The organism is Christensenella massiliensis (assembly GCF_040409835.1).
Lineage (GTDB): Bacteria > Bacillota > Clostridia > Christensenellales > Christensenellaceae > Christensenella > Christensenella massiliensis.
Genome location: NZ_CP117826.1, coordinates 1,786,836 through 2,012,417, shown reverse-complemented (window position 1 = coordinate 2,012,417; position 225,582 = coordinate 1,786,836). Strand labels below are relative to the sequence as shown.

The window sequence follows — 225,582 nt, the reverse complement described above, 5'->3', positions numbered from 1 at the left end:
GATCCCGCCGCCCGCCTGATCGGTATAGGTTCCGTTTTCGATGCCCGGTGCGAGCGCCCAGCCGTTTTCGACCGTCCGGTCACCGGCTGTATCATTGATCGAGAATACCTCTCCCGGCTTGAACACCGCACCGTTCAGGATATCGCTCATTTTCCATACATTATATTTTCTTGCTTCGCTGCCGCCTACAGTCGTGGTCGCCGAGCCCATCAGCACCAATTCACCGTTCGGCGCTTCCGTGCTGCCCTTCACGACCTCCACCGCAACGTCGAACGGTTCGAAGGACTTCGTCTCGATCTGGTTCCTCACCGTAGTCTTGACCGCCTCTACATCGACGCTCCAACCATCCTGCGGCTCCTGCTTTACGATCGTTCCGCCCGTCGTCAGATCATCCTCGTCTTTTGTTTTTTCCACCGCGTAGGAGGCATCCACCGCCTCTTTGCTCCAGCCCGCTCCGTCCGTATCCATGCGCGAATCGAAAGCTGTTTCGTCCAGTGCATACGTCAGCGGGAAATCCTTGGGTTCAGGTGTTCCAAACACAAGGTCCCACCGCTTGCCTTCCCGGCCATAGAGCATGGCCGCTGTAAGCTGGCCCTCATAGTCCACAGAGGCTCCGAGGTCCGTCAGGGCATAGGTATACTGCTGCCCCTGTATGGTAAACTGTACCTGCTGTCCCTGCATTTCTTCCACAACGGGCCTCAGCTTTTCCTCCCCCTGCGCATAGGTAAGGCCGCCGACATCCACCCCCTCGACGGAAACTCCTTCCATAAACGTTCCCGTTTCGAGGAGCTCCTGCTGCTGTTCGGGCGTCAGCGTTACGTCCGAAAACATAGAAACACAAAAAATGACCGCGAAGACCGCTGCGGCAACCGCCGCGCCGAAGATCACGATCCGCTTCTTATTCACTACCCTGCGTCCCCGCACAGGCCTATAATTCCTCATGTATGCTTCTCCTGCTAAAACTCCGATTCTGCAATAATACTATTAATATAACGCATCACCCGGGTATTGTAAACGTCTCTTGTCATTATTCAAATAATTTTCATATTTCCGCTTTTCCGTCTTGTTTTATGCCGCCGCTCTTCAGGATGCCTGCAGAACCGAATAAGCCCGCTTTTTAAAAGCGGGCTTATTTTCTCCATACTGTTTTTATTTTATGTTTATGCGACTTCTCCCTCCGCTGCCGGAGGCACCTCCGGTGCGGGTACGTCCGGTGTGGGCGTCGGCGCCGGCTCCGGCGTTGGGGCGGGCGTCGGTGTGGCCGGCGTTTCGGGCGTTGGGGCAGGCGTCGGCGCTGCGGCTCCCGTTCCCCTCCTGATCTTCGCGGGCTTGTTGTCGTACGTCTCTATGCTGAATTTCTCCGTTTTGACGAGATTCCCCTCCGCATCATAATAGTGCTTATAGGTCTGGTACTTTTTCCCGATATGCTCCTTGATGATCGTCTGCTCTGTTCCGGCGGGCAGGCTCGGATCGTCGATATACTGCACCTTGCCGCCCCCGAACGTATCGATCAGCTCGGAGGTAAACTCCCGCCGCAGGCCGTCCTCAAACTTCGGCCCATAGATTTGTATGCGGATCGTCCGCGCATCCTGTCCGTCGCATTTCGAAATGATATAGATGGGCACATCATAATTGTTCTGTATCACGAAATCCGGCGCGCCTGTCGAGATCGTCGCATCGAGTCCGCCCGGTACATATTCGAGCGGCCATGAATGATGCGAACGGTCCACGACCTTTACCTCGGCGCGCAGCACCGCGCCGTACAGGGTCGAGCTCGTCTGGCAGATGCCGCCGCCCGCTTCCTCCTTATATTCGCCGTTCGAAATACCCGGCGCGCCTTTCCAGCCGCGGCTGTAGGTGCGCGGGCCTGCCTCTTCATTGATGGACCACGTTTCACCCGGCAAAATCTCTACACCGTTGATGATATCCGCCATCTTCCAGATATTATACCGCCTGCCGTAATCCGAGCTGGCATATTTCGTTTCAAAATCCCCGATGACTGCATAAGTCTCTTTGATCTGGTCAATCGTGAGCTCCGGCTGTGTGACCTGCGTATTTGCGGTAACGGGTTCAAAGTTGTCCTGCTCAAGCTGCGCATAAATCGCTTCCGCAAGCTCTTCGTCGTTTACCTCAAGGCCCGTCACTTCCTCCTGATAGCCGATCTCCGCATCCGAATACAGTTTATCCTCGTCGCGCAGCTTATTGACGACTACCGCCGCATTTTGAGCGGGAATATTGATGTTTGCATCGTTGGCCTGAATGGATGCAAGGATGGCCGCCTTATCGTATGTGACGGGCAGCTCGATCTCCACGCCCTGCGTCTTTGCCGCATCCACCGCCGCGAGCCGTTCGGCAAACGTTCCCTCGCGTCCGTACAGCATTGCCGCCCGGAGCGCCTCGTCTACGTCTACGGCGGCGCCGAGCTCTGTACCCGTCAGGGTGTAGACGGAATCGTTCACTTTATAATCGATGGAGATATCCTTCAGCGCTTCTTCTATCTTCGCTTCAAGCTCCGGGCGCGCCTCTTCCATCGTTTTTCCCGACAGGTCTATCCCTTCCATCGATACGCCCTCATAAAAGGTCCCGTTATCGACGATTTGACGGACATCGTCTCCGGAAAGAGTTTTGCTCGGTCCGAAAAACAGCCACACAAGCACAGCGGCAGCCGCAGCGGCCGCAATGATCACGGCAAAGAGTACTTTCTTTTTCGTGCTCCACGGCTTCCTGCCGCTGCCGGGTCCCTTTCCCATCTTATTATTCCCAAACGTTTCTTTTCTCTCCATACGGAGAGTCTCATGCGTTTCCTCATCGGGTTCCGGCTTCTCATCCGCAGACGGCATGGCCGTTTCGCCGTCCTCCCGCGTCGGGTCTATTTCCGGCACCGCATTCTCCTGTCCTACCTTGCGCGCAGTATGCACCCGTTCTTCCCCGTGATTTCCTAATTCTCTGGACATAAGCTTATCCTTTCGTGCGCTTTATTTCGAACTCATTGTAATAAAGAACCGGCGATCCCGCGGCCCGTCAAATTCACAGAAATAGATACCCTGCCAGATACCGAGGCAAAGCTCGCCGTCTTTTACCGGCACGCTGACATTATTTCCCACGAGTATCGTTTTCAGGTGTGCGGGCGAATTGCCCTCCGCATGGCGGTAAGGGAGCTTGGGCACCAGCTCCTTAAGCGCCCAGATCATATCCGCACAGACATCAGGGTCTGCATTTTCCGTGATCGTGATGCCTGCTGTCGTATGCGGCGAATGCACGAGCACAACGCCCTCCTGCAGCCCGCTTTTTGCGACCTCCTCGCGGACAGTACGCGTGATGTTGACAAACGCTTCCTTTTTATAGGTTTGAAGCTCGACTGTTTTCATATCCCCGTTCCTTTTATCTTCTCCTTTAATTTATAGGACAACACGTACAGGCTGTCCGAAAGATGTACGTTCTCTACCGCGACGCCCCGGCGCACTGCAACGTCTGTCGGCGCAAAATTCCAAATAGCCTTGATCCCAAAGCTTACCAGAAGGTCTGCCGATTGCTGTGCATATTCCTTAGGCGTACAGATAATGGCAATATCTATGTTCTTTTCCTCTAAATACGACGAGAGGCGGGCAACATCCATTACCTCCCGTCCCAGCACCTCCGTTCCCACCTTTGCCGGGTCGTTGTCAAAGATATCTACCACATTGAAGCCCTCGAGCATAAAATTTTTGTATCCCATCAGCGCCTGTCCGATACGGCCCGCGCCGATGACGATGACGTTATAACGCTGGTCAAGACCCAAGATACGTGCGATCTCTTTCTTGAGCTTTTCCACACTGTATCCGTAGCCCTGCTGGCCGAAGCCGCCGAAGCAGTTCAGATCCCGCCGGATCTGCGACGCATTGAGCCCCATTTCGATGCTCATCTGTGACGACGAGATCTTATCGATCTTTTTGCTTTCCAGTTCTTCCAGATATCTGTAATATTTTGGCAAACGGCGAATGACCGCCGGTGAAATCTTTTCACTCACAGACGTAACCTCCTATTATATTTGTTATAGATATAGTCAATTTTATTATACTACATTCATGATTTTCTGTGTGAAAAAATTTTGCAATTTTTTCACAGCTTACCATATTTTTCTGCGAAAAAGCAAAAGCCGGTCCCATTTTTGAAATGAGACCGGCTCTGTACTTAGGCCGCATATCTTAAAATCATGCTTTTTCTCGCCATACATACCGAAATGCATTATTTTACGGCACATTCGTATTGTTCAGCTGCCCCGGGGTCCCCCGCCGCATTTATACCTGCCTGATGGCCTTCGCCGGCACGCCGCCCACCACCGTGTTTGGCGGTACGTCCTTCGTTACGACGGCGCCGGCGGCAACGATAGCGCCGTCTCCAACGGAAACGCCCGGCAGGATGGTTGCATGGGAACCGACCCATACTCTTTTCCCGATATAGATCGGTGCCGGTATATTGTCCGTCCTTTCCTCCGGCTTTCTGCCATGGTTGATCGTCGCCAGCACGACCTGAGACCCGATCAGCGCGCCGTCCCCGATATAGATCCCGCCCTGATCCTGAAAATGGCATCCGCAGTTGATAAAAACATTTTTGCCGATGTGGATATTTTTCCCACAGTCCGTATAAAACGGCGGGAACATCCGAAACGATTCGTCTATGGGGCCCCCTGTGAGCTTTTCCATCAGGGTTCGGATCTCTTCCGGCTCATGATATCCCTGATTGAGCACAGTCGTGATCTTCATCGCCTCAAACGCCAGCTGTGACATGTACCGATGCTCCTCCGATCCTCCGACGACTCTTTTCCCGCTGTTCATCCACGCCAAAAATTCATTTAATTCCATGCTCCTGCTCCTTACCGGTAAGCCCTCTCGAATACCGACGCGCAGTCCTCATCCGTCATTTCGCAGGGATTGGCAAGGAACAGGCCGCCCATCGTTTCACGGGCGTTGACAGCCAGCGTCATGCATTCGCTTTCATTTATTCCGTAATCGCTCATTTTCAGGTCTGCTACACCGCAGTCCTTCTGGAGACGCGCCAATGCGGTGACAAAATCCTCCGGTTTATCCGCATCCGGCATTCCCATGACCCGAGCCATCTTAATAAACTGCCTGTCACAGGCGTGACGTTCGATAAAAAATTCCGCAAAAGCTTTCGATATCATAATAAGTCCCGCTCCATGCGGAAGCTTCGGATGGTAGGCACTCATCGCGTGCTCCATCGAATGCTGTGCCGTCGTGCTGGTGAGCTGCATGGTGATACCTGCCATCGTGCTTCCGTAGGCCACATGCTCCCGCGCTTCAAGGTCGTTCCCGTCCGCCACAGCCCGCGGAAGATAGCGTGCGATATGCTCGATCGCCGATAGTGCGATCGTCTCGCTGAGGATGTTGACACCCTTTGACATCATCACCTCCGTATTGTGGAACAATGCATCGAAGCCCTGATAGGCAGTATATTTCGCCGGAACGGTCCTCATCAGTTCCGGGTCTACGACCGCAAGCACCGGGTTCAGCTCCGGGGCGCCGCCAAAGCCTATTTTCTCATGCGTATCCGTTTTGCTGATCACGCCCCAATTGTTGATCTCCGATGCCGTGCCGGCAGTCAAAGTGATGGTCACGATCGGCAGCGGCTGCTGCGTGAGAGGCTGCCCTTTTCCCGTTCCGCCGCACACATAGTCCCATAGGTCGCCGGGGTTCGTCGCCATCGCCGCGACGGCAACAGCAGAATCGAGGACCGCTCCGCCGCCGAGCGCCACAATAAAATCACAGCGTTTCTCTTTGGCAAACGCCGCCGCCTCCATAACGAGCTCTTTCGTGGGATTTTCATGGATATTGGCGCAAACGGCATATTCTGCGCCCGCTTTCTCAAGCTGCGCTTTTGTTTTTTCGAGCGCACCGGAGGCCTCCGCCGATTTTCCGTTCGAAATCAGCAGCAGTGCTTTTTTTCCGGGCAGCTTTTCCTCCCCGAGCCCATTCAGCTTTCCCGCCCCAAAGAGCAGCTTTGTTGGTGTAAAAAGATCAAAATCCATATTCATAATTGTTTCCTCCTAATCTATTTGAGCCAAAACGCTTTTCTATTTCCCATTTAGAGTAACACTTGGAGTATACTCTAAGTCAATAGGATATTTTAAAATAATTTGGAAGCACAAAAAAACGCCGCATCAGCGGCGTTTTTTCGTTCATTTTTAAATCGCTCCGGCTCTTATCACCACCACCATGGGCTTGTTACGGCGCTCCATGCCATTCCGATCAGTATCGTCACGATCAAAGCGACTATGATACCAATGATCCCGCATACAAGGCCTGCCGTTGCCATCCCGTTCGGCGTTTCTTTTCTCGAAAGAATATAGAAAATGATCGCCAGTGCATTGACCACAAGACCGAAAAACGGTACCCAACAAAGAACCAGTCCCACGATACCGCACACCATAGAGGCGACAGACATGCCCCGCGCCACCCCCTGCTGCTGGTATTGCGGCTGATACTGCGGCGGCTGATACTGCTGTTGCTGCTGATATTGCTGTTGCTGCTGATATTGCTGCTCATACTGCGGTTGTTGAGGCTGTTGAGGCTGTTCATACTGAGGCTGGCCTCCCTGTCCCTGTTGTTCATATTGCGGCTGCTGGGGCTGCTGAGGCTGCGGTGTTGCATTCCCGCAATAAGGACAGGCCGCCATGCCGCCGTCATACTCCTGATGACATTTTCCACAAATCATGATCGATCGGCTCCCTTCGTTTATTCCCTTTATTTATAACACATTTACCATTCTTTATCAAAGAAATATTCTTAATATTTTGTGACAAACAGAAAACGAAATCCTTAAATCGCAAAACAGTTGTTTTTTGCTACGAAAAAACGCAGGTATACCGTCCAAGGGCTGTCGTTCCCGGAGAAAGGACGCTTCGTGCAAAACCATGCGGAATACCGGTTGATTCCGTCATAAAAATATAGCTTCCTGTCTTTTCCAGCAAAGGAAGCCGCCCTGTTATAAGAAGCTATCCCGCGATATGCATGGTCATCAAAAGCAGGGTGATGAGCGCCGTACTGATGGCAATCGAGCAGGAATTGATCATACTGGCAAGCGCCACATTGCCTTTGCAGCGCTCCGTAAAAACGGGAGCCATAGACGCGATCGGTCCAAACAGCAGAATGACCAGCACCTGTCTTACTTCAAGCGGAAACGGCGTGCAGAAATAGACGATACTTGCAAAAACCGCCGCCATACCATACCGCCACAGCAGCGTCGTTGCCGCATCTTTGATATACTGCTTGTCGAGCGTCAATTCAAACATCATACCAATCATCAGCATCGCAACGAATGCATTCGCTGCACCGACAGCCGACGATACCGTCAAAACAAATTCAGGCAGCTGAATGTTTGCTATGGCCAAGACCAGCATAATGATATATACGTCAAATGGAACGGACGCGAACAGGGTCTTCAGAAAACCGCCGGCTCCGCGCTTTTCCGCTTCTCCGGAAACAGATCTTGCAAGCGCATAGGTTCCTCCCGTACACATGACTGAATTGCCCGCATCAAACATACAGGTCGCCACTACGCCGTAGGCCCCGAGAAAGCTTTGAACGAAAGGAAGCGTAAAGCAGCCGATATTATAGCCCGCAAAATTGATCATATAGAATATTTTTACATCCCTGCTTCGCCTGCGGGCGGCAAACATCCCGGCTGCCGACATGATCAGATTACCGCCAAGTCCGATAAAAATCAGCCACAGCAGGGAAATGTCGAAGCCAAAAGATGAAAAACTGGTGATGACTGCACCCGGCAGTGTGATATTGAGGGCGATCTTTGAAATGAGTACATAGTCCTTAGGCTTGAAAAAGCCGACCTTTTTCAGAATATAACCTAAAACAATGATACAAATAAGCCCTAACGCTTTTAGCAGTACTTCCGACATCCGGCGTCCTCCTGATTATACCCGTTCATTATATACTTTCCCAAAGCGCAGCGCAATAAATATAAGACTATTGTGTTTTTAAAAGCTTCCCGGCATTATTCGCGGCTGTCTCCTCTTTTTCGTTTTCCGCACAGCCGGGAAGCCCCCGCTCATGTTCTCAGCCCTTCGGCTCGGTATATTCCTGCGCCTGTTCGCTGTCCGTGATCCCCTTTGTCGTCGGATCGGTCAGCACTCCAATAAACGACAGGACCGCCATGACCGCTGTGCCGATCAGATACGGATTCGTGAAGAACTGTACGAATACGTTCGCCACACTATCCCATGTCGTCAGGTCCTCAAACCCAAGCCCAAGATACGCAAGGACGGGCGACAGGACCACGCCAATAAGCCCGATCCAAAACTGCGGGCTTTTCGCCCGTACTTTCCAGTTGATCTTACTCATTTCATCTCCTCCTTTATTCCCACAAAATCTTCCACGTTTTCGGCCCAATCACGCCGTCCACTTCTCCAATATCCCGGCCCTCGTTTTTCCTCGCCTGCTGGAACCGTATGACTGCTTCTTTCGTACTGTTCCCGAATACGCCGTCTATCCTGCCCGGCTGTGCAAGGTGCTTTTCCAGACGCTCCTGCGCCTGCCGCACATCGTCTCCACGCATCATGGGAGAGGTCAGCTTTAAATTGCGTGTCAGCGTTGGGATAGACGCCGCGGGCGCGCTCTTTTCCGCCCACGTCCCGCCGAGCAGCGGCGCTGTGTTTTTGCCGACCTGTCCGTCCACCGTCACGCCGCCGTTCTTCTGAACGTCTCTTACGGCAGCGTCCGTCTTTGTTCCGAAGTTGTTGTCGATCCCGGTGCTTCCCAGATCATAGCCCATCGCAAGCAGATTGTTCTGGATAGAACCAACAACCGCTTCCTTGCTCCCTTTCTTCACAACATGGTCAAGTGTAAATGGCTTTTTGGTGCAGGCCGGCTGTGCGGGCGGCGTGGCCGGGCTTTGTTCCGCTCCCCCGGCAATGGAAAGGACCGCGTCCGTGATACCCTGTACGATCTCCCCCTGCTTGCTGTCAAACAGCGCGTTGTCTCCCGCGTTGTCGATGAAGCCGCATTCAATCGTAGTCGCGGGCATCGTCGTATGGGAAAGCACGTATGTGTTTTTATCCTGCACCTTTACGCCGCGGTTTTTGAAGCCAACCGCTGCAAGCGCGTTTTGAATTGCCTGCGCCATCTCGCGCGACTTTGCGGAAGCGCTCGATACGATCAGGCATTCAGCGCCCGTACCGCCGCCGGAGTTTCTATGGAACGCGATAAAATAGTCTGCGCCCCAAGCGTTTGCCCTTTCCGCAATGTCTTTCACATTGATCAGCACATCGCTGTCCCGCTCGAGCTTCACGTCATGCCCCGCCGCCCGCAGCTTTTCCGCGACCGCCGATGCGTACCGCAGGTTGTCCGCTTTTTCCTGTCTCCCGCCGATGCCTACGGCCCCGCTGTCCGTGCCGCCATGCCCCGGATTGATATAGATCTTACTCATATTCTTTTCCTCCTTCTTTGAAATAAAAAAGACGCTGCTGCGTCTCATTTGACCTCTAACCTCTTCACGTCCTCTACAAGCTTCCGTACCGCTCCATTCCCGCCGAGCGCCGTATACTGCTTCAAAAGGTCGTCGAGCGATTCCAAACTGTGGATGCGTACACTGCCCCGCTCGAGGCACCTGTCGCAAATGCGGATCAGCTCTTCCCGCAAAAGGCAGCGCACACCGCCCCGGATGGCCTCCTCTTCCCTCCTGTCCCGGTTCACCTTTGCACGCAGCCGCCCGCCCAGAAACCCGATCACAAGCCCCGCGGCCGTCAGCAGCAGCGACAACAGGAAATCCAATATCTGCGGATTCATCGTTTTCTCCTGTCGTTATATACTTGGAAACCAGAAGTCAGACTTGATCCACCGGCACTTATAGGTCCCGTCAGGAAACATGACCGTAACTTTTCCATCCGTTCCAATGGATAGGTCGATCAGATAGAGCGTTGACCGGTCCGCTTTCATTGCAATGGCAGGAACTACCACGGTACTGCCCGGCCTGAATCCCTCAGGGAATGTGCCGATCACAGAGGTATTTAAGACGGCGTCCGTGTCGGCCGCATATTTTACCCTGTAATTCACGAATACGAGTCCGTTCATTTTCCGGATCACTGTATTTGTAAATTCAATATTTTCCTGACCGGGAAACGATGCCGATATTACATCGATATCTTCCTGCGCCGCATAAGCTTCCGATGATTTTCCTCCCAGCCGTTCTGCGTCTGATATCGGCCTTGTCGCTTTGATGCTCATACTTTTCCCTCCGTTTCATCTGTTTTCGCCATGAGCCCATCCATTTCTTCCTGCGTCAATATCCCTTTTTCCACAAGAAGCGCGGAAAGCGCATCGAATTTTTCCGCCTTTTCCTCTGCTGTTTCCGGTAATGTATCGTCCGCCTTTTCCGAATCGGTACGCAGCATAAGCCTGCCGTCCGAAATCTTGTAATTATAGTGTCCGTCATTATCCTGCAATACCCGGCCGCAATGAAGTGAAAAATCATATTCCCCCTCAAAGCTTTCTGCCGCGATATCTCCCTCTTTCGGTTCTTCAAACAGGTCAAGATACATAGCCGTAACGATATTGTTTTCGTCCGTGCTTACATAAAGGTTATACATGTCTTTTCCTCCTCAAAGCGTTTTCCATGCCGTCCACACGCTCCCGTTATATGCGCGGACAGAAGTTTTTGCATCCGTGACGCTGATAAACGTTTGTGTGATATATTGATTGGACTGGTATACCTGCAGCGTTCCGTACGCCCCCGCATAGGGCGCATGTTTATCTGTTCCGGAACCGAATATCCCGTAGCTTCCGTTTTTCGCAATGTTATTGAAGTCGGATTCGGTCGCGTTGCTTCCTGCGGTAAAAAGCGCGAGCCACGGTGTGATCGCCTGTCCATCCTCCCTCGTCCTAAAATATGCCCTGTTTTGCACACGGGAAAAATACAGCTGGACCGCGTATGTATTCGCGATAAAGACGATCAATACTCCGTACGCGTCAGACGACGGCATATTCTTCGCCGCAGCAGCCTGATAGACGCCCGGTTCGGCAAAATAGTCGTTCAAGTCGTCCGATGAGGTCAACTGCTTTCTGTAATTCAGAGAATCGGCTGCCGCCGCGAAATATTCTGGCAGCTCTCCTCCCAGCTTCTGCGCGTTTTCGACCTCCGCGACCGTCACGTCGCCGTCCGCGTCCGGCCCCTGCCCGTTCACAGTGAGCACACGGCCCGCCGGAACCATATATACCCGGTCGATATACGCCGTTCCCGGAAACGCGGCGTCCGAATAGACGGTGATATTTCCGTCTCCGTCCTTTTCCATCTCGAACAGGACGGCTTTCATCTTCCCCTCCTCCGACGTGTCATACAGCGCCGTCAGCACGCAGTATTCCCCGCGCCGGTGTTCGTTTTCCGGGATAGAAAGTGTATAAACGCTGTCCTCCCCCAAAATCCAGTCTGAAGCGGAAAACTCCCAGATGCACGGCGGAGCCGTCACGCCGATCTCTCCATAGGTCTTATCGTATTTGATGATATAATGACACACCAAATACGGCTGCAGGTTGTTGTGCGCTCCGCCGCCGCCCTCTATTACCCACGAGGTCGTTCCCCCGCCGTTTGCACCTCCGCTATAGGGCAGGCAAAGAGAGCCCGAGCCGGAACCGGCATCCGGCGACGCCCTGAATCCACTCGATGATATAACGTTCGCGCGAGGTATTTCCAAGTTTGTCAGCGTATGCGTCTCTTCTCCGCCCGTTTTGCCGAGCGCACCGAACGTTCCTGTATTTTTCCCGACTGCTACGCGCCCCCGCAGGTCGGGTACGCGGAACGTTCCCTCCGCGTCGTCTTCCCCGTTATATGCGGTGCCAATCACCTCAAACAGCTTTAAGTAATCCCCATTCGCCGGATAGCTCGCGCCGTCGCACCACAGATATCCGTCCGGCAGCGTTTCCCCGCCAAACTGCTTGATCGTACCCACAGGCTCCGCGTCGCCCGCGCCTCCCCCTCCGCCTCCGGCCGCATCGATCGCATCCGATACCGCTCTTTGGCTCATGACCTTTGTTTCACTCCGGCCCTGCACCTGCACGATATCTTCTTTCGGGATACAGCTTTCGATCTCTGATTTCAGCTTATCCCGAAGATAGTTCAGATTGCTTTGCACCGTATCGCCCGCGCCGCTCTCGACTGCCTCCGCGCCAATGTTCCCCGCGCCGCCGGTTCCCATCGAGGCGTCCACCAGCGAATTGTGCTTCGGCACGACCACTTCTTTTGTCAAGCGGTCAAAGGCCGCTTTCAGCTCCGCCGCGCTCACGCCCGCCTCGCTCGGCTCGTCCGGCAGGCTCGCCACGTCTTTTCCCGTATAGTCCTGCTCCGTTATTTTGTAATCTTGTAGTGCCATATTTTTCCTCCTAACTCGCCTTATTAAAAAACTCCGCACATTTGGATCAGCTTCCTATCTTTTCTCCAAATTGTATCCGGCACCTCTCCCTAAGATTCATGTTTATTTTTTCTGTTTTCCGTAGGGGGATTTTCCTGCTTTCTTCAATGCTTCACGCGCTTCGGCCTGCGTTCTGTACCATTTCCCCGTAGCATTTAGGTAATACCTTTTCTGCCATGCATAAGGGTCCCGTCCGGCGGCCTTATCTGCGGCTTCCATTGCGCTTCGTTTCTGATACTCTGTCATCGTTCCGCTATTCCCGGTAGAGCCTCCGCCTCCTCCAGAGCTTCTTCCCGTCTTCTTCTGTTTTTCCATATCCCACTGCTCCTGCGCGCGTTTCTCCGCCTGCTCCTGCAAATAAGCCGCCCAGCTGTCGTTCGCCCGTGCCCATGCGTCCGCATTCTGGGCCGCTTTGATATCGCTGATGTTTTTACGGTATGCATTTTCAAGCTCCGTCATATTATTCTGATAGTTTTGCGTCAGGTCTCCATATTGCTGGTTATAGCTCGTCGTTGCCGCGTTCCGCGAATTTTGATAGGTTTTCAGCAGATTTCCATACGTACTTTCCGTCATGCCTCCGCGGATCCCCTGCGCCGCGAGCGTCACAGGCATATCCCTCATCGCTTTCTGCTGGCTGACATACGCGTCCCGCATTGCCTGTTCCCGCACCGTGCCAAGCTGTCCGGCGCTTCGGTTATAGCTGCTGTCCAAATTCTTTTTGCTCGCATTGTAATTTTGTGTCTCCGTATCCATCTGTGCCTTATACTGAGACCCCAAATCGTTCAAATACTGTGTATAATATTCATTCAGTGATGGCATTTTGTTCCCTCCGTTTTATTTGATCCTGTTCTTTGTATTAAAGTGCGCGATGATGCCCTGCAGCCCGAATCCCTCTTTTTTCTCGCCATTCTCGAACCGAAGCTGCGTCGTGATGAGCTTTTTTGCTTTCACCGTCATGGCCGCCGTCAGATCGTCCGCGTTCGTGTTGAATGAAAAACGGCGAAAATCCATGTCCGCAAAGGATATGATGTCCACCGTCCGCTCGTCGATCAGCTGCCATGCTCCGTCTATGCGGATATACGTCTTGAAAGAAGACCTCGCATACGGCTGAAGCCGTGTAAACAGATAGCGCAGCGTCTTAAAAAGATCTCCATAGGAAAAGTCGATGGTCGGCGTCGTCCAGTAGGCCCTGATCGCCCGGTCCTCATCCATATAGCTCGCAGATATCTTTTCGCGCGCCATACGCATCACCGCGCCGTCATCCGTACCGAACAAAAGCTCCTTGCCGCCGTCTCCCGTTCCCCATACACGGACGGGCATATCATCCCAGTAATACCATTCATATTGATATTGCTCCGCTCCTTTCCCGTCATAATGCTTCTGGGCCGCATCGGCTACAAAGCAAACGCCGTCTACCGCAAGATATAGATATCCGCCATGCACGATGCCTACGGCATTTTTCAGATCATGTCCTTTCAGCCGCCGGTCGATGAGCGCGCTCCTCGTCTGTGCATATTTTTCCGCAGTCACCGCATTCGTCGTGACCGCGAACACGCCTTCTTCCGAGAGGAAAAGGTGGTCGTCCCTTAGGTCGCAGAAGCAGTATTTCGATACGGCGCCCACACCGGCGATACCCTGCTGCATCGAATATACGATCTTTTTGTCCTCGCCGTCCTCCCACAGCGTTCCGCTCATCAAAAAGGCGGTCGCATCCTGATAGTTGTTTTCCTTGATAACGACAAGATATTCTCCGGATTTTCGATATCCCATGATCGCTGTGTTTTCCTGTCCGACTACCGCATAATTCGTATCCGGAAAATAGGTCGGCTCCGATGGGTGAGAATAATAATGATAGTTGATATACTGCGGATTGCCTGTCAAAAACGCTTGATCGTAACTCGATAATCCAAACAGCGTCTGTACCGTGCAGTTCCCGATCGTATCCGCGTATCCGTCCACTGCTTTTGCCGCCGTGATGCGCACGTTGTCCGCGCCCTCCTCCGGCGATTTTCCCGGTGCCGTTTTAAACGTTATCGCCCCCGTCTTCCGATCCACCGTGAAATCTGTATTTTCCGTCTTTTTCACCCACGCGCCGCTTGCGGAAAGGATCTCCGCCGTCACTGTATCCGCATCCAGCGGACAAAAATCCAGCATAAATACCTTTTCCGCCGTTTTCTCTGCCGTCACTAAGAAAGAGTTTTTCCGCCATTTATTCAAACGGTTCACCGCTTCATACGCTTCACCGCCCGGATCTGCCGTTCCCGGATTCCGCGAGATGACCGTCGTCGGGATATATACGTTCGCGCTTTCCGCCGTCTTTTCTATCGTTTCGCCATCACAGCAATAATAATTTTCTCCGTCAAGCAGCCATAACGTGGGCTTAAGCGCTCCTGTTCCGTCTGCTTTCTGTGCCGCGCTCATCTGAAACGCGGTGGAACGCGCGTCGTTCATCTGCTCTGAGAGCACCGTGTCCTCTTCCGGCGTATCGCCGCATAAAATAAATTTTGTTCCCGCGTGTACGAAACGGTAACGCTTTTCCGGCGTCGCCAGTTCAAATATCCCGTTGATCCGGCCATCATATTCCGCGATCTTTTCATATCCGAAGCGCTTTACGGGCTGTCCGTTCCGGTCGGATATCATGTTCAGCATATCCGGCGACCGTTTCAGGTCCACATTTCCGCTGTATGTTGAAAAATCCGCGCCCCTGAATTGTTCGATCACGATGCGCCCCGGCTCCCTGCGCTGCGGTACGCTTACCGTTTTCATCCTGTTCCCTCCTTTTCCTTCCTACGCCGCCGCGGCGTAGCCGCTTCATATCCATCCTGTCGTGCATACGTACTCCGTTTCTCCTGCACGCACTGCATCGCTCCACAATCCCTCCAAACGCTGTGCATATTCGTTCCAAAGCATAGACGCAATGGAAGCATCGTCGTCCTTAAACAGGGAAGACGCCATACAAAAGGGTATCAGGTTTGCTGCACCCGGAGGCAGCTCCGGTACATAATCGTCCGGCGTGCTGTCCGTAAATTCCTCCGGGGCGGCGTGATAATAGATGTGGAACCGCCCTTCGAACGCCCCGTCTACCCATAAGGTGTGCCCATCCGGCAATATCGCGCACGGCACGCCTCCATCTGCATATTTGTCTGCAAACCTCATAAACACGATCCGGCCGTTCTGCTTCGTCAGCTCCCGCATATCATATTCCTGCGCCGCTTCGCTCTCTTCCTGTTCTACGGTATACTTTCGGATATCCGGAAGCGCCCGCGCAATGTCATACAGCGCAATGTTCGCCGCCCCCGGCATCGCAAGTATATAATCCTTTAGGTTTCCGTCCGACGCCGGGACCACACTTCCTTTTTTGGAATAGGAATACATCAGCTTCAGGCATTCGTCTCTGATCTCTTTCCAAGTCATTGCTTCCTTCCTTTCTTTTGCGGCGCGGGAATGGGCCTCCGCCCATTCCCTGCCGCCGGCTTTCCGGGGCATGCTGCCCGCTCGCCGTTTTTCTTATGCCGCCGCCTTGATCAGCTCCACAGCATTTGTGTCGGAGGCGACTCCGCCCACCGCAAACGCGCGCCAGTCGTTAAAGCCGGCAATAAACCGCGAACGGCCTTTCCAAATGTTGTTGTCCGTGTTTTCATCCACATAAGACTTCACCGCAAGCTTGATGCGGTCTAACCATACGGCCCCGCCGCATTCCGTGTTGTAATTGCTGTCCATCATGATCCACGGCTTGTCTTTTGCGTCTATGAACTGGTTCAAATACTGCCAGATCACCACATGGAACCGCCCGAACGTGTAGTTGAATCCATTGTTTGCCGTGTTCGGGTCCTTGTCCGCGCCAAGCGCTGCAAAAACGTCTTTTTTCAGCTGCCAGTCATTCGGTATGATAATCGTATCCGGCGCAATCGCCAGCACCTGTCCGTTATCGTCGCGGAAATCCTGCATCCGGCATTCCATCGCTGCCAGCGTATCCGCCGAGAATGCGTCCTTGAACAAATTAGACTGCGCGTCTCCCTTTACCTTAGCGGGGTGGTTGTGCGCAAACAGCTTTTTGCCGTCCGCGCCTGCCGTGGAAAATTTCATTCCCCGGAACTTCATGCTTGTTCCGCTGATGCCCCCCGCGAGCAGCGCGGCGCCAAACTGTTCCCGTGTGCGTTGATATCCGCTCACGAATGCATAGGGCTTGCTGCGCAGATCAAGCGCTTTGCTGTCCTCCACCATTTCCTGCGTCACCGCAAACGAATCTTTCCAAGTCACATGCTCAAGGACCTTTGCATACCCCTCCTGCATCTCGTCCTGCGGATAAGCTCCGCCCTCTCCCGTCGGCATAAAGCCGTTCATCGACGTCATACCTGTCAGCTTCTCAGAGAAATTTTTGGAATCGGCTGTCATAAACACATTGGGAAGCGCCGACTTTTCCTCAAACGCTTCCACCTGCTTCTCTACAAACATTCTGATCGGCTGTTGGCTTTTCCCATAAACACTATCGTTGATACCTGAACTTTCTGAAAATACAATACCTGCCATTTCGTCCTCCTTTACACTTTTGGCTCATTTCCGGCTTGTGCCGAAAAATTCACTTTTCGGGCAAGTCGTCCTCTTCCCAGCACAATTCACTTCGTTCGAGTTGTGCTGGATTCCCTACTTTTCCTCTCTCGCCCTGCCCACAGGGCATGTCCTTTTGTTCGTTCCTCCATAGGGAATAGAAATTGCGTCGGTTTTGCCGACGCAATTGATTTGCGCGCCACGGCGCCGGAACACAGGTCATTCGGGAATCCCCCTTGTTCAGACCGCGCTCCTTCTCTTCAACTATTACTTATTCTCAATTCCCTATCGTCCGCTTGCTTGTTCCATCACCCCGCCGCCGCGGTATCGGCGTCGAGTATCCTGCCATATACAGTGTCGCCCACAGCGTTTCCATCCTCAAATCCCGTGATGGTAAATACGCCTTTTGTCGTGGTCGCCGTCACGCGGACCCCGTCCGCAGCGAGTGTTACTGCGTCGCCCGCTTTCAGTGACGTTCCTGCGGCCGAGAGCTCTGCTGCAAGCTCCATATGCGGATTCACACGCACTACCGGCAGCGGCTCCAAATCATCCGCCGCACTGTTTTTCATACAGATGAATATCGGCTTATCCGTCGCCGCGCATGCTGCTGCGGTTCCATTCGCCAGCTTGATTGCCTGTCCGATCAAAAATGCACTGGCCGCATTTGGGATCAGTTCGAGCGGCGTTGCGCTCGTAATGTCATACTTGTGTAATTTCATCTTACTTTCCTCCTTTCGTTCCGCTTCTCAGGTCATTTCCTTTTTTCACAACGGACTTTGCCTTTTTCTTCGTTGTGAAAAGTGCCTCCACCCTTTGTGTGCCGTTGTTGTTGATCCTCCCGGCATACGTGTCTTTTTTCATGCTGTTTCTCCTTTCTGTGCCGGTTTTCCCGGCTTTTTTGTGTGTTCAGTCCCGCCGCCGCCAATGTGCAAGGATCTCCGCGTCCGTCGCTTTTGGATTAATCAGGCGATATTGCTCTAAAACGTCTTGCGGGATACTTTCTCCCGTTGCGCTCCCTATGCCGCCCAATTTTCTAAGATGTTCTTTCCCCTGCGCACTCAGCGCCGCACGTCTCGCCGCGGCGGCACGGCTCTGTGCAATAGAATCCGTGGCATAAGCCGCATAGGCGCGGTAAAGCGGTACGCCGGCGCCCGCCAGCTTGATTATCTCCTGTGAATTCTCCAGCTTAAAAAAATCATCCGGCGTCCATGCGTTCGCTTCGGGAAAATGCTCGTTTAATTCCCGCAGCTCTTCTGCAAATCTCTGTTCGTTTACGCGCTGTATGAACTCATTGTCTGCCCGGCTATCGTTCACAGCTGCTTTGCGCACAGGCATCTCTTGGTTCATCTCCCGCATCTGATGGAAATCCTCATAGCCCATCTGCCGTGCAAACTCATCATTTTCCCGCTGCAGCTGTTCGATGCGTCTGCGTGCGCTCGCGGCTATCCTGTCCGCCTCATAATTGCGCGGCGGTTTCTCCTTTGCTTTATGCACGGCTTCCTTTTTTCCGCGTATCTCCGCACGTTCCCGCGCAGCCTCGTCGGCCCGTTCCTGCTTTTCCTCCATTTCCTTATGCGTCTCTTCCAGCGCTGCTGAGATCGCCTCCCCGAATTCTTCGTCAATGCTCGCTTCGCGCTGTTCTTCCTCGTTTTCCGTGCCGTTTAAATCCTTGATTTCTTCATTTTCCATAGTAGGTCTCCTTTTTTCGCTTGGCAGCGTCCTTTCTTTGCTTTTAGTCCGTTTCCCCGCATCTCACATACGGGCGTCGTTGTGGATTCGCTTCGGGTCCCCCTATCTCATCTCACACTCCGCTGACTCGTGCGTCGCTTCCCCCGCCCATCAGGGCGGCGCTCCTCCTCGTCCCTTTTTTCGCTTGGCAGCGTCCTTTCTTTGCTTTTAGTCCGCTTCCCCGCATCTCACATACGGGCGTCGTTGTGGATTCGCTTCGGGTCCCCCTATCTCATCTCACACTCCGCTGACTCGTGCGTCGCTTCCCCCGCCCATCAGGGCGGCGCTCCTCCTCGTCCCTTTTTTCGCTTGGCAGCGTCCTTTCTGTATCCCTTGCAGGCTTGTTCCCGTTTGCGCTGGGTCCGCGTCATTATCTGCCCGCAGGCCTATGTCAGCTTATGCCGCAGCTCTGCTACCGTCCTGCTGTCCTCCGTTACTCGCTTTCCCGCATAATTTTCACATTGTGGATTCACGCAATATTGCCTCTGCAATAAAAAAGCGTCGCTGCCTTCCACAACGACGCCCCCGCTTTCAAGCCGCAGGTCGGTTCCGCATTTGGGACATTTTTCCATTTTTCCTCACCTCCCTTCCGTGGTTCAGCACAACAAAAAAGAGCCCGGTATTCCCGAACTCTTTTCACTTCTTCCACAATAGCATTATACCACAAAAGTGCGACCATTTACATGACATCCGTCCGCCAAAGCCCGACATCTTCGTAAAACAACTTTATTATCCTATCATATCCTCCGTCCTGATCGGGACCGGCCTCCCGTTTTCCGCCCAGATCCGCACCTGTGCCGCCGCAATGCCGTCGTTTGCAGACAACGGCAGCGCCTCCTCCCGCGCCCTGCGCCATCTCCATCACTGGCTCCCGCAGGAAAAATTCCATGTTCGCTTCCCGCGTCGCCTCCTCCCCGCTCATGCCCTTTGCCGTCAGGCCCCGGCGGTATTGCTCGTAACGGCTGTCCTCTCCCATCACATACAGGTCCGCCAGCGTCCGCATATAACTGCTCACTCCTGCTTCCGTTGCTGAAAGCCCCGCTTGCTTCAGCACTCCCCGAAAATATCCGTTTACAAATCCCACTTTCATGATATAATTTTACTAGACATTACCGAGGATTTCGGCGTACGGGTTAATCCCCGTAGAGACTGGATATGTCGTCGGTAATGTCTTTTATCTGTGTAATATCATAAAACAGTTGTTTCCATCATAGAAAAAAAGAAGCGCTTCTGCGCTCCCTCTTTTTAAAAAAATAAAAAACTTTACTGCACCCCGTTTGACTCTTTTTTGCGTTGTGCCATTCGACCAAAATAATATTGATCAATGTCAAAATCAAGGCCATAGGCCGCCCTTTCATCTTCCCGCAAATAGTCATGGATAATCGTCAACACTTCCATATAAGCAAGAATTTCTCCATTTACAAATTCGCTTTCCTCCTCTTTTAGAAGCTCCTCTATCCATTCTTTCACTTCACCAATTAAATCCAAGGCTAATCCATTCATTTTATAACCCCTCTCTCTCGTAAAATTCCCTGCATAATAGACGCTTCCTGCACATTTCGCATCGCATCTTTTTTCCACTTTTTTAAATAGCCTAACTGTTCTTCCAGAAATTTTTGATTCCAATCTTCTATATATTTTTCCGGGTGCGCTATCTTATCATGGTGCAGTTCCACTTGGTAAACATAGCTGTTATAGGCTTTATTTACCTGATTATCTTTCCATTTCAGAGCGTCTGCATATTTCCCATGGTGCTTTCTGCCCTCTTTTGCCGTGATATACGCGCTGTCGCTTATCATTATATCACCGTTATCGCTTACTTCATACCACTCGGAATTATCTTGTATGAGTTCCGGCAAAGAATATCCTTGTGGAATTTGACTGTCTCCGTTCCCACCTTTGCTGAAAACAATATTGTCCTGCGGTATCTCTACTTCTCCCCCGGAAAACCGCACGCCCTCCGGCGTCACATATTCATATTCCATCCCCGGTGCGTAAGCGTATTCCGGACGCTGCTGCAAATCTTCTCCGCCGAACAGCCCCCCGCTCCCGCGCCGTCAGCCCGTTCGTCTCCTGTGCGAAACTGTCCTACATCCTTTCCCGCGCCATAAACCACACACAAAAAAGGGAGCATAGCGTTATGCTCCCTTTTCCTCTTATATCCCCTATTTAATTGTTGTAATAGATACTGTCATAAACCCGCTGCGCTTCCCGTCCAAGATCGTTCAGATTATAAAATTCGTCAAATCCCTCTCGATCTATAAAAAGATGTAATTCCAATAAGATTCGATCAACATCTTCTTCTCTAAATAATTCTTCCCAATTATCAAAATTATTCTTAATAAACTCACGATCTTTTTCCCTAAAATATAACATTTTAACGCCTTCCTCTCCTGTAATTACACTGTATTAACATCCCTGTATATGGGTTTACTGTTACCATACATACCTCATTTACGTATACAACACTCCAACTTCCATCTGCTCTCATGGTAGGCATCCCAATACTGTCAGGATTCCTTAACGCCTCCAGCGCGTCTTCTATCGCAACGCCCCGGCGCATGCCGGGCATTGGAATATCATTTGCCGCCTGCTGCCCTATGATCCTGTCCACAAAGTGCGGTACAAAGCCTTTGATCTCTGTTCCATCCTGCGTCCGCTGCCCCACAAGCTGCCCGTCTATTTGCTCTCCTACGGCTTGGTATTGCTCATAGCCTACCAACACAGAGATATCTCCCTTGTCTACCGCCCGCATATATCCGTCCAGCAGATACGCTTCTTTTGGGTCAGTATACCGCAATTCGTTGTATTCAGCAAGGCTTTCCGGCGCGCCCTCCATATTATACTCTCGTATAACGGCCTCATACTCCGCCTCATCTCCAAACTGTTTATAGGGCTGGTAGGTTTCCGACAGCACGATTTCCCCATAAATATCGTTCCCACCTTTGCTGAAAACAATATTGTCCTGCGGTATCTCCGCTTCTCCCCCGGAAAACCGCACGCCCTCCGGCGTCACATATTCATATTCCATCCCCGGTGCGTAAGCGTATTCCGGACGCTGCTGCAAATCTTCTCCGCCGAACAGCCCCCGCTCCCGCGCCGTCAGTTCGTTCGCCTCCTGCACGAATTTCTCCCAGATCCTTTCCTGCGCTACCTTGAGCCGCCAGTTGCTGAACCGGTGCGTCATGATCTCAAGCGCCTGCGCCGCGCCCGCCGTGAGCGCCCCGCCTCCCGCGCCCTGCACCATTTCCATCACTGGCTCCCGCAGGAAAAATTCCATGTTCGCTTCCCGCGTCGCCTCCTCCCCGCTCATGCCCTTTGCCGTCAGGCCCCGGCGGTATTGCTCGTAACGGCTGTCCTCTCCCATCACATACAGGTCCGCCAGCGTCCGCATATAACTGCTCACTCCCGCTTCCGTTGCTGAAAGCCCCGCCTGCTTCAGCACTCCCCGCGCAAAGCCCGTTATGCTCTTTGGCGTGCTTCCCGCCAGCTTATACAGCTCCCGCGCCGGAAGCGCCGACAGCGCCGCGTCCACCGCTCCGCTGACCGCGCCCGCCTGAAGCATCTGTTCTACGCTCCCACCCCGTTTTCCCGCGTCATACGACGCCGCGCCCGCGCTCTGCATACCCGCAACAATGGGAGCCGCCGGGCCTGCCGCAAGTGCCGGCAGAAACTTGCCCACGCCAAGCCCCATATCCACAAGCGCCGTCATCTCCGGGGAAAGCCCCTCCACAAGCGCGTCCCGCGTAATCTCCTCGTTGCGCTTCAGCGTTCCCGCCACATCGTACAGGTTCACATCCCGGTATTCCCCTGTTGCCGCATTCTGCAGTTTCTGTCCAAGCGTTTCCCCCAGCATGCCGAAATTGCCCGCGATGCCGCTCGCGATATTGTTGCCCGCCTCATACGCACGCATCAGGCCGCTGTCGTGCTCCGCCATGTAGGCCGCGCGGTTCTCTGTCAGAAAATCACTTTTTCGCTTATCCAGCTCCCTCTCGATCAGCTGGTAGAACGCTTCCGCTTCCTCCGGTGCGCCGATCCCGCAATAATAATTGAGGACGTCCCGCTCGTCCCCTGTTAAAAACGCTTCCTTGCGCAGGAACGCCCCCGCCAGAAGGTCGTTCCCGCCGATCATCGCCACGGCCTGCTTCTGCTCCGGCGTGCCGTTCTGCGCGAACCGGTTCAGAAAATTACCGTCGCTGTATGCCTGCTCATACCAGTTGTTTCCCGACTGCTTCCCCGCTTCCACCGCCGCCGCAAAATAGTCCGGCGACTCCTGTGCTGCCGATATCTCCCGCGCCACGTCCTGAAGCTTGAACCAATCGTTTACCGCCGTCTTTTCCCGCCGCACCTCATTTACCGCTTCCTGCCGCGCCTGATTTCCCGCCGTACGCGCGTTGTACTCGTCCGCTGCGGCGATCGCCTGCTTTGTCAGCTCCTCTCCCGCCTCTCCGGGAACAGGGTGGTACAGCATCGATACATCCTGCCCCAATGCGTACAGGTCCCCGCTCTCCTCGTTGAATTTCTGATCCGCCGCCTCCTGCATTCCGCCGATCATCTGGCCGTATCCCTCATTGACCGCGTTCCGCGCCGACTGCTCCTCCGCGCTTACCCCCGGCTTGCCCAGCCGGTTCGTGTAATCCACCCATTCCCGCGCGCGGATGTCATCGTCTATTTCTTTTCCGGCATCTGCAAAATCTGTCCATACGTCCCGTGCCGCTCCCGGAAGATAGCTCCCCGGCGCGGCCGGAAGCTGTGCGGCCGCGCTCCATGATTTTTGGCTGGGCTGTTCCGCATCCTTTGTTGTCTTTTCTTTTTCCCGCCACGAAGTCATGACCTCTAACGGGCTATATACAAAAATGCCCGCGCTTCGCGGTTCGTTTTTCCCGCTCTCCTGCTCTGTCCTTGCCGCTCCGGCTTGCCTGCCTCCGTTTTCCGTGCGCCATGTGCTTCCCGCGTTGTGTATGCTCCCCGCCGTTACCCATGCTCCGCCGCTCTCCGGTTCCTTTTTCGGTCTGCTTCCCGCCTGTCTTTGGCTGCTTCCCCCGTTCCGGATGTTCCCCGCCGTTACCCGTACCTTTCCTTTCTCCTTTTCTTCCGTATCCCGCCATGTGCTCCCCGCGTTCCGGATATTCCCTGCCGTCACCCGTATCTTCTTCTTTTTTCCTCTCCTGCTTTTTACCGCCATGTTTCTCTCCCTCCTTATTTTTCCATGCCTTGCTGTACGATCTCCATCAACAATTCTTTTTCCGTCTCTTCAATGGGCATATTGGCAATGATCTGCATTGCCGCCTCCGGTTCGAACGTTCCCAGTTGCTCGAGGATTTCCCGTATCTCTTCTTCTTTTCCCGCTTCCGGCAGCACCGAAGCTTCCATTCCCATTCTTTCAGGGCCCGGGAGCCCACCGGGAATACCCATAGCGCCAACCTGCTGTGCCTGCGCCGTAAGCACGCCCTGTTCCATCGCCGGCATGGCCTGCATTTGTTCCTCCGTCATCATGTCCGGCGCCGGTTCTCCGTTCTGTATGGCGGCGGTAGGCTGCTGCCCTCCGTTCGGCAGTCCTCCATTCGGCGGGGCAGTAAGCTGTGTCCCCGCGCCCAATTCCGGTGAGACAGTCATTTCCGCTTGTGCCGCAAGCGCCTGCTGCTGCGCTTCCTCCTGCCGTTCTATCTCCTGCTGCCATTCCTTGACCATCTGCTTGGCATTCGGATAGTTGAGGCCCTCTTTCACACGCCAATACCGCAGCATCGTCCGCGGGTCCTGCGGGTTTCCATACGCGCCCAGCCCGAAATCCGTCCGCAGGTCCTCCAAAATGAACTGCCGGTTCCTTTGAGCCGTGCCGTTTTCATCCACCGAGAACAGGAATCCGTCCTCGTAATACCAGTTCCCCGCTTCGTCCTGACGCAGAAAATCATAACGGCTGAAAACGCTTTCCTCCGGTTCTCCATCTTCCCCTTTCGTCGTATACACCCGCGGTTCGTCCGCGTATGCCAGCATAAATTTGAACATGATCTCAAAAAGCTCCGCGTACGCCGCATTTTTCATCACCTGCTTGGAATTCTGCCTCCCGGCCGCCTGCGCGATCTGCGCCTCCTTCGCCCGGCCCGACGTTGCGGTTGGGTCGGCCTTGCCTTGAAAGGTGTCCGTTATCCCTAGCGTGCTTTTCGCCATCTGATAATATTGCTGTACGGAATTCAGGTCCTGCGCCACATCGAAATTCATTGTGATCGATTTCAGCATGCTCACTTGCTCCGCGCTCGTAATGTTGATCGGCTTTATATCCTCATCGGAAAGCGTGATATCCATGTCTTTTGGCTTCGTAAGGTAAGACCCGGCTCCCAGCAGCTTTTTGTTCACTTTGGTGAGCAGCTTGTTTGCCGCAAGCTGAAAATCCCGTATCGCGTCGCAGTCCGAATCTCCCAAAACCTGCCCCCGTGCCGATACGTTCCTGCGCACCGCCAGCGGGAACCGGTTCGGGTAGTAATACGGTATCTTCGTTGCTTCCTGCCGTACCCGCCGCTTTTTCTGTGTGACCGGCGCGTCCCCGGCGGGCAGCCCCATTTCGTCAAATTGCAGTTCATACAACGGCAGTCCGGTCTCCGGGTCTCTGGCCTGCTGCTCATATTCCTCATACGCCCATTCTCCGTTTTCCATCACGGGCGATACCGCGGGTATCACCGTTCCGTCCGTGCGCACGACGTCCTCCGTCAGCTCTTCATATTCCTGCGGCCGGTCCTTCCATTCCCGGCAGCCGCACTCGCATTCGCTTCCGAAAAGCGGCTTTTCACGTCCGCATTCCGCGCATATCTTACCCTTGCGCTGCTCATAATGCCCGTCGTCTATGAGGACCGTGTTCCCCGCCCACGAGAAGCATCCAAGGCCGCCCTCGCCGTTTTTGTAATAACAGACCACCTGCGTGCATGTGTCGTCCGAGATCGTCGGCTCTCCCGTCTGCGGGTCTATCCCTTCGTTTGAAACATCCACGCCGTACCGTTCTGAAAGGCGCTGCTTCGTATCCTCAAACGTCAGGAAGATATAGTCCATATACGGCAGAAAAAAGACGCCCTCCTGCGGAATGAACTCCGTCGGGTCGATGAGCCGCACATTAAGGCCGCCGACCGCGTCGCGTGTCCGCAGGGCGTTGTCCCACTCTACTAAATATGCGCTTCCTCCGAGCGTTTTCACCGTCCGTTCGTCCTCATCGTTCAAATATTCGAACGGCATCCTTGAAAGCTCGTTTTTCAGCATGTCCTCGATCACCGCCGCGAGCCGCTTGTTTTCCTCCGTCGGGCGCTTCGGCGTTACCTTCGGCTGCGGGATATAGCTGTCGATCTGGCTCTCCACAAGCTCCATTGTAAAATTCCATACCACCTCCGCGTCTTTTCCGCCGTCGATATGGTGGTCGCCCATATACTGTGCCCGCCGTCTCTCGAACGCCGTCCGCTGTTCCCCATACGCCGTATAGGCCGTTTCATATTTCTGCCTGAATTCCCTCAATTTTGTACCGTTGCTTTTTTTCATCCCTTTTTTCCTTTCTTTTTTGTATAAAAAAAGAGCCTGAAAGGCCCTTTTCTCTCATGGTCGGTATACTTCGTTTGCGCGGCTGCGCCGCGCTTTTTCCTTATTCTTTGTTCCTGCTTGGGGCCCACCGCCCCGTTTCGCCCTGCAAGGCCCGCTTGATTCCGTTAGTGCGGTTCCGTTTCTTTGTTTCCTCTGCTTCTTGCGTGGGCTCAGCCTGTGGCCCTAAGCCGCAGAAAGCTTTTTGATAATGCCCATCAGGTTGTCACCGCCACTTCTTCGGTTCTCCCCACACCCCTGAACACTCCCTGTGGTCGCTTCGCGGGCGGAAATTGCATTTCCCCGCGTGCCCCCATTGCTTAAAGTTGTTTTACCTCGGCGAAACCGCCGCCTCGTCGTCAGGGCATGTCCTTTTACTCGTTTTCGTCCCGCCGTCCGAAAGCCTCGCTCACGGGCCGCCCTTCCTCTACCCCACGCAACCCGCGTTGCTGGGCTTGCGCGGGGGCCCCTGTCCAAAGTTATTTTTGACAACGCCCATCAGGTTGTCATCTCCACTTCTTTGGCTCTCCCCACAGCTTCAGCAGCCTCTTTTTGCCGTCCTCGTCCGCGCCTCTGTAATCCTCAAACATGTCCTCCGTCCATTCCGCCCGCCGCCCTTGTTCATCCACATTCCGTGTTGTGCGCTGCTGGCTTCGTATCTCGTTTGCGATCATATCTGAAAATAAAAGATCATCATGCTTTCCGGCTATCGCATCCGGTCTCCCTCCATCGTCATATACAAACGTCAGCGCCTCCCTCAGCGTCGGGATATCATGAAATAGCTCCACATGATTATTGACCGCGTCCACCTCCCTGTCGATAATAAGCGGCCGGGTGTTCCCATCCGTTTTCCAGCCGTATTTTTCTTCGATCGTCTTCTTATAATCGTCATACCGCCGCCGCACATATTGCCTCGGGTAACGGAGCCGCTGTAATTCTTCTATGGGGGCCGTGTTGAAATTCATTTCCACACCAATCAACGCATCATTATAATATTTCCCCAAGCAGTAAAGCTGCTCGGTGAACGGCTTCGATTCATTCAGCTGCATGTGCAGCGTCGCCACACGCTCACCCGTCGAGTTGTCGAGCACTGTTGCCGCATAAAAATCCTTTCCCTCTCCCTTGGTATCTGCGCCGATCACATAAGGCACCCCCTCCTTCGGCATGGAATAGAAACGAATGTCTCTCCCCCTGCCAAGCGTAAAGCTGTCGATCCTGTCCTTGCTCTGTGCGTCGTGCCACCGTATCCGGAAGCTTCCCTCCCGGAACGGCTTTTTTTCCTGCTTTCGTTCCAGTCCGGCGATCCGCTCCATAACGCGCCGGTTGTCGAATACAGGCCGTCCGCTCATCAAAAACGCCTCGTCCGGGCAGGATGGATATTCCTGCCGGAAAATGTCCTCGCTGCCCCGGCAGTTGTTTTTCAGGCACCACCGCCGCCATGCAAGCTGCCCCTCCGAAAGACCATACGTCTCTTTCATTTTGCGTTCTTCCTTCGTCAGCTTCAGCCCTTCGGCAGGCATCGTGTATTCCGCGTGCTCCCACCATGCGCAGAACACCGGGATAAAGTCATTTTCCCCTGCCACAGCCGCATCCCATATATCCTTAAAATCTTCATATCCGTTGGCCGTCGATTCAATAACCACCATCGTATTCGGCTCGTTGGGCACAGCCTGCAAAAGACCCGTCAGGATATCCGCCTTGTCCTTGGGCCAAAAGGCATATTCTGAAATGTGCAGGTTCTGAAACGTATCCGACCGCCCGATGCTCCCGTTTCCCGCCGTCATACATTTGATCGAGCTGTTTCCATCCGCAAAGCCGAATACAAGCTCCTTTGCATTGCTTGCAAGCAGCGGAGGCTTCAGCGAAGCGTCGAGATGCTCGTAATACCGTTTGCTCATGCGGAACAGATTGTTCGTTGCCGCGATCTCATGCGTCACGATGCCGCTCGAAATATTCGCCTGCGTTGCCGTATCCTTGAAGATCATTCCCTCCGTTAAAGTGGAAAATCCCATTTGCCGCGCTTTCAGAATAATAGCGCGGATGGGTTTCCCGTTCCTGTATTGCTCGGCAATCGCGTCATAGAGCTTCATCTGGGCTGCATTCATCTTGAAATCGATAAGCTGCGCCCGTTTATCTCGTATTTTTAAATATCGTTCAATAAATACTTTTGTGTTGATCACGCCATTGTTCATCCTCCTTTTTCTGCCGTTCCATCATGCCCTTTTTTAAAATCTTTCTCCGTCAAGCTCTCTTAATTTCTGCTCGAGCGATACGTTCCCGTTTATCTCGATCTCCCGTTCTGCTTTATCTCTCCATCCAAAATTTTTGAGCGCAAAAACGTCTCCTCCGTTTCCCCGTGCGATCAGCCGTTTCTCGTATGCGTTTTCTATCCTCATCTTTGCACGGCGGACGATATCCCCATATCCGTCCCGCTTCTGATAATTCAGCAGCGTTTCCCGCGACGTATCCAGTGCAAGCGCAAGTCCTGTGACCGTCAGCGGTTCTCCTGTTTTCTCGCATTCCGCAAAGTATGCGTCTATCCGCTTCTGTAATTCCCTTGCGCTTTTGAATTTTAGGCTCCTCCCTATTTTCTTTTCCATTTCTTCTCCTCCTTTTGAATATAAAAACTTCACTTGGGCCTGCTTTTTTCCCCTACATTTCAGAATTCTTCTGATATATCGTCCGATATTCGGGTATCTATATAGCAACACCGAAAGGAAACAAAGGAGGAACTACTATGGAATATAAAGTAATCATAAGAGACCGCGAAGAAGGCACCGAAAAGTACATTACCGGGCTCAATAAGGCTCAGTCCGAAAAAGAGGCTCTTTCTCAGGCGCGTGATGCTGGCAAATTAGTCTATATCAGCTGGACCGATGCAAACGGCAGGAACGGCTATCTGAACCGCGACGGTGCAACAGATGTCTGCCCCGGCGAGCCATGGTGACCGATTCACCCTCTTTCCGCAGGATGGCTGAGCCATCCTGTTTTCTTATAACAAAAGAGACCGGAAAAAACCGGTCTCTTTCAGCAGTATTCCCCCACTGCTCCCACATTAGCATTGTACCACAAAAATGGTACCTTTTCCATGCCGTCTGTGCGACATATTGCCGACATCTTTATTTTTCTGTGCTAAATCGCGGAAATTCCCCGCCGGGCCGTAGCGGCTCCAGAACGCCCCTTTGTTTTCTCCGTGCGGCTCCCGGGAAGCCCTGCTCTTTCACATAACGCGTTCCATGCTCTTGTCTGGATTTTGAAAAGCAAAGCACAATATCCCGTATCTGTCCTCGCCAATCACGCGCCGGGCACGTCCTTTCCGCTCTCAAATCGTTATCCAAACAGCCAAAATTCCTGCCGCAGCCAGCAAGCTGATCAATAATTTTTTTATCTTTATTATTCTTTCTTTTTTCATATATCCGATTAAAGTCTTAACCCCACTCTGCCTCAAGCCATATTTTTCTTGCCGCCTGCACCCGTTTATCCTCCATATTACCCGCAAACCGCAGCTCTCCGTCTGCCGTTACTCCCATCACCAGATTACTGTCGTCTTTGAGCACTACGATATCCTGCCAGTCCTCTATTGCGCTGATATCTATAAAGTCGCTGTCTAATTCTTCAATCGCCTTCATCCAATCCGTCACCAGTACGGTCCCATCGCTTCGTATTCCAAAATTCCTGTAATCTCCTCCTACGACTTGTACGACATCTGTCCAGCCATCAACAGTACATTCTCCATATCTGTTGTCTCCTGCCGCGACTACCGTTCCGTCTTTTTTTAAGCCTAATACACTGTGCGTACCGCAGGCCACCTGTGTAATGTCTTTCCAATCTTTTATCTCTTCTCTTATCTTTTCATGCGCCTCTTGTTCATCGTCCTCTTTGCAGTCGCATCCATAAACGACTGTACCGTCCTTCTTCAACCCCGCAGCCACGTTCATTAGCCCACATGAAATTTCTGTAATATCCTCCCACTCCTCGAAAGAGGGCCATATACATTCTCCTGTATTCCCTACCGTTCCATCTTCAAATAAAGCAACGACAGTCTTGTAGCAGGAATCGATCTGCTTCACATCGCGCCAGCTTTCCATACCGTTTAAAAGGTTCTCATTCAATCCCGCTCCGATTGCGGTACCGTCTTTTCTCAGTCCTGCCACAAACCATCGTCCAAAGGTGATACCACATATATTTTCCCATTCATTGATTTCTTCTGTCCGTTCCGCTGCCTGCGCAAAGATTTCCCAAAGTTCCGCTTCGTCAGCCGTTCCATGAAGAACATACGTTCCCCGCACAGTTCCGTCTTTCCGGACGACAGCCACACTATCTCCCGTTAAAGCGACCCGCTCCCGAAAAGATGTATCCTCCGGTATCGGTCTTGTTTCTCCGGCCGCGGGCGCGCAGCCTGCCAAAGTCCATAGCATCATCCCGCATAAGACCATGCAGGCCATACGCTTAATCTTCTTCATAACTGTCCCTCCCCTTATATTCGTCAGGTGTAGCCAAATCATGTATTGCTTTTGAAGCTAATCCAATCAGCGCAAAAGGATCCTTTATCGCATCGATAATATCTATCCCATCGGACATTCCGCTTGCAAGCTTATCTTCCTCCATTGGCGCCCCCAGCTTGTCATACATGCGTTTATTATAATTGATGAGCGCATCCAGATGCTCCTGTGTAAACGAATCCTTAAATGAATTGAAAGTAATCCCCTCCGAAAGCAAGGCTGTCTCAAGATTTGCAGTATAAATACTATTTGAAAGACCGCCACCTGCATCCGAATTTCGTACTAACTCGTTAATTGCTCTCATATACGGCGTTCCTTCCAATTCTGAAAGTTGGATTTCCCCCTCCTCCTCCAAAAGCTTTCTTAACTCGTCCACTTCTTTTCTCGTATAGGCCGGAGGAATATCCCCTTTCGATTCATCCGGGGAATCGGACGGTATCTCTTTGGAATTAGAATCAGGTGCTTGGGTATTGGACATCTGCACGATTTCATCCGCCTCCGCGACCATTCTTCCGCTCATGCCGTTCGGCAGCGTTGCGTCCGGGTGCTCGCGCAGATATTCCATCATCTCTTCCGCCCCGCCCGGGAAAAACAGCGGCGCTTCTTCCGTTTCGCCCTCTTTTTTCCGTGCTGGCTGCGGCTTTACATCTGCCATCAGAAGCTCCGCGCCTGCTCCGCCGATTGTCGGCTGGTTTGCCGCCTCCCGCTCTCCGGCGATCCATGCCTCCTGCTGTTTCGGCCCTTCTATCCTGCTAATTGCGTTAAGCCGCCCGCGCCAGTCGAGCCCATCCCATGCGTCCTCTGGGATTTCCTCCGGCCTTTTGACGATTGCCGGGCCGCTCCATACTGCTCCCGGCGTTTCTCTTCCGGCTCTTCTCTGCGGCTCCGCCTCCGCCGCCCTATGCTCCATCGTCCGCGGCGGCCACTGCCCGTTCCATACATCCCGCTGTTTATTTCTCCCGTTGATCGTATTATACCCTATTTCTTCTTCCTTTTCCCGTTCTTTTTTCCGCCTCTCCAATTCCTCCTGTATATACACCATTCTATCATACTGCTCGCTCCCGTTCAGCTTATCCCATCCGCGCGTTCCCTCCACGCGGCTCCGGAAGTCTCCTCCCTCCGGCAGCCCGAACAGGTCCTCATAGTTCCGGTTGTACCGCTTCTTCCTCCCGAAGCCCTCTGCCACGCCCAGCCGCTGCTCCCGCAGCTCCTTTTGCGTCTCCTCCAGCGCACGGCTGAATGCCGCGTCTGTCTTCTGCCTGTCCGCTTCCCGCTGCTTTCGTTTCTTTTCATAGTAATCCGCCGCCGTCTCCCCCGGCTCCAGCTTCACCTGCTTCCACAGCTCTGCGCCTCCTCCCGGCCCTGCCGTGTTCACCCACGTCGGAGCAACTTCCGCTTGGTTTTTCGCCGTTCCGGCCGTGCTTTTCCACGGTTCGGCCGTCTTTTTTTCCACCCCCGCATATCCGTTCCCCGTTCCGGTCTGCTCCCTTCTTCTCCTTTGCGCCGCTTTCCTCCGCTGCTCCCGCGCCTCTTTTTCCCGCTGTTCTTTTTCCCTCCTCTCCTTCTGCTCCTCATACCAATTCCTTTTCTTCTCCTTTTTCATCCTGTTTGCTCCTTTCCTTTTTTTCCACCGCGCATGCCTATGCTTCCGGCCCTTTCATATTCTCTCCCGCCTGCAAGCACCCGCAGGATACGATTTCGCAGCCTTTGTGTCTGCCGCTCGGAATATCCGATTTCCTCCGCGATATCCGCTACATTTTTTCCCTGCGCATACCGAAGCTCTACATACTTTTTTTCTGCCTCATTCAAACCCGCACGTTCAAGCTTATCCCGTACTTTGTCGAATTCTGTATACAGCCCTTCCAGCTTTTCTACCGCCCTTGCAATCCGTCCGTCATAAATATCCGCCATCTTCTGCACGATCCGGCAGACCGGATCATCGTTTTCTCCGCGTTTTCCCCCAATTCCGTCCAGCCGCGGTCCTTTCAGAAATATGTCGATACACGCATATTTTTCAGCAGTCAGTTCGCGGACCGCCTCCCGGCATTCCTCCGATTTCCGCTTCAGCGCTCCATACTGGAACAACAGCAATTCCGTTTCTTCCATATTATGTCTCCCCTACCGTCTCCTCATGTTCTCAAAATATGCAATCGTCCGTTCACATTCCCGGATCTCCGTATCATAGTGATCCAACACATCCTCCTTCAGTTCTATGCTGAGGCCCATAAATTCCTCCACATCCCGTCTTTCATCCTCCAGCATATACAGGCGCTCCTCCGCTTCCTCCTGCCGGGCGCATAGCTCGCGTGGATATTCCTCGCCTGTTGCCATATAATTTCTGATATACGGCGCGTCTCCAATCTTCATTTCGTACCCTCCTTTCTCTCTCTTTTCACTTCCTGCCGTTTTCCTTTGTTTGCGATCTTCACGAGCGTCAGATCGAGTTCCCGCTTTTTTCTTTTCATATTCCCTCCAAATATTAATTTTACTAATATTAGTTAAGCTAATATTATCACCTGCCCCCTCGTCTGTCAACGAGAAATATTAATTTACCTAATATTTGTTGCGTTGAAAAAATATTCCTCTTTCAGTAAAATAGAAACATAAGTAAAATTGATATAAGTATTTCTAATATTCGAGGTATTCCCCCATGAATCGAATCAAAGAATTGCGCACCGCAAAAGGTCTGAAGCAGACCGATCTGGCAAAGCGGCTCGGCGTGACGCAGGGCGCCCTTTCCGGCTGGGAAAATGAAAATTATGAGCCCGACATCAAGGCTCTGAAAAAAATGTCTGAAATCTTCGGCGTTTCGGTAGACTATATCCTCTGTCTGACAGATACCGCCGCACCCGCAGATACGCCGTCTGAAACGCTGGTCGCCCTCTCCGCGCCTAAGGGCTACGACCGTCTTACAGAAGACGAACGCCGGGAGATCGAAGAGATCATCGCGATCTATAATAAGCGTAAAGATTCCTGAAAAAATTTTTTAGAATCGACACGAATCGACATAAAAAGACATTCCCCCCTGCTATAATAATCTCACAGACACAGCGGGCCAGAGTGCCTAAAAGGGGTGGAAATTATGTTGCGCGAAATTTTAGAGGAAGAACTTCGGAAAAACGGGATAACCCTTGAGACCTACACGTTCCGCAGCGATTTTAACGCGCTCACGGTAGGCAAAACGATCCTAATCAGCAGCAGCCTCGAAAGCACGGCGCAGAAAAATGCCGTTACGGCGCACGAGCTTGGTCATCAGCACACCTGCGCCATCAATCTGCTGGACGCTGAAACGCATATCCAGAATAAATATGAATATATGGCGGACCGTTGGGCCGCCCAGAAGGTCATGCCTCTCGAAAAGCTGTTCGAGGGCTTCAAGCGCGGCCTGCGTACCATGCAGGAATTCTGTGAATTTCTCGAAATAGACGAAGATTTTTTTCGCCGCAGTCTCGCCGTTTATTCTAAAATATACGGCGCGTCGCACGTCTATAAAGGCCATCTGTTCCAGTTCGACCCGCTCAATATCCACGACCTGTAGGTCTTTTGATGCACGGCGCGCTTCATTTGTCAGCCAAAAAGGCGAAGGAGCTATCCTTCGCCTTTTCATTTCAGCACCGTGCAGTCACATTGGGCTGGACTCCCTTCAGCGCTTCCGCTATCCGCCCAATATCCTGCGGCGTATAAACGCGCAGCTTTTCGATCCGCACCGGGCGGTAGAGCTGCAAAGCATAAAGGGGCAAAGGCGGCACGTCCTCCGCCATCTCCCGCAGCTCCTCTTCACGGAGTTCGGGAAGCACCGTGGTCCGCAGCTCCCATTCGATCTCCGAGGCCTGCAGCAAACCAAGCGTCTCCAAAAAGCCGTCCGCTCCGGCCCCGCAGATTTCCGGATAGCGGGAAAGCGGCGCTTTATAGTCCATCGCAACATAATCCACAAGCCCGCCGTCAAGCAGCCTGCCCACCGCCTCTGGATCGCTCCCATTGGTGTCGAGTTTCACATCGTAGCCAAGCCCTTTCAGCGTGCCCGCAAACTCCGCGAGGTCCTTTTGCAGGGTGGGCTCCCCGCCCGATAGCACGACCCCGTCGAGCAGGCCCGCACGTTTTTCAAGGAAACGCAGCACCTCGCCGTCTTCCATAAGCTCGGCGGCGCCGAGCAGGGCCCTGTTATGGCAAAAACTGCAATCATAGTTGCAGCCCGCCGTAAATACCACCGCCGCAAGCCGGTGCGGGAAATCGATGGTAGCCGTTTTCAGCAGTCCCGCGATGTTCAAAGGCTCTGCTCCCTGATGCGGTATTTCACGCGCTCGTCATATTCTTTCTTTTTGCCCTTGTGGAAATTCTGTACCGGGCGCAGATAACCGACGACGCGGCTCCACACCTCCGTATCCTTTCCGCACTCCGGGCAGGTGAACTGCTCGCCGTCAAGATAGCCGTGCTCCTGACAGATCGAGAATGTAGGCGTAAGCGAGAGATACGGCAGCTTGTAATGAGTGAACACCTTGCGGATGAGGCTTTTCGCCACCTCGATGTCGGGAATGCGCTCGCCGAGATAGAGGTGCAGCACGGTTCCTCCCGTATACAGGCTTTGCAGCTCGTCCTGCAGGTCCATCGTTTCAAAAATGTCGTCCGTGAAGCCGACCGGAAGCTGTGTGGAATTGGTATAATAGGCCACGTCCCCGCCGCCCGCGCAGATGATGTCAGGATATTTCTTTTTGTCCAGCTCCGCAAGGCGGTAGCTCGTGCCCTCCGCAGGCGTTGCCTCAAGATTGTAAAAATGTCCCGTTTCTTCTTGTATCTCTGTCATCAGGCCGCGCATATAGTTCATCACGGATATTGCGAATTCCTGCCCTTTTTCGGTCGTCAGGTCCGTGCCGTCCCCATAGAAATTGAGCAGCGCTTCGTTCATGCCGAGAATGCCGATCGTATTGAAATGGTTGTACCAATATTGCCCGGTACGCATCTTCACGTTGCGCAGATAGTGCGCCGAAAACGGATACAGCCCCCGCTCCGTCTGATGCTCGATCATCTTGCGCTTGATCTCAAGGCTGTTTTTCGCCAGCATCACCATCTGCCACAGGCGCGCCTTGAATTCTCCCTCGGATTTTGAAAGATAGCCGATGCGCGGCAGGTTGATGGTCACGACGCCGATCGAGCCCGTCATGGGGTTCGAGCCGAAAAGCCCGCCCCCGCGCTTGCGGAGCTGTTTGGTATCGAGCCGCAGGCGGCAGCACATGGAAAGCGCGTCCTCCGGCGAAAGATCGGAATTGATATAGTTTGAAAAATACGGGATGCCGTATTTGCAGGTGATCTCCATAAACCTGTTCACCACCGGGCTGTCCCAGTCAAAATCGTTCGTCACGTTAATGGTCGGGATCGGAAAGGTGAATACCCGTCCGTGCGCGTCTCCCTCGAGCATCACCTCGCAGAAGCACTCGTTGAACAGATCCATTTCCTTCTGGAACTCCCCGTACGTCTCACGCTGGATCTTTCCCCCCACGATCACAGCCTCGTCCTTTAACGTACGCGGAACGACGATATCAAAGGTAAGGTTCGAAAACGGGCACTGGAAGCCCACGCGCGTGGGAACGTTGATATTGAAAATAAACTCCTGCAACGCCTGCTTGACCTCTTTTTTGGTCATGCCGTCATAGCGGATAAAAGGCGCGCAATAGGTGTCGATAGACGACCACGCCTGCGCGCCCGCAGTCTCTCCCTGCGTAGTGAATGTGGAATTCACCACCTGTCCCAAAAAAGAACGCAGATGTTTGGCCGGAGAGGACTCCACCTTGCCGGGTACGCCGCCGAATCCGTCCGCGAGCAGCTGCTTTAGATCCCAGCCCGCGCAGTATGGACCGAAAAATCCAAGGTCATGGATGTGAAACGCGCCGCTCGTGTGCGCCTCGCGTATCTCCTGCGGATAGACCTCGTGCAGCCAATACTGCTTTGTGAATGTTTCGCGTACATAGTTGTTCATACCGTTGATGGATTTCTGCGTGTTCGCGTTCTCCTTGATCTGCCAGTCCTTATCGTCAAGATAGTCGGAAAACATATCGATCGTCGCGCCGATGAGGGCGTTGCTTTCCCTTGCCGCGCGGCGTTTTTCACGGTAAAGGATATAGGCCTTCGCTGTCTTTGCGTGTCCGCGCTCGATCAGCACCTTTTCCACAAGATCCTGTATCTCCTCCACGTCCGCGGTCTCCGTTTTCAGGCGCAGGTTCGCAAGGTCCACCACCTCGCCCGAAAGCTTCTGCGCCGTGTCGAAGTCGTCTCCGCCCACGGCAGTCACAGCGTTGAAGATAGCCCAAGTGATCTTTTCCTTCTGGAAATTTTCCGTGCTTCCGTTTCTTTTTCTGATTTTTGTGATCATCGCGTTTCCTCCTCCGGGATATTCCGGATGCGCGCATACAAAAATAAGCGCGTATCCTTTACGCGCCGAGGTGCAGACTCCTCTCGTTTTGCTCAAAAAACGTTCTTCGTTGCCATACCTCGCGGCGCTTTCATTTCGAACGGGATATTCTGGCTCAAGCCTCAAACGCGCCGCACGCCTTCCCAGTTCCTTTTCCCAGTGGCTTCCGTGCATTGCTCGGCTCATACAGCGGCGGGACCGCGCGGGATTTTCACCCGTCTTCCCCCATCCGAAATACAATATGATGTGGTAAATATTTTAAAAATACGTATATATTGTATTGCTTCTTCTCCATAAAGTCAACCCCGGGGCCCATTTTCCTCAAAAGCAGTTTTCTTTGTCCAGCAAAAAAACGCCTTGAAAAGGCGCTTCAGTCTGTCGATAAGCCCTTGGTCGGCTTTTTTCTAAGCTTCTTGCAGCGGAGCGCCCTTAAGCCCTCTCTCGCAGCGGTTTTGAGGCCGTGTGTTCTGCGCGCAGTAAAAGCGCTGCAAACTCAAAAAAGCGCCTGTCCGCGCAGCAGCATGGCTTTTCCGATAAGCCCGCTTTCGGCTCTTACACGCTTCCTCCCGGGAACGGTCTCCATTAAGGCAGAAATAGCCTCGCCTCTTTTTCCGTTTTCGTAAGCTCCTTTTCCAGCTTATGCTTTACCATACTATAGACCGGGCCGCCTACCCTGCGCGCTCCCGCAGGGCAGGCGCGTACGCACACAAGACAGCGGATACATTTCTTCGCATCCGTCTCCCGCGGAGCCTCCGCCGTGATCGCCCCTGACGGGCATATCCGCACGCATGTTCCGCAGCCGGTGCAGCTTTTGTCTCCCTTCGGCGTGAACGGCGCCACAGTAAACGACCGGTACGGCCGGTCTCCGGGCAAAGAAAGCGGCTTTGCATCCTTTGCTTCCATAAATTCCCGTATCTCCCTGCCAAATGCTTCCGCGATCGTGAGGTCCTCTTCATTCGGTCGTCCTGCCGCGATTTTCGGGGAAAAGGTATGCTGCGCAACGAACGCGCAGGCCGCCGCGCCATAAAAGCCCTGTTTTTCACACAGATCGGAAAGTTCCAAAAGCGCGTCGTCGAATTCCCGGTTGCCGTAAACGACGACAAACACCGCAGGCGTATGGCTCGCCGTAAGGCCGCGCAGCAGCTCGTCCGGCAGCTGCGGGATCCGTCCGTAATAAACGGGAACGCCGATCACCGCAATCTCATCCGGTGAAAACAGATGCTCCTTTGCCCGTGTTTCCCGGTTCGTCAGGTCAATCTCGCGGAAATCATCCGCTATTCCCCGTGCAACTGCGCGGACATAGCTTTTTGTTCCGCCTGTCGGGCTGAAATAAATTGCCGTAACATTTTTCATACCGTCTTCTCCTTATTCGTTCCCTTTCTCATACGCCGTATTGCGGCCTCAGCATGCCGCTTCAGACGCTCTCCGTCCCGCTCGATCTCCTTTTCATCACGCTTCCAGATGTCCGCAAGGCTCATTTTTGGCTCCGCGCGCAGCTCCGGCTTCACATCGAGCAGCGCTTCTATGCTGCTGCGCACATACAAGGGCAGGTCGAACGCGCCGTTATGCATGCACCACATAAAGAGGGCGCTTACAAAAATTTGGTGGATCATAATACATAAGGTGGTCGGATCGGAAGAATTGCGTATCTCCCCTACCGCCTGCGCTTTCCCGATGATGCCTGTCTGCAGCTCCATGTGCTCCTTCCGGCGTTGGTCGCAGCGGAATGTTCCTACGTCATGGTTGATGTTTTTGATGAACAGCTGCCGCGGTATCTCCGGTCCCGATTTGCCCAGATGGTCAAAGAAAGGCTGATAGGAGAGCCAAAGCTGTTCTATATAATTCTTTGCGTTCAGCATGCGTACAAAATATTCCGTCCTGATATCATACGGAAATTCATAATAGTCCTTTAAAAGCTCGTCCTTCGATTTAAAATAATAATAAAACGTATGCTTGTTGACACCGCTTTTCTCGCATATCTCATTGATCGTCACGTTTTCAAAGCCATGCTTTCGAAACAGCGATAGGCCGATCTCCTTGATTTTTTCTTTCGTATCTTTTCCTGCCATGTTGCGCTCTTCTTTCCCCGAATTACAGGTTTAGATTAGCACATTTTTGTAATACAGTCAATATTTTTGTCAACCTTATTGACATTTTTATGCAACCGCGGTATCATAAGCAAGCGGAAGTATCAATGCAGGCTGCCGGGTCCGTTCCGCAGCCTGTAAAAGATTCTGTATGTAAGAAAGGAAAGGCAACTTTTTATGAAGCGCATCATCAAATACATGAAACCATACGCTGCGCTCGTCCTCGCGGCTGTCCTGCTCCTGTTCGGGCAGGCCTTCTGCGATCTTTCGCTGCCGAATTATATGTCCAAAATCGTGGATACAGGCATCCAGCAGGGCGGGATCGAAAACGCGGTCCCCTCGGCTGTGAGCGAAAGCACGATGGATACGCTCCTCGGCTTTATGGACGGCGGCGGGCAGCAAACGGCGTTGGAAAACTACACGCTGATTACAAAAGACAGTGTGTCCTACGCGGCCTATCTCGAGGACTATCCGGCGCTCGCAGATGAAAACATCTATGTCAAAAACACCGCAGGCGGGGAAAACGACGAGCTCCTGAATCCCGCATTCGCAAAAGCATTCGCATCAGTCTCTGCCATAGAGCAGATCGCAGAGGCGTCGGCGGACGGTTCAGCTTCCCTTGCGATCGATGGGCGTACACAGGCGGACGGGCAGGAAGAAACAGCGCAGATACCTGAACCGCTTCTGCAATTTATGGCATATTACGCACAGGAGCCCGCGGGAACGGGGCTGTTTGCCGCGCTGAATGCCTATCCGGATTCCGCCGGGGTATACGGCGCGCTTTCTTCCCTTTTGGAAGAAAAGCTCGGCAGCATGGACGAAAGCCTGCTCACACAGACGGCAGTTCCTGTGCTCAGGCAGGAATATCAAAGCCTCGGCCTTGATCTCACGGCGATCCAGCAGGATTATATCTGGCAGAACGGCGGGCTCATGCTCCTCCTTGCGTTTGGCTCCGCCGCATGCACCATCGTGGTAGGCCTGCTCGCCTCGCGCGTAGGTGCGGGCCTTGCGCGCGACCTGCGCGAAAAGACCTTTACGAAGGTGGAGAACTTTTCCAACGTGGAATTCGACAAATTTTCCACCGCCTCTCTCATCACCCGCTGCACGAACGACGTCACACAAATACAAATGGTCGTTATCCTGATGATCCGTATGGTCATCTATGCGCCGATCATGGGTGTGGGCGGCGTCGTCATGGCGCTCGACAAAAGCGTGTCCATGTCGTGGATCATCGCGCTCGCAGTCATCGTACTGCTCGGGTTCATCGGCTCTGTCTTTGCGGTCGTCATGCCGAAGTTCAAAAAGATGCAATCCCTTGTCGATAAGGTCAACCTCGTCATGCGCGAAAATCTTTCGGGCATGATGGTCATCCGCGCGTTCAACACACAGCAATTCGAGCTTGACCGCTTCGATGCGGCAAACCGGAACCTTACCAAAACTCAGCTCTTCACCGGCAGGGCAATGGCCCTCATGATGCCGGTGATGACGATCATCATGAACGGTGTCTCTCTCCTCATTATATGGATAGGTGCGAACCAGATCGTCGCTTCCTCTATGCAGGTGGGCGATATGATGGCTTTCATGCAGTATGCCATGCAGATCGTCATGGCGTTCCTCATGATGTCCATGATGTTCATTATGCTGCCCCGTGCGTCCGTTTCCGCTCACCGCATCGCCGACGTACTGGAGACCGAACCCGAAATACGCGATCCGGAGGCTCCAAAGCATTTCAGCGATCCGAAGGGCGTTCTTACCTTCGATCATGTGTGCTTTGCCTATCCGGGTGCGGAGGATAACGTGCTGACAGATATTTCCTTTACTGCAAGGCCGGGCGAGACGACTGCATTCATCGGCTCCACGGGCTCCGGAAAATCCACCGTGGCAAACCTCATCCCCCGTTTTTACGACGTAACGGAGGGAAGTATCACAATAGACGGCGTCGATGTGCGCGCCGTCACCCGCCGCGAGCTGCGCGATCAGATCGGTTATGTTCCGCAGAAGTCCGTCCTGTTCTCGGGAACCGTTGCCTCCAACCTGCGTCTCGGAAATGAAAACGCCCCTAAGGAAACGCTCGAGCGCGCCGCGCAGGACGCACAGGCTACGGAATTTATCCGCAGGCTCAAGGGGGGCTTTGACGGAAGTATTTCGCAGGGCGGTGCCAACGTATCCGGCGGACAGAAGCAGCGCCTCTCCATCGCACGCGCCCTTGTGAAAGACCCGAACATCTATGTGTTCGACGACAGCTTCTCCGCGCTCGATTTCAAAACAGACGCCGTTTTGCGCGCCGCCATCAAAGAGCAAACAAAGGATAAGACGGTCCTCATCATTGCCCAGCGCGTGGGTACCATCATGGACGCAGATCAGATCATCGTGCTCGACGAAGGCAGGATCGTCGGAAAGGGTACGCACAAAGAGCTGATGAAAACGTGCGCCGCCTACCGTGAGATCGCGCTGTCCCAGCTTTCAGAGGAGGAATTAGCATGAGTAAGGCAACAGAGAAACGGCCTCCCATGGGAGGCGGGCACGGTCCCGGACGCGGGGTGCCGGTGACCGGTGCAAAGGCAAAGGACTTCAAAGGCTCTATGGGACGTTTGCTGAAATATATCGGGAAATATAAGATCGCGGTCATCGTCGTGTTCGTCTTTGCGATCGCATCCGCCGTCTTTTCCATCATCGGCCCGAAGCTGATGGGCAACGCGACGACAGTGCTCTTCAACGGGGTCATGGGCCAGATCAGCGGCTCCGGGGAGGGCTTCGACTTTGCAGAAATCGCACGCATCCTCATCATGCTCGTCATCCTGTACGGCCTGTCCGCACTGTTCAGCTATGTGCAGGGCTTCATCATGACGGGCGTGTCGAACAAGGTCACCTACCGGCTGCGGCAGGATATCAGCAGGAAGATCAATACGCTCCCGCTTTCCTATTTCGACCGCAACAGCCACGGCGATGTGCTTTCCCGGGTGACGAACGACGTAGACACCATCAGCCAGACGCTGAACCAAAGCCTGTCGCAGATCGTCACCTCCATCACGATGGTCGTCGGCGTCGCCGTCATGATGTTCACCATCAACTGGATCATGACGCTCGTCGTGCTGTGCATCATCCCCATCGCACTGGTTCTCATCTTTCAGGTCGTGAAGCGTTCGCAGAAGTTCTTCCAGCAGCAGCAGGAATACCTCGGCACGGTGAACGGGCATGTAGAGGAAATGTTCGGCGGGCATAACGTGATATCCGCCTACAACGGCGAGGACAAAAGCATCGAAACCTTCCGCGCAGAAAACGGAAAGCTTTATTCCGCCGCATGGAAAGCCAATTTCATGTCCGGCATGATGCAGCCCATCATGGCGTTCATCGGGAACCTCGGCTATGTCGCCGTGTGTGTGCTCGGCGGCTGGTTCGCCGCACAGGGGACCATCACCGTCGGCAATATCCAGTCGTTCGTCCAATATGTGCGCAACTTCACCATGCCGCTGTCACAGCTCGCAAATATCTCCAATATCCTCCAGCAGACAGCGGCCGCATCCGAGCGTGTATTTGAATTTTTGAACGAGCCTGAAGAAACGCCGGATACGGAGCACCCCATAAAGCTCGGCCATGTAGAGGGCAATGTGGAATTCAAAGACGTCCATTTCGGTTATAACCCGGATAAGATCATCATCAACGATTTTTCCGCACAGGTAAAGCCGGGCCAGAAGATCGCGATCGTCGGGCCGACGGGCGCGGGCAAAACGACGATGATCAAGCTGCTCATGCGTTTTTACGATCTGAACAGCGGCGAGATCCTGATCGATGGGCATAAATCGACAGATTTCACACGCGCAGACCTGCGCCGTCATTTCGGCATGGTGCTTCAGGATACATGGCTGTATAACGGAACGATCATGGAAAATATACGCTACGGACGCATGGATGCTACGGACGAAGAGGTCGTCGCCGCGGCAAAGGCCGCCTACGCAGACCGTTTCATCCGCGCTCTCCCGCACGGATATGAAATGGTGCTCAACGAAGATGCCTCCAATATTTCGCAGGGGCAGAAGCAGCTTCTCACCATCGCGCGCGCCATTCTTGCCGACCCGGATATGCTCATCCTCGATGAAGCCACAAGCTCGGTCGATACACGCACTGAGGCGCTGATCCAGAAAGCGATGGATAACCTCTCGCAGGGGCGCACCAGCTTTGTCATCGCTCACCGGCTCTCCACTATCCGTGACGCAGACCTTATTTTAGTCATGAAAGACGGCGACATCATCGAGCAGGGCACGCATGAGGAACTGCTGAAAAAAGGCGGCTTCTATGCAGACCTCTACAACAGTCAATTCGCCGCGCCCCGTACCGCATGACCGCTGCAGGCGTCCGCAGGGCTTCCGGCCGTTTATCCGGCCCGAAGCCCTGTTTTTTTCCGCGTACGGCAAACTGCTGCCATATCCTCCCGTTTATGCTATAATAAATGCGGCGGTCGGAAAGGAGCATACATGAAACAGGACGGTTCCCGCATCATTACCTGTCAGCTCATCGCAGTAGTCATCGTTCTTGCTGCGGTGGCCTGTATGTTCGTTTACGGCGAACAGCCTCTTTCCGCAGACATAGGGCCTGAGGAGCTGACGATCCGCGGTATGCACGGTATTTCTGTTCCGCTTTCGGAGATCAAAACCATTTCCCTCATGGAGGAAACGGTTTCAGACAGATTCCCCCATGCGTCGCGCATGAACGGCTGCAGGGGCTTCAGCGGCATACTCAGGGGCTATTTCAGCTCCGGGAGCAGCGGAGGCTTCATGCTGTTCGGGGTCGCAGATGCCGCCCCTACGCTTTGCATCACGAGAAAAAACGCGATAGATATTTACATCAGCGATCCGGACGCGGAAAAGACGCGCGCACTGTATGGCGCGCTGCGGGCAGCCCTTTCCTGATGCGGTCATTTTGGAACAGGAGTTTTTATCAGTATGGCGATCGATAAAGTAAAAGAATATTTCAAAGCATTCGGACGGGACGGCGACGTCCTTGAATTTCCCACCTCCAGCGCAACGGTGGAGCTTGCCGCTCAGGCGCTTGGCACGGAGCCCGCACGTATTGCGAAAACGCTTTCTTTCCGCGTCGGCGAAGACTGTGTGCTCGTCGTATGCGCAGGAGACGCAAAAATCGATAATCCCAAATACCGCGCGCAGTTCGCGTGCAAGGCGCGCATGCTTTCCGCAGGCGAGGTGGAAAGCATGACGGGGCACGCCGTCGGCGGCGTATGCCCGTTTGCCAATCCCGAGGGTGTCCGCGCCTATCTCGACGTTTCCCTGAAACGGTTCGGCACTGTGTTTCCGGCCTGCGGGAGCGGAAATTCCGCCATCGAGCTCACGCCGGACGAGCTGTTCCGGTATGCGGGCGCCGCGGAATGGGTGGACGTATGCAAGGGATGGCAGGAATGATCCTCGAAACAAAGCGTCTTGTTTTGCGCGAAATGACGCAGGACGATTTCCCCGCCCTGTGCAGGACCCTGCAGGACGAAAAAGCGATGTATGCCTACGGGCACGCGTTCAGCGATGCGGAAGCGCAGGCTTGGCTCGACCGCCAGCTCGGCCGCTGCCGCCGCGACGGGTTCGGCCTGTGGGCCGTCATTTTAAAGAAAACAGGACGGTTCATCGGCCAGTGCGGCATCACATGGCAGGACGCGGGCGGCATACAGGTGCCGGAGATCGGTTATCTGCTCGAGCGCGCCTATTGGCATCACGGCTATGCCACGGAGGCGGCCGTTGCCTGCCGGGACTACGCGTTCCATACCCTCGGCATGGAGCGCGTCTATTCCATCATTCGGGATACGAATATCCCGTCGCAGAACGTCGCCAAAAGAAACGGCATGTCGGTCTGCGGCTCACTCGTAAAGCACTACCACGGCATAGACATGCCGCATCTGATTTTCTGTGTTTCTAAAAAGGAGGCCTAAATATGCTGCTTATTTGTTATCCGAAATGTACCACCTGCAAAAAGGCGGAGGCGTGGCTCCGTGAACACGGTATCTCCTACGATTACCGCGACGTCAAAGTGCAGAACCCCTCCGAGGCGGAGCTGCGCGAATGGCACGCAAAAAGCGGATTGCCCTTAAAACGCTTTTTCAACACCAGCGGCCTGCTCTATAAAAGCATGGGCCTAAAGGAAAAGCTGCCGTCCATGCCGGAAGACGAGCAATTCGCGCTGCTCGCCACAGACGGCATGCTCGTAAAGCGCCCCATTCTCATCGGGCCGCACGGCGTGCTTGTCGGCTTCCGCGAAAAAGAGTGGGAGGCGGCGCTTTCACGCTTCGCTTCGTAAGCTTCCGGTCTTTTATGCCATATACTACCGTACTATAAGCTGCGGTATTCTTTTTCGACCGTTTTTATCCGGCTCTCCAGATACCGAATGACCTCTTCCGCTTTTTCGGTCAGTTTCACTTCCCGTTCGGAAAGTCCAATAATACTTCTCGTGCATGCTTCTTCCATAGAAGCGTTTGTTTTCTCCAAATTTCCAAGAAACAGAATGGTTTCCTGTCTTACTTTCCTATCGCAAACCGCTCTTATTCCAAATATTTTTTGTCTGTTCGCTCATCCCTGCGCTGTTTTACCAAGAAAGCAATACTCAGCCCCATCGCAGCCGCCTGCGAGATAGGAACGGCGGCCCATGTGCCATAAATTCCAAGCAGGCCCGGCAGGAACAGTAAAAGCAGGAACAAGCATACCGGTTCTCCATAAATCAGCAGATATGCCCATGCGTTTTTGCACGTTGCGTAGCAATAAGCCGTCGTTATCCTCGATACGGCGGCAAACACGTAGCCCGCCAGAAAAACCGGTAAGATCTGCGCCACATTTTGTACGACCTGTTCGGATGCGCCGAACAGCGCCGCCATCTGTTCCCGCACGAAAAACAGCACCGTCATGCTGCACACCGCAACGAGCAGCGCGAACCGGTAAGCCGTTCCCAAGACCGCTTTCGTCTTTTTCAGCTTTCCCTGCCCATAGGACAGGCTCAAAAGCGGCTGGCTGCCGTCGCTCACGCCCTGAAGAAGCAGAAGAACAACACAGGAGATATAGCTCACTGTCGCATAGCAGGTGACTGCCGGGTCGCCCCCCACCGCCGCCGCGCTTCTGTTCACGAGGATCAGCGTAAGGTTTGGTGAAAAGGTCAGCCCAAACGGGGAAAGCCCTACCGCAAGGATCGTCTTTAATTTCGATAGGCCTGCCCGTCCGAATTGGAACAGCGGCTTCTGCCGCTTCACAAGGAAGAATACCATGCAGGCCAAAAAAGTCATAGCCTGCCCGATCGCTGTCGCGACGGCGGCGCCCATCATTCCCCACGGAAATACCCATACGAACAGATAGTCCAGCAGGATATTCGTAAGGAACCCGACGATCATCGCAGCCATGGCAAAGGTCGCGCTTCCCATATTCCGAATAAACGGCACGAGCCCCGTTCCAAGGATCTGGAACACAGCGCCGTAAGAGATATATAAAATATATTCCCTTGCCAAAGACAAAATCTCGCCGGAAGCGCCTAAAAAATGCAGCGCAGAGGGCGCCGCCAGTAAAAACACCGCCGTAAGCAGCGCGCCGGAAAGGAGCAAGGCAAAAAACGCCGTTCCGAAATAACGCCGTGCGCGCAGTTCATTCCCTTCTCCCTTGCTGATCGCATACTGGATCGCGCCGCCCATGCCGATCCCCGTTCCGACTGCCTGCAAGAATGCCGTCAGCGGAAACGCGATATTGATCGCAGCAAGCGCGCTGTCGCCCAGCGCATTTCCCACAAAAAATCCGTCTGCGATTGCGTATACGCCTGAAAGCGCAAATGCAAGCATCGACGGGATCACATACCGGAAAAACTCCCTGCGTGCGTTCATTTTATTCCACCTCCCGAAGCAGTCTGTTGTAAAACGCCATGTTTTCCATGAGCGCCTCCGCACGCTCTCTTCCCATTCGCTCTAAAACGGAATATTCATGCGCATACAGCTCATTTACGATTTGCCCTACGTATGCGCGCCCCTCCGCAGTAAGCAGGACCGCCTTGTTCCTCCTGTCCTCCTGCAGCGTCTCTAAAACTACCGTGCCACGCTCCATCAAGCCCTTCACGATCGTGTTTACCGTCTGCTTTGGCAGCTGCCACTGCTCACATATTTTCTTTTGAGTACATTCGCCCCTTTCGGAAAGCGACAGGAAAACAAACAGTTCACAGTAAGACAGGCCGCGCCGCTTTGCCCATGCCTCATAAATCGCATTCGTCTCCCGCCAAAGCACATCATACAGTCGGTGCTGTTTTTTGACCCACTCCATACGCTCCTCCAATTAGTCCGTTTTCAGACCAATTTTAGCATAGCGCCTTTTTTTCTGTCAAGACCGAGGCATAAAAAAAACGGCCCTCCTACGGAGTCCGCTCTTCCTCTTTTTTCCTCTTTATTCGATGAACGCCAGCATCTCACTTAAGCGTATCACATCCTCCGGACGCAGCTTCACCGTATAGCGCGGATCGCCTGTGCTTCCATAGATATAGTCGTGGATAGTAAGCCCTTTGTCGAACAGGATCGGAAGACCGTGTCCAATGAGGGGCATAAAGCCCGCGTCATAGCCCGTCGCCTGCCGGACGAGCTTCGGGTCCGCCATCCCTTTCACCTTATATCCGAGCACATAGTTGATGGATTCCGTATCCATTTTGTCCCGCTCCGCATTTACAATCATTGCGGCAAGCCCCCGCTCCGTATGGATCACATAAACGGCGGCTACAAGCTCCGCATCAAAATAATTTACCGCGTCCTTTGCATTTTTCAGCGGTTCGTCATGCTCCTTCAGCTCAAAAACAGCCTTGCTCTTGTTCAAATATTCCTGCAATTGCCTTACATTCATCATGTCTGCATTCCTTTTGTCAAACGGTCATTCCCGTACCAGCTCAGCCGTCTGTGCCTGCGCCGCAGCGATCAGGTCCTTTGGCGCGAGCTCGATCTGCCAGCCAATCCTGCCCGCGCTCACAAGCATCTCCGCAAGCGCCTCGCAGGAACAGTCAACGACTGTGCCATACGCTTTTTTCATTCCAATGGGCGAACACCCCCCGCGGATATATCCCGTAACCTTATTGATGTCTTTCACCGGGATCATTTCCACATTCTTCTCTCCAACGGCGCGCGCCGCTTTTTTCAAATCAAGCTCCCGTTCCACCGGGATCACAAACACAAAATACTGCCGGTCCGCGCCCTGCGTCACCAGCGTTTTATAGACCCGCTCCGGCGCGATCCCCAGTTTTTTCGCAACGGTCACGCCGTCTACAGGCCCGTCTCCCGCTTCATAGGAATGCGTTTTATACGGAATTCCCGCGCGGTCCAATATCCGCATTGCGTTTGTCTTTCCATTGCCCATAAAAGCCTCCTTTCTTATTATAGCGGGCCGTTCCGTTTTTGCAATAGAAATACGGCGCGCCCAGCAATCAAAAACCGCCTGCCCGTAATTTTGCGTGCAGACGGTTTTTGATTGCCGGCAGTTTATCTTGATGCTTTATGCTGTACGGCATGATCCGCCCTTCCCGCAGCCCGATGTACGTTAGGCGGTGCCTTGTCTATCTTCTTTCTGCCTTTTTCCATCGCTTTCCTATAAAGCGTCTCTCACATGATATCGAAAAACCGGTAAGCTGCAGCGATACGCGGTTCGTGACGTTCGATTATCCGTGGCCCGCCGGTTCTTCTTACTGTAAAGATACACTTCTTTTCCGGCCGGAAACATGAAAAAGCCGCCTCAGGACATATCAAGCCGCATCCATGAGCGGACTCCCCGCCCCGTCTTCCGATAAATAGGTCCGAAACAGCTCTGCCATACGCTGTATCTCTCCTTCGTCGAACGGGCTTGCAAGTCCTGCCGCTTTCACATTTTCTATAAAATCTGTACTTTCTTCCCGCCGGACGAGCGCTTCATAGATGTCTACCGCTTTCTGCTCGTCTGTCACGGATATCTCCCACAGCTGCACGGCGATATCCGCCGACGTCGCGTAGGCAAACGTATAATAAGGAGATTCATAGATATGCGGTACGGATACCCAGTCATACCGGTACAGGTCCTCATAAAAAATATCGGTAAGTCCGAACCGCTCTGCCTGCCGCGCTGCGATATCCTCGACCGCCGCAGGCGTGACCTCCTCCTCCGCGAGGGAATAGACCTCCTGTTCTACCGCCGTATAATAGGTCTGCTGGACAAATGCGTTCAGCTTGTCTGCCAGCGCGTTGTAACGCAGCTCATATCCCGTCTCTTCTCCAAAATATTCGTCATAGTGGTTCGACACGAAAAGCTCCAGTCCTTGGGAATAGATCTCCGAGACGTCCGTCGCCTCTGCAATCGTTCCCATCTCCAGATAATTGTTGAAATGTCCGAATTCATGGATCAGTGTTCCCCGGCTGTATTCATCTCCGGTATACGACATCAGCACGAACGGCGAACGGTAGCTTTCCAAATAGGTCGTATATGCCCCCGCGGTCTTTCCCCTCCGCGGCTCCCAGTCGATAAGGCCATATTCCCGCATAAGCCGGAAATTCTCCCCAAGGGCTTCGTCTATGCCGTAAAGCGTCTCCTGCACAAAATCAGCCCACGGCTCATACTCCGCCTCCGCATCGGTCAGGTAGCCGAATGTTTCCTCATAGACCGGAACCAAATGCTCCACGATCTCGTCCGTCATATCCGCCATCATTTCAGGCGTATAGTCGGCATGGTTCTGCGCGAACACCATCTCCGTATAGCTTTCAAACCCAAGCGCCCCTGCAAGCTGCATCCGCGTTCGGACGAGCTCCGTATAGATCTCCTCCAAACCGGGCGCGCACGCCTCGTGCCACGCGGCGAGCGCCGCGTAATATTCATCCAGATCCTCTATCATGCCGATATCGTCATAGGAAAGCTCCTGCCCGTTCCACAGCACCGCAGCGGCCGCGCGTTCCTGCGCATATTCGGAAAGCAGCGCCGCTTCCCGTTCATAAAGCGCCTGCGCTCCCCCCGCATACCAGTCCTCGTCCCATGCGATATCATCAAAATATCCCGGCTGCCAGCTCTGCTCGATCTCTTCCCGGAACGGGGAATGATACAGCGCCACATAATAATCCTCATACGCCATATCGACCGCAGCAAAGCCCTGCGCAGTATACGCCTCTTCCTCCGTCCATTTTTCACTGGTAAGGTCCATCGTGCTCATGACCGAGGCAAGCGTCATCATCGTAGTATAATTCCGGTAGAGCGCTTCGCCTTCCTCGAATAAGGACTTCAGCTCCTGCGCATCCCCGCACGCATACACCGCGTCTGCCAGCTCATACAGCCGCGCAGCGTCCGCATCTGCATCCGGCCGTACATACTCGATTTCGGAAAAAGGCACGGCCTCCGTCTCCTGCGGATCAAGCGATGGGAACGGCTGCGGAGAAAAAGACGCCGTTTCCTGTGCGCTCCGCATTTCATCCCGCAGCTCCAGAATGGCTGTACGCGCAAGACTGCAGCCGCTTACAAGCGCCGCCAAAAGCAGGACTGCAGCCGCAAGGGCCGTGATACGCAACCGTTTTTTCATAGGAATATCCTCCGTGCCTTTATTCTAACATAAATATCCACACGGTAAAACAAAAAAGGCCCTCTCCCGGCCTTTTTGTCATTCCCTTACGTTTACCTGCAAAACGGTTTGATTCGCCTCATACCGCAGAGCGATCCTTTCTTCGCCGGCGTGTCCCGCTGTGAATAAGATGTTCTCGCCCTCCGGCGTGTCCTCCGCTTTCTGGAAAAGCCCATCCTCCGGTATGATATCGGCTGTCTTTTCCGGCTGCGCGCCGATCAGCACAAGCCTGTCGCCCACCTTCATATCCAAATGCTGCACAGGCAAAACGATCGTTCCGTTTCCCTCCATGGCATAGGGTACAAGATATAGGCTCGCTCCGCCGGCCTGTTCCCGGTCCTGCCGCACAACGACCATTCCATTCCAAAGTCCCACTTCCCCGCCGGGCACAAAATCCTGTACCCATGCGTCTGAGGCCTGCCCCGCGCTCAGCCGCACCAGTCTGTAATGCAGATAATCCTCGCCCTCGGCGCCGGAGGATATCAGGATCATCTTTTCTTCGGCCGTTCCCGGGAGATCCAATATCATAACGGGGTATGGCGTGTCGCTCTCTTCAAAAATACTGCTGTATACGATATGCTTTTTCTCCGCCTCGTCCTGCCAGAAAATGGCGGCAAGCGCCGGCGCGCCGTCTGTTCCCGTCGTTACGGGGTAATACCCCACCTGATAGACTCCGTCCGAGCCGCTCTCGAATATCACCGGCTGGCTGATCTGCCCGGTTTCCGCCGCACCCCTGTCCGAAAAACCATGCGCAAACCATCCTGCGCCGAGTACGCATACCAGTACGGCGGCGGCACAGGCCGCGCCCAGCTTCCATAAACGCCCACGCCCTTTCCGGGGCGGCGCGTCCTTTTCCGCTCCTCCCTCAAGCCGCTTATGCACCATTTTGCGCAGGACCTCCGGGTCTGCATGCGAAAAAAACTCCTGCGCCTCGCCTTTGGCCTGTTTCAGATATTTATCCAGCTTTCCGTCATTCATTCGCAAGGCCCTCCAATAGCCCGCGCAGCTTTTCCCTTGCCCTGCTGAGTCTCGTCCTTACGGCGTTTTCCCTGAGCCCGAGCACCTGCGCGATCCTGCCCGTGGTCATATCCTCAAAATAGAACAGCGCCACGACCGTCCGGTATTTTTCGGGAAGGTCCATCACCCGTGCAAATACCTCTCCGCCTTCCACCTCTTCAAAAAGGCGCGCGTCGTCATATCCGCTCCGTTCCCCCATATCCTTTAAGCACACCCTGCGCCGGTAAGCCGATTTCCGGTGGTCGCGGCACAGGTTCACCGCGATTTGGAATATCCACGTATAATAAGAGCTGTCTTTCCGGAAGCCGTCCATTTTTTGGTAAACGCGGCAAAAGGTATCCTGCATGATATCCTCAGCAAGATACCTGTCGCGCACATGGTAATATGCCAGCTTCATTACCTCCTGCCCATATCTCCGCATCAGGTAATCAAGCGCTTCCTCCCGGCTGCTCCATTCCTGCTCCGGAACAGCCCTTGCCTCAGCCGTGTCCATTCGTTACCCCGCTCTTACCTCCTGCCGCATAAAGCATACATAGGATGCTACAAAACTAAGCATAGTCAATGCAATAAGTCCTGTCAAGTTCTGCCAGACGAGCAGCAGGCTCTGGTCAAGGTCCAGCGGCCCGACCACCGCGCCCGAAAGCTGGGACTGCATCACCAGCCCCATCGCCCGCACGCTCGGGTCCATCACGGCCGATACCGCCTCGCTGTAAAGATAAGCTGGCGATATATGGTTGATTGCTTGGCTGCACGTATAGTTGTCGATCAGCGCCGAGGCGCGCGACGTTTCCGTAACGGGGAACAGCGCGTTCGCGATGATATCCGCAAGCATGCTCAGGAAAATGGCAAAAAGCAGCCACAGGGCGATCACCGCCATTGCCGACGTTGCGGTGTGTCGGCACAATGCTGAAAACAATATAGACAGTCCCAGCCAAAACGCGATATAAACGATCGTCACCAGCAGGAACACGGCGAGCCGCAGAAGCTCCTCCCCCGTCGGCGGCACGCCCGTCGCGATCAGTCCGATCCCGCTGATCAGCAGTCCCAGAGCGCACACCATCCCCGCGATCACGGTCAGCCCCGCGAGAAATTTCCCGTTTATCACTGCATCCCGGTGGATCGGCTGTGCAATCAGCAGATTCAGCGTTCCGCGCGAACGCTCGCCGTTTATTGCGTCAAAGCCCAGCGTAAGGCCGACGAGCGGACCCAGCAGGGAAATAAAGGAAACAAAGGACGGTATCCCGTCGCCGCTTGTTGTGAACAGCCTCAGGAACACAAATTCTATTTCCGTCTCCGAGGAAGACACCGCCTCCTGCATGCCCGACAGCGCTCCGTAAAGGCTGCCCACCGCCGTTACGGCGATCAGCGCCAGAATGATCAGAAACCGCTTGCTGCGGATGTGGTCTGTCAGCTCCTTTTTATATAAGGCGGCCAGCTCCGGCCCCGGACCTATTTTTTTCTTCCGTACGGCCTCCCGTCCGCTTTTCATTGCCGCTTCCATCATACCGCCTCCTCCTGTGCAAAATACCGGCGGTATATCTCGTCAAGGTCGCCTCCGCACGGGCGCAGGTACATCAGATCATAGCCCCCGTGTGCCAGCGCATCCAAAAGCGCCCTGCGGATATCCCGCTCCGAGCAGACCGTCCAGCCGTCTCCTTTCCGCTCAAGGCGTTTTACGCCGTCAAGCTCCCCAAGCAGCTTTTTCAGCCCGGCGCCGTCCGGCTGTGCGCCGAGCTCCAGCGTCCATTCCCGCGCCTCCAGCCGCTTCCCAAGCTCCTCCACCGTGCCCGCCGCAACCAGCCTGCCTTTCACGAAAATGCCTACCCGGTCGCAGATCTGCTGCACCTGATAAAGCTGGTGCGACGAGACCAGCACAGTCCTCCCGTCCTGCTCGGCAAGCTCGCGTATCAGCCCGATCAGCTCATGCACGCCCTCCGGGTCGATGCCCAGCGTCGGTTCGTCTAAAATGACGACCTGCGGGTCTTTCATCAATACCGCCGCGATCCCAAGCCTCTGCCGCATGCCGCGCGAATAGGTCCCCGCTCTCTGGTCTGCTGCGTCCGTCATGCCGACGCGCGCAAGCAGAGCTTCTATCCGCTTGTCGGTCTCCTCTTTCGTCAGGGCGTTCAGTTCGCCTACAAAGCGCAGGTTTTCCCGGCCCGTCATCTCGCCGTAAAAGCCGACGTTGTCCGGCAGATAACCTACGATACGCTTCACGGCTATCGCTTCCCTCGTGCAGTCGTATCCGCCGATCTCCGCCTTGCCCGCTGATGGCTCGGAAAGCCCCATCAGCATCAGGATCGTCGTCGTCTTTCCTGCTCCGTTCGGGCCCAAAAGTCCGAATACCTCTCCTTTTTCTATCTCCAGCTCAAGCCCGTCTACGGCCTTGTTTTCTCCATACCGCTTGGTGAGCCCGGCCGTCCTTATGATCGTTTCCCGCATGGTCATCTTCTCCCATATTTACGGAATATCCGGTATACCGCATACGCCAATATCACGATGATGACCGCGCCGACGATCCCCCACACCGTCTGCGTTTTGACCGCTACGCGGAATTCGGCGCTCGCCGTCGTTTCGTTTGCCGTCGCGGTGATCTGCGTAACATAATCGCCGGAAAGCGCGTCCGTGCTGCTCGTGATATAGGCCGTCACTTCCCGCGTCTCTCCTGCTGGGATGGAATCGATCGCCGCGCTGTCAAACCGTACCGACCAACCATCCGGCGCAGTTGAGGTCAGGGCCACATTCTGCAGCTCTGCGCTGCCCGTGTTCGTGATGCTGAGCGTTACAGCCGTTTCGCTGCCCGCATAGCTGTCTACCGAAAGATTCCCGCTCGGCGTGGATACCTGCAGGCCGTAAGTTCCGGTAATAATCACCTTCAATTCAGCGGTAAGCGTTTCTCCGCCCGATGCCGCGATACACGGTATCGTATATTCTCCCGCTGTTACGTTTGCCGCCGGCGTTACGGAAATATCCAGCCCTTGGCTTTCGCCCGCTCCCAGCGTAAGGCTCGCGATCTGGCTGCTTTCACCCGACGGCGCGAACGTCACCTGCCAGCCCTCAGGGGCCTGCGCCGCAAGGCTGTAGGCCTGCTCGCTTCCGCTGTTGTTGGAAAGGGTCGCGCTAAAATTAAACGTTGCGCTTGCCGGCCCCTGCAGCTCCGAATACTGGGAGACGAATTGCCCCTGCGCCACCTCCTCAGCGCTGACGTTTATTTGAAGCTGAAGCGTATCGGCCGCTCCGCTGCCTGCGTCTCCTGTCAGCAGCACATCATAGGTTCCCTCCGGCGTGTCCTCCGGTATCGTCAGATGAAAGGTAGCAGCCGCCGATTCTCCGCCTGCATCGTTCCCCTTAACAAACACCCTGCTTATCTGGCTGCCGTTCCCCTCAAAATATCCCGTCCAGCCCTCCGGGAGCGACGCAACGGACAGCGCCGTGTTAAGCGACGCGCCTGTCGTACTGTCCAGCTCGAGCGGGAAAGCTACCTCCTCGCCCGCCTTTGCCGTCACACCCGGGTAGTCCGTGCTCATCACAAGCCCGCCTGCCGCCTGCGCAGGCGCGCTCCCAAGCAGCAGTGCCGCTGCGATCACGAGCACCATACCCACGGCGGCAATGCGCCGGATATTTCTTTTTTCCGCTTTTTGTTCCATGTCCATAACTCCTCATGTCATAAATAATTTACACTTCCCGCAGACGCGCGGCCTGTCCGGACGGGCCGGTAAAGCCGCTTTGTTCCGCTTTCTGTTATATTAGACGAATCCGCGCCCCCAAATGTTACAGGCCTCCTGAATTTTTCTGCAATAAAAAACAGGAGACTGCTCCCAGCCTCCCGCTTTCCGCGCGCGTCCTTGCCGCGCCGCACATATTTTTCCCAAATCCCGCGGTTGCCGTTCTTTCAGGTTACCGCTCCGCTTTGCCTCTGAACGGCGGCGGATCAACGTCTTTCTCTATCAGTACGGCCGCGTTCATGAGCTTTTCGCGGCCGTCTCCCCCAGCCCTTTTCTACAGTGGAAAATCATCCGGGTCGTAGGTCGGCCCGTCCGGGTCCGTCATCTTATTTATCGCGGCCATATCCTCCGCAGATATCTCAAAATCGAACACATCCGCATTCTCCGCAATACGCGCGGGCGTTACCGATTTCGGCAGCGGCAGTACGCCGTTTTGCAGCGCCCAGCGGATGCACAGCTGCGCGGCGGATTTTCCATACCGCTCCGCTGTCTTGTTCAGCATTTCATTACCGAGCATTTTCCCTGTTCCGAGCGGGCTGTATGCCTCGACGAGCATTCCCTCCTGCTGCGAATATTCCACGATCTCCGTCTGCATCAGTCCGGGATGATATTCGATCTGGTTTACCATCGGCATGATCTCCGCCGTTTTCTTCAGCTCCTCCACATGATGCGGCAAAAAGTTGCTGATCCCGATCGCGCGGACGCGCCCCTCCCGGTACAGCCTTTCAAACGCGCGCCACGTCTGCGCATTCTTTTCCTGCCATTCGTCCTTGAATCTGGCCGGAACAGGCCAATGGATCAAATATAGGTCAAGATGATCGAGACCAAGGTCCGCCGCCGTTTTGTCGAACGCGCGCAGCGTGCTGTCGTAGCCATGCTCGTCATTCCACAGCTTGCTTGTCACAAACAGCTCCTCCCGGGGCACGCCCGCCTGTGCGATCGCCCTGCCTACGCTCTTTTCGTTCCCATAGACCGCCGCAGTGTCGATATGCCGGTACCCGTCCGCGAGCGCCGCCAAAACAGCCTGCACTGCCGTTTCCCCGTCGGGCGTCTGCCATGTGCCGAACCCTACGCACGGAATGCGCACGCCATTTTTCAAAATGAATGCATCCGTCAGATTTTTCATACTGTTCCCCTCCTTTTGCTCCGGCTCCCGCCGTTTGTTTTGTCATTATCATAAACGATTCCTTGGAAGAAATCAATGACAAAGACGTTCCCCGGAAGTATAATAGAAGCAGGACGTTTTCATAGGATCGGTCTATTTTTGGAATGATACGGAGATTATTTTCATGAAACAGCAAAGATCAACGCAGTTTTTTACCGTTATCCTGCTCATAGCCTTTGTTTGCTATGCCCTGTATGTCGTACTGTTCGGTACGCTTTCCACCACCATGATGGATTTTTATGCGATCGGAACGAGTGCGCAGGGTGTGTTCACCCTCGTATGCAGTATCGGCGGTATCGCTGCCGCGCTCTTCTGTGCGCTGTTCGGGGAACGCTTTTTTAAGCCGTGGGTGATCGCCGGCGGCATTCTGATGCTCGGTGCCGCAACGACGCTCGTCGGATTTGCCCCGCCCTATCTGCTCGTCTGCGTGGGCGCACTTGTCGCGGGCGCCGGATATACGGTCATCGACGTCATGGGGCAGTCCACCGTCACGGAATATTTCCCGGAAAAGAGCAAAACGCTGCTCCCTCTGATTCAGATTTTTTTTGGCGCAGGCACGATGGTCGGTCCGGTCATGATGGCTGCGATGCTCACGCCCGGAGATCCGCATAGCTTTGTGGTCCCATTTCTGTTCGTAGGTATCCTCTCCCTTGGCTCGGCGCTCGTTTATCTCATCGCCGTCAAGCGGGTGAAGCCGGCGCTCGCTGCTGTAGACCTTTCTGTGATCGCGCAAAAGGCCAAAGAAAATCCGGCGGAGATCTTCAAATCCCCTAAATCATGGATCATTCTCATAAGCTGCAGCCTGTTCTCCTGCTTTTCCACCGCCATGGCGGCGTGGTATCCCGCTTTCTTTACAACTGTGCGCGGTTTTTCCGTAGACAATGCCGCTCTCATGCTCACGCTCTATTATGCAGGCACGCTCATCATGCGTCTGTTCGGCCCGCTCGTGTTCCGTAAGCTCCAGCCGCAGCGCGTCTATGTGCTGTTCAGCATCGTCAGCGTGGCCTGCATGTTCGGCGCGACCAACATCCCTGTCGCGCCCGTATCGATGGTGCTTACCGTGCTGGGCGGTATGTTCTGCGCGCTCAACGTTGTATCCGTCATCATGATCTCGACTGCCCTGTTCCCGACGCGCAAAGCGTCGGCTGCTTCCCTTGCCGTCTTCTCATTCAATATCGGCGGCATGATCGCGCCTGCATTCGTCGGCGCGCTGGCCGAGTCCACCGGGCTTCTGCTCCCGATGAACCTTTTGTATGTCCTCTTTGCCGCGGGCATCGCCGTCATGGCGTTCCTCTGCATCAAATACAAAAAAGAGCTTGCAAACGCATAGCAGAGAGCAGGTCTCCCGTCTGTCACTTGTGAAAGAATCTCGCCGCCGCCCAGCCTGACGCCTTTTCGGACCCACGGCGGTTTTGCTGTGCGCAAAGCGATCGGTCATAAAACCGTCATATAAACAAATCTGCGGACGCGCATATCGTCCTTGTCCGCAAATCAACAGCTTAGAAAAAATTGGGCGCCCGTAATAAGATAAGAGGCTATCGGCAGTCTGAAGATGCGCTTTGCGCAGCTTTCTTTGTCGTTCAAAGCCATACGCCGCGGCGCTGTCTCTTTCACGGCGCCGCAAGATAGGCGACGACCGAAAACAGGATGACGCTGAACACCGTATAAAGCGCCAAGCTCGTAGCAATATACGCCTTGTCCTCCTCGTCCCGGGTAAACAACGGCAGCAGATAAGTAGCGGGAAGCGAATACATCAGAATAAAGGACCAGAACAGATATTCATTGTATGGAATAAATAAAAATACCAGATTGATCACCGCAAAACACAGCAGCGCCATAATGCCTGCGCGCAATCCGAGCGCCGCAAGGCCGCTTTTGATATACCGCCTGTTAAGCTGCATCTCATAGCCGACGACAAACAGCATCAAAATCCCGGTCGGCGCGCCGATATAGGAGAGGCTCTCGTCGATTGCCGGCCCGGCGGGAGACGCATCGAGCAGGCGGCCAAGTCCGGTCGCCCCCAAAACGAGGCCCACGACGGTCGCCCAGATCATCGGCGTCTTGACCATCGCCTTCAGAGAGCTTTTTACGCCGGTTCCGACCCGCATATTCAGCAGGATACTGTACAGCGTGAAAACAAAGACCGCTTCTCCAATGTCCGCCATCGCAAACCATGAAAAATTCTCCTGTGAGAACAGCAGGATATAGAGGCCATATCCGATCATGCCCGTTTCAACAGTCGTCATCAAAAAGGGCATAGCGTCCTGCCGGACGCGCAGGAGCTTTTTCAGCAGCTTGCCGGTCAGAAATCCTGTCACAGCCGCACAGAAAACAATGACTGCGATCACAAGGATGTCGGTGGAAACGTCGAGCCGGTAAAACGCGCCGATAATGACGGCAGGCAGGGAAAAATTCATGACCAGCGCTTTTAAGCCGCTGATCCCGCCCGGCGACACGATGCCTTTACGTTTCGAAAAATAGCCCAGCAAAATCGTGATAAAAACAGGGGCAATGATCGGTAAAACGGAAAAAAAACGGTCCATAAGCTGCTCCTCGCTGATATTTGCCGCAGCCTGCGCACAGGCTGCGCCTTGCCCGGAACCGGTATAGGCCTCCGTTCCGAAGCATTGGCGCTCTGCAAAGTCCGCCGCGGCTCATTTTTATTTGCCTGCCGGTAAAAAAATACTGGTTTGTCATTCCGGCTCAGGGAGACCGGATAACGGTATTATAGCACGATTTTCCCCGCTTTTTCCTCAAACGGCAACATCAAAAAACAATCCCCCAAGATTCTTGTATCATATGTATTTCTCCCCTGCCGCCCGTTTTCTTTGCCGTGCTTCTCTCTTTGCCGCCTGCCTCCGGCCCCTGTTGAGTTTTTGGCATAAAAAATGCTGCATGGCATTTTGCCATGCAGCACCGTTTCTGCAGCGTACCGTTATTTTTTTGAGGAGGCAATAATGCCCCATTCCACAATACTGATAATGCCATAGATCGTCAGGCATACGCCGAGCAGAATGCCAAGCGCGTTGCCTCCTGCAATGATGCCCGCTATCATGATGATACCAAGCGCCAATTCCGCAAGTCCGCTGATGAGCGCCACCTTCCATGCGCCCGTGCTGTAGTCTTTCACATGAGACGCCTCTATCATGCTCATGATGCCCGTAACGAGCGCCCATACGCCGATGATAAACGGCAATACTACATTTGCGACGCCGCCGCGGAAAATGATGAGCAGCACGCCGATAATGATCGCGATCACCGGAACGGCGACTCCTGCGTTTGCGTCTCCCTTATTCCTCTTTGAGAGATTGATGAGCAGCTGTATCACTCCGTACGCCAGCACCACGACTCCAATGATCACAACGATCACTTCCATGGCAAACGTCGGCGCACCAAGCAGGATAAGACCGATGATCAGTAAAACGATGCTCAGGATCAGGCGTATCATTTCCCTTGACTTCCAAGAATCACGATTCATAAAATTCCCCTCCCGTTTTATATGGATTCTGTTTTAATAATACCCTGCGCCGGGTATTCCAAACCATATTTTGTCCTACATCCGGTCATATTCCCGCGGGATCAGGAACAGGCTGAGCACAGCGGCAACCGCGGTCAGCCCGAGGATCACCCAATAGGCTGCGTCGATCGAGGCCGCCTCGATCACGTTTCCCACAATGACCGGTCCAAGAAAAATGCCGATCGCAAAAATAGACTGCAATATCCCCGTCGCCGTCGAACGGTACCGCGGCTCCACCGCTTTTATAACAAATCCCGCCAGCGCGCCGCAGGTGATACCATAACAAACCCCGGAAAGCGCCTGCATCACATAGATCACCGCAAGATCAATATGATAAAACATGGGAATACAGGAAAACGCGCCGATCGCAAACGAAATCGCCACACATTTGCTGCCGCCTATCTTTTTATACAGCTTCGTTCCCACAAAAAGCGAGGCAACGCTCGTCGCGAGGAAATAGACCACCATCAGCATGCCGAGCTCCGCCGAATCAGCGCCAAGATTCTGCGCCGCTACCGACGTGAAATAGCTTGGCATCGCAAAGCACAGCAGCTGTGAAAAGGCTGCAAGAACCGAAAATCCAAGCAGATGCTTGTTTTTCATCAGCGACGCAAGCTCCCGCCCGCTGGGCGGTACGATCTTCTGCGTCTCTTTCGGCGTTTTGAACAGCAAAATGCATCCAATGCCGACGAGCGCCACGAGAAACGCGAAATAAAAAGGAGCATGCAGGCCGAACGCCTGCGCTAAAAGCCCTCCTGCAAGCGCGGCGACCACCTTGCCCATGTTGGACGACGCATTAAGGATGCCCTGCGCTTTCACCTGTTTTTCCTCGTCGTTATATTTCGCATAGGATGCGCTGATCACAACCCACCATGCGGCGGCGGCGCCGCCCACGCCGCGCGCCATCATGACCCAAAACGTATCTTTTACCACAATAAACATCAGGCCGGAGACCGCAAGGATCACAAAGCCTGTCAGCAGCAGAAGCTTGTCTCTGCCGATCTTATCCGATAGAATACCGAGCGGTACGCGCAGCACGATCTGCATCACGCCATACGCCCCGCCGATCGCTCCTATCATCGCGGCTGTCGCGCCGAGCGATTCCGCGTATGCGGGCAGCGTCGGCACATAGGAATACATAGACATCCATAGAAACGCCGCCGCAAGATTGATAATAATAAGATTCCTTTTCATAATCCTTCACAAACCGCCGCACCGTGCACCGCATTTGCGGGTACGCCCCTTTATGCGCGCGTTTCCTCCGTTTCAAAGCTGCTCCATGGAATGGCTACCTGCGCGCCGCGGCTTATAATATCGTCCACATGCAGCAGCAGCGGGAAGTCCTCCGCCTTTGCCCTGCCAAGCTCGATCAGCCTGCGTACCGCGCGCGCGGTGCGCGTGGCGATCACGATGGATTCCAGCGTTACGCCCTCAAGCTCCTCCATCGCGCGCTCAAAGCTCAGACCGCGTCCAAGCAATGTGCCGATCAGCCGCGTACGTCCGCCAAATACCGTCACATACAGGTCGCCCGCTCCATATACGATGTTTTCCTCTCCGCCGCCCACAAGCGCGAGCAGCCTGCGCATTTCCCGCACACTCTGCCCGAACAGCCCCGCCTGCGAATTATAATGCAGTGTGCCGCCAACGCCCTCCGTGCGCTCGGAAAGGCCGACCGCCAGCGTCACTGCCAGCGCGTAGGCATTTTTCATGGCGACAGCGCATTCTACGCCCACCACATCCGTCGAAAGGCTTACATGATAATAGTTCGTTTCAAAAAGTGCTTTTATCCTCCGCAGGACCTCCATATCCTCCCCGCAGAAGCATACCTCCGTCGGGTCGTGATCCGCCAGCTCATAGCTCGTGCACGGGCCGCCCACCGCGTTCAGAGAAAGCCTTCTGTCCAGCTTTTTCGCATAAAGATGCGGATAGGGGATCAGCTCTCCGTCCTCCGTATCCTGCATGCCCTTCGTCACTGCAAGCACAGGCAGCGTTTCCTGGATCACCGGCAATATTTCCTCAAGGAACCAATCCACCCCAAAGCTCGATACGCCGCTCACCAAAAGCTCCGCGCCTGCAAGCGCCTCATCAAGCTCTTCGATCTGATAATACCGGAACCGCTCCGGCAGCCTGCGGCGGAGCGTCAGATGCTCGCCTGTCCTGCGCGCATGTTCGATGATCTCCCTGTCGAGCGGAGTTCCTACAAGGCGTATCTCATGTCCGTTGTCGCTCGCCGGGAACCCAATAGCGGAGCCCATCATCCCGGCTCCTACGATCGTAATGATACTCATCCAAGCTTCTCCTCTTTTTCAATTTTTCTTTACCTGATTATTGTACTATCATTCGCATCCAATGGAAAGTCTTTCATAAAAAAAGACCGCGGTATGCGGCCTTTTTCTTCTGCGTATGATTTCTGATAAATACTCAAAATACTCCGGCGGGCACATGTCCCGTTCCTGTTTTCTCCTCCAGATACACCAGCACGTCCTGTACCGTATCGAGCAGTCTCAGATCCCGGTCCGGGATCTCGATGCCAAATTCGTCCTCAAACGCCATCACGGCCTCCATCAGCCCAAACGAATCGAGCTCCAAATCGCTGATCAGGTGCTTTTCAGGCGTGATCTCATCAAGATCTTTCGGGCATGCCATTGCCAGAAGGTGCTGTACCTTTTCCAGTTCTACCATTCCACTCCGCCTCCTTCCTTTGCGCGTCCTGCGCGCCTTTATTTTAACCGCCGTTTCGGCGGAAGCAAAAACATGTTCCCCGGCAGGCGCCGTTTTCCGGTCAAAAGGCCTTACCGCCGTACTGCGAACCGCTTGATCGACTTTTTCGTCGTTTTTTCAAATTCCCGGTCGCGTACATGGAAATGCCGCACCTGCTTATAAACGGGCAGCGTCTTATTAACAGCCGAAATATCCTTTTCAAGAGCCTCCGATATCTCCTGCGGACTGTGCGCTGCGGTATATTCCTCCGCTAAAAACATCTCTGCGTGCAGCTCCGTTTCATTCATCCCGTCTGAAAGCGGCGCATAGACTACTACCTCTTTAATATACGGGATACGCATCAAATATTCCTCTATTTCTTCCGGATAAATATTTTTTCCGTTCGTGAGGACGATCAGGTTCTTTTTCCGCCCCGTGATGTGCAGGAAGCCCCTGCCGTCGAGGCGTCCTATGTCTCCGGTGTTGAACCACCCGTCCTGCATGACCTCCCGTGTTCCCGCCTCGTTTTTGTAATATCCGAGCATCACATTCGGGCCCTTCACCCATATCTCGCCGTCTCCGTCCGCGTCTGCGTTTCTGATCTCAACGTCGCAGCAGGCGATGGGTACGCCCACAGAGCCGTCGCAGTAAAAGCGGTTCTTGTTCACAGATACGAGAGGCGCGCATTCCGTGATCCCATAGCCGTTCAGCAGCAGGATACCAAACTCCCGGAACTCGCGCATGAGCCGCCCCGAAAGAGGCGCGCCGCCGCAAATAATGAGCTTCAGCTTCCCGCCGAACGCATCGTGGATATTCTTGAAATATTCCGCGCGCCGGTCAGCTCCCTGCGCAAGCTCCGCGTTGCTTTTTTCGAGCAGCGCCCGCAGCGCTTCCGCCTGTCCCGCAGCCTGCGCGTTCTGCCAGATCTTCCGGTGCATCATCTCCACAAAAAGCGGTACGAGGAAAATCATATCCGGCTGAAAGAGCTGAAGATTCTCCATAAAATGGCGCAGGCTGTCACTGATGCAGATGGTAATCCCGCTTTGTATCATCATCGTGATGCCGTGCGTACACTCAAACGAGTGATGCACAGGCAGGACCGACATACACACCGTTCCGAGGTCGAGCAGGCTGATCCCGCCCTCCGACGCGGAAAGGATATTCTTTTGGCTCAGCATCACGCCCTTGCTCTTTCCCGTCGTGCCCGACGTATAAAGCAGAACAGACATCGCCTCCTCGTCGATCTCCCGCCGCGTATAACCGCAGTCCTGCGCGCCGCTGATAAGCTGCCGCAGGCTCAGCGCTTTTTCCGTATCCTCCGGCGCATGCATATCCACATAATATTCCACGTTTGGCAGGCCGCCGCGTATCTTCTCTGCCGTATCGGCATATTCCCCGGAGAACACCAGCATCCGCGCACCGCTGTCCGCCAAAATATTGGCGATCTCATCGTCCGGCAGCTCCTTATCGATGGGTACGATCACGCCCACGCCGCATACGACGGCATAATAGGTCAGCAGCCATTCACAGCTTGTCGGTCCGATCACCGCAATGTGCGCGTCCGCAAGGCCAAGCCCCAGAAGCGCATTCCCGAGCGCGTTCATTTTTTCCAAAAATTCCTCTATTCCAATGCCCCGCACCGTCTTTTCCCGCGTGCGAACCCGCAGCATGTCCCTTCCGCCATATGCTTTCCGCGCCGCTTCGAGCATCGTCCGCATATTTTTCTCATGTTTCAAAGGATGATTCGGATAATTTTCCATAAAACCTCCCGGTCCGTCTTTTCATTTGAAAAGTATTATAGCATATCAGCGGCCGTCTTGTCATCTCTGTTATGGGGCTTGCCCATCCTGTAAAATGACCTTTGAAGCCTTTACATGCATTTATGTATTTATGCATCTACGGTATAGCTAAAACATTCCCTGCAAAATATATTTTCTATCTAACTAAATGCAGGAATTTTTAAAACATACCAAACGGCCTTGCCAATATCTTATTCAAAAATAAAACTATTAGAGAGCGAGAAACGCGGCACATAATTTAAAATCCAAAAAACGCGCCAAGCAAAACGCCGGAGCTTGATATGTACCCTCTTTACTGGACAACCGGTAAGGAGGGTACATATCAGCTTTTGCTTAACGCGTTCATTTTATTTTTATAGGATGCGGCGAAATCAAAGCCGCCGCAGTTATCGGTTAAATTTCTTTGCAAAAAAGCGTGTGATTCGTTTCACATCATCCGCAGCATTCGTCGTTCTGGTATAATCACCGAATGTTCCTTCTTCTATCATTCGTTCCCGGTTTTCTTTGATCAGTTCGCCTTTTACGTCTGTCATAACGTAGCCTGCAGCATCCGACAAAGCATCTTTTATAAATTCCTTTTTATTCCCCGCTATCATTTCTCCAGCGATTTTTCTCGATTCCCTTTTCTGCTCTTTCGTCATTTTTGCAGGGCGCGGCGTGCATTTTGGCAGGATTGCATTGAACCGGTCTGATAAGCCCGCAGATGCAAACCGTCCTTCAAATTCCGCCGCATTGAAACAGCTTTCTCCAAGGACAACGAGTTCTTCCATAAAAGAATCGACTTCGCTCTGCATTTCTTGCGGTACAACATAATATTGAGACAAAAAATCGATCCTTATATCGATGCATTTTTTTACATCGCCAACCATAATAAATTCTCCTTTTCCCTGCTTATCCTTAGATATTTAAATTTAGGAAGCCTATATTCCGTTCATACAGGCTCCCTAAATTTTTTTATTTCTATTGTTATTGTTCCGCTTTATACGGAAACGCTGCGGTCAAATAAGGAACGTTACGCCTGCCGCGCTGGACAATATACCGAAACCATATTGTTCCTCTCCTGGTCTTAAATAATGTCCGCGCAAATTATTCCCGCGTATACTCGTAACTGATGCCTTCTTCGCCTGTCGACATATCCGTCAAGGTTAAAATGTCGCCGTTGATTGAGTACGAAAACACCATTGCCTCGTCGCTTTCCATTCCAAATAGTTCAGCATAAATGTTGAGCTGGTCTCCATCCGTATCATATTTGAAATCATAAGATATCAGCGCGTTTTCATTATACCCTGTGCCGTCCGCTTTGAATTCATAAGTTTCTTCCATAAGATCCGCGCCTTTCCATTTTCCCACCAAAGGCGAAGCCTCTTTCGGTTGTCCTCCTGCGCCGCAGCCCGCAAACAAGCACAAGACAAATAAAACCAAAATAACAACGTTAACTTTTTTCATTTCTTCTCTCCCGTATCATTTTTTAAATTTTAGTTGTGATTTCACCAACATAGAACTGATCTGCAAAAGGCCTTTTTCTATTCAAGATAATATCAAAGTCTATATGGAATAGTATAGTACCCAACGGGTACTCTTTGGTTTGCTTCCCTTTTTATCCCATAATAAAAACGGTACCACACGGGTACCATTCTTGAAAAATTCGGTTTGTCAGGCTTTACAACTGTTTTGGTCGGTCAATTTCTCAACTTCAGCCAATCGGCCGCTGCGGCGAAGCAAGTCAACATAGAGCATCAATTCCTCTTTTGTGCTGACCGCAAGCTTTCGATAAATATTTTTATTATGCTTTCGTACCGTATGAATACTGATAAACGCCAATTTCGGTATTTCGGCAATTTCATGTCCGTTTATATAATGCTGCAAAATATTTCGTTCAGCCGGAGTCAATGCCGCAGTCCGCTCCACAAAAGAATCCAGCATACTTAAAACGTCAGAAGCAAATCGGCTCTTCCCGGCTCTTTCAGCCTCCCGTTCCTCGGCTTTTGCTTCTTCTGCCGTAACGATCATAGGCTGCATATCGTGCCCGACATACGATACGTCCACAAGACGCATCAGGCCTTCCGTCGTCCAGTCCGTTCCCGTCAGATCTGCTGAACAAATTTGTACGGGAAGCCGCATCGTCTGATTTTGACACTGCCATTCGCTGGAAAATTTCCGGGCTATTTTCTCTGTTAATCGTTGCATATTGTAACTATCGCGGAATACCGTCAGAGCAAAATGTCCCCTTTCACAGTCATACACGTCTATTTTTTTAGATAGATTATTGAGCCATTCTGCCGCGCCGGCCATAAATCCATTGATATATCCTGCGCCGAGCGCGGCAATATCAAAATAATTGGAACGCGCGAGCTTAACTATCGTCACATAAAGACTGGCTTGATTCTGGACTGCCAAATCAATACTTCGCAAAAAAGCCGCGCGGTTGTATACTTTCGTAATCGGATTGTGGATCGCGTCCAGATTTTCCACCGTAGTCAAAAATCCGAAAATACCGATAGACTGGAAGAAAAGCTCCAGAAGCTGATGCGGCATGAAAACCTGCTGAACAAAAATAGGAATAATGCTGAAAATAAGCAGCGCGATCGCCGCATACCGCTGCGATTTAAGCAAGAGGCTCCGAAACCGGATCGCTAAATATACCGTCAACAGCATATAGAGATATCCCGCGCCATATAAAGCGTAGATCATAACGCCGTGGGAATAAATGCCATTTGCGTCATAATAAAACACCCAGCCTAAAACCGGATTCAGCGCCAGCGGCAGAAAAATGGCGAAGACTTCCGGCAGCAAAAACAGCACGAAATGCGATCTTTTAACGCGGTGCTTCAATCCAAGCAATACGATCATATACCACGCGAACAAGCAGGCCGTGCTGGTATGGACAAATAAGAAAATATAGTTGAGGATATCCCGTGAAAAATACGTATATTGATCTATATAAGAATTACCAACAGAACTCCAGATATCAAAAACAGCAGAAATCAGTGCTGCAATGATAACCAACAACAGTAATTGATTGGATTCTTTTTGCACCCCTTTTTTGGAAATAATCACATATAAGGAAAGAACAGAAATCACTCCGGCGCAGATATCAAAAGTTACGTTATAAATCATAGGATATATCTCCAATCGTCTATTGAGCAGAAAAATCATGGTGTGTATTATATTAAATCTTAGCACAAATTTTTGTTTTTGACCAATAATAAGGCTCACTATCAGCACAAGCCCGATCCCAAACGGCTTGAACGCAGTGAGCCGTTTGGGGTTAAGGAGGAACAAAGCTTGTTTTGTTCCTCCGTGTGTCGTTCATACAAAATAGATGCAGCTAAAAAGGGCCCCGCGCGAGCCCAGCGAAGCGGGTCGCGTGGGGAAAAGGAGCGGCAGCAGAGCATGAAAAAGCCCTCGCTTTTGCGAGGGCTTTGGAATCGCGGAACTTGCCGCGACGCGGCGGACAGAGGGAGAGTTATTTCTACTATTTTTTCGCTTCTCGATACATTTTTCAATGTTATAAAAAGTGCATTATATAGGCATTTTCGCAGGAAAGCATTTTTAAATGTTCACAACGAAAATATTGATATTCGGAAAAAACGTGTAAGAATCGTGTACAGGAATAATAAAATAGGCCGCCCACGCATCAGCGCAAGCGGCCCTTTCTCCATATTATGTATCAAGCATCCGAATGCCAGTGCATCATCTCCTGCACCGCTTTTTCAAAACTCCCGCACGGGCAGAATCTCTGCTCATACTGTTTACTTTCGGGAAAATCCTCTTTGCAAAAATCCCTCTTATCAAAGATATCTGCTTCGTATTCCCCGTTACAATAGCGCCGCTGAACAACCATGAATTTCCACTCCATAAAGCCTCTCTCCTTTCGCGCTTCTACGCATAGGCGGCATGAATGGCAGCCGTCAATCTCAAACACTATTCCCTTTTATCTGATGTATGTAAAAACTGTTTTGTGCTTTCATTTTAATCCTCATTTTTAATGAAAGCAATATAGTTTTAAAATTATCTGCATAGGTTTGTAAAATCAAAAAACCGCCCACATCAACCCGATGCAGGCGTTCTTTAGTTGTCTAATCCGGTTGTAAAACCGTGGGAGGTGAGCCAGTCGATGGAGCGCTGCTTGTCACACAATATAATATTATCATTGTTAAGTTGACGCATTTAGTATTCATAGTATAAAATATTAGCATAATATTTTAGGGTGGAGAGCAATGTCAAAGTTTAATATTTATTGTGATGAAAGCTGTCATCTTGAACACGATAAAGAAAAATTTATGGTAATAGGTGGTATACGGTGTAACAGTAGTATTAGGAAGCAAACAATCAATGATATTTATGCTATAAAAAGGCGTTACTCTATTCCGTTGTATTCTGAGATAAAATGGAATCAGGTTTCACCTTGTAATTTAGAATATTTTAAATCTCTGGTTGATTTATTCTTCACTTCATCTCACTTGAGTTTTAGAGCCATAGTTATAGATAAGTTGCAAATAAATAATCGTTTATATAATCAAACACAGGACGACTTTTACTATAAAATGTATTATCAAATGCTAATTGGATTAATAGATCGTGTGAATCAAAATTATATATATATCGACAAAAAGGACACAAAAGGTTACCTTAAAATTCAAAAGTTACAGCATTTACTACGACTCAAGCTTTATGATTTTGATAATAGGAATATTTCCCGTATTCAATGCGTAGATTCTAGTGAATTGCCAATTTTGCAACTCGCCGATCTCCTGATTGGCGCCGTTGGCTATAAAAACCGAAATATTTCTTCACAGGGGAAAGCAAAACCAGCTCTTGTTAAACATATTTCTCAAAAGAGTGGATTTTCTTTAACTCGTTCTACGCTTCCTTCCGAAGATAAATTTAATTTGTTTTTTATAAATCTTCAAGTTTAGGAGGAGAAGTATTAAAATTGATTAATTGTGCCTATAATCCATTTGATGAATGCCTACCCGACATATTGGAATGCGCTAATCTTACAGCTTGGAATTCCTATCTTATGAATCTTTATGATGTATTTGTTAGAGATTTTATTACTACCCAGCCAATTTTTAGGGGTATGCCCGTAGATATACGCAGGGAGCCAATGGATGGTATCTTTGAGCATACTTTTACTCATTTGACACACAAAAAACATGCCGATTGTAATAGATATGACCCAAATGACCGGATTCCTGATTTGAGAAGGAGTGAACGTCTTGTTTGGATTCGTAAAATTATAGAAAACTATGATTGTATCTTACAGGAAAAATGTGACAATATTTTATTTTGGGAGGAGATGTACCGTGGTAGGGTCCGTATTAACTTATGGTATAAATCTGAAAATTTTATTGTCATTTTGGAACAATGCAGATCATTTTATTATATAATTACTAGTTTTTTCCTAACAAATGAATGGGAGATTAAAAAACGGCTGCGAAAATATCAAGCCTATCAGAAGCAGAAAACGCCACTGGCCTAGCGACCAATGACGTCTCAGAACATCCTTCTACAACATGGTAGATGATTATCTATACTATACCACAAAAATGTCTCGCCGCAACATTTTTTTGCGTTTTTTGCAACTTTTTTTACAATTATATCATAAAAATATAAATTTTTGAACGACATCTATCCGCCAAACAGCGACAACAAAAAAGCGGGAGCTTTCGCCCCCGCCAATTTGTTACTCCGTTTTCTTTTCCTGCTTCAAAAGCTGATTCGCGTATACAGCCGCAGCCGCTACAAGAACGCCCTGCACGATTGCCGTGAATACGGCTTCCAGTATCGCGTTCGTCGTCTCAAATGGTATGCTCCCAACGAGCACCCACAAGAGCGACAGTACAATACCAATAACACCGAGGCAGACCGGAATGTGCTTATCTTGTAACCACTCCGCTTTCTTTAGTCCATAGCCAATCGCTACTAACACTGGAATCAATATGAGAAGTTCCGGCTTGATATACTCTTGAAAATCCATTGTTTCATCTCCTCCTTTATTCCCACAAAATCTTCCACGTTTTCGGCCCAATCACGCCGTCCACTTCTCCAATATCCCGGCCCTCGTTTTTCCTCGCCTGCTGGAACCGTATGACTGCTTCTTTCGTACTGTTCCCGAATACGCCGTCTATCCTGCCCGGCTGTGCAAGGTGCTTTTCCAGACGCTCCTGCGCCTGCCGCACATCGTCTCCACGCATCATGGGAGAGGTCAGCTTTAAATTGCGTGTCAGCGTTGGGATAGACGCCGCGGGCGCGCTCTTTTCCGCCCACGTCCCGCCGAGCAGCGGCGCTGTGTTTTTGCCGACCTGTCCGTCCACCGTCACGCCGCCGTTCTTCTGAACGTCTCTTACGGCAGCGTCCGTCTTTGTTCCGAAGTTGTTGTCGATCCCGGTGCTTCCCAGATCATAGCCCATCGCAAGCAGATTGTTCTGGATAGAACCAACAACCGCTTCCTTGCTCCCTTTCTTCACAACATGGTCAAGTGTAAATGACTTTTTGGTATATGTCGGCTGTGCGGGCGGCGTGGCCGGGCTTTGTTCCGCTCCCCCGGCAATGGAAAGGACCGCGTCCGTGATACCCTGCACGATCTCCCCCTGCTTGCTGTCAAACAGCGCGTTGTCTCCCGCGTTGTCGATGAAGCCGCATTCAATCGTAGTCGCGGGCATCGTCGTATGGGAAAGCACATACGTGTTTTTATCCTGCACCTTTACGCCGCGGTTTTTGAAGCCAACCGCCACGAGCGCGTTTTGAATTGCCTGCGCCATCTCGCGCGACTTTGCGGAAGCGCTCGATACGATCAGGCATTCAGCGCCCGTACCGCCGCCGGAGTTTCTATGGAACGCGATAAAATAGTCTGCGCCCCAAGCGTTTGCTTTTGCCGCAATGTCTTTCACATTGATCAGCACATCGCTGTCCCGCTCGAGCTTCACGTCATGCCCCGCCGCCCGCAGCTTTTCCGCGACCGCCGATGCGTACCGCAGGTTGTCCGCTTTTTCCTGTCTCCCGCCGATGCCTACAGCACCACTGTCCGTGCCGCCATGCCCCGGATTGATATAGATCTTACTCATGTTCTTTTCCTCCTTCTTTGAAATAAAAAAGACACCCGGTTTTGGGTGCCTTTTATGTACTTTGTTTTATGCAGCCTGTTCAATTACAGGGAGCACATCATTCTCTTTGAGCAGTTCATATAAGAATAACCGCCCTTTTTGCGTCCATTTCGTTTCCATCACCACGTCCGGGCTTCCGTCTGAACGTGTAATTTCTATCGTCTTGCTGTGCGTATAACCTTTATTGTGATACTTTCGGTATAAAAGCCACTGTCCGCTTTGCTTATACTGCACACCTAAATCAGAAAGAAGATTGTTCATAGCACGCCCGCTCATTCCGTAATCCTTGGCTATCTGTGTAATGGTTACAAGTCCCGGATTCTGCAATATTCTATCCATATAATCTGCAAGGGGCTTTAACTCACCAATCAACTGGTCTTTACGTGCGATTTCAGCCGCCAGAAGCCCGTTTTTAGCCCGTTCTTCCTTTAATGCAGTAAATGCCCTGATCGCAAGATCGGGATTGCTCAAAAGCTCGTCTACGGCATATACGCCATGCTTACGGATTGCCGGAAGTACTTCGTCAAATACCCACCGTTCAAACCGTTCCGCAGACGGTAATTTGCTGTGCGTGATAAGGCGGTAAAGGTCGCCCTCGGTGATGAATGTCATTTCCTGAATACCACCATTTGTAAGGACGCCCTGTTTTAGGGCCCCCTTGCAATGCGCCGCTATTGCATTACGCGGTTTGCCATATCCCAGCATTTTAGCCGCGTCATTCCCGCAAAACAATATCTTCCCATTTTCCTCCAGCGTACGGATTTCCCCGAACTGCTTATTTTTGAATATTTGTAATTCGTTCATTTTATTTTCCCTTTCTTCAACTTTCTCGCTATCAAAAATAAAATCAAATCCATTTTTGTGATACAGAATATCAAGCGGCTCTGTTTTGTCCGCTAGTATAGCTGCAAATGCCAGTAACCTGTCTTCTGGTTTCGCTATGTACGCGATATATCCGCCAGAATAACGTGCTACGGCACTAATCGGGATAAGAGTATTTCCATATTTCGTTTCAGCAACCACTATCTTTTTTCCGTCTTTCTCCCTTTCCCAACAATTACATTCTTCACTTAAAAATTTTTCGTAATTTTCCATAATAAAAAACTCCTTTCTGGTTGCCCGAAAGAAGCCTGCATGGTATAATATTTGCAAGCAATCTTCGGGTTGTTGTGTGAAAACGGTGATTTGATTGGTAGTCGGACACCGTTTTCTACTTTTTTATATCGACCTCTAACTTTTTTATCCCTCTTCTTACAGCTTCGCCTTTTTCCACTTGATTACTGCCACAATAATCATCCAATATTTTCAACGATTCTTCATCAAGTCTAACGGTAATTCTTGCTGCTTTTTTAGGATTGTCAGTCGGTCTACCTGTTCTTGGACTCACTTTCTCACCTCTCTTTCGTCTGACATAATTATATTATATATGTCAGACGAAAGTCAAGGGTTTTTTCCAAGATAAAACCGCCCATTTCTGAGCGGCTTATTTTACAACACCCACGAAAGATATAAATAACTCCCAATCATCACCGCAAATATGATCCAGAAATTACGCTTTACATGCTCTTTCTTGCTCATATTCTGCAATGTAAAAAAAATTGCAAAACCTATCCACATCACAAAAACACTGACAATCAACCGAGTTATATCTTCTTTTAACGAAAAATACTGTTTCTCGCCAAAAACAATCAATGTAAAAATAGTCGCAAATAGCGATCCAAGCAAGCCCCCATAATAGTATTTTTTTATTTCTGCCCTGTGTTCTTCCTCATCATATTTCTGGCTTCTCTCTAACCGTTCGATCTCTTTTCCCCGTTCCTCTGCAACTTGCTTCCATTTTTCACATTCTTCTTTCCAATCCATATCGTCTTCCCCCTTATATCTTGATTCTATCATAGAATATAGGGGAGGGGAAAGGCGGGAAATTCCGCGTCTCATTTGACCTCTAACCTCTTCACGTCCTCTACAAGCTTCCGTACCGCTCCATTCCCGCCGAGCGCCGTATACTGCTCCAAAAGGTCGTCAAGCGATTCAAGGCTATGAATATGCACACTCCCGCGCTCAAGGCATCTATCACATATCCGAATCAATTCCTCGCGCAGGAGGCATCTCACAGCCCCGTGTATCGCCTCGTCTTTCTGCCTGCCCTGTTTTAACTTTGTCCGCAGCCGACCGCCTAAAAAACCAATCACAAGCCCCGCAACGGTCAGAATAAGCGAGAGCAGGAAATCCAAAATCTGTGGGTTCACGATACCGCCCCCTTCCCGTACCGCTCACGAATCTTTTTCTTCTGCGCCGCCTTTGCCTCATTGCTGATAAACGGGTTCGCCTCCACCGCCGCAATGTCGCGTTCCATTGCCGCCCGCATAATGGAGTCATGTTCCTCCGCCATCGAAAGAAGCGCCGCAAATACAGGATTATCCGGCACGCCCGGCGCTTTCACGTTTGAACGAAGCGTGTTCCATACGGAATCCGGTATCGCCTGCGAAGCTGCTTTAGAGCTGCCGCCGCTCCTGCGCCGCCCACCGGATGATCCGCCGGAGCCCCCGCCAAGCTTTAGTTTGGAATAGATAAGCTCGCGCTCCGCGTCGGACACATCAAGGCCGTCCACATATTCACGAACCGCCTGCGCCTCTGATCCGTATATCTTGTACTCCTGCGCGAACAGAAAAGACTTCTGTACATCGGGAATATCCAGAGAATAGATGTATTCCCGAATATCCTCCTTTTTCGACCCGCTGACCGTCTTGCCGTTCTCGTCCTTTTCCCCCGTAAGGTCCATCGCCGCCGCTTTCCGTGACAGATATGCGTCTATTGGTATTCCGGCAAGCATCGAAGCCACATAATAATCGTCCCCGCCATATTCTTTTTGGTAGAAATATTCTTTTTCCTCCTCAGTGTAGCCGGATTTTAGCAGGTTGTCGCACGCCTGTGCCTTTTTGGAGCCGGAAACAATACTGCCGTGTTCATCCGTTACCATCTTTCCATCTTCCCAAATCGCGTCCTCCTCCGGCGCGCCCGGCAATCCGTGCTCTCCGGCCTTCTGTATCTCGCGCTTCACGAATGCGGACGGCCTCACGCCCTGCTCCTGCGCGTAGGCGATCGTGCTGCGCTCGTCCATGTCATTACTCTCGAGCTTCATTTCATAGAGCGGAACGATCTCTTCCTCCGCCGCATTGTCAAGCAGCCATTGTTTCGCCTGCAAATTTTCGCCGCCTGCGGAATCATCGCGCGTCTCATCATTCCAGAAAGGCTGCGCCATAAATGCAATATACGTCTCTGTACCAACGCCTTGCCCGCGTGCCCGCATAATGCCGTTCTGCTCCGTATTTTGATTCTCAAAAACCGCACGATACACTTCTGCCTTTCTTTCTTCCGAAATGTCTAATCGAAGCAGCGCATTTCTTTCATCCTGTGCCGTTTTCCCTTCTGCACCATAGTCCATGACCACCGCCTTGTAAAGCGCTATATCCTCCGGTTTAAGAATCGCCGTCCGGCTCCGCTCCATAGTAATGCCTTTTGTGTCGAGCGCTTCCGCCTTTGCGTCGTCCTTTGCCATGCCGGCAATCACGGAAACCGCATACCCCTTTTGTTCGTTGTCCAGCTTAGCATAATCCTTCGATGAGATAAGCGCATTGACTGCATCTGCAAAAACCTTGTTCTGTGTTTCCGCATATTGCTTTTGTTCCTCGGCAGTCAGCTCATATTCCGCCTTTTCTCCCCCCTCGGGCGTGTATTCGACCTTGTCCGGTACTGCGGGCAGGAACATGCTGTTTCTGTCCGTTCCTTCTCCCATAGCCCGATACAGATCTTTGATCTCCTCGTATGCGTCCGTACCCTTTATCCCGTTCATTCGGTTTGTAATAACCGTGTCATAGATCGCATCATATTCCCGTCCTTCCGCTTCCGCAAGATCGCCGAGATCATTAGGGTAGAAAATATTGTCATAGCTTTCCTTTACGGCGGGCGCGACCTGCCCGGCAATTCCCAAGACATATTTTTCAATGTTCTCTGCCGGTATGCCAAAAAATTTAGCTGCGTCCATTGCAAGCGCCTTCGCATTCCTGCGTATCGCGGCGTCGCCTCCGTCCGATATGGACTTTGCCATATTGATCACGTCTTCTGCAAGGTCGTTGATCATGCCGATGTTCGGTGCCTCCACACCATACCATGTTTCATCGGATACAGCGGAAGCGATCAGACTGTATATCTGATCGCCAAACGGAAGCGTTCCGGCCATATTGCGCAGAAATTCGCTCCCGAAGCTCTCCGCAAGTGCAAGATCGCCCTCCTCGTCTTCATACCAATCCTGCCGCCCGAGCAATAGGTTGATACCGATCGTGACCGCTGCCACCCACGCGTTCGACGCCGTAACAGCCGCTACGGAACGCGCCAACTGCTGCGCGTATTTTTTCACCGCCGCTCTGTTTTCCGCATTCGGATCAGCCTTGTAATCTTCCTTAGCCGTTCTCAGTCTTCCGCCTGCTTCATAAAGAATGTTATACATTTGGAATCTGTCTGTCGTGAACATCGTAAGCGCTTTTATCATCTGGTTTTCCGAGCGCAGAATGTCCGGCCTCTGCATCGTGGCATAGTTGCTCTGCGTATCTTCTATCGCCTTGTTATACCACCGGGCGACCTCTGCGTCATATTCTGCGGAACCCCGCTCAAGCGATTTATAGTGGCCGTTCACATAGATTTCAGCGGCGCGCCACAGCCTCTTGGCAATCGCCACGTCCATAGATTGGTTCCATTTCATCAGGAACGGAACTTTATCCTCCCAATTCCGGTTTCTCGCCACATCTCCGATCTCAAGCGTACTCCCGCCCTGCCTGCGTTCCCACAAGAGCGGCGTGTTTGCATCAATACGTGCGCTGTCCACGCGCCCTCTCATAGAACCCAGCACCGCCTTAAATCCAAGCGTAGAGGCCGCAGTCGGCAGGGAGGCCGTCTGCTTCAGAGCGGAGCCTGCGTTGAATCCGAGTATCGCTTGTGCAAATTTCCCGCGCATTTTGTCAAATGCCGTGTCCGTGTTCCGTCCGCCGCCCTGAAGGTCGGTCATCAGCTTTTCAATATATTCAGTTCCCTTTTTCCCGAATTTATTTCCGATCGCGTTTTGAACGCTGTCTCCAAATCCGTCTGTTGTCCTGCGGTAAACCTCATTGAAATTGCGGATGGGAACCGCCAGTCCATAATATCTCGCGGCGTTTCCCATGTGTCGTGGAATAATGCTTGTGATATCTTCCAGCATGATAGGATTGGCGGCGTTTTCGCGCTCCTTCAGCATACCCATTCCCTCGAGCGTTCCGTCTTTCACAAGGTTCTCAAATTCTCCTTTTGTGAACGCCCGGTTCGCCGTGATCGGCATATAGTTCTCAACATTCGCGATCTCATATCCAAGTACATCAAGAGACGCGCTGTTGATCGCCTTTTTGCTGTCCGCATTAAAAAACTCATACGCCAGATCTGCGAACTCCTTTTCCTGCGGAGTCATGCGGTCCGTAATTGCTTTCACTTTCTGCGGTGTGAGCCTTGCGACTGTTCCGCGCGAGTATGCCTCTGCAATCTTTCCCTGCTTATACAGTTTCTGATCCGGCACGGTTATGCCTCCCCCTGCAATATGCCGCATATTGTCCGCATTCAAAGAGTGCAGATAGAGCGATATACGCATGGCGGGGGTGATTTGAAGCATTTTCCCGTTTTTCGAAAGCCCCGTGTCGATCCATTTCGCCTTTTTCCCGCTCCAGTCGTCAAACACCTTACCGTTTTGGCCGATGAAATCCTGAAACTTCCCGCTCGCGTCACGACGGAACTCCATCGCTTTCCTCTGGCCCTCGGCGAGCTGCTCGCCGAGATACTCCATTACGCTGCCCTCGCGCCAGCCGCCCATTTGCGCAAACCTGCGTGTTGGGGAAAGGGACGAAGAATTGAACAGCGATAAAAATGCGTTTCCGCTTGCGCCTCGTGAATTTCTGATCTCGCTGATTCCCTTTTCGGATAATTCCGAGATTACCTTTGCTTTCCTGATGCCGACCTCGCGGTTCGCGCTGCGGATATCATGCTCAACGCCGCGTAAAATGTCTGTCAGCTCGCGCACATCCGAGATATCCATATCTGCAATATGCTTCTGATCCAGACGCGCGATCTTTTTCTCGATGGCCGGATTTTTAATAAAATTCAAGTCCTGCGCTGCTTCTTCATATCCAGCTTTTATCGCCTTCAAAGTAAGCGTGCCTTTCCGCGTGATCCCTTTCGCTGTTTTGTCTATGTCCTTTATAAGGTTCTGGATCGCGTTTTTCTGCTCCGGCGCGGACTTCTTGCTGAGCTTATCCAGCCGCCGCACGATATTCAAAAGCTGCGACCTCTCCCCGCTCTCTTTACGCCGCATCCTGTCTCGCGCGGTTCGTTCTTCATACGCCGCCTTTTGTTGGCGCAGCCTTTCGTCCGCAACGGCGCGTTCCGCTCCGATAACGGATGAAATGTCCGTTTGGTCGGCGATTCCCCGATCGGCCGCTTCTCTTGCCTGCCGTATCATTTCGCTCCGTTGTTTTTTCAAGTCATCAAGAGATGCGCCGTTCTCCCTCAAACTGTACTGCCTGTTTACATCTTCCTCCGTTTGGGGTATAATATCAGTAACAAAGACATCATCGCGGCTCGCCTCGGGCAATTGGCGCCCATGTGAAAGAAGCGATTGGATGTCTTCGTTATTTTTTGTGTAAATCACATTTTCATTGTCTTTCCCTAAATATTGAGACATATCCTCCCTTCCGAAGGCAGACGTTATCTGATTCTGCACCGTTATTGCACCTTGCCGATTAAATTGAATAGGAACGATCACGCGATTTCCGTCTACATCATTCCATTCAGAAATCACTACCACGCTATTATTAGGGTGGGATTTATTGATCAAAATAGCTATTGGATCAACTAACTGATCCGGCAAGTCTTTTACCGCTTGTATTCCCAGGTTATGTTTTCCTCCATGATACCCCTCTGGATAAGCGATTTTTCGCACCGTTGCCTGTGTCATGTGTAAAGGAAGATCCGGCGCGCCGTATAACGTCAAAATCTCCGGGGTTCTTCCCATAATAATTTCAGAACCCGTTGGCAAACTCCCGTCAAATACACCGTCTATCTCACGCTCATAACGAATGCGATTTCCTGCGTCGGTTATGTCGATCATTCCGGCTTCGCGTCTTGTTGGGATTTCGACATCGCTCACGGCATACGCCGGCGCAGCCTCCGCCTGTACCTCCGGTATGGTAGAAAGCGCGCGTTCAAATAACCTCTGCGCCCGGCGGAGGTCCTGATACTCCCGTATGTTTCGGAGAGCCGCTTCGTCGCCCTTGAAGAAAGCGCGGATTTTCTGGATCGCCGTCCTGATCGCGTCGTAGATGCTCTGCGCCATGCCGCGGTTTCCCGTCACAAGCGCGTCAATGTCCGCAGGGCTTTTGTAAAGGTTTCTCGTGTAATCCGCCACGATCTCCGCCATCGCGTCCGCGTCTGAAAGATATACCCCGTGCCGGACATATTGCTCCTGCTTCGCTTCTATTGCCTGCTGCAAGGCTTCCGCGTCGTTTCCGAACAGCCTTTGGAGCGCATAGTCGCTGTACGCCTTGTAGTGCTCGCTTGCCTCCGCGGCATGGGAAAGCTCATGCGCCGCCACCCCGCCGATCACGTCCGCGCGCGTGGAATCCGGCGCGAAATGAATAGTGTTCGTGGAGCGGTCATAGAACGCCTCCGCTCCTGGCTGCATGTCCTCGATCACCGCCTTGATGCCGCGCCCCTGTTCAAGCTTATCCAAAAACGCTTGGTCGGCTAATTTCTCCACATGCCTGTGGTCGTATTTCTCATTGAGTGCCGCTCTTGCTTCGGGCGCAATGCTCCTGTCTGCCTGCGGGCTTGCGCTCTGCACCTTGCCCGTGATGCTGTCCGCCGAAACGCGGGAATATCCCTGTTTGCCCGGCTCCTGCACAACATAGCTGTTCCCGTCCCTTGCGACGACCACAGCTTCCGTGCCACTTGCAAGCTTCACCGTCTCGCTCGGGTCATACGCTCTCTGCACCCCTGTCTTGTCAAGGATCGCGTTTGCGCGCGCCTCCGCCGCCGTCTGCTCCACAATCGCATCGTTCAGCGCCTCATGTACGCCCTGCCGCACATACGCCGCGTCCTGCGCCCGCTGTGCGCTCCTCCGTGCCGGAATGTTTGCAGCATCTCCCACAGCATCGATCGCGCCGCCCATGACTGCGCCCAAAAGCGCCGCGTAGGCTTTATCTTCGCTTACCGGGTCAATTTCGTTGTTTTCCCCTAAAGCAAGGTTGCGCAGAACAGGATCGAGGTTCGCCTGCAAATATTCCTCCAGTGCCTCGCCGCCTGCCTGCGCTGCTTTCCCGAGAACATTCCGCGCGGCCGGGTTTTTTATAACGTCATCCATCGCCTTTTGCACAGTATTCGTAAGGCTTTTTGAACCTCCCATCTTTGCAACGCCGCCGATCGCGTACTGCATCAGCGCCTCGGAGGCCGCCGACGGAAGCGCATACGCCGCCGCCTGCCCCGGCTCATAGCCCGAAAGGATAGCGTCCGTATAGGCATTGGAATAAGACGTCGCGGCCGTCATGCCTGCCGCTGCCGCGGGGCCAACGCCCGGTATAAAGCCCATAGCGATAGACGGAAGCATATTGACTGTACTGTCGGTGACGTCATGTACGGCCTTTTCGATCCCCTCAAGGTTCTCGCCGATCATTCCCTGCGCCTGCTGGAATACGCCGGGCGCCGCCACTTCATCGCTTCCCGTTATAGCTGCGGGCAAATTTTTCAGGTTCCGTCCCACATTTCCTGCCGCGCCGCCTACCGTAACGCCCCACCGGGCGATCTTCTTAAGCGCCTCATTGTCGATGCCCTCCACATTCTCATAGAGCATCCCCGCAGCGCGCGCCTCGAGCTCTGGCATAAGGGAATCAAGATAACGGTTCGCCACTTCTTCCCCATATTTTCCGTTCAGGGCAAAATAGACGTCCGCTTCCTCCTTGCTTATCATGAAATACGCAAGCCTCCGGTCATCCGCGTCCATCATTTGCGCAAGCGCCTGTCCCGTAGTTCCCTTGTCAAGCTCCTTTTTCAGCTTGCTGTCCGCTTCGCGGCCTTTCTGCGTGTATTCTTCCCGTTTCGCGTCGTTTTGGATGTCGATCGTGTAGATTTCTTTATCGACCTGCTTTTCGGCCTGATCGCGCAGCGCCTTTGCCGCGGCGGTCGCCGCACCCTTTCCTTTCGCGTCCGCCGCCTTTTGTTCCGCTTCCTGCGTTTTTCCCGACTGCCCCGCAAGCGCAGAGGTAAGCCGCGCGGCGTTTTCCGCCTTTTCCCCTTCCGAAGCAAAAACATTGTTTTGGGCGGCGGCATAACCCTGCCCCGCACCCGTTCCATAGCCCTTTGCCTTGGTGAAAATGAGGTTCTCGAGCGTGTCCGCTTCTTTTCGTGCCGCTTCCTCTTCCTGCTCCGCGCTGCTCACCTTTTCTTCGAACGGCTTCATGATTTCCTGCTTTGCCTGCGTATACTGTCCGCTTTTCGTTGGATCGGCCTTATCTGCCTTTTCTTCCTCACGCTTCTTTTTCTCCGCGAGCATACCAAAAAGGCCGGTCAACCCGAAATCCCACCGGAAACCGTCGTCGTCTTCCTGCGTTCCGTAGTCCCGGTTCTGCCACGCGTACGGGTCTATATTGCGCTCTCTGTCCTGTGCGTTGCGTTTTGTGTTTTTTAAGTAAGTGAAATTCTTTTGCTTTTTCGGACGGCTCGGCTGCGCAAAGTTGCGTTCTGTCCGTGCGATCTCCGCCGTCCGTTCCCGCCATCCGTCCGGGTCATATCCGGTTTCTCTGTATATCCGCTCGTTGTTTTTGCGGAGCCGTTCTTCCGCTTCCCGCTGTGCCTTTGTTTTTGCCATAACGTCCTCCTGCGCCTCTGTCGTTCCGCTTCCTGCAAATGCAGAAAGCTCCACTTTTCAGGCGCGTCGTTCCTTTTCCCCAACGCACTCACTGCGTTCGAGTGCGCCGGGGGCCCCTGTTAGGAACAATAAAAAACGCTCCCAAAGGAGCGCTCAAATTCCTGTTTACTTTTGTCTTTTCCATGATATAATAAAAGCAGGGATACAACCAAACGGTTAGCCCGATGTCAGCTTAAATAACCGTACACCTTGCCGGGGGAACGGTTATTTTTTTGCGTCTGAGAAGATTTTCCAGAGCACGACCAATGAAATCACCAAAAAGACTAATTCCATAAGCCCCACCCCCTTTCATAAGGGAGTGGCTAACCGTCCTCGCATATCCCTGCATCATTATTCTATCATATACCCGCTGCCTTGCATATATCTTCCGACTTATCTCACGCGCCAGCTTTTTCCGTTGTTTCCTCTTATCATATAGGAGCCGCCCCGATAGATGCCGCCCGAACCATAGCTTCGGTTTTGCCATGCGTAAGGGTCTAACCCGGCATTTGTGTCCACCGCGTTATTATCCCGCCGCCGCTGATATTCTGTTCTCGACCCGCCGGTGCTGCCCGAACCGCCGCCACCGCCGTAGCTCCCAGCGGCCGCTGCTGCTGCCTGCCGCTGCCGTTCTTCCTCCTCCACGGCCTGCTGATATCTGATCTGCGCAAGCGTCAGCGCCTGATTGCGTTTCTCGCTGTCAAGGTCTGCAATCATCTGCGCATACTTGCTGCCCAAAGAAGCGTTATTTGTATTGTAATTGGAAGAAAGCGCCCCGGTGGATTCGTCGTAAGATGCTTTTGCCGCGTTCCTGGCATTCAGATAATTGTTGTAAATATTGTTCAGCGTCGTTTCCGTCGCGCCGCCGCGTATGCCCTGTGCGGCAAGCTGCTGCGGCATATCCCGCTGCGCCTGCATCCGCGTGATATATGCCTGCTGATTGGCATTGAACAGGTTGCGGTCCAAAATGCCCTGCTGCCGGTCGCGTTCCGCATCGAGCGCCTTTTGCTCCGCCGCCCTCTGCTCTTCTATCTTCGTATAATCCGGCTTGTATGTTTCTGTAAGCTCCGTCGTTACTTCCTTTAAAATTTGGTTCAGGTCTGCCACTGCCTATCCCTCCAATCCATTTATTTCTTCCTGCGTCAATATCCCTTTTTCCACAAGAAGCGCGGAAAGCGCGTCGAATTTTTCCGCCTTTTCCTCTGCTGTTTCCGGTAATGTATCGTTCGCCTTTTCCGAATTGGTACGCAGCATAAGCCTGCCGTCCGAAACCTTATAATTATAGTGTCCGTCATTGTCCTGCAATACCCGGTCGCAATGAAGTGAAAAATCATATTCCCCCTCGAAGCTCTCTACCGGGATATCTCCCTCTTTCGGTTCTTCAAACAGGTCAAGATACATATATGTAACGATATTGCTTTCGTTCGTTCTAACATAAAGGTTATACATGTCTTTTCCTCCTCAAAGCGTTTTCCATGCCGTCCACACGCTCCCGTTATATGCGCGGACAGAAGTCTTTGCATCCGTGACGCTGATAAACGTTTGTGTGATATATTGATTGGACTGATATACCTGCAAGGTTCCGTACGCCCCCGCATAGGGCGCATGTTTATCTGTTCCGGAACCGAATATCCCGTAGCTCCCGCTTTTCGCAATGTTGTTGAAGTCGGAACCGGTTCCGTTACTCCCAGCGGTAAAAAGCGTGAACCACGGTGTAATCGCCTGTCCATTCTCCTGCGTTCTGAAATACGCCCTGTTCTGCACACGGGAAAAATATAGCTGCATCGAATAACCACTCGCCTTGCATACGAGCAATATTCCGTAAGCATCCGCGCTTGGCGTTCCCTGCGCTGCCGCCACCTGATAGATACCCGGTTCGCCAAAATAATTGTCCAGATTGCTTGCCGATGTCAGTTGCCCTTTATAATTCAGAGAATCCTCAAGCGCCACCATTATTGCATCCAGCGCTCCGTTATACTTCGGCATGATTACGTCCTTTGACGGCCCGTCGATCATTCCTTTTACATATTCCGCCTGCCCGACGACCTTGTCCGGCAATGCCTCCGCGCCCGTAGACGCGAAATCTGATTCTGTCAATTTATAGTCTGTAATAGACATACGTTACTCCTCTCTCGCCCTATGCGTTTCGCACCGCCTCACGGCGTTGCTCCACTTGCCGGGCGGTTCGTCGTTTACCCCACGCAACCCGCGTTGCTGGGCTCGCGCGGGGGCCCCTGTTACGGCTCGCTCCACTCGCCGTATTCCCCGGCAAAATTAATGCTTCCGAAATCCAGCGCGCCAAAGTCAAAATATTGGTCGCCCGCTTTTCCGTAAAGGCTCACACGATAAACGCCGTCCCCCTGCGTCAGCATAGAAGAAGAGAGCGAGAAAGAAATATCTTCCCCGCCCGCCACATTCTCCATGCTGCACAAAAGGTCTCCGACCCCTACGCCATAAGGCGCACCGTCCTTTGTCGCCCGCGCCTCAAATTTTTGTAGATCCATATCGCAGATAAAAACAATATTGGAATTTTCAAACCCTGAAATTCCTGAAATCTTGGCTCTCGAATAACTTTTTAATGTAAGAGTTGGAATCATCAAACGCTCCACGTCCCGACAGCCGTCTTTGCGAACACCTTGACGATCTTCACGCCGTCGCCGGAGGAAGCCGCATCAAGGTCTGCCGCTTTCACCGTGCAGGAAACCTCGCTATTAGCCGTCACCGGCCCGCCGCTCATGTTCTCGCTGCCGCCGTCTGTTCCTATCTGCGTTCCCTGCGTGTGCGTCGCGTTCGCTTCCGTCACCACACACACCTTATACTCCGCAACATCAACATCCGTCGTGAATGTAAATACACTTGTGTCCATGCCGGATACTTTGGATATCTTCGCCTTGTCCGGCCCCAGTACCGTCACGACCGGCACCGCCGTATTCAGCGTAATAGAAGCAGAGACCTGCGCGCTCTCGTTCCATACATCATCGCGGAATTTCGCATAAACCGTTTTCTGTCCGTCGCCGGACGGAAGCGTCACCTGCTTGCTTGCCGCAAAGGTCTCCCACTGCGCCGCACTCTCGCTTTCTGCGCCCGTGATCCCCCAAATCTTCATTTGGTAGCCGTTCGTTTCGCCATCCGAAACGGAAAGCGCTAAGGTCACGAGCGGGTCGTTCGTCGCCGTCGCGCCGCCGTTGATCGTGATGCCGGCGCCCACAGGCGCAGTCGTGTCTAACGTCAGATTAAAATAACTTGCCATGTCGTCCTCCCTACCGTTTGATCGGATTCTTCATCTTATATTCCACCCGTATCTCATAAAGCCCCATCGCGTCGTTCAGCCTGCTGTTACGTACGATCACCTGAAACATGCGCACCTTGCGTTCCTTTTTCCGAGCAGGCACAAACGTCGGATAGGGAAGCGTTCCGAAATCCATATCATTGAAATCCACGTCGTTCCAGTCAAAAGTCGTGTTCATGGAAAACGCCTTGACCATCTCTTCCCCGCCATCCGTCACATAGCAGATATCCCCCGACGCAGATGCAAACGGCATCACGAGCGCCCCCGTGTTCGCTTTCTCGATCCGCTTAAAGGAGGAGCAGTCCCCTAATGTGTCCATCTTTGTCGCCCACGCGCATGCAATGGCTGCGCCGTTGTCCGAATATGCCTCCATACCGTAGTCCGTTTCCGTTTTGAACTTATGCAGCTCGCCCTCATTCGTACCGAAATAGATATCGCCCTCATATTCGATCACGCACCGCGCGGGAACGTCCGTCCAGTAGAACCACTCATATCCGTGTGACTTCGACGGATTCTGGTTTTCCTGCTTGGAATCCGCGATATACACATGCCCGTTCACAAACAAATAATAATATCCGCCCGATACGCAGCACACCGCGTCCTCAAGCCCGGGCTCGCGCGTCAGCTCCCCATTCACATAGTAGCTCCGGAGCTGCGTCGTCCGCTGCAAGGTCTCGGAAGATGTGTCGAGGCCAAACACGCCCTCTTTGGATAAAAACAGGTTGTCGTCCGCCAGTACGCCGAACGCATAACGCGAGATAGCCCCCACGCCCGCAAGCCCCTGCTCCGTCAAAAATACGGTCGTGTCCTCCTGCCACGTAGCAGTCCTCCGAAAAATGCTCGCGTCCTGATCGTTCGCCTGCTTTACGATCATAAGGCTGTCGTACTGCTTTAAGTAGCCCATGATGGCATTGTTCTCTGCGCCGACCACCGTGTAATTGATATCCGGGAAATAATCCGCGCGTCCGCTCCACGAATGCCAGTCATAATTGCGGTAATTGTTGTTGCCGGAAATGAAAATGCGGGAATCGCTCCCGATCCCGTAAAACGTATTGATCGTACATCCCTTTACGCGCGCCGCATAGCCCGCCACCTGCTTGGAAAATGTGATGCGCACATTGTCGTCGCCTGTCGATGCCGCCGGCGGATCTGCCGCAAACGTCACCCTTCCCGCCGCAAGGTCGGTGGTATAGCCCGTCACATTCTGCCAATTCCCATTCGCGTCAAGCTGCTCGCATTTCACGACGGAATCAATGTTTTTGGTGTCGAGCTGGAATACCCGCGAGCCCTCCTTCCACGCAAACTGATTGATACGCTTCGGCTGCAAAAGGTTCACAGGCTCGTGCTCTGTTCCGCCCCCTGCCGGGTCCATCGCGATCCGCGTAGTGGGAACGTATGCGTCCTGCTCCACGCTCACCGCGTCATGTTCGCCGTCATATACAAGGTAATTCTGCCCGTCCAGAAGATACAGCTTTCCGCCATATACGAAGCTCGTGCTGCGCGCATTGTTCATGCCGTCATAGATAAGCTGCGGCTGCGCGTCCTCTGGTACGATTGCAATGTAGATATACGATGTGGGCGGCGACGGTTGCACGATCGGCGCGGTCGGATCAAAAGAATACAGCTTGTTTCCTGCGTGCACCACCATTTTTTTGATATTCGTCGCGGTAATGAACGAATGGATGCCGTTGATCCTGCCGCCGAGCGAGTCGCACACCTTTGCATAACCCGTGCGCTTGCACGGGAACCCGGCCATATCCGCGATCATGTTCGGCGCATACGGGCTGCGCGAATCATCTACTTCTGTAATGGCAGAGGTCAGGTCTACGCCCTTAAATTGCCTGTATGACTTTGAATAGGTTTTCTCCTCCGCCGGAGGATTACTCTTAAATATCGCCACTCTCTATGTCCTCATAATCCGCCATAAGGATCTGGTTTCTTTCAAACTCGTATTTGTCCTTATAGTTCGCGCCAACGCCCTTGTCGTCGTCCGTATAGATATATCCCGCGCATCCCATCGGAAAAATATACCGGGTAAATTCATCCTCAAATTCCACATCTGCGTCCATGTCCGAAATGAGCGGCACTTCCGCAAGCGGCTCTTTTCCGCGCAGCATCCGCAGGGCGTTGTTCGTCTTGAAATTTTCAGCTAATATCCAATTCAGCGTGTTCAGCCAAAACGGCTCATAGTCCTGCTCGTCCGCCTTTTCACCAAACATCAGCGTTACCGCCGTTTCAAATATCTGTCGGGCTGTCATTTTTTTGCCCTCTCGTTCTGCCTTTTCACATGCTCCCTCGCCTGCTCTTCGGTGATCTCAACACCCTTGCCGATAAAATAGCGTGTCTCTGGTTTCTTTGAAGCTTTCGGCTTCGGCTGTGTTTTATTTTCAGTTTCTTTCTTTGTTTCCATATCTTACTCCTCGTCAGAACGCGGCCTCGCCGCTCACGGCGCGCCTGTTCCCGCTTTGCCCTATTCTGCCTCGTGTGTATATTCCATATAGCGGCAGTAGGCCGTTGCCGTTCAAACTTCGCCATGCTCGTTTTCACGGACGTCCCTTGCCCGGGTGCTGTTCGCCGAACCATAGGTTCAGACAGCACTCCGTCCGCCCCCTATGGGGCCCCCACGCGAGCCCAATGAAATGGGTCGCGTGGGGTAAAGCGAAAGCCGCACGTCAACCGAAATCCCGCACGCAAGAGCGGGATAAGGCAAAGCGCGTGTCTTTCGCGCTACGCTGTATACGTTTTCTCCGATACGCCGGACGGGAACTCTCCGGCCTTTTTGCCGTATGCCTTCATCGTCTGCCCGCTCGTGAGCGTCACCGCAGACGAATATACCTGCGCGCTCTTGGAATAACGCGGGTCGGTTCCGTCTACTGTGTAGTAGAACGTCACGCCCGAAACCGCCGTGATCGTCGCGCTCGCTTCGGAAAGCCCGATCACCGGAAGCGCCGTCTGTTTTCCGTCTGCAACTGCCGAATAAACGCCGTCCGCCTTTGCGCCGACGACAAACGCGTCAAAGTACGTCCGTCCCTCGAGCACGTTTCCGTCGATGCCCTGCACGTCCGAAAGAATACGCATCGTCTTGATCTTGTTCGGATTCAGGACAGACCGTTTGTGCGTGATCATGAAATACAGGCCGTCCGGGAAATACGAATCCGGTACCTTGATCACCTTCATGTCCGCCACCATGCCGACAAGCCCTTTTGTAAGAGACTTCTCCGCAAGGTTGTCTACCGCAAGAAATTCCTTGGAAAGACGCAGCATGTTGTAATAGGCGCTCGGCAGATACATATACCGGTCCGCATCCGGCACAAGCGCGTTGTCAAGCGCCGTCGCCCCGTCAAAAATGCTGCCCACGATCGTGTCTGCCGTTGGCACAGCAGAAAGCTCCGCAATCTGTCCCGCGTCCTTTGACCATTTTTCGATCGTGTACCTGTCCATGAACGGCACGACCTTTTCCCGAATCTGGAGATTCAGCATCCGGCCCGCGCCCTTGATGTTCATCTGGTCGACGTTGTTGCCGCGGTCAATGGAGATCGAGAAGCCCTTGTCCTGCGTGAGTTCCATCTCCTGTACGGTGTCCTCCATCTCGATCGTCTCGCCGAATCGGTCTTTCCCGGAACGCTTATAGTCGTTCAGATCAACGGTAACAGGCGTATAGACCGAAATAGACCGTACTCCAGCAAAGTCATATTCCTTTGAAGCGTTTCCCGCCACAAAGCTTTCTTTCGTAAATTTTTCAGCGATCTTACCGCTGTATTTGCTTGCAAGATTAATTGCCATAATGTCCTCCTTTGCCCTTTTGGCTCATTTTGTTTTCTGTGTGTTCTCCTTTATAGTGGCAGTAGGCCGCTGCCAATCGCGCTTTGCTCCGCTCGCGCTCTTGGGCGTCCCTTGCCCGGGCGCTGTTCGCCGAACCATAGGTTCGGACAGCGCTCCGCTATTCACCGAACAATCCAACGAGGAACGAATCTTCCGTGCCCTTCGGCGTTCCTTTCACGCTCCCCGTGGTACTCCGTTTATTTTTTTCCGCCTGCCGCAGTGCGGCAAGCTCTTTTTCCTTCTGTCCAAGCAGATAATTCTGATACGCAACAACGGGCGTTTCTCCCGTCCGCTCAATTTCCGCGATCACTTCCTCCGGTATCTCCCTTACGTCCGGGAACATACGCGCAAATTCCTTAACATTGGCCCGCATCTGCGCTTCCGACTGCGTCCGTTCGGCCTGCATAACAGCTTCCGCTCTTCCGCGTACCGTTTCCGCGTTCTTTGCAGCCTCCCGTTCCGCTTCGAGCTGGGCGACGTGCCGCGCCATTTCCTCCGGCAGTCCCTGCTCCATCAGCTGCGCCGTCCGCGCCTGTGCCTGATGGCCCAACAGCATTTTTTCCCCGTCCTTCATGAACGCATCCACATCCATGCCCGAGAGCGCCGCGATCCGTTCCAGAAACGCCCGTTCGGGCGGCACTGTATTCACCTGCGCCTGCAGCTCCGTCAGCCGCGAAAGAAGCCTTTCCACGTCGGCAGCGGCATATTCGCGCCCGCCGACTGTGATCTTGCCCTCGGGGCTTACTTCAGCTTCTCCTGCATCTGCAGCTTCCGCCTCTGCTTCGCCCGTTTCCTCCGGCTCCGTACCGTCAAAAGCATCCTCAAAATCCTTGTCATTCCATTCCTGCGCCGTTTCCTCCAACGCAGCACCCTCTCCACTATCCGTGAAGCTGTCCATTGCGGAAGTTTCCTCCATCCGCGCCATGTTTTCTTCCATTTTTCCCTCCAATAAAAAAGGCATGTACCGCCCGGCACATACCCGTTTTTATGTTAAGCGCTACTTTGCGCTCAACTTTTGCTCAACAAAAATTTCTTTCTTTTTCCCTTTCTCCGAGCATTGGGGATTTGTGCACTCCATCTCAAGCACCGTAAATACCCGCGTTTTCGTGTCCGGCGAATCATCTCCCTCGCAAATCACCCTGCTCCCTGTCACCTTTAGCTCGTTTCCGCAGATTTCACAAATATCATCCTGTGACAAATTCAACACCCCCCTGCATCAATTCGGCAATTCTCTCTTTATCTATATCAGAAATCTCCATTGCGGCAAGCGTGTCCGCTGCCTCGTCAGCCTCCATCGCGGCAAGCTCCGCAGCAACCGCCTGCACCTCCTGCTCACTCATTCCCTGCTCCGGGATTTCCTGCTGCATCATTTGCGGGGATTCCTGCATCATTTCCACGCCCGTTTCCTCCATCGGAACCCCGCCCGCGGCCTGTACCTGCATCATTTCTGCGATCTGCTGCTGTTCTTTAATGCGCTCAATAATGCGATTCTTGTTCTTGATATATCCCTCCGGTATCGCCTCAAGGTACGTCACCGCGTCCGGTATGATCTGATTCGACATCAGATTATCAAGCGTCTGCACCTGCATCAGCTCCGACCAATAAGAGCCCGCTCCGATGTCGATCTTGAGCGAGAGCGCGTAATCCCCAAGCAGGGAAAAGTCAAACTCGCCGCGCAGGTCGTTCCCGTCCGGGTCTTTCAGCGTCACATAGCGCACCCCATAGTTCACGCGCATGATCTCGAGGAAAATACGCACGCACGCCTCCACGAAGTTATAAAAATCCATCTTCTGGATATCCAGCGGCATTCCAGCCGCTTTCTGCACCGCAATAATGGCCGATGTGTTGTCCGGCTTCACATTCCCCAGAGCCGCGTCACTCGCGCCCATCATGTCCTTTGTCTGCTGCACGGTCACTTCCGCCATGTTGACCGGGTCTGCGCTCATCTCCGGCGGACGAAACCCAGCAAAAAGCGCCGTCGTCGGATCGCCGATCACTCCGACTGCCTTTCCGGGCGACGGGTCCCACCGCGCGATCTTGCTCTTGTCGTAAATGACCTTCGGAAACGCGCTGTCCTGTACCTGTCGCTGCGCCATCGCGTAGATCTTGTTGACGAATATCTGGTTGGGTATCTTCCCGGTGATCGGGCTCACCCCGTGATAACTGTTCTTCACGCTCTCCCAGCTCATCCACGCTAAAGGGTACAGCTTATATTCTGTGTCCGTCTCTTCCTTTACAGGCGCGTCCCGCGTGCATTTCAGCATACGCACGGAGCCTTTTTCCTTCCACAGCTTTAAAATAACGGTCGTGTAATCGTTGTCCGTGTCATATTCCGTATTCGCGTAATACTCCTCATTGTCCGGCGTGATGCTGTCGCGCGGAAATCCGTTCGCCTCCGCCTCGTCCCGCACGTCCTCCGTCAGCCGCCTGTAAGCCAAGAGCACATACGGCTGTTCCTGTACGTCCTCCTCCGTCGGGTTGCCGAATAAAACATTCGTATTGTCGAGGACGTCCGCCCGAATGGTTCCGGTGTACTCGAATCCCGTTTCGGCATCCGGGTCGAACCAGAGATACATACACGCATCCCCGTCCACCGCGCAGTTTTTGATCGCCCGGCGGTTTTTATACTTGAGGTTCGTCTGCTCGATGATGTTGTCTACTTCCTGTGCGATCACTTTGGGAACATTGTCATCCGTGTTCAGATCGACCGGCATTTCCATGCCCGGCATTGCTTCTGCCGGCGGGCGCACACTGTTCCCCAGCTCCACGTTCACCGCCACATCGTCGGAGATCAGCATCGCCACGTAGTACGACACAACAGGCTTTAAGAAGTTGAACACCGGCTTGTCAAGGTCTGGCGCGTTCACGCCCTCCCATTGCTTGTCGTTATAAAAGTTGTTGTTCTGCTTCACAGTGTCATAAAGTCCGATGGACTGATTGTAGTTAATGCCGCGCTGATACTCCGCCCATACCTCGCTTGGCTCTTTTCTAATTTTCATCTCGTCCTCCTGCGCCTCTGTCGTTCCGCTTCCTGCAAATGCAGAAAGCTCCACTTTTCAGGCGCGTCGTCCTCTCCCCCAAACGAACCGCGCTCGCTGGGTTCGTCCGGGGGCCCCTGTTTGCACGGCTGCGCCGCACTCATTCCCCGTCCTGCGGCCGTCCGTCATACGAAAGCATATTTGCAAGCTGCTCCGAAATTGGCAGCTTCCCCGTCTCTTTCTCCGGCTCCGCTTCCATCGGCTCCCGCTGTTCTTTCCTTACAACCGCAAACGGCTTGCGTACATACGCGCCCGCCAAAAACGCCGCGATCATACCAATAACAAGTATTATCAGCTCCATTATCTTCCCCTCTTTCATCGTCCAAATCCAAGCAGATCGTCCGCTTGCTCCTCATACGGCACAATATCCTCGTCCGCAGCCTCCGGTTCTTCTGCATACCGCCTCTGCTGTCCGCGTATCTCGTTTGCGATCATGTCCGAGAAAAGCAGGTCGTCGTGCTTCCCCTCGATCGCGTCCGGCCTTCCGTTGTCGTCATACACAAAGGTAATCATCTCCCGCAGCGTGGGTATGTCGTGAAACAGCCGGATATTCTCGTCCACCTGTCCAACCTCCCGGTCAATAATGAGTGGCCTCGTGTTCCCGTCCGTTTTCCAGCCGTATTTCTTCTGCTCCTTTTTCGTCGCGCTGTCATACGTCAGCCGTATATACTGCCGCGGATACTGAAGCCGCTGCAACTCCTCGATGGGCGCAGTGTTAAAATTCATCTCCACGCCGATCAGCGCGTCGTTGTACCATTTTCCCAAACAATAGAGCTGCCATGTGAATGGACGCGATTCATTCACCTGCATGTGCAGCGCCGCCACACGCTCGCCCGTTCGGTTGTCGATCACCGTCGCCGCAAAGAAATCCTTTCCCTCGCCCTTCGTGTCCGCGCCGATCACATACGGAACATACGCCTCCGGCTCCCGGTAAATACGAAGAAAGCCCTGCTTTTCCCCGTGGAAAGAATACTCTGAAATCCTGTCCTTGCTCTCCGCATCGTTCCATGTAAATAAAAAACGCCCTGTTTTGAGCGCTTCCTCTTTCCCAATCTCCGCAATGCGGGCCATCACCTTTTCATTATTGAACACCGGACGCCCACTCATGAGGAACGCTTCCTCCGGACAGGACGGATATTCCTGCCGGAACAGCTCCGCGTCTCCCCGGCAGTTGTTTTTGATACACCACCGCCGCCATGCAAGCTGTTCGTCCGTCAGGCCGTACAGCCGTTTCAGTTCCCGTTCCTTTGCTGTGAGAGCAAACCCGTTGTACGGCATCGCATACTCCGCGTGTTCCCACCACGCGCAAAACACCGGAGCGAAGTCGTTTTCCCCCGCGACCGCCTTGTCCCAAATGTCCTTGAAATCGTCGTACCCGTTCGCCGTCGATTCAATAATGACCATCGTGTTCGGCTCGTTCGGCACAGCCTGTAAAAGCCCCGTCAATATCTCGCCCTTATTCTTGGGCCAGAATGCATATTCTGAAATGTGCAGGTTCTGAAACGTATCCGACCGCCCGATGCTCCCGTTTCCCGCCGTCATACATTTGATCGAGCTGTTTCCATCCGCAAAATCAAAAATCAGTTCCTTCGCGTTGCTCGCCTTGAGCTCCGGCCTTAAGTCCTCGTCTAAATTCTCATAATACCGCTTGCTCATGCGGAATAGGTTGTCCGTCGCCGCCGCCTCATGCGCCACAATGCCGCTCGAGATGTTCGGCTGTGTCGCCGTATCCTTAAAGATCATTCCCTCCGTCAGGGTAGAAAAACCCATCTGCCGCGCTTTCAGGATAATGGCCCGTATCGGCCGCCCCTCCCGGTATTGTCCGGCAATCACGCGGTATAGCTTCTCCTGCGCCGCGTTCAGCTTAAAATCCACGAGCTGCGCACGCTTGTCCCGTATTTTCAGGTACCGTTCCATGAACGACCTTGTATTAATTGCCATCAGAATTTATCTCCATCGAGCGCCCGCAGCTTACTCTCCAGCGACATATTCCCGGATAGCTCTACAGCCTGCTCCGTGCGGTCTTTCCATCCAAACTGTTTCAACGCAAAAATATCCCCGCCGTTCCCGCGCGCGATCAAACGTTTTTCGTATGCGTTTTCAATGCGAAGCTTCGCCTTTTTTATCGTGTTGGAAAACCCATCTTTTCCCTCGTAATCCATCAGGACGTCCCGTGTTGTATCCAGCGCAAGCGCAAGTCCTGTTACCGTCAGCGGTTCCCCCGTCTTCTCACATTCCGAAAAATACTGCTCTATCTTTTCGCCCAGCTCCGCCGCGTTCTTAAACTTCAACGGCCTTCCGCCTTTATTGCCTTCCATACCTCAAGCGCTCCGTTCTTCCACTCAAATCTATATACTTCCCCGATCCGGTAACTCCCGCCTCGTACTACAAACGCGACCGTCTTTCTCCGGTCTGCCCTTGAGATCGCAACGGCGGCAGTCAAATCCAAATAATGCTCAGGATTGTATTTGTCCATATCTCCATCCCTTTTTTCAAAACAAAAACGCCACTCCGCAGGGAATGGCGCTTTATCATAAGCCGCAGCCTTCCTCCCGGGTGTTCCTTGTGGATTTTTGCACCTTGAAAGTGGTTCCACCTCGCTGCGGCTTTTTATAATTCTACACTATTATTATAAACCATATTTTGGACGCCCAGTGCCAACTTTACAATCCAAGCAAATATTTTATATCGTTCATAAACTGATTCTTATATCTGTAGAATTGCCTCCTCGATACAAATATAAGTCCGTCAAACGCCTCAAATGGATATTCCCTTGCATTGAGGCAGGAAAGCCAAATACACCGCCGAAGTGTCTCTTCCTGCTCCAACGTTTGGTCTATGTCCGTCCCTATCATGTGCCGCGCCTGATCGATCGCCCTTATTACCCTTGACTTATGTTCCTTTTCAAGAAATTCTAACCTCTCCGCTGATGAAAGCGTAGGATCGCTTAACTTTCCGCTCCCCGGCATACCGTCCGCCTGTTTCGGACTTGGATAGAGAATCCTGTCGCGCTCACATTCGTACCATTTCCGGTATTCATCATATTTACGGATATATTTCAAGATAAGTGTCCGCGTGTCCCGGTCTATTTTATATTTTGTCTGCACAAACCGCCCCTCCTGTGGTATACTATATTCAGCGAATATCAGAACACGGATTGGGCGGCTCTATGCCGCTCTTTCTGTTTAAGGAGCAGGCCATGAAAATATATATCGGCGTTACAGCATATATCAATCCCGAAGGCGTCCAAACCCCTAAATCCGTCACATGGGAGGACGGCTCCGTCTATGAGATCGACCGCATTCTCTCCGCGAAAGAGCGCGGCTTTGAAATCTGTTACCGCGTCCTTATGTACGGCCGGGAGAAGGTCCTATTCCTCGATAAAGATAAGCGCTGGTTCATTGAGGCTCCGCAGGACGCATAAGCCACTGCCGCGCGCATCATCACCTGTACCTCGTCCACTTCTTTTTCTTCCCATTGACCCTGTCCATGCCGCCGTCTCCGCCGCCTTCAACGTAATGCGTATAGCAGCAATACCACTTTCCCGGCTTCCGGTACGCCCACCCGGGCGTTGCATGAAAAACCTTTCCGCAGACCGGGCACGTCCTAAGATATAGATTGGTCGCGTAATATTTGGACTTGTTATCTTCCTCGACCGGAATTGTTTCCATTTCGGAAACGCTCGCTATCATCTCATTTTCCGTCATTTTTCCAAATCTCCATAAAATACCCGAGCCGCAGCGTGACCTTCCACTCCTCCCGGTTCGCCCGGTGCATCACGACGGGTATCCTGCCTTCCTGTGAATCCTGTTCCGCTTGCCGCAGGGCATTTTCCACATTCAGCCGTTCCACACGCTTGCACTCTATATGCAGCCCCGGCACGCCGAGCACGTCCGCGTCTCCATTGCCTCCGCAGTATTGCTGCCCCCTCCGAGTCTCGAAACCATATTTCTGCAATTCCTTCGCGAGCTCGAGCTCGCCCCTTTTACCCTTGCTCCGACTGTTCATACAGCATCCCATTCAGGTACCGCGCGATGAACATGCGACGCACCGATCCTTTCAGCTCCGCATATTTCGCGACAAACAAGCGGCAGTCCTCGCGCTGCATGCGCTCCTCCGCATACCGCTCCGCCTCCTCCATCAGGCTAACGTCAATCAAACGGCGTCCCATCGTTCCATTCCTCCTTTTCCGGCTCCCAGCCGTAATGCTTCGCCTCTCCCGCAGCGTTCAAAAAACGCTTGCTGCATTCCTCAAAATATGTTCCGGCAAACGCGTCCTGCACCCCCAAGTCTCTGTTTTTGCAGACCTCTATCGCATTGGAATAGCGGTACATCTCCGCGTCGTCGCCCCACTTGAAAAACTCCTTTGTCCGGCTCTTGAAATCATTGTTTACCCGGTGCACGATCAGCACATTGTCCGCCGCGTTCGTTATGTCCGCCGTACCGGATATGTCGTCCTTGCGTAAAAATCCCATCGCCTTCCTCGGGTGGCAGACAAAGAAAATATGCACGTTCCGCTTTTTCGCAAATTCGGACAGCCGCAGGATAAGCTCCGCCTGCCGTTCATACTTGTCCCCGCCCATGCTTTTTAAGTTCATGCTCATCAGGTTATCCAGCACGATCACGTCCACGCCGAGCACCAACGCGAAGTATTCAAGCGCTTTCAGCACGCGGCCGATTTCCGTGCCGTTTTCATTGTTGTAAATAAATATCTTCTTCCGCATCCACTCCGTGATCCGCTTCGCCGCACCGCTCTCTACATGGAACGCCCATCCGTCTTTCACGATATGGTCCGGCCCGGCAGCCTGAAGCATCAGCCACTCCTTGACTCTCGGAGCTGGAAGCTCCCCGGAAAAGATCACAGACGTGAAGCCCTGTGCAGCCGCTTCAACCGCTACCTGCGAAAGCCATGTGGATTTCCCGCTCCCGTTCGTTCCGCTCACGATGGTAAGCTCCCCCTTAATGAACCCGTGCAGCCTGCCGTCAATGGCGGTTATCCCGCTTTTGACCGTAACGAGCTTCGAGCGGTCCACCGCCTCGATCTCGTCTATCCGGTAAAACATGCGGTTTACCTGCCGGAACTGATCTCCGCCAAACAGCACCGAAGCCCCCGGAACGCGGGACAGCATCTCGCTGTACTGGATGAACTCTTTCATCTCCGCGTCCGTGATGTCGTTTGGGTTCATGTTCGCGTATATTTCCCGAAGCCGGAAATATTCGTCTCTCGTGATGCTCATTTCAAGTCAAAGCCTCCCGCCGGATTTTTGACGAGCTGCGTGCCGCCTGCCCGCGGCTCTCCCCTTGCCAGCTTATCCCAGATGATGCCGCGCCAGTTATTCGCCATACACTCGTTCACAAGGCCGCAGACCGCGTTCTCGCCGTACTGATCCACTTTGTTCGCAAACTCTGTAACAAACGACCGCAATCCTCTTTCCGTATACCCCTGCCGTTTTTCTCTCTTGTAACAAAGCCACTCTCTTGCAACGTTCTGCGCTCTGTCCGGTAAGGAACGAAAGGTCTCATTTTCTTCAAGGGCGGCATCCCACCGCTTGCGGGGGGTATGGGGGGTGTTTTCTTTTTCTACTTCTCTTTCTACTTCTATTTCTATTTCTTCTTCGCTTCGAACCCCGCTTGACGTTTTTTCACAAGGGGGGTTTTTAAGGGTGCTTTTATTTTTTGATTCGCCCCCCTTTTTTCCCGATTCCGCCGCTTTCACGCTGTTGTCCAGAATTGGTCTAAAGGCGATAAATAAATTGTCCGCCATCACCATGTCCTCCCCAAATTCCGGTTCCGTTCCGTAAAAAACATAGTCAAGCACCGTGTCGTAGAGCGCAAGCCTCATGTCGTCCGGCAGCCTCTTTGTAGCTGCCCGCAGCGATTCAAAAAACGTGCATCTGTCTATTCTCATTTCTCACCTCAAAATGGAAGCTCGGAATCATCCAGCGGTTCATATCCTTCCGGCCCGTCCGGTATTTCGTTTACTTTTGCTTCCCTACTCCCGCAGAACTCGATCCTACTTGTCAGCACATACGTCTTGTACCGCGTTCCAGACTCCGTCTCGTACTTGCTTACCTTAACAGAGCCAGTTAGTAATATCTCCTTGCCCTTAGAAAACCATTTCCCGATCAGCTCCGCTGTCTTGTCCCATGCCGTGCAACTGATAAAGTCTGCCGTGCGGTCTTTCCCCGTATCGCACGCAACCGTAAAGTCCACTACTGCTTTTCCCGTTCCCGTTATTCTCACTTCCGGGTCTCTTACTATCCTGCCTTTTAAAACCACTAAATTCACGCCGTCTCTTCCTCCATTAGACTATATTTGAAATAATGTACCTTCTCGCCGTATCTGTTGCGCCCGGAAACCCGTTCTGTCAGAATGCGGTACCCGCGTGCTTTCAAGTCGTAGATCCGTCCGGAAAGCCGCGTGACGCCTAAATCCTGAAACGCCTGCATCGTCGTGATGCTTCCAAAATCTTTTATATACCGAATGATCTTGTCGCATTGCGTCATACCCTCAGCTCCTTCGGTAACTTGTGGTATACTCTGTCCTCGTCCGGGAATCCCGGATAAAACCTATCCAAATGCTCTTTCATCCTCCGCCGCACAAGCTCGCCGCAGCCCCGCGCGTGCTGCCTGTCGTGGCACTCACGGCAGATACATACAATATTCTGCTCGATCCCAAGCCCCATCTTTGAGCGCGGAATGTAATGCCCCTCAGGCAGCCCTATGTTCTTTTTGCAGGCAACGCATATCCCGCCGTCCCGCTCCCATACCGCTCTTTTTACTTTGGGCGATATGTCACATGCCTTTGTACTTGCTTTTTTCATGCCGCCTCCGCCTCCCAGTAAGAGAGCATCGCGTCAAGCTCCGCCTGCGGCCTTGTCTGGAGGTCAAGCGCCTCACAGTCCTGTATCAGCGTGTCAATCAGCCGCGACATCTGCTTTGTGTTGTATGTGCTGCTCCCATAATAAGCGCGAAGCGTTACAAACCCCTCCTGCGGTGCGTAGTCCTCAGTCTCGCAAAGCCACCCAACGCCGTGCATCGCCCATGATGTTTTGAATGTTTCTGCCGCGTCGGCGTTGATCTCGATCCGTTTAAATATGTTTTGCAAAAGAATGTGCTCCCGATAGACTTCAACGTCGCCCTTGTTCATGCGGTTTCCAATCTTTCGGCACAGCTCCCACATATACCGATTGGCCGCCCCGCTCCTGCGCTGCCGGAATACGGACAGCGCGGCGGTAAACACCTTTCCGGCTATTTCCTTTGCTTTTTCCGCAAACTCCCGCGCCGCCCTCCTGTAGTCCTTGCACACGCGCAGCATCAGCCATAATTCTCCGGTTTCGTAATCATCCCACAGCCGCACGTCGTCAAAATTCACCTTTCTCATACCGCATCCGCCTGCCTGTTCGCTTTGTTGGAAAGCCGCTTAAGTACTTCTTTTGCTTGCTCCTGCGTCAAATTTTCAAGTGTTTCAACGCCGTAATGCTTTGCAATGGAGGCCACGATCGTGCCTGTAATATCGCAGCCTTTTATAATGCTTTCTATCTGCTCTTTGGTTGCCATAGGCTCAACGCTTGCGAGATTAAAATTTTCATTGATCTCGTCCGCCTTTGCCGCGTCTGCTTCCATCTCCGGTTTTGTCGGTGCATTTATCCGCGGCTTCATGTCCTCCGGCATCTCTGTTTCCGGTAAATCCTCTCCCGCATAGATGTACAGTCCAAGCCCATGCCGCGCGCACGCCTTTGTAAGCGAGCGCTGTATCGCCTTGTTTACGTCCGTGCTCGTAACGCTCTCAAGTGGGATAGAACGGCTCGTATTGTTCATAACCGGGAGATATTCGATATGCTCAAGTCCGTTTATCTCCACGCCCGTCTTTACCCAGCACGTTTTCCCGTCCGTGTGGTAGAAAAGTCCGTCCGCGTTCTCGTAAATGGTATACCGCGCGTCCGGGTAAGCCTTTTTCACTTCCGCCCATGCCCATGCCCACGACAGATATGTGAGTCTGCCTTTCAGCTCTGTATGTCCGTTCACATTGATACTGTTTAATGTCTCAAATACGCTGCTCATTACGCCGCCTCCCTGTGCTCTATATAATCCGCGAATAAATCCGTATTGCACGCCGTATATTCCCGGAAGAGCTTTTCCCAAAGCTCCTTTGCGCTGATCATATCGTCGTCGAGCGTCTCCCGGATAAACGCACAGTCGTCCGACTCGATGTATCTGGTAAAGCCGCCCCAGTCGTCCAAAACAAACGCCCTTATGTCATCGTCTCCCGCCTCAGCGAGAATCGCCTTTTCCTTGCACGTTTCAGAGCAGTAAAGCTCCCCGTCATACTCCACCGCGTCCTCCTCGTAGGCCTCATGCCCGCATGCGCATTTGATTCTTACGTCCTCCGCAGGCTCTGTCGCGTCATATACCATCATGTCCGGCCGCTTGTCTACAAACATTCCCATTGACTTTCCGTCCTTTCTGCCTCATAATAGAGGCGAAGATAATTGTCTTGTCTGCCTCATAATATAGGCGAAGATAATTGTCTTGGTTATTTTCACTGGCCGCCACCACCCACCCGGCGGCCTTTTACTTTCTCCCAGACCAGAATCCCGATGCACGGCCCGGTCAGAACCGCCAGTAAGAATATCTCTCCCATGTTATGCCTCCTTCACGTTCGGCTCAAAGTGATCGCAGATCATAGACCCTTTGCCGTGTCTGCCTGAATTTCTGTGCACGCAATGCCCTGTGTAAAGAGGGTCAAATATCATTGGATTTTTCGGATTTTTCATATAGTGCTGTATGAAATGTTTGCACTCTCCGCATTCAAACACCCGCCTCGCCGTTTCTTTATCTCCTATCATCTTCTTTAATACCGCTATTTCTTCTGCCGTTAATTTTGCCTGCATCTTTCAAACCTCCATTTTTTGTGGTATATTATTTAGTGTAGGTTTCATCTACTTGTTTAAAGAGCTTGCGATGAGACATTTTGAATAAATCTTCCAGACTGACGAGGACTTTATAAGATGGTTTTTGTTTTCCTGTTTCGATGTCATGGACGGCTGTGCGCGTTAAACCAATCTTTTGCGCCACATATTCTTGTGTCCACTTTTTTCTTTTGCGCATTACTCGCATATTCAATATCATGTCTCCTCCTTTCTCTCAACTTTCGTAGATTTAATCTACATTTTATAATTTGATTATAGTAGATTTAATCTACGCTTGTCAAGGAGTATTTTTATGTTTTCTAAAACTATATTTGGTGAGCGCATCAAGGAATTACGGAAATCACATTCCCTTACCCAACAAGATGTTGCTGCACATCTACACCTCACTCGAACACAGGTCAGCGATATGGAGAACGGAAAAAGCACTACCTCAATCGAAAGACTCTATATGCTGACGCTTTATTTTGATGTTAGTGCCGATTATCTTCTCGGGCTGTCGGACGAGCCGAAGCGCAGATAATTAAGTTTCGGCGGGCAATTATCTCTATTTCCTCACTCATTCTTTCATAGGCGGCGAAAGGAGGTGAAACGTTATGGACAGACAGCAGCGTGCGCATGAATTGACAATGTTGTATCTAAAAGCAGAAATGGAAGAAAAACGGATTCCATTGCCAAAGTCAGATTCGCGCGACGACTTTTACGGCCACTATAATGCTGTTTATCAGGATTTCCTGCAAAAGATCAGCGATACCGAAACAAAGTATTTTCCTTGATTTTTGTCATGGCCTGCGGAATTAGTCTGCTGAGCCAATCCTGAACAGCATATACTTCCGACATGGTGAGGCCTTCCTTTTCGCATTCCCTTAAAATGCGTTCCGCGAAGGCTTTTCCTTTTGATTCATTTTGTTCTGTCATATTGCCCTCCTCTTTCAACGATTCGCTTTGGCGAGTGTTTCGCGCTCCACGCCCACAGGATCATGAGCCGCAGCCTCCACAATCCATATCCCGCAAGCGTCAGTATCAGCATGAGGATCAGCGCTTCCGCGATCAGCTTCATGCCTGTGCCTCCAATCCCAGCTTCTTCATCTTCAAATAGCTCCTCTCGACCGTTGCAATGTCGATTCCCGCATATTCATACGTCGTTTTGGTGTCAACGTTCCTTGGATTCCAAACCTTGATTTCCTTTTCTGCCATCAGCTTGCGGACTTCTTTTTTGATAGATGCTATTTTAGAGCCTGATTCCACTTGAAATAACTCTTTCAGCTCCGCGTTCCCTATTTCGTTCGGATAAGCGTAGTAAATCCGAAGTGCCGTTTTTGCGTTAAATGGTTGTCGTTTGTTCATTGTCTTGCTCCTTTCTTGTTAAAATTGCCTTGGTGGCCTCTATTTGATATAATCGCTTTGAAAGGCGGTGATACGATGTTTAATTACTCAAAACTCGAACAAGTTGTCCAATTTCTTTTGTCCTTAAAGCAAATCGACGATGATTTAGATATACCCAATAACATCTGCTCCGCTCTGGAAAACGACGGCGTGTCGCATTCCGATTTTGCCGACTGCCTTGAATATCTCGCCCATAACGGTTTCATAGACTTAACGCTCGATGAAAACTACCCGGAAACAGACAATATTCGGGAAATCGTTCCGCTTCCTCCGCTCAAAACATATTTTGCGGATAAAGCAAGAGACGAAGCGATTCGCAAGAAACTCGATAGACGTTGGTGGATCACGACTGCCATTGCATTTATAGGTGCTATAACAGGAATAGCTTCACTAATATGGTTGATATGGAGCAACCTAAACCTATGATGCTGACCACAAATGGAATCCTGTAATCGTGTCCACATTCGTCGATCCACCAGTTCCCCTTTTTCTTTTGTTTCATAGCGTTCCTTTCTTACATAATGCTGTTTATCTCCAGTATTGCCAGTTATGCCGTGATTGCCGTATACTTTAAGTGTCTCCATAACGGAGACGGAAAGGGGGCGATTCTCTTGATAACGCTGAATTTCAGCTTAACACCAGAATTTTTGTCCTTGCCCTGTTCCCCTTGTTGATGCTGGTACCACCCGCGCGGAGCTAAATAAATTCGGCGTGGACGGCTCTTGGTTCGAGACTCGAGTCGTCCATTGTAATTCACGGCATAACTCGCAATGCTCCTTTCTTGTCCTCCATACCTCCCTATGGTAATATTGGGGTAGGAGGGAGGTGATTCGCGTGGATAAAGAACAAGTAGCCCATGACCTTGCTGTCATTATCCTGAAATCTCGTTTGGACAGCATGATTCAGGATAAAATAGCTTCCTCCGGCAATGAGCCGGGACTTTATGATATGGCGGACTATGTTCTAAATGATTATAAGGATTTAATCGGCCGCATCTCCGAGAACCTCTAATGTCTTCTGCGTGTCGGCGGTAGCGCGTATGATTTCGATTGCTCCGTTCAATATGCGCTCCGCCGAACGCACGCTTACCCCCATCTTTGAAACAAACCTCGCTGTTTCAATTACGCATTCATGCTCCTTTTGGGTTACCGCTTCCCGTTCTTCACTTTGCGGCATAATAATTTCTTTCCATTTTTGTATATCTGTCATGTGCTTGTTCCTTTCTTGCCCTCCCTACTGCCCTGTGATATTATTTGGGTAGAAGGGAGGTGACTTCAAATGAGCAAATCTGAAATCGCTTTAGAATTAACACTTGCGATGCTTGAGAAAGGAATGTACATCGCCCAAGCCCACGATAATAACGCCGCTTTTGGAAAAGCTGTTGCGGAACTGTACAATTCCATTCTCAAATCGCTCGATGTCACAGAGTAGAAGCCGCTTTCATAAGCTCCGCTATGGCTGCCACCATTTCGGGGCTTATGTCTTTATTCTGTAACTGTTCCTTGATAAAGTTTTCAACCGCTTCTTTTGTATTAATTCCTAAAATCATATTTCGTCTTCTCCTTCTATTACTCACATTTTGTCTTCCCTCTCCATTAATAGCATCCGCTATCTTGCCCAGCGCCAGATTCCGTTCATGCTCTAACTGTAGTTTGGGGTCGGAATAGAATTTCATGTGCTTGCTCCTTCCTTATGCAATTTGATTTTCATTCTTCTCCCAATCCCTAAGAATCACTTCCGTTTCTTTTAATACCGCTTCCATCTGTGCACCCTTTCGCTTCCCGTTGACGTAATCATTCAGCAACGCATAGACCAAATTCGGAAATCCTCTCCTGTGAAGCTCATGCAGTAAGTCTGTCTGCGCCTTTCCAAGTTTTAGCAGCCTTATCTTTAAATCGGTTCCCATTTCGTCGTCCCCCTATTGCTTTTATGCCTTTGTTATGCTATTCTTTGGCTATGAGGTTGAGTAGGTTCAACCTTGTGTTGTCTTTATTATATTCCTAATTATTAGGAGTGTCAATGCTTAATTTCTAATTTTTAGGAATTATTTTTATAGGAGGTGTTCATGCCTTTAACGGGTGGAATCTACAGCGATCAAATAGCGTTTCATATAATCGCTTTCTTAAAAGAGAAATCTGCTCTCCCTGTGAAAGGTCGCGTTGTGATCCGTTCGTTTGTCGCGTTGGGATATTTGGAGAACGATGTAGAGCGTACTCTGTTAGAAATGTATGCACGTGGCTATTTCACCAAAACAAACCCGGATTCGCAGAAAAGCCCTGCCACAGAACAGCGGGCACGTGTTTTTAAAATAACAGGCGTAACAAAAAACGGCATGGAGTTTTTTGCAAACTTCATGCCTCCGAAGAAAAAGAGCCGTTTTATGAATATGTCAACGACAGAAATGGTTTCTTTCTTTGTGGAGATCGCTTCCATGACAATGCAGGCGCTTGAACTTTGGTTGAGATAACCACCCGAAATGCATTCGCAGCACTTCGGCAGTGATCTTTGCGCTTTGTCCATGACGTAGTTTATTCCATAAAACCCACATAGGGAATAGCGGAACCTCGCAGATCCAGTCTCTCAGCGTTAGGAAAAGCTCAGTTCTATATTCTGTTAAGCTCTTCTGCATCTCGTTTTCTGGAATTGGCGCATGAATAAAATCCGTATATGCATTTTTCTTGATCCAATTGGAAGCCCACTTCCAGATCAGGAACGCAATGGATGCGAATAGAGAAATCAATAGAATAATCATGTTCTGCCTCCTTTGTAACTTATAGAAATTATTATAATTCCTAAATATTAGGAATTCAATAGAAAGGATTACACAATGACTTTTATAGAAAGATTGGATAAACTGTTAAAAGAAAAAGGCGTTAATAAAACGACATTTTTACAAGATTTAAACTATAGTAAGAATGCTTATAGCGAGTGGAAATCTGGGGTTACCAAGTCTTATATGAATAAGATTGATTCTATTGCAGACTATTTCGGCGTGTCCGTGGATTATTTGCTTTGCCGAACGGAAAATCCTGCCGTAGTCGACGATGAATGGCTCGCAACACCTATAGCCCTGTCCGCTCCTGAAGGGTACGACGCTCTTACAGAAGAAGGAAAAAAGCAAATCCAAGAGCTGATCAAAATACTTCCAAAAAATACGCAGGATTGACCTTCATTTGTAAATATATCATGATATAGTATCTGCACGGAGGACAAGCGGGGATGATGAGCGACGTGTTAGATCAAGTTCTTTACGACAACGGCATCAATAAATATTACTGCGATTTCATCGACCGGATCGACGCGGTGATGATTGGCCGAAATATTGTTGCGGATCTGAAAATAAAAGGGACTTACAAAGAGAACAGTGCGACATGGCATGAATATTTCCATATCCAGACATGCCCAATCAATCTCATTGAAGCACCGGAACTTCTTCAGAAAAAATATGAAACGATTGCTGAACGTAAAACTGCGGAACAATGTCTGCCGCTTGATACACTCATAGAGCTATATGAATACGATGCACGCTCCCTTGAGGATTATTCAGAGGCGCTTGAGCTTGATACGGAATATATCGGGAAAACGCTGATGCAATATCAGTCTATATATGGTTATAATCATCGGCATGGAGAGTACATGATACATTCATTTGTACCCTTTAGCATAGAAAAAATGGAGTAAATAAAGCCCCTCGGTGTTGGCGCACCAAAGGGGCAAGCAGACATCACCACCACTACAGGGAGGAAAAATACAACATGTAAGTATGTAAACAGATTTTGAAAACTATATCTGGGGTGTTAACATTACCGCAAGTTGTGGTATAATAAATTTGCAGTAGAAATACTGTATACGATGAATTTGAACTCCGTGTTCTGTGTCATCGCCTAAATGCCGCCTGTTGCAAGGCGACATACAAATATGCAACTTGCTTGTGATTGCCGCTTGCCTACAGCGACATATAAATAGTAGGCTTGAAAGAATTTTACACCCCTGTCCTTGATTGGCAGGGGTGTTTATATTCGGAGGACAACCTTGAATATAATCGATTGCGGCCTATATAAGTTAAAAGATTCTTATTTTGAAAAATTTTCAAGTAAGTTTCTTATTCAAAACAAAAGCGAAAAGCGTCCTTTTTATTGCGCTATACGCAGTGCAGATGGAATAATATGGTTCATACCGTTAAGTACACAAGTTAAATCATATAAATTAAAAATAGAAAAGGATAAAGAAAAATATGGTAATTGCCTATATTATCATATCGGAAGAATCGCAGGACGGGAGCGTGTATTTTTGATTGGAAATATGATTCCGGTAAAAATAGAATATATAAGGTCTGCATTTACCATAAAAGGCGTACCGTACATTGTAAAGGACAAAGCGCTCATTAAGGCCATTATGACAAAAGCAAAACGTTATTTATCGCTTGTAAAGGCAGGAAAATTAAGACCTAATCTGGATATACTGAAAATCCAATCAAAATTACAATAAAAAACGCCCCTCCGTGCTACCAACATGAGTCGATGGGGTCAAGCGGCTGATAGGGGTTGTAAGATAAAACTGTTTACAAAGCTGAATATCGTGTTATAATTACAGTAAGATGATACTTGCCTGAGAGCAGGGCAAGGGTAAAAATAAGACGGCTCAATTGATGATTCTCCTTGTAGGGCGCAAGGAGCTTAAACAAAAGAAAGCCCAATTGATGATAACCCTTACTGTAACAGGTAAGGGTTTTGTTTTTCGGAGGGCGTAAATTCTGCAATATTTTGATATTTAAAACGCCCCTCCGTGCTACCAACACAAGAGGGACGAATGGAAGCGCCGTAGGAGAAAGTAATGCCAATCTATAAAAATATTAAATTTTTGTAAAAACAATAATCAAATTGACAACTTGATGACAGGTGGTTTATAATATAATTGCAGGTAGAGATACGCTGTATACCTATGTATCCGAATTAACGTTTAAGCGATATGTAATATCGTCGGACATAGGGGGCCGCCTTTGGCGGCTTTTTTTAATTCTTGTAATTGGGGAATACAGATATGAATTTATTCGTATATTCAGACGAGTCGGGAGTTTTCGATAGAGTGCATAATGATATTTTTGTTTTCGGCGGTCTAATATTTTTAGATAAAAATTCAAAAAATATAGCTTCCAGAAAATATATTCATGCAGAACATGTGCTGCGCTCATCTGAATGTATAAACGATGCAGAGGAACTAAAAGCATGTCGTATCTCAAATAAAGCAAAGTCTAAGCTATTCCGTTCTTTAAACCAGCATATTAAATTTGGCGTTGTTATACATCAAAAGAAACTTATGAATCGCATATTTCAAAGCAAAAAAGATAAGCAAAGGTATTTAGATTATGCTTACAAAATATGTTTGAAGCGGGCATTAGAACATTTAATAGCAGCAAAGGTTATAAATCCACTCATAGTCGAAAACATGTACGTATTTGTAGACGAGCATACCACGGCAACAAACGGTATCTATGAGCTGCGCGAGGGATTAGAACAAGAATTTAAATCGGGCACATATAACATGAGTTACGATAAATTTTTTCCGCCGCTTTTTAGAAAACTTAAGAGTCTTGATTTAAAATACTGTAATTCCGCTACTACTCCGTTGATACGAGCTGCGGATATCGTTGCAAACAAATTATATTATTTAGCAACCAAGGAGGTTGATTTGAGCACTGCGAAAGCATTAATCACGCATCTTCCTAAATAAATGTTATCTCCTACCAGAAAGGAGAAAATCATGCCAATCTATAAAATGAACGGACGGCGCGACGGAAAGCAAAAATACCGTGTGCGCATCAACTACATAGACGCTCTCGGAAAGGCCCGGCAAGTGGATCGGGTTACTTATGGTTCCGACGAAGCGAAAATACTTGAGCTGAAACTGCAGCAGGACATCCGGCAGGAAGCACCGGCAAAACGTATGACGCTGCGCGAGCTGTTCCGTGAGTATTGTAATATCCGTAAAAATGAAATGCGAGAATCCACGCTGGATAAATTTAAGCATATCACAAAGAATCATATCCTGCCGGAGCTGGGCAATCTGAAATTAAGCAAGATCACGCCCTCAATATTGGCGCAATGGAAAATGAGTATAGAGGATAAGGGGCTTGCTCTTACAACAAAGCAATCCGCCTATTCCCCGCTTCGCGCCATGCTGAATTACGCGGTAAAAATGGAATATATCCCAAAGAATCCGCTTGATAAGGTCGGGAATTTCAAAAGTTCGGGCGATATCAAAAAGGAAATGGACTTCTACACGCCGCAGGAATTTAAAAGGTTCCTTTCAGCGGCCCGTCAGAATGCGCAGGAGGCCGAAGAACGCGGCTTCCTGTCTGAATGGGATTACTATGTGTTCTTTGCCATTGCGTTTTATACGGGTCTCAGGAAAGGCGAAATACACGCCTTGCAATGGAGCGACATATCCGGCAGCTTCCTGTCCGTAAAACGCAGCATCGCGCAGAAGCTGAAAGGCGGAGACCGGGAAACCGCTCCTAAGAACAAAGCGTCTGTTCGGACGCTCCAAATCCCCGTTCCATTGCTCACTATACTGGAGGAACATAAAAAGCGTTGGAAAAAACACGAGGGTTTCAGCGCATCCTATCGGGTGTGCGGCGGAGAAAAGTGCCTGCGCGACACATCGGTCGAGAACCGCAATAAAAGATTTGCGGAGGCAGCAGGTGTAAAGAAGATACGCATCCACGATTTCAGACATTCCCATGTGTCACTTCTGGCCAATAAAGGAATCAATATCCAAGAGATCGCCCGCCGGCTCGGCCATTCCAATATTGAAATGACATGGAATACCTATTCCCATCTTTATCCAAAAGAAGAAGAGCGCGCAATCAAAATCCTAAACAAAATCGTGTAAAAAACGTGTACACACAAAACAAAACCCGCTATTCAAGCGGGTTTCTTTGATATTTGGCGGACAGAGGGAGATTCGAACTCCCGGTACGCTATTAACGTACACACGATTTCCAATCGTGCGCCTTAAGCCAACTCAGCCATCTGTCCACTGCTTCCAATATACTTTTCAAGCTACTGTCCTACTATTACAGCGTTAATAATTTTACCACAAAAAACTTCGCAGGACAAGGCATTTTTTTCGATTCTTTTCTCACGCCCCGCCGGATCAGTCAAACAGATAAAATAAGAGCATCTTTCAAAATATGCAATAATTTTACAAGAAGCGCCGAAGCCCCCGGAGTATGCTAAAATCAGAAAGAAAGCAGAATGTTTGGAGGAAGCCCTATGAAACTCGGGATTGGGATCGATACGGGCGGTACCTATACGGATGCCGTCGTTTTTGACTTTGATTCCAAAAAAATTCTGGCGTCCGCAAAGGCGCTTACAACAAAAGAAGACCTTTCCATCGGCATTGGCAACGCGATGGACGGCCTCGACAGCCGGTATTTTGATCAGGTCAGCCTCGTTTCCCTTTCCACGACGCTTGCGACCAACGCGTGTATCGAGGGCAAGGGAGGGCGCGCAAAGCTATTTTTTCTGGGTGTGGAAAAACGCGTGCTCGATTGGGTCGGAAAGGATTACGGCCTGCACCCGGACAGCGGCGAGATCTATTGCTGCGAATATAAAAGCCGTTACGACGGAGAGATCACAGACCAGCCCGACTGGAGCGTCCTGCTCGCTGATACAAAAAATTGGCTGCACGATGCGGACGGTCTCGGCATCGTCGAGCTCTATGCCATGAAAAACGGCGCGGCGCTTGAGCGTAAAGCAAAAGAGGTCTTTTCCGAACACTATTCTTTCCCGATCGTCTGCGGGCACGAGCTGTTTTCCGAGCTCAATTCCCTGCAGCGCGGCGCAAGCACGCTGCTCAACGCAAAGCTCGTACCGGTGATCCATGAATTTCTTACGGCAATCAAATCCGTGCTCTCGCAAAAGGGCATCGGTGCCCCCATCGTCATCGTACGCAGCGACGGTACGCTGATGTCTGAAACATTCTCCCGCATGCGTCCTGTGGAGACCATTCTCTGCGGACCCGCGGCAAGCGTCCTCGGCGGCGCGCATCTTACGGACGAACGCGACAGTATGATCGTCGACATGGGCGGCACGACCACAGACGTTTCCCTCGTGAAGGACGGGCAGCCCGTCCGCGCGATGGACGGTGTTTCGATCGGCCAATGGCGTACATTCGTAAAAGGCGTATTCATCGATACCTTCGGCCTCGGGGGCGACAGCGCGCTCCGTCAGAACGGCGCTTCCCTTTTGCTCGGAGAACGCCGTGTCATGCCGGTCTGCGTCGCTGCATCGCGGTGGCCCTCCGTCAGACAGGACCTGAAAGCGCTGCTCGCCTCGTCCCGCATTCATGCCACACTTCCCCTGCACGAATTTTTCTACCTCGTGCGGGATATTCCGAACAGCGAAAACTATTCGGAAAATGAACTTGCTTTCTGCCGTGCCCTGCGAGGACGTCCCCTTCTTATGACAGAGGCAACGGAGGCGACCGGGCTCGACGTCTATACCTTAAATACGGAACGTCTGGAGCGCGAGGGCATCGTCATGCGCTGCGGTCTCACTCCCACGGATATCATGCACATCAAAGGCGATTTTTCCGTATACGACACAGAGGCTTCCCGGCTGGCGGCGCAATTCGTGCTCAAATGCCTGTATGCAGACGCGGACGCTCCGTGCAGCATGGAGGAATTTTGCGATATGGCCTACGACCTTGTCAGGAAAAAGCTGTACCGGAATCTTGTACGTATCTTGCTTCAGGACCGGTTCCCGCAGATGAAAAAGAACGGCCTTTCGCAGCAGATGGAGGACCTTATCTCCGAAAGCTGGGAGCAGAATAAACGTGCGCATCAAACCGGCTATACGGAATTTGGCTTCACCACCAAGGCCGCTCTCGTCGGTATCGGTGCCCCCACGCATATTTTTCTGCCCGACGTAGCGCGGGCCCTTGGAACACGCTGCGTGATCCCGGAAAATGCGGGTGTTGCAAACGCCGTTGGAGCGGTCATGGGCAGCGTTTCCGTCGACATATCCATTGAAGTGCGGCCCGACCATACTCCGGCCGGCGTCGAAAGCTATACTGTGCTCGGCACGGAAAAAAACACGACGGTAGAAACGCTTGAAGAAGCGGTGCGCATCGCCTCGGCAGAGGCGGAGGAAGCGGCAAAGGCGGAGGCACGAAGGCGCGGCGTCGTGGGCAAAATTGATATCCGTACCGCGGTCGGTCACAATACCGGGCGGCTGAAGGGCAATTTTGAATTCGATCTCGGCGCCACTGTCACCGCGACTGCAAGCGGCAGGGTCGTTTCCTGAAGCAGGAAATACAAAAAGCGGAGCGCTTACGTTCCGTTTTTTATTTGCCGGAACGGCATCGTCCAAAGCCTGTCCGCAGGTGCGCTTTTTGTACAAAAAATATTTTGATATTACAATATTCCCCGCCTCCCCCTATGCTACGATAAAGTCATCAAAACAATAAAAGGGGCGATTTAGAATTATGAATATGAGACAATGGATCAATGATGTAAGAGATGCGAAAGTCAAAAAGGCGATGCCCGTTCTTTCCTTTCCTTCCATTCAGCTCATGAATATCGGTGTAAAAGAGCTCATTGCGGACAGCGATACGCAGGCAAAGGGAATGAAAATGATTGCAGACCGTGTCGATTCCGCGGCTTCCGTCAGCATGATGGATCTGTCGCTTGAAGCGGAGGCATTCGGCTCTGAAATTCGCGTCGCGGACGACGAGGTTCCGACTGTGATCGGCAGCATCGTCAACTCTCCCGAAGATGCGGAAGCTCTCAAGGTCCCGACGATCGAGGGCCGGCCGCAGACATATATCGACGCGATCGAAAAAGCCTGTAAGCTCATTACCGACCGTCCTGTTTTCGCAGGCGTGATCGGACCATTCTCTCTTGCCGGACGTCTGATGGGCGTGAGCGAGGCAATGATCTATTGCTATACCGAGCCGGAGATGGCAAAAACCACTCTCGAAAAGGCAACCGAATTTCTCATCAAGTATATCAATGCCTATAAGGCCATCGGCGCGCATGGCGTTGTGATGGCGGAGCCGCTCGCGGGCATCCTTTCCCCGCCGCTCATCGCTGAATTTTCCACGCCGTATGTAAAACAGATCGTAGAAGCGACGCAGACAGACGAATTCCTTGTGATCTATCACAACTGCGGTAACAGCACCATCCAGCTTATCGATTCTATCCTCGAGAGCGGCGCGGCGGCCTATCATTTCGGCAACGCGATCGATATGGAGGAAATGATGGCGCATATTCCGGCGGATACCGTCGCTATGGGCAACATCGATCCGGCGAGCCAGTTCAAAGACGGCACGCCCGAATCGATCCGCGAGGCGACGCTCGACCTGATGAACCGCTGCTGCGAAAAATATCCGAATTTCGTGATCTCCTCCGGCTGCGATATCCCGCCGATGTCCAAATGGGAAAATATCGACGCATTCTTCGCGGCGGTAAAGGAATATTATGGGGAATAAGCTCTGCCGGGAATCATGGCTCTTATTTCCTGCGGTAAAATAGCATAGTGAAAGACAGCACAGCATATACCGCTGTGCTGTCTTTTTTGCGCTTCACATCGTTTTGCTTTTCCGGACAGAATCGACACTCCTATCTTTTTATGCTATACTTTCCTTATCAAGCAAAAGGAGCCGTTGTGTCTGTCAAACATTCTGTAAAAATTCTTACTGCTTTATGTTGGTTTACTCTCGCTTGTTGCTTGGTCGAGCTTCTTTGGTATTCCAAAAAAACCTCTTTCTCCTATAGTTTAGTTTTCACCCCTGAGCTCGGCTATAGTCTACCCTTTACCGCAAGCTTCCTTTTTGTTTTCGCACTATTTTTCTTTTTCTATGTATATGCCTTAACGCCCGGTAAAAAAAACGGGCACGGTATTTTTACATTATCATTTTTTCCTACGCTTGCATTGACCTTATTATATGTTATCTTCGCTCTTCCTTACTATCAGCAAAACACACTTGACTTTTGGTATATCGTCGTTTATCTCCTCATTCTGATTTCTGTTCTTTGTTTTTCTATCTGCTTATTTTACAAATTCAGAAACAAAGCGGCTGTTTTTCCTTTTTTAAAGCTTCTTTTTATTACATTTGTCATTGCATGCGCTATGTTCCTCATCAAAGATATTTCCTTTATTATACTGGATTATATAGAAGCCGGAACTATCATATATACGGACTATCTCGTAGTTTCTTTTTTACAATTCTGGATCATTATGTTCTCCGGGTTCTTCCTGTATAAGCTTCTGACCGACCGCTCCGCTTACAGCCGCTTTGTTTCTGCTCAAGCTCAAAGCATTTAATGTTCCATATACCGGTAGTAATCAGCGCTTTCTTCTCCATCTACCGTTACGGACAAAATTTTTGCTTTTCCGTCTACAATATGGCTGTCTCTTTCACGCTTGATTTTAGACTTTCTTTAGGCCCGGCTTTCCCCATGTTTCTTCGGCTCCGTACGCACCCATAATAACAAAAACAATGCAATAACCGCCGCTAAACCAAGATCATATGTAAAGTTCATCAAAACCGTTTCTTTAAAGGACACAGCGGCATTTTTAAAAACATATTCTATATACTCCCATTCATTATTGATCATTTGGATATCTTTTACCGGCGTATTTATAAGCAGGTTGACCGTCATAAGTCCTATACATATTAAGCATATAATTAGGCTTATCCTACCTATCCATTTTAAAGGATTCCCTAATACTCCTTTTTTCCATTTCCTATTATCCACTGCAAAAAACCAAAGCAGGACCGTAACCAGAAGAGATATACTGATCGCAAAGCCATGCGCTACTCCATACATACGAAGCAGATTAATATCTCCTCCTGTTTGGTACATACATAAATTTACGGCTATTCTTATACCAACTCCGCATAGAAGAAAATATGTCGTTTGTTTATCCCATATTTTGAACCGTTCCTGTGTCACCCACCTGTATACCCATGTCAAGCCATAGAAAAAAAGTATCGTTCCAATCAGATTACTGATAAACGGTCCTATCAATAATCCCCCAAGACTCGGCGCTATCGTAATGATATCCCACCGCGAAAAAGACATCGTTCCCAAAAAATATCCAATTATGATCGCTGTTTTGAGCCAAAGCAGCCATTTTTTACCGTTTTCTTTTTCTGCTATCTCTATTTCTCTTTCCTATTCTCCTACATTCTGTAAAAAGTTATTTGTAATATCGATTCGCCTTGGTTTGCTAAAGCCGCCGCTCTCTGTTAATACAATTTGTATCCCCTGCGTATGTGGTACAAAAGTCGTATTACCAGTATCGTCTTCAATGTAAGGCCCCATTTTCGGTTCCCTTATTTTTTACCTGTATTTCCTTTTTGAAATCATCTGTATCATAGGGATCCGCAAAAAATCCATGAGTCGGGCGCGTACCATCAGCACATACAAATGGGAAAGCCCTTTCGGGCTTTCCCTCTCGCCGTCAATCGGTATCTACGCGCTTTAAATATATTCCGAATTGTATAGGAGCGCCATTCTCTTTTTTGTAAAAAGATGAATTGGCATAAATGTATTCTGTCGGGTCTTCCGTGCCCTTAAGCCAGTCTAATCCATATATAACGCCTTCTTTAATTCTTTAATGCGGATAATACCAAAGATAGCCGAAGCGTTCTCCTATCACATATTTTTCCGGAAACTCCTCTACGCTTTCGTACAAAACCCCATCTATCGATACAGTATCATCTTCCGCATTATACTGATAGACTGGCAGCCCCTTGTAAGTATCTCGTCCCTCCAAACTCTGTGCCGGAACACAAGCGCGCGCATAAATCACCAATATTAGGAACATAACAACGATGAATGTTATGATCCTCTTCATTCCAGTCATTCTTCCCTCTCCTTTTTGGATAATCCGTAGGCCGAAAACAAAAATCCGCCTCTCTTTTGCATATAATCGTGTACGCTGTCATAATACTGCGGCTCCGTATTCCTTTTTCCTTTGCTGTCCACATAATCATATACGACAATCCCGCCGCTTTCCGGATCCTTTTCTACCGCCACATAATGCGCTCCCACGCTCTTATCCGGATTTCGGAAAGCAAAGCATAATATCCCGTATCCGTCCTTGCCAATCACGCGCCGAGCATGTCCTTTCCGCTCTCAAATTGTTATCCAAACAGCCAAAATTCCTGCTGCAATCAGCAAAAGACAAATAACAATAGGATATTTTGCCGTTCCTTTTCCCCGGGAATATACTAAATAAACGATAGACAGGATAAGTACCCCAAACCCTACTGCCAATGTGAATACAAACTCTCCTATCATTCTCGCTACAAAATGCTCTGGCATAGGTAAAAATATGGTCCACATCGGCGATGTGATCCATACAGTCAGCAGGGCAATACAAATCGGCTTGATTTTTCAATGCCTGTCACTTCCTTGTATGGTCCAATTCCCGATGTCCGTCCATTTTTCCGCGGCGGCCATTCCAAATTCCGGATAACCGGATAAAACGACCGTTCCGTCCGCTCGCAGCCCCACCACCAACTGTGAATCGGCCTCCAGCGCCACAATATCCGTCCACTCCTTCGTCTCTGCAAAATCCGGCATCTTCCCAAGGCTTTGATCCGGGTCGTAAAATTCCGTCGAGATCACGGTCCCGTCCGTTTTGATCCCCCATGTCTGGTAATCTCCCGCCGCGACATAGGCAATGTCCGTCCAGTCCTTCACCTCTCCCCTGCCTGTTCCATCTGCACTTTCTATCACTCCGCCCGCAAACAGCACCGTTCCGTCTTCCTTCAACCCGGTAAAATATCCGAGACCCGCGCTGACCTGCGTAATATCTTTCCACTTCTCTACTTCCCGCGCCAAGCTTTGAAAGGGTGGATAAGTGATAAACGCCTCCGCCGTCCCGTTCTCTTTCAGGGCGATAACGTTCCCGTAAAGTTTGTCACAGGCGATCGCCGTTATATCCCTTGCCGCACTAAACTCCTCCGCGTGTTCCGGGTTTGTCGTGCCCAGCGTTCCGTCCTCAAACAGCGCGATCGTTTCCGATGAAATCGCGGCAGCCTGCTTTACGTTCGTCCAGTCCATGACATCACACTGGCCTTCGCTGTTATACCCACAGGCAACGGCGGTCCCGTCCTTTTTTACTCCCACGATATGCAACCCACTCGAATCGATCTGGCGGATATCTTTCCATTTGTGCGCCGCATACTGGCCGCGTCCCGCACCCATGGATAGTCCTGCAATCACCACACGTCCATCGTTTTGTATAGCCGCAATAATATTCGTATTGTATGTAATTTTCGATGCTGCGTCCGTATCCGGCACTTTGGGCGGCTGCTCCGCGCAGCCTGCCAAAGTCCATAGCATCAGCCCGCATAAGATCATGCAGGCCATACGCTTAATCTTCTTCATAACTGTCCCTCCCTTTATATTCGTCAGGCTGCTTTACACACTCCTTTCCCCGGCTCTGTTTTGGTCCACAGCAAAAGGAATAACGCCGCTGCCGCCGTTGATCCCAAACTATTATTAAGGTCAGATAAAACAACTTCTTTTTGCGGAGCTGTAAAATAGGTGATAAACTCCAGCATATTTATATTCGTTATATCCGGAATCGGCATAATACCTTCTACCGGCGTGTTGAGGCACAGGTTGACAATCATGACCCCTATGCTTACCATACATACGCCCGCGCCGATCCGGCCTATCCACTTTTGCGGCTTGCCGGGCGCTTCTTCTTTGCTCCATTTCCGGCCGTCTATCGCGAAAAACAAAAGAGGGATGGAAACGATCAGCGATATAGCGATAAAAAAGCTGTTTGTTACCGCATACATAAAAAGCATAGTCAAAAGATCACCCTGCTGCGTATATAAAATAATCCAGTTGATAAAAAGCCTCAATCCGGCTCCACACAGAATCATAGCCGTCGTCTTTTTATCCCAGAATTTGATTTGGTCATACACGACCCATCTATACAGCCACGTCACTCCATAAAAGAAAACCCCTGTCAGCACCGCTTCCTCAAAAAACAGCGCTCCGCTTCCCAGCGCTAATTGATGAAGCGGCATTTGCAGGGAAAAAGACATCGTTCCCAAAAAATATCCAATAACCGCAGCAGCCTTGAGCCACGGAAGCCATTTATATACCTCATAGTTATATGTGGATTTTATCTCTCTGCCTCTTTTCATTTCCCTTCTCCTTTTACTATTCGACAGTATGTGATAATACATTCGTTATATCAATTTTTCTTGGTTTCGTAAAACCACCGCTTTCTGTTAAAAATATTTGTATTCCCTGCGTATTGGAAATACATGTTGTGTTTCCGTTACTATCTTCAATATAGGAAAGCATATAAGGATCATTCAGATAATCTTCATTGAAAATAACTTTAATGTCATAAAATTTCCCGACTTCTGGTTCTTCTCCGGTAATTTGTTGGAACCAATTTTCCGCAAGAGCTTCGCTTTTTATCTTTCCTATTTCCGATGTTCCATATTGCTCTCTTAAGCTATATTCGACTCCTGGTTCATATTTCGCTTTTTCTCTTCTGTTTGATAAAGAGCCAACTTGTGTCACGATTCGTTTCTCTTCATTTTCGGTTCCCTTATTTTTTACCTGTATTTCCTTTTTGAAATCATCTGTATCATAGGAATCCGCAAAAAATCCAAAGGCATTTAAAACCGCTTCCATTATCGCCCCTTCCTTGCTCATTGCTGCCGGTGTTTTCAAAGCGTCCGTTCCCTCAAGATTTAGGTTTTCCAATCCCTTTGTAATATCAAAAGAAGATTCCGAGCCTGTTTCTGTGCTTATTGTTTCCCATATCTCCGCTGGATTCAACTCCTGTTCTTCTTTCTGTCCCACGATTTTATCCGCCTCCGCGACCATTCTTCCGCTCATGCCGTTCGGCAGCGTTGCGTCCGGGTGCTCGCGCAGATATTCCATCATCTCTTCCGCCCCGCCCGGGAAAAACAGCGGCGCTTCTTCCGTTTCGCCCTCTTTTTTCCGTGTCGCCTGCGCCTCATTCACATCTGCCATCAGAAATTCCGCGCCTGCTCTGCCGGTTGTCGGCTGATCCGCCGCCTCCCGCTCTCCGGCGATCCATGCCTCCTGCTGTTTCGGCCCTTCTATCCTGCTAATTGCGTTAAGCCGCCCGCGCCAGTCGAGCCCATCCCATGCGTCCTCTGGGATTTCCTCCGGCCTTTTGACGATTGCCGGGCCGCTCCATACTGCTCCCGGCGTTTCTCTTCCGGCTCTTCTCTGCGGCTCCGCCTCCGCCGCCCTATGCTCCATCGTCCGCGGCGGCCACTGCCCGTTCCATACATCCCGCTGTTTATTTCTCCCGTTGATCGTATTATACCCTATTTCTTCTTCCTTTTCCCGTTCTTTTTTCCGCCTCTCCAATTCCTCCTGTATATACACCATTCTATCATACTGCTCGCTCCCGTTCAGCTTATCCCATCCGCGCGTTCCCTCCACGCGGCTTCGGAAGTCTCCTCCCTCCGGCAGCCCGAACAGGTCCTCATAGTTCCGGTTGTACCGCTTCTTCCTCCCAAAGCCCTCTGCTACGCCCAGCCGCTGCTCCCGCAGCTCCTTTTGCGTCTCCTCCAGCGCACGGCTGAATGCTGCGTCTGTCTTCTGCCTGTCCGCTTCCCGCTGCTTGCGTTTCTTTTCATAGTAATCCGCCGCCGTCTCCCCCGGTTCCAGCTTCACCTGCTTCCACAGCTCTGCGCCTCCTCCCGGCCCTGCCGTGTTCACCCACGTCGGAGCAGCTTCCGCTCTAATCCGTTTTCCCTGCGGCAAAACTCCTTCCGCAGCAACGTCCGTTTGATTTTTCCCCGTTCCGGCCGTGCTTTTCCACGGTTCGGCCGTCTTTTTTTCCACCCCCGCATATCCGTTCCCCGTTCCGGCCTGCTCCGCTCTTCTCCTTTGCGCCGCTTTCCTCCGCTGCTCCCGCGCCTCTTTTTCCCGCTGTTCTCTTTCCCTCCTCTCCTTCTGCTCCTCATACCAATTCCTTTTCTTCTCCTTTTTCATCCTGTTTGCTCCTTTCCTTTTTTCTGCATAACAAAAGAGACCGAATGCTTCCGGTCTCTTTTGGCAGTATTCCCCCACTGCTTCCACATTACTATTCTATCACAAAAACGCTACCATTCCCATGACGCCTATACGACAGTTCCCCGTCAACCTTTTTTCCCCTTACAAAAAAGACCCTGCATTGCAGGGCCTTTCCAATCTATCCTTACGTTCTATTTCACCACGATATTCACGATGCGCCCGGGAACGACGATAAGCTTGACGATCTCTTTCCCTTCCCACAGCCCCGCGAATTCGCCGCGGACATATTGCTCGATCTCTTCCTTGCCTGCGTCCGCGGAAATATCGAACTTTGCGCGCACCTTACCGTTCAGCTGCACCGCCATATTGACGGTAGAGCGTACAAGCGCGCTTTCGTCGCACACCGGGAAAGGCTGGTTAAATACCGAATATTCTCCGCCGAGGCGCGCCCACATCTCCTCCGCAAAATGCGGGGCGAACGGCGCGAGGATCAGGCACAGCTTTTTCGCGGTCTCTTTCAGGAACGCCGCGTCCGGCTGCCCGTCCATATATTTATACATCGCGTTCACAAGCTCCATGATGCGTGCGACCGCCGTATTGAACGAGAACTGCGGAATATCACGCGCCACATACTTGACCGCATAATTCAGCTGGTAATTGACGTCGAAATCCACCTTACCACTGCCGCCCTGCATAGCGGCTGCCGCGTCTACAAGGCGCTCCACGCGTTCGAGGAACCGGTGCACCGCCTTGATTCCGTCGTCGTTCCACGGGCCGCCCTCCACATAATTGAAGCCGAACGCCAGATACATACGCAGGGTGTCCGAACCATATTTCTTGATGAGCTCGTCCGGTGAAATGACGTTCCCGCGGCTTTTGCTCATCTTTTCCCCGTCCGGCCCTAAGATCACGCCCTGATGGACGAGCGACGCAAACGGCTCGTCGAAATCCACATAGCCCATATCATGGAACGCTTTGGTGAAGAACCGCGCGTATAAAAGGTGCATGCACGCGTGCTCTGCCCCGCCGATATATTTATCCACCGGAAGCATGCGGTCGATCACTTCCTTGCTCCACGCTTCCTTTTCATTTTTGTTGTCGGGATAGCGCAGGTAATACCATGAGGAACATACGAAGGTGTCCATCGTGTCCACGTCGCGCCGGGCCGGGCCGCCGCAAACCGGGCAGGTCGTATGCACAAAGCCCTCGTGCTTGGCGAGCGGCGAAGTACCGTCCGGCGTGAAATCCACGTCGTACGGCAGCTGTATGGGAAGCTCCGATTCCGGCACAGGAACCTCTCCGCACTTTTCACAATATACCATCGGAATGGGCGCGCCCCAATACCGCTGGCGGGAAACCAGCCAGTCGCGCAGGCGGTAATTTGTCTTAAAGCCGCCGCGCCCCTCTTTTTCGAGGTCGCCCAAAATCGCCTTTTTCCCCTCTTCGGTCGTGAGTCCGTCATATTTCCCGCTGTTTACGAGAATACCATGCTCGGTAAAGGGCAGCGCGTCGTCCGAGCCATCCTTGGACTTTATCACCCGCTCGATGGGCAGATGATATTTCTCCGCAAACGCATAGTCGCGGTCGTCGTGCGCGGGAACTGCCATCACGCAGCCCGTTCCATAGCTTGCAAGCACATAATCCGCCGTCCAGATCGGCACCTTGCGCCCGTTGATCGGGTTCACCGCATACGCGCCCGTAAACACGCCCGTCTTTTCGCGTGTGGTAGACAGGCGGTCGATCTCGCTTGCGCGCGCCGCGTATTCCTGATATTCCTTCACCGCAGCCCTCTGCTCCGGCGTAGTGATCTGCTCCACCAGCGGATGCTCGGGCGAGACGACCACATAGGTGCAGCCGCAGAGCGTATCTGCGCGCGTTGTAAACACGGTAAAGTCGCCGCCGCCTGCGATGTCGAATTTCACCTCGCCGCCCTGCGATTTTCCGATCCAGTTCTTCTGCATCAGCTTGGTCTTTTCCGGCCAGTCGATGCGGTCAAGGCCCTCCAAAAGCTGCTCCGCGTAATCCGTGATCTTAAAAAACCACTGCGTCAGATGCTTCCGCGTGACCTGCGTTCCGCAGCGCTCGCAGCAGCCCTCCACCACCTGCTCGTTTGCGAGCACGGTGTTGCACGACGGGCACCAGTTGACGGGCGCCGCCTTACGGTAGGCAAGGCCATGCTTATACAGCTGCAAAAAGCACCACTGCGTCCACTTATAATAATCCGGCAGGCAGGTCTTGACCTCATAGTTCCAGTCCCATGTGCCGCCGATCGCTTTGAGCTGCTCCTCCATCGTCGCGATGTTCTGAAGCGTGGAATCCTGCGGGTGGATACCCGTTTTAATGGCATAATTCTCCGCCGGGAGGCCGAACGCATCAAAGCCCATCGGGTGAAACACATTATATCCGTTCATGCGCATAAAGCGCGCATAGGTATCGGAAAGACTGTAATTATACCAATGCCCTACATGCAGCTTTGCGCCCGAGGGGTAGGAAAACATTTCCAAAACATAATGCTTGGGCTTTTCGCTGTTTTTATCATATTTGTAGATGCCCGTTTCCGCCCATTTCTTCTGCCACTTCTTTTCATTCTCCGTAAAATTCAACTTGCTTTCGCCTCCGACGATCCATAAATTCGATATACCTTATTATTATGGGATATTTGGCACCTAAAGTCAATCAAAAACAGGCATAAAAAGGGCGTTCGGCAGGCTGCCCTCCTTTCTTTTCCCCCACCGCGCTTTATGGTACAATAAGGCTATATCCGGCGGCAGCGCCATCTGACGGAGCTTTGCCGGACACCTTTTGCTCCGGGAGGCTATTGCGCATGGAAGATGGGCTGAAAATCAAACTGTATACCGTCACTCTGGATTGTCCGGAGCCGCTGAAGTTAGCAAAATTCTATGCGGCTCTGCTCGGGTGGGAAATCGTATTTTCCGATGAGGAATACGCATGCGTCGGCGCGCCGGGAGCGCGGCAGGGAAGCTACCCCGGCGTCATGTTTCAACGGAACGCCGCTTACCGGCCGCCCGTATGGCCGGATGCGCCCGAAGCACAACAGCAAATGGCGCATCTGGATTTTGCCGTAAACGATCTGGAAAAAGCAGTCGAATATGCGGTCCGGTGCGGCGCAGCGGTCGCAGACGAACAGTTTTCTAACGATTGGACGGTCATGCTCGATCCTGCCGGGCACCCTTTCTGTTTATGCCAAATGAAGTCCGTGATCGAAAGCGGGGACTTTGCCTTGTTATAGTGAAAATAAGGATAACAGAAACGGCGCCTTTCGGCGCCGTTTTTCCCTTCGATAAACAATATCCGCTTTTTCGCCGCCTCTGTCACAGCTCCGGCGCGTCCTCCGCTTCCATTAGATACGGGTACGGGTCGATATAAAATCCCTCCGGCATAACCACCGCAAGGTGCAGATGGTCGGTCGTGCTGTTTCCCGTGTTGCCTGCAAGGCCAACGGCCTGCCCGCGCACAACGCGGTCTCCCACAGAAACGAATTGCGACACTTCCACCATGTGGTAATAATGATACTGCGTGCCGTCCGCTCCTTCGATCACCACATAGTTCCCGGTTCCGTCCCCGCTCCCCACGGCAAGGACCGTTCCGTCCACACACGCGAGCTCCGGCGTCCCCTCCGGGCATAAAATATCCGTCCCTGTGTGCCGCCGGGCGCCGCCGTCGCGGTCTAAATACCAGCCGTCCCAAAACTCATACCGCTCCGCAAAAGGAAATGTCAGCCTTTCCGAAAGCTCCGCCAGCTCCCCGCTGTTTTCCCTCGGCTGTCCCTCTTCGTCATAAACGGTGAGCAGATAGGTGGCGGTAAAAAATTCCATTGGCATGGGCGCGCCCTTTTCCTCCGGCAGCGGGAACGCTTCCTGCGGCGTTTTTGCCCGCAGCACCACAGAAACGGTCTTTTGCCCGCTTCCTTGCTTCGTTTCTGTTTCCGGTCTTACAAGGTTTGCGAAAGCGGCAGGCAGATCCTCCGGCGCTTCGCACGCAAGCGCGGCGGCGGCAAGCATCTGCCATTCCGGTCGCTCCGCCTTGCAGCCGTTCCACGCTTCCCCATAATAGCCGGAGCATTCGTCCGAAAGATAGCGCCCCGCTTCTTCCGCCCATGCCGTGAACGCTTCTTCTATCTCTTCCGTAATCTCCGGGTGAGCCAGAACCGTCTCATAGCCGCGCTCTTCCTCCGCCGGATAAAGCGCCTCCGGCAGCGGGCCGCCGTAAGAAAATTCCGCAAGCAGTGCTTCCGCGTTCGGCGGCTTTGGCGGCGGAGCGGGTTTCGGTGTCGGAGCAGATTCCTGCGTATGCGCTGGCTCCGGTGCTTCAGCCTCGGCAGACTGAACCGCGTCCGGTGCGGGCGCGGCGCACGCGCTGAAAAGCATGGCTGCCGTCAAAACCGCAAGACATACGCTCCCTATTTTTTTCATAGGCCGCCTCCCCCTGTTTTGTAGCTTACCGCTCCTCCAGCGAGCGCAGATACTCCTGCAAAAAGATCTCATCCTCCACCTCGAGTCCGTTTTCTCCGCACAGCGATTCCACATGATGCCTGAATTCATGGCGCAGCGTTTTGCGGAGTTCTTCCCTCAGCTCGCTGCGCGTGGCATTCGGAAACACCCGCCGGAACGAACCATAATAAACAGCGATATACCTCCCCAGCTCTCCGCCGGAAAAATAACACCCGAGCGTATACAGCCCGCCCTTTCCGCGCGGATGCCGTTCCGCGCGCGGGAGCAGGACGATGCCGCCGTTCAGCTCTTCAAAAAAGGCCTCGGGAATTTCCTCCGCAAGCTCCTCCAACATCTCCTGCATCTCGTCTATGGTCACAGCCGTTCGCTCCTCTTTTCGTTCCGTCATACAAGCGTTGCCTCCAGCAAAACGGGATTATGGTCCGTATACTCAAAATCAAGATCCAGCGTCTTTACGCTTTTCAGGGCCACATTCGGGGAAAGGATAAAACCGTCTATCACATAAAGCTGCGTATTTTCCCGGTCCCCGGTATAAGGGCCGGAAAGCAGCCTGCATGTGGGCGCAGAGCCGTCCACAGCAAAATTCCAGCCGTCCGGAAGCGCGTCCAGTGTTCCGGGCATCCAGCTTTCCGCATCGAGGACTAACGTTTCTATGCCGGGGAACGTCTGGTTGAAATCCCCTCCTGCGATCACATAATTTCCTTTCTCATATTCCGACTGGAGGAAGTCCATCAAAACCTTTGTCTGCGCAGCCTTTCCCTCCCCGTCGTCATACGCCTCAAGATGCAGGTTGACCAAAACAAGCTCGTGTCCGTTATAAGGCATGCGGCACACGAGCAGACAGCGCTTGAGGTTGCATGTGCTTACGGGCCACTGGAACGGAACGGGCAGCGCCACGCGCGAAGCGTCCTCCACCGCAAGCTCCGTAAGCGTCAGAAGCCCGCCCTCTACTTTTCCGATCATCGGAACCGGATAGGGTACGAACGCCGCGTTGTAATTATAGGCAAACGCCGCGTTCCCGCCCGCAGCCGCATGCAGATACGCCGCTTCATCCACATAATAGGAACGGTGTGAATCCACGTCTACCTCCTGCAAAAATACCGCGTCCGCGGGATAGCGTTTCAGCACGTCCGCTGCTCCTGCCAGATTTTCGCTGATGATATCAGCGCTGTCCGGGCGCACCATGCTGCCGCCGTCCATAAAGAAGTCCTGTTCCTTTCCAAGCGCGCCGTAGCCAATGTTATAGGTCATCAGGCGCACCGTCCCTTCCGGTCGCGCGTCCGCCGTGCCGGCGACATCTATGCGTTCTACGTCCGCCGGCCTGTATTCCGTCACTGTCAGAAAAACGAGAAACGCGGCCAACAGAACGGCGGCCGCCGCAAGAACGGTCAAAATAACGCGAAAGACTTTTCTGGTTCCGGTCATAGCCCCGTCCTCCCCTGTCTTTGTTGTGTCCAGTATATCATGCTGTATACAGATTTCAATAAAAATCTCCGTGTTAAGTTTATATTAAGGTTTGCCGCAGCCTCTTGCATTCTTTTTTTAGCATGATATGATGATTGCAGTGTCCGGTTTCCGGCTGTGCAAGCGGCGGGAAACGGTTTTGTCCGAGACAGCGGGAAAAATGGAAACCAAAAATTTCATATAGACTACTTCCCTTCGCTTTACACTCTCGGAAGGGGAACCAACATTCATACAGGGTCTTTCCAATGTCCCTTTCCCGTATTCGGACGAGCGGCGGACGCCCGACGTTGCTGAAAAACTTCCATTATGATATGATGCAAGACGCCTCCGGTTTTGATGTTCCGGGGGCGTTTTGCATGGTCCGGTTTCGGCATTGCAGCCGAACGGCTGCGCGTTTTTTATTCGATACAAACAGGAATTGTGATATACTGAAAATATGAGAAACCGAATTCAAACAGATTCAGGAGGATGTGATATGAAAAATTTTGTAGCGGAGATCCCGGGAAAAATCGTGTTTGGCACAGGCTGCGTGGATACGGTCGGCGAATATGCGGCGCATTTTGGAAAGCGCGCCGCTATTATCGCCGGAAAAAGCGTGCGTCCCGAAAAGACGGCACTGCTCGCACATATTCAGGCGCTGCTCGCAGAGCGGGGCGTGGAATCCTTTGTTTATGCTAAAATCAACGAGAATCCTTCCATTCCGGTCGTAGATGAGGGTGTGGATTTTGCCCGCGCACATGCGTGCGATCTTGTGATCGGCGTAGGAGGCGGCAGCCCGCTCGATTCTGCAAAGCTGATCGCCCTGCTGTGCGCCTCGGGCGGAGCCGTGCGCGACTATATCCCGGGTGGGAAATGCGCCGGAAAAAAAGCGGAAGAGCTCCGTACACTGCCTGTGATCGCCATCACCACGACCGCGGGTACGGGCAGCGAAGCCACCCCTTGGGCGGTTGTGACAGACCCTGAAACGGGTAAAAAGCCGGGCCTTGGCTGGCCGCCTCTCACCTATCCGGCTGTTGCCATCGTAGACCCGGCGCTTACCCTTTCCATGCCGCGGAGCGTAACGGTCAATACCGGGATCGACGTATTCTTCCATGCGTACGAATCCTATGTTTCGCTCAGCGCGAACGATTTTACGGATATTTTAGCCGTCCGTGCGATGGAGCTCACAGCGGAAAATCTTGACAAATGTCTCGAGGCTCCGCAGGATATAGAGGCCCGCAGCGCTATGTCGCTCGCCAATCTGATCGCCGGACCGGCAATCAGCATTTCCGGCACGCATGCCATTCACGGGCTCGGACATAGCATCAGCGGGCATTACGGTGTGCCGCACGGTCTCGCGCTTTCGGCTATCGCCGTTGCAGTAACGGAATTCACATGGAAAAGCGATATTAAAAAATTCGCAAAGGTCGCTGTCATCATGGGCGCCGATCCCTCGCAGGATGAGGAAGCGCTCGCACGCGGCTGCGGAAAGACGATGAAACGGTTCCTCGGACGGTTCGGGCTCGATGTTCCGCTTTCTTCTCTCGGCGTAGAGGATGATATGATCTCCACTATGGCGCAGGACGCGTTCGAGGCCATGAAAGGTAATATGAACGCGTGCCCCGTTCCCGTCTCACCGGAAGACGCGGAACGTATTTACCGGGAGTCCATGTAATGGTAAACGGCGGGAAATTCCCGCCGTTTTCTTTTCCGGTAAAGCATTGCAAAGGCCGTGCCTCCATATTATAATAAATCTACTTGGGTTTAGGAGAAAGACGATTGGATTTTTTATCATTTATCCTGCTCGGCGTGAGCCTTTCGATGGACGCGCTGGCTGTTTCCGTGTCTACCGGCATCTGCGTACCCGATCTCAAAAAACGGGATGCCCTTAAGATCGGCCTTTATTTCGGCGGTTTTCAGGCACTCATGCCTACGCTTGGCTGGCTGCTCGGAACGTCTGTCATCGATTACATCAGCGCGTTCGACCATTGGATCGCATTCGGGCTTCTGGCGCTGATCGGCATCAAAATGATCGCAGATGCGCTGCGCGGCAAAGAGGAGCAGAAGGCGTGCGGCGTGCGCGAAAGTATGCTTTCGCATAAAACGCTTTTCTTTATGGCGGTCGCCACCAGTATCGACGCGCTTGCCGTAGGCGTGAGCCTCGCGCTGGTCAAGGCGGACATCTCTGCCGGCGCAGCCATCATCGGCGTTACGACGTTCCTTTTGAGCTTTATGGGCGCGACCCTCGGCAAGCGGCTCGGAAGCGCGTTCGAAAAAAAAGCGATGGTCATCGGCGGTATCGTGCTCATCGGGATCGGCCTGAAAATATTGCTCGAGCACCTGCTTGGCGCATAAATTTCCAAAAAAAGATTTCTGTATCAAAAAGAAGAAAATATTCCGTTGCTTTTTTGGCAGAAACAGGTATAATAATAACATACAATTGAATCATGTCTTTATGGTTGCTTCGGCGATCGAGAGGAAGCCGGTGAAAGTCCGGCGCTGCAAACCACAACTGTAATTGCGGACCAGAAAGGCAACGAGCCACTGCTCTGTGCGGGAAGGCGCTTTTCAAGGGGATGATGCATAAGTCAGGATATTCTCCCTAAAGACAGCAGTATAGCGATTCTTGGGTTGATGAAGAATGCGGTACGGTTTTTATGCATCGTATGCTCAAACGGCCCAAGACGGGCCGTTTTTTTATCGGGCGGAGCAGCCTGCTCCCCTTTTTGAAAAATATTTCATTTTTCTCCCCACTCAATACGGCGGCGCGCCCTCCCCGGCCTGCCGCATAAAAACAGCCCGGTCATATACCTGCAAAAAGGCGGTTCCCTCCCCGGAACCGCCTTTTTGCTCCCACCGCTTATTCGGTCTACCGCAAGCCGCTTTTCAGAAGGTCCTCCAAAACGGCGACGATGAATGCCGCCTGACTCTCGCTGCACCTGCGCATCAGTTCCATGCCTCTTCTGCATATATGCGGTTCCTCCGGGCGCTGCGGGAAAAGCAGGCTGTCCAGAGAAATATCCAGCTTCCTTGCGAGCGCAAAAAGCAGCTCCACCGATGGCTTCCTGTGCCCGCTCTCTATATGCTTGATATGAGTCGGAGTAACGCCCATCTCCTCCGCTAGCCTCTCCTGCGTCATGCCCGCAGAGATCCGGGCTTCACGGACCGTCGTTCCAAGGATATCTCCACTTTTCATCTTTTAGCTCCTTTTTTATTAGCATAGAGCTAACATCCTGCCTTGAAAATAAACTTTAAGTGATTTATAATGGAGCTTAAAGAACCTATCGGCAAATACCGCACAAAAAGGATGGCTTTTGCACAGCAGGCAAGGCCGCAGGGCAGCGCACATTTCCCAGCATTTTGAAAAGAGGCGCGCCGCCCATTGCCCGCTCCATTTCTGTGTGATATGATAGGTGCATAGTTTGGCATTCGGAGGTATTCTCATGCTTGAGATCAAACATTTTACCAAAAGCTATAAAGGCGGAACGAAAGCCGTTGACGACCTTTCTCTTACGGTCGAGGACGGCGATATCTATGGCTTCATCGGGCACAACGGTGCAGGTAAGACCACGACGATCAAGGCCGTGGTAGGCATTCTGGAATTTGACAGCGGCGAGATCGAGATCGACGGCATGTCTATTCGGGAAAAGCCCCTCGAATGTAAGCGCCTCACCGCATATATCCCGGATAATCCCGACCTCTACGACAATATGACGGGGATCCAGTTCCTGAATTTTATCGGCGATATCTTTGCTATCCCAAAGCCGGAGCGCGAGGCCTCCGTCAAAAAGTACGCGGACCTTTTCGAGATCACGGCAAGCCTCGGCGACCTGATCTCCTCCTATTCGCACGGTATGAAGCAAAAGCTTGCGATCATCTCCGCGCTGATCCATAAGCCGAAGCTTCTGGTGCTCGACGAACCGTTCGTGGGGCTCGACCCGAAAGCGGCGCACACCGTAAAGCAGCTCATGCACGAGATGTGCGAAAACGGCAGCGCGATCTTCTTTTCCACGCACGTTCTCGAGGTGGCGGAAAAGCTGTGCAACAAGATCGCCATCATCAAGGGCGGCAGGCTGCTGCGCGCGGGAAGCATTGAAGAGGTAAAGGGCGACGAGAGTCTTGAAGATGTATTTCTGGAGCTGATCGATGAATAATCTTGGTTTATTGCTGAAAGCATATATGCGCACCTCCTTTGGCTTCAACAAAGCGAGGTATACACATGAAAAACGCACGAAATCAACGGGGATGACGGTCCTCATGGTCTTTTGCTATGCCGTCGTCATATTTGCGGTATTCGGTATCTGTGTGGGTCTTATGAGCAGTCTTGCTCCCCTGCACACGGAATATATGGTCCTCAACCTCATGATGGTCGCCGCATCCGTTATGGTCCTTTTCACGACCATCTATAAGGTGAACGGCACGCTTTTCGGGTTCCGGGACTATGACCTTCAGATGTCGCTTCCGATTCGTACGGGCACGCTGATCGCAAGCCGCATTTTGGTCCTGTATATTTTAAACGCGCTGTTCGTGCTCGCCGTCATGGTTCCTGCGGGTGTGGCCTACGCCATCATCGCGCAGCCTGCAGCCTTGTTCTACCCGTTTTTTATCCTGACGTTCCTCGCCATTCCTCTGCTGCCCATCATCATTGCGACGGTCATCGGTACGCTCATCGCGGTAGCAGCCTCCCGCGTGAAGCGGAAGAGCGGCCTGAGCGTCGTCCTTACGGTTGCGGCGTTCATGGTTTTTATGATCGTCTGGATGACATTCTGGACAAATTCCGGCGATATTATGCTGGATTTCGCGGACGTCGGGGATATGGTAAACGGCGTGGTCACAAGCGTCTATCCGCTCGCGGCGCTGTACGGAAATGCGGTCGGCAGCTATGACGTGCTTTCCCTGCTCCTGTTCCTGCTGGTCTCTTTCGGCGCTTTCGCCGTTTTTACGGCGGTCGTTGCCAAGCTGTTCAAACGGCTCAATACGTCCATCACCACGACGCGCGCAGCCGGAGACTATAAAATGACGGAGCTTCGGACGCAGTCTCCGAAAAAGGCGCTGTATCAAAGGGAACTCAAGCGGTATTTCTCTTCTTCGCAATATGTGCTCAATACGGCGGTCGGCCCGCTGCTTTTGGTCGTCGTTGCAATCATTCTGCTCGTCTCGGGCGTGGACGGCCTCGGAACATACGCGGACATTCCGGGGTTCGATTATTTTCTCACGGTCAACGCACCGCTTGCCATCGCGTTTTTCCTTGCCCTCGGCTCCACAACGGCAGTCTCCGTTTCGCTTGAGGGGAAAAACCTGTGGATCGTGCGTTCCCTCCCGGTCGATACGCGCCTTGTTCTGAAAGCAAAGCTCAACGTATCGCTGGTGCTGTATATCCCCACGATCGCCGTCTGCGGAACACTGTTCAACCTTGCGCTTTCGCCGCAGCCTCTCTATGCGGTCATGACCTATGCGCTGCCGCTCGTGTACGGCTTGTTCATCGCCCTGTTCGGGCTGAAAGCCAACTTAGACAGCCCTAATTTCGACTGGACGAACGAGGTGACGGTCATCAAGCAAAGCAAGCCTACGCTTCTCACCCTGCTGGTCGGCGTGGTTCTGGTCGCTGTTCCGGCGATCTTCGCCGCGATGGCCGGTTCCTTTGTGATCGTCATCGCTTTCGCGGCCGTAACGGCGCTCGATATCCTCCTGTACCGTAGTCTGATGACCAAAGGGGCGGCCCAATTCGAGCGTTTTTGATTCGTTTTTTGCCGCTTTCCCGTGTTTTGGGAAAGCGGTTTTTCTATTGACGCGCCTGCCTGCGGAAAGTAAACTAAAAGGAAACGGTACAGCATATACGGAGGATTCTTATGAAAAAAGCCGGCATCATCAGCGGCACGCCCGCCGCTGCGCTTTCCTATTACAGCGGAATCGTCGAAGGATACCGCGCCGCAAAGGGGGATGGCAGTTATCCTGCTTTCACACTCGAAAACATAGACATGGCGGAAGCGTTCGCATTTGTGGCGCAGGAAAAATGGACGCCTCTCGTTTCCATGCTGCTCGCCGCCGTCCGCAGCCTGAAAAACGCAGGCGCTGACTTCGCGGCTATCGCCTCCAATACGCCGCATATCGTGTTCCGCGAGCTTGAGGAAAAATCTCCTCTGCCCCTTGTGAGCATCGTGGAATCGGTATGCCGCTTCGCTGCCGATGCAGGCTGTGCGCGGGTCATCATATTGGGCACGGGCTTCACGATGACAAACGGGCTTTACACGGAAGCATTCCCGCGCTATGGCATCGAAGCGCTGATCCCGGACCGGGAGGGCCGGGAGTTTGTACACAATACGATTTTTTCCAAATTGGAGGCTGGGACTGTCTGCCCTGCGGATAAAGAGGATATGCTCGAGTTCACGGAAGAATTGATCCGCAATTCTCATGCCGATGCGGTCGTGCTCGGCGGCACAGAGCTTCCCCTGATGATCCGGCCGGGCGACCTGTCCGTTCCCGCGCTCGATACGGCGCAGGTCCACATTTCAGCCATCGTCCGAGAGATGCTCAAATAACACGCTTGCCGTCTGTTCCATTCCAAACATATTTCCGGTTCCAAGAAAGGCAACGCTATGTATTTTGGAGACATGGGCAGCAATGTCCGTACCATGCTGATGACAGGGGCATTCGGCCTGATGATCGCCGTGCCCGCTTATGCTTTGCTTTGGCTTTTTACGCGCAGGCGGTTTCCTGCAAAACCGGGAACGCATGTGCTGCGCTGTCTTTTTTTGGCCTATGTCATCTGTGTAGGCATGCTGACGCTCGCGCCGGACGGCGGCTCGGGCACGCAGGGCAGCGCGAATCTGCTCCCCCTTTCCAGCGTCCTGTTCGCTTTCAGGAGCGGTTCGTCTGTTGCGCTTCAGCTTCTTTTCCTCAACGTCCTGCTGTTCATGCCGCTGGGCATATTCCTGCCGTGGATATTCCCGAAAACCGGAAAGCTGCACAGGATCGCGCTCATTTCCTTTTGTTCGACGCTCCTCATCGAAACGCTTCAGGTCATTTTGCCCGGCGGACGGGCGTTCGATGTGGATGACATTCTTCTGAATACTTGGGGCGGGATCGTCGGCTATTCCCTGTTTTCCCTTCTTTCCCTGTGCGGAAAAAAACGAACGGCCCGTCCTTCCCGGATCGTTGCGTGGGCTGCGGCGCTTGCCCTGCTGCCCGCCGTGTTCCTCGGCTTTTCCGCGGCGGAAAACGCCCGTGAATTCAAATATAATTTTTCCTATACTTTAGGCGTGCCGGAGCAAGCTGAATATACGGGCCGGGATGCGCTCCCCGCCGCAGCCATGACCTACGTGCGCACCGGGCCGTCTCAGGAAGAGCTGCTCTCCGTGCTTATGGAAGCTTTCTCCATTTCCGGCCCGCCCGAAGCTGAATACGGCTATCTTATCCTGCGCAGCGGCGGCGCTTCTCTTTCCGTTGCGCCGCATGGCGACAGCTGGAACTGCCTGCTGCGCGAGCCTACGGGGCTCCCCGGTAAAAAAACGGACGAACAGGCCGCTTCGGAAGCAGAAGCATTCCTGCGGGAACGCGGCCTTTGGACAGACGGCCTGCAAAGGACCGTGCAGGATACGCTGGGCGTCAACGCGGACGGCACGGAACGCCCCGACGGAAAAGAGGTCCTTTATGAGGCGCAGGAGGACGATCCTACGCGCATCGGCGGGCTTTCCGTCCTCTCCGACAGCGGGGGGATCTATTCCGTTTCAAGCTCTCTTGCGCAGTTCGTTCCCTACCGGGAGGCAGAGCTGATGCCCCCGGACGAGGCGCTCATGGAGGTTCTGAATACGCATCAATGCTATGCTGTTTCTGATTTGAAAGCGCCCGCTTCTGTTCACCCGCAGACCGCTGTCTTTGACAAGGCCGAACTTTTATACATGTATGGATATGGGATGCAGCAAAATCTCCCCGTCTGGAAGCTGTCCGGAACTTTTTTCAGCGATGGCGAACAGGCGGCCGGATATCTTCTGGCTCCCGCCGCCCGCCAATAAGCGCCGGGCGCGCTTGCAGGGCCTGCGAAACGGCTGACTGCAGAATCCTATCGGCAGACGCCCATGCGGATATGCCCCGCTGCCCTTTTTCCTGCGCACTGCCGGCCCGTTCGGGAGCCGTTTCGTTTATTTTCCAATGACTGCGGAAAATGCCGCTCCCCGCGGATACCAAAACGGCGGTGATGCCTTGCGTATGCCGCCTGCTTTTATCAAAAAAAGCCTCTCCGCCGCGGGGCCGGATATTTTCCGGGCTTACGGCGCTTGGCTCGTGCTGCCGTAAAACCGCTATAGAAGCGTGCCTGCGGGTGCGCGTTCCTTGTCCGGTAAATAACGGCTTGAAAAGCTTCCTATCCGGAATATAAATTGATCGGCGGTATAAAAACGGCGGTGATGCATAGGGCATCACCGCCGTTTTTCTTGTTTTCTATCTCTTACTTTTCATACTGCCGTCTCTTCCGCATCGTTACAATGACCGCAGCAGCGACCGCCGCTCCCCCTGCTATCACCAGCAGGATATACGGCGTCATGTCCGCCCTGTCGCCCGTCTTCGGCGTATCGGAGGAGTCGGCGCCCTCATCTTTCGCCGTGTCATCCGTTCCCGCTCCGCTCATGCTCCCCTTTTCGATCAGCGCATATTTGCTGAAGTGGTCCGTCTGGAAATAGGAAACGCCGTCCTGCACCGTCACCCCGTGCTCCACCGTCGTCTTGTCCTCATTGATGCGGTGCACCGCCAGCTTCGACGTGTCGTACCCATCCGGCGTCGGGATCCCGATCAGCACGTCCCCCGCGGGCTGGATCGGCTCGCCCGCCGCATTCACCAGCGTGATGTCATACAGCACGAACCGCCCCGCCTTATCTTTCAGCGCTTCCTTCGCGTCCGCGTGCGCCTGCTCCGTCTCCGCTACCGGCTTCACGAGCAGATAGGAGCCCTCCGGCGCCTTGGTCGTATCCGTATTCAGTATCACGCCCGTCGCCGCGTCTTTGTAATATACCGTTTTCACCGTCGGCGGGATCGTTTCCGTCCTGAGTACCCTGCCGCATACCGTGCACGAATAGGTCTTGACTCCTTCTGCGACGGTCGTCGGCTCGGTCGTAACTACGCCGCCGTCGCTCATGTGTTCTTCCGCTTCCGTTTTTTCGCCGCATGCACATTCCTGCCAATGCCCCGTCTCGTCCGACTTCCAGTCGGGTCCGAACACATGTCCTTCCACCGTCAGCACAATAGGCTCGCTTTCCGCCTCGTCGGACGTCTTTGTACCATCCGAAGCCGCTGCCTTCACCAGATAGCTGCCGCTCTCGCTGACTGTCAGCGTATCGCCCGTTTCTCCGGCAAGCGCCTCGCCATCCTTATACCACTGATACGTATACGCCGCTCCGGTCAAATCATGGGATGCCTCCGCCGTCAGCGTGATCGTTCCCGCATGCACCGTCTCAGCATCCGCTTTTACGGAAACCGCAGGCGCATTCAGCGTCCAGACCGCATACAGCTTTGTTCTGGCGCTTACCACATCCGTATCAAAATCCCATAACGCTTCACTGTCCTTAAGCTTCCACCCGGCAAGCGTATACCCTGCCCGTTCGGGTGCCGGTACGTTATCAGGCTCGATCTTTTCTCCCTGCACTACGCCGTGACGGTATTCACTGAATTCCGTTCCGTCTTCGTCATAGAAATACACGATTTCTGCTTCCGCCCATTTCAATGTCTGCCCGTCGGCCACAAGTCCGTCAAACAGCGCGCCGGAAACAAAATCTTTCGGATCGGGCGTAAGCCCCGCTGCATATTCCACGGCTGTAATTCCATATTCGCTGTTGCTCCGGTTGATCTCAACAGGCGCAGCCGGGGTAAATTCACCCGTTACGTCGATTACAAATCCGTCCGGATAATCATCTCGGAAAAATACGTCTCCTGAGATATTCGGGCTGCCGCTCAGCTCCAGCTTTGCATAATTGCTGTCCGTACCCGCAAGAGTGATCCCGTGCCCGATGTCTTCGTCTATCGACTGGTTGCCCACGACCGTGCCGCCCGATATTCTGACGATGGTTTCTCCGTCGTTATAATATCCGAAGATCCCGGCTCCCGTTCCGCTTTGCGAAATATTTTCCGTAACGGATCCGCTTTTCATTTCAAAAACAGCTGGGGTTCCATCATAGTTTGTGAAGCCCTCCAGATAAATGCCGCCGCCGTTTCCCTCAGCTTCGTTTCCGCTGACCACGCCGCCGTCAAGCACTGTCTTTGCTCCGGACAGCACCGCGATGCCCGCGCCCCATGACGCGCTGTTGTTTTTCACTTCCGCGCTGCCGCTTATGGTCACGGTCCCGCGTTCATTCAGAATGCCGCCGCCGCAATAACCCGGCACTTCATTTCCGGAAATTTCTCCGCCGGTGATATTGGTCGTTCCGCAGTTGTCGATGCCGGCCCCGCCGTAGTAGGCTCCAGAGGAAATGGTATTATTTTTGACCGCACCGCCGCTCATGTTCAGAAAGCTGCCAACATTGACATAAACAGCCGTCGCATGGTTGTTGATCAGCTCTGTTCCGTCCTTGATATTGAGTGTGGCTCCGTTCGTAACAGCAACGAGACGTCCAGTTCCTGCGCAGTCTATGTTCTTCCCGTCAATAGCAACGTCCGAAAGCGTCAATTCCACCCCTGCTCCGCTTACGGAAAATAACTGTCCTGTATAACCGTCGGCTCTTGCGAATTTGATCCCGCTCACTGCGGCGGAGGCATCGACCGTCACCTCACCACAGATATAGACCGTGCCGCCGTCCGCCACAAGCTCGAGCGCCTTATCGAGCGTCTTTACCGCGTTTGCCGCGTCCTTGCCGGAATTTGCGTCTTTTCCGTTCTTGCCGTTCAGATAAACAACGTCCAAACGGGTAACTATCCAGTTCCCCTCTTCGTCCTGCGTTATCGTAATGCCATCCGGCACATACGCTTCCACATCGCTGCTGAACGTTCCGCCTGTGACAGTGATCTTATCTGTTCCGCCTGTCAATGCGGCTTTTCCGTCAGCTCCGGTCAGCGTTCCTCCTGAAATCGCCGCCGTCGCTTCCTCCGAAACCTCCATCGCTGCGGCACGGTTTGTCGTGATCTCCCCGCCTGTCATGGTGATCTTGGATGTTCCTTCCGCATCTACGGCAATATAATCCCCTTTGATGGTTCCGCCTGTGATCTTGAGGGCAGACGGGCGAGAATCAGAACCGTCGAGCCGAACCGCCCCTTTGAAACCAGTCGTTTCCAGCACAGCACTGCCGCTTACTGTCACATCTACGCCGCCGTCCACATATACTGTCCAGTCCTCACTGGTCAGCGTTCCTCCGGAGATGTTCAGCTTCAAAGCACTTTCAGTATTTCCTGTTGCAAAAATAGCTTCCCCGCTTGCTGCAGTAACCAAGCCGCCCGCGATGTCTACTGTCATGCCCGAAGCGCCTGCCAAGCTGAGCGCACTGTCATATCCCGTGCACGCCACCGAGCCGCCGTTGATCTTCAGCGTCACACCGGAGGCGCCGTAACGGTTGCATATCACTTCCTGCGTTGCCTCCAATGCTCCGCCGTTGATTACAAGCGTACTATTGCTGCAAAGTTCGATTCCATAGCCGTAAGAGCTGTTCGTCGCAGCCAGCTTCCCGCCGCCAGCCGAGTCGTTCAGCGTCAGCGAACCGCCGTCTTGGATCACCATAAAGTAATGGTTTATTTCGCCATACGTCTTTGTGACCGTATTACCTTTTAAATCGAGCGTGACGGGCTGCGTAATAACGATATCCATTTTTTCCGGAATTTCAAAGCTGCCCGTCAATTCGACCGTACCGCCCGCTTCCAGTGCTGCCTTGAATTCCTCTGCCGTATTTACGCCGTCATCCGCCAGCGGCGCCATAGCCATCCTCGGCGCGGGCTGTACAGATGCACCCGCTTCTTCCGGCTCTGCGCTTACGCTTGGCTCCGGTTCCTGTGAAGATTCTTCCGTTGGTTCCACACTCTCTGCCGGTGCCGGCTCCGCACTTCCAATCGGATCCGTGCTTTCTTCCGGCAGCGGTTCTGCGCTTGCGCTTTCCGTCGGCTCCGGTTCCATGGATGGTTCCGGCTCCTGCGCCATTGCTACGCCGCCAAAGAACGTCAGCACCATCACGATGCTCACTATGGCTGCGATCCATTTTTTACTCTTTTTCATCCCGATTCCTCCCCTCCGCCTCCCGGCGGATTTTTTATTTTTACCTTGCTGTCGCTATGCCTTGCTGTCAAATATAAAAAAGCCCAGTTTATCCCGTGCGGCATAAACTGAGCCTATATGGTATACCAAATACAGGCAGGGTTACCTCTGTCTGTCTGTCTGTCTGTCTGTCTGTCTGTCTGTCTGTCTGTCTGTCTGTCTGTCTGTCTGTCTGTCTGTCTGTCTGTCTGTCTGTCTGTCTGTCTGTCTGTCTGTCTGTCTGTCTGTCAAGATTATTGCCTCTCCCGACATATCTGTCAATCCCTTATATACAATACCTATTCGACTTGGTAAACAATATTATATTTAAATTATACCAAATAAATATACTATGTCAATTTTTTATGCAATTATTTTTGCTTCCCGGCGGCATCTCATCTATAAAAAGCGGCTGCATTTTAAAAATGCAGCCGCTTTTATGGGATTGATACGTTGTTTATTATTTCTTTACCGCTTTTCTGCGTACTGTCACAACAGCTCCGGCAGCGACCGCTGCTCCCGCTGCTATCACCAGCAGGATATACGGCGTCATGTCCGCCGTGTCACCCGTCTTCGGCGTATCGGAGGAGTCGGCGCCCTCATCTTTCGCCGTGTCATCCGTTCCCGCTCCGCTCATGCTCCCCTTTTCGATCAGCGCATATTTGCTGAAGTGGTCCGTCTGGAAATAGGAGACGCCGTCCTGCACCGTCACCCCGTGCTCCACCGTCGTCTTGTCCTCATTGATGCGGTGCACCGCCAGCTTCGACGTGTCGTACCCATCCGGTGTCGGGATCCCGATCAGCACGTCGCCCGCGGGCTGGATCGGCTCGCCCGCCGCATTCACCAGCGTGATGTCATACAGCACGAACCGCCCCGCCTTATCTTTCAGCGCTTCCTTCGCGTCCGCGTGCGCCTGCTCCGTCTCCGCCACCGGCTTCACGAGCAGATAGGAGCCCTCCGGCACCTTGGTCGTATCCGTATTCAGTATCACGCCCGTCGCTGCGTCTTTATAATATACGTCTTTTACTTCCGGCTGCGGCTCTTCTTCCGTCACAACCGTTTCGCCCGGCTCTACCGCCTCGCCGTTTACAACGATTTCGCCTTCGCCTTTATTTTCCACCGTCACGCCTACCGGAAGAGCCAGCTCCACATCGCCCTGCTGTACCGTTACGGTATCGCCTTCCTTTGCACGGGCTTCAATGGCCTCTGCCACCTCCTCGTTCGTTCCGATGAAGTAGGCCGTCTCTCCCTCTGTTTCCAGCGACGCCGACGCTTTGCCCTCTTCTATATATTCCGCGGGTACTTCGGAATTGAATTCCCCTTTTTCCACACCGATCTCATAAGGTGCTTTTTCCGCCGGGTCATCCGGGTCTGGGAACACACCTGCAAAGGTGCCGCCCTGAATAGTCAGCTTTCCGCCCTCTTTGCCGCCAAGACCCCAGCCCAGCAGCTTGTCTGTGCCGCCGTTTCCGGATGTGAACGTACCGCCCGTGATGGTCATGCTGCCCTTGTCGGCTTCGTTGGCAAAGGAACCGTTTGCGAGTACAAAGCCGTTCGGCACGCTGAAATTTCCGCCGCTGATGGTCGTCTCGTTCCAGTTCAGGATCGTCGGCCCCGTCGTATTTTCAAAGGTTCCGCCTGTAATGTTCAGTATACCGTAGTCGTCATTCTTTACGGTATTCATACCGCCTGTCAGAGTGCCGCCCGTAATAGTCAGCGTCGCAGTAGAAGCACCGTATGCCGTATTCCGATCCGTGTTGTTATCGCCATACCAGCCGTTCGCAACGAGGCTTGCGCTCGGTGCGGTCGTCTCTACGGAAACGCCCTCGCTGATCGTCATCTTTCCCATATTTTTGATGCTATACCAACCGCTGGACGCATAGGTACCGCCTGTCAGGACTGCCGTCGCACCGGGATAATTCACGATTGCTCCCACAGCGCTTTCGATTTTTCCGGAACCCTTGATGGTAAGCGTTCCTTTATTCGATATCGTATCCTTATAGTTATTATAGATCCCGGGAGCCGCAGTATCTCCGTTCGACAGGATAAAGGTTCCCAAATCAAGCGTCACCGTTTTTCCCTCTGCGATCACAACGCACTCATCTACATCCGCAAGCAGCGTAACCGTGCCGCCGTTCGCAGCGTCGATCGCAGCCTGCAGGGATTCATATTTCGTCTCTCCAACCTGCGCCACAGGCTCTTTTGTCGTAACCGTTTCGCCTGTGCCGATCTCGGTTCCGTTCGAGGTCACTGTGCCTTCGCCCTCATTTTTAACGGTCACACCCTCGGGAAGCGCAAGCGCTGCATCGCCCTGCTGTACCGTTACAGTGTCGCCCTGTGCTGCGCGCGACGCAACTGTTTCCGCTACCGCTTCACCCGTGCCGACAAAGTAAGCCGTATCGCTTCCGGAGGCAACGGATGCCGCAGTCATACCAGAAACGATATATTCTTTCGGCACCTCGGATGAGAATTCGCCGCTCGTCACCCCGATCTCTTTTGTGCCGGAAGCGCTGTCCTCGAACAGCATTTGCACGGCCTTGCCATTTACACTTTCAAATGTTCCGTTTTGGATATCCACTTTGATATCCCGGCCGTAATTCCCCTCTACATAGAAAGCGTCTCCCGTATTGCTGACACCGCTCGTACCGCCCTCAGACGGCGTGTTCGCCGCACCGGAACCCGTGACCGCCGCATCTCCCTTGACGGTGACCGTGCCGCCCTTTACTGCAACGCCCGTCTGCCCGGAAACAGCCGTTCCGTCAATAGTCAGCGTGCTGTCCGCAGGCGGGAAATAAATACCGATCCCGTTTTCAGCCGTAACAGAGCCGCCTTTCAGGTTGATATCGATGTTCGTGCTCGTTCCGTTGCATACGATACCGTAATCTCCACTTGCGGTAAGGTCTACATTTTCCATATTAAGCACGATGTTTTTATACTGGCCGGTCTCAACAGATCCGATCCCGACCCATGCGCCGTCCTGTTCGCCTATAATCTTCCCATTTTTGACCGTCAGCGTCACATCGTCGCTCGCGATCGATATCGCTCTGCTGTAATTCGATATGTCGATCATATGTCCGCCAAGGTCGAGCGTCCATTCGCACGGCGAGCCTACCGCTATCATATCGTTGCCCGTTACATAATTATTGAGCAGAACTGCCGTATTGTTCACGTCATTCTCCGCTGCAGAGGCAAACGTTCCGTGGATATATTCCTTTCCGTCCGCATGCTCCGCCTTGAAGCCGCCGTTCGCGACATATCCGGCCGTAGCCGCAGTATACTCGGCGCAGGAACTCGTACCGAGAACTACGCCTGGCTTTCCCGCGGGAGCTTCAACCGAAATGTCTCCTTCAAATGCGATCATCAGCAGCTTTGAACTGCTCCCGGACTTTGCTTCTACCGGAACATCTGCCGCAATAGCAGATGCTTTTCCTCCGCTGTTCACGATCGTCACGAGCGAGCCATTGGCCGGCATAGCCGTTCCATATTTCGGATAGACAGAAATTCCCTTTCCGCCTTCTTCCGTGTTTGTGATGCTGTAGCCGTTGAGCTCGATCGTAGCCCGGTAGGCCCCCACCGTAATATCTTTGTCGCCCGTATAGTTCCTCAGTAATGTCAGTGTTCCGCCATTCTGCACCGCTGCAGCCGCTTCCGGAAGCGTAGCGTATAATGTACCGTCTACATCGGCAGCGGCAGTTTCCTGCGAAATATCCGTTACCTGCCAATATCCGGTCCCCTCAACGGGAACGCATACCTTGCCTCCCGGAAGCGAAGCAGAAACATCGCTGCCAAAGCTGCCGTTCAAAACAGAGCCTGCACCGAAGGTGCCCTTCACCGTTCCGATCACACCGCTTTGGAACGTAACTGCCTTGCCGTTCGGATTGATGCCCGCAAGATAAACTCCCGCGCCGTCTATCGTAATGGCCGCGGAAGAATTTTCAACCGCCGCATAGCTTGCTTTCGAGCTTTCAAGCCGTCCTCCGGTGATCTCGACCGTGCCGTTCAATGCCTGTACTGCCGGCGCTCCGGACAGCGTGCCGCCCGACATACGGAATACAGCGCCTGAATCTGTACGTACGGCGCCATATCCTGTCGTGCTCACGCCTCCGCTCTCCAGCGTTACCGCTCCGCCGTTCTTTACCCAGAACATCTGGCCTGACGTACCCGATATCGTGCCGCCTGAAGCGCTGTCCTGAATGGTAAGGCTTCCTGTCACTGTAATCTTCTTCGCCGTAGAAATTGCATTTCCCGCCAAATCGAGCGTTACGTCTCCGGTCACCGTCACGGCATTCTCAAGTGTGACCGGTCCTCCGAGAACGATCTCGCCGCCGTCGGCTGCCTCAAGCGCTTCCTCAAGCGCTTCCGATGTCGTAACCGCCCCGCCGTTTGCGGCCGGCGCCTGTGCCGGAGCCGCGGGAACGGATAAAACGTTCTGTCTTTTCTCTTTCTGCCCGGCGCTTTCCTCCGGCTGTTTCGTCTGCTCCGGTTCCTGTTCCTTCACTATTTCATCGTCTTGCTCGGGTCTCACTACGCAGTCGCCCTCGTGTTCCGCCTCCAGCGTACACCCCTCGGTGCATGCCGGTTCCATAGCTGTATCGCTGTCCTCTGCCAGTGCCACGCTCCCAAAAAGCGTCAGCACCATCGCGATGCATAACACAACGGCTATCAAATTCTTTTTCCGTTTCATCTTGCCCATTTTCCTTTCTCTGTTTTTTCTACCTCTTCTTTTAATTTTTACCACGAACACCATATGGGCTCCGGGCTGTATCTTTTATATAATTTGCCTTTATTATATAATACTATTTCTAAACGGTATAATATCATATATATCCTGCTCATTCAAGCATCTACATCAGACCTTCCGTTTTTTATACTGTTTTTTCAGATTTTTCCATTTTCTTAAGTCGTTTCCCCGCCGCTGTTTTTTGTCTTGACATTTCTGCAAAAAGCCTTATCTTGTTAAACAGATATATCTTTCATGAAAACAGCCTTTCCGCCCTCTGCTCTATTCCCGTTTTCTTTTGGTTCCTGCTCTTTGTTGTGATAATTATGATTAACGAAATAAAAACAGCATTAAAAATGCAGCGTCATATTATTTCTAAAATGTTTTTTCCTATTTTCCAAAATATATCGTTCAGCCTTTCCTGTTTTCCGGGATCTTATTGACAAAAAATATTTGAAAATGTTATAGTGAGTACGGAAACCATAATAATGATTGTGTGTTGCGTTATCCGTTAATCATAATTATCGCAATAAAACACCCGGGCTGTTTACCAGTCCGGGTGTTTCTTGCATTATGATATTATTGTAGCACGTTGTGTCGCCCGCCGCAATAGCATACCTATCGCACAGCGTAGCGTTTATGGGGCATTTTGCTCGATTCCCCATAAAACGGCGGTGATGCCCTATGCATCACCGCCGTTTTTCTTGTTTTCTATCTCTTACTTTTCATACTGCCGTCTCTTCCGCATCGTTACAATGACCGCAGCAGCGACCGCCGCTCCCGCTGCTATCACCAGCAGGATATACGGCGTCATGTCCGCCCTGTCGCCCGTCTTCGGCGTATCGGAGGAGTCGGCGCCCTCATCTTTCGCCGTGTCATCCGTTCCCGCTCCGCTCATGCTCCCCTTTTCAATCAGCGCATATTTGCTGAAGTGGTCCGTCTGGAAATAGGAGACGCCGTCCTGCACCGTCACCCCGTGCTCCACCGTCGTCTTGTCCTCATTGATGCGGTGCACCGCCAGCTTCGACGTGTCGTACCCATCCGGCGTCGGGATCCCGATCAGCACGTCCCCCGCGGGCTGGATCGGCTCACCCGCCGCATTCACCAGCGTGATGTCATACAGCACGAACCGCCCCGCCTTATCTTTCAGCGCTTCCCTCGCGTCCGCGTGCGCCTGCTCCGTCTCCGCTACCGGCTTCACGAGCAGATAGGAGCCCTCCGGCACCTTGGTCGTATCCGTATTCAGTATCACGCCCGTCGCCGCGCCGGTATAAGTAACTGCTTTCACTTGCTGTTCCGTCACCGTCACGATACATTCGGCCGTATCACCAGCCGAATTTTCTGCAGTGATGAGCGCCTGTCCGGCCGTCTTGGCCATAACGAGGCCATTTTGATCAACGCCTGTGACTGTGTCATTGGAGGAGCTCCATTTTACAGTCTTGTCCGTAGCATTCTCCGGCGTTACTGCTGCAGTAAGCTGTATTGTTTTTCCGATCTCCGCCGTTGCCGTCGTCTGGCTCAGTACAATGCCGTCCGCCTCAACGATCAGCTTCGTCAAGTCTTTATCCGCATAATATGTGTTATAGGATACGTTCGGGCAGACTGCGCTTCCGTCCTTATAGACCGCAATGATCGTGTCGAAATCCGGTTTCTCCGAATTCCAGTAGTTCCCGCACAGGTCTACTTCATTTTCACCAACGCCTGTGATCTTCGCGAAATCGGGGTCTGTCGCTGTTGCCGGGTCATAATCCGGCTTTTGCATACTGTTGCCTGTGATGACAAACTCTTTTCCCGTATCGTCTCCGGAGCCGTTCCCCTGCGTGTCGATGCGAATGGCGCGGCCGCCGGAAGCGTCGTTATCCGCATCCCAGTTGACGATCGTATTCCCGGTAATTTCTACTTTTCCTGCATGCCTGTCATATCCGCTGTTTTTCTGGAACAGGATCGCGTTGTGATTCGTGTTTTCGATATAGTTTCCCGTCACAAGAGCGTCATAAGGGTTACGCAGATTGATCCCCATTCCCGATGCGTGCGTCACACCCACGATGCGGTTGTTTTTCACAATAACAGAACCTTTCATGCCATCGCATTCCTGATCGAGCACTGCGATCGCATTCGCATCGGTAATATCGGTAAATTTATTGTTCTCGATCACAACGTCCTTTTCGTCCGCTATGGTGAGGCCTTTTCCTTGGAACGTAATGCCCTTTACCGTAATGCTGTAATTACGGGTATGACTGTCGTCATAGCCAAGATACATGCCGCCCGTCAGGACTGTTTCCTCGCTTAACCATGCGCTGCTGTTCGGGTCATTTTCCGCATTTGCGCCCAGCAGGGTAATGGATTTCTCTTTTACATGCTGCGAGTCTCCTGCCTGCGGCTTTACCGGCTCCGTATATGTTCCGGCCTGAATGCGCAGCGTTGCGCCATCCTCCGCTGCAGCGATCGCCTCGCTGATACTTCCTCCCGCGACTACGTCATAGGTCGTGCCGCCGATCGTCGCCGTGTCTTGTCCGCGCTTGATGATCGGATAGGTACCGCCCTCGCTCATCGGTTTGCATTCCACGCTTGTCGCTGCATCGAGGATCACAGCCGTTTCAGGGGCGTCGGCCGCCGTCGTATATACTTTTTCATACGTTGCATTGTGGCTCAGGGTAACAGGCCCATAATAACCCGGCTGTCCCGTCTCGCCGTCCGGCGTGCCATATATCAGGCTGTCGGCGCGCAGCGTCGAATTCTCCACCATGATGGTGCTGCCGTATGCGCGGATGTCGAGCGCCGCCGTATGCAGTCCTTCTCCTATCACTTCTGAATCCCGTATCGTCAGTTCCACTCCGTGATAACTCTCCTGCAGGACGATCGCCCCGTAATATCCGCCGGACGCGCCCTCCGTTGCAACAATCTTCGCGCCGGATATCTCGATCTTCGTACCGCTGTCCTCAGTTCCATCCGGCAGGCTTCCCGCCGACGTCATGACCGCACCCCAGCCGGTGATGCTTCCGCCGTTTACGGTCAATGTCTGGTTTTCATTCCGCAGGCCAACGCCGTAATGTGCCGCGCCTGTCACATCTGTATGATCCAGCGTCAGCGACGAGCCCTCGCTTTCCAAACGGAACGCCGTATCATTGTCATAAACCGTGCAATTCGTAAATGTTACGTCTGCTGCCGCCTGTGCCGCAGGGAAAGTGATGAGTGCCGTTCCATAGGCGGTAGCCGTGTTGTTCTCCACCCTCAGGTCTTTCAACTCGGCCGTACAGCCATAGACCGTGATCTTTCCTTTTAGAACCGTAGTATCTTTTCCCTGCCCTGCGATCGTCAGGTTTTTGCTGATCGTCAGATCCTCCGTCACCGCTTCCTGCGCAATGATCTCGACCGTACTGTTTGGCTGCGCGTCGTTGATCGCTTCCTGCACGGTCGTATACTTTTGATTTCCGACCTGCGCCGCATATTCGCCGACTGTAAATGTGCCGTCAGGATTGATGACCACGCACATACCCTCCGGGATATAATCAGACGGGTCCGCTTCATGCTTTCCTCCGGTAACTGTCAGGACCGCCTTTTTATCGTCCACCGTGCCCATCGTTCCCAATAGGCTGCTTCCCGTCGTGGTCCCGCCGGCCACCGTAATGCTTCCGGCTTTTCCGTTGCTGCCATGCGCTACAAAAGGCGCCGTCTCTGCATTTACAACAGCAGACGAGCCCTCCGGGAGCGTTATGCTGCCCGCCTCGTTACCGGACGAATTCACTTTCGCTATCACGCCGTATTTTCCGTTCAGTGTGCCGCCGTTGATCACGGTGTCTCCATACGAGATGACCGCCCCCGCGCTGCCGCCGTTGAACGTACCGCCGTTGATGACCGTCGTCACGCCTGCCGCCGTGCTGACCGCTGCATTATAGGACGCGCTGCCCGCGCCGTTGCAGGTGAACGTTCCGCCCTCGATCGTCAGATTGTATCCGACATTGTTGACCGCCGTAAAATATTGTCCGCCATCATAAATGACCGAACCATTTCCTATGATCGTCAGGTTGCCCAAGTTTGCAATGACGATGCTCGTTCCCGTAATCGTTTTTCCGTTCAGGTCAAGTATCATGCGCGCCTGCCCGGCACCAAGGGAAAATTCGCCAAAATTGATATTCTGGCTTTTTCCCATTTCAATATTCTTGAGCAGAGTGACCGTATAGGTTCCATCGCCATTGTCCGCAATACTTGCTGCCCCCTCGCCCCATGCCGCCGCGAGTTCTTCATTTGTGGTTCCGGGCTTAAAGGTAAATGTTTTGGCATCCGTAACCGTATCTCCGCCCGCCGCCGGCGCCATAGCCATCCTCGGCGCGGGCTGTACAGATGCGCCCGCTTCTTCCGGCTCCGCACCTGCGCTGGGTTCCGGCTTCGGTTCTTCGCTTGCCGCCGGTCCTGCACTTTCCTCCGGCTCCATGCTTTCAGCAGACTCCTACGCTTCCTCCGTGTTTTTCGCCGGCTCTGTGCTCACGGCCGCAGACGGCTCCGCCGCGTCCGTTCCCTCTGCCAGTGCAGTACCGCAGAGTGTCAGCCCTAATGCGATACACAACACCACAGAAAGCAATCTCTTAAGATCCATCTTTATTTTCATATCCTTTCCCCTTCCCCCGATTCCGGAGCGCCGTCCTGAAATCTGTTTTTATATCTTTCCCTTATATATCTCTCTGATCGGCATGGCCTTCAGGGCCTCCGCCTCTTTTTGACGCCTGTCCTCCATAAACCGGCTGAACGGATCGTCCATCGGTCTTTCCTTGTCCCGCTCACCGGAACGATACTCAAAAAGCGCTACTACGTCGTACGCGCTCACATCCTCTTTTTCATTTCCCAGCCGGTAACCGCCGCGGCAGCCCTGCTCCGATTGCAAAAGCCCCGCGCGCTTCATCTCATTCATGATCTTCAGGGCATACTGGTAGGATATCCCGACGTGCTCGACGATCTCTCCCGCCGTTACCAGTCTGTCACGCTGTGTGATATACCCCAATATCTTTGCTGCATAAATCGTAGTGATCTTCATCTTCTCCGCTCCTTCATCCTATTCTGTCCAAATCACCTTGTCCTGCCATGCCCGCTCATGACGCCTGTCAATACCCTGTTTTTCCAACCCCTGCACAAATATTATACTATCTTTTATCTGTATTATTTATAGCAAAAGAAATGCATCGACACCATGCCCGGTCGTTTCCCGTCCGCATGGGATATACTCATGCAAATATAATAAATGATACCTTTTAAGGATAATATAGCACCGCAGTTTTAAAATGTCAACATTGTCCACAGGGCCGCGGTTTTAAAACACAGCATCCACGACTGCTTTTTCCGTTCATCCAGCTGCACCATTTTCTTCTGTTCCATACGCATCGTCTTTTTTCTGCGAACGGCACAGCAAAAGGGAACGCAGCGCACAGCGTTCCCTTTTCGTGACAGCCGTTTTATATATTATATAATGTAGGAAATCTATTTTTCGTTCTTTTCCTCCGCACCGTCTGTCAGAATGGAGGTGCAGTGCGGGCAGCGCGTCGCGTCGTCTGCGATCTCGCTTTTGCAGTACGGGCACAGGCGGGGCGCCTTTTCCGGCGCAGGCTCCGGCTTTCTGTGCAGGCTGTTCAGTGCTTTCACGATCAGGAAGATGACAAATGCTGTAATCAAAAACGTAATAACTGCATTGATAAAAGCGCCAATATCGATCGCCGAGTCCGCCCCCAGCGGTATTTTCCATTCGGAAAACTGAATGCCGCCTACAAGCAGTCCGATGATCGGGTTCAGGATATTGTTCACCAGTGCGTTCACGATGGCCGTAAATGCAGCGCCGATGATCATACCGACGGCAAGGTCCATCACACTTCCCCGGGAGATAAATTCCTTGAACTCGTTTAAGAATCCCTTTGCTTTTTTGTTCATTCTTCTTTTTGCGCCGTTTCCTGCGGCGCTTCCCCTTTCTTGAATCTTCTGACCTCTTCTGTTTTTCCGTCCCATTGATACCGTTTCATATCCACATACCCGTCCTCGCTCACGGCTATGCCCTCTGCTTCGAGCAGCTGCCTCTGCGCATCTGTTCCGCCGAACGCAAACGCCGGCGCGAGCCGCCCCTCCCGGTTCACCACCCGGTGACAGGGCACGGCGCCCGGCATCGGATTCACATGCAGCGCATAGCCAACAGCGCGCGACGCACGCGGATTGCCGACCATACGCGCGATCTGCCCATAGGTCGCAACTCTCCCGCTCGGTATCTTACTTACCATTGTATACACAATTTCAAAAAATTTCAATTCTTTTCTCCTCCCGTTCGGCACGGCGTTCTCATTTGGTATTATACCGTAAAAAAAGCGTTTCAGAAAGGAGCCCTGCGGTTATCTTTATGTTGATTTGATACAGATTGCTGAAAGGAGGATAGGATCCGTGGCAAAGCAAGTAAAAATGATGGTGCTGGACGGCTGCCCGCACTGCAGGCATGCGTTTGAGCTGATGGACGAGCTGCGGCTCGAGCATCCTGAATACCGCGATATCAGCGTTGAAGTGATCGAAGAGGAACGGGAAGCGGAAAAGACGCAGGGCTACGATTACTGGTATGTTCCTACATTTTTCGTAGACGGTGTAAAGCTCCATGAGGGCGTTCCCACCAAAAGCAAAATAGAACGCGTCTTTCGTCAGGCTCTGGAACGGTAGGCGATTCCCAAAGCTCTTTTCTGCGGAAAAGGGCTTTTTTATTTGCTTTCCTTTTTTTCGTCCTGTATAGTGGATAATAGAAATAAAGACCGGGGGGAAGCTATGGAACTGCGGCTTGCTCAAACGGCTGATAGTCCTCTTCTGCGGGACTTGTATGCCCAATATACCGATACGGCCGTCACATTTGAATATTTGCCTGCTGCGGAGGAATTTACGCGCCGCATTGCAGATACGCTCATATCCTATCCCTTTTTGGTATGCGAGGACGCCGGGCGGGCAGTCGGCTATGCGTATGCGCACAGGCAAATGGAACGCGCTGCCTACGGCTGGAACGCCGTGCTTTCCGTCTATGTAGACCAGCGTTTCACTTCCCGCGGGATCGGCACGAGGCTTTATTCCGCGCTGCTCGCCCTTCTCCAGCTTCAAGGCGTTGTGAACGTGTACGGCGGCGTAACGCTTCCGAACGAAAAGAGCGAGCGGCTGCACGAAAAAATGGGTTTCCGGCTTCTGGGCGTCTATCATAAAACAGGTTATAAATGCGGGAGCTGGCACGATGTGGCATGGTTTGAAAAAAAACTTTGCACGCTGCCGGAAAGCCCCGCACCGTTCATTCCGTTCAGCTGCCTTCCCAAAGAGAATGTGCTCCGCGTCCTGCGGACGCAGGACCAGCTGTGAAAGGAGGTCTCCGTTGTATTATATCGTAGACCGTTTTGAAGAGGATACCGCCGTTATCGAGCTTCCGGATAAAAGTACCGTTCCGGTCCCGGCGCGCATCCTTCCTCCCGGTACAAAAGAGGGCGACGTTATTTCCGTAGCTCTCGACCCGGACGCGACATCCCGCCGCCGCGGCGCCGCACGCCGCAGGGCGAATCGGCTTTTGGGCCGCTGACCTTATTTTCCGCTGCTTTTCGGACCCGTTTTTTCCTCTTGCCGGATGCCGTTCATCCGGTATGTTTTTTTTGTGCGAATTTTATTGATTTTTCGCACGCGGGATGTATAATATTACCGGGTATACCATACTGTTTTCCGTATGGCCCGTTTGATAAGGTCTTGAATCAGCCGCAGGCTGTTCGATAAAAATTTGGAATTTGGAAGTGTGAGCTATGGAGTATAAATATTTACTTGACCTTGCAATTATTTTATTGAGCACCAAGCTGTTGGGCCTCGTGACCCGCAAATTTAAAATGCCTCAGGTCGTAGGCGCCCTGCTCGCAGGCGTTATCCTCGGACCCGCCTGCTTTGGCGTCATCGACAACACGGATTTCATCAAAACGCTTTCTGAGGTCGGCGTTATCGTGCTGATGTTCTCCGCAGGTATGGAGTCGGATATCCACCAGTTGAAAAAAGCAGGTAAGGCGTCGCTCATTGTCGCCGGCTTGGGCGTCGTCGTGCCGCTTGTGGTAGGCTTTGCAGTCGCCAGCGTGTTCAATAATCCGTCCGTTATCCAGACAGACCTTGAAACCAGTCATTTCCTCCAAAACGTGTTTATCGGCGTGATCCTGACCGCTACGTCCGTCAGCATCACGGTAGAGACTCTGAAAGAAATGGGCAAGCTGAACAGCAAGGTCGGAACGACGATCCTCGGCGCCGCCGTGATCGACGATATCCTCGGCATTATCGCCCTTACGGTCATCACGAGCCTTGCCGACCCGTCCGTTTCGGTAGGTATCGTCCTGCTCAAGATCGTCGGCTTCTTCGCTTTTGCGATCGGCGTAGGCGTCGTGACCTATATCCTCTTTAAGAAATGGTCCGACCGTCACATCGACGACCATCGCCGTTTCGTGGTCATGGCCTTTGTCATCTGCCTGCTGATGTCTTTCTGTGCGGAGGAATGGTTCGGCGTCGCCGACATCACAGGCGCATTCATCGCAGGCATCATCCTTTCGAACACCAGCCACGCGAAATATATGGCGTCCCGCTTTGAGACGCTGTCCTATACGCTGCTCTCACCCATCTTCTTCGCGAGCGTCGGTCTTTCCGTCGTGCTCGACAACATGAGCGTGATGCTCATCGTATTCGCACTCGCGCTGCTCGGCGTTGCGATCATCACCAAGATCGTCGGCTGCGGGTTGGGTGCCCGGCTGTCCGGCTTCAACAACAAGGAGTCCCTGCAGATCGGCTGCGGTATGGTCTCGCGCGGCGAGGTCGCGCTGATCGTTGCCAACAAGGGCGCCGCCGTCGGCCTGATGTCGCCTCTTTTGTTCGGCCCGGTGGTCATCGTCGTTGTCGTAACGACGATCATTTCTCCGATCCTCCTCAAGCTTTCCTTTGGCGGCGGGAAGAAGAAAAAGGGCTCAGGGCAAAAGGGAACGGAACAGCTGCCCGAGCATGAGCCGGATGTATCCACCGCTCCGGGGGCGGATACGGTCGTGCAGGAGGCTGCGCTTCCACAAAAAGAATAATACAAAAACGCCCCGCTTTTGCGGGGCATTTTTATTCTCTTTTGTTCTGCGTCAGCGTGCGGTATAGATGCGCTTCCACTTTCCCGTGCGATACTGCGCGAATGAAATGCTCCAGTTTGCGAACCAGCCGATGGGCACCGCATACCATACCATCTCGATGCCGAGCGTCGGCGCGAACATGACGGAAACGAACACGCGGATAAAAAGATTCACGATATTCGCAATCGTAAACATCTTCATATCTCCCGCCCCGCGCAGCAGACCATCCACCGCCATTTTGAACCCGATCAGACAGAAGAACCAGCCCATGAACGATAAATAGCCCCGTCCCGTCGCCTCCGCAACAGCCGTGCCGCCGTCTCCAAGGAAAAAGGCCACGATAGGACCGTTGAAAAGCTCAAGCGCCACGCAGAGGACCGCCGCACAAAAGACCACCATCAGGTTGGAAACACGATACCCCTGAACGACACGCTCCGGTTTTCCCGCGCCAATGTTCTGCGCAGTATAGGAAGAAAGAGCGTTGCCGATCGCGATCATCGGTACGATGCAGAGGGATTCCACGCGCATCGCCGCCGAAAATCCGGCAAGCGCCTGCGAACCGAAGCTGTTGACGACCGACTGCACCAGCATCATTCCAATGGAGACCGTCGACTGCTGCAAAATAGAGGGCAGGGCGATTTTCGTCATGGCGGCCAGCCCGCCCCTATCAAACGCTTTTGTGTGCCCGCATTCCAGCTTTTTCAGTTCGCGCAGGAACACCAAAAAGGAAAGTACCGCAGATATCCCCTGCGCGATCAGAGTCGCCCATGCGACGCCCGCCACTCCCATCCCAAGCTGCGTCACCATGAAAACATCCAATACGATATTCAGCAAAGACGAAAAAATCAGAAAAACGAGCGGTATTTTAGACTTGCCCAGCGCGTTGAACATGGAGGACAGCACATTATACATAAACAAAAAGGGCAGGCCGATAAAATAGATGTTCAAATATTCCACTGCCATGTCGAGCACGTCGGCAGGCGTATTGAGCAGCACCATGATGTTCCGGCTGAACAGCAACCCAAAGCCGCCGAGGAGGACGCTGACGATGAGGAACGAAAGGAACGCCGTAAACACGGCCAGCTTCATGCGGTTATAATTTTTCGCCCCAAAATAGCGGCTGACGATGACCGACGCGCCGATCCCGCCGCCGAGCGCGACACAGATAAAAATATTCGTCAGGGAATAAGACGCGCCGACAGCGGCAAGCGCCTGTTCGCTGACGAAGCGCCCCACGACCGCCGAGTCCACCATCGTATACATCTGCTGGAACAGGTTCCCGATGATGATGGGCAAGGCAAAAATCAAAAGCGCATGAAACGGTTTTTTGCGCACTAAATAATCATTTTCCACTGCTCTTTCCTCCCTCCGCCGGATGCTCTCGCCGCAGACAGCCCGAAACGAATTCGCACGAGCATATCCGTTCGGGCGCACAGCCCGTTTCTTCCTCCGCCAACACTCCGCGGAAGCTGTTTGCCAGACGGGCCAAGCTTTCCCTGTCTACGCAGTAATGTGTTTGATAGCCGATTTTTTTCCCGTGAACGATCCCCAATTTTTTCAGAATGCTCATGTGCTGCGATACCGCCGCTTCGCTGATCCCCAGCTTCTTTGAGACCGCGCGCACGCAGTAGCGCCTGCGAAGCAGCTCCCGCAGGATACGGAACCGCGTCGGCTCCGTAACGGCGTGGAGCGCCTGTATCTCATCCATATTTCCGCCTCGCTTTTTGATTTAGTGTTACCTTAAATAAAATAAAGGAATCGTATTTTTTTGTCAATCCGTTTTACGCACAAACAAAAAAGACCGGCACATATCAGCACCGGTCTCTTTTCCGAATGCTTTACAAATCGAATGCTTCGAACGACTTCGCAGACCTGCGGTAGGCGATCAGCGTAAAAAGCGCCCACAGCGCCGCGCCCGCAGCAAGCGCGGCAAGCTGATACGGCAGGTTTTGCGTTCCCTGCGCATTCAGATAGGCGTCTATTGCGGGCAGCGCGAATCTGCCCGCCTCGACTGCGGTCATCCCTGCCGCGAATGCAAGGCAGCCGAATAAAAACGGCATGCCCACTTTGTTCGGATTCCGATAATATTTGGGGAAAAATACAAGGTTGAACAGGCCTATCAGCAGAAACGCGAATCCAAAAAATGCGGTATTTACATTCATTCCCGCCGCGTTTGGCGCACTGTACAGAACATTGTGCAGGAGCGCGAACGGAATAGCGGCAGCGAATTGCAGCAGCTCGATCAGTATGGCGAGCAAGAACCGCGCGGTTACGATACCGCGCTTTGAAGCCGGAAGCAGCATCGTATAATAGATGTCCTTGTTTTCCCGCCCCGACAGGCAGATAAAGAACAGGCCGAGGCAGGTATAAAAGAAAATGACGAAATACGGATAGCTCGGTATCAGCAGCATGGACGACAGGCACAGAAAGAGGAGCGCCGCCGGATGCAGCGCAAGCCTCCATTCTTTTATCAATAGATTTTTCATATCCGCTCACTCCTTCTCCAGATGGACCATGATCTCCTCAAGGGTCGCGTCTGAAACTTCCGCCCCCTCTGCCGGCAGGTCCTCAGCGCGCATGAGCGCCGAGCAGCCTCTACGTTCCCGCTTCACACCAAGCAGCCGCCCGTCGTTCGGAACTCCCCCGGCAAAGCGCGCCACCCGGTATTCCGCAATAAAATCGTCGAGAGGCATATCCGCTGATATCTCTCCGTTTTTGATATAGAGGATATCGTCCGCACATTTTTCGAGGTCCGCAGTGATATGCGTGGAAAACAGCAGCGTGACCCCTTCCCTCTCCACAAGCTTAAGAAAGATATCCAGCAGCTCATCGCGCGAGACCGGGTCAAGGCCGCTCGTAGGCTCGTCAAAGATCAGCAGCTCCGCATGATGGGAAAGTGCGAGCGTAAGAGAATATTTCACCTTCATCCCCTCGGAAAGCTGTTTGGGCGTTTTGGTTTCGTCGAGACCGAACAGCTTCATATAGCGGCGGTAAACACCGTCGTCCCATTCGCCGTAAAAGCGTTTCGTTACGTCTGTGATGGCTTTCAGCTTCTTCATGGGATAGTAATCTGCTCCGCCCGAGACGAATCCGAGCTTTTGCTTGACCGCAAGCTCATGCTCCGCAATATCCTGCCCGAAAAAGCGGATCTCTCCGCTGTCCGGGTGGATAAAATGCAGAAGAGCTTTCAGCGTCGTCGTCTTTCCCGCGCCGTTTCGGCCGATAAAACCCGTGATCGTACCCCGCCTCAGTTCAAACGATACGTTTTTCAGTTCGAATGCTTTGTATTTTTTGCATAGACCCTTAACAGACAATACAGCCATTCATTTATCCTTTCGGTTCCTCGGGGTTCTCCTGCGCCTTGAAAACCTGTTTCGCAAAATCGAGATAGGCGTCGTTTTTTACGATAGCGATCCCTTGGTTGATATCGGCAAGGATCAAAAGCGTTTCGCCCGGCTCGATGCGGAACATATCCCGCACCTCCTTTGGTATCACGACCTGCCCTTTTGAACCTACCTTAGCGGTCCCCATATATTTATCCTTCATTTCCTCTGCTCCTTTCAAAAAACCGACCAGTTATATTAATCATACTTTTCATACCAATCATACTATTTGCGGGAAAATTTGTCAACAACGCGCCTGCGCAAACAAAAAACAGTCGGAATATCCGGCTGTCTTTTGCTTACGTATCTATTATTTTATGCAGCCTTTGACGAAGCGTTCGGGCATCTGCGTGCGCTTTGCCACCTGCTGCGGCGTCATGCCCTCGTCAAGGAAACGCCTGCACACCACGCGCATGCTTTCGCCCACCTCGATGATATGGCGGTCCGGATCATAAAACCGTACGACACGCTGCCCCCAGTCATGCTCCTGCGGCGGATGTACATATTCAACTCCCCCGAGGAACTCGAGCCGTCCGAGAAACGCGTCAAAGTCATCTTCCTCGAAATACAGCTCCGCGTCGTTGCCGCCGAACGCGATCCCGCCCGCCGGCTTGTGGATAAAATCTTCCCACGATTCCTTTGTTTGCAGGGAAACGCCTCCCGTAAATGTAATATTCGCGCCAAAATCTGAGATCACGCGCAGGCCGAGCACTTCCCGGTAAAACGCGCGGGAACGTTCCATGTCGCAAACGACGAGCAAGGGGCTGGCAAATTTCATACAAATCCTCCTGTGAGCGTCACACCATTTTCTAAAAACGCATTGATCATACTATATCAGACGCTTCTGTGTTTCGGCACATAAAGCTCCGCTTTTGCATAAAGCACTGCATTTCCCGCCAATATCACTCGGTCATTTTCCATGCGGCAATGAAGTACGCCGCTTCTTTCAGAAGCTTGAAATGCCAACAACTCGTTTTTTCCAAGTCTTTCAGCCCACAATGGAGCCACATGGCAATGTCCAGAACCGCAGACCGGATCCTCCGGTACATTCAGTTTAGGAGCAAAGCTTCGAGTAACACAATCGTAATCAGTACCTTTTGCCGTTATCTGGACAAGAAGCCCGTCCAGCCTTTTCAACTTTTTTTCATCGGGAACTGCCTGAAAAACCTGATTCTCGTTCTCCATAACGCATATCAAATCCCGTCCTAACCAAGCTTCCGCCGGCCTAAAGCCAATCGCCTGTTCCATTTCGTCCGAAACGGGAATCGGCTTAAGCCGATATGCCGGCATATTCATTTCATACAGACCATTTTCTTTCTTTACAACGAGTCGTCCGCTTTTTGTCCGAAACGAGATGCTCCTGCATTCCGGCTCCAAAAAATGCAGCAACACATATGCCGTACCTAAGGTAGCATGCCCGCATAAATCTATCTCGCCGCCGGGCGTAAACCACCGCAAGCCATATTCATTTTCCTCTTTCACCGTAAATGCAGTTTCCGACAGATTATTTTCCCGGGCAATGTCCTGCATAAGAGGCTCCGCAAGCCATTCCTTCAGTACACAAACGGCTGCCGGATTTCCGCTGAAAACTTTATCTGTGAACACGTCGATAATATATTGCGGTATTGTCATATTCTTCACCTACATTCACCTTCCTTTGTGTCCTCCATCGGAATACTGCTCTCTCTGTTTTTAACCTCTGCCGAATACAGTATAGCAGAAGCCTCTGCCTGCGAACAAGAGCTTCTGCCTGCCGTTACGCCTTTCGCGGACGGCGCGGCGGCCCGCCTTATGAGCACGTCCTTTTCCACGGCAAATTCCGTCATATTCTCCCAATAGCGCTTGGGCATCTGTGCCATGCGGCAGCGCGGGTTTTCGCGCCCGGGAACGGCGATCGTCTCATAAAACATACGCCACAGCGCGCGGAACCGAAGCTCTTCTTCGCCCTGCTGCGGCATGGTAAACCGTTCTGCTGAACATATCTCTATCTTTCCATGCATATACACGAGAATGTCTCCGTGCGTTTTGTCGTAGATCAGAAAATTCTCATTCGGATACCGTCCCCGGAAGTGTATTGCGAGAATCGGCAGCACATAATTTTTCGGCGTGATCTGCGCGGCAAGAGCCTCCCCATAATCGGAAAAACGGATGAAGCCCGTCAGAAGATGCGCCTCATTCGTAAGCTGCTTCACCGCCTTATGCAGCGTGCTCACCACATCGTCAGCCAGCATATACAGGACTTTCGGCCCATATTCATAGCCCATACGTAAAAATGAGACGATATGCTTCTCTCTTTCCGACAGGCAGGTCAAAAACGCCTTGCGCACAAAATCAAGCGCGTCTGCGCCCATTTTTTTCGGGATCGATACAAGTACCCGCCGTGCGTGCGCGGGATCCGTTTCGACCGTACGCGTTCCAAACATCGATATCTGCACAGTATCCGGGCCGTATATCCCCTCCGGGATCTCCCGGCGGGCAATGCTTTCAAATACACAGCACAGCAGTCCGTCAAAGCTGCCGTCGTATTGATAAACCATCGTTTCTTACCTACTCTCGTCGGAGCAAAGTCGGCTCTGTTCCGTTTCCGCAAAAGCGGAAACTCCTCACGCCTCCTTGCTCCTCCTCTTCCCCACGCAACCCGCGTTGCTGGGCTTGCGCGGGGGCCCCATATTTTTGCACGCCCTTTTGCTTCGCTTCCGCCTCACGGCGAAAGCTCGCTCCTTGGGCGGCTCCTCCTTTACCCCAAACGACTCGCTTCGCTCGAGTCGTTCGGGGGCCCAATTTATCATGATCAAAGTCGGCTCTGTTCCGTTTTTGTCCTATTCTGCCTCGTGCATTTCTTCCGCACGGCAGTAGGCCGCTGCCAATCGCGCTTCGCTCCGCTTGCGCTTTTGGGCGTCCCTTGCCCGGGCACCGTTCTCCAAATCAAAGATTTGGACGGTGCTCCGTCTTCCCCACGAAACTCATTTCGCTTCACTCCATTCGGGATTTTGTGGGGACCCCAGTCTTCCGCTTACACTTGCGGCAAAACTACCGCTTATCAATCATAAAGAATGTTTCGTAATGAACAGGATTTGTGCTGACACAGCCGCACTTCTTTCCGTCCTTCTCTGCTCTCTTGGCACACTTCGTTCCCTTGCCCGCTTCCCCGCTGGCGGTGGCCGCCAGCGGAACTAGTCTGCGGCGTCAAGCCGCAGGAGCTTTTTTGGTTCTTTTTTGGCGATACCAAAAAAGAACATTGCGCCATTGCCCACACGCCGGGTTCGCGCACGGCAGCGCACCCTTTCCCTATTCCCTGCTCTTTTTTCATAACTGCCCGGTCAGGCACTTTTGTACGTCCCCCGCAAGCACGGCGGGCGGTTCAAAAAACGAGACCTGCCTGCTGCCGTCCGCGGAATACCCGCTCTGCCGATACATAGAAAGCATTTTCGCGGACATCATGGAGCACAGCACCTCTTCCTGCGTGAAGCGCGTACCTGCTTCCATCTTTCCGCGGCAGGTAATAAAATATTTCGCCCGCTTCCATACCACGCCGAGCTTTTTTAGCCCCTCAAAGGTCAGCGCCCCCGTTCGCCGTGCGGAAAGGATACGCCGCGCGCTTGTGACGCCAATGCCCGGCACGCGCAGCAGCGCTTCATACGGCGCGCGGTTGACCTCCACCGGAAAATATTCGGGATGGCAAAGCGCCCAATTGCACTTGGGATCGATAAACGGGTGGAACGTCTGGTGCTTTTCGTCGAGCAGCTCTCCCGCCGTAAAATGATAATACCGCAGCAGCCAGTCAGCCTGATACAGCCGGTGCTCCCGCAAAAGCGGCGGCTTTGTGTGCAGGGAGGGCAAAAGCGAATGCTCCGCAACGGGGATATACGCCGAGAAAAACACACGCTTCAGCTGGTATTTCCGGTACAGTCCCTCCGCGAGGCTAAGGATCTGAAAATCCGTTTCGGGCGTCGCGCCGACGATCATCTGGGTACTCTGCCCCGCCGGCGCGAACCGCGGCGCGTGCCGGTAAAGCGCAAGCTCCTGTGTGTTTTCCCGTTTCCGGTCGCGGATAAAGCCCATAGGCCCAAGCACCGCTTCCCTGCTCTTATCCGGGCACAGAAGCTTCAGACTGCCGCTCGACGGCATCTCAATGTTGACGCTCATCCTGTCCGCAAGCATACCGAGCCGGGCGAGCATCTCTTCCGATGCACCCGGTATCGCCTTTACATGTATATACCCGGAAAATCCGTATTCTTTCCGTAGAATGTGCAGGGTTTTCTCCATCAGCGCGCAGGTATCGTCCGAGCTGCGCACCACGCCGGAGCTTAAGAAAAGCCCCTCGATGTAGTTTCTGCGGTAGAACTGCATGGTAAGGTCCGCAAGCTCGCGCGGGGAAAACATTGTGCGGCGCACGTCGTTTGACCGGCGGTTCACACAGTATTTGCAGTCGAAGATGCAATGATTGGTCAGCAGCACCTTCAAAAGGGAGATGCACCGCCCATCCGCCGCAAAGCTGTGGCAGCAGCCGCCGGACGACGCGCTCCCCGTCTGCCCGTGCCCTGCCGTGCGGGATACCCCGCTCGAGGTGCACGCAACGTCATACTTTGCCGAATCGGTGAGTATTTTCAGTTTTTCAAATACGTCCATACCGCGCCTCCCGCCGTTCCTGTTTTCTTATCATACCACGGCGGGTGTACAATTACGGTCCTTTCTCAAATTAAATTTTATTTTCCGCGCCGCTTTCTCTTCCGCCCCTCATGGCAGTTTTTGTGCCGCCGTGGTACAATCAGGAGGGCGCCGCAGGCGCGGCGGCCGATGATTCCTGAAGCTGGCTGGGAGGTGAGTTTATGAAATTCTGCATTGCCGTATTTCCATGCAAGGCCTAATCGGATAGACTTGTATGGAACGATGTTTCTATCCCAACGCCCTTGCATTTCTGATAACGTTCCATCAAATTTGCAAAGGAGAATTGAGATGAATTATAAAACAGTGGAGCTCAGCCGTTGGAGCAGAGGAGACCTCTTTCAATATTATATAAACAGTATGCGTATCGTTATGAGCCTGACGGCCGACGTCGATGTGACCGGCTTGCTTTCATTTTCAAAAGACAGGCGTTTGAAGTTTTACCCCGTTATGATCTGGGCCGTCTCAAAGATCGTCAATGCGCACGATGAATTCAAATATGGCTGGGACGCCGCCGGGAACCTGATCAAATGGGATCTCGTTTCCCCCTCCTACACCGACTTCCACGCGCAGGACGAGCGCTTCACAAAATTGCTTACACCCTATTCCGATGATCTGCCGGAATTTCATGCGCGGTTTATGGCCGACCGGGAGAAATATCAAGACTGCCGCGCGTTCGTAAAAAACCAGCCCTCGAATTTTTTTGACGTATCCTGCCTGCCGTGGGTGCGCTACCGGCATTTTGACGTTCACGTTTTCGACGAGGGCAAATTTCTCGCTCCGGTCGTGACGTGGGGAAAATATGAACGGGAAAACGGAAAATATATCATGCCCGTTATGATGAACATTCATCATGCCGTAGCGGACGGGTTCCACCTGTCCCGCTTCTTTGCGGAGCTGCAGGAGCTGATCGCTTCCTCCGCATAGGCCTGCCGGACGCGCCGCAGCGCCTGATGGCTTTAGCTGTCTTGATTTGTGTCGGAGCAGTATAAATTTGACCTCTTTTTTACATTCTTTTTACTGTTTCCGGGCAGACGCGGATGCCTTCCTCCGTTATCCTATAAGAAGAAAGCGGGCCGGACCCTGCCGGCACCGGACAAAGCAACCATACCCACCTTGGCAAAACAAAGCCGCCGGAGCATCAGCTCCGGCGGCTTTGTTTTATCCGTTTTTTATTTACTTTACCCCGCGTATCACTTCGCGTCCGAGATAGGGGCGCAGAGCGTCCGGCACGCGAATGCTGCCGTCAGCCTGCTGGTAGTTTTCCATGATCGCCGCGACCGTCCGTCCTACGGCAAGCCCGCTCCCATTGAGGGTGTGGACGAACTTCAGCGAGCCATCGCTGTCGCGGAAGCGGATATTCGCGCGCCGCGCCTGAAAATCCTCGAAATTCGAGCAGGAGGAGATCTCCACATACCGGCCATAGCTCGGCATCCATACCTCGATGTCATACGTCTTTGCAGAGGAAAATCCAAGGTCGCCGCCGCACAAAAGCACCACGCGGTATGGGATCTGCAAAATCTGCAAAATGCTTTCCGCATTTGCCACCAGCTTTTCCAGCTCAAGGTACGATTCATCCGGACGGGTGAATTTCACAAGCTCCACCTTGTTGAATTGGTGCTGGCGGATCAGCCCTTTCGTGTCCCGGCCCGCGCTGCCCGCCTCCGCACGGAAGCACGGTGTGTAGGCGCAGCGGTAAATCGGGAGCTCCGCGCCGTCGAGCACTGTCTCGCGGTACATATTCGTCACCGGAACCTCTGCCGTCGGGATAAGATACAGGTCCGTATTTTCGATATGATACATATCCTCCGCAAATTTCGGGAGCTGCCCCGTTCCCTCCATAGACTTCTGATTCGCCACGAACGGCGGGATGACCTCCGTATAGCCGTTCTGCTCGGTATGCGTGTTCAGCATAAAATTCATCACCGCGCGTTCAAGGCGCGCGCCGAGGCCTTTATAGAACACAAAACGGCTGCCCGCTACCTTTGCGCCCGTTTCGGGGTCGAGTATCCCAAGGTCGTGCCCGATGTCCCAATGCGCTTTCGGCTCAAAATCGAATTTGGTCGGCGTAAGGAATTTACGTATCTCCTTGTTGTCGCTGTCGTCCTTTCCCGCCGGAACGCTCGCGTCCGGCCGGTTCGGGATCGACATCATAAGCTGCCCCAGCCGTGCGGACATCACCTGAAGCTCCGCGTCATAGTCTTTGATCTGCGAGGCGAGGACCTTCATCTCCATCATAGTGTCGGAGACGTCTTCCCCCTTTTTCTTCATCGCCGGGATCTCTTTGGATATCCTGTTGCGCTTGGCTTTCAGCTCCTCCACCTTCGTCATCATGGCGCGGCGCTCCGCGTCGAGCTTCATGACCGTGTCCAGCTTGATCTCTTTTCCGCGCTTTTTGAGCGCTTCGGCAATCGTTTCAAAATTTTCACGCAATACCTTCAAATCCAGCATAATCAAAACCTCTTTCTATCAGAAATGGAATGGACTGTTAAAGCCTTGCCGCATGGCCGGGCCGTTTTTCCTCCGCGGGCGCTTCGTCCGTCCGCACAGCCGTATCCCATCCTTATTCTTTCTCACATTTTGTCCGGCGCCTTGATACCAAGCAGGGCAAGCCCCGTTTTCAGCGTATTCTTCACGCCCCGCACCAGCGCTGCGCGCGCAATGGTCTGCTCCGCGCTGCCGTCGATGATCCTGTGCTCATAATAATACTTGTTGAACGCCTGAGCAAGGTCTAAAAGATAGCGCGTGACATAAAAGGGCTCGTTCTTCTCGCTTGCCGCCGCAAGCGCCTGCGGGAAAGACGCAAGAAGCTTTAGGACGGCAAAGGCGTCGTCGTCCGTCAGCGCATCCATATCCGGCTCTCCCGTGAGCTCCGCGCACCGCGCGAGCACGGACGCGCACCGCGTGTGCGTATACTGCACATACGGGCCCGTTTCCCCATCGTAATTCAACACCCTGTCGAACGAGAACGTGATATCCTTGATGCGGCTCTGCGACAGCGTCGAAAAGATGACCGCGCCCACTCCGATCTCCTCGGCGACCTGCTCCTTGTTTGCAAGGCCGGGGTTCTTTTCCTCGATGACCGCCCGCGTTTTTTCCACAGCTTTTGTGAGCACGTCCTCCAAAAGCACGATCTTTCCCTTGCGCGTAGAGAGCGTTCCGTCCTCGAGCGACACCATGCCGAACGCAACATGCTCGCACTGCTCCGCCCATTCGTGCCCCATTTTTTTCAGCACCGCGAACAACTGCTTAAAGTGCAGGTTCTGCTGATAGGCCACCACATAAAGGTTTTTATAAAAATCGTATGTCTTTTTACGGTATTCCGCCGCCGCAAGGTCGCGCGTCGCATACAGCGTCGTCCCGTCCGATTTCAGTATGATCGCCGGCGGCAGGCCCTCCTCGTCGAGGCGCACCACCCACGCCCCCTCGCTCTGCACGAGCAGATTTTTTTCGCGCAGCTCATCTAAGACCGCGGGGATCTTGTCGTTGTAAAAGCTCTCGCCCGCGTAGCTGTCGAACTGTACGTCGAGCCGTTCATATACGCGCTTCGCCTCGCGCAGGGTAAGCTCTTTGAACCATTCAAAAATGCGCAGGGCCTCTTCGTCGCCTTCCTCGATCTTTTTGAACCATGCGCGCCCCTGCTCGTTGAGGCTTTCATCCTTTTCCGCCTCCTCATGGAAACGCACATACAGCTTGAGCATGGCGGAAACGGAATCGCGGTCGATCTCCTCGTCGTTCCCCCACAGCTTATAGGCCGCGATCAGCTTGCCGAACTGCGTTCCCCAGTCGCCGAGATGATTGACGCCCACCACGTCGTAGCCGAGGTATTTGTAAATTTTATACAGCGCGCTGCCGATCGCCGTGCTCGAAAGATGCCCGATGTGGAACGGCTTTGCGATATTGACGGACGAGTAGTCGATCACGACCGTTTTGCCCGCGCCGGCATCCGACCGCCCCCAGTCTTCTCCTGCCTCTTCCAGCGCCGAAAGCACGCTTTCCGCATAAAAATTCCTGTCATAAAAAAAATTGAGATATCCGCCCGCAGCCTCCGTACGCGTCACGAACGCCGGCGCTTCAAGCTTTCCGGCGAGCTCCTGCGCGATGACGGGCGGCGCCTTCCGCAGCTCCTTTGCCAGCTTGAAGCAGGGCAGGGCCGCATCTCCCATTTTCGGGTCGGGGGGCGTTTCCAACAGCCCTGCGACCTGCGGCGCTTCCATACCCGCCGCTTTTGCTATCGTTTCCGCAAGCGCGGTTTTAAGATCCATTTCCATTCCTCCGAATGCCGTTTTTACAATTCCTTTGACCGTAGCCTTTAATATACCATAAAAATGGTTCCTTGTAAATAAAGCAGACCGCATAGCGGGCGCGTTTTGCGCAGTTCTGCGCTTCATTTGAAACGGCGGACGTGCGCAGGTTTTTTCTCTTCGGCCGCAGCTTTGCCGGTCTAAAGACGGGTTTTACCGCCGGAGCCAATGTGATATAATAGGAAACGACCGAAACGAAACAGGGGGCGCTTATGAAACTCGGACTGAAACGTCTGTTATTCTTACTTCCATTTCTTGCGGCGGCGGCCGTATTTTTGATCCTGTCCGCAAGATGAAGCGTATCCTTTGCGTCCTTAGCGTTGCCCTCTGCTTATTTGCACTCGTATCCTGCGCGCCCGTGCAGCAAACAAGCGAAATTTTTGCGATGGATACCTTTATCACCCAGACTGCCTATGCGAACAACGGCGATGCGCTTACCCAGAACAACGAGATGATACGCAGGCTGGAGGGGGAAATGTCACGCACCATCGAAACGAGCGATGTATGCAGGGCAAACGCTGCGCCCGGGCAGGACACAGAGGTCTCGGAGGAAACGGCGGAGGTGCTTGCCGCTGCGCTCGATGCGGCGGAGGACACCGGCGGCGCGTTTTCCCCCGCGCTCGGCAGCGTCATCGCTGCATGGGGCTTTGGTACGGAGGATGCGCATGTTCCCAGCGAAACAGAGCTTGCGTCCGCGCTCGATCAAGCGGATTACCGCACGGTGACGCTCAGCGGGAACACCGTGAACACCGGGGGCGCGATGCTCGACCTCGGGGGCGTGGTCAAGGGCTATGCGCTCGATAGGGCTGCTGAAAATCTGAAAGCGAACGGCGTTCAGTCCGCCATCATCTCGTTCGGCGGCAGCATCTATGCCGTCGGGGAAAAGCCGGACGGAAGCAGCTACAAGGTCGGTATCCGCGATCCGGAGGGCGGGGAAAACGATTATATGGCGACGATCGAGCTCAACGGGCGCTTCGTTTCGACCTCCGGCACATACGAGCGCGGCTTTTCGGAAGACGGCGTTTACTATCACCATGTGCTCGACCCGGCCACAGGCTTTCCTGTCGATAACGGCCTCGTTGCGGTAACTGTCCTTTCGGACAGCGGTATCCGGTCGGATATCTATTCCACCGCGCTGCTCGTAATGGGCGCGGAAAAGGGCGCGGTATTCGCGGAGGAGCACGGGATAGATGCGCTCTTCCTCACCGAGGACAAGCATATCATCACGACGGACGGCTTTGCGGAAACGTATGGGCTTACCGTCAGAAACGGAGCATACAGCCTCGGCTGAAGCGCCTGCGCCTCCTCATCAACACGGATAAGAAGCTATGCGGAATAAACTCATCACCAAAAGCGATATCATTTTCACGGCGGCCATTGCCGCGGCTGTTCTTTTGATATGGTTTTTCACTTTGCCCCGCACGGCGGGAGAATATGTCGTTATCAGGCGGGGCGGCGAGGTCGTTGCGTCTCTGCCCCTTTCGGAGGACGCCGCCCTTGCGGTGGACGGGGTTTACCGTAACGTGTTCGAGATCAGAAACGGCTCTGTGCGCATGGCAGAGACCGACTGCCCCAACCGTCAGTGCGAACGGACGGGAAGCATTTCCCGCGCGGGGCAGTCTATCGTGTGTGCGCCGAACGGCGTAACTGCGACCATCACGGGAGGGGAGGCTGATGTCGATGGCATTACGGGATAATAAGACCTCCCGCTTCGTGCTCGCCGCCGTATTCTGCGGGCTCGCGCTCGCGCTTTCCCTGCTCGACGGCGCGGTCTCTTCCCTGCTTCCCCTGCCCGGCTTCAAGCTTGGCCTTGCGAACGTCGTTTCCCTGCTTGCGCTTCTCACGCTCGGGCTTCCGTGGACGCTGCTCATCTGCCTTGTGCGCAGCCTGCTTGCCGCGGCGCTTTCGGGCAACCTGACGATGCTGTTTTTTTCGCTCGCAGGCGGCGTCGTTTCCATTCTCATCATGCGGCTCGCCCAAAAGCGCCTGTCCGTTATCAAAACGAGTGTGCTCGGCGGCGTCTCCCACAACCTGATGCAGCTCGTGTGCGCGGCGCTGCTGACCGCCACGCCGCAGGTCTCCTATTATGTTCCTGTGCTCGTCCTTACGGGCACGGTGTGCGGCTTCTTTGTGGGCGTGCTGTGCACGCTCGTATCCCGGCGGCTCCGTCTTCCATTCGCGGCCGCTTCGCCTGAATAAACCTTTTTTCAAAATAATACTCAAAAAGCTCTCTTTTCATTGTATAATAGAGTTACCGAATAAAATTCTTTTATGGGTGGGTGTATCATGAAAAAATTTTTTTGCGTGCTTCTCGTCATCGTTTTGCTTCTGACTTCTTCCGCCGCGCTTGCAGCGTCGGTTCCGCAGCCCGTGTTGGACGCGCGGGAGTCCACAGTACATATCAAAGTAGATGTTGAAAATGGTTACTCCACCGGCTCCGGCTTCGCAATCGGCACAGATACACCCGTCGAATATATCATAACAAACTATCATGTAATCGATGAAATGACCGGAGCATGCATGATATCTTTTGGAAATTATACCGTAGTGAATGCGACGGTCGCCGTTTCCCTTCCGGATCGGGACCTCGCCATTTTAAAGCTGGACGAGCCGATTTCCTCTATGAAGCCTCTGCCGCTCTATTCCGGCGAGCCGTCCGCCTTGGCGGGAGAGCAGGTCTATGCCCTCGGATTCCCGGGCGTTGCGGACGATCTTTTTGAACGCAGCAATTCCGTGCGGGACGACGTGACCATGACGGATGGTATCATCAGCGCGGTCAAACCCTCCTATTCGTTCGGCACCGGAGAACGTACCGTAACGGGATTACAGATAAACGTTGCCCTCAACCACGGAAATTCCGGCGGACCGCTTGTAAATGGAGAAGGTATCGTCGTAGGCGTGAACACGATCGGTTCTGCCGTAGATTCGAACCTCAACGGTGCGGTCTGCATTTCCGAGCTGCTTTCCACGCTGGACGCAAAGGGAATCTCCTATCTTTCTTCCGCTTCTCCCGTAGCTTCCGCAACCGCTAAAAATCCATGGTTGATACCCGCGGTCATCGCTGCCGCCGTATGCGCGGCTGTTGTTATCCTTCTGGCTGTACGCAGACGGAAAAAAACGCGGGGAAATTTTGTCGCCCTGAATACTTATCTCGCGGAAAGCAACGGTAAAATGGGATACGATATGACCGTCTATACGCTTTCCCCTCTGTTTACGCAGCTTAAAAAAGCACACGAAAACGGGCAATGCCTGCTCGGTATTTATCCGGAAAATATCCGTTTTTACCCGGAAGCAGGCAGGGCCATGCTCATTCCGCCTAAAAAACAGGCGCTTTGCATGGGCTATTCCGCTCCCGAACAATATAAGGAGATACCGCAGACCGGACCGTGGACGGACGTTTACCAGCTTGGCGCGCTTTTCTACCGCATGCTGACAGGCGTTCGCCTCGCAGACGTCATGACACGTGCGGAGGGCGATGCCGAAACAACGCGTAATATTGAAGCGCTTGCGCTCGTGCCCGCCAAAAAAGAGGCGCTTCTGCAGGCAGTTTCCCTGAATCGAAGCGAACGGTTTGTGGATATCGGAGCATTTCTGGAAGCACTCGAAATAAAAGCAACGGAGGCTGTTCCCGATTTAAAATCATTTTCTGTTCAGAAAAAAACGCGGAAGAAGATGTCTTCTAAAAAGAAAAGGCGGATTTTTATATTTAGTATAACAGGATGTGCTATTGCCATTATCTGTATTTTTACAGGTCTCTTTATTACGACGAATAATCAGGCATATCAATATTTAGAAAATAAAAATTATGCGCAGGCATATCAGACCATTTCCAAATTACCCGAACTTACGGAAGATATTACCAATATTAAAAGAATTTCCGAAGCAGGTATGTTATTGGAAGGCGGTCAATATGAAGAAGTACATAATTTGCTTGAAGGTCTTGAGCATTACGATATGGCGCAGGTAATTATGAATGCCCTTTATACACAAGAAAAGGCTTCTGAATTCCAGCAGGTGTACGATCTAATACTCAATGGGAATTTCAATGAATCAAAAGCTCTATATAAGGAATTTTTAGAAAAATATAATATCGAAAGTAATTCCGAAGAATGGAAAGAGCTTGAATATCAGCGTGGTACAGCTTATTTCACAGCAAAAAATTATTTATCTGCAGAAATAATTTTTTCAGGCATCGAGGATTATTCAGATGCCCGTGATAAAGCAAAGGAATGTATCGTTACGGCAGCAGTAGCGTATGCTAACAACGGCGATTTTCTATTAGCTCTTTCTGCTTTGGAAGAATATAAAAATGAATCTGATCTACAGTCTCTGGTTGCAGAAATTACAGAAGCAATTTATCAAACTGGATACAAAACTATTCGACAAAGCAATTATACTGAGGCCAACCGTTATTTTTCTGCCATCCCAGACTATAAAGATTCTCGTGATTATTTAAATCTTTTAGATAAAGTTCTTCTCAGATTGCCCACTGAATATAATGAGTATTATGAAGCATTAACGCAAATCGAGGAATTAGGTTTTCTGCCAAACGCAGATAAATTTAGATAATAGGCGCACTGCTTTTCATCGCCACTCTCTATATGGCATACTGCGCCTCCCGCCTCACACCAGCTTCCCTCTCAGCCGGCCGATTGCACCGGCGGAAAGCCCGGCCGCTTTCAGATAGCCCTCTGCCGTACCGTATTCCGCGGCGATATGCTCCATCAGCTTCCGCATATACTCCGGCTTCGAGCAAAATACGTGATCCGGTACTTTCACGCCCGCCTTTTCGAGCATCCCGCGCTGTTTTTCAAACGTCTCTTTCATATATTGTTCGGAAACGGCATAGTCTGCAAGCACGATCCCGTCCGGCACGCCCGCAAGCTTCAAAAGCAGCATAGTGATCACGCCCGTGCGGTCCTTGCCTGCCGTGCAGTGATAGAGCGCCGCTCCCTCCGTCTCTGCAAGGCAGGCGAATATCTCTTTCAGGCCGTCCTTGCTGTTTTCCACAAGGCCGATATACATGTTTCCCATATCGTCCGGCACTTTCCCCAGCATCGCCTCCGACTGGATATGGTCGAGAAGCGGGACGTGCAGCTTTTTCATCTGCTTTTTATCGAGGCGGTCCGGGTGCAGGAACGCTTCGTTGTTTCCGCGCACGTCGATCACCAGCCGCACGCCGTAGCTGTCCAAATAGTCTTCGTCCTCCTTTGTCAGCCCGTGCAGGCTGTCTCCGCGCAGAAACGCCTTAAATTTTGTCGTTCCGCCGTTTGCCGGATATCCTCCGAGGTCCCGTACATTATGCGCGCCCGCGAGGGGGAGCGGCTTTGATATATTCATATTCAAACCTTTCTTTCCATGCTATAATCTGTTCATGGAGCTATCTGTCTGTTTTATTCTCTATCTTCTTGTCATCAACCTTGCAGCGCTTGCCGTCTGCTGCCACGATAAACGCGCGGCGCGCCGCCGGGCGCGCCGTGTTCCGGAAAAAACGCTGCTTTTGCTGTCCGCCGCAGGCGGGGCGTTCGGCATGCTCGCCGGCATGCTCGGCTGCCGCCACAAGACGCGGCATCCCTCTTTTATGATCCTTGTTCCGCTGATGTGCGCAGTCTGGGGCGTTCTTGCGGCTTGGCTCGCCATACGCGCCGTTTTCTGACCGTCCTTCCGCTTTAATTGTTCCTCCTCGACAGCACGAGCAGCCGCAGGAAGGAAAGGAACGAGGCGAGCATCGCCGCCACATACGTCATGGCTGCCGCGTTCAGCATACGCTTTGCCTCTGTCTGCTCCTGCGCGGTCAGCACGCCGGACGCGGAGATATTCGCCATTGCCCGCTTACTGGCATTGAACTCCACAGGCAGGGTGATAAGCTGAAAGATCACGACCGCAAAATACACCCATGCCCCGATATCCACCAGCACTCCCATGCCGGGCGTGCGCGCGGAAAACAGGATGCCGATCAGAATCAGCGGAAACGCAAGCTTCGTCGCAAAATTCACTACGGGAACGATCGCATTCCGCACCCGCATGGGGCCGTACTTCTTTTCCTTTTGCAGCACATGCCCGCATTCGTGCGCGGCAATGGAGACCGCGGCGATCGAATGCTTTGCATACACGCCCTCCGAGAGGTTCACCGTCTGGCTGCGCGGGTCGAAATGATCCGTCATGTTTCCGGGAACGCTGCGTACCGTCACACCCGTAACGCCGTTCTGCCGCAGCATCGTCTGCGCAAATTCCCGTCCGGATACGCCGCTTTGCGCGGGAATCGCCGAATATTTCTTATATGCGCTGCTCACCCTCGCCTGCGCCCAGATCGTTATGATGAACGCCGGGATCAGGATCAGCCACGTCCAATCGAGCCACAATGGAAAAAACATGTTATCTCCCCTTCATTCTTTTGATATCGTTTTTATCTTATCATAGATTTATGAATTATTCATAAACTCAAACGGATTTTATCAAACGGTGCGCCGGGCGCTTCCGGCCAAATAAAAAAAGGGGGAACAGACCCCCTCTCTGCGTTTTTGCGCAGGTCTACAGAATGGAGAGCGGCACTACCGATGCAACGCTCGTTCCGCCCACCTCCAGACGGTCGATATATACCTCCACCTCAAACGACCTCTCCATGTTTTCACAGCTGATGACTTCCGCGCTCTCTCCAAAAATATAGCTTCCGGACTTATCCAGCAAAAGCGCCTGATCGGAAATTTTGAGCGCATGGTCTGGATAGTGCGTGTTGAACACGCAGGATATCCCCTGCTCCGCCGCCAGTCTTTGCATGATGTCCAGTATGATCAGCTGGTTTTTAAAATCGAGGTTCGATTCCGGCTCGTCCAGCACAAGCATGGACGGCTGCGTCGTAAGCGCCCGCGCAATGAGGATCATCTGCAGCTCGCCGCCGCTCATCTGCGAACAGAGCTTGCCGCAAAGGTGCGGCACCCCCACGAGCGCGATCGCCTCCCGCGCGAGCTCAAGGTCCTTTTTTTTCGGCTGCTGCATCATGCCAAGGTGTGCGCAGCGCCCAAGCACCACCATTTCCTCAGCAGTATACATCAGCGCGTTTCCCTTTGCCTGCGGCACATACGCGATTTTTTTCCATAGCTCCCGCACCGGGATATGATGGATATTTTTCCCGTCGATACGGCTCTCCCCTTTTTTCCAGTGAAGCAGCCCCATCATGCACCGCAGAAGCGTCGTTTTGCCCACACCGTTCGGACCGAGCACAGAAAGTATTTTCCCCTCCGGCACACGGAAGCTGAGGTCGCGCAGCACCTCGTGCCCGTCTCCGTAGCCAAAACATCCGTGTACCACTTCAAATATCATAAATTAGACCCTCCCGTCTTTTTGAGCAGGATAATAAAGAACGGCGCGCCGATCACCGACGTCAAAATAGAGATCGGTATCTCCGCGGCAGTCGCGCTGCGCGCCACCGTATCCATAATCAGCAAAAATACCGCGCCGAGGCTGATGCTTGCCGGAACGATATTCTGGTTGTTGCTGCCAAAGAGCATCCGGCAGATATGGGGGATCAAAAGCCCTACCCAGCCGACCTGCCCGCACATAGACACGCAGGACGCCGTGATCATTGTTGCCGCAAGCGCCACGATCACCCGCATCATGCGGATATTCACACCCATGGTCTTTGCTTCATCCTCGCTGAGCATCAGAACATTGAGCTTCCAGCGCAGAGCGAAAATGACTGCGATCCCTGCAATAATAAACGGCGCGCCCAGCGCAAGGCTGCTGAAGCTGGTGTTTGCAAGGCTGCCCATCAGCCAATAGGTGATGGCCGGAAGCTGCGATTCCGTATCCGCAATGAACTTGATGATGGATATCCCCGCTTCAAACAGCGACGCGATGACCATACCCGAAAGAATGACCATCACCGTGCTCGCCCCGCTCTTCTGACGGCTGATGATATAGGTCATCAGAACGGCGACAAAGCCGACCGCAAGCGCGGAGACCTGCACCGTGATGAGCCCCATACCCAGCAAAAGGGCGAGGGCGGCTCCAAAGCTGGAGCCTGCCGCTACGCCCAAAGTATCCGGCGTTGCCAGCGCATTGGAAAAGATGCTCTGGAACGCCGCGCCGGATACTGCCAGTCCCGCCCCGCACAGCACCGCGAGAATGATCCGCGGGAGCCGTACGCTGATCAACACGCTGTATATCTGCGGATCGACGCTTTCCGGCCCGTGCACCGCGATCTCAAACAGGTTCGTCACGATCTCGCCGGGGCTCATAGACATGCGCCCGATCCCCATGCAGACGATCGCCGTCACAATGGGCAGAAGGACCAATATGATATTTCTGAAAACATGATTCTGTTTCAGACTGGCCATGGTTTAGAATGCCGCCGCAGATTCCGGCGTCGGGGCGAGGATCAGGGCCACCTGTTCGTCCGTGAGCTCAAGGCCATAGAATTCGCTGTAATAATCCTTGATCTCCTGTTCGATGTCAAGGTCTTCGAATAATTCAGGATACATCTGCTTTGCCATCCACTGAAGCATCAGCGGGGAATCGGAGGACGGCGGGAACCAGTAATACATCCCCAGCGGGATCTTATAGACCCGTTTGTTCTGTACGGCCTTGATGCCGCTCCAGTCATGTCCGTCCGCAGCCGTGTTATTATAGAGGTCCTCAGGCGTATAGGCCGAGAAGCTGTTGAGGAACAATACATCCGGGTTCCACTCATAGATCTGTTCCATATTGACTTCACCTGTGAACGCGCCTACATCATAGCCGAGGTTCTTGCCGCCGGTGGAGGTGATCCAGTAATTTGCAAAGCTGGTGCCGCCCGCCGTGATCGCGGATTCATTATAGTTGGAGAGGATCAGCGTATTCGGATAATCCTCCTCCGGCACTTCCGCGAGCCTGTCGGCAACGGTCTGCTGCACCTCCTCGCCGTATGCGATGATGCCGTCCGCCCTGTCGGACGGTCCCATGACCTCCTTCAGGAGCTCGATCCATGCGTTGAAAGTATCGATGGTGTTGTAATCATCAAAAAGCGTGGTCGAGAAGCCGACCGCCGGAATGCCCGCGGCGGAAAGCGCATCGTAGTTCGCCGTTACGTCCGCATTGTAGAACACGACGTCCGGGTCGAGCTTAATGAGCTCTTCCATATTGATCTCGTCTCCGCTCGCCCAGCCGTCCGGCAGGTCTTTCAGGCCCGGGTACGCTTCCCCGAGAATGGAATTCACCGCAGCGTTTTTGGAATCCGGATGGATGCCGACAAGCCCGTCCGACGAGCCCATGAACATGCAGTATACGGACGTAAGCGGCGTAAGCCCGCCGATCGCCACGCGCTCTACCTTTTCGGGCAGCACGACCTCATGGCCCGCGTGGTCGGTAATAGTCCTCGTTCCCTCCGCTTCCTCTGAGGCTGAGGCTTCCGCGCTTTCAGAGGGCTCTGCGGACGCGCTCTCCGAAGGCTCCTCGGAGACCGCAGGCTCCTGCGCCGCGCATGCCGTGAGCATGAGAGACAAACACATCAGGACAGCAAGCAAGATCGCTATACTTTTCTTCATTTCTTTACCTCTTTTCTTTAAAATATTGTAAGGATAGGTTCATCCTTAAATGCGTTTTACAAATTCTTCTATATGCTCCCCGATAAACGGGATACATTCATTCCAATGCAGCTTGCTCGACACCGCCGGGCTTGGAAAATCCACGAATTTCGCCCGGCTGTCCGGCGCCAGCAGCCTCCGGAACATTGGGTCGCCGATCACAAGCTCATATCCACCGTTCATAACGGCTGCGATCTCCGCCTCTCCCGAAGCATGCAGCCCGCCCGGGTGCGTAAGCTCCGCATTGGGCGTAAAGATGCTTACAGCCGCAGCGTTTTCCAATCCATGGTCCTGCACGAGGCAGCGCCCGATGGCTTCTGAGATCACCCTCTCTCCTAAGATCAGCGCCTGTTTTCCCGGGCGCGGCGGAGCGGCCATGCGGTTTTTACCGTCCCGGCAAGTCTGCTCAAGCAGGCGGAGAAGCTCCTCCGTCGGCTTTTTTCCGACGGGCAGGCCGACCACGTAAGGGATCCCTAGCCGCTCATACATATCGTTTGCCGCGGCAAGCCCGCTCTGCGAAACGACTATGTTCGCCTGTGCCCGGCCGCATGTCATGATCTCTTCCAGCGACGCGCCCATCGCAAGGGATGTGCCCACCGTATAGCCCGCCTGTTCAAAGCACGAGCAGACCGCTTCCGCGTTCCCGTTCGTATAAAAATCAAGCGGGGTCAATCCAAGCAAATTGATTCGCTTCTCTTCCGTCTCTTCCTTTTTCCCAAAGCGCCTTACGAGCGCGAGAAAGGCGTCTGAAGCGCCGCTGTCGTAAAGGCGCAGCCCTGTCGTCGAGAATCCGAAGGCGGGCAGTCCGGTACGCTGCTCAAGCTCGTCTGCGATCCCCTGAAAATCGGTGCCGATCACCATGGGCACAGGGCTTCCGGTCACGCAGATGAATTTCGGCAGCATCTCCGCCGCCGCTTCCATAATACGCCCGATCAGCTTTTCATCGTCGCCCAATATCGCGTCGATCTGCCGGAGCACCGAGCAGTATACCCCGCTTGAGGAGCCGTACCAGCGCGGCTCGTCGAAGCCCGTATAGTTTCCCGTGCAGCCGCACGCATCGTGTATCACGATCATTCCGCCCAGCTCGAACAGGGCCGAGCATACGCCTGAATAGTCCGGCGCAAAGGGAGGAAGGTTCAAAGATATCTTTTCCATGTCACACCACCAATCCGCTGTCTTTCACAAGCTGTTCCAAATCATATTCGTGTCCGCACTCCGCACGCATCTTTTCCATCATGGAAACGACGCCCGCATAGCCGTAATGCTCGCCGTCCGCCGCAATTGGGACCACATGAGGCGAACCTGTGAAATAGGCCGCTTCAAATCCGATGCACAGGTGCTCTCTGCTGCCCGCGATCTGCCCCGGCATGGAAAAATGCTCGGGCTGGACGATTTTGACCTCGCGGTGGTTTTTTAAAATCCATTCCATGTCACCGCGCTCCACGGGCAGGCATTCCGACGTATAAACAGTATCTACCCGAAAGCCGTATTCCAGCAGCAGGCGCGCCAGTCCAAAGGGGCGGTAGGTCGCCGCGTAATCGATGGAAACGGGCCGCCCGGCAAGGGCTTTGAGCGTCTCGAATATTTTTTCCTCCGCCCGCTGCCGCTCCCGCGAAAAATCCGGCGCCGGAATGCCAAGACTGCCGCACAGCTCCGCCGCGCCGCGCTCGATCTCATCAAAGGAATAGCTGACCGGAAAATATCCATAGCCGATCCCTTTGCGCAGCTTCATCTGCTTGGCCGCATAAAGCGCGAGCGGGGAGGTGATGATGTTGAACCGGCTTTTTCCCATCTCTTGGAACGCGTCGAACGTTTGGTATTGGCTGATGTGCCGTGTCTCGATCCCGTTCTGCTTCAGCCAGCCGATCAGCTCGTTGTCCAGCTCGATGGCAAGATTGCTGCCGATGAAATTGACCGCGTCGTCTTTTTTCTCCGCCTCCCCGGTGAGGGAGTAGATCGTATCCTGTATGGTAACGGCCGGCGGCGCGGGACCATCCCCCGTGATCGGGTTCATAAAGCATACGATGGTCTTCGTTTCGGGGTATTTTTCGTTCAGCGGCGCGAGGAACGCGTCGTGGTCCGTTCCAAGCAGGTTATCGATACACGTCACGAAAATCATGAACACGCGCGGACGGGGCTCCATTTTTCCGAGCAGCCCGTCTACGCTCTCAAGGATCAGCGCTTCATAGCTTCCCGAAACGATGTCCGCCTCGCGGATCGGGAGCCACGAGATACGGTCGTCGATCTTAAGCTCCATGGAAGAGAGCATGATATGCCGCATGCATGCCGACGGTCCCACAAAAAGCTGATAGCTCTCCGGCACCTGCATCGCCATGCGTACGATGCTCCATCCGCCGCGCGCGGGCGAGGAATATTGAAGCGTTCTTACAAAGCTGCATTCAGACATCGGCTCTCCCTCCTTCGCATATCTTCAGCACACGGTCCGCAAGCTCCAGATATTCGCGGGCCATACTGCTGTCCGGGAATGCCTCCACCACCGTTTTTCCCTGCTCCTCCGCGCGCTGGACGTCGCCGCTGCGCGGTATCGTCTTTACGACCTGCGTGCCCGCCTCCCGCGCGAAGTCTTCCACCAGCTCTTCCTCGCGTTCCACGTTGCGCGCGTTGAGTATCACGCCGCCGAACGATGCGTAACCCCGGTTTTTGAAATTCCCGATGGCAAGGGCGATGTTCGCCGCCGCATAAAGCGCCATCTTTTCGCCCGACGTCACGACGAAAACCTCATCCGCGTAACCGCCGCGTATCGGCATGGCAAAGCCGCCGCATACCACGTCGCCGAGAACGTCATACAAAACGATGTCCGGCTTGAATCTTTCATACGCTTTGAGCTCCTCCAATTTTTCGAACGCCGTGATGATCCCCCGGCCGGCACAGCCGATCCCCGGGGTAGGGCCGCCCGCTTCCACGCACAGAATGCCGCGATAGCCCTCTTCTACGATGTCCTCCAATATGACGCCGTCCCCTTTTTCGCGCAGCGCATCCAGCACCGTGCGCGGCTTTCTGCCGCCCAATAGGTTCTGCGTGGAATCCGCCTTCGGGTCGCACCCGATCTGCATCACCCGCAGCCCCTTTTGCGCGAACGCGGCCGACAGGTTGGAGGCGGTCGTCGATTTCCCGATCCCGCCTTTTCCATATAAGGCAATTTTTATCATACTTTTCTTCCCCTTTTGGCACGGATAATGTTAGCTATAGCTAACTTTAAAGCAAAGAATAAGGGCTCTCTATGAGCGCCCCTTTCCCTTTTTTGTTAGCCGTTGCTAACCGTTGATAACTTTACCATCTTTTTTCAGGCCTGTCAACAGGATTTTTCTTTTTTCGGTCTTTTCCGCGGCTTTTTGCGCGCGTCATTTCTCTGCATCCATGAAAAAAAGGCGCTCCGCCCTGCGGCAGAACGCCCATAGATGCCGTTCAAAATTTTTCCAGCGGCACGAACTCCGGCTTCCGCGCGGCAAACCGGCACACATACCGTACGCCGCATGCGCGCATATATTCCACTGCGTCCGCGAACCGCCAGCCGACCCGCTCCGCCACATGCGCGTCGCTCCCGAGCGTCACGACCTCGCCGCCCAGCTCCACATAGCGCCGCAAAACGCTTGCCGCAGGCGTCGGCCAGCCGTATACGGCATAGTTGCTCGTATTTACCTCGATCCCTTTTCCGCGCCCGATCACAGAGCGGAAAACGGCGTCCAGAAGCTCTGGAAAATCCTCATATCCAAACGGCGTCCTGTCATCCAGCGTCTCGATATCCGGCAGATATTTATCGAGATAGCCAATGTGCCCGACTACGTCGAAGTCGTCGAAATGCTCGAGGTCATACAGCATCTCCTCCAAATATTCCCGCTGCGCCTGCCGCAGGGTCTTGCCCTCAAAACTCTCCCCGAAATACGGGTCTTTTTCCTTGATGGTGTGCTGGGAGGCGATGATAAAATCAAATTCATGCCCGCGCACGTCCGCCGCGATCTTCTTAAGCGAGCCGGGCATCAGCGAAAGCTCCGCCCCCCGCCGTATCACGATGCCGGGAACACGCTCCCGCGCCTTGCCGAGCTCTCTTTCATAAAGCCCGTAATGGAGCCCGGGCATGGGCTCCGGATAGGGATAATCGATCTCCTGATGCTCGGTGAAGCAGATCTCCGTAAGCCCCTTTTTCCTTGCCGTCATGGCAATGCGCACAGGGCTGTCGTATGCGTCGTGGGATACGTTGGAATGAATGTGGTAATCGAACATCATGGCTTCCTCTCTTTCACTGTCCGGCGCGCGGCCCCCGCGCCCGCCTATCCTCATTATACCGGGCGGGGCGTTGTTGTCAATCGCCGCCCGGTTGTGCTATACTGTATCGTGTTTTAATTTTTGGAACAGATTGGAAGATTTGTTATGGAAAGACCATCGAAAACGCGGTTCATCTGCGAGACCGCCGTGATCGCCGCTATCTACGCGGTCGTCACCCTGCTGCTCGCCCCGTTCGGGTTCCTGCAGTTTCAGGTGCGCGTGTCCGAGGCAATGTGCGTGCTTCCCTTTTTTACGCCCGCGGCGGTGCCCGGCCTGTTTATCGGCTGCCTGATCGCCAATCTTTTCGGCTCGGGAACGCTGGGGCTGATGGATATCATCGTGGGGAGCCTTGCGACGCTGCTCGCCGCATTCGTCACATGGAAGCTGCGCGGCAGAAGCAAGTGGCTGCTTCCCCTGCCGAGTGTTCTTGCAAACGCATTTCTCGTGTCGTGGACGCTCAGCGTGATGCTCGGCCTCCCCTACTGGATGAACGTCCTGACCGTAGGGATCGGACAGGCGATTGCCTGCTATGCGATCGGTATGCCGCTGTGGTTCCTTTTGAAGCGGTATCAGAAAAATATATTCCAGAGGATATGAAACGATGAAAAAGATCTGTGTATTCGGCTCTTCCTCCTCCGTAATTGAAAAGACCTATCTCGACGCCGCCTACCGCCTCGGCGAGCTGCTGGCGGAAAACGGCTGGGAGCTCGTGTTCGGCGCGGGCACGATGGGCATGATGGGCGCCGCCGCACGCGGCGCGCACAGCCGCGGAGGCCGTGTGACGGGCGTGATTCCCGAATTTATGAACGTTCCGGGCATTCCCTATGAAAAATGCGACGAGCTGTTCGTTACGCCCGATATGCGCACGCGCAAACAGAAAATGGAGGACCTTTCCGACGGCTTCATTGCCACGGCGGGGGGGTTCGGCACATTTGAGGAGCTGTGCGAGGTCGTCACCCTGAAACAGCTCAAGCGTCATAAAAAGCCTATTGTGATCCTCAATACAAACGGATTTTTTGACGAGCTGCTCGCCATGTTCGAAAAAACGGCTGCGCTCCGCTTTGCAAAAAGCGAGGCGCTCGGCGTATATGCAGCCGTGGATACGCCCGAGCAGGCGATCGAATCGATCCTGAATTACCACTATACGGAGACCGGCGACAAATGGTTCACACCGGAAAGCCCGTAAGCCGGCGCTTTGCCTGTACGGGGATGCGGAAAACGGAACGGCCGGACTGATTCCGGCGAAAGGCGGACCTTATGGAAAATCTACCTATGAGCTTCAAGACCATGTTCCGAAGATCGGGAATCGTCTATAAACGGAATTTCAGCAGGCTGTTCCTGCCTCTGCTGCTTTTCCAGCTCGTGCTGCTCGTCCCGCTGATGTTTTTTACCATGCCGGGAACGGTCTCGGTCGCGCGCTCCCTGCTGCTCACGCTGTCCCGCGCGGGCAGGAGCGGCCTTTCGAGCATCGGCGCGATGCTCTCTGTCGTCGCGGGCGTCGCCGTTTTCGTATCTCCTCTGATGGTCTCGAATGTCGTCTATGTGATACATAGCGACTATATAGGCAGGACCGTGACCTTTCGGGAAGCCGCCGCACATGCGCGGCGCCGGTATGGCGGCATGCTGCGTTCCTACTTTGCCGCGATCGCGCTGCTCGCCCTGCCTGTGGCGGGGATCGTTCTTGCAATCATAGCGATCGTTCTGCCCGGCGGAGTTCCCGTATCTGTTTTGTCTGCGGGGCAGCTCGCGGGGATCGTCGTCCTCGCCCTCGCGGCCCTGCTGCTGTTTTTCGGCATCGTTTTTCTTCCCTATACGGTCGCGGTGGAGGGAAAACACGGGTTCGCCGCCGTCCTCAGCTCCTACCGCTATGCGTTTCTCGGCAACTTTTGGAGCAATTTTACGCGCGTCCTTTCCGCGGCGGTCATCGTGGGGCTTGCCGGTATGCTGGTGAATTGGCTGTCCCGGCTGCCGTTCCGGGAGCTTTACGACCTGTATCTCGCGGACCCGATGCTGGCGCTTCAGGACCCTCTGATGATCTTTGTGATCCTGCTGGCGCTCGCGGCGATCGTCGTCGGCACGTTCGTATTCCCGTTCTGGTATGCGTTTACCTATCATACCTACCGGAATGCGAAATGGGAATATGAGAGAAAAAAAGGAGCATGAACCAAGGATCGGTCCGGCGCACGCCGCCATACCGTCTTTGGCTTCCTTATTTTTATGACTGAGTGAAAAGGAGTAATGATATGAGAGCAATCGTAAGCGTACTCGGGCAGGACAGGCCCGGCATCATCGCCCACATCTCGCACGCGCTTTATGAAGCGAACGCGAATATCCTCGACATCACGCAGACCGTCCTGCGGGACGAGGTGTTCGCTATGACGATGCTTGTGGACCTCAGCGCGGTCAGCACATCCTTCGGAGAACTGAAAGAGCAGCTCACCGCGGCGGGCGCGAAAATCGGCGTCGAGGTGCGCCTCATGCGTGAAGAGATCTTCAAAAGCATGCACAGGGTCTGAGCGGCAAATGCCCGGCGGGCGCCGTGCGGGGCGTGTTTTTGTACCGCGCGTTCCCGGCGCCGGGCCGTTCTATCCGCAGGGCATTCCAGCATTTTTATTGTGATAAAGGGGTTTTTTATGATAGATCAAAAGGATATTTTAAAAACCATAGACATGATCGCGCGGCAGAATCTCGATATCCGCACGGTCACGATGGGCATCTCGCTTTTCGACTGTGTTTCAGACGACGCGGACGTGTGTGCCGGACGGGTGTATGACAAAATCACGCGCCGGGCGGCGCATCTTGTGGAAACGGGGGAGGCCATCGAAAACGAATTCGGCATCCCGATTGTTAACAAGCGCATTTCCGTCACCCCCATCTCCCTCATTTCTCAGGGCTGCGGAGACTATGTGAAGTTTGCCCGCGCCATGGACAGGGCCGCGCATGAAACGGGCGTGGATTTTATCGGCGGCTATTCCGCATTTGTGCAGAAGGCTGCGACGGAGGCGGAGGCACGGTTCATCGATTCCATCCCGCAGGCGCTCAGCGAAACGAAGATCGTCTGTTCCTCCGTCAATGTGGCGACGACGCGGGCGGGCATCAATATGGACGCGGTCCGGCGCATGGGCGAGGTCATTAAAGAAAGCGCCGAGCGTACCGCCGCGGAGGGCGGCATGGGCGCGGCAAAGCTCGTGGTGTTCGCTAACGCGGTGGAGGATAATCCGTTCATGGCGGGCGCGTTCCACGGCACGGGCGAGGGAGACTGCGTCGTCAATGTGGGCGTTTCCGGCCCGGGCGTGGTCAAGGTCGCGCTTGAAAGCAAAAAGGGGCAGCCGTTCGATGAGGTCGCCGAGACGATCAAGACGACGGCGTTCCACATCACGCGCATGGGCCAGCTCGTGGCGCGGGAAGCAAGCAGGAGGCTCGGCGTGCCCTTCGGCATCGTGGACCTTTCGCTCGCCCCCACCCCGGCCATTGGCGACAGCGTCGCCTATATCCTCGAGGAAATGGGCCTCGAAATGTGCGGCGCGCACGGTACGACCGCTGCGCTCGCACTCCTCAACGACGCGGTGAAAAAAGGCGGCATCATGGCGACCTCCCATGTGGGTGGGCTTTCAGGCGCGTTCATCCCGGTCAGCGAGGACGCGGGCATGATCCACGCCGCCGAAACGGGCGCGCTTACTCTGGAAAAGCTCGAGGCCATGACGTGCGTATGCTCGGTCGGTCTCGACATGATCGCCCTTCCCGGCGATACGCCCGCGGAGGTGCTTTCGGCAATCATGGCGGACGAGGCGGCGATCGGTATGGTCAATACCAAAACGACGGCGGTGCGCCTCATTCCCGTACCCGGCAGGCAGGTGGGCGACTATGTGGATTTCGGCGGGCTTTTAGGCCGTGCGCCCATCATGCCCTATAATCAGAATTCTCCTAAGGAGTTCATTGCCCGCGGCGGGCGTATTCCCGCGCCTCTGCACGCGCAGCGGAATTAAAGCGGCACGGCAGGCGCGGCGTCCGCCTCCTTTTTTGCGGGAAGCGGACGCTTTTTGCAAGGCGCCGTGTGCGCGTTTGATGCGCTTGCGTCTCAGGACTGGGGGAAACGTTATGGAATATAAAAGATTTGAAAATACTATCATCGTACGGCTCGACAGGGGCGAGGAAATATTGGAGCAGATGGAAAAGCTCGCCCTCCGGGAGCACATTCAATTGGCGGGCGTTCAGGCGCTCGGCGCGGTCTGTGAATTTACGGCCGGCGTATTTGACACAAGGGAAAAGAAATTTCTTGCGAACGATTTTCGCGGCACCTTTGAGATCGTATCGCTCACCGGAACGATCGATACGATGAACGGCGCGTTCTACTGCCATCTGCACATGAGCGCGGCGAACGAAAGAGGAGAGGTGTTCGGCGGCCATCTCTCCCGCGCCGTCATAAGCGCCACCTGCGAAATGGTCGTCACGGTCATAAACGGCAGCGCCGACAGGCTGTACGATGAGCAGACCGGCCTGAATCTGCTTCAATTTCCGCGCGTTTAAGCGGTAAAATATTTTTAACTTCACAAAAACGGCGTTATAATAGAAGTATAAATCTGTCCGGCAGGCAAAAGGAGCGAGCATTATGGAAGAAAAAACAAGAGAGCAGATAGACAAGCGTTATAAATGGACATTGGAAGACATCTACGCTACAGACGAGGCATGGGAGCAGGATTATAAACGGCTGGAAAAGCTGATGGAGGATATCCCCTCCCTCCAGAAAACGCTGACTAAGGATGAAAAAAGCCTTGCCGCCGCGCTCGCGGCCATCGAGAAAATGGAGCATATCGCGGGCGACCTGTTTGTGTACGCGCGCATGCGGCGGGACGAGGACAACGCGAACGCCGCTTATCAGGCGCGGGCCGCGCGCGCGATGGACCTGAATGTACGCCTCGGAAGCGCGCTTTCGTTCGTGAGTCCTGCGCTGCTCGCGCTTAAGCCGGGTGTGCTGGAGGGCTATATCGGCGCGGCTGTTCCCCACTGCAAGAAAGGGCGCGACCCCAAGACGTGCAAAAAGGGCGGCCATTGCTCGAAATGCAGCAACCATACGCACGGCAATAGGCAGCTTGCGCCGTATGATTTCATGCTGAAAGAGCTCGTACGCAGCAAAAAGCATGTGCTGTCCAAAAAGGAAGAAAGGCTGCTGTCCATGGCTGCGGATATTTCCGGCGCGCCGAAAGACATCTTCACCATGATCGACAATGCGGATCTGAAATTCGGTTCCGTAAAGGACGCGGACGGAAAGGACGTGCAGCTTTCCCACGGGAAGTATATCGTGATGATGCAAAGCCCGGACCGTGCGGTGCGCAAAAACACCTACGAAACGTATTACCAGTCCTATAAGGATATGATCAACACCATCAGCGCCGCCTATGCCGCGAGCGTCAAAAAGGACGTGTTCTACGCGCGGGCGCGCAAATTCGGGAGCGCCCTCGAAAAATCGCTTTTTTCGGATAACGTGCCCGTTTCGCTGTATGATAACCTCATCGAAACGATCCACAAAAACCTGCCCACGATGTACCGCTATGTGGACGTGCGCAAAAAGGCATTGGGGCTTTCCGACCTCGCCATGTATGACATCTATACTCCCCTTGCCAAGGAAACGCACGGGGAATACTCCTATGAGCAGTCCATGGAACTCGTGAAGAAAGGCCTTGCCGTTCTGGGCGGGGAATACGGCGCGCTTTTGCAGGAGGCGCAGGACGGCGGCTGGATCGACGTATACGAGACGCCGGGCAAGACGAGCGGCGCTTACTCGTGGGGCGTGTTCGGCGTACATCCCTATGTGCTTCTGAACCACCGTGGCGACCTCGACAGCGTGTTCACCATCGCGCACGAGCTCGGCCACGCGATGCACACCTATTATTCCAACCAAAACCAGCCCGAGGCAAAGGCAGGCTATGAAATTTTCGTGGCGGAGGTCGCGAGCACGGTCAACGAGGTCCTGCTCACGCATTACCTGCTGGAAACAGAGCAGGATGCGGACGCACGGCGGTATATCCTCAACCACTATCTCGACCAGTTCCGCACCACGGTCGTCCGCCAGACCATGTTCGCGGAATTTGAAAAAATGACGCATGCGGCCGCGGAGGCAGGTGAAGCCCTCACACATGAGAGCATGTGCAAAATGTACGGCGACCTCAACGCGCTCTATTACGGGCCGCAGATCGCGCGGGACGATACCATTTCCTATGAATGGGCGCGTATCCCGCATTTCTACAATGCTTTTTACGTTTATAAATACGCGACGGGCTTCTCTTGCGCGGTCAAGATCGCCTCGGATATCCTCTCCGGCAAAAAGGACGCAGTGCGCGATTATATCCGCTTCCTCTCGTCCGGCGGGAGCGACTATCCGCTCGAGCTTCTGAAGCTCGCCCATGTGGACCTTGCGGGCGGCGAGCCCGTGGAGGTATGCATGCAGGAATTCGCGAAAGCGCTCGGAGAATTCGAGGAAATGCTTTAAGGCGGGTTCGGGCCGATGCGCAGGAGATGAAAAACAGACGGCGCCCCGTGAAAACGGGTGCGCCTTTTATCGCTCACAGACCGGAGGATGACATTGGAACAAACAAAGCTTTTATTCAGGCCCCTTGAAGAAAAAGACCACCCGCAGGCCGCCGCCCTCGCGGCGGGCGTCTGGCGGTTTGACCAGCTGATCGCGGACCCGCAGGCCGCCGCCCTCGCGCGCGAGGCCTTTTTCCGCTATTACCTCTCCCGCCAGAACTATACGGAGGCCGCCCTGCGCGGCGGGGAGCTCCTCGGTATTTTGTTCGGGCACTGCGCCGCCCTGCCTCTGCCGCCGGAGCACAGCGCGCAGGAAAAGGCGGCGGAGAATGCGGCGGAGCGCCTGCTTTCTATGCCGGAGGGCCGCAGATTCCGCACGGCGATGGAGCGTAACAGCGCATGCGAAAAGCGCTTGCTCGCCTCCTTTGAGGGAGAATTCGACGCAGAACTGGTGCTGTTCGTGACCGCCCCGGCCGCACGCGGCCTCGGCATCGGCAAGGAGCTGCTCGCGCGGTTCAATCAGTTTCTTGTGCAAAACGGCGCGCGCCGTCCGTTCCTCCTGACAGACACGCTCTGCAACTATGGCTTCTACGACCATCTCGGCTTTCGCCGCCTCGCGGAAACCGAGGGGCTGCTCGGCATCGAGCCGGACGGAAAGCCTATGCACTTTTTCCTGTACGGCTATGAGCTGTAGCGGAACGCATCGCGCATTGCAAACCGAAATGCCGTATGTTACAATAAAGAAAAGTATCAACAGTATCGATCAACGGAGGTCTTCGTTATGAAACTTTGTTTTTCCACATTAGGCTGCCCTGAATGGAGCTTTTCGGATATCATCTCCACAGCATGCGACATGGGCTATGACGGCATTGAGATCCGCGGCGTTGGAAATGTGATCGACGGAACGCGCATCCCGCAGTTTTCCCCCGAAAACGCGGAAAAGACAAAGGCGCTCCTCGCGGGAAAAGGGCTCGCCGTCGCGTGCCTTACCTCCGCATGCTATATGAACGATTCCAATCATCCGGAGGATATGCTGTACCTCGCTAAGGCGTATGTGGATACGGCGCACGATATGGGCATCAAAAATATCCGCGTGCTCGGCGACTTCGGTCCCGAGCAGAGCGGCGAGCTGAATATAGGCGAGATCGCCGCGCGCGTAAAAGAGGTGGCGCGGTATGCAAAGCCGCTCGGCGTAGACGTCCTCGTGGAGACCAACGGCTTTTTCGCCGATTCGCACAACATGGAGGAGCTGATGAACAAGGCGGACGAGGAGAATCTCGGCGTTTTGTGGGATATCCACCATCCATACCGCTATTTCGGCGAGACGCCGGGGGATACGGTGGGCAGGCTCGGCGACCTCATTCGCCACGTACACATCAAGGATTCCGTCTATACGGACGGCAAGCTGAGATATACAATGGTCGGCTATGGAGACCTGCCGGTGCGCGCGTGTGTGGAGGCGCTCCGGAGCGTCGGCTATGACGGCTTCTATTCTCTTGAGTGGCTCAAGCGGTGGGACCTTTCTCTTGAAGAGCCGGGCATCGCGTTCGCTGGCTATGCAGACTATATGCGTTCGCTGGTGAAGTAAGCAAATAAAGACCGAAGTAACATAAGTTACTTCGGTCTTTTGATTGAACCATTCTTACGTTATTGCTCCGCACTGTTTCGCCGCAGCCAAAGCAAATTCTTCCCCGCTTCCCTTATAACGTTTTACAGTATTCCTCAAATTCTTTCATAAAGGAAATATAGGCGTTCTGATATTCTTCGCTTGCATGAAATTCCAGCCATGCGTTCATATCTTCCGATGTCTGTGTCTCTTCCCACTTATCATATAGCTCTTTTTCTGTTCGGTTCATCTCTTTAAACTTCCCGAAATAGATTTTTTTGAAGTAATAGCTTTGCAAAGCCTCTTTTGCATACCAAACTTTTATATAGGGTATCATAACCTCATCGACATATTCGTCAAAGGATAATCCGGCAGCTTTCGCGGCCGCTTCGATATTTTGTTTATACGCAAGATTTGCCTCTCCGTCCCTCCCCTCAAAGGCGTCAACGGTCTCTAAATTGGCCAGTAAAAGGTTTCGATAGCTTTCTTTCGTATACCGCTCTGGTTCATAACCATTTTTACAGGCAAGATCGTAAACCTTCAGCAGCGTATCATACTCTTGCATGAGTTCTTCTTCCGTATAATCTTCGATTGGCCTTTCGAACCTTGACATCTGATATTCGGTCACCAGCTTTTGCACGTTGCTTGAGCCAAGAGCCGCATATATATCCCTGCTATAAGTCTCCTCAATATCTTTTACCGCAACAAAATCTTCGTAGGACAATTTAATATCCTTTTTCGCGCAGGAAGCCGCAAAAACAACAACGATACATAAGAGGAACGAAACGAGCCTTTTCCTATATTCCCCCGCATGCCGCCTCACCCGTTGAACCTCTGGAAAAACCGTTCGAACACTCCGTCCTGCTCGGGAAAATGCGTCACGAATCCGACGGCGACCTCTCCGCCCGTCAGCCCGATGATCTTCCGTGCCATTTCTTCCCCGAACGCGCCGCACAGCTCGATCGCACCCACGCCCGCGTCTTTCAGCGCGGCTGCCTTGGCATAGGCTTCCTCCGCATTTTTTACGGTGCAGATGTATGTGATCTGCTTCTCCGTCTCAAATTCCGCACAGTGGCGCGCAGGGTCATAGTGCTCTCCCATCAGTAAAAACGCAAACTTCTTTTTCATATCCTTTTCCTTTCCACGGGCAGGCGCAGCACGGTCCTGAGGCGCTCCGGCGCAGTGCGCCGCGGGTCTCCCAAATAAATCTCGTGATGCTTTCTTTCGCTTCCCGTCATATCCTCCAAACCGTTTTCTTCCATGAACCGGCGCAGCAGGCCGAGCGTCTCCCCTTCCTTCGCATAGGGGCCTATGTGCATCGCCTGCACGCACAGCCCTTCCCGGAACGTCTCGAGGCGCACCCTTGAGACGTCTGCGTCCGGCTTTTTGCGGCGGCATTCCTCCGCCGCCCACTCGAACACCTCCTGCGTTACAAACTCCGGCTGGCGGATCATAGAGGTCCACAGCCACTTTTCCCGGTCTCCCCGCTCAAACCAGCCCGGCTCGCCGTGCCACAGCCCCTCGAGCGGCGGCACCACATATTCAAAATAACCCTCCGGCTGCCTGCCGCTCATCCTGCTCATCTTGATGGTAAACGTGAGCGCGTACAGCGCATGGAGCGCGCTTTGGTATTCCTCCCCGCCGGGCGCGCCTTTTCCGTCCGCCATGATAAAGCATATCGGCGGCACGTCGATCAGCGCAGGCTTTGTCTTGGGCAGGTATAGATCCTTATATTCCTTTTTATAATCGAATTTTTCCGGCATAAAAACCTCCGTGTTATCAGCCAAGGGAAGTCCTGATAACGGCTCCGGGCGCAACGAGTCCAACGCGAGTATGGGCACAGTAAGCGGGAGCTTCTCCACATACGCCCGCTTCGGCCTTTTCGGGTCATACAGTACATCAAGAAAAGAACCCAGCGGACACCGCTTTTCTGCAAGCTCCCGCAAATTGAGGATCGCGCCTGTACGGATATGCGCCGCATCGTTTCCATCAATAAAAAGCCCGCTGCTGTGCTGCCCGAAGCCGGACGGCGCGCTGCGTTTTCACAACGGCTCTGAAGCGTCTTTGGGCCCAAAGCCTCCCGTCCGCTTCATATTCCACGGCCGGCGAGGGTGTATCGTTCAAAAAAGAATACCGCGCTGCCCTCCCCTGCGTTTCCGCAATACACACGCGCCGCTTCCTTTTTCCAGCGCAGGCCCGGCCAATACACAGCGGGCATCGGCAGCGATGCCGTTTCCCTTTTTTCTATTGTAACCGAAAAGCGTTGAAAATGCACGGCCGTCCGCCGCGTTTTCTTCAAAATAATCCTTTGGATTTTCGCTTCCTTTGTTGCACCTTTCGTCCGTTTGCTGTAAGATAAAAAGTGTATTTGTGACGAAATAGACAAAGGCGGGAAAAGACGCGGCCGAACGCGCACGGCATTTCTCTTCCCGTTAAAAATAAAAACAAATGAACGGAGGACCGCTATGTATTGCACAAAGAAGATATCAGACGACCTTACATGGGTGGGCGCGGACGACCGCAGGCTCGCTATGTTCGAGGGTGTTTATTCCGTACCGGACGGCGTTTCCTATAACTCCTATCTGCTGACGGACGAAAAGACCGTCCTGTTCGATACGGTCGATAAGGCCGTGGCGAAAACGTTCTTTGAGAACGTGGAGCACGCCCTCGGCGGAAGGAAGCTCGATTACCTCGTCGTACAGCACATGGAGCCCGATCATTCCGCTACCATAGAGGGGCTTTTGCTGCGCCATCCGGAAACGACGGTCGTCTGCAACGATAAGATCAAAAAGATGATCGGCCAGTTCTTCAGCGCGGAGCTGGAAAGCAAGGTGCAGACCGTAAAGGAGGGCGATACCCTTGAAACGGGCCGTCACACGCTGACGTTCGTCATGGCACCGATGGTCCACTGGCCGGAGGTCATGGTCACCTACGATACGGCCGATAAAATTTTATTCTCGGCCGACGCATTCGGCACGTTCGGCGCATTAAACGGCGCGATCTTTGCGGACGAGGTGGATTTTGAGCGTGATTTTCTGGATGAGGCGCGCCGCTATTATACCAACATCGTGGGCAAATACGGCACGCAGGTGCAGGCGCTCCTAAAAAAGGCGTCCGCGATCGACATCGAAATGATCTGCCCGCTCCACGGCTTCGTATGGCGCTCGAATCTCGGTGATTATATCGGCAAATACGCAAAGTGGAGCGCATATCAGCCGGAGGAAACGGGCGTGATGATCGCCTATGCATCCGTTTACGGGAATACGGAAAACACCGCGAATATCCTCGCGTGCCGCCTGCGCGACCGGGGCATCAAAACGGTGATGTACGACGTATCGGTCACCCCCGCGTCGGAGATCGTCGCCGCCTCCTTTAAATGGAGCCACCTTGTGTTCGCCTCCACCACCTATAATGCAGGCATCTTCGTCACAATGGACGAGCTTCTGCGCGACCTCGCTTCCCACAACCTGCAAAACAGAACGGTCGCGTTCATCCAGAACGGCTCATGGGCGCCGACCAGCGGAAAACTGATGAAAGAGATCATCGGGCCGCTGAAGGGTATGACCGTGCTCGAGGAAACGGTGAACATCACGTCCTCCCTCAAGGAAGACCAGCTCGCCGACATAGACCGCCTCGTGGACGCGATCGCCGCAACGGTGCCGCGTTTTGAAGCGGAGGACGATCCGAAAGTCCCTGCGATCGATCCAAATGCCCTCTTTAAGCTGAGCTACGGCCTGTATGTCGTGACCGCGCAGGACGAAAACGGACGGGACAACGGCTGCATCACCAATGCGGTCATGCAGGTGACCGATTCCCCGAACCGCATCGCCATCGGCGTCAACAAGGCCAACTGCACGCACGACATGATCGCAAAGAGCGGAAAATTCAGCGTGTCCGTCCTGACGGAGGACGCGCCGTTCAAGCTGTTCCAGCACTTTGGCTTCAGGAGCGGCCGCGACGTGGATAAATTTCAGGAATTTAAGCATGCGGACCGCTGCGCGAACGGGCTTTACTATCTTTCCAAATATTCCAACGCGCTCATCTCCGGTACCGTGATCGCCTCGGAGGACTGCGGCACGCACACGCTGTTCATCGCAGATGTGACGGAGGCCTGCATCCTTTCGGACGCTCCGTCGGTGACGTATGAATATTATTTCGAGCATATCAAGCCAAAGCCGCCTGTTTCGGCAGGTCCGCAAAAGGGCTTTGTCTGCAAGGTGTGCGGCTATGTCTATGAGGGCGACGTTCTTCCCGCGGATTTCATCTGCCCGCTGTGCAAGCACGGCGCGGACGCCTTTGAGCCGCTGAAATAAATGGGTACGGCAAAGAAGGGAGTTCTGTTGTGATGAAAAAGGCTGCCATTTTGGCTGCTGCCGTTCTCCTGTGCGCGGCGCTGTTTTGCGGATGTTCTTTCTTTTCCAGCGCAGTCACGGATTTTATAGATTCGCGGACTCCCGTGCAGGTTCCTGCCGCCGCAGACACTTCCGGCAGCGCGGCGGCCCGGTATACAGGCAGCGTAGTATCGCTCGTCCTTCCGGACGGCGTAACGGTCGATGAGCAGAAAAGCAACCATGAGGACGGAATAGATTTTATTTACATGGATACGCCGTTCGACGGCACATACATTACTTTAACGGCTTCCGCCGCGCCCTATGAGGGGATGACGTGGGAGGAAGGAAAGACGATGTATGAAAATTTCCTGACCTCTATCGACGCGGAAATTTTAGCGCGGGATGAAGTGGAAAGCGCAGACTATCCGAATGAATTATTGTACGTCTTGCAGACAGCCGAAGCCACTGCGTCCGCAGGTGAGGATCTGGAAGTGGAAACACTGCATATCGTGTTTCTCGCGGAAGATAATTTGTGCGCGCTGGTCGGCATGAGCGCCGACTATGACGCGTTCGAGAGTATTATGGATATGTGTTTTGACCTGTTCGATTCCTTTGCGCTGAAATAATATCAGAAAGATATACAGGATATCAGAAAGCGGGCGGCCGATACCGTCCGTTTTTTGCGTCCGCAGACTGTTTCGGAGCATACGGGCAGCGGGAATATTATGATAATCATGATCGAGCCATAGTATTCGCCCATTTTTCGTGATAAAATCATACTGTCTGGAAAAAAGCAGAAAAGAGGAAACCTATGATGCAGTATACTGCCCGTTATCATTCTCCCATCGGCGATATTCTTTTGGCCGCAGATGATATTGGCCTAACCGGTTTATGGTTCGAGGGCCAGAAGTATTTTGCTCTTTCTCTTGATACAGAGCGCGAGGAGAGGGAAATCCCTCTTTTTGAAAGGATAAAGAGCTGGCTCGATATTTACTTTTCCGGAAAAGAGCCGGAGTTTGCCGTTCCGCTTCATTTCATTGGAACAGAATTTCAAAAAGATGTATGGAAAATTCTTTGCTCCATTCCCTACGGCCAAACCATGACCTACGGTGGTATCGCAAAGCAGATCGCCGCAGAAAGGGGCCTGCCCCGTATGTCTGCACAAGCGGTGGGCGGCGCGGTCGGGCATAACGGGATCTCGATCATCGTTCCCTGCCACCGGGTCGTCGGAACAAACGGCAGCCTGACCGGATATGCGGGTGGGATCGAGAAGAAGGTGAAGCTATTGACCTTGGAAAAAACGGATATGCAGCGTTTTTTTATCCCCAAAAAAGGAACGGCGCTATGAAGCCGGAGCTTCGGGCAGCCCGCCCGTTCTCTCTTAAAACACAGTTTCCCAAACAGGAGCGTACGCCGCTCCTATTTTTTTTCCTGCAATGCCCAAAGCGCAAGAGCCGCCAGCCCAATGCCCAGCATTGCCGTTCCGGACCTTATATCCAGCGCATCCAATACCGATAAAACGGCGGCTGCGATCCCCATTGCGGCCGCGACCGCCTTGAAGGCCAAGCTAAGCATCCCACTGCGCGCCGTTTCCTTTGGCGCGGCGCCCCGCATCAGCTCGTCTGTGGAAACGCCGAGGAGCTCTGCCAAACGGGGCAGAGAGCTCACGTCGGGGCAGGATAAGTCGGTTTCACATAGTTAAAGATATTGGTGTCATTCAATCAATTTTGCCGATGAAGCGGTAGAAGATTTCTACCTCCTGTTCCCGGCTCCCGTCCTCGTTCTTGACCGCTTCATGGACAAGGATTTTTTCAATCAGCGTGTTCAAGAGTTCGGCAGTGAGTTCCGTGGGATTGACGCACTCTTTCATCAAGGCAATCCATTTTTCTGCGTCTGCGGCACTCTGGCTTTCAGCGGCAATAGCAGATTGAAGCTGTTCAATCTTTTCTGCCAGTTCCGCCTGTTCGCTTTGGTACTTCCCGGACAGCATATTGAAGTTGTATTCCGTGATACGACCCGCCGCCCAGTCCTCATACATCCGGGTAAACAGGGTATCAACCTCGGCTTTCCGCTTCTCCGCTTTTTTCAGTTCAGCGGCCTGCTTTTTTCTTGCGGCGGCCTGTCCTTTGTCATTGGCATTCAGCAGACGTTTCAAAAGCTGTTCTTCATCATGCTGTACCAGCCCTGACCAGTATTGCAGACGGGAGAGAACATAGGCGTAAAGCACATCATAGCGGATGTAGTGCATAGAGCATTGGCGTGTGCCTTGCCCGTTCTTGCTGCAATGGTAGTAGCCATAGGGCTTGCTGTTCTGCCTGTTCTCCCCGTAGGCCAGCGACCAGCCGCAGTCCGCACACTTTATCAGTCCTGCAAAAATCTGTGTCGTGCCGTTCTTGCGTTCCCGCCGGCGGCTTGCGATCTGCTCCTGTACCTGCCGGAAAACCTGTTCGCTGATAATCGGCTCCTGCGTGTTCTCCACCCGCACCCATTCACTTTGGGGCTTGCGTATCCTCCGCTTATTCTTAAAGGAAATATTAGTCTCCCGGTAGTGGATGGTATGGCCGATGTAGGTTTCATCTTTCATAATGCTTTTGACCTGCGCTATCGTCCATGCGTAGCCTTTTTCCTCTGGTGCGCCAGCATAGATATTGGCGAAAGTCCCGTCACGCTGGAAGTTGATAAATCCCGGCGTCGGTACTTTTTCCGCAATCAATATCCTTGTAATGCTGGCCGCCCCTTTGCCGTGAATAGCAAGGTCAAAAATCTTCTCCACGATCCAGCGGGTTTCCTCGTCGATTATCAGCTTGTTCTTGATTTCCGGGTGCTTCTTGTACCCGAGGGGAGCATAGGCGCTGATACGCTGTCCGGCGGCAAACTTTGCCTTGAAAGCAGTTTTTACCTTGCGGCTGGTGTCCTTTGCGAACCATTCGTTGAACAGGTTTTTGAATGGCACAAAATCGGACAGTCCCTTTTCTGTGTCCTCATTCTCCGCAACGGCGATGTACCGCACCCGTTTTTCCGGGAACAGAAATTCCAGATAGTAGTCCATCATCACATGCTCTCGCCCGAAACGGGACAGGTCTTTGGTGACAATGCAGTTTACTTTTCCGGCTTCCACATCGTCCATCATGCGCTGGAAACTCGGACGCTCGAAGTTTGTCCCACTCCACCCATCGTCCACATATTCCCCGACCACATGAAGCCCCTGCTCCCTTGCGTACTGTTGCAGGATTGTCCGTTGCGTTTCAATGCTTACGCTGTCACCATAGCTTTCATCGTCACGGCTTAACCGCATATAAAGAGCCGTGTTGTAAATGGTAGTATTGTAAGGTTGTTTCACCGTAAAAATCCTCCTTCTAAAGAAACAACCCACGCTTACAATACTTTTGCTCTATGGCAATTATATCATAAGCGTGGGCGTGTATCAACGATGGGTCACGAAGAAGCTGCCCTTGCCGCCGTGTGCCGGACGACATCCACAATCAGATCGCCAATCGGACGACCGCCAGCGGCAAAATGTTCGGAGATTTTGATACGGTTTTTCCCACATACAAAATACTGTGTGCCGTTCTCGTCAGTAATGACCTGTCCGGTGTGTATTGTATCAATAATGTCGCTTTCGCTTTTTACCATCCAGTGTCCTCCGTATGATTATTTTTCATCATGCAGCTTGAATTTCTGTTCATAGCGTTTACCTCCCTCTTGTTCGCTGCTGCCGTTTCAGCTCCGCCAGCACTTCCGGCGGGATACGGTCAACCAGCCTTTGCATATTTTCCAGTTCGCTTTCCAGCTTTGCCCGTTCCATGCGGTCTTTCATCTTGCCGCTTTCACTGGCCTTTGCCCTTGATTCCAGCTTTTGATTTTCTTCCAAAAGGTCTTTGATCGTGACCTTGTATTTTTTCAGCTGCCCGGAGAAGTTCTCCATCTGCGGAAACCATTTTTTCAGCATGGAGAGGGCTTCTTCCTTTTTCTTTCCGGCGTTCAGCGGGTTTATGCCGTCAAGGGCGGCTTCAATGGCTCTGGCCTGTTTGGAGAGGGAAACCGCCTGTTTGAACAGCCGGGTGGGAATGTGCTTCCGACCTGTTTTGCTGGCGCTCTCCCCACGCTCCAAATCCGGGTATTTTTCCACCATGTAAGCGTGAAAATCGTCCTGCCACTTCGTCAGGTTTGCCCGGTTGCCGATGATTTCTTTGGCGCACAGACGGTTGTCCTTTGTCAGCGGCACAAAGGTCAAATGCAGGTGGGGCGTTTTCTCGTCCATGTGTACCACCGCCGACACGATATTTTCCCGGCCTACCCGGTCAATGAGGAAATCCGCCGCCCGCTGGAAAAATGCCTGTATTTCCTTTGGGGATTTCCCCTTGAAAAACTCCGGGCTGGCAGTTATCAGGGTATCGACAAACCGGGTGCTGTCTTTTCTCGTCCGGCACCCGGCCTGCTCGATACGGCTCTGAATGAAGTGGTAATAGCGTCCCTCCGGCTTGACGATATGGAAGTTGTACTTGCTTTTAGCTGTGTCAATGTCGGGGTTGCTGGCGTACTGTTCTTTCTGGCGTTCGTGATGGGCTTCCAGCGGCCTTGCCGGGTTGCCCTTGTGCTTCTCAAAACGCAAGATTGCGTGTTGTGCCATGAAACTCCTTTCCCCATTCCTTTCCCATCCGGGGTTTTCCACAGGGAAAATCCCGCCGGAAATAGCTCGGATAAGATTGGAACGGATAGAATCTAAATCAATCTTTTAATCTTTGTATTTCTATATACCGTCCGGTTTCCGTACTTCTCACGGGTGATTTCCGTACTTCATGGGCACGGTTTTCAGCCCTCCGGCGTACCATAACCGAATTTCTTGAAGTCGGTGTTTGGAACCGCTTCATAGTATTTTGGGTAAATGCGATTGGGTTTTCCACAGCCCTGCTTCTGGATCTCTATCAGCTCGGCGTATTGCAGTTCCCGCAGGGTATTCACCGCCTTTTGCCGCCCACAGCGGAGCAGGTCAACCACCTCGCAAATGGGATAATACAGATAAATCCGCCCATACTCGTCCGCCCACCCATTTTTCCGGGATAACTCCGTCCGGCGCAGGATAAAGGCATACAGCAGCTTTGCCTCATTGGACAGGGGCTTGAATGTAGGTGCTTCAAAGAGAAAATTGGGGAGCCGGGTGAAGCTGAACGCCTGTTCCGGCTGATGAATGTAAATCGTGTTTGTCATAGCGTGTTTTGTGGACGGTTAGAAGCCTGTTTTCCGGGGTGGGCGATAATTTATACCACCCGCCCCGGTTTGGGGCTTGCGAAGCCTGATAAATCAAGGCTTTTTTCGCTCCTAACTGTCCACACAAGACCTCCTTTTCCGTTCACTTTCTGTTTTCTGCCGCCTGTGAACTCTGGCGGCACAGCCGGGGCAGTATTTAGCCCGGTTGGATTTGGGGACGAACACGCCGCCGCAGACTGCACAGCGTTTCAAGTCCTTATCCCGGAAAATCTCTGCTTCCAACGCCCCGTCCAGCGGCAAGACTGCCCAGCGGAACCACTTGCAGCAGACCGAGAAAGAAACCGTCTGCGGGCAGGTGCAGGTGTCCCCATCGTCAAGGGCAATGCAGTTGCCGTCCTCACAGCAACAGCACTCCCGGCGTATTAGGGCGCTTGCCCGTTTCCGCTGCGCCGGGGTCATGTGGTAAAGGGAACCGTCCGGCCTGCATTCCAGCGACGGCAAGTCTTTGTAGGGATTATTTTTCATGCGTTCCCTCCGTTTTGCTTTCCGCTGCCGTTTTCCCCGAAAAGGCTTCCTGCCCCATTCCTGCGGCGTGTTCCGGCGTTGGCACGCTCCCCATAACTTCGGGACAACTTGTCCCGAAGTTACCTCTGGACAAAGTGTCCAGAAGTACGGCTCCTTGCGGTACTTCCCCAGCCGGGGTATTCCTTTTCGGACGGTCATTTGGTTTTCAAGGTGCTGTCCATCGATGAACTACCCTAAGTCTACACGAAAAAAATGCAATCCCCGGAATTTTGCGAGAATTGCATTTTGATGAAGTTTACACTTTGAAAATTGCATTTTTGCAATCATTCTGTATAATGGAAGTATGCGGAGGAGGTGCGTATCTATGGCTTTACCCGGAACCCCCGGACAGCGGATTTCCGATTTATGCAACGGGAACCACATCACGCAAAAGGAACTTGCGGAGAAGATAGGCGTTTCCGCTTCCCAGTTGAGCCGCATTGTCAGCGGCGAAACGAGAACAGTCAGCAGTGATATTCTCATAGGTGTGGCAAAGGAATTTCAGGTATCGACAGACTACATACTGGGCTTGTCCACCGTGAGCGTCCGTAAAAGCTACGATATTTCTGAATTAGGCTTGTCCGAGGGCGCCGTGAGGGGGCTTGTGACGGGTGCTGTTGATGTACAAATACTCAATCGTTTGTTGGAACACAGGAATTTCCCCAAACTGATAGATTTGATACGGATTTATTTTCACGACACGGCGGCAAACGGGATAATGGCACGAAACCAGATTATCGAGATGGCAACGGCTTCCCTGTCTGACTTGATGAAAGAACACCCGGAACATCGGGCGAAAGCAAGGCAGGATTTACAGCTTTTGAACTCCCAGAAGTTGGGGGAACATGAAGCGGAGATTGAGAAAATCAAGAGTATGTTCCTTGCCATCCTGCGGGATATTAAGAAAGATATGGAAAACGGAGCACAGCCGGGGGAAGCTGTGACCGCCGCTATATTCCAAGCCATGAGGGACGCACTGGCGGAGCAGAAACGAAAACCGATTTCTGTTGATGATGTAACGGCAATGATTATCGGACAGATCGGAAAGCTTGCTCCAATGGACAAAGAAACCGCCGCCCTGTTCCAGCAGTTAGCCAAAAAGATGATTGAGCAGGCGGAAAAATAGAAACATCGGTTGTAGCGGTTAGTTTTGTGTGGTACAATGAAGATGGGTTATTTTGATTACTTTTTCAAACTTTAGAAAGCGAGGTGTACTGATGAACCCGGTTTTGAAATATCGTGGAGGAAAATCGAGGGAAATTCCCCGCTTTCTTCAATATATACCAGACGATTTTAACCGCTATATCGAGCCTTTTTTTGGTGGCGGAGCTGTTTTCTTTTATCTTGAACCCGATAATGCGATTATCAATGACGCAAATACGAGGTTAATGACTTTTTATCAGCAGTTGAGAGATGACTATTCAACCATGCGCACACAGCTTGATACACTTCAACAATTATACGAAGCTAACCAAGCAGAATTTAAGAGATTAAAAGCATTGACCCCTGATGAGAGAGTTCCCAACGGAAATGAAGATCTATATTATCGTATGAGGGAGTTGTTTAACCACCCTGACGATACCTATTTAGATGGAGTTTTATACTTCTTCATCAATAAAACGGCATATTCTGGAATGATTCGCTATAATAACAACGGAGAATATAATGTTCCGTTTGGCCGTTATCCAAATCTCAATACCAAATTAGTAACACAACAACATAGCGAATTGTTACAAAGAGCGGAATTGTTTAATCTTGATTACAATGATATATTCAATATGGCCGAGGCTGATGATTTTATCTTCCTTGACCCGCCGTATGACTGCGTTTTCAATGATTATGGCAATATTGATATGATGAACGGTTTCGATGAGGCAGAACATAGACGTTTAGCTGCCGATTTTAGAAATTTGCCGTGTCGTGCTCTAATGGTAATAGGGAAAACGCCCTTAACCGAAGAATTGTATGGAGAGTATATATTTGATGAGTATTATAAGAACTACTCAGTCAATATAAAAAATCGATTTAACAACGATAAAATGCACATCATCGTTAAAAATTATTAACAGGAGGTGTCGTTGTGGCAAGAATTGATAATAAACTGCTGTTCTTTACTACTTCACCGAGGACACCTGCTAAGATGATTCCTGAAATAAAACTTTTGTCTGAAAGGTTTTCAGGAAAGCCATGGAATAAACTAACCCAAGAGGAATTTATAGACGAATTGGCTCAAAGTGATTTTTTTGAAGGAAAAGGATCGCCGTCTGATAAGGCTTTTAGTGCTCGAGATCGTATCAATCGAGCACCAAAGGCTTTAGGTTTTATCGATCTAAATCCCTGCGTAGCTTTAACTGACGCAGGGGATTCTTTCATTAACGGGAAACGCCCACAGGAGATATTTTTACGGCAGTTACTAAAGTTTCAGTTACCTTCTCCATATCATTCGGAGAACAGAAATATCGTAGGGACTTTTTATATTCGACCTTATCTTGAAATTTTACGATTGGTTCGAGAATTAGAATATATTACTTTTGATGAATTCAAAATATTTGCCGTTCAAATGACAGATTATCACAAATTTGAAGCGATAAGAGATTCTATTTTGCGATTCAGAGAAGAAAAATCTCAAAACAGAGGGCAATACAAGCGTTTTGTTAACGATATATGGGAAAACGCAATATTAGAAATACATAAAGATAGGATTGCGGCTGGTAAAACGAGAACAAGAGAGACTAACGATGCCAGCCTCAAAAAATTTATTGCTACGCAAAAAAGCAATATGAGAGATTATGCAGATGCTTGCTTCAGATATTTGAGATATACTGGACTAATCGCCATTTCACACAAAAGTCGGTCTATATCGATTTTTGAGGATAAGATTGTCGAAGTGGATTTTATCCTTTCGACAGTATCACGTGACCCTGTTTATATTGATGATGTAAATGCTTACAAGGCATATTTGTTTTCTGCTAACTCTCCCGTTCTCTATACAGATAATGAAGCCAATATTGTTGATGTCCTTATGCGTATTGGTTCTTTTACAAGACGAGAATTAGCTGGTAAAACTATTGAAGAACTAAAAGATTTACGCGACGATATAGTTAAACAGCACAAAGATGCTGTTATTCATGAGCAAGTTGCTGAGATAAAGTCCTATGCCCTGTACTCGGAAATCATAGACACATTCAACGAAATTATTGCCGATGAATATTATGACGCTCCTTTGATGTTTGAGTATAACACATGGCGAGCTATGACAATGCTTGACGGTGGAAATATAAAAGGCAACTTCAATTTTGATGATGCCGGACAACCATTGTCTACTGCGGCTGGAAATATGCCGGATATTGAATGTGACTATGATGATTTTGCCCTATCCGTAGAAGTGACATTACAGTCCGGTCAACGCCAGTATGAATCAGAAGGAGAGCCCGTCGCACGACATTACGGACAATTAAAAAAGAAAAGCGGAAAAGAAACCTACTGTCTTTTTATTGCCCCAACAATCAACGCAGCGACTTTAGCCCATTTTTATGGATTAAACCATCTTCCTATTGCGCTTTATGGCGGGAAGTCTAAAATTATCCCGTTAGAATTAGACCAGTTCATGCGTCTTATTGAGAATTCGTACAATTACGAAACTCAGCCAGAGCCAAAAGACATTCGACGTTTCCTTGATTACGCCATTATGCTATGTGAAAAAGCAACTGATGAAAACAACTGGCGTTCTGGAATCCAAACTTGTGTTGATATGTGGCTGGCATCATAAAATAGCAAAGCCAGCCGGGACAGTCAACGGTCAAGATGAACGGCGCATTTCATGCGCCGCCGTTGACAGCACCGCCCGCCTTTGCTAAAAGGTAATCAAGGCGGGAAAGCCCTAAAATGGCTTCCCGCCCATTTCTATTTTGAGAGAAGAAACACTCAAAATCAGAAAAAGAGCGGCCAAGCACTTTGAGGGATTGGCCGCCTTGTCCAACCATTCAGCGGGGCGGCGGGAGACAGTCAAGGCCGGGTGTTAACCCGTTCATTTCAGCCTTGACGGTTGCCCGCTGTCCTGCTACTTTTCCGGGAGTGTGGCCACAACTTCGGGACATTTTGTCTACAAGTCGGAGAGTAGGACGGAGGACGGGGGCTTCATATACCTGCCGCCGTTCTCTGAAACCAGCTCGTTTTTTGTTCATTCCCATTCACAAAAAGTCAGCCTGTTTTCCTGACGGAGAAAGCGGGGCGCAAACAGCACCGCACCCCGTTTTCCCCGTCAGCCACGCCAGCAGGTATAACACACTACACTTTGCAAGCAAAGTCGTGTGCCAAAGGGGACTGCGGCCCCCTTTGGAAACCCCTACAAGAAAAGGCAGTATGCTACCCCTCCACGGGGCGCATACCGCCTTTTCTTGTTATCCAGCCCTCCGGCTGTATCGGTTGAGCAAAAGTCAGCGTGGGATTAGTGTGGTATCTTTAACTATGGGAAACTCCCCGCTCCCATTTGGAGACCGCCTTATCCGTCACGCACATCTTCTCCGCCAGCTCAAGCTGTGTCATCCCCTGTTTTTTTCGCAATTCAGCGATCGTCGCCCCAAGCGTCTTTCGTTTCATGCTCATACCTCCTGCTTTTTCTGCTTTCAGTATACCCCCGCGCCCTGTTTTCCTCAACCGACCATCAGTCGAGCCGCGGTTTCGCTGCGGTAGAGCGGCTGGAAAACACAAAAAAGCGGCATAGCGCGTGTGCGCCATACCGCCGTCTGTCCTCTTTTTCGTCCGCCCCGGCAAACCCTCACCGGCCCGTGGAGCCGAAGCCTCCGCCGCCCCGCTCCGTTTCCTCCAGCTCTTCCACCTCATGGAACGAGACCGCAAGAACGGGCGTCACGACCATTTGTGCGATCCGCTCGCCCGGCTGTACCGTCTGCGGCTCGCCCGAATGGTTGTGCAGCGCCACCATGAATTCCCCGCGGTAGTCGCTGTCCACCACGCCCACCTTGTTGGCGGGCGCGAGCCCGCGCTTTGACGCAAGACCGCTGCGCGCGTAAATCAGCCCCGCATATCCGACCGGTATCTCCATCGCGATCCCGGTGTGTATCATCTTCGTCTCGCCCGGAGCGATCACGACCTCCTCCCCGAGGCATGCATAAAGGTCCGCACCCGCGGAATATTCCGAGCCATACGTCGGAATAACCGCTTTTTTGTCCAGCTTTTTGATATTGATTTTCTGCTTTGGCATTTGTATGTTTCTCCTTATTCCTGATTCTCGTTCCACAATACCGTTCTCCCCGCCGCGAGGGATTCGGGCACCAAAATGGTTCTCTGGTTCTCCGAGCCCTTGAACCGGAGGCTGACGTTTTTCAGCGCCGCTACAAATTCTCCGTCCACGAGCACATGAAGATAGGAAAGCAGCTCTTTCATGTCCGCGTCGCCTCCCCACGCGCCCAGAATGTCGCGCTCGAAATCATAACCGGTGAAGCACCATACGTCCTTTTCGGGATATTCCGTCCGCACCCGGCGCATCAGCGGCAGCAGCGCCTTTCTGTTTTCCGGCTCCAGCGGGTCGCCGCCGAGCAGCGTCAGCCCTCTGACATAGGAGGGCGCGAGATAGGAAAGGACGGTCTCCTCCGTTTCCCTTGTGAATTCCTTTCCGTAATGGAAATCCCACGTTTCCGGGTTAAAGCAGTCCTTGCAGCGGTGCCTGCACCCGCTCACAAAAAGCGACACCCGCACGCCCGGGCCGTTTGCAACGTCATATTGCTTGATATCCGCGTAATACATGGCTTACAGGTGCAGCACGCGGGCTTTGATCTCTTTGGTTTTGCCCACATTCCAGAAATTCTCGCCAAGATACCCGCAGGTGCGCCGCGTAACGTTCATTTTGGTATGGTCCTTGTTTCCGCAGTTCGGGCATTCCCATTCATTGTCGTCGTTGATGATGATCTCCCCGTCGAAGCCGCAGACGTGGCAGTAATCGGATTTCGTATTAAACTCCGCATACTGGATGTTGTCATAAATATATTTGATGACCTCCTCCAGCGCCTCCAGATTATGGCGCATGTTGGGGATCTCGACATAGGAGATCGCCCCGCCCGACGAGATGGTCTGGAACCTGCTCTCGAAATCGAACTTGCTGAACGCGTCGATCCGCTCCCGCACGTCCACATGATAGGAATTGGTGTAATAACCCTTATCCGTCACATCCTCGATGGTGCCGAAGCGCTCCTTATCGATGCGCGCGAAGCGGTAGCAGAGGGATTCCGCCGGACTTCCATACAGCCCGAAGCCGATCCCCGTCTCCGCTTTCCAGCGGTCGCAGGCCGCGCGCATGCGGTTCATCACCTGCATAGCGAATTCCTGCCCGCGCGGCGTAGTGTGGCTCTCGCCCTTCATCAGCTTGGTGACCTCATAAAGCCCGATATAGCCGAGGGAAATCGTGGAATAGCCGTCCTTGAGGAACGGATCGATCTTTTCGCCCGGCGCGAGCCGTGCGATCGCGCCGTACTGCCAATGTACGGGACTCACGTCCGACGTTGTTCCGAGCAGCGCGCGGTGACGGCACATCAGCGCCTCGCGGCACAGCTCCAGCCGTTCGTCCATCAGCTCCCAGAATTTTTTCTCGTCGCCCTTGGCAAGGATGCCGATCTGCGGCAGATTGAGGCTCACAACGCCTTGATTGAAGCGCCCTTCAAATTTATAGCGGCCGTTTTCGTCCTTCCACGGCGTGAGGAAGCTGCGGCAGCCCATTGGGCTGAATACGTTGCCCTCATAGTGCTCGCGCATCTTTTTCGCGGAGATATAATCCGGGTAAAGACGTTTGGCGGAGCATTTTACTGCCAGCTTGGTGATATAGTCGTATTTCCCGCCCTTGAGGCAGTTGTGCTCGTCCAGAACATAAACGAGCTTAGGGAACGCGGGCGTCACATAGACCCCCTTCACGTTCTTGATTCCTTCGAGGCGCTGGCGCAGGATCTCCTCCACGATCATCGCGTTTTCCGCAAGGTATTCGTCGTCCTTGTTAAGATTCAGAAACAGCGTGACGAACGGGGACTGCCCGTTGGTCGTCATCAGTGTATTGATCTGATACTGAATGGTCTGCACGCCGCCCCGCAGCTCCGAGCGCAGACGCTCGTCCGTCAGCTTTTCAATGATCTCCTCCGGTGCGTCCGGCCCCATGATGCTGCGGAAGCGCGCGCGGAATTTATCCCTGCTGCGGCGCAGGTATTTGCCGAGATGCCGCACGTCCACAGACTGCCCGCCATACTGGCTGCTGGCCACGGAAGCGATGATCTGCGTCATCACCGTACACGCGACCTGAAAGCTCTTTGGGCTTTCAATCAGCTTGCCGTTCATCACCGTGCCATTATCCAGCATGTTCCCGATGTCGATCAGGCAGCAGTTGAAAATGGGCTGCAAAAAATAGTCCGCGTCGTGGAAATGCAAAACGCCCTCGTCGTGCGCCTTGGAGATCTTTTCGGGCAGCAGTACCCGCCGCGTGAGGTCCTTTGATACCTCTCCGGCGATGAGGTCGCGCTGCGTCGCCGCGACGACCGCGTTTTTGTTGGAGTTTTCCTCCATCACGTCCTTGTTGCTGTTTTTGATAAGGCTCAGGATAGAATCGTCCGTCGTGTTGGCCTTCCGCACCAGCGCGCGCGTATACCGGTAAATGATATAGGTCTTGGCAAGGACGAATTTTTTTTCGTCCATCAGCTTCTGCTCGATGATATCCTGAATATCCTCTACCAGCATGCGCGGACGGTTTTTCTTCTCGATGCTCTCGATGATCGCGTCTATTTTGTCTTCCGATATTTTTTCGCTCTCTTCTACCTCGGCGTTCGCCTTGCGGATCGCGACCGCGATCTTGCTCCTGTCGTAATCCACAGAGCTGCCGTCTCTTTTGATGACCTGCATACCGCTTTCTCCTCCAATTTGTTCGTGCCGGGGCTTATTATACCATAAACAAATCGCTTCGTCCACTATATATCGTGTTTGTTTTGATACATATATACTACATTTAGTTTATTCCATAGGGCCGCGAATGTTTTTACAGAGGCTTTTCCTATGCGTCCTCCCCCTTATTTTCTTCCCCGAAAAATTTTTCTGCGGCTGTATTTCTTTGCGGCCGCAGCAGACGGATGATGCGGGAACGGAATATTGCGGGGAAGAAGTCCTGTCGGTAAAAATACGGCCTAAAAGGCCGTATTCGTCTCCCGCCTCTCTGCTTTCCGCCGCCGTTCCCGCACCTCGCTTTCCTGCTCTTTCTCATGCCGGTCCCGTTTTTCAAATTCCCATTCCGTCTTTCTTCCTGCCTGTTTTTTCCCATAACAAAAGGGACCGGCGCTCGGTCCCCTTCAGCAGCGCTTTCCTGCTGCTCCCGCATGAACGGCATACCGCAAAAAGCGCCCCTTTTCCATGACGTATGCGGCATCCGCCGTTGCGCTTTTGCGCCGGGAGAGCCGCTACTTTAAATGCGTTCCCTCCACCTCGTTGAGCAGCGAATAAAAATCATGCGTGAAATTTTCCTCCGCGGTGAACGTCGCGTCGTGATAGGTCAGCGCGCGCAGAACGTCCGGCGCAGCCGTGACCGAGCCGATGCCGTGCTTGCACAGGTTCAAGATCTGCTGGGAATTTTTGAAGCTTGCGGCAAGCACGTCCGCCTCCATATTGTGTACGCGGAACATATCGTGGATATCCTTCGCCACCTGCACGCCGTCCGCGCCCATGTTGTCGAGCCGGTTGACATACGGCGCAGTATACCGCGCGCCCGCTTTGGCAGCCATGAACGCCTGCATCGCCGTATAAATTGCGGTTGCCGTGACGTTGACGCCCTCCTGCTTTAAAATGTGGATCGCCCGCAGGCCGTCCGTCGTTACGGGCACCTTGATAAAAAGGTCATCCCGTATCTCGTGCAGCATAAAATGCGCTTCCTCCACCATTTTTTCCGTCGTTTCAGACACCACCTGCGCATGCAGCATGGAATCGTCCGGCAAAAATGACCGGATATCCTTTAACACCTTGAACGGATTCTTGTGCTCTTTCATCAGGATAGACGGATTCGTCGTGACTCCGTCGTACGGATAATCGTTGTAGAGCGCTTCTATTTCTTTTAAATTTGCATTGTCGATCAGGACCAGCATTTTGATCTCCCTCTTTTCTTAAATACTTTCGACCGGTACATTTACTTCCACATCCGCGGCATAGTCCACGCCGTCCATACGGAAGCCGAACATCTGGTAAAAATCCTCCCAATAGCCGTCCACGTCCGCCAGCTCGCCGAGATTCTCATCTGTGATCTCGTTCCACGCGCGAAGAACGGCCTCCTGCACGTCCGGCTCCATCTCCCAGTCGTCAAGGCGCAGCATGCCGCGCTCGTCCGTCTGAAGCGCGGGCAGCTTTTCCGCAAACAGGCGGTGCATCTGCTCGATACAGCCCTCGTGCGTTCCCTTTTCCTTCATCACCCTGTAAAGGATCGAGATATACAGCGGAACGATCGGGATCGCCGCAGACGACTGCGTGACCAGCGCCTTGTTGACGGAGATATAGGCCGCAACGCCCGGAAATTCCTGCGTAATTTCCCGCGAGGTCTGAAACAAATGCTCCTTTGCCCGGCCGATCGAGCCGTCCATATACATCGGGTGCGTAAGCTCCGGCCCAAGGTAGGAATACGCGAGCGTCACCGCGTCCGGGGCGAGCAGGCCCTTTTCGGACAGCAGGGAGATCCAGTCCTTCCAGTCCTCTCCGCCCATCACCTTCACCGTGTCCGCGATTTCCTGCTCTGTCGCGGGTGTGACCGTCACTTCCGTAATTTTGCGCGCCGCGAGGTCTATGTTCTTGTTCGTATAATCCTCTCCGGTCGTTTTGAGCACAGAAGACACCTTCGTGCCGTCCGCGAGGGTGCGCCGGGGCGCCGCGAGGCTGTATACCACCATGTCCACCTGCCCCATATCCTCCGCGATCACCGCCGCGGCCTGTTCCTTTACTTCGCGTGAAAAAGCGTCGCCGTTGATGGTCTTTGCGTACAGCCCGTCCGCATGCGCGAATTCCTCGAATGCGGCTGTGTTATACCACCCTGCCGAAGCCGTGCGCTTGCCGCTTGCCGGACGCTCGAACATCACGCCGAGCGTCGCCGCGCCGGACGAAAACGCAAGCTCGATGCGCGATGCAAGGCCATAGCCCGTAGAACTGCCCACCACGAGCACACGCTTCGGGCCGCCTGTCCGGGCTTTTTTCCTGACATATTCTATTTGCCGCCGCACGTTTTCCCGGCACCCCACAGGGTGCGCCGTCGTGCAGATAAAACCTCTTACCTTCGGTTCAACGATCATGGAAACATACTCCTTATCTTATGATTTCCCATCTATTTTACCACAGCGCGCTCTTTTTTTCAGCAAATTATCGTTTGCGGTTGAATCTCCTCCGCCATTTGTGTTATCTTTGCCTATAGAAAGGAAAAAGGCATGATCCGAAAAATGAAAGAAGCTGACGGTGCGGAGCTTTGCGGCATCTGGCTTTCCGCAAATCTGGAGGCACACAGCTTCATTCCCGCGGAATATTGGCTGGGCAGCCTTGAAGCGGTGCGGCGCGCGCTGCCGCAGGCCGAGGTTTTCATTTATGAGAACAGCGGCCATATCGAGGGCTTCATCGGCATGAACGGCTGCTGCATCGAGGGGCTTTTTGTCCGCTCCGGCGCGCGGTCCCGCGGGGTCGGTGCCGCTCTTTTGGAGCATGTCAGGCAGAGAAAGCCGTATCTTACCCTGTATGTATACCAAAAAAACAGGAGGGCGGTGCGGTTCTATGAACGCAGCGGCTTTGAGAAGCGGTCTTTCGGCAAAGAGGAGGCCACCGGCGAGGAAGAATACCGTATGGAATGGCGCGGGCCGGCCTGTAAGGAGGGAATCATGGGCTATACAATCATTTCAGGAGATATCACGACACAGCATGCGGACGCGATCGTCAACGCGGCGAACACCTCTCTTCTCGGCGGAGGAGGCGTAGACGGCGCCATCCACCGCGCTGCCGGGCCGGAGCTGCTCCGCGAATGCCGCACGCTTCACGGCTGCCGGACCGGAGAAGCAAAAATAACCAAGGGCTACCGCCTGCCCGCGCGGTATGTCATCCATACGCCCGGCCCGGTCTGGCGGGGCGGGAATGCGGGCGAGGACGAGCTGCTCGCGTCCAGCTACTGGAGCAGCCTGCGGCTTGCGGCGGAAAACGGTGCGAAAACCGTCGCTTTCCCCTCCATCAGCACGGGCGTCTACCGCTTCCCGCTGGAGCGGGCGGCGCGCATTGCTACGGAAACGGTCTGCGGCTTCCTGCGGGAGCACCCGGATATGAGCGTCACGATGGTCTGCTTTGACGAACGTACAAAAGCGGCCTACGAAAAGGCGCTTGCAGAATATGGATCCCCGCCGAAAAAATAGAGCAGGTATAAAAAGGATACCGTTGCATCGTAAACTGGCATTCCAAAATGGGCATCGAAAAAAATCCAGCGTATAGAGCAGGCAAAATGAGAGGCGAAACAGACGCAGTTCGGAAAACAGCGTCTGTTTCAGTAGGTTAAGCTATCCTACGATTTCCCTTTATTTTTTCCTGCTTGGGAGTTCAGTGCACTAATGGACGGCCTTGATCTTGTCTATTATCCGTACATATACGATTTTGGAATCGCTGTTTTTTGCTTTTTAGCGAACTTGTTTAAATGGAATATTCAGTGTCTTTGCGAGCTTCTTCAAAACGGAAGCATTGTGTCCTATGCTTAGAGAGAAATGATGGTTGATGCCCGAGCTGGACCAGTCCTCTACGAACGCGCCAATATCTCCTTCGCCGAAATATCCGCGTGTCATAGTGTTGCCATTTGCTGGTTTCGGTCCTTTCTGGCTTTCGCCTTCGGCAACTGAGAAAGAGTAATTCCCGTCAATGTCGCTGGAAAGGCCAAGCATTGTTATGGGGCCTTCTTTCAGGCTGAAATCTACCGAAAGGCCTTCGCCTTTTTTGCCGTGAAAAGTTGTAAGCGCGCGCATCTGCGGTTTGCCGTCGCTGATGCGGATATCGTGCGGGCCATCATGGCCGACCATCTGTATTTTTTCTTCAAATATGGTGGGGCAAAATTCCGCAAACGAACCGCCGCAGCCCAGACAGCTTGTAATATACATAGCGACACATGTTTTCATATCGGATTCGCCCGCAAAAGGAATTCCTGCGGAAACAAGGAGCGAATTGCCTATTATCATACTGCACGCAACTTTTTCGTATTCGTTGTTAAGCCCTTCGTAATAGTAAGCAACTCCGGAAAGGTTGTTGTTGGATACTAGCTTATCCATGCCGACAGAAACACGAGCCGTCCAGTCGAGGTCTTCGTCCAGAATCTTTCTTGTCGTGGGATCATAGCTTGGATCCATAAATTCAAATGTATCCCTTATCATTTTTATTTTATCTTTTACTTCTTTATCCGTCGCCGAATGTACATAATCCACAAACTCGCACATTTCTACCATTTTGACATGGATGCCGAATGTGCGTTCTATCGTTGTGGGGTCAAAATTCATGTCAAGCATTCCTTCGTATGTGTGGCCAAGGTGTCCGAAGATTGATCCTTTCATGCATCTGAGAGCGGTTGCGACGCGGCACCATTCAGAAATATTTTTGGTAAAGCGGGCATCAAAGTCGGGAATAAGATAATGTCCGTATTCAAGACCGACCGGTTCGATCCCACTGCGTGTCAGGGCATTGTAGGCTTCCGGAAGCGGGCAGGCGCCGCCGCCTGCGTGCGTCCAATATGTAGTCGCCTTGGAAACATCAAGAGACATTTGATATCCTACGATAACAACCGGGCATCCTGCCGCTTTTATGCCCTGTACATATCTGCCGGAAGCAACGTATGCGCAGTTAAATTGAAAGAGAAGGTCTATGTCTTCCGCCTTAAACATAAGTCCCGCTTGATAGCCGTCTTCCGTAGTATCTACAATAAAGTCTCCTGCCGCATTTGTATAGGCAACAACCTCTACGCCCTGGGATTCAAGCAGCTTTTTAAAATCCGCAGCATTTTTTATGAACTGCTCTTTCATGCCCGGAAACTGCGGCCAATACTCTTTATGCCCACATACCATGAGCCCAACTTTGCCTTTTTTCTTTACTTCTTTGATATCCATTTTTTCTCCTCCTTCATTTTTGGGTATCAGAAATATTACACTTTATTGCTATTTCTAAAGCGTTGCTTTTTCGTTGTGCAAAATTGACAGTTTTTTATGAAAACCCCTTGAACTAATCAATATTTTACTTTATAATGTTATTATATCAAGTATAAATCTCTTATCAATTATTTAAATTGTGAGCTTATTACAATATTTTGCGGTAATAAAAATGGATCATGATAAAATACACACCTTAACCAAAAATTATACAAAAGATTGGTCTGAGGATTCTATCTGGATTATTAATACCCCCAGCGAGTTGGCACGAGAAGCGTTTTTCTATGTGCAGGAGATTGGAATGTTCCAATGTTTCTCTAATTATTATACAGAGCATGAGGGCATTGCATCTTTTCTTGTGATGCTTACGTTAGCCGGCGAGAGCAGCTATCGGTATCAAAATAATATCTACCGTTTGCGACCCGGAGATTTATTTTTCGTAGATTGTATGGAGTATCATTCTCTGCGTCCCCATGGTTCGGCGCGTTGGGACATGATATGGATTCAATTCAACGGCATTGTCGCACAAAGTTATTACCAACAATTCCTAAGGCAAAAGACACCTGTTATCCATGTCGGTACCATGGAGCGGGTCTATCATTATTTAGCCGAGCTGATTCAAATCAACCAAGAAAGAAGCATTTATTCGGAATTAATCAGTTCCAAACTTATTACAGAGCTTCTGACTGAAATCCTGATCCAATCCGGGGTTGCTTATCCCGTGAAAAATAGTATTCCCGAATACATTCAAGAAGCGATTAAAGAGATCGACACCCATTTTAAGGACAATTTGAGTCTGGATTATTTTGCCGAAACTTTAACGATCAGTAAATTTCATTTTCTTAAAGAATTCAAAAAATATACCGGCTTTACACCAAATAATTATCTCCGTATGACGCGCATCAACCATGCGAAAAAGCTACTTAGATGCACCAATATGAACGTTTATGAAATCGCGGAAAGCGCAGGGTTCCAGACTGTTGGTTATTTCATTAATACATTCAAAAAAATCGTCGGGATGACGCCTCTCCAGTTCCGGCAGAAACATTCGTTATGATTCGGAGTACAGGAAAGCGCCGATAAGGTTGCTTCACGTTTTTCAATTCATTTTTTCGTGTATTCCCGATTTTGCTTATGCTTAAAAGGCAGCCTGCAGATCTTCCGCAGACTGCCTTCCATTTATTTTTGGGCCATCTGTAATATACTGAATTTAGTATACATCTTTCCATTCAGCAATATTACTTGAATCAAACCGGAAAGGAGGCCCAAGGATAATTTCCGTGCCGCCGTCGCTCGCATCCACAACCGTATATTCGCCAAGTGTTCCTGCTTCAAATTTGTCGCCGGTTGCTCCCGTGATCGTGCCGTCGGTCAGCGCCATCGCCGTATATCCCGCAAGATATCCGAGATCCAACGGATTCCACAGGAACATATATTCGCAGACTCCATTGTCGATATACTCAGCCATTTCGGACGGAAGTCCAAGACCCGTCAGAGCAACTTTGCCGCCCAAATTTTTATCCGTCAGAACCTTGCCCGCCGCAGCGATTCCAACTGTCGTAGGCGCCACGATACATTTCAAGTCAGGATAGGACTGAAGCAACGCTTCCGTCTCAGATACGGATTTGTCACGCAGATCGTCACCGTAAGCAACCTTTACAAGCTCCATATCTTTATATTTCTCATCGCTTTCCATGATTTTCTGAAGCGCCTCAATCCATGCATTCTGATTTGTTGCCTGGCTCGTCGCTGAAAGGATCGCAAATTCGCCGGAGCCGCTGCACATATCGTATGCCGCGTCCATCAGGGCCTGTCCGATAAGTTCCGAACCGGCCTGGTTTACGAACAACTCTCTCGACTGCGCGTTTACACCGGAATCGACTGCAATCACTTTAATCCCCGCCTGCATCGCTTTTGTCAAAGCCGGCTGCAGGGCATCAGGATCATTCGCAACTACGGTAATAGAATCAACCCCCTGCGCGATCAGTTCTTCGATGATCTGAATCTGGCCTTCCGCCGTCGGCTGATCCGGCGCCCTTAAAATTGCTTCCTGTCCGGCTTCCTTAACCGCATTTTCAAAGCCTTCCATTTCTTTCTCGCCATACGGGTTTCCCGTATTTTTGAACACTATCGCATGTTTACCGCTGCCCGTCGTTTCCGTGCCTGCGGAAGCCTCCGTACTGCTCTCAGCGCTTGCTTCTCCTGACTCCGTGCTGCTTTCCGGCACCTGCGAAGCTGTTTCCGCCGCCGGAGCGCAAGCTGCAAAGACAAACGCCGCGACGATTAACAAACATACTACCGTCATCCATTTTTTCATTTTTTCCTCCTCGTTAATCATATTATTCTCATTTTTCCATTTGTATGGAAAAATTATTTTATTTTTTCGGCAGGGCTTTCGGTTTGTTAAGTAAAAAATTGGAGGCCAATACTGATCCAATCAGCAGAAGGCCGATGATAATCATCATAACCTGTGCCGAAATATTGATAAGCCCAAGACCATATCTCAGATATCCTACGATAAATACCGCAAGAATCGCTCCAAGCATATTTCCTTTTCCCCCTGCTGTCGATACGCCGCCTAGCACAACCATGGCAATAACGTCCAGTTCATAGCCCTGCGCTACATTTGGCCTCGTAGATGCCATGCGGGATGTAAGAAACAGTGCACATGCGCCCGCCATAAGACCCATAAGCGTAAAAATAATAATTTTATTACGATTTACCTTGATTCCGGAATATCTGCTTGTTGTCTCATTGTTTCCCATTGCATAAACCTGCCGCCCAAATACGCTTTTATGCAGCAGCAACCCAAAAACTGCGGCAAGGATAATAAACATTAGCAGTGAAAATGGAATCGGCCCAACATATCCCCAGCTTAAATACTGGAACCATTCCGGAAAGCCTCCTGAGGCTTGATCTTCCAGTATGATATAAGCGATTCCGCGATAAATCGTCATCGTTGCCAATGTGATAATCATGGAGGGAAGTTCCTTGCATTTTGCAATCAGAATCCCGTTTATATAACCGCACCCAAGGCCTACTGCAAGACAGAGTACCATTGAAAGCTCCATCGGCATTCCTGCATTATAAGCTATTGCCATAATGACGGAGCACAAAGCTGCGGTTGATCCAACCGAGATATCTATCTCTCCCAGCAGGATAACAAAGACCATTGCCAGAACCATGAAGCCTTTGTCCATAAAATTCATCGTCGCGTCCAATACTTGTGTTCCGCGGAAATAATCCGATATCGAGCCATTGATGATTAGTATGACGACCAATATGATAACGAGCAGCCATTCCCACTGTAGAAAGAATTTTTTTGGATCCAACTTATGTTCCAAAACCGAACGATCCAATTCTACGTTTGTGCGTTTGTTTAAAGTAGCCATCTTGCTCATATCTCCCTTCTCTTTAAAGCATTCTTATCCGCCCTGCGTTTTACCGAGATATTCAGCAGGATTGCCACCAATATGATAATTCCCTGTATAAAGTCCTCCCAGAAAGTAGATACATTAATCAATGGCAGTGCATTTTGCAACACCCCAAGCAGTAACACTCCGAGAAGCAAACCGCCTACCTTTCCGGTTCCGCCGGATACGCTGACACCGCCAAGCACGCAGGCAGCAATCACATTCATCTCGTAGCCAGTCGCCGTATCGCCCTGTGCAGAGGCGAATTTGGCAACCCACAGTACTCCTGCCAGTCCGGTAAGCAGCCCCAGCAGCGTATAGGACATGATTAAAATCCGGTCTTTTTTAATACCGGTGATAACTGCGCTTTCCGGATTGGAGCCCACGGCATAAATATACCGGCCCGTCCGGTTATAATTCAGAAAATAGTAGAAAATCAATACCACGACAACCGCAATGATGATAAGAGTATTGAGTGGGCCGATGCCACTTGTTGCGATAGACTTGAACCCATCCGACATCTGATGCGCCGAGACCCATTTACTACCGCTGATTAAATAGGTTAGGCCGCGGAATACATTCATCATGCCCAATGTAGCTATAATCGGTATGATCCTTCCTTTTGCCACCAATACACCGTTTACTGCCCCGCATCCGATTCCTACTCCCATGCCGATCAGTATTGCAACGACCGCAGGTAACTGTGGGACATACTGCACCGTGAGCGCGGATACCATTCCTGCCAGTGCTACGATCGCACCAACCGATAGATCAATTCCGCCTGTAATCATTACCATCATCATCCCAACAGCAAGAATTGCCAGGATTGACGTGTTTCTAAGCATATCGGCGAGATTTTCCCATGTAAAAAATGTCGGATTAATCGCTTGAAAAACTACGCACAATACGATCAGGAAAATCAACAGTCCTAATTCGCGGAATGTCTTTTTTGTTTTATTTTTTTCTAAAATATTTACAGATGATTTCACTTCCCCATTCCCCTTGCTTTTTATTCTCCCAGCATAGCCGCTTCCAATATTTTTGCCTGATTTGCCTCTTCGCTTTTGAATTCGGCTGTAATTCTTCCTGATTTCATTACGATGATGCGGTCAGCCATACCCAAAACCTCCGGCATTTCCGAAGAGATCAGAAGGATTCCATATCCCTGTTCAGCAAGTTCTCCCATAATCTCATAAATAGCCGCCTTTGCGCCGACGTCAACGCCTTTTGTCGGTTCGTCCATAATAATCAGTTTCAAATTCGAGGTAAGCGCTTTTGCTACCACAACCTTTTGTTGATTCCCGCCAGACAACGAGGATGCCTTATCATAAATGGAAGACGCCTTGACCGCCATTTTCTCCGCAAGTTCCTGCGCCGTCTTGCTCTCTTTTGTTTTGTTATACCATGGTCCGTCCCGAAACCGATCCATATTTCCAAGCCCAATATTTTTAGAAATTTCCCAATCGAGTATCAACGCCTGTTTTTGCCGATCCTCCGGCAATAATCCCAACCCTGCGCACGTCGCGTCAGTCGGGCTTTTGACCTTCACTTCTTTTCCATCTACATAAATCGTTCCTTCACTCGGTTGCGCTATGCCGAAAATCGTTTCGGCAACCTCGCTTCGTCCTGCGCCGACAAGGCCGGTTAATGCAACGATTTCCCCTTTCTTCACATCAAAAGAAATATCTTTGAAATATCCGGTACGGCCAAGTTTTTCCACTCTTAGGATTTCCTCGCCAATTTCAATTTTGCGTTTGGGAAACAATTGTTTGATTTCCCTTCCCACCATTGCAATAATCATATCTTCATTCGATATCGCATCGACATCCCATGTGCCTATATATTGTGCGTCGCGCAATACAGTTACGCGGTCCGCAAGTCTATACATGTCCTCGAACCGATGTGAAATGAAAATAATCGATGCGCCGCCCTCGCGTAATTTTTCCGTATATTCGTATAATTCTTCGCTCTCCCGTTTCGTTAGGGCCGCAGTAGGTTCATCCATAATAATAATCCGCGCCTGGCTTGAAAGCGCTTTGGCAATTTCCACAAGCTGCTGCTGTGCAACCGAAAGCGTGCCCATGCTGGCCCGCGAATCAATGTCGGCCCCGAGCCTATCCAAGAGCTCCTGCGCCTTTGCGTGCATCTCTTTCCACTGCAGCGCTTTCATTTTTCCTTTGGTAATTTCATGCCCCAAAAAAATATTCTCCGTTACACTCAAGTCCGGATAAGCTGTGGAATGCTGGTAAATACAAACGATTCCCGCTTCCTGCGAATCGCGTGTGGATTTAAACTGCACCGGCTGTCCATCCAGTTTCATAGTGCCTTCTTCAGGTTGGTGCACTCCGGTAATCACTTTGATAAATGTCGATTTCCCGGCGCCATTTTCCCCCATAAGGGCATGTATTTCTCCGCGTTTCAGTTGGAAATTTACATCCTGCAGGGCTTTTACACCGGGAAATATTTTTGTGATGTGATTTAATTCCAAAATGTATTCATCCATTTTATCTTCTCCTCCAGCCAGTCCGTTACATTTCCATGCCGCAAATATTTTATATTACATCAAAAGTTTTACAAAATCTCAGCCTATTATTTTCTAAGTTTATTTTTGAATGGCGATTATTATACTGTAGAAATTTAGCCATAAAAAAATGCGCTCTGTTGAGCGCATAATAGCAGCAATATGGTATTGGTCATAAACGTACACCTTTAAAACCGACGCTCGTTTAAATCGAAGAACCTCGGAGCAAACTGCTCTTCAAGTACTGTCTACAGAGATTTTACCTGTTTGTAAAATTTAAATCAATGTTCAATATTATGATAAAATTACACTATATTGCGTTAATAAAATCGTTTAACTCCCGATATCATTTTCAAATGCTTTCATTCCATCAAAAAAGCCGTCCGGCGGGCAGCCGTGGTAGCTTGCAGGCTCCTGCCTCATTCGTCCGCGAAACGGTAGCCCACGCCGACCTCCGTCATGATATAGCGCGGCTTTGCGGTGTTCTTCTCGATCTTGCGGCGGATATTCGCCATGAACACACGCAGCGACTGGGAATCCTCCGTATATTCATAGCCCCACACCTGCTTATTGATAAAGCTGTGCGTCAGCACCTTGCCCCTGTTTTCCACCAACAGGGTGAGCAGCTTGTATTCGATAGGCGTAAGGTGCACGTCCTTTCCGTCCACCACGACCCTGCGCTTTTCAAAGTCGATCGCAAGCCCGTCCAGTTCAAAGCTCTCCTTAGCCGCCGGATGCGGCGCACGTTTCCGGAGCGCCACCCGTACCCGGGCAAGGAGCTCGCCGATGCTGAACGGCTTCGTGATATAATCGTCCGCACCCGCGTCGAGCGCCTCCACCTTTTCACGCTCCTGTCCGCGCGCCGACACCACGATAATAGGTACGTCTGACGCCTGGCGTACCTGCCTCAAAACCTCCAGTCCATCAATATCCGGCAAACCGAGATCGAGCAGAATAACATCCAGATTGTTGGCAAGCGAAAGCGAGATACCGTCAAGGCCGGTCTGAGCCGTCTCGAAGCGGTAGCCGTTCGTTTTCAGAGAGATGCTCAAAAAATTGAGTATCGTCTGGTCGTCTTCAATGATCAAAATACGCGTATCTTCCATTTTTATCACTCCAAGGGCAGGGCGAACTTGAACGTCGCTCCGCCGCGGTCATTATTCATGGCGACGATCACGCCCCCATGCGCTTCCACAATAGACCTGCAGATGCTCAGGCCGATGCCCATATTGCTGTATACTGTGTTCGCATTGAAGCCTGCGAACGCACTGCCGTTGTTGCCCGCGCCGGATGTATAGGCGTAAAGCAATTCAGAATATGCATGCGCGCCTGTGTTCGTAAAGTCGTCCGTGATCGTCGGCACGAAAGTCGAAAGCGCCGTACCGAAGAGCAGGCAGAGCGGAGGCGTCAGAATGACGAGGCACACCATTTTCATGTCGTACGCCTGTATCTTCTTGCCGAGATATTCCGGCGTACGCCCTACCATCAGGCCCGCGATGAACACGGTGAGGATGGCGAACGCCAGCATTCCGTAAAGGCCGCAACCTACGCCGCCGAATACGACCTCGCCGAGCATCATCAGGAACATCTGGATGCCGCCGGCAAGCGGTGTGTAGCTGTCGTGCATCGAGTTGACCGACCCGTTCGAGGCTGATGTCGTTGCCGTCGCCCACAGGGCCGATGTATCGACGCCGAGGCGCGCTTCCTTGCCCTCCATACTGCCGGACTGCGCAACGCCGTCAAACTGCGGCGCAGCCACATTTTCGCTCATCGTCATTCCAATGAGGGCCAGCAGGAAGATGACCAGCATAACGATGAAGATCGCGCGTCCCTGCTTGGAATCCTTGACCGCCCGTCCGAACGAGAAGCACAGCGCCGCAGGAATGAGCAGCAGCGACAGGCATTCCACAAAGTTCGCAAAAGGCGTCGGGTTCTCGAGCGGCATCGCCGAGTTGACTCCGAAGAAGCCGCCGCCGTTCGTACCGAGCTGCTTGATGGCGACCTGACTTGCCGCCGGGCCCATCGGGATGATCTGCTCCGCACCCGATTCGAGCGTCGTCGCATGTACATAGGCGCTCAGGTTCTGGATCACGCCCTGCGAAACGAGCAGCAGCGTCACGATGATGGAAAGCGGGATCATCACATAGTAGGTCGCCTTTACGAGGTCGACCCAGAAATTTCCGATCGTCCTGCTCTCCTTGCGCTGGAAGCCGCGGATGAGCGCAAACAGCACTGCGCATCCGACCGCCGGGGACACGATGTTCTGCACCGTGAGGCCCGCCATCTGCGTGAGGTACGAAAGCGCCGATTCCCCGGAATATGCCTGCCAGTTCGTATTGGATACGAAGCTTGCCGTCGTATTATACGCAAGGTGCGCGCTCGTGCCCGGGATACCCTCCGGATTGAAGGGCAGATAGCCCTGCAGCATGTTCAGCGCGAACAGGATCGCAAACCCAAAAATGGAGAATGTGATCGCCGAGAGCGCGTACCGTCCGGCGGTCTGCTCTTCCTCCGGATTGATACGCATGACCTTATAGGTGAAACGTTCGAGGGCCGCGATGGGCTTCCACGTAAGCTTCCCTGTCATTACCTTGTATATGTAGAGCCCGAGCGGTATTCCAATACCGATCAGGGCGATTACATATACGATGTCCTGAATCACTCCACTGCTCATAGCTTCTCACCTTTGAATAAAACATAGAAAAGATAGCCGAGCATGGCGAGCATCATGATGCCCGCAACAACCATAACTGTTCCCATAGTTTTATCTCCTTTTCCCTAAATTTTGTCACAGCATGATTATAAGTTGTTTGCCGTAAATGCAGTGTTAAGATGGGGAAACGGATGTTAAGATTGTGTTAAGGCCGCATGCCCGTGCGCCCCGCGCCTGTCCATCCCAAAAGCGGTTGACAGCCCGTGAGCGTTCATGTATACTCAAATAGTCCGATTTCATACATTATGATTTCGGACTGTTTGGAGGAAGCACTATGTCGATCGAACTGCCGAAGGACGGCACCATAGAAGCATACCGGGCCGGTTTCAACGATCTCGACCGCATCTGGGCAAAGCTGCCCCGGGCCTGCGGCCTTTCCGCCGCGGAATATTGGTCCCTGCTCATGCTCCGCGAGGGGGCGCATACTCAGCATGAGATCAGCGAACGCCTCTTCATGAGCAAGCAGACGGTCAATTCCGCGTTCCGCCTGCTCGTAAAAAAGGGGCTTGTACGTCTTAAGCCGCAGGAGGGCAACCTGCGCGTAAAGCAGATCGTTTTTACCGATGCGGGCGAGCGGTTCGCAATGCGGTATATCGACGATATGCTCGCGCTCGAGGAACGCGTCTGGATGGAGCTTCCCGAGGAGGAGCGCGCCGCACTCACGCGGCTCACCTATAAATTCAACGGCATGCTGGATGCGGAACTGAAAAAACGCTTTGAATAAAAAACATGTTCCCCGCACGCCCGGGCAGACTGTCCGGACGCTCTTTTTGCGGGACCGGAAAGGAATGCCCCAATGAGGATCAAGCTATCCGACCATTTCACCTATAAACGGCTGCTCCGCTTTGTGCTCGCGCCTGTCCTGATGATGATCTTCACTTCTCTATACAGCGTTGTGGACGGCTTTTTTGTCTCCAATTTCGCAGGCAAAACGCCCTTTGCCGCTGTGAACCTCATCATGCCCGTCATGATGGGGATCGGGACCATCGGCTTTATGATCGGCACGGGCGGCAGCGCGCTCGTCTCCAAAACGCTGGGCGAGGGAAAGCACGGGCAGGCGAACCGCTATTTCTCCATGCTCGTCTATACGGCCCTCATTGTCGGCGCGCTCTTTTCCGCGGCAGGTTTTATTTTTATCCGCCCCATTTCGGAGGCGCTCGGCGCAACGGGAGAGCTTCTGGAAAACTGCGTGGCGTACGGAAGCATCCTGTTCCTCTCCATGCCCGCCTTTATCCTGCAATACGTGTTCCACAGCTTTTTTATCACCGCGGAAAAGCCGGGGCTCAGCCTTCGGGTGTCTCTTGCCGCCGGACTGACGAACATGGCGCTCGATTACCTGTTCGTCGCGGTGCTTGGCTGGGGCATCGAGGGTGCGGCCATCGCCACCGCCATCGGCGAGGTGATCGGCGGTGTGGTCCCCATCCTCTATTTCTCCCGGAAAAACAACAGCCTGCTGCGCCTCACCCGCGCCCGCTTCGAGGCTCGTCCTTTGCTGCGCGCCTGCGCCAACGGCGCTTCCGAGATGGTCACGAACCTTTCCATGTCTGTCGTGAACATTCTCTATAACTTCCAGCTGATGCGGCTCGCGGGGGAAAACGGCGTCGCCGCCTACGGAGTCGTGATGTACGTCAACTTCATATTCATGGCGATCTTTCTCGGCTATTCCATCGGCAGCGCGCCCATCGTCGGCTATCATTACGGCGCGCAGAATCATGCCGAGCTGAAAAACCTGTTCAAAAAGAGCCTAACGCTCGTCGTGGGGGCGGGGCTCGTCCTCACGGCCGTAGCAGAGCTTTTTTCCGGGGTTCTCGTGGGTATCTTCGTCCGGTATGACCCTGAGCTGTACGCGATGACCACCCACGGATTCCGGCTGTATGCCCTCGCCTTTCTCATGATGGGCGTCAACGTATGGGGCTCGGCGTTCTTTACGGCGCTCAATAACGGCGCGGTCTCCGCCGCGATCTCCTTTCTGCGCACGCTCGTATTTCAGATCGCCGCCGTACTGCTCCTGCCGCTCTTGCTTGGGATAAACGGGATATGGCTTGCGGTCGTCGTTGCGGAGGGGCTCGCCCTGCTCGTTACCATCGCGTTCTTTGCAGCGCAAAGAAAGCGGTATCATTACGCATAAAGTTCCCGGCTGTGCCGGGGCGTGATAGAAAAGGGATAGCGTACCAGTACGCTATCCCTCTATTTTCATCGTCTGCATTTCTTCTTTGGTGACATGGTTTTTTGCGCCGTATGCCTCCCAGAATTTTGAGGAAGCTCTGACGAACATTCTCTTGGTGAGCGGCATACGCGCTTTAAACAATCCGTTCCCGCCCCTCTCCACCGCTTTTGCGAATTTTTTGAGCCCGCGCTTTACTACCGGTACGAACGGCGTATCGAGGATCGCTTCCCCTGATCCGATACACAGCGCCGCGCCGAACGGGAATCCGTTTTTCCTGCAAAAAAAGCGTATCATCTCCACCGCAGTATCATTTTGCTCCGGTTCAAGGAACCCGCAGTTTATCAGCACATGAACCGCCGGCTTTTTCTCCGCCTCATACGTCTCGAGTTCCTTTAAAAAATACATCAGCGTTACCGGCAGACCGTCTGCATACAGCGGAAAAACGAACAAAATACCGTCATACTGCCCCAGCCTTTTGCAAATCTCCCGGTGCCGTTTCTCCGTCACGTTATATTCGTCCGTTCCGCTGCTCAGATATTCCTTGAGCAATGCGGCATACCGCTTTGAATTTGACCGCGGCGCGCGCGGGCTACCGTTTACGATCAGCAGCTTTCCCATTTTTGTACCTCCCCGCAGACCGCACCGTCCACCTCTTCCTCCGTCACAAAGCGCACGTTCCATTTTCGGAAAGACATATTATGCGCATTCCTGCCGACCAGCCTGCGGAACAGCTCCTTTTCATCCTCACAGATATCCCCATAGGCAATGATGACCGCCTCCTTTTCCACCACGTCTCTCTGGACGTGATGCGTCTCTCCGCCGTGTATACGGATAAACGCCTGCTGAACGGGTATCGCGCGTTCGAGCATCGTTTTCATGGGAATATCATACGAACCGCAGTAAAGCCGGCTGACATAAAGCACCCGTCTGCTCTGTGCAATCAGCGGATATACCCTGACCGCATCGTCGCGTATCACGCACCTGCCCGGCGTCTTTACCCAGCAGCCGAAGCAGCCCGTACAATTTGCGGGCTTCAGCTCCGAAAGGTCGATATACCGGTCCTCTCCATTTTCGGGGAGACGCACGGAAAGCGCCCTGTCGCTCAGTAAAAGATTCATACCGTTCTCCTTTTCCTTTTTCTATTAATATAGAATATCCGGTTTTATGCATATTCTATCATAATTTTAAAAGGCTGCCAAAAAAGGCGTCCGCCGCTTGGCAAACGCCTTTTCTCCCGCTCTCTTTACCGGAAATATTTTACGCCGCTCTCGAAAATTTTCTGGTCGTAATCGCCGGGAACGTTTTTGGCGATATGCAGCCCGGCGCGTTCCGAGTGGCCCATTTTCCCGAGCACCCTGCCGTCCGGGCTCATAATGCCCTCCACCGCCGCCATCGACCCGTTGGGGTTGAAGGGCATATCCATCGTGGGATTTCCGTCCATATCCACATACTGCGTGGCGACCTGACCGTTCCTGAAAAGCTCCCCAAGCTCCTTTTCCGACGCCACGAACCGCCCCTCGCCGTGCGATACCGCGACCGAATGCAGCTCGCCCGGCTCGGAAAGCATGAGCCACGGGGAATTGGCGCTGGTGACGCGCGTGCGCACGATGCACGAAACGTGCCGTCCGATGTTGTTATAGGTCAGCGTGGGCGAATCCTCCCGCATTTCGCGTATCTCGCCGTATGGTACGAGGCCGAGCTTGACAAGCGCCTGAAATCCGTTGCAGATACCGAGCATCAGTCCGTCGCGGTTCTTAAGAAGATCGTGCGTCGCGTCCTTGATACGGCCGGAACGGAATGTCGTCGCAATGAATTTTCCGCTTCCGTCCGGCTCGTCGCCGCCCGAAAAGCCGCCGGGCAGCATGATCATCTGCGCGTTCGCGATCTCGCTGGCGAGCAGCTTCGCGCTTTCTTCGATCATCAGCGGCGAAAGGTTGCGCATAACGACCACGCTTGCGATCGCGCCTGCCTTTTCAAAGGCCTTTGCCGTATCATATTCACAGTTCGTGCCCGGGAACACCGGGATCACGACGCGCGGGACCGCCGTTTTATATTTGCTGATAAAGATATTCTTTTTCTGACAGACGGGCGTATCCACCCGGCCGCTGTCCGCCGTTTTGGTGGGGAACACCGACTCGAGCGTGCCGGTATAGGCCTCGAGCGCACGGGAGAGCGGAATACTTTCGCCCAGCGCTTCGATGAACGGCTCCTCACGTATCTCGCCCACAAGGGTGAAATCCGCGTCGGCGATATCCGCCGCCTCTACGAGCACTGCGCCGTACGCCTTGCATGTGAGCCCCGAAAGCTCCTGCGGGAACAGCTTCACGCCAAGCCCGTTCCCGAACGCGCATTTTGCCGCGCCCGCGAGCATGCCCCCCCGTTCTACCGCATACGCGGAAAGCACCGCCCTATCCTCTATCATCTTATGCAGCTTACCGTATTTCCGCTTCGCGTCCTCGAAATCCGGCAGGCCGTCCTGATCGCGCACGATATCCAGCAAATACAGCTTGCTGCCCGCTTTCTTGAATTCGGGCGTAATGACGTTCGCCGCGAGGACGGGCGCCACGCAGAACGAGCACAGCGTGGGCGGAACGTCGATATCCCTGAATGTGCCGCTCATGGAATCCTTGCCGCCGATGGCCGCGACGCCAAGCTCCTTTTGCGCATGATAAGCGCCGAGCAGCGCCGCGAGCGGCTTGCCCCAGCGTTCGGGCTCGCCCGTCATGCGCTCGAAATATTCCTGCAGGGTCAGCCACGAATCGCCGACCGCGCCGCCCGCCGCCACGAGCTTCGCCTCCGACAGCAGAATGGCGTATACCGCGCCGAGGAACGGGCTTTTTTCCATCAAATAGGGGTCCATGCCATAGCTCATCAGCGTAGCCGTTTTACTGTCCGTATCCTGTACGGGGATCTTCGCGCACATCGCCTGCACGGGCGTCATCTGGTTTTTCCCGCCGAGCGGCATCGTCACGCTGCCCGCGCCGATGCTGCCGTCGAACATTTCCACAAGTCCCTTTTGAGAGCAAATATTGAGGTCGGCAAGCAGGGACAGCAGCGTTTTTTCCGCCGTATCCTCCGTTTTTTCCGCAAACAGGTTTTCCGCGCCTGCCTGTTCGACCCGCGCCGCCGCATGCTGCGTCGCGCCGTTGGAATTCAAAAAGTCGCGGGTGATATCCACGATGGTCTTGCCGTTCCACATAAGGCGCATACGGCCCTCGTCCGTCACCCGCGCGACGATCGTCGCCTCGAGGTTCTCATCCTCCGCCATTTTGAGCACCGCGTCCGCATCCTGCGGGCGTATCACCACCGCCATGCGCTCCTGCGACTCGGAGATCGCGAGCTCCGTCCCGTCCAGCCCCTCATATTTCTTCGGGACCGCGTCGAGGTCGATATCCAGCCCGTCCGCAAGCTCGCCGATGGCAACGCACACGCCGCCCGCGCCGAAATCGTTGCAGCGCTTGACGAGCTTTGAAAAGGCTCCGTTGCGGAACAATCTTTGCAGCTTGCGCTCGGTGAGCGGGTTGCCCTTCTGTACCTCCGCACCGCACTGCTCGATGGAGGTCTCGTCGTGCGCCTTGGAGGAGCCCGTCGCCCCGCCGCAGCCGTCGCGCCCCGTGCGTCCGCCGATGAGCACCACAAGGTCTCCCTCCGACGGCTCGTAGCGCTTCACCTGCTCTGCCGGAGCCGCCGCGATGACCGCCCCGATCTCGAGGCGCTTCGCCTTATAGCCCTCATGATAGACCTCCTCCACAAGGCCTGTCGCAAGGCCGATCTGGTTGCCGTAGGAGGAATAGCCGTGCGCCGCTTCGCGCGTGATCTTGCGCTGCGGCAGCTTATATTCCATCGTGTCCGCAAGGCTCTCGCGCGGGTCCGCGCTGCCCGTCACGCGCATCGCCTGATAGACGTACGACCGCCCCGAAAGCGGGTCGCGGATCGCCCCGCCGAGGCAGGTCGCCGCGCCGCCGAACGGCTCGATCTCCGTCGGGTGGTTATGCGTTTCATTCTTGAACATGATGAGGTAATCGCGTTCCCCATCGTAGGTCTGTATCTTATGTCGGATCGAGCAGGCGTTGATCTCCTCGGATTCGTCCATATTCGCAAGCTTTCCCGCGCGCTTCGCTTCCTTTACATAGATTGTCGCAAGGTCCATCAGGCACACGTCCTTTTTGCTGCCTAATTTCCTGCGCGTATCGATGTAATCCTCATAGACCCGCTGCGCCGCCTTGGAAAGCGGATCGCCCGCAAACTCCACCTCGTCGAGCTTCGTTAAGAACGTGGTGTGGCGGCAATGATCCGACCAATAGGTGTCGAGCACCTTGAGCTCCGTTACCGTGGGGTCGCGCTTTTCGCTTTTGAAATACTCCTGCGCGCACAGCATGTCCTCCGCCGTCATGGCGTAGCCGTTTTGCGCGGCGTAATCCGCAATCTGCTTTTCCGTCATCTTGAGGAACCCGTCCACGACCGCGACCTCCGTCGGAATATCGAGTTCCATTTTGAGCGTATCGTACGGCTTCAGAGAGGCCTCGCGCGAATCGACCGGATTGATGACATATTTTTTGATGGCTTCCGTCTGCGCCTTGGTCGCGCCCTTCAGCAAATAGACCTTTGCCGTGCGCACGTCCGGGCGTTCCCCCTGCGACTGCAGCTGCACGCACTGTGCCGCGCTGTCTGCACGCTGGTCGTACTGGCCGGGCAAATATTCCACTGCGAACACCGCATAGCCTTTTGTGTCCGGCAGCTCGTCCAAATAGACCTTATCAACAGCCGGCTCCGAAAAAACGGTAGGGACCGCCGCCGCGAACGTTTCATCGTCAAGCCCCTCCACATCATAGCGGTTCAATATCCGCACCTCTTTTACCGGTACGCCGAGGTTCTGCGTGAAGTCCGCCAGCTTTTCCTGCGCCTCCACGTCAAAGCCCTTTTTCTTTTCCACAAACAGTCTTTTTACGCTCATAGCTTATAACGCTCCTCCGTCGTCGCATTCGTCTTGCCCGCGCAGAGCCCCCCTTAGGCGGGGCCGCCGGCCATTCGCTTTTTTATTATATCATAACTTGTTCCCGCAGCGGAACGCAAAATCATAAATACGTAAACAGCAGGATATAAATAGGGATCGTAAGGAAGGACAGCAGCGTCGTGACGGCGACGCCGCGCGCTGCAAATTCCGTATCCGCACCCGATATTTCGGCAAAGATAGTCGTCGTGACCATGGCGGGCAGGCTCATTTGGATGGTGAGCACCTCGGACGGAAAAGCCGCGAGCCCCATACACGCCGTGACGCCAAGCATCACGAGCGGCGATACGGCATACCGCCCCACAAGCGCCCACGAGATGCCCCGGTCGAATTTTTTGATACAGGAGAGCCCCGTCCGCTGCAGGATCATGCCCACGAACATCAGCGCAAGGGGAGAGGTAACATTCCCCACATAGGTGAGCGCGGAAGAAAGAAACGCGGGCAGCCGCACGTTCAGCATCACGAGAACAAAGCCCGCGATGACTGCGAGCATGGGCGGCTTGAATATCTTTTTTAAAATCTCCTTCGCGCTGAAGCGCACGCCTTTTCCTCCGCACGAGAGCTCCATGCCGTCCCGCGCGATCTCTATGAAGCCAAGGCTGTTCATAAAGGTGGTATTCGCAACATAGTAAAAAAGCGCGAACACGAGGGCTTCCTCCCCGAAGATCGCCGTCGCCACGGGGAGCCCTATGAATACCGAATTGGAAAATGAAAACAGCGCCGTAAACACGCCGCGCCGTTCTTTTTCGATCTTTGCGATTTGAATGACGAGCTTTGCGGCCAGCCATGTGATGCCGATCGCCGCAAAGGACGCGAGAATATAGACCCACGAATCCGCAAGCGTCTCCGCTGTGAAGCTCGTGAGGAACGCCATGACCGCCGTACACGGC

231 protein-coding genes, 1 tRNA gene, 3 pseudogenes and 2 riboswitches (2 of these 237 running past the window's edge) are annotated in these 225,582 nt (G+C 52.7%); of the genes and pseudogenes, 64 read left to right on the top strand and 171 right to left on the bottom strand.

Features of this window, described 5'->3' with window-relative positions; all coding sequences use genetic code 11:
- The 31 genes from PUP29_RS09785 to PUP29_RS09635 all read right to left on the bottom strand — a co-directional run.
- A protein-coding gene (locus tag PUP29_RS09785) for a VanW family protein (protein WP_079546097.1) crosses the window boundary here: on the bottom strand, positions 1-942 show its 5' portion. It extends 696 nt beyond the left edge of the window; only the first 942 of its 1,638 coding nucleotides appear in the window; the start codon lies at positions 940-942; its stop codon lies off the left edge, out of view.
- A 218-nt stretch (positions 943-1,160) separates the two neighbouring features.
- Positions 1,161-2,954 (bottom strand): VanW family protein, encoded by a 1,794-nt coding sequence (locus tag PUP29_RS09780; protein WP_079546098.1) that lies wholly within the window; start codon positions 2,952-2,954, stop codon positions 1,161-1,163.
- 21 nt (positions 2,955-2,975) lie between these two features.
- The gene (locus PUP29_RS09775; protein WP_079546099.1) at positions 2,976-3,368 is read right to left on the bottom strand and encodes a secondary thiamine-phosphate synthase enzyme YjbQ; all 393 of its coding nucleotides are present in this window, start codon (positions 3,366-3,368) and stop codon (positions 2,976-2,978) included.
- Positions 3,365-4,006 (bottom strand): redox-sensing transcriptional repressor Rex, encoded by a 642-nt coding sequence (locus PUP29_RS09770; RefSeq protein ID WP_079546100.1) that lies wholly within the window; start codon positions 4,004-4,006, stop codon positions 3,365-3,367. The genes PUP29_RS09775 and PUP29_RS09770 overlap by 4 nt, the downstream gene beginning before the upstream one ends.
- 271 nt (positions 4,007-4,277) lie before the next feature.
- A complete protein-coding gene (locus PUP29_RS09765) occupies positions 4,278-4,841 on the bottom strand; it encodes a DapH/DapD/GlmU-related protein (RefSeq protein WP_079546101.1) in 564 nt (187 codons plus the stop codon).
- Between the two features lie 11 nt (positions 4,842-4,852).
- Positions 4,853-6,031 (bottom strand): iron-containing alcohol dehydrogenase, encoded by a 1,179-nt coding sequence (locus tag PUP29_RS09760; protein WP_079546102.1) that lies wholly within the window; start codon positions 6,029-6,031, stop codon positions 4,853-4,855.
- Between the two features lie 170 nt (positions 6,032-6,201).
- Complete coding sequence (locus PUP29_RS09755; protein WP_353423182.1) at positions 6,202-6,711, bottom strand: DUF4190 domain-containing protein; 510 nt, start codon at positions 6,709-6,711, stop codon at positions 6,202-6,204.
- 280 nt (positions 6,712-6,991) lie between these two features.
- Positions 6,992-7,912, bottom strand: coding sequence for an AEC family transporter (locus tag PUP29_RS09750; RefSeq protein ID WP_353423180.1), 921 nt, complete (start codon positions 7,910-7,912; stop codon positions 6,992-6,994).
- 157 nt (positions 7,913-8,069) lie between these two features.
- Complete coding sequence (locus PUP29_RS09745) at positions 8,070-8,354, bottom strand: phage holin (RefSeq protein ID WP_079546104.1); 285 nt, start codon at positions 8,352-8,354, stop codon at positions 8,070-8,072.
- Between the two features lie 13 nt (positions 8,355-8,367).
- Positions 8,368-9,438: an N-acetylmuramoyl-L-alanine amidase gene (locus PUP29_RS09740; protein WP_353423178.1), complete on the bottom strand. Its 1,071-nt coding sequence runs from the start codon at positions 9,436-9,438 to the stop codon at positions 8,368-8,370.
- A 44-nt stretch (positions 9,439-9,482) separates the two neighbouring features.
- Positions 9,483-9,797, bottom strand: a complete 315-nt coding sequence (locus PUP29_RS09735) for a hypothetical protein (protein WP_079546106.1) — start codon at positions 9,795-9,797, stop codon at positions 9,483-9,485.
- 15 nt (positions 9,798-9,812) lie between these two features.
- A complete protein-coding gene (locus tag PUP29_RS09730; protein ID WP_079546107.1) occupies positions 9,813-10,235 on the bottom strand; it encodes a hypothetical protein in 423 nt (140 codons plus the stop codon).
- Positions 10,232-10,597, bottom strand: a complete 366-nt coding sequence (locus PUP29_RS09725; RefSeq protein ID WP_079546108.1) for a hypothetical protein — start codon at positions 10,595-10,597, stop codon at positions 10,232-10,234. Before PUP29_RS09725 ends, PUP29_RS09730 begins: the two co-directional genes overlap by 4 nt.
- Positions 10,598-10,609: 12 nt before the next feature.
- A complete protein-coding gene (locus PUP29_RS09720; RefSeq protein WP_079546109.1) occupies positions 10,610-12,373 on the bottom strand; it encodes a tail fiber protein in 1,764 nt (587 codons plus the stop codon).
- 102 nt (positions 12,374-12,475) lie between these two features.
- Positions 12,476-13,231 carry a hypothetical protein gene (locus tag PUP29_RS09715; RefSeq protein ID WP_079546110.1) on the bottom strand — a complete coding sequence of 252 codons (756 nt, stop codon included), beginning with the start codon at positions 13,229-13,231 and terminating at the stop codon, positions 12,476-12,478.
- Positions 13,232-13,246: 15 nt separating this feature from the next.
- Entirely contained in the window at positions 13,247-15,178 is a 1,932-nt protein-coding gene (locus PUP29_RS09710; protein ID WP_079546111.1) for a hypothetical protein, read from the bottom strand.
- Between the two features lie 45 nt (positions 15,179-15,223).
- Positions 15,224-15,826: a hypothetical protein gene (locus tag PUP29_RS09705; protein WP_353423174.1), complete on the bottom strand. Its 603-nt coding sequence runs from the start codon at positions 15,824-15,826 to the stop codon at positions 15,224-15,226.
- Between the two features lie 93 nt (positions 15,827-15,919).
- Positions 15,920-16,942, bottom strand: a complete 1,023-nt coding sequence (locus PUP29_RS09700; protein WP_079546113.1) for a hypothetical protein — start codon at positions 16,940-16,942, stop codon at positions 15,920-15,922.
- A gap of 326 nt (positions 16,943-17,268) precedes the next feature.
- Positions 17,269-17,679 carry a hypothetical protein gene (locus tag PUP29_RS09695; RefSeq protein ID WP_079546115.1) on the bottom strand — a complete coding sequence of 137 codons (411 nt, stop codon included), beginning with the start codon at positions 17,677-17,679 and terminating at the stop codon, positions 17,269-17,271.
- 1 nt (position 17,680) lies between these two features.
- A complete protein-coding gene (locus PUP29_RS09690; RefSeq protein ID WP_353423173.1) occupies positions 17,681-17,821 on the bottom strand; it encodes a hypothetical protein in 141 nt (46 codons plus the stop codon).
- 45 nt (positions 17,822-17,866) lie between these two features.
- Positions 17,867-18,649 carry a hypothetical protein gene (locus tag PUP29_RS09685; RefSeq protein ID WP_079546116.1) on the bottom strand — a complete coding sequence of 261 codons (783 nt, stop codon included), beginning with the start codon at positions 18,647-18,649 and terminating at the stop codon, positions 17,867-17,869.
- Between the two features lie 425 nt (positions 18,650-19,074).
- Positions 19,075-19,260, bottom strand: coding sequence for a hypothetical protein (locus PUP29_RS09680; protein WP_079546117.1), 186 nt, complete (start codon positions 19,258-19,260; stop codon positions 19,075-19,077).
- Between the two features lie 107 nt (positions 19,261-19,367).
- Positions 19,368-19,778, bottom strand: a complete 411-nt coding sequence (locus PUP29_RS09675) for a hypothetical protein (RefSeq protein WP_079546118.1) — start codon at positions 19,776-19,778, stop codon at positions 19,368-19,370.
- Between the two features lie 173 nt (positions 19,779-19,951).
- A complete protein-coding gene (locus PUP29_RS09670; RefSeq protein WP_079546119.1) occupies positions 19,952-20,191 on the bottom strand; it encodes a hypothetical protein in 240 nt (79 codons plus the stop codon).
- A complete protein-coding gene (locus tag PUP29_RS09665; protein ID WP_353423172.1) occupies positions 20,188-20,709 on the bottom strand; it encodes a hypothetical protein in 522 nt (173 codons plus the stop codon). Before PUP29_RS09665 ends, PUP29_RS09670 begins: the two co-directional genes overlap by 4 nt.
- Positions 20,655-20,822: a hypothetical protein gene (locus PUP29_RS09660; protein ID WP_353423171.1), complete on the bottom strand. Its 168-nt coding sequence runs from the start codon at positions 20,820-20,822 to the stop codon at positions 20,655-20,657. Before PUP29_RS09660 ends, PUP29_RS09665 begins: the two co-directional genes overlap by 55 nt.
- 35 nt (positions 20,823-20,857) lie before the next feature.
- Complete coding sequence (locus tag PUP29_RS09655; RefSeq protein WP_079546121.1) at positions 20,858-21,064, bottom strand: hypothetical protein; 207 nt, start codon at positions 21,062-21,064, stop codon at positions 20,858-20,860.
- A gap of 1 nt (position 21,065) precedes the next feature.
- A complete protein-coding gene (locus PUP29_RS09650) occupies positions 21,066-23,873 on the bottom strand; it encodes a hypothetical protein (protein ID WP_079546122.1) in 2,808 nt (935 codons plus the stop codon).
- A 14-nt stretch (positions 23,874-23,887) separates the two neighbouring features.
- Complete coding sequence (locus PUP29_RS09645) at positions 23,888-26,206, bottom strand: hypothetical protein (RefSeq protein ID WP_079546123.1); 2,319 nt, start codon at positions 26,204-26,206, stop codon at positions 23,888-23,890.
- A gap of 542 nt (positions 26,207-26,748) precedes the next feature.
- Positions 26,749-28,434, bottom strand: a complete 1,686-nt coding sequence (locus PUP29_RS09640; RefSeq protein ID WP_079546124.1) for a hypothetical protein — start codon at positions 28,432-28,434, stop codon at positions 26,749-26,751.
- A gap of 33 nt (positions 28,435-28,467) precedes the next feature.
- Positions 28,468-28,842: a terminase small subunit gene (locus PUP29_RS09635; RefSeq protein WP_079546125.1), complete on the bottom strand. Its 375-nt coding sequence runs from the start codon at positions 28,840-28,842 to the stop codon at positions 28,468-28,470.
- Positions 28,843-28,979: 137 nt separating this feature from the next.
- On the opposite strand from PUP29_RS09635, the gene PUP29_RS09630 reads away from it, so the two are divergent.
- A complete protein-coding gene (locus PUP29_RS09630; RefSeq protein WP_079546126.1) occupies positions 28,980-29,189 on the top strand; it encodes a hypothetical protein in 210 nt (69 codons plus the stop codon).
- Between the two features lie 481 nt (positions 29,190-29,670).
- On the opposite strand, the gene PUP29_RS09625 is transcribed toward PUP29_RS09630, so the two are convergent.
- Genes PUP29_RS09625 through PUP29_RS09610 form a run of 4 tightly spaced genes read right to left on the bottom strand, consistent with a single transcriptional unit; the run spans position 29,671 to position 33,111 of the window.
- A complete protein-coding gene (locus PUP29_RS09625; protein ID WP_079546128.1) occupies positions 29,671-30,705 on the bottom strand; it encodes a hypothetical protein in 1,035 nt (344 codons plus the stop codon).
- Entirely contained in the window at positions 30,692-32,347 is a 1,656-nt protein-coding gene (locus PUP29_RS09620) for a hypothetical protein (protein WP_079546129.1), read from the bottom strand. The genes PUP29_RS09625 and PUP29_RS09620 overlap by 14 nt, the downstream gene beginning before the upstream one ends.
- Positions 32,344-32,850, bottom strand: coding sequence for a hypothetical protein (locus PUP29_RS09615; RefSeq protein WP_079546130.1), 507 nt, complete (start codon positions 32,848-32,850; stop codon positions 32,344-32,346). Before PUP29_RS09615 ends, PUP29_RS09620 begins: the two co-directional genes overlap by 4 nt.
- 12 nt (positions 32,851-32,862) lie before the next feature.
- A complete protein-coding gene (locus PUP29_RS09610) occupies positions 32,863-33,111 on the bottom strand; it encodes a hypothetical protein (RefSeq protein WP_079546131.1) in 249 nt (82 codons plus the stop codon).
- A 283-nt stretch (positions 33,112-33,394) separates the two neighbouring features.
- Here PUP29_RS09610 and PUP29_RS09605 point away from each other — a divergent pair, with 283 nt between their 5' ends.
- Both PUP29_RS09605 and PUP29_RS09600 read left to right on the top strand, forming a co-directional pair.
- On the top strand, positions 33,395-33,721 hold the full coding sequence (locus tag PUP29_RS09605) for a helix-turn-helix transcriptional regulator (protein ID WP_079546132.1): 327 nt from the start codon (positions 33,395-33,397) through the stop codon (positions 33,719-33,721).
- A gap of 105 nt (positions 33,722-33,826) precedes the next feature.
- The gene (locus PUP29_RS09600; RefSeq protein WP_353423169.1) at positions 33,827-34,282 is read left to right on the top strand and encodes a hypothetical protein; all 456 of its coding nucleotides are present in this window, start codon (positions 33,827-33,829) and stop codon (positions 34,280-34,282) included.
- A gap of 70 nt (positions 34,283-34,352) precedes the next feature.
- On the opposite strand, the gene PUP29_RS09595 is transcribed toward PUP29_RS09600, so the two are convergent.
- The 4 genes from PUP29_RS09595 to PUP29_RS09580 all read right to left on the bottom strand — a co-directional run bounded on the left by PUP29_RS09595 (position 34,353) and on the right by PUP29_RS09580 (position 39,216).
- Complete coding sequence (locus PUP29_RS09595; protein WP_353423168.1) at positions 34,353-35,012, bottom strand: anaerobic ribonucleoside-triphosphate reductase activating protein; 660 nt, start codon at positions 35,010-35,012, stop codon at positions 34,353-34,355.
- Positions 35,009-37,108, bottom strand: a complete 2,100-nt coding sequence (locus PUP29_RS09590) for a ribonucleoside triphosphate reductase (protein ID WP_353423166.1) — start codon at positions 37,106-37,108, stop codon at positions 35,009-35,011. The genes PUP29_RS09595 and PUP29_RS09590 overlap by 4 nt, the downstream gene beginning before the upstream one ends.
- A gap of 121 nt (positions 37,109-37,229) precedes the next feature.
- Positions 37,230-37,395: riboswitch (cobalamin riboswitch) on the bottom strand.
- A 334-nt stretch (positions 37,396-37,729) separates the two neighbouring features.
- Positions 37,730-38,500 carry an EFR1 family ferrodoxin gene (locus PUP29_RS09585; RefSeq protein ID WP_353423164.1) on the bottom strand — a complete coding sequence of 257 codons (771 nt, stop codon included), beginning with the start codon at positions 38,498-38,500 and terminating at the stop codon, positions 37,730-37,732.
- Complete coding sequence (locus PUP29_RS09580; protein ID WP_353423162.1) at positions 38,497-39,216, bottom strand: TetR/AcrR family transcriptional regulator; 720 nt, start codon at positions 39,214-39,216, stop codon at positions 38,497-38,499. Before PUP29_RS09580 ends, PUP29_RS09585 begins: the two co-directional genes overlap by 4 nt.
- A gap of 195 nt (positions 39,217-39,411) precedes the next feature.
- On the opposite strand from PUP29_RS09580, the gene PUP29_RS09575 reads away from it, so the two are divergent.
- The 6 genes from PUP29_RS09575 to PUP29_RS09550 all read left to right on the top strand — a co-directional run bounded on the left by PUP29_RS09575 (position 39,412) and on the right by PUP29_RS09550 (position 45,528).
- Entirely contained in the window at positions 39,412-41,718 is a 2,307-nt protein-coding gene (locus tag PUP29_RS09575) for an ABC transporter ATP-binding protein (protein ID WP_353423160.1), read from the top strand.
- Complete coding sequence (locus PUP29_RS09570) at positions 41,715-43,574, top strand: ABC transporter ATP-binding protein (protein ID WP_079546138.1); 1,860 nt, start codon at positions 41,715-41,717, stop codon at positions 43,572-43,574. Before PUP29_RS09575 ends, PUP29_RS09570 begins: the two co-directional genes overlap by 4 nt.
- 132 nt (positions 43,575-43,706) lie before the next feature.
- The gene (locus PUP29_RS09565; protein ID WP_079546140.1) at positions 43,707-44,141 is read left to right on the top strand and encodes a hypothetical protein; all 435 of its coding nucleotides are present in this window, start codon (positions 43,707-43,709) and stop codon (positions 44,139-44,141) included.
- Between the two features lie 33 nt (positions 44,142-44,174).
- Entirely contained in the window at positions 44,175-44,648 is a 474-nt protein-coding gene (locus PUP29_RS09560; RefSeq protein WP_079546141.1) for a YbaK/EbsC family protein, read from the top strand.
- Positions 44,636-45,163, top strand: a complete 528-nt coding sequence (locus PUP29_RS09555; protein WP_079546142.1) for a GNAT family N-acetyltransferase — start codon at positions 44,636-44,638, stop codon at positions 45,161-45,163. Before PUP29_RS09560 ends, PUP29_RS09555 begins: the two co-directional genes overlap by 13 nt.
- Before the next feature lie 2 nt (positions 45,164-45,165).
- Positions 45,166-45,528 (top strand): arsenate reductase family protein, encoded by a 363-nt coding sequence (locus tag PUP29_RS09550; RefSeq protein WP_079546143.1) that lies wholly within the window; start codon positions 45,166-45,168, stop codon positions 45,526-45,528.
- A gap of 32 nt (positions 45,529-45,560) precedes the next feature.
- Here the strand turns inward: PUP29_RS09550 and PUP29_RS09545 are convergent, their stop codons facing one another.
- The 12 genes from PUP29_RS09545 to PUP29_RS09490 form a co-directional block, all read right to left on the bottom strand.
- Positions 45,561-45,695 carry a hypothetical protein gene (locus PUP29_RS09545; protein WP_353423157.1) on the bottom strand — a complete coding sequence of 45 codons (135 nt, stop codon included), beginning with the start codon at positions 45,693-45,695 and terminating at the stop codon, positions 45,561-45,563.
- 74 nt (positions 45,696-45,769) lie between these two features.
- Positions 45,770-47,086, bottom strand: coding sequence for an MATE family efflux transporter (locus PUP29_RS09540; protein ID WP_079546144.1), 1,317 nt, complete (start codon positions 47,084-47,086; stop codon positions 45,770-45,772).
- A gap of 1 nt (position 47,087) precedes the next feature.
- Positions 47,088-47,516: a MarR family winged helix-turn-helix transcriptional regulator gene (locus PUP29_RS09535; RefSeq protein ID WP_079546145.1), complete on the bottom strand. Its 429-nt coding sequence runs from the start codon at positions 47,514-47,516 to the stop codon at positions 47,088-47,090.
- Positions 47,517-47,636: 120 nt separating this feature from the next.
- On the bottom strand, positions 47,637-48,086 hold the full coding sequence (locus PUP29_RS09530) for an aminoacyl-tRNA deacylase (RefSeq protein WP_079546146.1): 450 nt from the start codon (positions 48,084-48,086) through the stop codon (positions 47,637-47,639).
- Between the two features lie 24 nt (positions 48,087-48,110).
- Positions 48,111-48,590 carry a Cys-tRNA(Pro) deacylase gene (ybaK, locus tag PUP29_RS09525; protein WP_079546147.1) on the bottom strand — a complete coding sequence of 160 codons (480 nt, stop codon included), beginning with the start codon at positions 48,588-48,590 and terminating at the stop codon, positions 48,111-48,113.
- A gap of 382 nt (positions 48,591-48,972) precedes the next feature.
- Positions 48,973-50,763: a M3 family metallopeptidase gene (locus PUP29_RS09520; RefSeq protein WP_079546148.1), complete on the bottom strand. Its 1,791-nt coding sequence runs from the start codon at positions 50,761-50,763 to the stop codon at positions 48,973-48,975.
- 78 nt (positions 50,764-50,841) lie between these two features.
- On the bottom strand, positions 50,842-51,780 hold the full coding sequence (locus PUP29_RS09515; protein ID WP_079546149.1) for a hypothetical protein: 939 nt from the start codon (positions 51,778-51,780) through the stop codon (positions 50,842-50,844).
- Positions 51,773-52,312 (bottom strand): sigma-70 family RNA polymerase sigma factor, encoded by a 540-nt coding sequence (locus PUP29_RS09510; protein WP_079546150.1) that lies wholly within the window; start codon positions 52,310-52,312, stop codon positions 51,773-51,775. The genes PUP29_RS09515 and PUP29_RS09510 overlap by 8 nt, the downstream gene beginning before the upstream one ends.
- Before the next feature lie 3 nt (positions 52,313-52,315).
- Positions 52,316-53,323: an ABC transporter permease gene (locus tag PUP29_RS09505; RefSeq protein WP_079546151.1), complete on the bottom strand. Its 1,008-nt coding sequence runs from the start codon at positions 53,321-53,323 to the stop codon at positions 52,316-52,318.
- Positions 53,320-54,261 (bottom strand): ABC transporter ATP-binding protein, encoded by a 942-nt coding sequence (locus tag PUP29_RS09500; protein ID WP_079546152.1) that lies wholly within the window; start codon positions 54,259-54,261, stop codon positions 53,320-53,322. Before PUP29_RS09500 ends, PUP29_RS09505 begins: the two co-directional genes overlap by 4 nt.
- Before the next feature lie 2 nt (positions 54,262-54,263).
- Positions 54,264-55,466: an NEW3 domain-containing protein gene (locus tag PUP29_RS09495; protein WP_353423154.1), complete on the bottom strand. Its 1,203-nt coding sequence runs from the start codon at positions 55,464-55,466 to the stop codon at positions 54,264-54,266.
- 352 nt (positions 55,467-55,818) lie between these two features.
- Positions 55,819-56,670, bottom strand: a complete 852-nt coding sequence (locus tag PUP29_RS09490; protein WP_353423153.1) for an aldo/keto reductase — start codon at positions 56,668-56,670, stop codon at positions 55,819-55,821.
- Positions 56,671-56,833: 163 nt separating this feature from the next.
- On the opposite strand from PUP29_RS09490, the gene PUP29_RS09485 reads away from it, so the two are divergent.
- Positions 56,834-58,039, top strand: a complete 1,206-nt coding sequence (locus PUP29_RS09485; RefSeq protein ID WP_353423151.1) for an MFS transporter — start codon at positions 56,834-56,836, stop codon at positions 58,037-58,039.
- Between the two features lie 280 nt (positions 58,040-58,319).
- Here PUP29_RS09485 and PUP29_RS09480 read toward each other — a convergent pair whose 3' ends face one another.
- From PUP29_RS09480 to PUP29_RS09435, 10 genes are all read right to left on the bottom strand, one after another.
- Entirely contained in the window at positions 58,320-59,252 is a 933-nt protein-coding gene (locus PUP29_RS09480) for an AEC family transporter (protein WP_079546157.1), read from the bottom strand.
- A 392-nt stretch (positions 59,253-59,644) separates the two neighbouring features.
- Positions 59,645-60,187 carry a DUF308 domain-containing protein gene (locus PUP29_RS09475; protein WP_079546158.1) on the bottom strand — a complete coding sequence of 181 codons (543 nt, stop codon included), beginning with the start codon at positions 60,185-60,187 and terminating at the stop codon, positions 59,645-59,647.
- A gap of 75 nt (positions 60,188-60,262) precedes the next feature.
- Positions 60,263-61,420 carry an MFS transporter gene (locus tag PUP29_RS09470; RefSeq protein WP_079546159.1) on the bottom strand — a complete coding sequence of 386 codons (1,158 nt, stop codon included), beginning with the start codon at positions 61,418-61,420 and terminating at the stop codon, positions 60,263-60,265.
- 50 nt (positions 61,421-61,470) lie between these two features.
- Positions 61,471-62,514, bottom strand: coding sequence for a glycerol-3-phosphate dehydrogenase (locus PUP29_RS09465; RefSeq protein WP_079546160.1), 1,044 nt, complete (start codon positions 62,512-62,514; stop codon positions 61,471-61,473).
- A gap of 133 nt (positions 62,515-62,647) precedes the next feature.
- Positions 62,648-62,908, bottom strand: a complete 261-nt coding sequence (locus tag PUP29_RS09460; protein ID WP_079546161.1) for an acyl carrier protein — start codon at positions 62,906-62,908, stop codon at positions 62,648-62,650.
- A 110-nt stretch (positions 62,909-63,018) separates the two neighbouring features.
- Complete coding sequence (locus tag PUP29_RS09455) at positions 63,019-64,686, bottom strand: AMP-dependent synthetase/ligase (protein WP_079546162.1); 1,668 nt, start codon at positions 64,684-64,686, stop codon at positions 63,019-63,021.
- Positions 64,687-65,111: 425 nt separating this feature from the next.
- Entirely contained in the window at positions 65,112-65,594 is a 483-nt protein-coding gene (locus PUP29_RS09450) for a hypothetical protein (RefSeq protein ID WP_079546163.1), read from the bottom strand.
- Positions 65,595-65,811: 217 nt separating this feature from the next.
- Complete coding sequence (locus tag PUP29_RS09445) at positions 65,812-66,171, bottom strand: DUF5640 domain-containing protein (protein WP_079546164.1); 360 nt, start codon at positions 66,169-66,171, stop codon at positions 65,812-65,814.
- 207 nt (positions 66,172-66,378) lie between these two features.
- Positions 66,379-67,842 carry a LuxR C-terminal-related transcriptional regulator gene (locus PUP29_RS09440; RefSeq protein ID WP_353423148.1) on the bottom strand — a complete coding sequence of 488 codons (1,464 nt, stop codon included), beginning with the start codon at positions 67,840-67,842 and terminating at the stop codon, positions 66,379-66,381.
- A 553-nt stretch (positions 67,843-68,395) separates the two neighbouring features.
- Positions 68,396-68,584, bottom strand: a complete 189-nt coding sequence (locus PUP29_RS09435; protein WP_079546960.1) for a hypothetical protein — start codon at positions 68,582-68,584, stop codon at positions 68,396-68,398.
- A gap of 361 nt (positions 68,585-68,945) precedes the next feature.
- Between PUP29_RS09435 and PUP29_RS09430 the strand changes: the two genes are divergently transcribed.
- A complete protein-coding gene (locus PUP29_RS09430; RefSeq protein WP_353423147.1) occupies positions 68,946-69,644 on the top strand; it encodes a DUF3800 domain-containing protein in 699 nt (232 codons plus the stop codon).
- A 104-nt stretch (positions 69,645-69,748) separates the two neighbouring features.
- Positions 69,749-70,210, top strand: a complete 462-nt coding sequence (locus PUP29_RS09425; protein WP_353423146.1) for a hypothetical protein — start codon at positions 69,749-69,751, stop codon at positions 70,208-70,210.
- 204 nt (positions 70,211-70,414) lie between these two features.
- On the opposite strand, the gene PUP29_RS09420 is transcribed toward PUP29_RS09425, so the two are convergent.
- The 25 genes from PUP29_RS09420 to PUP29_RS09300 all read right to left on the bottom strand — a co-directional run bounded on the left by PUP29_RS09420 (position 70,415) and on the right by PUP29_RS09300 (position 95,063).
- Complete coding sequence (locus PUP29_RS09420; protein WP_353423144.1) at positions 70,415-70,708, bottom strand: phage holin family protein; 294 nt, start codon at positions 70,706-70,708, stop codon at positions 70,415-70,417.
- Between the two features lie 16 nt (positions 70,709-70,724).
- Positions 70,725-71,795 carry an N-acetylmuramoyl-L-alanine amidase gene (locus PUP29_RS09415; RefSeq protein ID WP_353423142.1) on the bottom strand — a complete coding sequence of 357 codons (1,071 nt, stop codon included), beginning with the start codon at positions 71,793-71,795 and terminating at the stop codon, positions 70,725-70,727.
- A 66-nt stretch (positions 71,796-71,861) separates the two neighbouring features.
- The gene (locus tag PUP29_RS09410) at positions 71,862-72,929 is read right to left on the bottom strand and encodes a phage antirepressor (protein ID WP_353423141.1); all 1,068 of its coding nucleotides are present in this window, start codon (positions 72,927-72,929) and stop codon (positions 71,862-71,864) included.
- A 115-nt stretch (positions 72,930-73,044) separates the two neighbouring features.
- Entirely contained in the window at positions 73,045-73,221 is a 177-nt protein-coding gene (locus tag PUP29_RS09405) for a hypothetical protein (protein ID WP_353423139.1), read from the bottom strand.
- Between the two features lie 101 nt (positions 73,222-73,322).
- On the bottom strand, positions 73,323-73,697 hold the full coding sequence (locus PUP29_RS09400) for a hypothetical protein (RefSeq protein WP_353423138.1): 375 nt from the start codon (positions 73,695-73,697) through the stop codon (positions 73,323-73,325).
- A gap of 71 nt (positions 73,698-73,768) precedes the next feature.
- Positions 73,769-74,083: a hypothetical protein gene (locus PUP29_RS09395; RefSeq protein WP_353423137.1), complete on the bottom strand. Its 315-nt coding sequence runs from the start codon at positions 74,081-74,083 to the stop codon at positions 73,769-73,771.
- Positions 74,080-81,768, bottom strand: coding sequence for a hypothetical protein (locus PUP29_RS09390; RefSeq protein WP_353423136.1), 7,689 nt, complete (start codon positions 81,766-81,768; stop codon positions 74,080-74,082). Before PUP29_RS09390 ends, PUP29_RS09395 begins: the two co-directional genes overlap by 4 nt.
- Before the next feature lie 432 nt (positions 81,769-82,200).
- Positions 82,201-82,914, bottom strand: coding sequence for a hypothetical protein (locus PUP29_RS09385; protein WP_353423134.1), 714 nt, complete (start codon positions 82,912-82,914; stop codon positions 82,201-82,203).
- Positions 82,915-82,917: 3 nt separating this feature from the next.
- Entirely contained in the window at positions 82,918-83,256 is a 339-nt protein-coding gene (locus tag PUP29_RS09380) for a hypothetical protein (protein ID WP_353423133.1), read from the bottom strand.
- A 12-nt stretch (positions 83,257-83,268) separates the two neighbouring features.
- Complete coding sequence (locus PUP29_RS09375; protein WP_353423132.1) at positions 83,269-83,925, bottom strand: pyocin knob domain-containing protein; 657 nt, start codon at positions 83,923-83,925, stop codon at positions 83,269-83,271.
- Between the two features lie 119 nt (positions 83,926-84,044).
- Complete coding sequence (locus PUP29_RS09370; protein WP_353423131.1) at positions 84,045-84,407, bottom strand: hypothetical protein; 363 nt, start codon at positions 84,405-84,407, stop codon at positions 84,045-84,047.
- Entirely contained in the window at positions 84,404-85,057 is a 654-nt protein-coding gene (locus PUP29_RS09365) for a hypothetical protein (protein ID WP_353423130.1), read from the bottom strand. Before PUP29_RS09365 ends, PUP29_RS09370 begins: the two co-directional genes overlap by 4 nt.
- A 10-nt stretch (positions 85,058-85,067) precedes the next feature.
- Positions 85,068-86,996 (bottom strand): hypothetical protein, encoded by a 1,929-nt coding sequence (locus tag PUP29_RS09360; protein WP_353423129.1) that lies wholly within the window; start codon positions 86,994-86,996, stop codon positions 85,068-85,070.
- Positions 86,983-87,354 carry a hypothetical protein gene (locus PUP29_RS09355; RefSeq protein ID WP_353423128.1) on the bottom strand — a complete coding sequence of 124 codons (372 nt, stop codon included), beginning with the start codon at positions 87,352-87,354 and terminating at the stop codon, positions 86,983-86,985. The genes PUP29_RS09360 and PUP29_RS09355 overlap by 14 nt, the downstream gene beginning before the upstream one ends.
- On the bottom strand, positions 87,351-87,506 hold the full coding sequence (locus PUP29_RS09350; protein ID WP_353423126.1) for a hypothetical protein: 156 nt from the start codon (positions 87,504-87,506) through the stop codon (positions 87,351-87,353). The genes PUP29_RS09355 and PUP29_RS09350 overlap by 4 nt, the downstream gene beginning before the upstream one ends.
- 317 nt (positions 87,507-87,823) lie before the next feature.
- Positions 87,824-88,879: an FN3 associated domain-containing protein gene (locus tag PUP29_RS09345; protein WP_353423125.1), complete on the bottom strand. Its 1,056-nt coding sequence runs from the start codon at positions 88,877-88,879 to the stop codon at positions 87,824-87,826.
- A gap of 157 nt (positions 88,880-89,036) precedes the next feature.
- On the bottom strand, positions 89,037-89,855 hold the full coding sequence (locus PUP29_RS09340; protein ID WP_353423124.1) for a hypothetical protein: 819 nt from the start codon (positions 89,853-89,855) through the stop codon (positions 89,037-89,039).
- A 60-nt stretch (positions 89,856-89,915) separates the two neighbouring features.
- Positions 89,916-90,116, bottom strand: a complete 201-nt coding sequence (locus PUP29_RS09335; RefSeq protein WP_353423123.1) for a hypothetical protein — start codon at positions 90,114-90,116, stop codon at positions 89,916-89,918.
- Entirely contained in the window at positions 90,103-91,917 is a 1,815-nt protein-coding gene (locus PUP29_RS09330) for a hypothetical protein (protein ID WP_353423122.1), read from the bottom strand. The genes PUP29_RS09335 and PUP29_RS09330 overlap by 14 nt, the downstream gene beginning before the upstream one ends.
- Positions 91,914-92,060: a hypothetical protein gene (locus PUP29_RS09325; RefSeq protein ID WP_353423120.1), complete on the bottom strand. Its 147-nt coding sequence runs from the start codon at positions 92,058-92,060 to the stop codon at positions 91,914-91,916. Before PUP29_RS09325 ends, PUP29_RS09330 begins: the two co-directional genes overlap by 4 nt.
- Positions 92,057-92,257: a hypothetical protein gene (locus PUP29_RS09320; protein ID WP_353423119.1), complete on the bottom strand. Its 201-nt coding sequence runs from the start codon at positions 92,255-92,257 to the stop codon at positions 92,057-92,059. Before PUP29_RS09320 ends, PUP29_RS09325 begins: the two co-directional genes overlap by 4 nt.
- A gap of 14 nt (positions 92,258-92,271) precedes the next feature.
- A complete protein-coding gene (locus PUP29_RS09315) occupies positions 92,272-93,897 on the bottom strand; it encodes a hypothetical protein (RefSeq protein ID WP_353423118.1) in 1,626 nt (541 codons plus the stop codon).
- The gene (locus tag PUP29_RS09310; RefSeq protein WP_353423117.1) at positions 93,897-94,274 is read right to left on the bottom strand and encodes a terminase small subunit; all 378 of its coding nucleotides are present in this window, start codon (positions 94,272-94,274) and stop codon (positions 93,897-93,899) included. Before PUP29_RS09310 ends, PUP29_RS09315 begins: the two co-directional genes overlap by 1 nt.
- A complete protein-coding gene (locus tag PUP29_RS09305) occupies positions 94,244-94,432 on the bottom strand; it encodes a hypothetical protein (protein WP_353423115.1) in 189 nt (62 codons plus the stop codon). The genes PUP29_RS09310 and PUP29_RS09305 overlap by 31 nt, the downstream gene beginning before the upstream one ends.
- A gap of 187 nt (positions 94,433-94,619) precedes the next feature.
- A complete protein-coding gene (locus PUP29_RS09300; protein WP_353423114.1) occupies positions 94,620-95,063 on the bottom strand; it encodes a hypothetical protein in 444 nt (147 codons plus the stop codon).
- Between the two features lie 92 nt (positions 95,064-95,155).
- Between PUP29_RS09300 and PUP29_RS09295 the strand changes: the two genes are divergently transcribed.
- Positions 95,156-95,380: a hypothetical protein gene (locus tag PUP29_RS09295; RefSeq protein ID WP_353423113.1), complete on the top strand. Its 225-nt coding sequence runs from the start codon at positions 95,156-95,158 to the stop codon at positions 95,378-95,380.
- Positions 95,381-95,399: 19 nt separating this feature from the next.
- Here PUP29_RS09295 and PUP29_RS09290 read toward each other — a convergent pair whose 3' ends face one another.
- From PUP29_RS09290 to PUP29_RS09230, 13 genes are all read right to left on the bottom strand, one after another.
- Complete coding sequence (locus PUP29_RS09290; RefSeq protein WP_353423112.1) at positions 95,400-95,663, bottom strand: hypothetical protein; 264 nt, start codon at positions 95,661-95,663, stop codon at positions 95,400-95,402.
- Positions 95,650-95,964: a putative PDDEXK endonuclease gene (locus PUP29_RS09285; protein WP_353423111.1), complete on the bottom strand. Its 315-nt coding sequence runs from the start codon at positions 95,962-95,964 to the stop codon at positions 95,650-95,652. Before PUP29_RS09285 ends, PUP29_RS09290 begins: the two co-directional genes overlap by 14 nt.
- On the bottom strand, positions 95,942-96,127 hold the full coding sequence (locus PUP29_RS09280) for a hypothetical protein (protein WP_353423109.1): 186 nt from the start codon (positions 96,125-96,127) through the stop codon (positions 95,942-95,944). Before PUP29_RS09280 ends, PUP29_RS09285 begins: the two co-directional genes overlap by 23 nt.
- Positions 96,108-97,193, bottom strand: a complete 1,086-nt coding sequence (locus PUP29_RS09275; RefSeq protein WP_353423107.1) for an AAA family ATPase — start codon at positions 97,191-97,193, stop codon at positions 96,108-96,110. Before PUP29_RS09275 ends, PUP29_RS09280 begins: the two co-directional genes overlap by 20 nt.
- A complete protein-coding gene (locus tag PUP29_RS09270; protein WP_353423106.1) occupies positions 97,190-97,864 on the bottom strand; it encodes a DUF6291 domain-containing protein in 675 nt (224 codons plus the stop codon). Before PUP29_RS09270 ends, PUP29_RS09275 begins: the two co-directional genes overlap by 4 nt.
- Positions 97,865-97,872: 8 nt before the next feature.
- Entirely contained in the window at positions 97,873-98,244 is a 372-nt protein-coding gene (locus tag PUP29_RS09265) for a single-stranded DNA-binding protein (protein WP_353423104.1), read from the bottom strand.
- On the bottom strand, positions 98,241-98,462 hold the full coding sequence (locus PUP29_RS09260; protein WP_353423103.1) for a helix-turn-helix domain-containing protein: 222 nt from the start codon (positions 98,460-98,462) through the stop codon (positions 98,241-98,243). The genes PUP29_RS09265 and PUP29_RS09260 overlap by 4 nt, the downstream gene beginning before the upstream one ends.
- Complete coding sequence (locus PUP29_RS09255; protein WP_353423101.1) at positions 98,459-98,779, bottom strand: HNH endonuclease; 321 nt, start codon at positions 98,777-98,779, stop codon at positions 98,459-98,461. The genes PUP29_RS09260 and PUP29_RS09255 overlap by 4 nt, the downstream gene beginning before the upstream one ends.
- Positions 98,776-99,339, bottom strand: a complete 564-nt coding sequence (locus tag PUP29_RS09250; protein ID WP_353423099.1) for a hypothetical protein — start codon at positions 99,337-99,339, stop codon at positions 98,776-98,778. The genes PUP29_RS09255 and PUP29_RS09250 overlap by 4 nt, the downstream gene beginning before the upstream one ends.
- On the bottom strand, positions 99,336-100,019 hold the full coding sequence (locus PUP29_RS09245; RefSeq protein WP_353423098.1) for a DUF1071 domain-containing protein: 684 nt from the start codon (positions 100,017-100,019) through the stop codon (positions 99,336-99,338). The genes PUP29_RS09250 and PUP29_RS09245 overlap by 4 nt, the downstream gene beginning before the upstream one ends.
- A complete protein-coding gene (locus PUP29_RS09240; protein WP_353423097.1) occupies positions 100,019-100,405 on the bottom strand; it encodes a hypothetical protein in 387 nt (128 codons plus the stop codon). Before PUP29_RS09240 ends, PUP29_RS09245 begins: the two co-directional genes overlap by 1 nt.
- Positions 100,406-100,600: 195 nt before the next feature.
- Positions 100,601-100,849, bottom strand: coding sequence for a hypothetical protein (locus PUP29_RS09235; RefSeq protein ID WP_353423095.1), 249 nt, complete (start codon positions 100,847-100,849; stop codon positions 100,601-100,603).
- A 28-nt stretch (positions 100,850-100,877) separates the two neighbouring features.
- On the bottom strand, positions 100,878-101,087 hold the full coding sequence (locus PUP29_RS09230) for a helix-turn-helix transcriptional regulator (protein WP_353423094.1): 210 nt from the start codon (positions 101,085-101,087) through the stop codon (positions 100,878-100,880).
- A gap of 93 nt (positions 101,088-101,180) precedes the next feature.
- On the opposite strand from PUP29_RS09230, the gene PUP29_RS09225 reads away from it, so the two are divergent.
- A complete protein-coding gene (locus PUP29_RS09225; RefSeq protein ID WP_353423093.1) occupies positions 101,181-101,408 on the top strand; it encodes a helix-turn-helix domain-containing protein in 228 nt (75 codons plus the stop codon).
- Positions 101,409-101,481: 73 nt separating this feature from the next.
- Entirely contained in the window at positions 101,482-101,661 is a 180-nt protein-coding gene (locus PUP29_RS09220; protein WP_353423091.1) for a hypothetical protein, read from the top strand.
- A 125-nt stretch (positions 101,662-101,786) separates the two neighbouring features.
- On the opposite strand, the gene PUP29_RS09215 is transcribed toward PUP29_RS09220, so the two are convergent.
- Positions 101,787-101,945 (bottom strand): hypothetical protein, encoded by a 159-nt coding sequence (locus tag PUP29_RS09215; protein ID WP_353423090.1) that lies wholly within the window; start codon positions 101,943-101,945, stop codon positions 101,787-101,789.
- Positions 101,942-102,232 (bottom strand): hypothetical protein, encoded by a 291-nt coding sequence (locus PUP29_RS09210; RefSeq protein ID WP_353423089.1) that lies wholly within the window; start codon positions 102,230-102,232, stop codon positions 101,942-101,944. The genes PUP29_RS09215 and PUP29_RS09210 overlap by 4 nt, the downstream gene beginning before the upstream one ends.
- A gap of 75 nt (positions 102,233-102,307) precedes the next feature.
- Between PUP29_RS09210 and PUP29_RS09205 the strand changes: the two genes are divergently transcribed.
- Entirely contained in the window at positions 102,308-102,697 is a 390-nt protein-coding gene (locus PUP29_RS09205) for a hypothetical protein (protein WP_353423088.1), read from the top strand.
- A 408-nt stretch (positions 102,698-103,105) separates the two neighbouring features.
- Positions 103,106-103,282 (top strand): hypothetical protein, encoded by a 177-nt coding sequence (locus PUP29_RS09200; RefSeq protein ID WP_353423087.1) that lies wholly within the window; start codon positions 103,106-103,108, stop codon positions 103,280-103,282.
- On the opposite strand, the gene PUP29_RS09195 is transcribed toward PUP29_RS09200, so the two are convergent.
- Entirely contained in the window at positions 103,253-103,480 is a 228-nt protein-coding gene (locus PUP29_RS09195; protein WP_079547066.1) for a hypothetical protein, read from the bottom strand. The genes PUP29_RS09200 and PUP29_RS09195 overlap by 30 nt on opposite strands.
- A 69-nt stretch (positions 103,481-103,549) precedes the next feature.
- Between PUP29_RS09195 and PUP29_RS09190 the strand changes: the two genes are divergently transcribed.
- A complete protein-coding gene (locus PUP29_RS09190; protein WP_353423086.1) occupies positions 103,550-103,702 on the top strand; it encodes a hypothetical protein in 153 nt (50 codons plus the stop codon).
- Here the strand turns inward: PUP29_RS09190 and PUP29_RS09185 are convergent.
- A complete protein-coding gene (locus PUP29_RS09185) occupies positions 103,692-103,946 on the bottom strand; it encodes a hypothetical protein (RefSeq protein ID WP_353423085.1) in 255 nt (84 codons plus the stop codon). The genes PUP29_RS09190 and PUP29_RS09185 overlap by 11 nt on opposite strands.
- Before the next feature lie 15 nt (positions 103,947-103,961).
- The gene (locus tag PUP29_RS09180) at positions 103,962-104,177 is read right to left on the bottom strand and encodes a hypothetical protein (protein ID WP_353423084.1); all 216 of its coding nucleotides are present in this window, start codon (positions 104,175-104,177) and stop codon (positions 103,962-103,964) included.
- Positions 104,178-104,336: 159 nt separating this feature from the next.
- Between PUP29_RS09180 and PUP29_RS09175 the strand changes: the two genes are divergently transcribed.
- From PUP29_RS09175 to PUP29_RS09150, 6 genes are all read left to right on the top strand, one after another.
- Positions 104,337-104,738 (top strand): hypothetical protein, encoded by a 402-nt coding sequence (locus PUP29_RS09175; protein WP_353423083.1) that lies wholly within the window; start codon positions 104,337-104,339, stop codon positions 104,736-104,738.
- Positions 104,739-105,098: 360 nt separating this feature from the next.
- Positions 105,099-105,437, top strand: coding sequence for a helix-turn-helix domain-containing protein (locus PUP29_RS09170; RefSeq protein ID WP_353423082.1), 339 nt, complete (start codon positions 105,099-105,101; stop codon positions 105,435-105,437).
- 53 nt (positions 105,438-105,490) lie between these two features.
- Complete coding sequence (locus PUP29_RS09165) at positions 105,491-105,952, top strand: hypothetical protein (RefSeq protein WP_353423081.1); 462 nt, start codon at positions 105,491-105,493, stop codon at positions 105,950-105,952.
- A 351-nt stretch (positions 105,953-106,303) separates the two neighbouring features.
- Positions 106,304-106,759 (top strand): type III toxin-antitoxin system CptIN family toxin, encoded by a 456-nt coding sequence (gene cptIN / locus PUP29_RS09160; protein WP_353423080.1) that lies wholly within the window; start codon positions 106,304-106,306, stop codon positions 106,757-106,759.
- Positions 106,760-107,311: 552 nt separating this feature from the next.
- Complete coding sequence (locus PUP29_RS09155; protein ID WP_353423078.1) at positions 107,312-108,001, top strand: DUF3800 domain-containing protein; 690 nt, start codon at positions 107,312-107,314, stop codon at positions 107,999-108,001.
- 30 nt (positions 108,002-108,031) lie between these two features.
- The gene (locus PUP29_RS09150; protein WP_353423076.1) at positions 108,032-109,162 is read left to right on the top strand and encodes a tyrosine-type recombinase/integrase; all 1,131 of its coding nucleotides are present in this window, start codon (positions 108,032-108,034) and stop codon (positions 109,160-109,162) included.
- A gap of 54 nt (positions 109,163-109,216) precedes the next feature.
- Here PUP29_RS09150 and PUP29_RS09145 read toward each other — a convergent pair.
- Positions 109,217-109,308: transfer RNA gene (locus PUP29_RS09145), tRNA-Ser, on the bottom strand.
- A gap of 237 nt (positions 109,309-109,545) precedes the next feature.
- Here PUP29_RS09145 and PUP29_RS09140 point away from each other — a divergent pair.
- The 3 genes from PUP29_RS09140 (at position 109,546) to PUP29_RS09130 (ending at position 113,601) form a co-directional block, all read left to right on the top strand.
- Entirely contained in the window at positions 109,546-111,579 is a 2,034-nt protein-coding gene (locus PUP29_RS09140) for a hydantoinase/oxoprolinase family protein (protein WP_353423074.1), read from the top strand.
- 181 nt (positions 111,580-111,760) lie between these two features.
- Complete coding sequence (locus PUP29_RS09135) at positions 111,761-112,765, top strand: uroporphyrinogen decarboxylase family protein (RefSeq protein ID WP_353423073.1); 1,005 nt, start codon at positions 111,761-111,763, stop codon at positions 112,763-112,765.
- 176 nt (positions 112,766-112,941) lie between these two features.
- Positions 112,942-113,601, top strand: coding sequence for a hypothetical protein (locus PUP29_RS09130; protein ID WP_079546168.1), 660 nt, complete (start codon positions 112,942-112,944; stop codon positions 113,599-113,601).
- A gap of 116 nt (positions 113,602-113,717) precedes the next feature.
- Here PUP29_RS09130 and PUP29_RS09125 read toward each other — a convergent pair whose 3' ends face one another.
- The 7 genes from PUP29_RS09125 to leuS form a co-directional block, all read right to left on the bottom strand.
- A complete protein-coding gene (locus PUP29_RS09125; protein ID WP_353423071.1) occupies positions 113,718-114,233 on the bottom strand; it encodes a hypothetical protein in 516 nt (171 codons plus the stop codon).
- A gap of 664 nt (positions 114,234-114,897) precedes the next feature.
- On the bottom strand, positions 114,898-115,149 hold the full coding sequence (locus PUP29_RS09120; protein ID WP_079546170.1) for a hypothetical protein: 252 nt from the start codon (positions 115,147-115,149) through the stop codon (positions 114,898-114,900).
- Positions 115,146-115,322 carry a hypothetical protein gene (locus PUP29_RS09115; protein WP_353423069.1) on the bottom strand — a complete coding sequence of 59 codons (177 nt, stop codon included), beginning with the start codon at positions 115,320-115,322 and terminating at the stop codon, positions 115,146-115,148. The genes PUP29_RS09120 and PUP29_RS09115 overlap by 4 nt, the downstream gene beginning before the upstream one ends.
- A 360-nt stretch (positions 115,323-115,682) precedes the next feature.
- The gene (locus PUP29_RS09110) at positions 115,683-116,681 is read right to left on the bottom strand and encodes a hypothetical protein (protein WP_079546172.1); all 999 of its coding nucleotides are present in this window, start codon (positions 116,679-116,681) and stop codon (positions 115,683-115,685) included.
- A gap of 23 nt (positions 116,682-116,704) precedes the next feature.
- The gene (locus tag PUP29_RS09105; protein WP_079546173.1) at positions 116,705-117,454 is read right to left on the bottom strand and encodes a hypothetical protein; all 750 of its coding nucleotides are present in this window, start codon (positions 117,452-117,454) and stop codon (positions 116,705-116,707) included.
- 16 nt (positions 117,455-117,470) lie between these two features.
- Positions 117,471-119,297 (bottom strand): hypothetical protein, encoded by a 1,827-nt coding sequence (locus PUP29_RS09100; protein WP_079546174.1) that lies wholly within the window; start codon positions 119,295-119,297, stop codon positions 117,471-117,473.
- Positions 119,298-119,509: 212 nt separating this feature from the next.
- Complete coding sequence (gene leuS / locus PUP29_RS09095) at positions 119,510-121,921, bottom strand: leucine--tRNA ligase (RefSeq protein WP_079546175.1); 2,412 nt, start codon at positions 121,919-121,921, stop codon at positions 119,510-119,512.
- Positions 121,922-122,142: 221 nt separating this feature from the next.
- On the opposite strand from leuS, the gene PUP29_RS09090 reads away from it, so the two are divergent.
- Positions 122,143-122,568 (top strand): VOC family protein, encoded by a 426-nt coding sequence (locus tag PUP29_RS09090; protein WP_079546176.1) that lies wholly within the window; start codon positions 122,143-122,145, stop codon positions 122,566-122,568.
- An 82-nt stretch (positions 122,569-122,650) separates the two neighbouring features.
- On the opposite strand, the gene PUP29_RS09085 is transcribed toward PUP29_RS09090, so the two are convergent.
- The 3 genes from PUP29_RS09085 to PUP29_RS09075 are packed head-to-tail and all read right to left on the bottom strand — an operon-like array spanning position 122,651 to position 125,215.
- The gene (locus PUP29_RS09085) at positions 122,651-123,751 is read right to left on the bottom strand and encodes a M23 family metallopeptidase (RefSeq protein WP_353423068.1); all 1,101 of its coding nucleotides are present in this window, start codon (positions 123,749-123,751) and stop codon (positions 122,651-122,653) included.
- A gap of 25 nt (positions 123,752-123,776) precedes the next feature.
- A complete protein-coding gene (locus PUP29_RS09080; protein ID WP_079546178.1) occupies positions 123,777-124,178 on the bottom strand; it encodes a metallopeptidase family protein in 402 nt (133 codons plus the stop codon).
- Positions 124,175-125,215, bottom strand: coding sequence for an endonuclease/exonuclease/phosphatase family protein (locus tag PUP29_RS09075; protein WP_079546179.1), 1,041 nt, complete (start codon positions 125,213-125,215; stop codon positions 124,175-124,177). The genes PUP29_RS09080 and PUP29_RS09075 overlap by 4 nt, the downstream gene beginning before the upstream one ends.
- 514 nt (positions 125,216-125,729) lie before the next feature.
- Here PUP29_RS09075 and PUP29_RS09070 point away from each other — a divergent pair.
- Positions 125,730-126,908, top strand: coding sequence for an iron-containing alcohol dehydrogenase (locus tag PUP29_RS09070; RefSeq protein WP_353423067.1), 1,179 nt, complete (start codon positions 125,730-125,732; stop codon positions 126,906-126,908).
- Between the two features lie 104 nt (positions 126,909-127,012).
- Positions 127,013-127,588: a manganese efflux pump MntP gene (locus PUP29_RS09065; protein WP_353423066.1), complete on the top strand. Its 576-nt coding sequence runs from the start codon at positions 127,013-127,015 to the stop codon at positions 127,586-127,588.
- Between the two features lie 84 nt (positions 127,589-127,672).
- Positions 127,673-127,852, top strand: a riboswitch (cobalamin riboswitch).
- A 250-nt stretch (positions 127,853-128,102) separates the two neighbouring features.
- Here the strand turns inward: PUP29_RS09065 and PUP29_RS09060 are convergent.
- The gene (locus PUP29_RS09060) at positions 128,103-128,429 is read right to left on the bottom strand and encodes a helix-turn-helix domain-containing protein (RefSeq protein WP_353423065.1); all 327 of its coding nucleotides are present in this window, start codon (positions 128,427-128,429) and stop codon (positions 128,103-128,105) included.
- Positions 128,430-128,676: 247 nt separating this feature from the next.
- On the opposite strand from PUP29_RS09060, the gene PUP29_RS09055 reads away from it, so the two are divergent.
- From PUP29_RS09055 to PUP29_RS09040, 4 genes are all read left to right on the top strand, one after another.
- Positions 128,677-129,387, top strand: a complete 711-nt coding sequence (locus PUP29_RS09055; RefSeq protein WP_353423063.1) for an ABC transporter ATP-binding protein — start codon at positions 128,677-128,679, stop codon at positions 129,385-129,387.
- A complete protein-coding gene (locus PUP29_RS09050; protein ID WP_353423062.1) occupies positions 129,380-130,972 on the top strand; it encodes a hypothetical protein in 1,593 nt (530 codons plus the stop codon). Before PUP29_RS09055 ends, PUP29_RS09050 begins: the two co-directional genes overlap by 8 nt.
- 110 nt (positions 130,973-131,082) lie before the next feature.
- Positions 131,083-131,772, top strand: a complete 690-nt coding sequence (locus tag PUP29_RS09045; RefSeq protein WP_353423060.1) for an aspartate/glutamate racemase family protein — start codon at positions 131,083-131,085, stop codon at positions 131,770-131,772.
- A gap of 57 nt (positions 131,773-131,829) precedes the next feature.
- Complete coding sequence (locus PUP29_RS09040; protein ID WP_353423059.1) at positions 131,830-133,245, top strand: VanZ family protein; 1,416 nt, start codon at positions 131,830-131,832, stop codon at positions 133,243-133,245.
- Positions 133,246-133,676: 431 nt separating this feature from the next.
- Here PUP29_RS09040 and PUP29_RS09035 read toward each other — a convergent pair whose 3' ends face one another.
- The 8 genes from PUP29_RS09035 to PUP29_RS09000 all read right to left on the bottom strand — a co-directional run bounded on the left by PUP29_RS09035 (position 133,677) and on the right by PUP29_RS09000 (position 148,433).
- Positions 133,677-137,414 (bottom strand): InlB B-repeat-containing protein, encoded by a 3,738-nt coding sequence (locus PUP29_RS09035; RefSeq protein ID WP_353423057.1) that lies wholly within the window; start codon positions 137,412-137,414, stop codon positions 133,677-133,679.
- A gap of 141 nt (positions 137,415-137,555) precedes the next feature.
- The gene (locus tag PUP29_RS09030; RefSeq protein WP_353423056.1) at positions 137,556-137,684 is read right to left on the bottom strand and encodes a hypothetical protein; all 129 of its coding nucleotides are present in this window, start codon (positions 137,682-137,684) and stop codon (positions 137,556-137,558) included.
- Positions 137,685-137,892: 208 nt separating this feature from the next.
- Positions 137,893-142,116, bottom strand: coding sequence for a beta strand repeat-containing protein (locus tag PUP29_RS09025; protein WP_353423054.1), 4,224 nt, complete (start codon positions 142,114-142,116; stop codon positions 137,893-137,895).
- 754 nt (positions 142,117-142,870) lie between these two features.
- The gene (locus PUP29_RS09020; RefSeq protein ID WP_353423052.1) at positions 142,871-146,584 is read right to left on the bottom strand and encodes an Ig-like domain-containing protein; all 3,714 of its coding nucleotides are present in this window, start codon (positions 146,582-146,584) and stop codon (positions 142,871-142,873) included.
- 15 nt (positions 146,585-146,599) lie between these two features.
- Positions 146,600-146,758 (bottom strand): hypothetical protein, encoded by a 159-nt coding sequence (locus tag PUP29_RS09015; RefSeq protein WP_353423051.1) that lies wholly within the window; start codon positions 146,756-146,758, stop codon positions 146,600-146,602.
- Positions 146,759-146,806: 48 nt separating this feature from the next.
- Positions 146,807-147,181, bottom strand: a complete 375-nt coding sequence (locus PUP29_RS09010; protein ID WP_353423050.1) for an Rrf2 family transcriptional regulator — start codon at positions 147,179-147,181, stop codon at positions 146,807-146,809.
- A gap of 440 nt (positions 147,182-147,621) precedes the next feature.
- Complete coding sequence (gene mscL, locus PUP29_RS09005) at positions 147,622-148,065, bottom strand: large conductance mechanosensitive channel protein MscL (RefSeq protein WP_079546193.1); 444 nt, start codon at positions 148,063-148,065, stop codon at positions 147,622-147,624.
- Complete coding sequence (locus PUP29_RS09000) at positions 148,062-148,433, bottom strand: MGMT family protein (RefSeq protein WP_353423049.1); 372 nt, start codon at positions 148,431-148,433, stop codon at positions 148,062-148,064. The genes mscL and PUP29_RS09000 overlap by 4 nt, the downstream gene beginning before the upstream one ends.
- Before the next feature lie 130 nt (positions 148,434-148,563).
- On the opposite strand from PUP29_RS09000, the gene PUP29_RS08995 reads away from it, so the two are divergent.
- The 4 genes from PUP29_RS08995 to PUP29_RS08980 all read left to right on the top strand — a co-directional run bounded on the left by PUP29_RS08995 (position 148,564) and on the right by PUP29_RS08980 (position 151,232).
- Positions 148,564-148,830 carry a thioredoxin family protein gene (locus tag PUP29_RS08995; RefSeq protein ID WP_434542791.1) on the top strand — a complete coding sequence of 89 codons (267 nt, stop codon included), beginning with the start codon at positions 148,564-148,566 and terminating at the stop codon, positions 148,828-148,830.
- A gap of 102 nt (positions 148,831-148,932) precedes the next feature.
- The gene (locus tag PUP29_RS08990; protein WP_353423048.1) at positions 148,933-149,505 is read left to right on the top strand and encodes a GNAT family N-acetyltransferase; all 573 of its coding nucleotides are present in this window, start codon (positions 148,933-148,935) and stop codon (positions 149,503-149,505) included.
- A 13-nt stretch (positions 149,506-149,518) separates the two neighbouring features.
- Positions 149,519-149,719, top strand: coding sequence for a DUF3006 domain-containing protein (locus PUP29_RS08985; RefSeq protein WP_353423047.1), 201 nt, complete (start codon positions 149,519-149,521; stop codon positions 149,717-149,719).
- A 214-nt stretch (positions 149,720-149,933) separates the two neighbouring features.
- Complete coding sequence (locus PUP29_RS08980) at positions 149,934-151,232, top strand: cation:proton antiporter (RefSeq protein WP_353423046.1); 1,299 nt, start codon at positions 149,934-149,936, stop codon at positions 151,230-151,232.
- Between the two features lie 51 nt (positions 151,233-151,283).
- On the opposite strand, the gene PUP29_RS08975 is transcribed toward PUP29_RS08980, so the two are convergent.
- From PUP29_RS08975 to PUP29_RS08935, 9 genes are all read right to left on the bottom strand, one after another.
- Positions 151,284-152,624, bottom strand: coding sequence for an MATE family efflux transporter (locus PUP29_RS08975; RefSeq protein ID WP_353423045.1), 1,341 nt, complete (start codon positions 152,622-152,624; stop codon positions 151,284-151,286).
- Complete coding sequence (locus tag PUP29_RS08970) at positions 152,614-152,979, bottom strand: ArsR/SmtB family transcription factor (protein ID WP_353423044.1); 366 nt, start codon at positions 152,977-152,979, stop codon at positions 152,614-152,616. Before PUP29_RS08970 ends, PUP29_RS08975 begins: the two co-directional genes overlap by 11 nt.
- 130 nt (positions 152,980-153,109) lie before the next feature.
- Positions 153,110-153,757, bottom strand: coding sequence for an ABC-2 transporter permease (locus tag PUP29_RS08965; RefSeq protein ID WP_353423042.1), 648 nt, complete (start codon positions 153,755-153,757; stop codon positions 153,110-153,112).
- Between the two features lie 6 nt (positions 153,758-153,763).
- On the bottom strand, positions 153,764-154,594 hold the full coding sequence (locus tag PUP29_RS08960; protein ID WP_353423041.1) for an ABC transporter ATP-binding protein: 831 nt from the start codon (positions 154,592-154,594) through the stop codon (positions 153,764-153,766).
- Between the two features lie 4 nt (positions 154,595-154,598).
- Positions 154,599-154,817, bottom strand: a complete 219-nt coding sequence (locus tag PUP29_RS08955; RefSeq protein ID WP_079546201.1) for an AbrB/MazE/SpoVT family DNA-binding domain-containing protein — start codon at positions 154,815-154,817, stop codon at positions 154,599-154,601.
- Between the two features lie 147 nt (positions 154,818-154,964).
- Positions 154,965-155,432, bottom strand: a complete 468-nt coding sequence (locus PUP29_RS08950; RefSeq protein ID WP_353423040.1) for a VOC family protein — start codon at positions 155,430-155,432, stop codon at positions 154,965-154,967.
- 56 nt (positions 155,433-155,488) lie between these two features.
- Positions 155,489-156,295 carry a PhzF family phenazine biosynthesis protein gene (locus PUP29_RS08945; RefSeq protein ID WP_434542790.1) on the bottom strand — a complete coding sequence of 269 codons (807 nt, stop codon included), beginning with the start codon at positions 156,293-156,295 and terminating at the stop codon, positions 155,489-155,491.
- Positions 156,292-157,191, bottom strand: a complete 900-nt coding sequence (locus PUP29_RS08940; protein WP_079546203.1) for a TIGR03915 family putative DNA repair protein — start codon at positions 157,189-157,191, stop codon at positions 156,292-156,294. The genes PUP29_RS08945 and PUP29_RS08940 overlap by 4 nt, the downstream gene beginning before the upstream one ends.
- Before the next feature lie 769 nt (positions 157,192-157,960).
- Positions 157,961-159,283 (bottom strand): putative DNA modification/repair radical SAM protein, encoded by a 1,323-nt coding sequence (locus PUP29_RS08935; RefSeq protein ID WP_353423037.1) that lies wholly within the window; start codon positions 159,281-159,283, stop codon positions 157,961-157,963.
- Between the two features lie 327 nt (positions 159,284-159,610).
- Here PUP29_RS08935 and PUP29_RS08930 point away from each other — a divergent pair, with 327 nt between their 5' ends.
- The gene (locus tag PUP29_RS08930; protein ID WP_353423036.1) at positions 159,611-160,246 is read left to right on the top strand and encodes a CatA-like O-acetyltransferase; all 636 of its coding nucleotides are present in this window, start codon (positions 159,611-159,613) and stop codon (positions 160,244-160,246) included.
- Positions 160,247-160,495: 249 nt separating this feature from the next.
- Here the strand turns inward: PUP29_RS08930 and serS are convergent, their stop codons facing one another.
- Complete coding sequence (gene serS / locus PUP29_RS08925) at positions 160,496-161,770, bottom strand: serine--tRNA ligase (RefSeq protein WP_079546206.1); 1,275 nt, start codon at positions 161,768-161,770, stop codon at positions 160,496-160,498.
- A 122-nt stretch (positions 161,771-161,892) separates the two neighbouring features.
- Positions 161,893-163,584 carry an arginine--tRNA ligase gene (gene argS / locus PUP29_RS08920; protein ID WP_353423035.1) on the bottom strand — a complete coding sequence of 564 codons (1,692 nt, stop codon included), beginning with the start codon at positions 163,582-163,584 and terminating at the stop codon, positions 161,893-161,895.
- 424 nt (positions 163,585-164,008) lie between these two features.
- On the opposite strand from argS, the gene PUP29_RS08915 reads away from it, so the two are divergent.
- The 4 genes from PUP29_RS08915 (at position 164,009) to PUP29_RS08900 (ending at position 168,192) form a co-directional block, all read left to right on the top strand.
- On the top strand, positions 164,009-164,914 hold the full coding sequence (locus PUP29_RS08915) for an FAD:protein FMN transferase (protein WP_353423033.1): 906 nt from the start codon (positions 164,009-164,011) through the stop codon (positions 164,912-164,914).
- A 37-nt stretch (positions 164,915-164,951) separates the two neighbouring features.
- Positions 164,952-165,320, top strand: coding sequence for a NusG domain II-containing protein (locus PUP29_RS08910; protein WP_353423032.1), 369 nt, complete (start codon positions 164,952-164,954; stop codon positions 165,318-165,320).
- A complete protein-coding gene (locus PUP29_RS08905; RefSeq protein ID WP_353423031.1) occupies positions 165,304-165,822 on the top strand; it encodes a Gx transporter family protein in 519 nt (172 codons plus the stop codon). Before PUP29_RS08910 ends, PUP29_RS08905 begins: the two co-directional genes overlap by 17 nt.
- Before the next feature lie 87 nt (positions 165,823-165,909).
- Positions 165,910-168,192, top strand: coding sequence for a trypsin-like peptidase domain-containing protein (locus PUP29_RS08900; protein WP_353423030.1), 2,283 nt, complete (start codon positions 165,910-165,912; stop codon positions 168,190-168,192).
- A 54-nt stretch (positions 168,193-168,246) separates the two neighbouring features.
- Here PUP29_RS08900 and PUP29_RS08895 read toward each other — a convergent pair whose 3' ends face one another.
- Positions 168,247-168,963, bottom strand: coding sequence for a tyrosine-protein phosphatase (locus PUP29_RS08895; RefSeq protein WP_353423029.1), 717 nt, complete (start codon positions 168,961-168,963; stop codon positions 168,247-168,249).
- 34 nt (positions 168,964-168,997) lie between these two features.
- On the opposite strand from PUP29_RS08895, the gene PUP29_RS08890 reads away from it, so the two are divergent.
- Positions 168,998-169,279 (top strand): DUF1294 domain-containing protein, encoded by a 282-nt coding sequence (locus PUP29_RS08890; protein WP_353423028.1) that lies wholly within the window; start codon positions 168,998-169,000, stop codon positions 169,277-169,279.
- 13 nt (positions 169,280-169,292) lie between these two features.
- Here the strand turns inward: PUP29_RS08890 and PUP29_RS08885 are convergent, their stop codons facing one another.
- The 8 genes from PUP29_RS08885 to PUP29_RS08850 form a co-directional block, all read right to left on the bottom strand.
- The gene (locus PUP29_RS08885) at positions 169,293-169,997 is read right to left on the bottom strand and encodes a zinc metallopeptidase (protein WP_353423027.1); all 705 of its coding nucleotides are present in this window, start codon (positions 169,995-169,997) and stop codon (positions 169,293-169,295) included.
- A 157-nt stretch (positions 169,998-170,154) separates the two neighbouring features.
- Positions 170,155-170,943: an ABC transporter ATP-binding protein gene (locus PUP29_RS08880; RefSeq protein WP_353423025.1), complete on the bottom strand. Its 789-nt coding sequence runs from the start codon at positions 170,941-170,943 to the stop codon at positions 170,155-170,157.
- A complete protein-coding gene (locus PUP29_RS08875; protein ID WP_353423023.1) occupies positions 170,940-171,959 on the bottom strand; it encodes a FecCD family ABC transporter permease in 1,020 nt (339 codons plus the stop codon). Before PUP29_RS08875 ends, PUP29_RS08880 begins: the two co-directional genes overlap by 4 nt.
- Positions 171,960-171,962: 3 nt before the next feature.
- Positions 171,963-173,144, bottom strand: a complete 1,182-nt coding sequence (locus PUP29_RS08870; protein WP_353423022.1) for an ABC transporter substrate-binding protein — start codon at positions 173,142-173,144, stop codon at positions 171,963-171,965.
- Positions 173,145-173,189: 45 nt separating this feature from the next.
- Positions 173,190-174,338 carry a nitrogenase component 1 gene (locus tag PUP29_RS08865; RefSeq protein WP_353423021.1) on the bottom strand — a complete coding sequence of 383 codons (1,149 nt, stop codon included), beginning with the start codon at positions 174,336-174,338 and terminating at the stop codon, positions 173,190-173,192.
- A 1-nt stretch (position 174,339) separates the two neighbouring features.
- The gene (locus PUP29_RS08860; protein WP_353423020.1) at positions 174,340-175,590 is read right to left on the bottom strand and encodes a nitrogenase component 1; all 1,251 of its coding nucleotides are present in this window, start codon (positions 175,588-175,590) and stop codon (positions 174,340-174,342) included.
- On the bottom strand, positions 175,583-176,353 hold the full coding sequence (locus PUP29_RS08855) for an AAA family ATPase (protein ID WP_079546219.1): 771 nt from the start codon (positions 176,351-176,353) through the stop codon (positions 175,583-175,585). The genes PUP29_RS08860 and PUP29_RS08855 overlap by 8 nt, the downstream gene beginning before the upstream one ends.
- A gap of 256 nt (positions 176,354-176,609) precedes the next feature.
- Positions 176,610-177,428, bottom strand: a complete 819-nt coding sequence (locus PUP29_RS08850) for a histidinol-phosphatase HisJ family protein (protein WP_353423019.1) — start codon at positions 177,426-177,428, stop codon at positions 176,610-176,612.
- 144 nt (positions 177,429-177,572) lie between these two features.
- Between PUP29_RS08850 and PUP29_RS08845 the strand changes: the two genes are divergently transcribed.
- The 9 genes from PUP29_RS08845 (at position 177,573) to PUP29_RS08805 (ending at position 185,580) form a co-directional block, all read left to right on the top strand.
- Positions 177,573-178,064: a QueT transporter family protein gene (locus tag PUP29_RS08845; protein ID WP_079546221.1), complete on the top strand. Its 492-nt coding sequence runs from the start codon at positions 177,573-177,575 to the stop codon at positions 178,062-178,064.
- A gap of 4 nt (positions 178,065-178,068) precedes the next feature.
- A complete protein-coding gene (locus tag PUP29_RS08840) occupies positions 178,069-178,653 on the top strand; it encodes a TIGR00730 family Rossman fold protein (RefSeq protein WP_353423018.1) in 585 nt (194 codons plus the stop codon).
- Positions 178,654-178,724: 71 nt separating this feature from the next.
- Positions 178,725-179,630 (top strand): hypothetical protein, encoded by a 906-nt coding sequence (locus PUP29_RS08835; protein ID WP_353423017.1) that lies wholly within the window; start codon positions 178,725-178,727, stop codon positions 179,628-179,630.
- Between the two features lie 80 nt (positions 179,631-179,710).
- On the top strand, positions 179,711-179,983 hold the full coding sequence (locus tag PUP29_RS08830) for an ACT domain-containing protein (protein WP_079546224.1): 273 nt from the start codon (positions 179,711-179,713) through the stop codon (positions 179,981-179,983).
- 120 nt (positions 179,984-180,103) lie between these two features.
- The gene (locus PUP29_RS08825; protein ID WP_353424076.1) at positions 180,104-181,453 is read left to right on the top strand and encodes a PFL family protein; all 1,350 of its coding nucleotides are present in this window, start codon (positions 180,104-180,106) and stop codon (positions 181,451-181,453) included.
- Positions 181,454-181,565: 112 nt separating this feature from the next.
- The gene (locus tag PUP29_RS08820; protein ID WP_079547798.1) at positions 181,566-181,994 is read left to right on the top strand and encodes a PPC domain-containing DNA-binding protein; all 429 of its coding nucleotides are present in this window, start codon (positions 181,566-181,568) and stop codon (positions 181,992-181,994) included.
- Positions 181,995-182,076: 82 nt separating this feature from the next.
- Positions 182,077-183,954: an oligoendopeptidase F gene (gene pepF, locus PUP29_RS08815; RefSeq protein WP_353423015.1), complete on the top strand. Its 1,878-nt coding sequence runs from the start codon at positions 182,077-182,079 to the stop codon at positions 183,952-183,954.
- Between the two features lie 93 nt (positions 183,955-184,047).
- Positions 184,048-184,686 carry a GNAT family N-acetyltransferase gene (locus PUP29_RS08810; RefSeq protein ID WP_353423014.1) on the top strand — a complete coding sequence of 213 codons (639 nt, stop codon included), beginning with the start codon at positions 184,048-184,050 and terminating at the stop codon, positions 184,684-184,686.
- An 87-nt stretch (positions 184,687-184,773) separates the two neighbouring features.
- Complete coding sequence (locus PUP29_RS08805; RefSeq protein ID WP_079546228.1) at positions 184,774-185,580, top strand: sugar phosphate isomerase/epimerase family protein; 807 nt, start codon at positions 184,774-184,776, stop codon at positions 185,578-185,580.
- 112 nt (positions 185,581-185,692) lie between these two features.
- Here the strand turns inward: PUP29_RS08805 and PUP29_RS08800 are convergent, their stop codons facing one another.
- The 3 genes from PUP29_RS08800 to PUP29_RS08790 all read right to left on the bottom strand — a co-directional run bounded on the left by PUP29_RS08800 (position 185,693) and on the right by PUP29_RS08790 (position 187,361).
- Positions 185,693-186,322: a hypothetical protein gene (locus PUP29_RS08800; protein ID WP_353423013.1), complete on the bottom strand. Its 630-nt coding sequence runs from the start codon at positions 186,320-186,322 to the stop codon at positions 185,693-185,695.
- A gap of 95 nt (positions 186,323-186,417) precedes the next feature.
- On the bottom strand, positions 186,418-186,726 hold the full coding sequence (locus PUP29_RS08795) for a DUF6506 family protein (protein WP_079546230.1): 309 nt from the start codon (positions 186,724-186,726) through the stop codon (positions 186,418-186,420).
- Positions 186,723-187,361: a GyrI-like domain-containing protein gene (locus PUP29_RS08790; RefSeq protein ID WP_353423012.1), complete on the bottom strand. Its 639-nt coding sequence runs from the start codon at positions 187,359-187,361 to the stop codon at positions 186,723-186,725. The genes PUP29_RS08795 and PUP29_RS08790 overlap by 4 nt, the downstream gene beginning before the upstream one ends.
- 702 nt (positions 187,362-188,063) lie before the next feature.
- Between PUP29_RS08790 and PUP29_RS08785 the strand changes: the two genes are divergently transcribed.
- The 3 genes from PUP29_RS08785 (at position 188,064) to PUP29_RS08775 (ending at position 191,277) form a co-directional block, all read left to right on the top strand.
- The gene (locus PUP29_RS08785; RefSeq protein ID WP_353423011.1) at positions 188,064-189,911 is read left to right on the top strand and encodes a flavin reductase; all 1,848 of its coding nucleotides are present in this window, start codon (positions 188,064-188,066) and stop codon (positions 189,909-189,911) included.
- Between the two features lie 32 nt (positions 189,912-189,943).
- The gene (locus tag PUP29_RS08780) at positions 189,944-190,555 is read left to right on the top strand and encodes a hypothetical protein (protein ID WP_079546233.1); all 612 of its coding nucleotides are present in this window, start codon (positions 189,944-189,946) and stop codon (positions 190,553-190,555) included.
- A gap of 188 nt (positions 190,556-190,743) precedes the next feature.
- Positions 190,744-191,277 (top strand): methylated-DNA--[protein]-cysteine S-methyltransferase, encoded by a 534-nt coding sequence (locus tag PUP29_RS08775; protein WP_079547800.1) that lies wholly within the window; start codon positions 190,744-190,746, stop codon positions 191,275-191,277.
- Between the two features lie 71 nt (positions 191,278-191,348).
- Here PUP29_RS08775 and PUP29_RS08770 read toward each other — a convergent pair whose 3' ends face one another.
- The 6 genes from PUP29_RS08770 to PUP29_RS08745 all read right to left on the bottom strand — a co-directional run bounded on the left by PUP29_RS08770 (position 191,349) and on the right by PUP29_RS08745 (position 195,662).
- Entirely contained in the window at positions 191,349-191,579 is a 231-nt protein-coding gene (locus tag PUP29_RS08770; protein WP_353423010.1) for a hypothetical protein, read from the bottom strand.
- A 67-nt stretch (positions 191,580-191,646) separates the two neighbouring features.
- Positions 191,647-193,224 carry a recombinase family protein gene (locus PUP29_RS08765; protein WP_353424075.1) on the bottom strand — a complete coding sequence of 526 codons (1,578 nt, stop codon included), beginning with the start codon at positions 193,222-193,224 and terminating at the stop codon, positions 191,647-191,649.
- 140 nt (positions 193,225-193,364) lie between these two features.
- Positions 193,365-193,562 (bottom strand): hypothetical protein, encoded by a 198-nt coding sequence (locus PUP29_RS08760; protein WP_032548367.1) that lies wholly within the window; start codon positions 193,560-193,562, stop codon positions 193,365-193,367.
- 58 nt (positions 193,563-193,620) lie between these two features.
- Complete coding sequence (gene mobV / locus PUP29_RS08755) at positions 193,621-194,559, bottom strand: MobV family relaxase (RefSeq protein ID WP_353423008.1); 939 nt, start codon at positions 194,557-194,559, stop codon at positions 193,621-193,623.
- A 182-nt stretch (positions 194,560-194,741) separates the two neighbouring features.
- Positions 194,742-195,137, bottom strand: coding sequence for a replication initiator protein A (locus PUP29_RS08750; protein ID WP_353423007.1), 396 nt, complete (start codon positions 195,135-195,137; stop codon positions 194,742-194,744).
- Positions 195,138-195,248: 111 nt separating this feature from the next.
- Positions 195,249-195,662, bottom strand: coding sequence for a cysteine-rich VLP domain-containing protein (locus PUP29_RS08745; RefSeq protein WP_353423006.1), 414 nt, complete (start codon positions 195,660-195,662; stop codon positions 195,249-195,251).
- A gap of 364 nt (positions 195,663-196,026) precedes the next feature.
- On the opposite strand from PUP29_RS08745, the gene PUP29_RS08740 reads away from it, so the two are divergent.
- The 3 genes from PUP29_RS08740 to PUP29_RS08730 all read left to right on the top strand — a co-directional run bounded on the left by PUP29_RS08740 (position 196,027) and on the right by PUP29_RS08730 (position 199,470).
- Entirely contained in the window at positions 196,027-196,827 is an 801-nt protein-coding gene (locus tag PUP29_RS08740; protein ID WP_353423004.1) for a helix-turn-helix domain-containing protein, read from the top strand.
- A gap of 91 nt (positions 196,828-196,918) precedes the next feature.
- Positions 196,919-197,767 (top strand): DNA adenine methylase, encoded by an 849-nt coding sequence (locus PUP29_RS08735; protein WP_353423002.1) that lies wholly within the window; start codon positions 196,919-196,921, stop codon positions 197,765-197,767.
- Positions 197,768-197,781: 14 nt separating this feature from the next.
- On the top strand, positions 197,782-199,470 hold the full coding sequence (locus PUP29_RS08730) for an AlwI family type II restriction endonuclease (RefSeq protein WP_353423001.1): 1,689 nt from the start codon (positions 197,782-197,784) through the stop codon (positions 199,468-199,470).
- Between the two features lie 698 nt (positions 199,471-200,168).
- Here the strand turns inward: PUP29_RS08730 and PUP29_RS08725 are convergent.
- The 6 genes and pseudogenes from PUP29_RS08725 to fabV all read right to left on the bottom strand — a co-directional run.
- Positions 200,169-200,300: pseudogene (locus PUP29_RS08725) on the bottom strand (helix-turn-helix domain-containing protein); the annotation flags it as partial.
- Positions 200,301-200,478: 178 nt separating this feature from the next.
- On the bottom strand, positions 200,479-200,922 hold the full coding sequence (dut, locus tag PUP29_RS08720) for a dUTP diphosphatase (RefSeq protein WP_079546235.1): 444 nt from the start codon (positions 200,920-200,922) through the stop codon (positions 200,479-200,481).
- Positions 200,923-200,936: 14 nt separating this feature from the next.
- Positions 200,937-201,464: an anaerobic ribonucleoside-triphosphate reductase activating protein gene (nrdG, locus tag PUP29_RS08715; protein ID WP_353423000.1), complete on the bottom strand. Its 528-nt coding sequence runs from the start codon at positions 201,462-201,464 to the stop codon at positions 200,937-200,939.
- A gap of 3 nt (positions 201,465-201,467) precedes the next feature.
- Positions 201,468-203,594, bottom strand: a complete 2,127-nt coding sequence (nrdD, locus tag PUP29_RS08710) for an anaerobic ribonucleoside-triphosphate reductase (RefSeq protein ID WP_353422999.1) — start codon at positions 203,592-203,594, stop codon at positions 201,468-201,470.
- A gap of 548 nt (positions 203,595-204,142) precedes the next feature.
- A complete protein-coding gene (locus tag PUP29_RS08705; protein ID WP_079546239.1) occupies positions 204,143-204,820 on the bottom strand; it encodes a transaldolase family protein in 678 nt (225 codons plus the stop codon).
- Between the two features lie 18 nt (positions 204,821-204,838).
- Positions 204,839-206,008: an enoyl-ACP reductase FabV gene (gene fabV, locus PUP29_RS08700; protein WP_079546240.1), complete on the bottom strand. Its 1,170-nt coding sequence runs from the start codon at positions 206,006-206,008 to the stop codon at positions 204,839-204,841.
- A 132-nt stretch (positions 206,009-206,140) separates the two neighbouring features.
- Here fabV and PUP29_RS08695 point away from each other — a divergent pair.
- Both PUP29_RS08695 and PUP29_RS08690 read left to right on the top strand, forming a co-directional pair.
- Positions 206,141-206,491: pseudogene (locus tag PUP29_RS08695) on the top strand (GNAT family N-acetyltransferase); the annotation flags it as partial.
- A 90-nt stretch (positions 206,492-206,581) separates the two neighbouring features.
- On the top strand, positions 206,582-207,103 hold the full coding sequence (locus tag PUP29_RS08690; protein WP_353424074.1) for an O-acetyl-ADP-ribose deacetylase: 522 nt from the start codon (positions 206,582-206,584) through the stop codon (positions 207,101-207,103).
- Positions 207,104-207,361: 258 nt separating this feature from the next.
- Here PUP29_RS08690 and PUP29_RS08685 read toward each other — a convergent pair whose 3' ends face one another.
- Positions 207,362-208,828 (bottom strand): L-arabinose isomerase family protein, encoded by a 1,467-nt coding sequence (locus PUP29_RS08685; RefSeq protein WP_079546242.1) that lies wholly within the window; start codon positions 208,826-208,828, stop codon positions 207,362-207,364.
- A 211-nt stretch (positions 208,829-209,039) separates the two neighbouring features.
- Here PUP29_RS08685 and PUP29_RS08680 point away from each other — a divergent pair, with 211 nt between their 5' ends.
- The gene (locus PUP29_RS08680; protein WP_353422998.1) at positions 209,040-209,924 is read left to right on the top strand and encodes a helix-turn-helix transcriptional regulator; all 885 of its coding nucleotides are present in this window, start codon (positions 209,040-209,042) and stop codon (positions 209,922-209,924) included.
- A gap of 153 nt (positions 209,925-210,077) precedes the next feature.
- Here PUP29_RS08680 and rhaS read toward each other — a convergent pair whose 3' ends face one another.
- The 7 genes and pseudogenes from rhaS to PUP29_RS08645 all read right to left on the bottom strand — a co-directional run bounded on the left by rhaS (position 210,078) and on the right by PUP29_RS08645 (position 217,561).
- On the bottom strand, positions 210,078-211,184 hold the full coding sequence (gene rhaS / locus PUP29_RS08675) for a rhamnose ABC transporter substrate-binding protein (RefSeq protein WP_353422997.1): 1,107 nt from the start codon (positions 211,182-211,184) through the stop codon (positions 210,078-210,080).
- Between the two features lie 58 nt (positions 211,185-211,242).
- Positions 211,243-212,259 (bottom strand): ABC transporter permease, encoded by a 1,017-nt coding sequence (locus PUP29_RS08670; protein ID WP_353422996.1) that lies wholly within the window; start codon positions 212,257-212,259, stop codon positions 211,243-211,245.
- A gap of 5 nt (positions 212,260-212,264) precedes the next feature.
- Positions 212,265-213,269 carry an ABC transporter permease gene (locus PUP29_RS08665; RefSeq protein WP_353422995.1) on the bottom strand — a complete coding sequence of 335 codons (1,005 nt, stop codon included), beginning with the start codon at positions 213,267-213,269 and terminating at the stop codon, positions 212,265-212,267.
- A 20-nt stretch (positions 213,270-213,289) separates the two neighbouring features.
- Positions 213,290-214,783: a sugar ABC transporter ATP-binding protein gene (locus PUP29_RS08660; RefSeq protein WP_353422994.1), complete on the bottom strand. Its 1,494-nt coding sequence runs from the start codon at positions 214,781-214,783 to the stop codon at positions 213,290-213,292.
- 437 nt (positions 214,784-215,220) lie between these two features.
- Positions 215,221-215,907 (bottom strand): response regulator transcription factor, encoded by a 687-nt coding sequence (locus PUP29_RS08655; RefSeq protein WP_353422993.1) that lies wholly within the window; start codon positions 215,905-215,907, stop codon positions 215,221-215,223.
- A 20-nt stretch (positions 215,908-215,927) separates the two neighbouring features.
- Positions 215,928-217,475, bottom strand: a pseudogene (gene kdpA, locus PUP29_RS08650) (potassium-transporting ATPase subunit KdpA); the annotation flags it as partial.
- Positions 217,472-217,561, bottom strand: coding sequence for a potassium-transporting ATPase subunit F (locus tag PUP29_RS08645; protein WP_079546252.1), 90 nt, complete (start codon positions 217,559-217,561; stop codon positions 217,472-217,474). The gene PUP29_RS08645 and the pseudogene kdpA, both read right to left, overlap by 4 nt.
- A gap of 227 nt (positions 217,562-217,788) precedes the next feature.
- On the opposite strand from PUP29_RS08645, the gene PUP29_RS08640 reads away from it, so the two are divergent.
- A complete protein-coding gene (locus PUP29_RS08640; protein WP_079546253.1) occupies positions 217,789-218,238 on the top strand; it encodes a MarR family winged helix-turn-helix transcriptional regulator in 450 nt (149 codons plus the stop codon).
- 72 nt (positions 218,239-218,310) lie between these two features.
- Positions 218,311-219,642: an MATE family efflux transporter gene (locus PUP29_RS08635; protein WP_353422992.1), complete on the top strand. Its 1,332-nt coding sequence runs from the start codon at positions 218,311-218,313 to the stop codon at positions 219,640-219,642.
- Between the two features lie 51 nt (positions 219,643-219,693).
- Here PUP29_RS08635 and PUP29_RS08630 read toward each other — a convergent pair whose 3' ends face one another.
- The 4 genes from PUP29_RS08630 to PUP29_RS08615 all read right to left on the bottom strand — a co-directional run.
- Positions 219,694-220,299: a hypothetical protein gene (locus tag PUP29_RS08630; RefSeq protein WP_079546255.1), complete on the bottom strand. Its 606-nt coding sequence runs from the start codon at positions 220,297-220,299 to the stop codon at positions 219,694-219,696.
- Positions 220,284-220,799 (bottom strand): flavodoxin family protein, encoded by a 516-nt coding sequence (locus PUP29_RS08625; protein ID WP_079546256.1) that lies wholly within the window; start codon positions 220,797-220,799, stop codon positions 220,284-220,286. The genes PUP29_RS08630 and PUP29_RS08625 overlap by 16 nt, the downstream gene beginning before the upstream one ends.
- 125 nt (positions 220,800-220,924) lie before the next feature.
- Positions 220,925-224,635 carry a phosphoribosylformylglycinamidine synthase gene (locus PUP29_RS08620; protein WP_353422991.1) on the bottom strand — a complete coding sequence of 1,237 codons (3,711 nt, stop codon included), beginning with the start codon at positions 224,633-224,635 and terminating at the stop codon, positions 220,925-220,927.
- A 121-nt stretch (positions 224,636-224,756) separates the two neighbouring features.
- Positions 224,757-225,582 carry the 3' portion of an AEC family transporter gene (locus tag PUP29_RS08615; protein ID WP_079546258.1) on the bottom strand. The gene runs 134 nt beyond the window's last position, so 826 of the gene's 960 nt are visible here — the last part of the coding sequence; the start codon falls outside the window, past its right edge; it ends in the stop codon at positions 224,757-224,759.

Excerpts from the sequence above, each read along its gene's own strand:
- PUP29_RS08830 (WP_079546224.1), top strand. The coding sequence starts at position 179,711 with ATGAGAGCAATCGTAAGCGTACTCGGGCAGGACAGGCCCGGCATCATC.
- PUP29_RS09650 (WP_079546122.1), bottom strand. The coding sequence starts at position 23,873 with ATGGCGGTAAAAAGCAGGAGAGGAAAAAAGAAGAAGATACGGGTGACG.
- argS (WP_353423035.1), bottom strand. The coding sequence starts at position 163,584 with ATGGATCTTAAAACCGCGCTTGCGGAAACGATAGCAAAAGCGGCGGGT.
- PUP29_RS09755 (WP_353423182.1), bottom strand. The coding sequence starts at position 6,711 with ATGATTTGTGGAAAATGTCATCAGGAGTATGACGGCGGCATGGCGGCC.
- PUP29_RS08670 (WP_353422996.1), bottom strand. The coding sequence starts at position 212,259 with ATGGCTACTTTAAACAAACGCACAAACGTAGAATTGGATCGTTCGGTT.
- PUP29_RS08735 (WP_353423002.1), top strand. The coding sequence starts at position 196,919 with ATGAACCCGGTTTTGAAATATCGTGGAGGAAAATCGAGGGAAATTCCC.
- PUP29_RS09660 (WP_353423171.1), bottom strand. The coding sequence starts at position 20,822 with ATGCTCCCTTTTTTGTGTGTGGTTTATGGCGCGGGAAAGGATGTAGGA.
- PUP29_RS08820 (WP_079547798.1), top strand. The coding sequence starts at position 181,566 with ATGGAATATAAAAGATTTGAAAATACTATCATCGTACGGCTCGACAGG.
- PUP29_RS08885 (WP_353423027.1), bottom strand. The coding sequence starts at position 169,997 with ATGTTTTTTCCATTGTGGCTCGATTGGACGTGGCTGATCCTGATCCCG.
- pepF (WP_353423015.1), top strand. The coding sequence starts at position 182,077 with ATGGAAGAAAAAACAAGAGAGCAGATAGACAAGCGTTATAAATGGACA.
- PUP29_RS09060 (WP_353423065.1), bottom strand. The coding sequence starts at position 128,429 with ATGAAAAGTGGAGATATCCTTGGAACGACGGTCCGTGAAGCCCGGATC.
- PUP29_RS09140 (WP_353423074.1), top strand. The coding sequence starts at position 109,546 with ATGAAACTCGGGATTGGGATCGATACGGGCGGTACCTATACGGATGCC.
- PUP29_RS08955 (WP_079546201.1), bottom strand. The coding sequence starts at position 154,817 with ATGAAGGATAAATATATGGGGACCGCTAAGGTAGGTTCAAAAGGGCAG.
- PUP29_RS09470 (WP_079546159.1), bottom strand. The coding sequence starts at position 61,420 with ATGAAAAGGAATCTTATTATTATCAATCTTGCGGCGGCGTTTCTATGG.
- PUP29_RS09110 (WP_079546172.1), bottom strand. The coding sequence starts at position 116,681 with ATGAAGAAGATTAAGCGTATGGCCTGCATGATCTTATGCGGGCTGATG.
- PUP29_RS09570 (WP_079546138.1), top strand. The coding sequence starts at position 41,715 with ATGAGTAAGGCAACAGAGAAACGGCCTCCCATGGGAGGCGGGCACGGT.
- PUP29_RS08630 (WP_079546255.1), bottom strand. The coding sequence starts at position 220,299 with ATGGGAAAGCTGCTGATCGTAAACGGTAGCCCGCGCGCGCCGCGGTCA.
- PUP29_RS08760 (WP_032548367.1), bottom strand. The coding sequence starts at position 193,562 with ATGGTAAAAAGCGAAAGCGACATTATTGATACAATACACACCGGACAG.
- PUP29_RS09010 (WP_353423050.1), bottom strand. The coding sequence starts at position 147,181 with ATGAAGATCACTACGATTTATGCAGCAAAGATATTGGGGTATATCACA.
- PUP29_RS09270 (WP_353423106.1), bottom strand. The coding sequence starts at position 97,864 with ATGAGAATAGACAGATGCACGTTTTTTGAATCGCTGCGGGCAGCTACA.
- PUP29_RS09245 (WP_353423098.1), bottom strand. The coding sequence starts at position 100,019 with ATGAGCAGCGTATTTGAGACATTAAACAGTATCAATGTGAACGGACAT.
- PUP29_RS08890 (WP_353423028.1), top strand. The coding sequence starts at position 168,998 with ATGGAGCTATCTGTCTGTTTTATTCTCTATCTTCTTGTCATCAACCTT.
- PUP29_RS08870 (WP_353423022.1), bottom strand. The coding sequence starts at position 173,144 with ATGAAGAAAAGTATAGCGATCTTGCTTGCTGTCCTGATGTGTTTGTCT.
- PUP29_RS09675 (WP_079546118.1), bottom strand. The coding sequence starts at position 19,778 with ATGAAAGTGGGATTTGTAAACGGATATTTTCGGGGAGTGCTGAAGCAA.
- PUP29_RS08790 (WP_353423012.1), bottom strand. The coding sequence starts at position 187,361 with ATGCCGGAAAAATTCGATTATAAAAAGGAATATAAGGATCTATACCTG.
- PUP29_RS08895 (WP_353423029.1), bottom strand. The coding sequence starts at position 168,963 with ATGAATATATCAAAGCCGCTCCCCCTCGCGGGCGCGCATAATGTACGG.
- PUP29_RS08835 (WP_353423017.1), top strand. The coding sequence starts at position 178,725 with ATGGAAAATCTACCTATGAGCTTCAAGACCATGTTCCGAAGATCGGGA.
- PUP29_RS09410 (WP_353423141.1), bottom strand. The coding sequence starts at position 72,929 with ATGGAAAATTACGAAAAATTTTTAAGTGAAGAATGTAATTGTTGGGAA.
- PUP29_RS09705 (WP_353423174.1), bottom strand. The coding sequence starts at position 15,826 with ATGACTTGGAAAGAGATCAGAGACGAATGCCTGAAGCTGATGTATTCC.
- PUP29_RS09475 (WP_079546158.1), bottom strand. The coding sequence starts at position 60,187 with ATGAATCGTGATTCTTGGAAGTCAAGGGAAATGATACGCCTGATCCTG.
- PUP29_RS09485 (WP_353423151.1), top strand. The coding sequence starts at position 56,834 with ATGAAACAGCAAAGATCAACGCAGTTTTTTACCGTTATCCTGCTCATA.
- PUP29_RS09170 (WP_353423082.1), top strand. The coding sequence starts at position 105,099 with ATGACTTTTATAGAAAGATTGGATAAACTGTTAAAAGAAAAAGGCGTT.
- PUP29_RS09230 (WP_353423094.1), bottom strand. The coding sequence starts at position 101,087 with ATGATATTGAATATGCGAGTAATGCGCAAAAGAAAAAAGTGGACACAA.
- PUP29_RS09720 (WP_079546109.1), bottom strand. The coding sequence starts at position 12,373 with ATGGCACTACAAGATTACAAAATAACGGAGCAGGACTATACGGGAAAA.
- PUP29_RS09450 (WP_079546163.1), bottom strand. The coding sequence starts at position 65,594 with ATGGTTGGCGATGTAAAAAAATGCATCGATATAAGGATCGATTTTTTG.
- PUP29_RS08960 (WP_353423041.1), bottom strand. The coding sequence starts at position 154,594 with ATGGCTGTATTGTCTGTTAAGGGTCTATGCAAAAAATACAAAGCATTC.
- PUP29_RS09495 (WP_353423154.1), bottom strand. The coding sequence starts at position 55,466 with ATGGAACAAAAAGCGGAAAAAAGAAATATCCGGCGCATTGCCGCCGTG.
- PUP29_RS09375 (WP_353423132.1), bottom strand. The coding sequence starts at position 83,925 with ATGTCTATTACAGACTATAAATTGACAGAATCAGATTTCGCGTCTACG.
- PUP29_RS09545 (WP_353423157.1), bottom strand. The coding sequence starts at position 45,695 with ATGGAAGAAGCATGCACGAGAAGTATTATTGGACTTTCCGAACGGGAA.
- PUP29_RS09585 (WP_353423164.1), bottom strand. The coding sequence starts at position 38,500 with ATGAAAAATGTTACGGCAATTTATTTCAGCCCGACAGGCGGAACAAAA.
- PUP29_RS08980 (WP_353423046.1), top strand. The coding sequence starts at position 149,934 with ATGGAGTATAAATATTTACTTGACCTTGCAATTATTTTATTGAGCACC.
- PUP29_RS09635 (WP_079546125.1), bottom strand. The coding sequence starts at position 28,842 with ATGGAAAAGAAAATAGGGAGGAGCCTAAAATTCAAAAGCGCAAGGGAA.
- PUP29_RS09550 (WP_079546143.1), top strand. The coding sequence starts at position 45,166 with ATGCTGCTTATTTGTTATCCGAAATGTACCACCTGCAAAAAGGCGGAG.
- PUP29_RS09350 (WP_353423126.1), bottom strand. The coding sequence starts at position 87,506 with ATGGAAACAAAGAAAGAAACTGAAAATAAAACACAGCCGAAGCCGAAA.
- PUP29_RS09580 (WP_353423162.1), bottom strand. The coding sequence starts at position 39,216 with ATGGCAGGAAAAGATACGAAAGAAAAAATCAAGGAGATCGGCCTATCG.
- PUP29_RS08805 (WP_079546228.1), top strand. The coding sequence starts at position 184,774 with ATGAAACTTTGTTTTTCCACATTAGGCTGCCCTGAATGGAGCTTTTCG.
- PUP29_RS08740 (WP_353423004.1), top strand. The coding sequence starts at position 196,027 with ATGGCTTTACCCGGAACCCCCGGACAGCGGATTTCCGATTTATGCAAC.
- PUP29_RS09435 (WP_079546960.1), bottom strand. The coding sequence starts at position 68,584 with ATGGAGTGGAAATTCATGGTTGTTCAGCGGCGCTATTGTAACGGGGAA.
- PUP29_RS09235 (WP_353423095.1), bottom strand. The coding sequence starts at position 100,849 with ATGCAGGCAAAATTAACGGCAGAAGAAATAGCGGTATTAAAGAAGATG.
- PUP29_RS09710 (WP_079546111.1), bottom strand. The coding sequence starts at position 15,178 with ATGAAAACGGTAAGCGTACCGCAGCGCAGGGAGCCGGGGCGCATCGTG.
- PUP29_RS08765 (WP_353424075.1), bottom strand. The coding sequence starts at position 193,224 with ATGCGGTTAAGCCGTGACGATGAAAGCTATGGTGACAGCGTAAGCATT.
- PUP29_RS08660 (WP_353422994.1), bottom strand. The coding sequence starts at position 214,783 with ATGGATGAATACATTTTGGAATTAAATCACATCACAAAAATATTTCCC.
- PUP29_RS08680 (WP_353422998.1), top strand. The coding sequence starts at position 209,040 with ATGGATCATGATAAAATACACACCTTAACCAAAAATTATACAAAAGAT.
- PUP29_RS09105 (WP_079546173.1), bottom strand. The coding sequence starts at position 117,454 with ATGAAAAGAGGCAGAGAGATAAAATCCACATATAACTATGAGGTATAT.
- PUP29_RS09615 (WP_079546130.1), bottom strand. The coding sequence starts at position 32,850 with ATGGAAGAAACGGAATTGCTGTTGTTCCAGTATGGAGCGCTGAAGCGG.
- PUP29_RS09460 (WP_079546161.1), bottom strand. The coding sequence starts at position 62,908 with ATGGTAGAACTGGAAAAGGTACAGCACCTTCTGGCAATGGCATGCCCG.
- PUP29_RS09280 (WP_353423109.1), bottom strand. The coding sequence starts at position 96,127 with ATGGGACGCCGTTTGATTGACGTTAGCCTGATGGAGGAGGCGGAGCGG.
- PUP29_RS09345 (WP_353423125.1), bottom strand. The coding sequence starts at position 88,879 with ATGGCAATTAATCTTGCAAGCAAATACAGCGGTAAGATCGCTGAAAAA.
- PUP29_RS09290 (WP_353423112.1), bottom strand. The coding sequence starts at position 95,663 with ATGACGGAAAATGAGATGATAGCGAGCGTTTCCGAAATGGAAACAATT.
- PUP29_RS08645 (WP_079546252.1), bottom strand. The coding sequence starts at position 217,561 with ATGGGAACAGTTATGGTTGTTGCGGGCATCATGATGCTCGCCATGCTC.
- PUP29_RS08795 (WP_079546230.1), bottom strand. The coding sequence starts at position 186,726 with ATGAAAAAGAAGTTTGCGTTTTTACTGATGGGAGAGCACTATGACCCT.
- PUP29_RS09150 (WP_353423076.1), top strand. The coding sequence starts at position 108,032 with ATGCCAATCTATAAAATGAACGGACGGCGCGACGGAAAGCAAAAATAC.
- PUP29_RS08965 (WP_353423042.1), bottom strand. The coding sequence starts at position 153,757 with ATGAAAAATCTATTGATAAAAGAATGGAGGCTTGCGCTGCATCCGGCG.
- PUP29_RS09520 (WP_079546148.1), bottom strand. The coding sequence starts at position 50,763 with ATGAAAAAACGGTTGCGTATCACGGCCCTTGCGGCTGCAGTCCTGCTT.
- PUP29_RS09575 (WP_353423160.1), top strand. The coding sequence starts at position 39,412 with ATGAAGCGCATCATCAAATACATGAAACCATACGCTGCGCTCGTCCTC.
- PUP29_RS08990 (WP_353423048.1), top strand. The coding sequence starts at position 148,933 with ATGGAACTGCGGCTTGCTCAAACGGCTGATAGTCCTCTTCTGCGGGAC.
- PUP29_RS09210 (WP_353423089.1), bottom strand. The coding sequence starts at position 102,232 with ATGAACAAACGACAACCATTTAACGCAAAAACGGCACTTCGGATTTAC.
- PUP29_RS08620 (WP_353422991.1), bottom strand. The coding sequence starts at position 224,635 with ATGAGCGTAAAAAGACTGTTTGTGGAAAAGAAAAAGGGCTTTGACGTG.
- PUP29_RS09325 (WP_353423120.1), bottom strand. The coding sequence starts at position 92,060 with ATGAGTGCGGCGCAGCCGTGCAAACAGGGGCCCCCGGACGAACCCAGC.
- PUP29_RS09055 (WP_353423063.1), top strand. The coding sequence starts at position 128,677 with ATGCTTGAGATCAAACATTTTACCAAAAGCTATAAAGGCGGAACGAAA.
- serS (WP_079546206.1), bottom strand. The coding sequence starts at position 161,770 with ATGCTGGATTTGAAGGTATTGCGTGAAAATTTTGAAACGATTGCCGAA.
- PUP29_RS09425 (WP_353423146.1), top strand. The coding sequence starts at position 69,749 with ATGAATCTTTATGATGTATTTGTTAGAGATTTTATTACTACCCAGCCA.
- PUP29_RS09620 (WP_079546129.1), bottom strand. The coding sequence starts at position 32,347 with ATGAAAAAGGAGAAGAAAAGGAATTGGTATGAGGAGCAGAAGGAGAGG.
- PUP29_RS09040 (WP_353423059.1), top strand. The coding sequence starts at position 131,830 with ATGTATTTTGGAGACATGGGCAGCAATGTCCGTACCATGCTGATGACA.
- PUP29_RS09305 (WP_353423115.1), bottom strand. The coding sequence starts at position 94,432 with ATGGACAAATACAATCCTGAGCATTATTTGGATTTGACTGCCGCCGTT.
- PUP29_RS08690 (WP_353424074.1), top strand. The coding sequence starts at position 206,582 with ATGGGCTATACAATCATTTCAGGAGATATCACGACACAGCATGCGGAC.
- PUP29_RS09500 (WP_079546152.1), bottom strand. The coding sequence starts at position 54,261 with ATGCGGGAAACGATCATAAGGACGGCCGGGCTCACCAAGCGGTATGGA.
- PUP29_RS09565 (WP_079546140.1), top strand. The coding sequence starts at position 43,707 with ATGAAACAGGACGGTTCCCGCATCATTACCTGTCAGCTCATCGCAGTA.
- PUP29_RS09515 (WP_079546149.1), bottom strand. The coding sequence starts at position 51,780 with ATGAATGACGGAAAGCTGGATAAATATCTGAAACAGGCCAAAGGCGAG.
- PUP29_RS09085 (WP_353423068.1), bottom strand. The coding sequence starts at position 123,751 with ATGAAAAAAATAGGGAGCGTATGTCTTGCGGTTTTGACGGCAGCCATG.
- PUP29_RS09775 (WP_079546099.1), bottom strand. The coding sequence starts at position 3,368 with ATGAAAACAGTCGAGCTTCAAACCTATAAAAAGGAAGCGTTTGTCAAC.
- mscL (WP_079546193.1), bottom strand. The coding sequence starts at position 148,065 with ATGAACAAAAAAGCAAAGGGATTCTTAAACGAGTTCAAGGAATTTATC.
- PUP29_RS08940 (WP_079546203.1), bottom strand. The coding sequence starts at position 157,191 with ATGGTTTATCAATACGACGGCAGCTTTGACGGACTGCTGTGCTGTGTA.
- PUP29_RS09310 (WP_353423117.1), bottom strand. The coding sequence starts at position 94,274 with ATGGAAGGCAATAAAGGCGGAAGGCCGTTGAAGTTTAAGAACGCGGCG.
- PUP29_RS09015 (WP_353423051.1), bottom strand. The coding sequence starts at position 146,758 with ATGAAAATAAAGATGGATCTTAAGAGATTGCTTTCTGTGGTGTTGTGT.
- PUP29_RS09645 (WP_079546123.1), bottom strand. The coding sequence starts at position 26,206 with ATGAAAAAAAGCAACGGTACAAAATTGAGGGAATTCAGGCAGAAATAT.
- PUP29_RS09050 (WP_353423062.1), top strand. The coding sequence starts at position 129,380 with ATGAATAATCTTGGTTTATTGCTGAAAGCATATATGCGCACCTCCTTT.
- dut (WP_079546235.1), bottom strand. The coding sequence starts at position 200,922 with ATGCCAAAGCAGAAAATCAATATCAAAAAGCTGGACAAAAAAGCGGTT.
- PUP29_RS08775 (WP_079547800.1), top strand. The coding sequence starts at position 190,744 with ATGCAGTATACTGCCCGTTATCATTCTCCCATCGGCGATATTCTTTTG.
- nrdG (WP_353423000.1), bottom strand. The coding sequence starts at position 201,464 with ATGTATTACGCGGATATCAAGCAATATGACGTTGCAAACGGCCCGGGC.
- PUP29_RS09025 (WP_353423054.1), bottom strand. The coding sequence starts at position 142,116 with ATGAAACGGAAAAAGAATTTGATAGCCGTTGTGTTATGCATCGCGATG.
- PUP29_RS08640 (WP_079546253.1), top strand. The coding sequence starts at position 217,789 with ATGTCGATCGAACTGCCGAAGGACGGCACCATAGAAGCATACCGGGCC.
- PUP29_RS09035 (WP_353423057.1), bottom strand. The coding sequence starts at position 137,414 with ATGAAAAAGAGTAAAAAATGGATCGCAGCCATAGTGAGCATCGTGATG.
- PUP29_RS09455 (WP_079546162.1), bottom strand. The coding sequence starts at position 64,686 with ATGGAAAATTATCCGAATCATCCTTTGAAACATGAGAAAAATATGCGG.
- PUP29_RS09190 (WP_353423086.1), top strand. The coding sequence starts at position 103,550 with ATGAGCAAATCTGAAATCGCTTTAGAATTAACACTTGCGATGCTTGAG.
- PUP29_RS08900 (WP_353423030.1), top strand. The coding sequence starts at position 165,910 with ATGAAAAAATTTTTTTGCGTGCTTCTCGTCATCGTTTTGCTTCTGACT.
- PUP29_RS08750 (WP_353423007.1), bottom strand. The coding sequence starts at position 195,137 with ATGACAAACACGATTTACATTCATCAGCCGGAACAGGCGTTCAGCTTC.
- fabV (WP_079546240.1), bottom strand. The coding sequence starts at position 206,008 with ATGATCGTTGAACCGAAGGTAAGAGGTTTTATCTGCACGACGGCGCAC.
- PUP29_RS09100 (WP_079546174.1), bottom strand. The coding sequence starts at position 119,297 with ATGAAAAAGGAGAAGAAAAGGAATTGGTATGAGGAGCAGAAGGAGAGG.
- mobV (WP_353423008.1), bottom strand. The coding sequence starts at position 194,559 with ATGGCACAACACGCAATCTTGCGTTTTGAGAAGCACAAGGGCAACCCG.
- PUP29_RS09240 (WP_353423097.1), bottom strand. The coding sequence starts at position 100,405 with ATGGGAATGTTTGTAGACAAGCGGCCGGACATGATGGTATATGACGCG.
- PUP29_RS09225 (WP_353423093.1), top strand. The coding sequence starts at position 101,181 with ATGTTTTCTAAAACTATATTTGGTGAGCGCATCAAGGAATTACGGAAA.
- PUP29_RS09670 (WP_079546119.1), bottom strand. The coding sequence starts at position 20,191 with ATGAATGGATTAGCCTTGGATTTAATTGGTGAAGTGAAAGAATGGATA.
- PUP29_RS08850 (WP_353423019.1), bottom strand. The coding sequence starts at position 177,428 with ATGATGTTCGATTACCACATTCATTCCAACGTATCCCACGACGCATAC.
- PUP29_RS09535 (WP_079546145.1), bottom strand. The coding sequence starts at position 47,516 with ATGGAGTGGGTCAAAAAACAGCACCGACTGTATGATGTGCTTTGGCGG.
- PUP29_RS09195 (WP_079547066.1), bottom strand. The coding sequence starts at position 103,480 with ATGACAGATATACAAAAATGGAAAGAAATTATTATGCCGCAAAGTGAA.
- PUP29_RS09175 (WP_353423083.1), top strand. The coding sequence starts at position 104,337 with ATGCCTTTAACGGGTGGAATCTACAGCGATCAAATAGCGTTTCATATA.
- PUP29_RS09510 (WP_079546150.1), bottom strand. The coding sequence starts at position 52,312 with ATGGACACGGCTGAGGCAAGGGCTGTTCCGGAGCAGGAATGGAGCAGC.
- PUP29_RS09465 (WP_079546160.1), bottom strand. The coding sequence starts at position 62,514 with ATGAGTATCATTACGATCGTAGGAGCCGGGATGATGGGCTCCGCTATT.
- PUP29_RS09700 (WP_079546113.1), bottom strand. The coding sequence starts at position 16,942 with ATGGCAGGTATTGTATTTTCAGAAAGTTCAGGTATCAACGATAGTGTT.
- PUP29_RS09685 (WP_079546116.1), bottom strand. The coding sequence starts at position 18,649 with ATGGAAAATGAAGAAATCAAGGATTTAAACGGCACGGAAAACGAGGAA.
- PUP29_RS09555 (WP_079546142.1), top strand. The coding sequence starts at position 44,636 with ATGGCAGGAATGATCCTCGAAACAAAGCGTCTTGTTTTGCGCGAAATG.
- PUP29_RS09220 (WP_353423091.1), top strand. The coding sequence starts at position 101,482 with ATGGACAGACAGCAGCGTGCGCATGAATTGACAATGTTGTATCTAAAA.
- PUP29_RS09625 (WP_079546128.1), bottom strand. The coding sequence starts at position 30,705 with ATGAAGAAGATTAAGCGTATGGCCTGCATGGTCTTATGCGGGATGATG.
- PUP29_RS09605 (WP_079546132.1), top strand. The coding sequence starts at position 33,395 with ATGAATCGAATCAAAGAATTGCGCACCGCAAAAGGTCTGAAGCAGACC.
- PUP29_RS09505 (WP_079546151.1), bottom strand. The coding sequence starts at position 53,323 with ATGATGGAAGCGGCAATGAAAAGCGGACGGGAGGCCGTACGGAAGAAA.
- PUP29_RS08855 (WP_079546219.1), bottom strand. The coding sequence starts at position 176,353 with ATGATAAAAATTGCCTTATATGGAAAAGGCGGGATCGGGAAATCGACG.
- PUP29_RS08910 (WP_353423032.1), top strand. The coding sequence starts at position 164,952 with ATGCGGAATAAACTCATCACCAAAAGCGATATCATTTTCACGGCGGCC.
- PUP29_RS09735 (WP_079546106.1), bottom strand. The coding sequence starts at position 9,797 with ATGAATCCGCAGATATTGGATTTCCTGTTGTCGCTGCTGCTGACGGCC.
- PUP29_RS09135 (WP_353423073.1), top strand. The coding sequence starts at position 111,761 with ATGAATATGAGACAATGGATCAATGATGTAAGAGATGCGAAAGTCAAA.
- PUP29_RS09180 (WP_353423084.1), bottom strand. The coding sequence starts at position 104,177 with ATGGGAACCGATTTAAAGATAAGGCTGCTAAAACTTGGAAAGGCGCAG.
- PUP29_RS08875 (WP_353423023.1), bottom strand. The coding sequence starts at position 171,959 with ATGGCCAGTCTGAAACAGAATCATGTTTTCAGAAATATCATATTGGTC.
- PUP29_RS09780 (WP_079546098.1), bottom strand. The coding sequence starts at position 2,954 with ATGTCCAGAGAATTAGGAAATCACGGGGAAGAACGGGTGCATACTGCG.
- PUP29_RS09380 (WP_353423133.1), bottom strand. The coding sequence starts at position 83,256 with ATGTATAACCTTTATGTTAGAACGAACGAAAGCAATATCGTTACATAT.
- PUP29_RS09090 (WP_079546176.1), top strand. The coding sequence starts at position 122,143 with ATGGAAGATGGGCTGAAAATCAAACTGTATACCGTCACTCTGGATTGT.
- PUP29_RS09165 (WP_353423081.1), top strand. The coding sequence starts at position 105,491 with ATGATGAGCGACGTGTTAGATCAAGTTCTTTACGACAACGGCATCAAT.
- PUP29_RS09680 (WP_079546117.1), bottom strand. The coding sequence starts at position 19,260 with ATGGAAAAATGTCCCAAATGCGGAACCGACCTGCGGCTTGAAAGCGGG.
- PUP29_RS09185 (WP_353423085.1), bottom strand. The coding sequence starts at position 103,946 with ATGAAATTCTATTCCGACCCCAAACTACAGTTAGAGCATGAACGGAAT.
- PUP29_RS09420 (WP_353423144.1), bottom strand. The coding sequence starts at position 70,708 with ATGGATTTTCAAGAGTATATCAAGCCGGAACTTCTCATATTGATTCCA.
- PUP29_RS09340 (WP_353423124.1), bottom strand. The coding sequence starts at position 89,855 with ATGGAAGAAAACATGGCGCGGATGGAGGAAACTTCCGCAATGGACAGC.
- PUP29_RS08935 (WP_353423037.1), bottom strand. The coding sequence starts at position 159,283 with ATGGACGTATTTGAAAAACTGAAAATACTCACCGATTCGGCAAAGTAT.
- PUP29_RS09155 (WP_353423078.1), top strand. The coding sequence starts at position 107,312 with ATGAATTTATTCGTATATTCAGACGAGTCGGGAGTTTTCGATAGAGTG.
- PUP29_RS08930 (WP_353423036.1), top strand. The coding sequence starts at position 159,611 with ATGAATTATAAAACAGTGGAGCTCAGCCGTTGGAGCAGAGGAGACCTC.
- PUP29_RS09120 (WP_079546170.1), bottom strand. The coding sequence starts at position 115,149 with ATGACTGGAATGAAGAGGATCATAACATTCATCGTTGTTATGTTCCTA.
- nrdD (WP_353422999.1), bottom strand. The coding sequence starts at position 203,594 with ATGCAGGTCATCAAAAGAGACGGCAGCTCTGTGGATTACGACAGGAGC.
- PUP29_RS09320 (WP_353423119.1), bottom strand. The coding sequence starts at position 92,257 with ATGGAGCTGATAATACTTGTTATTGGTATGATCGCGGCGTTTTTGGCG.
- PUP29_RS09205 (WP_353423088.1), top strand. The coding sequence starts at position 102,308 with ATGTTTAATTACTCAAAACTCGAACAAGTTGTCCAATTTCTTTTGTCC.
- PUP29_RS09315 (WP_353423118.1), bottom strand. The coding sequence starts at position 93,897 with ATGGCAATTAATACAAGGTCGTTCATGGAACGGTACCTGAAAATACGG.
- PUP29_RS09655 (WP_079546121.1), bottom strand. The coding sequence starts at position 21,064 with ATGTTATATTTTAGGGAAAAAGATCGTGAGTTTATTAAGAATAATTTT.
- PUP29_RS08880 (WP_353423025.1), bottom strand. The coding sequence starts at position 170,943 with ATGATATTTGAAGTGGTACACGGATGTTTTGGCTACGGAGACGGGCAC.
- PUP29_RS09530 (WP_079546146.1), bottom strand. The coding sequence starts at position 48,086 with ATGATGAATGTAAGGCAATTGCAGGAATATTTGAACAAGAGCAAGGCT.
- PUP29_RS09600 (WP_353423169.1), top strand. The coding sequence starts at position 33,827 with ATGTTGCGCGAAATTTTAGAGGAAGAACTTCGGAAAAACGGGATAACC.
- PUP29_RS08865 (WP_353423021.1), bottom strand. The coding sequence starts at position 174,338 with ATGGAAAAGATATCTTTGAACCTTCCTCCCTTTGCGCCGGACTATTCA.
- PUP29_RS08950 (WP_353423040.1), bottom strand. The coding sequence starts at position 155,432 with ATGAAATTTGCCAGCCCCTTGCTCGTCGTTTGCGACATGGAACGTTCC.
- PUP29_RS09725 (WP_079546108.1), bottom strand. The coding sequence starts at position 10,597 with ATGTATAACCTTTATGTAAGCACGGACGAAAACAATATCGTTACGGCT.
- PUP29_RS08785 (WP_353423011.1), top strand. The coding sequence starts at position 188,064 with ATGTATTGCACAAAGAAGATATCAGACGACCTTACATGGGTGGGCGCG.
- PUP29_RS09730 (WP_079546107.1), bottom strand. The coding sequence starts at position 10,235 with ATGAGCATCAAAGCGACAAGGCCGATATCAGACGCAGAACGGCTGGGA.
- PUP29_RS09330 (WP_353423122.1), bottom strand. The coding sequence starts at position 91,917 with ATGAAAATTAGAAAAGAGCCAAGCGAGGTATGGGCGGAGTATCAGCGC.
- PUP29_RS09020 (WP_353423052.1), bottom strand. The coding sequence starts at position 146,584 with ATGGAGCCGGAGGAAAGTGCAGGACCGGCGGCAAGCGAAGAACCGAAG.
- PUP29_RS09295 (WP_353423113.1), top strand. The coding sequence starts at position 95,156 with ATGAAAATATATATCGGCGTTACAGCATATATCAATCCCGAAGGCGTC.
- PUP29_RS09690 (WP_353423173.1), bottom strand. The coding sequence starts at position 17,821 with ATGAAAAAAGACACGTATGCCGGGAGGATCAACAACAACGGCACACAA.
- PUP29_RS09260 (WP_353423103.1), bottom strand. The coding sequence starts at position 98,462 with ATGACGCAATGCGACAAGATCATTCGGTATATAAAAGATTTTGGAAGC.
- PUP29_RS08915 (WP_353423033.1), top strand. The coding sequence starts at position 164,009 with ATGGATACCTTTATCACCCAGACTGCCTATGCGAACAACGGCGATGCG.
- PUP29_RS08780 (WP_079546233.1), top strand. The coding sequence starts at position 189,944 with ATGAAAAAGGCTGCCATTTTGGCTGCTGCCGTTCTCCTGTGCGCGGCG.
- PUP29_RS08970 (WP_353423044.1), bottom strand. The coding sequence starts at position 152,979 with ATGGATGAGATACAGGCGCTCCACGCCGTTACGGAGCCGACGCGGTTC.
- PUP29_RS09490 (WP_353423153.1), bottom strand. The coding sequence starts at position 56,670 with ATGAAAAATCTGACGGATGCATTCATTTTGAAAAATGGCGTGCGCATT.
- PUP29_RS09255 (WP_353423101.1), bottom strand. The coding sequence starts at position 98,779 with ATGAAAAAAGCAAGTACAAAGGCATGTGACATATCGCCCAAAGTAAAA.
- PUP29_RS08845 (WP_079546221.1), top strand. The coding sequence starts at position 177,573 with ATGGAAAGACCATCGAAAACGCGGTTCATCTGCGAGACCGCCGTGATC.
- PUP29_RS09715 (WP_079546110.1), bottom strand. The coding sequence starts at position 13,231 with ATGCCATCACTGAATGAATATTATACACAGTATTTGAACGATTTGGGG.
- PUP29_RS08655 (WP_353422993.1), bottom strand. The coding sequence starts at position 215,907 with ATGGAAGATACGCGTATTTTGATCATTGAAGACGACCAGACGATACTC.
- PUP29_RS09275 (WP_353423107.1), bottom strand. The coding sequence starts at position 97,193 with ATGAGCATCACGAGAGACGAATATTTCCGGCTTCGGGAAATATACGCG.
- PUP29_RS09440 (WP_353423148.1), bottom strand. The coding sequence starts at position 67,842 with ATGATTTATAACGTAACTTTTGATATCTGCGCCGGAGTGATTTCTGTT.
- PUP29_RS09415 (WP_353423142.1), bottom strand. The coding sequence starts at position 71,795 with ATGAGTAAGATCTATATCAATCCGGGGCATGGCGGCACGGACAGTGGT.
- PUP29_RS09285 (WP_353423111.1), bottom strand. The coding sequence starts at position 95,964 with ATGAACAGTCGGAGCAAGGGTAAAAGGGGCGAGCTCGAGCTCGCGAAG.
- PUP29_RS09560 (WP_079546141.1), top strand. The coding sequence starts at position 44,175 with ATGGCGATCGATAAAGTAAAAGAATATTTCAAAGCATTCGGACGGGAC.
- PUP29_RS09630 (WP_079546126.1), top strand. The coding sequence starts at position 28,980 with ATGGAATATAAAGTAATCATAAGAGACCGCGAAGAAGGCACCGAAAAG.
- PUP29_RS09250 (WP_353423099.1), bottom strand. The coding sequence starts at position 99,339 with ATGAGAAAGGTGAATTTTGACGACGTGCGGCTGTGGGATGATTACGAA.
- PUP29_RS09480 (WP_079546157.1), bottom strand. The coding sequence starts at position 59,252 with ATGGACCGTTTTTTTTCCGTTTTACCGATCATTGCCCCTGTTTTTATC.
- PUP29_RS09390 (WP_353423136.1), bottom strand. The coding sequence starts at position 81,768 with ATGGCAAAAACAAAGGCACAGCGGGAAGCGGAAGAACGGCTCCGCAAA.
- PUP29_RS09610 (WP_079546131.1), bottom strand. The coding sequence starts at position 33,111 with ATGAAGATTGGAGACGCGCCGTATATCAGAAATTATATGGCAACAGGC.
- PUP29_RS08745 (WP_353423006.1), bottom strand. The coding sequence starts at position 195,662 with ATGAAAAATAATCCCTACAAAGACTTGCCGTCGCTGGAATGCAGGCCG.
- PUP29_RS09540 (WP_079546144.1), bottom strand. The coding sequence starts at position 47,086 with ATGAACGCACGCAGGGAGTTTTTCCGGTATGTGATCCCGTCGATGCTT.
- PUP29_RS09430 (WP_353423147.1), top strand. The coding sequence starts at position 68,946 with ATGTCAAAGTTTAATATTTATTGTGATGAAAGCTGTCATCTTGAACAC.
- PUP29_RS09750 (WP_353423180.1), bottom strand. The coding sequence starts at position 7,912 with ATGTCGGAAGTACTGCTAAAAGCGTTAGGGCTTATTTGTATCATTGTT.
- PUP29_RS08905 (WP_353423031.1), top strand. The coding sequence starts at position 165,304 with ATGGCATTACGGGATAATAAGACCTCCCGCTTCGTGCTCGCCGCCGTA.
- PUP29_RS09080 (WP_079546178.1), bottom strand. The coding sequence starts at position 124,178 with ATGACGGAACGAAAAGAGGAGCGAACGGCTGTGACCATAGACGAGATG.
- PUP29_RS09765 (WP_079546101.1), bottom strand. The coding sequence starts at position 4,841 with ATGGAATTAAATGAATTTTTGGCGTGGATGAACAGCGGGAAAAGAGTC.
- PUP29_RS09740 (WP_353423178.1), bottom strand. The coding sequence starts at position 9,438 with ATGAGTAAGATCTATATCAATCCGGGGCATGGCGGCACGGACAGCGGG.
- PUP29_RS08685 (WP_079546242.1), bottom strand. The coding sequence starts at position 208,828 with ATGGATATCAAAGAAGTAAAGAAAAAAGGCAAAGTTGGGCTCATGGTA.
- PUP29_RS09760 (WP_079546102.1), bottom strand. The coding sequence starts at position 6,031 with ATGAATATGGATTTTGATCTTTTTACACCAACAAAGCTGCTCTTTGGG.
- PUP29_RS08840 (WP_353423018.1), top strand. The coding sequence starts at position 178,069 with ATGAAAAAGATCTGTGTATTCGGCTCTTCCTCCTCCGTAATTGAAAAG.
- PUP29_RS08635 (WP_353422992.1), top strand. The coding sequence starts at position 218,311 with ATGAGGATCAAGCTATCCGACCATTTCACCTATAAACGGCTGCTCCGC.
- PUP29_RS09590 (WP_353423166.1), bottom strand. The coding sequence starts at position 37,108 with ATGATCACAAAAATCAGAAAAAGAAACGGAAGCACGGAAAATTTCCAG.
- PUP29_RS09745 (WP_079546104.1), bottom strand. The coding sequence starts at position 8,354 with ATGAGTAAGATCAACTGGAAAGTACGGGCGAAAAGCCCGCAGTTTTGG.
- PUP29_RS09045 (WP_353423060.1), top strand. The coding sequence starts at position 131,083 with ATGAAAAAAGCCGGCATCATCAGCGGCACGCCCGCCGCTGCGCTTTCC.
- PUP29_RS09075 (WP_079546179.1), bottom strand. The coding sequence starts at position 125,215 with ATGACCGGAACCAGAAAAGTCTTTCGCGTTATTTTGACCGTTCTTGCG.
- PUP29_RS08625 (WP_079546256.1), bottom strand. The coding sequence starts at position 220,799 with ATGAATCTTTTACTGAGCGACAGGGCGCTTTCCGTGCGTCTCCCCGAA.
- rhaS (WP_353422997.1), bottom strand. The coding sequence starts at position 211,184 with ATGAAAAAATGGATGACGGTAGTATGTTTGTTAATCGTCGCGGCGTTT.
- PUP29_RS09640 (WP_079546124.1), bottom strand. The coding sequence starts at position 28,434 with ATGAACAATGGCGTGATCAACACAAAAGTATTTATTGAACGATATTTA.
- PUP29_RS09355 (WP_353423128.1), bottom strand. The coding sequence starts at position 87,354 with ATGACAGCCCGACAGATATTTGAAACGGCGGTAACGCTGATGTTTGGT.
- PUP29_RS09215 (WP_353423090.1), bottom strand. The coding sequence starts at position 101,945 with ATGAAGCTGATCGCGGAAGCGCTGATCCTCATGCTGATACTGACGCTT.
- PUP29_RS09695 (WP_079546115.1), bottom strand. The coding sequence starts at position 17,679 with ATGAAATTACACAAGTATGACATTACGAGCGCAACGCCGCTCGAACTG.
- PUP29_RS08860 (WP_353423020.1), bottom strand. The coding sequence starts at position 175,590 with ATGTCTGAATGCAGCTTTGTAAGAACGCTTCAATATTCCTCGCCCGCG.
- ybaK (WP_079546147.1), bottom strand. The coding sequence starts at position 48,590 with ATGGGCAATGGAAAGACAAACGCAATGCGGATATTGGACCGCGCGGGA.
- PUP29_RS09365 (WP_353423130.1), bottom strand. The coding sequence starts at position 85,057 with ATGGCAAGTTATTTTAATCTGACGTTAGACACGACTGCGCCTGTGGGC.
- PUP29_RS09070 (WP_353423067.1), top strand. The coding sequence starts at position 125,730 with ATGAAAAATTTTGTAGCGGAGATCCCGGGAAAAATCGTGTTTGGCACA.
- PUP29_RS09445 (WP_079546164.1), bottom strand. The coding sequence starts at position 66,171 with ATGAAAAAAGTTAACGTTGTTATTTTGGTTTTATTTGTCTTGTGCTTG.
- PUP29_RS08705 (WP_079546239.1), bottom strand. The coding sequence starts at position 204,820 with ATGCTGGTCCTGATCGACAATGCAAATTTAAAAGAAATAGAAGCGCTC.
- PUP29_RS09400 (WP_353423138.1), bottom strand. The coding sequence starts at position 73,697 with ATGGATTGGAAAGAAGAATGTGAAAAATGGAAGCAAGTTGCAGAGGAA.